The organism is Wolbachia endosymbiont (group A) of Portevinia maculata (assembly GCF_964028525.1).
Classification (GTDB): domain Bacteria; phylum Pseudomonadota; class Alphaproteobacteria; order Rickettsiales; family Anaplasmataceae; genus Wolbachia.
This window is the reverse complement of the sequence record NZ_OZ034786.1, coordinates 115,344-346,029: the sequence shown is the minus strand read 5'-3', so window position 1 is coordinate 346,029 and position 230,686 is coordinate 115,344. Positions and strand designations below refer to the sequence as shown.

Annotated in this window: 223 protein-coding genes, 4 tRNA genes and 19 pseudogenes (2 of these 246 only partly in view); 133 read left to right on the top strand and 113 right to left on the bottom strand. The window is 35.4% G+C overall.

The window, feature by feature from the left end; all coding sequences use genetic code 11:
- A protein-coding gene (locus ABWU36_RS01775) for an MFS transporter (RefSeq protein WP_353272925.1) crosses the window boundary here: on the bottom strand, window positions 1-612 show its 5' portion. 606 nt of this gene lie to the left of the window's left edge; the window shows 612 of its 1,218 coding nt (coding positions 1-612); its start codon is at window positions 610-612; its stop codon lies beyond the left edge, outside the window.
- 77 nt (window positions 613-689) lie between these two features.
- On the opposite strand from ABWU36_RS01775, the pseudogene ABWU36_RS01770 reads away from it, so the two are divergent.
- A pseudogene (locus ABWU36_RS01770) lies at window positions 690-1,920 on the top strand (IS256-like element ISWpi15 family transposase).
- A gap of 19 nt (window positions 1,921-1,939) precedes the next feature.
- Here ABWU36_RS01770 and ABWU36_RS01765 read toward each other — a convergent pair.
- From ABWU36_RS01765 to ABWU36_RS01695, 15 genes and pseudogenes are all read right to left on the bottom strand, one after another.
- Window positions 1,940-3,595, bottom strand: a complete 1,656-nt coding sequence (locus tag ABWU36_RS01765) for a recombinase family protein (RefSeq protein ID WP_353272894.1) — start codon at window positions 3,593-3,595, stop codon at window positions 1,940-1,942.
- Window positions 3,555-3,797, bottom strand: a complete 243-nt coding sequence (locus tag ABWU36_RS01760; protein ID WP_353272893.1) for a hypothetical protein — start codon at window positions 3,795-3,797, stop codon at window positions 3,555-3,557. Before ABWU36_RS01760 ends, ABWU36_RS01765 begins: the two co-directional genes overlap by 41 nt.
- A gap of 271 nt (window positions 3,798-4,068) precedes the next feature.
- Window positions 4,069-4,569, bottom strand: coding sequence for an ankyrin repeat domain-containing protein (locus ABWU36_RS01755; protein WP_264688210.1), 501 nt, complete (start codon window positions 4,567-4,569; stop codon window positions 4,069-4,071).
- Window positions 4,570-4,882: 313 nt separating this feature from the next.
- The gene (locus tag ABWU36_RS01750) at window positions 4,883-5,683 is read right to left on the bottom strand and encodes an ankyrin repeat domain-containing protein (protein WP_265016401.1); all 801 of its coding nucleotides are present in this window, start codon (window positions 5,681-5,683) and stop codon (window positions 4,883-4,885) included.
- Window positions 5,684-5,877: 194 nt separating this feature from the next.
- Window positions 5,878-7,038, bottom strand: a complete 1,161-nt coding sequence (locus ABWU36_RS01745; protein WP_353272892.1) for a phage tail protein — start codon at window positions 7,036-7,038, stop codon at window positions 5,878-5,880.
- Window positions 7,038-7,819, bottom strand: a pseudogene (locus ABWU36_RS01740) (baseplate J/gp47 family protein). The gene ABWU36_RS01745 and the pseudogene ABWU36_RS01740 overlap by 1 nt, the downstream one beginning before the upstream one ends.
- 2 nt (window positions 7,820-7,821) lie before the next feature.
- Window positions 7,822-8,157 (bottom strand): GPW/gp25 family protein, encoded by a 336-nt coding sequence (locus tag ABWU36_RS01735; RefSeq protein WP_353272891.1) that lies wholly within the window; start codon window positions 8,155-8,157, stop codon window positions 7,822-7,824.
- Between the two features lie 19 nt (window positions 8,158-8,176).
- Complete coding sequence (locus tag ABWU36_RS01730; protein WP_353272890.1) at window positions 8,177-9,280, bottom strand: YhcG family protein; 1,104 nt, start codon at window positions 9,278-9,280, stop codon at window positions 8,177-8,179.
- Window positions 9,264-9,518, bottom strand: a complete 255-nt coding sequence (locus ABWU36_RS01725) for a PAAR domain-containing protein (protein WP_253308963.1) — start codon at window positions 9,516-9,518, stop codon at window positions 9,264-9,266. The genes ABWU36_RS01730 and ABWU36_RS01725 overlap by 17 nt, the downstream gene beginning before the upstream one ends.
- 8 nt (window positions 9,519-9,526) lie before the next feature.
- On the bottom strand, window positions 9,527-9,982 hold the full coding sequence (locus tag ABWU36_RS01720) for a phage baseplate assembly protein V (RefSeq protein ID WP_253308964.1): 456 nt from the start codon (window positions 9,980-9,982) through the stop codon (window positions 9,527-9,529).
- Complete coding sequence (locus ABWU36_RS01715) at window positions 9,969-10,445, bottom strand: hypothetical protein (protein WP_264688407.1); 477 nt, start codon at window positions 10,443-10,445, stop codon at window positions 9,969-9,971. Before ABWU36_RS01715 ends, ABWU36_RS01720 begins: the two co-directional genes overlap by 14 nt.
- Before the next feature lie 108 nt (window positions 10,446-10,553).
- Window positions 10,554-10,937: a phage tail protein gene (locus ABWU36_RS01710; protein ID WP_253308966.1), complete on the bottom strand. Its 384-nt coding sequence runs from the start codon at window positions 10,935-10,937 to the stop codon at window positions 10,554-10,556.
- A complete protein-coding gene (locus ABWU36_RS01705; RefSeq protein ID WP_253308967.1) occupies window positions 10,938-11,243 on the bottom strand; it encodes a hypothetical protein in 306 nt (101 codons plus the stop codon).
- 192 nt (window positions 11,244-11,435) lie between these two features.
- Window positions 11,436-12,440 (bottom strand): major capsid protein, encoded by a 1,005-nt coding sequence (locus ABWU36_RS01700; RefSeq protein ID WP_264688406.1) that lies wholly within the window; start codon window positions 12,438-12,440, stop codon window positions 11,436-11,438.
- Window positions 12,441-12,512: 72 nt separating this feature from the next.
- The gene (locus ABWU36_RS01695; protein WP_265016806.1) at window positions 12,513-12,842 is read right to left on the bottom strand and encodes a head decoration protein; all 330 of its coding nucleotides are present in this window, start codon (window positions 12,840-12,842) and stop codon (window positions 12,513-12,515) included.
- A 227-nt stretch (window positions 12,843-13,069) separates the two neighbouring features.
- Here ABWU36_RS01695 and ABWU36_RS01690 point away from each other — a divergent pair, with 227 nt between their 5' ends.
- On the top strand, window positions 13,070-14,029 hold the full coding sequence (locus ABWU36_RS01690; RefSeq protein ID WP_253308968.1) for an IS110 family transposase: 960 nt from the start codon (window positions 13,070-13,072) through the stop codon (window positions 14,027-14,029).
- A gap of 112 nt (window positions 14,030-14,141) precedes the next feature.
- On the opposite strand, the pseudogene ABWU36_RS01685 reads toward ABWU36_RS01690, so the two are convergent.
- Both ABWU36_RS01685 and ABWU36_RS01680 read right to left on the bottom strand, forming a co-directional pair.
- Window positions 14,142-14,351, bottom strand: a pseudogene (locus ABWU36_RS01685) (major capsid protein); the annotation flags it as partial.
- Between the two features lie 34 nt (window positions 14,352-14,385).
- Window positions 14,386-14,763, bottom strand: coding sequence for a head decoration protein (locus ABWU36_RS01680; protein ID WP_264687786.1), 378 nt, complete (start codon window positions 14,761-14,763; stop codon window positions 14,386-14,388).
- A gap of 501 nt (window positions 14,764-15,264) precedes the next feature.
- On the opposite strand from ABWU36_RS01680, the gene ABWU36_RS01675 reads away from it, so the two are divergent.
- Entirely contained in the window at window positions 15,265-16,194 is a 930-nt protein-coding gene (locus tag ABWU36_RS01675; protein ID WP_253309260.1) for an AEC family transporter, read from the top strand.
- Between the two features lie 189 nt (window positions 16,195-16,383).
- Here ABWU36_RS01675 and ABWU36_RS01670 read toward each other — a convergent pair whose 3' ends face one another.
- The 4 genes from ABWU36_RS01670 to ABWU36_RS01655 all read right to left on the bottom strand — a co-directional run bounded on the left by ABWU36_RS01670 (window position 16,384) and on the right by ABWU36_RS01655 (window position 17,870).
- Window positions 16,384-16,521, bottom strand: a complete 138-nt coding sequence (locus ABWU36_RS01670; protein WP_264688100.1) for a hypothetical protein — start codon at window positions 16,519-16,521, stop codon at window positions 16,384-16,386.
- Window positions 16,490-16,804, bottom strand: a complete 315-nt coding sequence (locus ABWU36_RS01665; protein WP_253309259.1) for an FtsB family cell division protein — start codon at window positions 16,802-16,804, stop codon at window positions 16,490-16,492. Before ABWU36_RS01665 ends, ABWU36_RS01670 begins: the two co-directional genes overlap by 32 nt.
- Window positions 16,805-16,853: 49 nt before the next feature.
- A complete protein-coding gene (gene ykgO, locus ABWU36_RS01660; protein WP_006279631.1) occupies window positions 16,854-16,982 on the bottom strand; it encodes a type B 50S ribosomal protein L36 in 129 nt (42 codons plus the stop codon).
- A 69-nt stretch (window positions 16,983-17,051) separates the two neighbouring features.
- Window positions 17,052-17,870: a pyruvate, water dikinase regulatory protein gene (locus ABWU36_RS01655; protein ID WP_253309258.1), complete on the bottom strand. Its 819-nt coding sequence runs from the start codon at window positions 17,868-17,870 to the stop codon at window positions 17,052-17,054.
- 150 nt (window positions 17,871-18,020) lie between these two features.
- Here ABWU36_RS01655 and ccmC point away from each other — a divergent pair, with 150 nt between their 5' ends.
- Window positions 18,021-18,731: a heme ABC transporter permease CcmC gene (gene ccmC / locus ABWU36_RS01650; RefSeq protein ID WP_253309953.1), complete on the top strand. Its 711-nt coding sequence runs from the start codon at window positions 18,021-18,023 to the stop codon at window positions 18,729-18,731.
- 98 nt (window positions 18,732-18,829) lie between these two features.
- Window positions 18,830-18,970: a hypothetical protein gene (locus ABWU36_RS01645; protein ID WP_253309257.1), complete on the top strand. Its 141-nt coding sequence runs from the start codon at window positions 18,830-18,832 to the stop codon at window positions 18,968-18,970.
- A gap of 67 nt (window positions 18,971-19,037) precedes the next feature.
- Here the strand turns inward: ABWU36_RS01645 and ABWU36_RS01640 are convergent, their stop codons facing one another.
- Complete coding sequence (locus ABWU36_RS01640) at window positions 19,038-20,705, bottom strand: hypothetical protein (protein WP_265045471.1); 1,668 nt, start codon at window positions 20,703-20,705, stop codon at window positions 19,038-19,040.
- 180 nt (window positions 20,706-20,885) lie between these two features.
- Here ABWU36_RS01640 and ABWU36_RS01635 point away from each other — a divergent pair, with 180 nt between their 5' ends.
- The 6 genes and pseudogenes from ABWU36_RS01635 to ABWU36_RS01610 all read left to right on the top strand — a co-directional run bounded on the left by ABWU36_RS01635 (window position 20,886) and on the right by ABWU36_RS01610 (window position 27,746).
- Window positions 20,886-22,163: an adenylosuccinate synthase gene (locus ABWU36_RS01635; RefSeq protein WP_264688480.1), complete on the top strand. Its 1,278-nt coding sequence runs from the start codon at window positions 20,886-20,888 to the stop codon at window positions 22,161-22,163.
- Window positions 22,164-22,416: 253 nt separating this feature from the next.
- Window positions 22,417-22,866: a hypothetical protein gene (locus tag ABWU36_RS01630; RefSeq protein WP_353272924.1), complete on the top strand. Its 450-nt coding sequence runs from the start codon at window positions 22,417-22,419 to the stop codon at window positions 22,864-22,866.
- A gap of 148 nt (window positions 22,867-23,014) precedes the next feature.
- A complete protein-coding gene (locus ABWU36_RS01625) occupies window positions 23,015-25,342 on the top strand; it encodes a hypothetical protein (RefSeq protein WP_353272923.1) in 2,328 nt (775 codons plus the stop codon).
- Window positions 25,343-25,488: 146 nt separating this feature from the next.
- Window positions 25,489-25,752, top strand: a complete 264-nt coding sequence (gene infA / locus ABWU36_RS01620) for a translation initiation factor IF-1 (RefSeq protein WP_164224845.1) — start codon at window positions 25,489-25,491, stop codon at window positions 25,750-25,752.
- Window positions 25,730-26,323 carry a Maf family nucleotide pyrophosphatase gene (locus tag ABWU36_RS01615; RefSeq protein WP_064125248.1) on the top strand — a complete coding sequence of 198 codons (594 nt, stop codon included), beginning with the start codon at window positions 25,730-25,732 and terminating at the stop codon, window positions 26,321-26,323. The genes infA and ABWU36_RS01615 overlap by 23 nt, the downstream gene beginning before the upstream one ends.
- 192 nt (window positions 26,324-26,515) lie before the next feature.
- Window positions 26,516-27,746, top strand: a pseudogene (locus ABWU36_RS01610) (IS256-like element ISWpi15 family transposase).
- A gap of 40 nt (window positions 27,747-27,786) precedes the next feature.
- Here the strand turns inward: ABWU36_RS01610 and ABWU36_RS01605 are convergent.
- Window positions 27,787-27,999, bottom strand: a pseudogene (locus ABWU36_RS01605) (IS66 family transposase); the annotation flags it as partial.
- Here ABWU36_RS01605 and ABWU36_RS06820 point away from each other — a divergent pair.
- Window positions 27,943-28,257 carry a hypothetical protein gene (locus tag ABWU36_RS06820; protein ID WP_410541963.1) on the top strand — a complete coding sequence of 105 codons (315 nt, stop codon included), beginning with the start codon at window positions 27,943-27,945 and terminating at the stop codon, window positions 28,255-28,257. The pseudogene ABWU36_RS01605 and the gene ABWU36_RS06820 overlap by 57 nt on opposite strands.
- Here the strand turns inward: ABWU36_RS06820 and ABWU36_RS01595 are convergent.
- From ABWU36_RS01595 to ABWU36_RS01575, 5 genes are all read right to left on the bottom strand, one after another.
- Window positions 28,248-29,510, bottom strand: coding sequence for a protein TolB (locus ABWU36_RS01595; protein WP_353272922.1), 1,263 nt, complete (start codon window positions 29,508-29,510; stop codon window positions 28,248-28,250). The genes ABWU36_RS06820 and ABWU36_RS01595 overlap by 10 nt on opposite strands.
- Window positions 29,511-29,519: 9 nt before the next feature.
- Window positions 29,520-31,154 carry a ribonuclease J gene (locus ABWU36_RS01590; RefSeq protein WP_253309120.1) on the bottom strand — a complete coding sequence of 545 codons (1,635 nt, stop codon included), beginning with the start codon at window positions 31,152-31,154 and terminating at the stop codon, window positions 29,520-29,522.
- Window positions 31,155-31,371: 217 nt separating this feature from the next.
- Entirely contained in the window at window positions 31,372-32,490 is a 1,119-nt protein-coding gene (gene dnaJ, locus ABWU36_RS01585; RefSeq protein WP_264732332.1) for a molecular chaperone DnaJ, read from the bottom strand.
- A gap of 82 nt (window positions 32,491-32,572) precedes the next feature.
- A tRNA-Arg gene (locus ABWU36_RS01580) sits at window positions 32,573-32,650 on the bottom strand.
- A gap of 207 nt (window positions 32,651-32,857) precedes the next feature.
- Window positions 32,858-33,004: a hypothetical protein gene (locus tag ABWU36_RS01575; RefSeq protein ID WP_253309118.1), complete on the bottom strand. Its 147-nt coding sequence runs from the start codon at window positions 33,002-33,004 to the stop codon at window positions 32,858-32,860.
- Window positions 33,005-33,509: 505 nt separating this feature from the next.
- Between ABWU36_RS01575 and ABWU36_RS01570 the strand changes: the two genes are divergently transcribed.
- Window positions 33,510-34,325, top strand: coding sequence for a hypothetical protein (locus ABWU36_RS01570; protein ID WP_353272921.1), 816 nt, complete (start codon window positions 33,510-33,512; stop codon window positions 34,323-34,325).
- A gap of 62 nt (window positions 34,326-34,387) precedes the next feature.
- Window positions 34,388-35,551: a porin gene (locus tag ABWU36_RS01565; RefSeq protein WP_253309116.1), complete on the top strand. Its 1,164-nt coding sequence runs from the start codon at window positions 34,388-34,390 to the stop codon at window positions 35,549-35,551.
- 186 nt (window positions 35,552-35,737) lie between these two features.
- Here the strand turns inward: ABWU36_RS01565 and mutS are convergent, their stop codons facing one another.
- From mutS to ABWU36_RS01550, 3 genes are all read right to left on the bottom strand, one after another.
- Window positions 35,738-38,251 (bottom strand): DNA mismatch repair protein MutS, encoded by a 2,514-nt coding sequence (gene mutS / locus ABWU36_RS01560; protein ID WP_253309115.1) that lies wholly within the window; start codon window positions 38,249-38,251, stop codon window positions 35,738-35,740.
- A 598-nt stretch (window positions 38,252-38,849) separates the two neighbouring features.
- Window positions 38,850-39,659 carry an ankyrin repeat domain-containing protein gene (locus tag ABWU36_RS01555; RefSeq protein ID WP_264732319.1) on the bottom strand — a complete coding sequence of 270 codons (810 nt, stop codon included), beginning with the start codon at window positions 39,657-39,659 and terminating at the stop codon, window positions 38,850-38,852.
- A 185-nt stretch (window positions 39,660-39,844) separates the two neighbouring features.
- Window positions 39,845-40,948, bottom strand: a complete 1,104-nt coding sequence (locus ABWU36_RS01550) for a Fic family protein (protein WP_353271036.1) — start codon at window positions 40,946-40,948, stop codon at window positions 39,845-39,847.
- Between the two features lie 111 nt (window positions 40,949-41,059).
- Here ABWU36_RS01550 and ABWU36_RS01545 point away from each other — a divergent pair, with 111 nt between their 5' ends.
- From ABWU36_RS01545 to ABWU36_RS01520, 6 genes are all read left to right on the top strand, one after another.
- Window positions 41,060-41,212 (top strand): hypothetical protein, encoded by a 153-nt coding sequence (locus tag ABWU36_RS01545; protein ID WP_265017599.1) that lies wholly within the window; start codon window positions 41,060-41,062, stop codon window positions 41,210-41,212.
- A gap of 58 nt (window positions 41,213-41,270) precedes the next feature.
- Window positions 41,271-41,957 (top strand): TerC family protein, encoded by a 687-nt coding sequence (locus tag ABWU36_RS01540; RefSeq protein ID WP_253309112.1) that lies wholly within the window; start codon window positions 41,271-41,273, stop codon window positions 41,955-41,957.
- 145 nt (window positions 41,958-42,102) lie between these two features.
- Window positions 42,103-42,357: a DUF1016 N-terminal domain-containing protein gene (locus ABWU36_RS01535; RefSeq protein ID WP_353272920.1), complete on the top strand. Its 255-nt coding sequence runs from the start codon at window positions 42,103-42,105 to the stop codon at window positions 42,355-42,357.
- A 16-nt stretch (window positions 42,358-42,373) separates the two neighbouring features.
- Complete coding sequence (locus tag ABWU36_RS01530; protein WP_353272919.1) at window positions 42,374-42,991, top strand: hypothetical protein; 618 nt, start codon at window positions 42,374-42,376, stop codon at window positions 42,989-42,991.
- A 135-nt stretch (window positions 42,992-43,126) separates the two neighbouring features.
- Window positions 43,127-44,890: a hypothetical protein gene (locus ABWU36_RS01525; protein WP_353272918.1), complete on the top strand. Its 1,764-nt coding sequence runs from the start codon at window positions 43,127-43,129 to the stop codon at window positions 44,888-44,890.
- 371 nt (window positions 44,891-45,261) lie between these two features.
- The gene (locus tag ABWU36_RS01520; protein WP_264688116.1) at window positions 45,262-45,999 is read left to right on the top strand and encodes a latrotoxin-related protein; all 738 of its coding nucleotides are present in this window, start codon (window positions 45,262-45,264) and stop codon (window positions 45,997-45,999) included.
- 81 nt (window positions 46,000-46,080) lie between these two features.
- On the opposite strand, the gene ABWU36_RS01515 is transcribed toward ABWU36_RS01520, so the two are convergent.
- From ABWU36_RS01515 to ABWU36_RS01475, 9 genes and pseudogenes are all read right to left on the bottom strand, one after another.
- Window positions 46,081-46,305: a hypothetical protein gene (locus tag ABWU36_RS01515; RefSeq protein ID WP_253309107.1), complete on the bottom strand. Its 225-nt coding sequence runs from the start codon at window positions 46,303-46,305 to the stop codon at window positions 46,081-46,083.
- The gene (locus ABWU36_RS01510) at window positions 46,278-46,802 is read right to left on the bottom strand and encodes a pyrimidine dimer DNA glycosylase/endonuclease V (protein ID WP_253309106.1); all 525 of its coding nucleotides are present in this window, start codon (window positions 46,800-46,802) and stop codon (window positions 46,278-46,280) included. The genes ABWU36_RS01515 and ABWU36_RS01510 overlap by 28 nt, the downstream gene beginning before the upstream one ends.
- Before the next feature lie 20 nt (window positions 46,803-46,822).
- Complete coding sequence (locus ABWU36_RS01505) at window positions 46,823-47,608, bottom strand: Rpn family recombination-promoting nuclease/putative transposase (protein WP_264688117.1); 786 nt, start codon at window positions 47,606-47,608, stop codon at window positions 46,823-46,825.
- The gene (locus ABWU36_RS01500) at window positions 47,605-48,135 is read right to left on the bottom strand and encodes a group II intron maturase-specific domain-containing protein (RefSeq protein WP_353273209.1); all 531 of its coding nucleotides are present in this window, start codon (window positions 48,133-48,135) and stop codon (window positions 47,605-47,607) included. The genes ABWU36_RS01505 and ABWU36_RS01500 overlap by 4 nt, the downstream gene beginning before the upstream one ends.
- Before the next feature lie 216 nt (window positions 48,136-48,351).
- Entirely contained in the window at window positions 48,352-48,591 is a 240-nt protein-coding gene (locus ABWU36_RS01495; RefSeq protein ID WP_253309103.1) for a reverse transcriptase N-terminal domain-containing protein, read from the bottom strand.
- Window positions 48,592-48,599: 8 nt separating this feature from the next.
- Window positions 48,600-48,866, bottom strand: a complete 267-nt coding sequence (locus tag ABWU36_RS01490; RefSeq protein WP_265017506.1) for a hypothetical protein — start codon at window positions 48,864-48,866, stop codon at window positions 48,600-48,602.
- Between the two features lie 358 nt (window positions 48,867-49,224).
- Window positions 49,225-49,470: pseudogene (locus ABWU36_RS01485) on the bottom strand (PD-(D/E)XK nuclease family transposase); the annotation flags it as partial.
- Between the two features lie 401 nt (window positions 49,471-49,871).
- Window positions 49,872-51,158 (bottom strand): NAD-dependent DNA ligase LigA, encoded by a 1,287-nt coding sequence (ligA, locus tag ABWU36_RS01480; protein WP_253309937.1) that lies wholly within the window; start codon window positions 51,156-51,158, stop codon window positions 49,872-49,874.
- A gap of 148 nt (window positions 51,159-51,306) precedes the next feature.
- Complete coding sequence (locus ABWU36_RS01475) at window positions 51,307-55,407, bottom strand: lipase family protein (RefSeq protein ID WP_353272917.1); 4,101 nt, start codon at window positions 55,405-55,407, stop codon at window positions 51,307-51,309.
- Window positions 55,408-55,826: 419 nt separating this feature from the next.
- Here ABWU36_RS01475 and ABWU36_RS01470 point away from each other — a divergent pair, with 419 nt between their 5' ends.
- The 6 genes and pseudogenes from ABWU36_RS01470 to ABWU36_RS01445 all read left to right on the top strand — a co-directional run.
- Window positions 55,827-59,462, top strand: a complete 3,636-nt coding sequence (locus tag ABWU36_RS01470) for a DEAD/DEAH box helicase (protein ID WP_353272916.1) — start codon at window positions 55,827-55,829, stop codon at window positions 59,460-59,462.
- A gap of 498 nt (window positions 59,463-59,960) precedes the next feature.
- Window positions 59,961-60,293, top strand: a pseudogene (locus ABWU36_RS01465) (Holliday junction resolvase); the annotation flags it as partial.
- Window positions 60,294-60,298: 5 nt separating this feature from the next.
- Window positions 60,299-61,040 (top strand): annotated as a pseudogene (locus ABWU36_RS01460) (terminase gpA endonuclease subunit); the annotation flags it as partial.
- A complete protein-coding gene (locus ABWU36_RS01455) occupies window positions 61,027-61,251 on the top strand; it encodes a gpW family protein (RefSeq protein WP_253309098.1) in 225 nt (74 codons plus the stop codon). The pseudogene ABWU36_RS01460 and the gene ABWU36_RS01455, both read left to right, overlap by 14 nt.
- A 26-nt stretch (window positions 61,252-61,277) precedes the next feature.
- Window positions 61,278-62,309: a YhcG family protein gene (locus ABWU36_RS01450; protein ID WP_353273208.1), complete on the top strand. Its 1,032-nt coding sequence runs from the start codon at window positions 61,278-61,280 to the stop codon at window positions 62,307-62,309.
- Window positions 62,309-62,618, top strand: a pseudogene (locus ABWU36_RS01445) (phage portal protein); the annotation flags it as partial. The gene ABWU36_RS01450 and the pseudogene ABWU36_RS01445, both read left to right, overlap by 1 nt.
- Window positions 62,619-62,737: 119 nt before the next feature.
- On the opposite strand, the gene ABWU36_RS01440 reads toward ABWU36_RS01445, so the two are convergent.
- Complete coding sequence (locus ABWU36_RS01440; RefSeq protein WP_253309096.1) at window positions 62,738-63,070, bottom strand: hypothetical protein; 333 nt, start codon at window positions 63,068-63,070, stop codon at window positions 62,738-62,740.
- A 126-nt stretch (window positions 63,071-63,196) separates the two neighbouring features.
- A complete protein-coding gene (locus tag ABWU36_RS01435; RefSeq protein WP_264688273.1) occupies window positions 63,197-63,796 on the bottom strand; it encodes an ankyrin repeat domain-containing protein in 600 nt (199 codons plus the stop codon).
- 249 nt (window positions 63,797-64,045) lie between these two features.
- Here ABWU36_RS01435 and ABWU36_RS06815 point away from each other — a divergent pair.
- Window positions 64,046-64,342: pseudogene (locus tag ABWU36_RS06815) on the top strand (recombinase family protein); the annotation flags it as partial.
- Entirely contained in the window at window positions 64,328-65,128 is an 801-nt protein-coding gene (locus tag ABWU36_RS01430; protein ID WP_410525883.1) for a recombinase zinc beta ribbon domain-containing protein, read from the top strand. The pseudogene ABWU36_RS06815 and the gene ABWU36_RS01430, both read left to right, overlap by 15 nt.
- Window positions 65,129-65,558: 430 nt before the next feature.
- Here ABWU36_RS01430 and ABWU36_RS01425 read toward each other — a convergent pair whose 3' ends face one another.
- A complete protein-coding gene (locus ABWU36_RS01425) occupies window positions 65,559-66,881 on the bottom strand; it encodes an ankyrin repeat domain-containing protein (RefSeq protein WP_353272914.1) in 1,323 nt (440 codons plus the stop codon).
- Window positions 66,882-66,996: 115 nt separating this feature from the next.
- Here ABWU36_RS01425 and glpX point away from each other — a divergent pair, with 115 nt between their 5' ends.
- Window positions 66,997-67,914: a class II fructose-bisphosphatase gene (gene glpX, locus ABWU36_RS01420; protein WP_253309936.1), complete on the top strand. Its 918-nt coding sequence runs from the start codon at window positions 66,997-66,999 to the stop codon at window positions 67,912-67,914.
- 181 nt (window positions 67,915-68,095) lie between these two features.
- Here glpX and ABWU36_RS01415 read toward each other — a convergent pair whose 3' ends face one another.
- Entirely contained in the window at window positions 68,096-68,596 is a 501-nt protein-coding gene (locus ABWU36_RS01415; RefSeq protein ID WP_253309092.1) for a hypothetical protein, read from the bottom strand.
- Window positions 68,597-68,779: 183 nt separating this feature from the next.
- Between ABWU36_RS01415 and carA the strand changes: the two genes are divergently transcribed.
- The 36 genes from carA (at window position 68,780) to ABWU36_RS01235 (ending at window position 89,619) form a co-directional block, all read left to right on the top strand.
- A complete protein-coding gene (gene carA / locus ABWU36_RS01410; protein WP_253309091.1) occupies window positions 68,780-69,871 on the top strand; it encodes a glutamine-hydrolyzing carbamoyl-phosphate synthase small subunit in 1,092 nt (363 codons plus the stop codon).
- Between the two features lie 114 nt (window positions 69,872-69,985).
- Window positions 69,986-70,067: transfer RNA gene (locus ABWU36_RS01405), tRNA-Tyr, on the top strand.
- A 4-nt stretch (window positions 70,068-70,071) separates the two neighbouring features.
- Window positions 70,072-70,142: transfer RNA gene (locus tag ABWU36_RS01400), tRNA-Gly, on the top strand.
- A 78-nt stretch (window positions 70,143-70,220) separates the two neighbouring features.
- Window positions 70,221-71,393, top strand: a complete 1,173-nt coding sequence (gene tuf / locus ABWU36_RS01395; RefSeq protein ID WP_264329094.1) for an elongation factor Tu — start codon at window positions 70,221-70,223, stop codon at window positions 71,391-71,393.
- A gap of 14 nt (window positions 71,394-71,407) precedes the next feature.
- Window positions 71,408-71,728 (top strand): 30S ribosomal protein S10, encoded by a 321-nt coding sequence (rpsJ, locus tag ABWU36_RS01390; RefSeq protein WP_096616846.1) that lies wholly within the window; start codon window positions 71,408-71,410, stop codon window positions 71,726-71,728.
- Between the two features lie 9 nt (window positions 71,729-71,737).
- Entirely contained in the window at window positions 71,738-72,460 is a 723-nt protein-coding gene (rplC, locus tag ABWU36_RS01385; RefSeq protein WP_253309090.1) for a 50S ribosomal protein L3, read from the top strand.
- Between the two features lie 2 nt (window positions 72,461-72,462).
- On the top strand, window positions 72,463-73,077 hold the full coding sequence (gene rplD, locus ABWU36_RS01380; protein WP_064124641.1) for a 50S ribosomal protein L4: 615 nt from the start codon (window positions 72,463-72,465) through the stop codon (window positions 73,075-73,077).
- Window positions 73,074-73,361, top strand: a complete 288-nt coding sequence (locus ABWU36_RS01375; protein WP_064124642.1) for a 50S ribosomal protein L23 — start codon at window positions 73,074-73,076, stop codon at window positions 73,359-73,361. Before rplD ends, ABWU36_RS01375 begins: the two co-directional genes overlap by 4 nt.
- A gap of 1 nt (window position 73,362) precedes the next feature.
- On the top strand, window positions 73,363-74,187 hold the full coding sequence (rplB, locus tag ABWU36_RS01370) for a 50S ribosomal protein L2 (protein ID WP_253309089.1): 825 nt from the start codon (window positions 73,363-73,365) through the stop codon (window positions 74,185-74,187).
- A 3-nt stretch (window positions 74,188-74,190) separates the two neighbouring features.
- Window positions 74,191-74,475, top strand: coding sequence for a 30S ribosomal protein S19 (rpsS, locus tag ABWU36_RS01365; RefSeq protein ID WP_006279181.1), 285 nt, complete (start codon window positions 74,191-74,193; stop codon window positions 74,473-74,475).
- A 5-nt stretch (window positions 74,476-74,480) separates the two neighbouring features.
- Entirely contained in the window at window positions 74,481-74,831 is a 351-nt protein-coding gene (gene rplV, locus ABWU36_RS01360; RefSeq protein ID WP_096616838.1) for a 50S ribosomal protein L22, read from the top strand.
- Window positions 74,832-74,870: 39 nt separating this feature from the next.
- Complete coding sequence (gene rpsC, locus ABWU36_RS01355) at window positions 74,871-75,485, top strand: 30S ribosomal protein S3 (RefSeq protein ID WP_253309088.1); 615 nt, start codon at window positions 74,871-74,873, stop codon at window positions 75,483-75,485.
- An 11-nt stretch (window positions 75,486-75,496) separates the two neighbouring features.
- Window positions 75,497-75,910: a 50S ribosomal protein L16 gene (rplP, locus tag ABWU36_RS01350; RefSeq protein ID WP_250294844.1), complete on the top strand. Its 414-nt coding sequence runs from the start codon at window positions 75,497-75,499 to the stop codon at window positions 75,908-75,910.
- 11 nt (window positions 75,911-75,921) lie between these two features.
- Complete coding sequence (gene rpmC / locus ABWU36_RS01345) at window positions 75,922-76,125, top strand: 50S ribosomal protein L29 (RefSeq protein ID WP_006279350.1); 204 nt, start codon at window positions 75,922-75,924, stop codon at window positions 76,123-76,125.
- The gene (rpsQ, locus tag ABWU36_RS01340; protein WP_264732192.1) at window positions 76,118-76,354 is read left to right on the top strand and encodes a 30S ribosomal protein S17; all 237 of its coding nucleotides are present in this window, start codon (window positions 76,118-76,120) and stop codon (window positions 76,352-76,354) included. Before rpmC ends, rpsQ begins: the two co-directional genes overlap by 8 nt.
- A 13-nt stretch (window positions 76,355-76,367) precedes the next feature.
- A complete protein-coding gene (gene rplN, locus ABWU36_RS01335; protein ID WP_006279348.1) occupies window positions 76,368-76,727 on the top strand; it encodes a 50S ribosomal protein L14 in 360 nt (119 codons plus the stop codon).
- Window positions 76,727-77,044, top strand: coding sequence for a 50S ribosomal protein L24 (gene rplX / locus ABWU36_RS01330; protein ID WP_373457552.1), 318 nt, complete (start codon window positions 76,727-76,729; stop codon window positions 77,042-77,044). Before rplN ends, rplX begins: the two co-directional genes overlap by 1 nt.
- Before the next feature lie 6 nt (window positions 77,045-77,050).
- Entirely contained in the window at window positions 77,051-77,584 is a 534-nt protein-coding gene (rplE, locus tag ABWU36_RS01325; RefSeq protein WP_010962750.1) for a 50S ribosomal protein L5, read from the top strand.
- A 16-nt stretch (window positions 77,585-77,600) separates the two neighbouring features.
- Window positions 77,601-77,909, top strand: a complete 309-nt coding sequence (rpsN, locus tag ABWU36_RS01320; protein ID WP_353272913.1) for a 30S ribosomal protein S14 — start codon at window positions 77,601-77,603, stop codon at window positions 77,907-77,909.
- Window positions 77,910-77,930: 21 nt separating this feature from the next.
- Window positions 77,931-78,326 carry a 30S ribosomal protein S8 gene (gene rpsH, locus ABWU36_RS01315; RefSeq protein WP_064124654.1) on the top strand — a complete coding sequence of 132 codons (396 nt, stop codon included), beginning with the start codon at window positions 77,931-77,933 and terminating at the stop codon, window positions 78,324-78,326.
- Between the two features lie 16 nt (window positions 78,327-78,342).
- Window positions 78,343-78,888: a 50S ribosomal protein L6 gene (rplF, locus tag ABWU36_RS01310; RefSeq protein ID WP_253309084.1), complete on the top strand. Its 546-nt coding sequence runs from the start codon at window positions 78,343-78,345 to the stop codon at window positions 78,886-78,888.
- Between the two features lie 5 nt (window positions 78,889-78,893).
- Window positions 78,894-79,265 (top strand): 50S ribosomal protein L18, encoded by a 372-nt coding sequence (rplR, locus tag ABWU36_RS01305; RefSeq protein WP_250294835.1) that lies wholly within the window; start codon window positions 78,894-78,896, stop codon window positions 79,263-79,265.
- A gap of 12 nt (window positions 79,266-79,277) precedes the next feature.
- Complete coding sequence (gene rpsE, locus ABWU36_RS01300; RefSeq protein ID WP_253309082.1) at window positions 79,278-79,790, top strand: 30S ribosomal protein S5; 513 nt, start codon at window positions 79,278-79,280, stop codon at window positions 79,788-79,790.
- Between the two features lie 3 nt (window positions 79,791-79,793).
- Complete coding sequence (rplO, locus tag ABWU36_RS01295) at window positions 79,794-80,264, top strand: 50S ribosomal protein L15 (RefSeq protein ID WP_096616812.1); 471 nt, start codon at window positions 79,794-79,796, stop codon at window positions 80,262-80,264.
- Window positions 80,265-80,267: 3 nt separating this feature from the next.
- Complete coding sequence (secY, locus tag ABWU36_RS01290; RefSeq protein WP_253309081.1) at window positions 80,268-81,596, top strand: preprotein translocase subunit SecY; 1,329 nt, start codon at window positions 80,268-80,270, stop codon at window positions 81,594-81,596.
- Window positions 81,593-82,234 carry an adenylate kinase family protein gene (locus ABWU36_RS01285; protein ID WP_253309080.1) on the top strand — a complete coding sequence of 214 codons (642 nt, stop codon included), beginning with the start codon at window positions 81,593-81,595 and terminating at the stop codon, window positions 82,232-82,234. The genes secY and ABWU36_RS01285 overlap by 4 nt, the downstream gene beginning before the upstream one ends.
- Before the next feature lie 59 nt (window positions 82,235-82,293).
- Window positions 82,294-82,662, top strand: a complete 369-nt coding sequence (gene rpsM, locus ABWU36_RS01280) for a 30S ribosomal protein S13 (RefSeq protein ID WP_007550179.1) — start codon at window positions 82,294-82,296, stop codon at window positions 82,660-82,662.
- Window positions 82,663-82,686: 24 nt separating this feature from the next.
- Window positions 82,687-83,073: a 30S ribosomal protein S11 gene (gene rpsK / locus ABWU36_RS01275; RefSeq protein ID WP_264732204.1), complete on the top strand. Its 387-nt coding sequence runs from the start codon at window positions 82,687-82,689 to the stop codon at window positions 83,071-83,073.
- A gap of 21 nt (window positions 83,074-83,094) precedes the next feature.
- A complete protein-coding gene (locus tag ABWU36_RS01270) occupies window positions 83,095-84,162 on the top strand; it encodes a DNA-directed RNA polymerase subunit alpha (RefSeq protein ID WP_253309078.1) in 1,068 nt (355 codons plus the stop codon).
- A gap of 7 nt (window positions 84,163-84,169) precedes the next feature.
- Window positions 84,170-84,598, top strand: coding sequence for a 50S ribosomal protein L17 (gene rplQ / locus ABWU36_RS01265; protein ID WP_253309077.1), 429 nt, complete (start codon window positions 84,170-84,172; stop codon window positions 84,596-84,598).
- A 23-nt stretch (window positions 84,599-84,621) separates the two neighbouring features.
- Window positions 84,622-84,987 (top strand): YraN family protein, encoded by a 366-nt coding sequence (locus tag ABWU36_RS01260; RefSeq protein ID WP_253309076.1) that lies wholly within the window; start codon window positions 84,622-84,624, stop codon window positions 84,985-84,987.
- 26 nt (window positions 84,988-85,013) lie between these two features.
- Complete coding sequence (atpH, locus tag ABWU36_RS01255; RefSeq protein WP_253309075.1) at window positions 85,014-85,574, top strand: ATP synthase F1 subunit delta; 561 nt, start codon at window positions 85,014-85,016, stop codon at window positions 85,572-85,574.
- Window positions 85,571-87,112, top strand: coding sequence for a F0F1 ATP synthase subunit alpha (gene atpA, locus ABWU36_RS01250; protein WP_253309074.1), 1,542 nt, complete (start codon window positions 85,571-85,573; stop codon window positions 87,110-87,112). Before atpH ends, atpA begins: the two co-directional genes overlap by 4 nt.
- 9 nt (window positions 87,113-87,121) lie before the next feature.
- Window positions 87,122-87,616, top strand: coding sequence for a transcription elongation factor GreA (greA, locus tag ABWU36_RS01245; protein ID WP_007549342.1), 495 nt, complete (start codon window positions 87,122-87,124; stop codon window positions 87,614-87,616).
- Between the two features lie 6 nt (window positions 87,617-87,622).
- A complete protein-coding gene (gene ribB, locus ABWU36_RS01240) occupies window positions 87,623-88,267 on the top strand; it encodes a 3,4-dihydroxy-2-butanone-4-phosphate synthase (RefSeq protein WP_182182755.1) in 645 nt (214 codons plus the stop codon).
- A gap of 71 nt (window positions 88,268-88,338) precedes the next feature.
- On the top strand, window positions 88,339-89,619 hold the full coding sequence (locus ABWU36_RS01235) for a M48 family metalloprotease (protein ID WP_264688286.1): 1,281 nt from the start codon (window positions 88,339-88,341) through the stop codon (window positions 89,617-89,619).
- Between the two features lie 28 nt (window positions 89,620-89,647).
- Here ABWU36_RS01235 and ABWU36_RS01230 read toward each other — a convergent pair whose 3' ends face one another.
- On the bottom strand, window positions 89,648-89,983 hold the full coding sequence (locus ABWU36_RS01230) for a TrbC/VirB2 family protein (protein ID WP_265033827.1): 336 nt from the start codon (window positions 89,981-89,983) through the stop codon (window positions 89,648-89,650).
- A 95-nt stretch (window positions 89,984-90,078) separates the two neighbouring features.
- The gene (fabG, locus tag ABWU36_RS01225) at window positions 90,079-90,813 is read right to left on the bottom strand and encodes a 3-oxoacyl-[acyl-carrier-protein] reductase (protein ID WP_253309071.1); all 735 of its coding nucleotides are present in this window, start codon (window positions 90,811-90,813) and stop codon (window positions 90,079-90,081) included.
- Between the two features lie 266 nt (window positions 90,814-91,079).
- On the opposite strand from fabG, the gene ABWU36_RS01220 reads away from it, so the two are divergent.
- The 6 genes from ABWU36_RS01220 to ABWU36_RS01195 all read left to right on the top strand — a co-directional run bounded on the left by ABWU36_RS01220 (window position 91,080) and on the right by ABWU36_RS01195 (window position 100,085).
- Window positions 91,080-92,600, top strand: a complete 1,521-nt coding sequence (locus ABWU36_RS01220) for an HlyD family type I secretion periplasmic adaptor subunit (RefSeq protein WP_353272912.1) — start codon at window positions 91,080-91,082, stop codon at window positions 92,598-92,600.
- 543 nt (window positions 92,601-93,143) lie between these two features.
- A complete protein-coding gene (gene coxB / locus ABWU36_RS01215) occupies window positions 93,144-93,908 on the top strand; it encodes a cytochrome c oxidase subunit II (protein ID WP_182182743.1) in 765 nt (254 codons plus the stop codon).
- Between the two features lie 15 nt (window positions 93,909-93,923).
- Window positions 93,924-95,474 (top strand): cytochrome c oxidase subunit I, encoded by a 1,551-nt coding sequence (gene ctaD, locus ABWU36_RS01210; protein ID WP_353272911.1) that lies wholly within the window; start codon window positions 93,924-93,926, stop codon window positions 95,472-95,474.
- Between the two features lies 1 nt (window position 95,475).
- Window positions 95,476-96,363, top strand: coding sequence for a heme o synthase (locus ABWU36_RS01205; RefSeq protein WP_253309067.1), 888 nt, complete (start codon window positions 95,476-95,478; stop codon window positions 96,361-96,363).
- A gap of 175 nt (window positions 96,364-96,538) precedes the next feature.
- Window positions 96,539-96,976 (top strand): ribonuclease HI, encoded by a 438-nt coding sequence (gene rnhA / locus ABWU36_RS01200; protein ID WP_253309066.1) that lies wholly within the window; start codon window positions 96,539-96,541, stop codon window positions 96,974-96,976.
- Window positions 96,969-100,085: an AsmA-like C-terminal domain-containing protein gene (locus ABWU36_RS01195; protein ID WP_353272910.1), complete on the top strand. Its 3,117-nt coding sequence runs from the start codon at window positions 96,969-96,971 to the stop codon at window positions 100,083-100,085. Before rnhA ends, ABWU36_RS01195 begins: the two co-directional genes overlap by 8 nt.
- A gap of 287 nt (window positions 100,086-100,372) precedes the next feature.
- On the opposite strand, the gene ABWU36_RS01190 is transcribed toward ABWU36_RS01195, so the two are convergent.
- Window positions 100,373-100,501 carry a hypothetical protein gene (locus ABWU36_RS01190; RefSeq protein ID WP_264688292.1) on the bottom strand — a complete coding sequence of 43 codons (129 nt, stop codon included), beginning with the start codon at window positions 100,499-100,501 and terminating at the stop codon, window positions 100,373-100,375.
- Window positions 100,502-100,686: 185 nt separating this feature from the next.
- On the opposite strand from ABWU36_RS01190, the pseudogene ABWU36_RS01185 reads away from it, so the two are divergent.
- Window positions 100,687-101,443, top strand: a pseudogene (locus ABWU36_RS01185) (IS256-like element ISWpi15 family transposase); the annotation flags it as partial.
- 338 nt (window positions 101,444-101,781) lie between these two features.
- Window positions 101,782-102,252: pseudogene (locus tag ABWU36_RS01180) on the top strand (transposase); the annotation flags it as partial.
- A gap of 19 nt (window positions 102,253-102,271) precedes the next feature.
- On the opposite strand, the gene ABWU36_RS01175 reads toward ABWU36_RS01180, so the two are convergent.
- Window positions 102,272-103,768, bottom strand: coding sequence for a hypothetical protein (locus tag ABWU36_RS01175; protein ID WP_353272909.1), 1,497 nt, complete (start codon window positions 103,766-103,768; stop codon window positions 102,272-102,274).
- Between the two features lie 94 nt (window positions 103,769-103,862).
- Here ABWU36_RS01175 and ABWU36_RS01170 point away from each other — a divergent pair.
- Window positions 103,863-104,865, top strand: a protein-coding gene (locus tag ABWU36_RS01170; RefSeq protein WP_353272868.1) for an IS630 family transposase whose coding sequence is annotated in 2 segments (ribosomal slippage) — window positions 103,863-104,372 and window positions 104,374-104,865 — 1,002 coding nt in all. Because the reading frame shifts where the segments join, the coding sequence is not laid out codon by codon here.
- A gap of 855 nt (window positions 104,866-105,720) precedes the next feature.
- Here the strand turns inward: ABWU36_RS01170 and ABWU36_RS01165 are convergent.
- From ABWU36_RS01165 to ABWU36_RS01155, 3 genes are all read right to left on the bottom strand, one after another.
- Window positions 105,721-106,368: a hypothetical protein gene (locus tag ABWU36_RS01165; protein WP_353272908.1), complete on the bottom strand. Its 648-nt coding sequence runs from the start codon at window positions 106,366-106,368 to the stop codon at window positions 105,721-105,723.
- A gap of 150 nt (window positions 106,369-106,518) precedes the next feature.
- Window positions 106,519-107,277: a twin-arginine translocase subunit TatC gene (gene tatC / locus ABWU36_RS01160; RefSeq protein ID WP_253309061.1), complete on the bottom strand. Its 759-nt coding sequence runs from the start codon at window positions 107,275-107,277 to the stop codon at window positions 106,519-106,521.
- Window positions 107,274-108,371, bottom strand: a complete 1,098-nt coding sequence (locus ABWU36_RS01155; protein WP_353272907.1) for a type I glyceraldehyde-3-phosphate dehydrogenase — start codon at window positions 108,369-108,371, stop codon at window positions 107,274-107,276. The genes tatC and ABWU36_RS01155 overlap by 4 nt, the downstream gene beginning before the upstream one ends.
- A gap of 591 nt (window positions 108,372-108,962) precedes the next feature.
- On the opposite strand from ABWU36_RS01155, the gene ABWU36_RS01150 reads away from it, so the two are divergent.
- From ABWU36_RS01150 to ABWU36_RS01140, 3 genes are all read left to right on the top strand, one after another.
- Entirely contained in the window at window positions 108,963-109,127 is a 165-nt protein-coding gene (locus ABWU36_RS01150) for a hypothetical protein (protein WP_264688295.1), read from the top strand.
- Between the two features lie 685 nt (window positions 109,128-109,812).
- A complete protein-coding gene (locus ABWU36_RS01145) occupies window positions 109,813-110,346 on the top strand; it encodes an HK97 family phage prohead protease (RefSeq protein ID WP_253309059.1) in 534 nt (177 codons plus the stop codon).
- A 135-nt stretch (window positions 110,347-110,481) separates the two neighbouring features.
- On the top strand, window positions 110,482-112,098 hold the full coding sequence (locus ABWU36_RS01140; protein WP_353272906.1) for a hypothetical protein: 1,617 nt from the start codon (window positions 110,482-110,484) through the stop codon (window positions 112,096-112,098).
- Window positions 112,099-112,121: 23 nt separating this feature from the next.
- Here the strand turns inward: ABWU36_RS01140 and ABWU36_RS01135 are convergent.
- A pseudogene (locus tag ABWU36_RS01135) lies at window positions 112,122-113,352 on the bottom strand (IS256-like element ISWpi15 family transposase).
- 82 nt (window positions 113,353-113,434) lie between these two features.
- Here ABWU36_RS01135 and ABWU36_RS01130 point away from each other — a divergent pair.
- Window positions 113,435-114,181, top strand: a complete 747-nt coding sequence (locus ABWU36_RS01130) for a hypothetical protein (RefSeq protein WP_309166719.1) — start codon at window positions 113,435-113,437, stop codon at window positions 114,179-114,181.
- On the opposite strand, the gene ABWU36_RS01125 is transcribed toward ABWU36_RS01130, so the two are convergent.
- Both ABWU36_RS01125 and ABWU36_RS01120 read right to left on the bottom strand, forming a co-directional pair.
- On the bottom strand, window positions 114,165-115,337 hold the full coding sequence (locus ABWU36_RS01125) for a CCA tRNA nucleotidyltransferase (protein ID WP_253309262.1): 1,173 nt from the start codon (window positions 115,335-115,337) through the stop codon (window positions 114,165-114,167). The two genes, ABWU36_RS01130 and ABWU36_RS01125, sit on opposite strands and share 17 nt — an antisense overlap.
- 82 nt (window positions 115,338-115,419) lie before the next feature.
- Complete coding sequence (locus ABWU36_RS01120; protein ID WP_265016414.1) at window positions 115,420-116,526, bottom strand: hypothetical protein; 1,107 nt, start codon at window positions 116,524-116,526, stop codon at window positions 115,420-115,422.
- 118 nt (window positions 116,527-116,644) lie between these two features.
- Between ABWU36_RS01120 and ychF the strand changes: the two genes are divergently transcribed.
- From ychF to ABWU36_RS01090, 7 genes are all read left to right on the top strand, one after another.
- Window positions 116,645-117,739 (top strand): redox-regulated ATPase YchF, encoded by a 1,095-nt coding sequence (gene ychF, locus ABWU36_RS01115; RefSeq protein WP_253308924.1) that lies wholly within the window; start codon window positions 116,645-116,647, stop codon window positions 117,737-117,739.
- Window positions 117,732-117,926 (top strand): hypothetical protein, encoded by a 195-nt coding sequence (locus ABWU36_RS06810; protein WP_410541962.1) that lies wholly within the window; start codon window positions 117,732-117,734, stop codon window positions 117,924-117,926. Before ychF ends, ABWU36_RS06810 begins: the two co-directional genes overlap by 8 nt.
- Before the next feature lie 488 nt (window positions 117,927-118,414).
- Window positions 118,415-119,608: an ankyrin repeat domain-containing protein gene (locus ABWU36_RS01110; protein ID WP_265016412.1), complete on the top strand. Its 1,194-nt coding sequence runs from the start codon at window positions 118,415-118,417 to the stop codon at window positions 119,606-119,608.
- Window positions 119,601-121,406, top strand: coding sequence for a pentapeptide repeat-containing protein (locus ABWU36_RS01105; protein ID WP_253309928.1), 1,806 nt, complete (start codon window positions 119,601-119,603; stop codon window positions 121,404-121,406). Before ABWU36_RS01110 ends, ABWU36_RS01105 begins: the two co-directional genes overlap by 8 nt.
- Window positions 121,390-121,998 (top strand): guanylate kinase, encoded by a 609-nt coding sequence (gmk, locus tag ABWU36_RS01100; protein WP_253308926.1) that lies wholly within the window; start codon window positions 121,390-121,392, stop codon window positions 121,996-121,998. The genes ABWU36_RS01105 and gmk overlap by 17 nt, the downstream gene beginning before the upstream one ends.
- A 436-nt stretch (window positions 121,999-122,434) precedes the next feature.
- A complete protein-coding gene (locus ABWU36_RS01095; RefSeq protein WP_265016411.1) occupies window positions 122,435-124,678 on the top strand; it encodes an ankyrin repeat domain-containing protein in 2,244 nt (747 codons plus the stop codon).
- A 313-nt stretch (window positions 124,679-124,991) separates the two neighbouring features.
- The gene (locus ABWU36_RS01090; RefSeq protein ID WP_353272905.1) at window positions 124,992-127,124 is read left to right on the top strand and encodes an ankyrin repeat domain-containing protein; all 2,133 of its coding nucleotides are present in this window, start codon (window positions 124,992-124,994) and stop codon (window positions 127,122-127,124) included.
- On the opposite strand, the gene sdhA is transcribed toward ABWU36_RS01090, so the two are convergent.
- Window positions 127,125-128,930 carry a succinate dehydrogenase flavoprotein subunit gene (sdhA, locus tag ABWU36_RS01085; protein ID WP_353272904.1) on the bottom strand — a complete coding sequence of 602 codons (1,806 nt, stop codon included), beginning with the start codon at window positions 128,928-128,930 and terminating at the stop codon, window positions 127,125-127,127.
- Between the two features lie 180 nt (window positions 128,931-129,110).
- Here sdhA and ABWU36_RS01080 point away from each other — a divergent pair, with 180 nt between their 5' ends.
- The 6 genes from ABWU36_RS01080 (at window position 129,111) to ABWU36_RS01055 (ending at window position 134,760) form a co-directional block, all read left to right on the top strand.
- Window positions 129,111-129,308 carry a hypothetical protein gene (locus tag ABWU36_RS01080; RefSeq protein WP_353272903.1) on the top strand — a complete coding sequence of 66 codons (198 nt, stop codon included), beginning with the start codon at window positions 129,111-129,113 and terminating at the stop codon, window positions 129,306-129,308.
- A 351-nt stretch (window positions 129,309-129,659) separates the two neighbouring features.
- Window positions 129,660-130,586 (top strand): ribose-phosphate diphosphokinase, encoded by a 927-nt coding sequence (locus ABWU36_RS01075; protein ID WP_353272902.1) that lies wholly within the window; start codon window positions 129,660-129,662, stop codon window positions 130,584-130,586.
- Complete coding sequence (gene gatC, locus ABWU36_RS01070) at window positions 130,576-130,929, top strand: Asp-tRNA(Asn)/Glu-tRNA(Gln) amidotransferase subunit GatC (RefSeq protein WP_353272901.1); 354 nt, start codon at window positions 130,576-130,578, stop codon at window positions 130,927-130,929. The genes ABWU36_RS01075 and gatC overlap by 11 nt, the downstream gene beginning before the upstream one ends.
- 401 nt (window positions 130,930-131,330) lie before the next feature.
- The gene (locus ABWU36_RS01065; protein WP_253309401.1) at window positions 131,331-131,837 is read left to right on the top strand and encodes a DUF2924 domain-containing protein; all 507 of its coding nucleotides are present in this window, start codon (window positions 131,331-131,333) and stop codon (window positions 131,835-131,837) included.
- A gap of 105 nt (window positions 131,838-131,942) precedes the next feature.
- Window positions 131,943-133,505, top strand: a complete 1,563-nt coding sequence (gene guaA, locus ABWU36_RS01060) for a glutamine-hydrolyzing GMP synthase (protein WP_353272900.1) — start codon at window positions 131,943-131,945, stop codon at window positions 133,503-133,505.
- 256 nt (window positions 133,506-133,761) lie between these two features.
- A complete protein-coding gene (locus ABWU36_RS01055) occupies window positions 133,762-134,760 on the top strand; it encodes an ankyrin repeat domain-containing protein (protein ID WP_265016408.1) in 999 nt (332 codons plus the stop codon).
- 3 nt (window positions 134,761-134,763) lie between these two features.
- On the opposite strand, the gene secA is transcribed toward ABWU36_RS01055, so the two are convergent.
- The 3 genes from secA to odhB all read right to left on the bottom strand — a co-directional run bounded on the left by secA (window position 134,764) and on the right by odhB (window position 139,823).
- Window positions 134,764-137,424, bottom strand: coding sequence for a preprotein translocase subunit SecA (gene secA / locus ABWU36_RS01050; protein ID WP_353272899.1), 2,661 nt, complete (start codon window positions 137,422-137,424; stop codon window positions 134,764-134,766).
- Window positions 137,425-137,659: 235 nt separating this feature from the next.
- Window positions 137,660-138,547 carry an aminoglycoside phosphotransferase family protein gene (locus ABWU36_RS01045; protein WP_353272898.1) on the bottom strand — a complete coding sequence of 296 codons (888 nt, stop codon included), beginning with the start codon at window positions 138,545-138,547 and terminating at the stop codon, window positions 137,660-137,662.
- A gap of 103 nt (window positions 138,548-138,650) precedes the next feature.
- Window positions 138,651-139,823, bottom strand: a complete 1,173-nt coding sequence (gene odhB, locus ABWU36_RS01040; RefSeq protein ID WP_353272897.1) for a 2-oxoglutarate dehydrogenase complex dihydrolipoyllysine-residue succinyltransferase — start codon at window positions 139,821-139,823, stop codon at window positions 138,651-138,653.
- A gap of 262 nt (window positions 139,824-140,085) precedes the next feature.
- Here odhB and ABWU36_RS01035 point away from each other — a divergent pair, with 262 nt between their 5' ends.
- Window positions 140,086-140,793, top strand: coding sequence for a pyridoxine 5'-phosphate synthase (locus tag ABWU36_RS01035; RefSeq protein ID WP_353272896.1), 708 nt, complete (start codon window positions 140,086-140,088; stop codon window positions 140,791-140,793).
- Here ABWU36_RS01035 and ABWU36_RS01030 read toward each other — a convergent pair.
- The 3 genes from ABWU36_RS01030 to rplM form a co-directional block, all read right to left on the bottom strand.
- The gene (locus tag ABWU36_RS01030) at window positions 140,786-141,097 is read right to left on the bottom strand and encodes an HU family DNA-binding protein (protein ID WP_264688310.1); all 312 of its coding nucleotides are present in this window, start codon (window positions 141,095-141,097) and stop codon (window positions 140,786-140,788) included. The genes ABWU36_RS01035 and ABWU36_RS01030 overlap by 8 nt on opposite strands.
- A 145-nt stretch (window positions 141,098-141,242) precedes the next feature.
- Complete coding sequence (gene rpsI, locus ABWU36_RS01025) at window positions 141,243-141,698, bottom strand: 30S ribosomal protein S9 (protein ID WP_253309392.1); 456 nt, start codon at window positions 141,696-141,698, stop codon at window positions 141,243-141,245.
- Between the two features lie 10 nt (window positions 141,699-141,708).
- A complete protein-coding gene (gene rplM / locus ABWU36_RS01020) occupies window positions 141,709-142,167 on the bottom strand; it encodes a 50S ribosomal protein L13 (RefSeq protein ID WP_253309391.1) in 459 nt (152 codons plus the stop codon).
- 132 nt (window positions 142,168-142,299) lie between these two features.
- Between rplM and ABWU36_RS01015 the strand changes: the two genes are divergently transcribed.
- From ABWU36_RS01015 to ABWU36_RS01005, 3 genes are all read left to right on the top strand, one after another.
- The gene (locus ABWU36_RS01015; protein WP_264688311.1) at window positions 142,300-143,535 is read left to right on the top strand and encodes a TolC family protein; all 1,236 of its coding nucleotides are present in this window, start codon (window positions 142,300-142,302) and stop codon (window positions 143,533-143,535) included.
- 19 nt (window positions 143,536-143,554) lie between these two features.
- Window positions 143,555-144,130, top strand: coding sequence for a PopZ family protein (locus ABWU36_RS01010; protein WP_253309386.1), 576 nt, complete (start codon window positions 143,555-143,557; stop codon window positions 144,128-144,130).
- 76 nt (window positions 144,131-144,206) lie between these two features.
- Window positions 144,207-144,785, top strand: coding sequence for an RlmE family RNA methyltransferase (locus tag ABWU36_RS01005; RefSeq protein ID WP_253309385.1), 579 nt, complete (start codon window positions 144,207-144,209; stop codon window positions 144,783-144,785).
- A 674-nt stretch (window positions 144,786-145,459) separates the two neighbouring features.
- On the opposite strand, the gene ABWU36_RS01000 is transcribed toward ABWU36_RS01005, so the two are convergent.
- The gene (locus tag ABWU36_RS01000; RefSeq protein WP_264688313.1) at window positions 145,460-145,585 is read right to left on the bottom strand and encodes a hypothetical protein; all 126 of its coding nucleotides are present in this window, start codon (window positions 145,583-145,585) and stop codon (window positions 145,460-145,462) included.
- A 69-nt stretch (window positions 145,586-145,654) separates the two neighbouring features.
- Here ABWU36_RS01000 and ABWU36_RS00995 point away from each other — a divergent pair, with 69 nt between their 5' ends.
- Complete coding sequence (locus tag ABWU36_RS00995) at window positions 145,655-147,835, top strand: ankyrin repeat domain-containing protein (protein ID WP_353272895.1); 2,181 nt, start codon at window positions 145,655-145,657, stop codon at window positions 147,833-147,835.
- A 315-nt stretch (window positions 147,836-148,150) separates the two neighbouring features.
- Window positions 148,151-148,462, top strand: coding sequence for a hypothetical protein (locus ABWU36_RS00990; protein WP_007548422.1), 312 nt, complete (start codon window positions 148,151-148,153; stop codon window positions 148,460-148,462).
- Window positions 148,463-148,561: 99 nt separating this feature from the next.
- Here the strand turns inward: ABWU36_RS00990 and ABWU36_RS00985 are convergent, their stop codons facing one another.
- Window positions 148,562-148,723, bottom strand: a complete 162-nt coding sequence (locus tag ABWU36_RS00985) for a hypothetical protein (RefSeq protein WP_309166190.1) — start codon at window positions 148,721-148,723, stop codon at window positions 148,562-148,564.
- A 141-nt stretch (window positions 148,724-148,864) separates the two neighbouring features.
- Between ABWU36_RS00985 and ABWU36_RS00980 the strand changes: the two genes are divergently transcribed.
- The 5 genes and pseudogenes from ABWU36_RS00980 to ABWU36_RS06805 all read left to right on the top strand — a co-directional run.
- Entirely contained in the window at window positions 148,865-149,413 is a 549-nt protein-coding gene (locus ABWU36_RS00980; RefSeq protein ID WP_264688316.1) for a head-tail connector protein, read from the top strand.
- A gap of 384 nt (window positions 149,414-149,797) precedes the next feature.
- The gene (locus ABWU36_RS00975; protein ID WP_253309381.1) at window positions 149,798-150,208 is read left to right on the top strand and encodes a DUF3168 domain-containing protein; all 411 of its coding nucleotides are present in this window, start codon (window positions 149,798-149,800) and stop codon (window positions 150,206-150,208) included.
- Window positions 150,183-150,572: a phage tail tube protein gene (locus ABWU36_RS00970; protein ID WP_182159821.1), complete on the top strand. Its 390-nt coding sequence runs from the start codon at window positions 150,183-150,185 to the stop codon at window positions 150,570-150,572. Before ABWU36_RS00975 ends, ABWU36_RS00970 begins: the two co-directional genes overlap by 26 nt.
- 65 nt (window positions 150,573-150,637) lie before the next feature.
- Window positions 150,638-151,414: a hypothetical protein gene (locus ABWU36_RS00965; RefSeq protein ID WP_253309379.1), complete on the top strand. Its 777-nt coding sequence runs from the start codon at window positions 150,638-150,640 to the stop codon at window positions 151,412-151,414.
- 253 nt (window positions 151,415-151,667) lie between these two features.
- Window positions 151,668-151,769 (top strand): annotated as a pseudogene (locus ABWU36_RS06805) (IS630 family transposase); the annotation flags it as partial.
- Between the two features lie 544 nt (window positions 151,770-152,313).
- Here the strand turns inward: ABWU36_RS06805 and pth are convergent.
- Together pth and ABWU36_RS00950 are read right to left on the bottom strand one after the other, a co-directional pair.
- Window positions 152,314-152,862, bottom strand: a complete 549-nt coding sequence (gene pth / locus ABWU36_RS00955; RefSeq protein ID WP_253309378.1) for an aminoacyl-tRNA hydrolase — start codon at window positions 152,860-152,862, stop codon at window positions 152,314-152,316.
- A gap of 2 nt (window positions 152,863-152,864) precedes the next feature.
- Window positions 152,865-153,473 carry a 50S ribosomal protein L25/general stress protein Ctc gene (locus tag ABWU36_RS00950; protein ID WP_250295275.1) on the bottom strand — a complete coding sequence of 203 codons (609 nt, stop codon included), beginning with the start codon at window positions 153,471-153,473 and terminating at the stop codon, window positions 152,865-152,867.
- Between the two features lie 145 nt (window positions 153,474-153,618).
- Here ABWU36_RS00950 and ABWU36_RS00945 point away from each other — a divergent pair, with 145 nt between their 5' ends.
- Together ABWU36_RS00945 and ABWU36_RS00940 are read left to right on the top strand one after the other, a co-directional pair.
- Complete coding sequence (locus tag ABWU36_RS00945) at window positions 153,619-153,918, top strand: ETC complex I subunit (RefSeq protein WP_253309377.1); 300 nt, start codon at window positions 153,619-153,621, stop codon at window positions 153,916-153,918.
- Window positions 153,919-154,003: 85 nt separating this feature from the next.
- Window positions 154,004-155,234, top strand: a pseudogene (locus ABWU36_RS00940) (IS256-like element ISWpi15 family transposase).
- Between the two features lie 19 nt (window positions 155,235-155,253).
- On the opposite strand, the gene ABWU36_RS00935 reads toward ABWU36_RS00940, so the two are convergent.
- The 15 genes and pseudogenes from ABWU36_RS00935 to ABWU36_RS00865 form a co-directional block, all read right to left on the bottom strand.
- A complete protein-coding gene (locus ABWU36_RS00935; protein WP_353272894.1) occupies window positions 155,254-156,909 on the bottom strand; it encodes a recombinase family protein in 1,656 nt (551 codons plus the stop codon).
- On the bottom strand, window positions 156,869-157,111 hold the full coding sequence (locus ABWU36_RS00930; protein ID WP_353272893.1) for a hypothetical protein: 243 nt from the start codon (window positions 157,109-157,111) through the stop codon (window positions 156,869-156,871). The genes ABWU36_RS00935 and ABWU36_RS00930 overlap by 41 nt, the downstream gene beginning before the upstream one ends.
- 271 nt (window positions 157,112-157,382) lie before the next feature.
- Window positions 157,383-157,883, bottom strand: coding sequence for an ankyrin repeat domain-containing protein (locus ABWU36_RS00925; RefSeq protein ID WP_264688210.1), 501 nt, complete (start codon window positions 157,881-157,883; stop codon window positions 157,383-157,385).
- Window positions 157,884-158,196: 313 nt separating this feature from the next.
- Window positions 158,197-158,997, bottom strand: coding sequence for an ankyrin repeat domain-containing protein (locus tag ABWU36_RS00920; protein WP_265016401.1), 801 nt, complete (start codon window positions 158,995-158,997; stop codon window positions 158,197-158,199).
- A gap of 194 nt (window positions 158,998-159,191) precedes the next feature.
- Window positions 159,192-160,352, bottom strand: coding sequence for a phage tail protein (locus ABWU36_RS00915; protein WP_353272892.1), 1,161 nt, complete (start codon window positions 160,350-160,352; stop codon window positions 159,192-159,194).
- A pseudogene (locus ABWU36_RS00910) lies at window positions 160,352-161,133 on the bottom strand (baseplate J/gp47 family protein). The gene ABWU36_RS00915 and the pseudogene ABWU36_RS00910 overlap by 1 nt, the downstream one beginning before the upstream one ends.
- Before the next feature lie 2 nt (window positions 161,134-161,135).
- Window positions 161,136-161,471: a GPW/gp25 family protein gene (locus ABWU36_RS00905; protein ID WP_353272891.1), complete on the bottom strand. Its 336-nt coding sequence runs from the start codon at window positions 161,469-161,471 to the stop codon at window positions 161,136-161,138.
- 19 nt (window positions 161,472-161,490) lie between these two features.
- Window positions 161,491-162,594 carry a YhcG family protein gene (locus ABWU36_RS00900; RefSeq protein ID WP_353272890.1) on the bottom strand — a complete coding sequence of 368 codons (1,104 nt, stop codon included), beginning with the start codon at window positions 162,592-162,594 and terminating at the stop codon, window positions 161,491-161,493.
- The gene (locus ABWU36_RS00895; RefSeq protein ID WP_253308963.1) at window positions 162,578-162,832 is read right to left on the bottom strand and encodes a PAAR domain-containing protein; all 255 of its coding nucleotides are present in this window, start codon (window positions 162,830-162,832) and stop codon (window positions 162,578-162,580) included. Before ABWU36_RS00895 ends, ABWU36_RS00900 begins: the two co-directional genes overlap by 17 nt.
- An 8-nt stretch (window positions 162,833-162,840) precedes the next feature.
- Window positions 162,841-163,296: a phage baseplate assembly protein V gene (locus ABWU36_RS00890; RefSeq protein WP_253308964.1), complete on the bottom strand. Its 456-nt coding sequence runs from the start codon at window positions 163,294-163,296 to the stop codon at window positions 162,841-162,843.
- Window positions 163,283-163,759, bottom strand: a complete 477-nt coding sequence (locus tag ABWU36_RS00885; protein ID WP_264688407.1) for a hypothetical protein — start codon at window positions 163,757-163,759, stop codon at window positions 163,283-163,285. Before ABWU36_RS00885 ends, ABWU36_RS00890 begins: the two co-directional genes overlap by 14 nt.
- A gap of 108 nt (window positions 163,760-163,867) precedes the next feature.
- Window positions 163,868-164,251 (bottom strand): phage tail protein, encoded by a 384-nt coding sequence (locus tag ABWU36_RS00880; RefSeq protein WP_253308966.1) that lies wholly within the window; start codon window positions 164,249-164,251, stop codon window positions 163,868-163,870.
- Entirely contained in the window at window positions 164,252-164,557 is a 306-nt protein-coding gene (locus ABWU36_RS00875; protein WP_253308967.1) for a hypothetical protein, read from the bottom strand.
- Between the two features lie 192 nt (window positions 164,558-164,749).
- Window positions 164,750-165,754: a major capsid protein gene (locus tag ABWU36_RS00870; RefSeq protein WP_264688406.1), complete on the bottom strand. Its 1,005-nt coding sequence runs from the start codon at window positions 165,752-165,754 to the stop codon at window positions 164,750-164,752.
- A gap of 72 nt (window positions 165,755-165,826) precedes the next feature.
- Window positions 165,827-166,156, bottom strand: coding sequence for a head decoration protein (locus ABWU36_RS00865; protein WP_265016806.1), 330 nt, complete (start codon window positions 166,154-166,156; stop codon window positions 165,827-165,829).
- 227 nt (window positions 166,157-166,383) lie between these two features.
- Between ABWU36_RS00865 and ABWU36_RS00860 the strand changes: the two genes are divergently transcribed.
- On the top strand, window positions 166,384-167,343 hold the full coding sequence (locus ABWU36_RS00860) for an IS110 family transposase (protein ID WP_253308968.1): 960 nt from the start codon (window positions 166,384-166,386) through the stop codon (window positions 167,341-167,343).
- Between the two features lie 112 nt (window positions 167,344-167,455).
- On the opposite strand, the pseudogene ABWU36_RS00855 reads toward ABWU36_RS00860, so the two are convergent.
- The 4 genes and pseudogenes from ABWU36_RS00855 to ABWU36_RS00840 all read right to left on the bottom strand — a co-directional run.
- Window positions 167,456-167,665, bottom strand: a pseudogene (locus tag ABWU36_RS00855) (major capsid protein); the annotation flags it as partial.
- A 34-nt stretch (window positions 167,666-167,699) separates the two neighbouring features.
- On the bottom strand, window positions 167,700-168,077 hold the full coding sequence (locus ABWU36_RS00850; RefSeq protein WP_264687786.1) for a head decoration protein: 378 nt from the start codon (window positions 168,075-168,077) through the stop codon (window positions 167,700-167,702).
- A gap of 347 nt (window positions 168,078-168,424) precedes the next feature.
- Window positions 168,425-169,888, bottom strand: coding sequence for an AAA family ATPase (locus ABWU36_RS00845; protein ID WP_353272889.1), 1,464 nt, complete (start codon window positions 169,886-169,888; stop codon window positions 168,425-168,427).
- A 104-nt stretch (window positions 169,889-169,992) separates the two neighbouring features.
- Window positions 169,993-170,463 (bottom strand): annotated as a pseudogene (locus ABWU36_RS00840) (S49 family peptidase); the annotation flags it as partial.
- 251 nt (window positions 170,464-170,714) lie between these two features.
- Here ABWU36_RS00840 and ABWU36_RS00835 point away from each other — a divergent pair.
- Complete coding sequence (locus ABWU36_RS00835; protein ID WP_264687786.1) at window positions 170,715-171,092, top strand: head decoration protein; 378 nt, start codon at window positions 170,715-170,717, stop codon at window positions 171,090-171,092.
- A gap of 34 nt (window positions 171,093-171,126) precedes the next feature.
- Window positions 171,127-171,336, top strand: a pseudogene (locus tag ABWU36_RS00830) (major capsid protein); the annotation flags it as partial.
- Window positions 171,337-171,448: 112 nt separating this feature from the next.
- Here ABWU36_RS00830 and ABWU36_RS00825 read toward each other — a convergent pair.
- A complete protein-coding gene (locus tag ABWU36_RS00825) occupies window positions 171,449-172,408 on the bottom strand; it encodes an IS110 family transposase (RefSeq protein WP_253308968.1) in 960 nt (319 codons plus the stop codon).
- Between the two features lie 435 nt (window positions 172,409-172,843).
- Here ABWU36_RS00825 and ABWU36_RS00820 point away from each other — a divergent pair, with 435 nt between their 5' ends.
- On the top strand, window positions 172,844-174,007 hold the full coding sequence (locus ABWU36_RS00820; RefSeq protein ID WP_265016353.1) for a multidrug effflux MFS transporter: 1,164 nt from the start codon (window positions 172,844-172,846) through the stop codon (window positions 174,005-174,007).
- 28 nt (window positions 174,008-174,035) lie between these two features.
- Here ABWU36_RS00820 and prfA read toward each other — a convergent pair whose 3' ends face one another.
- Window positions 174,036-175,115, bottom strand: coding sequence for a peptide chain release factor 1 (gene prfA / locus ABWU36_RS00815; RefSeq protein ID WP_253308954.1), 1,080 nt, complete (start codon window positions 175,113-175,115; stop codon window positions 174,036-174,038).
- A gap of 103 nt (window positions 175,116-175,218) precedes the next feature.
- Between prfA and yihA the strand changes: the two genes are divergently transcribed.
- Window positions 175,219-175,815, top strand: coding sequence for a ribosome biogenesis GTP-binding protein YihA/YsxC (yihA, locus tag ABWU36_RS00810; protein WP_373457554.1), 597 nt, complete (start codon window positions 175,219-175,221; stop codon window positions 175,813-175,815).
- Between the two features lie 4 nt (window positions 175,816-175,819).
- Complete coding sequence (gene argB / locus ABWU36_RS00805; protein ID WP_253308952.1) at window positions 175,820-176,731, top strand: acetylglutamate kinase; 912 nt, start codon at window positions 175,820-175,822, stop codon at window positions 176,729-176,731.
- Window positions 176,732-177,155: 424 nt separating this feature from the next.
- On the opposite strand, the gene ABWU36_RS00800 is transcribed toward argB, so the two are convergent.
- The gene (locus tag ABWU36_RS00800; RefSeq protein ID WP_264732356.1) at window positions 177,156-177,341 is read right to left on the bottom strand and encodes a hypothetical protein; all 186 of its coding nucleotides are present in this window, start codon (window positions 177,339-177,341) and stop codon (window positions 177,156-177,158) included.
- Window positions 177,342-177,606: 265 nt separating this feature from the next.
- Between ABWU36_RS00800 and ABWU36_RS00795 the strand changes: the two genes are divergently transcribed.
- From ABWU36_RS00795 to ABWU36_RS00775, 5 genes are all read left to right on the top strand, one after another.
- Window positions 177,607-179,322 (top strand): ABC transporter ATP-binding protein, encoded by a 1,716-nt coding sequence (locus ABWU36_RS00795; protein ID WP_265016351.1) that lies wholly within the window; start codon window positions 177,607-177,609, stop codon window positions 179,320-179,322.
- A 686-nt stretch (window positions 179,323-180,008) separates the two neighbouring features.
- The gene (locus ABWU36_RS00790) at window positions 180,009-180,542 is read left to right on the top strand and encodes a hypothetical protein (protein ID WP_353272888.1); all 534 of its coding nucleotides are present in this window, start codon (window positions 180,009-180,011) and stop codon (window positions 180,540-180,542) included.
- Window positions 180,543-180,618: 76 nt separating this feature from the next.
- Window positions 180,619-182,034, top strand: coding sequence for a hypothetical protein (locus tag ABWU36_RS00785; protein WP_309166365.1), 1,416 nt, complete (start codon window positions 180,619-180,621; stop codon window positions 182,032-182,034).
- A gap of 348 nt (window positions 182,035-182,382) precedes the next feature.
- Window positions 182,383-184,089: an arginine--tRNA ligase gene (gene argS, locus ABWU36_RS00780; protein WP_253308947.1), complete on the top strand. Its 1,707-nt coding sequence runs from the start codon at window positions 182,383-182,385 to the stop codon at window positions 184,087-184,089.
- Window positions 184,090-184,143: 54 nt separating this feature from the next.
- On the top strand, window positions 184,144-185,478 hold the full coding sequence (locus tag ABWU36_RS00775) for an ankyrin repeat domain-containing protein (protein WP_353272887.1): 1,335 nt from the start codon (window positions 184,144-184,146) through the stop codon (window positions 185,476-185,478).
- Between the two features lie 137 nt (window positions 185,479-185,615).
- Here the strand turns inward: ABWU36_RS00775 and ABWU36_RS00770 are convergent, their stop codons facing one another.
- The 9 genes from ABWU36_RS00770 to rpsD all read right to left on the bottom strand — a co-directional run bounded on the left by ABWU36_RS00770 (window position 185,616) and on the right by rpsD (window position 190,966).
- Complete coding sequence (locus ABWU36_RS00770) at window positions 185,616-185,735, bottom strand: WPE palindromic element domain-containing protein (protein WP_264688089.1); 120 nt, start codon at window positions 185,733-185,735, stop codon at window positions 185,616-185,618.
- Between the two features lie 386 nt (window positions 185,736-186,121).
- Window positions 186,122-187,228, bottom strand: coding sequence for an FtsW/RodA/SpoVE family cell cycle protein (locus ABWU36_RS00765; RefSeq protein ID WP_253308944.1), 1,107 nt, complete (start codon window positions 187,226-187,228; stop codon window positions 186,122-186,124).
- On the bottom strand, window positions 187,225-187,941 hold the full coding sequence (gene ubiE, locus ABWU36_RS00760; RefSeq protein WP_253308943.1) for a bifunctional demethylmenaquinone methyltransferase/2-methoxy-6-polyprenyl-1,4-benzoquinol methylase UbiE: 717 nt from the start codon (window positions 187,939-187,941) through the stop codon (window positions 187,225-187,227). The genes ABWU36_RS00765 and ubiE overlap by 4 nt, the downstream gene beginning before the upstream one ends.
- A 60-nt stretch (window positions 187,942-188,001) precedes the next feature.
- Window positions 188,002-188,865 carry a lipoyl synthase gene (gene lipA / locus ABWU36_RS00755; RefSeq protein WP_353272886.1) on the bottom strand — a complete coding sequence of 288 codons (864 nt, stop codon included), beginning with the start codon at window positions 188,863-188,865 and terminating at the stop codon, window positions 188,002-188,004.
- Window positions 188,858-189,172: a 50S ribosomal protein L28 gene (gene rpmB, locus ABWU36_RS00750; RefSeq protein ID WP_006279619.1), complete on the bottom strand. Its 315-nt coding sequence runs from the start codon at window positions 189,170-189,172 to the stop codon at window positions 188,858-188,860. Before rpmB ends, lipA begins: the two co-directional genes overlap by 8 nt.
- Before the next feature lie 37 nt (window positions 189,173-189,209).
- Window positions 189,210-189,551, bottom strand: a complete 342-nt coding sequence (locus ABWU36_RS00745; RefSeq protein ID WP_182182927.1) for a DUF721 domain-containing protein — start codon at window positions 189,549-189,551, stop codon at window positions 189,210-189,212.
- A gap of 478 nt (window positions 189,552-190,029) precedes the next feature.
- On the bottom strand, window positions 190,030-190,224 hold the full coding sequence (gene iscX / locus ABWU36_RS00740) for a Fe-S cluster assembly protein IscX (protein WP_253308941.1): 195 nt from the start codon (window positions 190,222-190,224) through the stop codon (window positions 190,030-190,032).
- Between the two features lie 30 nt (window positions 190,225-190,254).
- A tRNA-Leu gene (locus tag ABWU36_RS00735) sits at window positions 190,255-190,341 on the bottom strand.
- 10 nt (window positions 190,342-190,351) lie between these two features.
- Entirely contained in the window at window positions 190,352-190,966 is a 615-nt protein-coding gene (gene rpsD / locus ABWU36_RS00730) for a 30S ribosomal protein S4 (protein WP_353272885.1), read from the bottom strand.
- Window positions 190,967-191,079: 113 nt separating this feature from the next.
- On the opposite strand from rpsD, the gene ABWU36_RS00725 reads away from it, so the two are divergent.
- Window positions 191,080-193,224 carry a transketolase family protein gene (locus ABWU36_RS00725; RefSeq protein ID WP_353272884.1) on the top strand — a complete coding sequence of 715 codons (2,145 nt, stop codon included), beginning with the start codon at window positions 191,080-191,082 and terminating at the stop codon, window positions 193,222-193,224.
- Between the two features lie 564 nt (window positions 193,225-193,788).
- Here the strand turns inward: ABWU36_RS00725 and ABWU36_RS00720 are convergent.
- The 5 genes from ABWU36_RS00720 to ABWU36_RS00700 all read right to left on the bottom strand — a co-directional run bounded on the left by ABWU36_RS00720 (window position 193,789) and on the right by ABWU36_RS00700 (window position 200,643).
- On the bottom strand, window positions 193,789-193,932 hold the full coding sequence (locus ABWU36_RS00720; RefSeq protein ID WP_341814352.1) for a hypothetical protein: 144 nt from the start codon (window positions 193,930-193,932) through the stop codon (window positions 193,789-193,791).
- A gap of 41 nt (window positions 193,933-193,973) precedes the next feature.
- Window positions 193,974-195,695: an ankyrin repeat domain-containing protein gene (locus tag ABWU36_RS00715; RefSeq protein ID WP_353272883.1), complete on the bottom strand. Its 1,722-nt coding sequence runs from the start codon at window positions 195,693-195,695 to the stop codon at window positions 193,974-193,976.
- A gap of 57 nt (window positions 195,696-195,752) precedes the next feature.
- Entirely contained in the window at window positions 195,753-196,937 is a 1,185-nt protein-coding gene (locus ABWU36_RS00710; RefSeq protein ID WP_253309931.1) for a multidrug effflux MFS transporter, read from the bottom strand.
- A gap of 410 nt (window positions 196,938-197,347) precedes the next feature.
- Window positions 197,348-199,684 (bottom strand): glycoside hydrolase TIM-barrel-like domain-containing protein, encoded by a 2,337-nt coding sequence (locus ABWU36_RS00705; protein ID WP_265017640.1) that lies wholly within the window; start codon window positions 199,682-199,684, stop codon window positions 197,348-197,350.
- A complete protein-coding gene (locus tag ABWU36_RS00700; protein WP_265045448.1) occupies window positions 199,681-200,643 on the bottom strand; it encodes a hypothetical protein in 963 nt (320 codons plus the stop codon). The genes ABWU36_RS00705 and ABWU36_RS00700 overlap by 4 nt, the downstream gene beginning before the upstream one ends.
- 338 nt (window positions 200,644-200,981) lie before the next feature.
- On the opposite strand from ABWU36_RS00700, the gene ABWU36_RS00695 reads away from it, so the two are divergent.
- Window positions 200,982-201,440 (top strand): hypothetical protein, encoded by a 459-nt coding sequence (locus tag ABWU36_RS00695; protein WP_353272882.1) that lies wholly within the window; start codon window positions 200,982-200,984, stop codon window positions 201,438-201,440.
- Window positions 201,350-201,991 carry a hypothetical protein gene (locus ABWU36_RS00690; protein WP_353272881.1) on the top strand — a complete coding sequence of 214 codons (642 nt, stop codon included), beginning with the start codon at window positions 201,350-201,352 and terminating at the stop codon, window positions 201,989-201,991. The genes ABWU36_RS00695 and ABWU36_RS00690 overlap by 91 nt, the downstream gene beginning before the upstream one ends.
- Window positions 201,992-201,996: 5 nt before the next feature.
- Here ABWU36_RS00690 and dcd read toward each other — a convergent pair whose 3' ends face one another.
- Window positions 201,997-202,554 (bottom strand): dCTP deaminase, encoded by a 558-nt coding sequence (dcd, locus tag ABWU36_RS00685; RefSeq protein WP_064125494.1) that lies wholly within the window; start codon window positions 202,552-202,554, stop codon window positions 201,997-201,999.
- Window positions 202,555-202,729: 175 nt separating this feature from the next.
- A complete protein-coding gene (locus tag ABWU36_RS00680; RefSeq protein ID WP_264688080.1) occupies window positions 202,730-202,891 on the bottom strand; it encodes a hypothetical protein in 162 nt (53 codons plus the stop codon).
- 115 nt (window positions 202,892-203,006) lie between these two features.
- On the opposite strand from ABWU36_RS00680, the gene ABWU36_RS00675 reads away from it, so the two are divergent.
- Entirely contained in the window at window positions 203,007-204,023 is a 1,017-nt protein-coding gene (locus ABWU36_RS00675; RefSeq protein WP_253308933.1) for a substrate-binding domain-containing protein, read from the top strand.
- A gap of 348 nt (window positions 204,024-204,371) precedes the next feature.
- Here ABWU36_RS00675 and ABWU36_RS00670 read toward each other — a convergent pair whose 3' ends face one another.
- Window positions 204,372-205,613: a hypothetical protein gene (locus ABWU36_RS00670; RefSeq protein ID WP_353272880.1), complete on the bottom strand. Its 1,242-nt coding sequence runs from the start codon at window positions 205,611-205,613 to the stop codon at window positions 204,372-204,374.
- A 253-nt stretch (window positions 205,614-205,866) separates the two neighbouring features.
- On the opposite strand from ABWU36_RS00670, the gene ABWU36_RS00665 reads away from it, so the two are divergent.
- Window positions 205,867-207,210 (top strand): TrkH family potassium uptake protein, encoded by a 1,344-nt coding sequence (locus ABWU36_RS00665; protein WP_353272879.1) that lies wholly within the window; start codon window positions 205,867-205,869, stop codon window positions 207,208-207,210.
- A gap of 353 nt (window positions 207,211-207,563) precedes the next feature.
- Here the strand turns inward: ABWU36_RS00665 and mgtE are convergent, their stop codons facing one another.
- Window positions 207,564-208,934 carry a magnesium transporter gene (gene mgtE / locus ABWU36_RS00655; protein ID WP_253308930.1) on the bottom strand — a complete coding sequence of 457 codons (1,371 nt, stop codon included), beginning with the start codon at window positions 208,932-208,934 and terminating at the stop codon, window positions 207,564-207,566.
- 154 nt (window positions 208,935-209,088) lie between these two features.
- Here mgtE and prfB point away from each other — a divergent pair.
- Window positions 209,089-210,193, top strand: a protein-coding gene (gene prfB / locus ABWU36_RS00650) for a peptide chain release factor 2 (protein ID WP_253308929.1) whose coding sequence is annotated in 2 segments (ribosomal slippage) — window positions 209,089-209,163 and window positions 209,165-210,193 — 1,104 coding nt in all. Because the reading frame shifts where the segments join, the coding sequence is not laid out codon by codon here.
- Window positions 210,194-210,257: 64 nt separating this feature from the next.
- A complete protein-coding gene (locus tag ABWU36_RS00645) occupies window positions 210,258-211,748 on the top strand; it encodes an ankyrin repeat domain-containing protein (RefSeq protein ID WP_250294653.1) in 1,491 nt (496 codons plus the stop codon).
- 23 nt (window positions 211,749-211,771) lie between these two features.
- Here the strand turns inward: ABWU36_RS00645 and ABWU36_RS00640 are convergent, their stop codons facing one another.
- The 3 genes from ABWU36_RS00640 to ABWU36_RS00630 form a co-directional block, all read right to left on the bottom strand.
- Complete coding sequence (locus tag ABWU36_RS00640) at window positions 211,772-212,116, bottom strand: DMT family transporter (protein WP_264732404.1); 345 nt, start codon at window positions 212,114-212,116, stop codon at window positions 211,772-211,774.
- A gap of 16 nt (window positions 212,117-212,132) precedes the next feature.
- Window positions 212,133-212,447 carry a DMT family transporter gene (locus ABWU36_RS00635; protein ID WP_064124961.1) on the bottom strand — a complete coding sequence of 105 codons (315 nt, stop codon included), beginning with the start codon at window positions 212,445-212,447 and terminating at the stop codon, window positions 212,133-212,135.
- Between the two features lie 108 nt (window positions 212,448-212,555).
- Window positions 212,556-213,662 carry a D-alanyl-D-alanine carboxypeptidase family protein gene (locus tag ABWU36_RS00630; protein ID WP_353272878.1) on the bottom strand — a complete coding sequence of 369 codons (1,107 nt, stop codon included), beginning with the start codon at window positions 213,660-213,662 and terminating at the stop codon, window positions 212,556-212,558.
- Window positions 213,663-214,774: 1,112 nt separating this feature from the next.
- Here ABWU36_RS00630 and ABWU36_RS00625 point away from each other — a divergent pair.
- Window positions 214,775-215,314, top strand: coding sequence for a RadC family protein (locus ABWU36_RS00625; protein WP_353272877.1), 540 nt, complete (start codon window positions 214,775-214,777; stop codon window positions 215,312-215,314).
- On the opposite strand, the gene ABWU36_RS00620 is transcribed toward ABWU36_RS00625, so the two are convergent.
- Window positions 215,311-216,313 (bottom strand): IS630 family transposase gene (locus ABWU36_RS00620; protein ID WP_353272868.1). Its coding sequence is split into 2 segments (ribosomal slippage): window positions 215,311-215,802 and window positions 215,804-216,313, totalling 1,002 coding nucleotides; the frame shifts between segments, so codons are not numbered across the junction. The genes ABWU36_RS00625 and ABWU36_RS00620 overlap by 4 nt on opposite strands.
- Here ABWU36_RS00620 and ABWU36_RS06800 point away from each other — a divergent pair.
- Both ABWU36_RS06800 and ABWU36_RS00610 read left to right on the top strand, forming a co-directional pair.
- A complete protein-coding gene (locus ABWU36_RS06800; RefSeq protein ID WP_410541960.1) occupies window positions 216,307-216,555 on the top strand; it encodes a JAB domain-containing protein in 249 nt (82 codons plus the stop codon). The two genes, ABWU36_RS00620 and ABWU36_RS06800, sit on opposite strands and share 7 nt — an antisense overlap.
- A gap of 227 nt (window positions 216,556-216,782) precedes the next feature.
- Complete coding sequence (locus tag ABWU36_RS00610; protein ID WP_007549156.1) at window positions 216,783-217,073, top strand: GIY-YIG nuclease family protein; 291 nt, start codon at window positions 216,783-216,785, stop codon at window positions 217,071-217,073.
- A gap of 1,251 nt (window positions 217,074-218,324) precedes the next feature.
- On the opposite strand, the gene ABWU36_RS00605 is transcribed toward ABWU36_RS00610, so the two are convergent.
- Complete coding sequence (locus tag ABWU36_RS00605; protein WP_410541968.1) at window positions 218,325-221,795, bottom strand: UvrD-helicase domain-containing protein; 3,471 nt, start codon at window positions 221,793-221,795, stop codon at window positions 218,325-218,327.
- An 81-nt stretch (window positions 221,796-221,876) separates the two neighbouring features.
- Here ABWU36_RS00605 and ABWU36_RS00600 point away from each other — a divergent pair, with 81 nt between their 5' ends.
- The 8 genes from ABWU36_RS00600 to pstB all read left to right on the top strand — a co-directional run bounded on the left by ABWU36_RS00600 (window position 221,877) and on the right by pstB (window position 228,508).
- The gene (locus tag ABWU36_RS00600; RefSeq protein ID WP_253307339.1) at window positions 221,877-222,743 is read left to right on the top strand and encodes a 4-(cytidine 5'-diphospho)-2-C-methyl-D-erythritol kinase; all 867 of its coding nucleotides are present in this window, start codon (window positions 221,877-221,879) and stop codon (window positions 222,741-222,743) included.
- Between the two features lie 4 nt (window positions 222,744-222,747).
- Window positions 222,748-223,104, top strand: coding sequence for an Mth938-like domain-containing protein (locus ABWU36_RS00595; RefSeq protein WP_353272875.1), 357 nt, complete (start codon window positions 222,748-222,750; stop codon window positions 223,102-223,104).
- 1 nt (window position 223,105) lies between these two features.
- Entirely contained in the window at window positions 223,106-223,915 is an 810-nt protein-coding gene (locus ABWU36_RS00590) for a metal ABC transporter permease (protein ID WP_253307337.1), read from the top strand.
- A 131-nt stretch (window positions 223,916-224,046) separates the two neighbouring features.
- Window positions 224,047-224,235: a hypothetical protein gene (locus tag ABWU36_RS00585; RefSeq protein WP_096618007.1), complete on the top strand. Its 189-nt coding sequence runs from the start codon at window positions 224,047-224,049 to the stop codon at window positions 224,233-224,235.
- 5 nt (window positions 224,236-224,240) lie between these two features.
- Window positions 224,241-225,257 (top strand): DNA polymerase III subunit delta, encoded by a 1,017-nt coding sequence (gene holA, locus ABWU36_RS00580; protein ID WP_253307336.1) that lies wholly within the window; start codon window positions 224,241-224,243, stop codon window positions 225,255-225,257.
- Window positions 225,258-225,591: 334 nt separating this feature from the next.
- Complete coding sequence (locus ABWU36_RS00575; RefSeq protein WP_353272874.1) at window positions 225,592-226,497, top strand: Rpn family recombination-promoting nuclease/putative transposase; 906 nt, start codon at window positions 225,592-225,594, stop codon at window positions 226,495-226,497.
- A gap of 470 nt (window positions 226,498-226,967) precedes the next feature.
- Window positions 226,968-227,753 (top strand): 4-hydroxy-tetrahydrodipicolinate reductase, encoded by a 786-nt coding sequence (gene dapB / locus ABWU36_RS00570; protein WP_253307334.1) that lies wholly within the window; start codon window positions 226,968-226,970, stop codon window positions 227,751-227,753.
- On the top strand, window positions 227,750-228,508 hold the full coding sequence (gene pstB, locus ABWU36_RS00565) for a phosphate ABC transporter ATP-binding protein PstB (protein ID WP_253307333.1): 759 nt from the start codon (window positions 227,750-227,752) through the stop codon (window positions 228,506-228,508). Before dapB ends, pstB begins: the two co-directional genes overlap by 4 nt.
- 206 nt (window positions 228,509-228,714) lie before the next feature.
- On the opposite strand, the gene ABWU36_RS00560 is transcribed toward pstB, so the two are convergent.
- Window positions 228,715-230,118, bottom strand: coding sequence for a hypothetical protein (locus tag ABWU36_RS00560; protein ID WP_353272873.1), 1,404 nt, complete (start codon window positions 230,116-230,118; stop codon window positions 228,715-228,717).
- A gap of 193 nt (window positions 230,119-230,311) precedes the next feature.
- Window positions 230,312-230,686, bottom strand: the 3' portion of a protein-coding gene (rmuC, locus tag ABWU36_RS00555) for a DNA recombination protein RmuC (RefSeq protein WP_353272872.1). Its footprint extends 957 nt past the window's final position; the window shows 375 of its 1,332 coding nt (coding positions 958-1,332); its start codon lies off the right edge, out of view; the stop codon is at window positions 230,312-230,314.

Below are 230,686 nucleotides of genomic sequence, written 5' to 3'. Positions count from 1 at the left end.
ATATATAAAAGACAATTTACTAACCTTATTATTAGTTAATTTTGTTTCTGTAAATTCCACAGGTAAGCTAATAGCTTTAATAAAGCATGCAGATACTAAAAAAGTGAAGGCATTAACAATAAACAGAAAATCTATATCACAATATAAGATCAACAAACCGCCGAATGCAGGACCAATAATTTTTGCAAATTGGTTCGAGGTATGCAAAAAACCTGATGCTCTTGGCAATAAATCATTAAGAACCATTACTTTTAATGCTATTTGTCTAGAAGGTAAGAAAAAACAACGGCATATTCCCTCTAAGAATAGTAGTAACAAAATTATCTTATAATGATAAGCTGAAAAATACAAAATAATAGATAAAGCTGCTCGAAAAACATCAGAATAAATCAAAATAGGTATTGGATTTTTATTATCTACTGATACTCCTATAATTGAACCAAAAAAGACGCTTGGAGCTGCCATAGCAATCTCAACAATAGCGAGCATTTGTGATGGTAAGCCAATATCATAGATGAATAATGAGGCAATAATGGGTATTATCATCCAATCACCTAAACTGGAAATAAAATCGGCAATAAGTAAGTTGACGTAGTTAGCATTACCGATCAAACGATGGGAGTGTTAAATAAACTGTGTCAAACCGAAAAAAAAGTAATAAATTGATATAAAAAAATGGAGGTTTGACAATGAGTCAGAAAGTAGTAAACAGAACTACCGGTTTGGTAGATTATAAAGAATTAGAAACAAATATCCTGTCGTCTATACGAGAAGGAAGACCGTTGACAGGAAGAGATGGAGCATTAACACCGTTTATAAAAAAGTTGCTGGAGGTAAGCCTGGAAGGTGAAATAGAAAACCACTTGTCGGCTGAAAGCGAAGAGAATAATCGAAGAAATGGGAGGAATGCAAAGACTTTACGTACAAGCGCAGGGTCATTTGAGCTTTTGACGCCAAGAGATAGGGAAGGAAGTTTCGAACCACAAATAGTCAAAAAAAGGCAAACAAACTTACATCCAGAGCTTGAAACGAAGATTTTGAGCACATTTGCCAGTGGTATGGGCTATAGAGATATAGTGTCACATGTTGAGGAAATTTATGATCACAAAATATCGGTGGCAGAGATATCAAGTATTACTGACAAATTGCTACCAGTAATCAACGAATGGCGTAGTCGCCCGCTGCAGTCTGTATATCCGATAGTTTTCATGGTTTTTTAAAGTCAAAGAGGACGGGCATTGCGTAAGTAAATGCATGTATAACATATTAGGCATAGATCAAAATGGCAAAAAAGAAGTATTAGGTTTTTATTTGGCTGAAAGTGAAGGAGCTAACTTCTGGTTGGGAGTGCTAAATGACCTCAAAGAAAGAGGAGTAGAAGATATCCTTATTGCCTGCGTTGATGGGCTGAAAAGCTTTCCTGCAGCTATAAACAGTGTCTTTCCTAATGCGGAAGTGCAGATGTGTATAGTGCATCAGATACGCAACTCACTGAAGTATGTGGCCAGTAAAGATGCGAAGAGTTTTTTGAGCGATTTAAAGAAGGTATATCAAGCTTCAAGCAAGGAAATTGCCGAGAATTATCTGTTGGAATTGGATGAAAAATGGGGCACAAAGTACCCTATGGTTATAAAATCTTGGCAGAATAATTGGGAAAACTTGTCTGGTTATTTTAAGTATTCTGGTCCAGTTAGGAGGATAATCTACACCACCAATCCCATAGAGGGGCTACATAGGCAAATTAGGAAATTCACTAAGACCAAAGGCTCATTTACCAGCATAAATGCCTTGTATAAGCAGGTATATTGTGCTATAAAGAAGGCAGAGGAAAAGTGGACGATGCCTGTACATGATTGGGCATTAACTATCTCTCAACTTAATGTTTTCTTTCCTGGCAGATTGAAAATTGAGTTGAACTAAAAATGCGGTTTGACACAGTTTATTTAACACTCCCACAACAAATGGTGTTATGCAAGTAGCTGACACTGCTCTCCTTTGTCATCCCAGTGCCCAGACACCTTAGACAATCTGCCAACTTCTGATTTTGTCCATTCTGGGCGGGATTGTTGAGTTCTCTGATCTTAAATACTACATTTACTTCATCAAGATCAATGTTGACTTCTTTTACTAATGTCCTAATAAGACTACGTTTAGCTTGCCAATCTAGGTGTTCCAATTCCGATTTAACACTAGAATAAAAGCCCTTTATGCTATTTGTAATAAGATTCATTTTCTGCTGTAGTCCCTTTTGATCAATCACCTTTTTCTTCTCTCCTTCAATCTCTTTTAAACGTTCCTTCATTTTTTTCATTGCCTGCTTAAAGTCTTCCTTACTTATATATTTTTCCTCACTTGTATTCTCTTGAATATAATAATCATTGATAAGTTCTTTAATATTTTGTTTTAATTGACTCTCACGTCTTGCAAACCTTTCATCTAATAATTCATTCTTATGTTCTGAAATTCTACATTGGTACTCCTTTACCATCCTATCTGGATTTTTTAATACACTTTTTACTTCTTCCCACACACCTGTTTCTAACACTTCTCCACGAATAGATCCGTTAGTGCATACCTTATTACCGTAAAAATTTCTTGTACCCAGGCAAGTGTAATAAGTATACACAATCTTTTTTTCTTTGCTGTAATTTCGCCTTCCGCAGTAAGCACGTCCACAACACTTACACACAACTAGCTTTTGCAACAGATATGTCTCTTTTCTTTGCTGCACTCTTGCTCTCTGTTTATTCTCAATCAATTGTTCTTGTACTACATTAAACAAATCCTCGTCAACTATTTTCGGCACCGGTATATGAATCCAATTCTCCTCATCTGTACTGTAAATAGAGTGAGTTCGCCGGCTGTTGCTTTTTTTTGGTTTGACTTCTAGCATTACTGGGCCCGCCTTTGTTTTACCATATGCTGCTAGCCCCTTGTATGCTGGATTTTTTAACATCTTATGGATGGTGCTTGAATGCCACACCTCTTTTCCTGTTTGTGTTCTAACAGAAGCTTCTCTTAGTCTCTTTACCGCTTCTCTAATACTTATCCTTTCCTCTCCAATCCACATGAACACCTCTCTCACTACTTTTGCTTCCTCTTCATTAATTTCAAATTTGTTTTCTCCTCCTTTTACATGCTTTCTTATATATCGATAACCATAAGGTGCATTGCTTATTACACTCACACAACCTTCTCTTGCTGCATGCAGTTTTCCCCTCATGCTTCGTATCAAGATTTGTCTCAGTTCAAACCTTCCTACTGCTCCTTGCACATCTGTCATTAAATCGGACTCTGGTGTATCATCAACCTTATGATTTGAAAAGATTATTTCTACTCTTGCTCTCTTAAATTCATCTATTACATCTCTTTGATCTACAGGATCACGTGACAACCGATCTAGTGAATAGATATAAATCTTATTAATTTTTCCTTCTGCTACTTTATCACGTAATTTCTTTAAACCTTCACGCTCTAAATTTGACCCTCTACGGCCATCGTCAGTGAATACATATTCTTCCAATAACTCATGTCCATCTACAGCAATTCTACGCTTAAGCTCTGCAATTTGGATCTCTATTGTATGATCCCGCACTTGTCGGTCTGATGAAACTCTTGCATACAAGGCCACCGTTATCATCTTTTTCTACCTCCTTTTCGTTGTTTCTTTTTACTGAATACTTTAGTAACTGCTCGTAAGCTTCTGATAAATGTTTATCTGCTAACTCATCAGGCTCATATCGACAGGTCACAGTTAACGTTCTCTTTCTCATAATTTCTCCTGTAAATGTTTTCATAGTTCAGGCACTCCCTTTTTCCATAAATCCATTACTCTTGCGAAAAAGACGCAACTGTTAACCTTTATTTCTCTCAGCTTTTATGCAAAATTTTAGAAACACATACGCTATCTTTCATCAATTGAGCACTCTCCCAAATCATCAAGCTTCTTTTTTCCCTCTAATGATAAAATTTCCCTTTTTCCATAATCACCTCTTTCTTAGCCACAGCCCTTCTAAATTTTCACAAGCTCTTCTTTTGCCACTATCACACCTGCTGCTGATACGACCCTTATTTTTCTATGAACTCTCTCTGCTTATTTGCGATTTTTACGTTCTCTAACACTTCTTTTATCTCTTTATTATTTCTCGCATAATCCATTGCCGTTTTGCCAAATTTATCCTTTTGCTCTACATTTGCTCCCGCTTTTACTAGCTCTTCTACTATTTTTACCTCACTTACCATGCATGCCAGGTGTAACGCGGCAAATTTGCTACTTCGTTCCACTGCGTTTACCTCTACTCCTGCCTTTATCAGCTCCTTTGTATTTTCTACACGTTGTCCCATTACTGCTAAGTGCAATGGTCTATATTGTCCCGCATCTGCCACATTTATATCTGCTCCTTTTTTGATTAATAACCTCACTTTTTTTGGATCTGGCATTCCCACCGCGTAATGCAATATCGTCCTTCCTTTTGTGTCTTTTTTATTAATATTTTCTATTGAGTTATCTAATACTTCTTTCCACGACTTATTAAACTCTTCTCTTTCTTTCTTACTAAATTTTACCATAATGTTCCTCAGCTATTAATGCAATTTAAAGTGCCTCCAATTTGGCTCACTTTAGCGCTTAGCAAATCTTGTTTATTTACTAGCTACTTTTTCACTTAGGGCTGTTTTGGCATAAAAAGCAAGTTTTTTTTACAAAATATACACATTTTTTTCGCATATTAGATTAAGATATAAATCTATATACTTAATCTGTTAAATAATAAGCGGTTCCTCTCCTGCTGTTGTCAGCTTTTTCTTTTAAATTTAGGCTTCCTATTTTTCCTATTATCTTGTAGCCAACCCTTTTACTCCCTTCTCTTACAGAAAGCTCTTTTTATAGCCCTTTTATCTTCTCATCCATATCTTCTAGCTCTTTTTCCACTTCCATCAGTGCCTTCTTGACCAATGGCGCTTCTTCTAACTTTTCCCTTATTTCTTCAAACCTTCTTTCTCCTTTTTCTTTTAAATCTAGGCTAAATATCGCATCTACTGTCCGCTCCGACAACTCCCTTAGTTTTTCTAGCAACTCTTCAGTTCTCGCATAATACATTGCTGTTTTGCCAAATTTATCCTTTTGCTCTACATTTGCTCCAGCTTTTACTAGCTCTTTTATTATCTCTTTTGTTTCTCCTGTCTTGCATGCTATATGTAGTGGTGTATATCCTTTTTGGTCTTTCGCATTTACGTCACCTCCCGCTTCTAATATTGCCCTCACGTTCACTATTTCCCTCATAAATACTGCTTCATGTAGGGGGGTCCTTCCTATGTAGTTCCCAGTATTAACATTCGACCCTGCTTTTATTAGCTCCCTTACTGTCTTTTCACAACTCATTAAGCTCGCACTATGTAATGCCGTATATCCTCCATCATCTATAGCATTTACATTTGCTCCTCCTTCTATCAGTGCTTTTACATTCTCTACCTTTCCATAGAATGCCGCTAGGTGCAATGGTGTCTCGCCTCTATTGTTTCTATCGTTTGTACCTGCACCTTTTTCTATTAATAACTTTATTACTTCTGGATTTGACACTTGTGCTGCTCGGTGCAATATTGTGCAACCTGCTGCGTCTTTTTCATTTATTCCACGAAATGAATTCTCCTTTAATTTTTCCAGTCTTTTATTTAAATTGAACATTTTAGTTACCTCACTATAAAAACATACATAAAGTCGCCAATTTGGCTCACTTCAGTGCAAGATCAATTTCTTATGTTTACCTACACCTACCTAATTTATAGCTGTTTTGGCATGGAAAAGCAACTTCTTTTTTTCAAAAAACACACATTTTTACCGAATGTTAATATAGTATATGAAGATATAAATATATGTATTTAATTCATTAAGCATATAGGTTGTTTTTCTTCCCAGGACCTGTTCAAATGTCGATGTTCATGCCAAGTTAATACACCTGGGTAAAATACTAAAATGTAATTTTCTAACTCCTGTATTGCATCCTTTTGCTCTGAATTTAATTCGCTTTCAAAATGAACATAGTGCTTTGCTAAACCAAATCTTATAACTTTTTGATCGGTAGAGTTTTCTACTTTGTAATGATAGGTAACGCTAAACCTTTCTAAAATTGGCTTGTATTTTAAATTCCACAGTTGTTCAGATAGCTTATCACTTCCTAGTAAAAACCTTTTTCCCCTCTCTTCTATACTACTTACTGGAAAACATGCGTTTATTTCTCCTAAACTCCAACTGTCCGATAATACTATCTGCGCTTTAGCAAACTTAATCTCAGGTAATAAGCTCTGTGGTAGCGGATATAACGTTTTTAAATTATTCCACTGATGACTTCTTTCATAAATACCGTTATAATTCTTTGTGTGAGGCTCGGTTTCTCCAAGTATTGCTACATCTAGCCTATACAGATCATTACTTAATGCCTGCTCATAATGATCGCGTAGATAGTTTTCTATAATCCTAATAACTGGACCACTAGACCTGAAAAAATTTACTCTCCCAAATGATAACACTGGTCCATCTTTTTCTATTTTTACCCCCGAATAGTCAGAAAGAAGATCTCCAAATAAACTCTCATCCAATATAAATCTCTGCGCATTATAATAATCGTTAAAAATCCTCATTAGCCGTGATCTTGCTGGCAATGATAGTTTTGCTAATTCTACTACTGCATCAACGAAGAAGTCGTTCGGAACATCTTTTATCCCTATCTGTAATTCAAAAAAGTGTTCTCCGGGTGGCTCTTCAATAATTGTAATATCTTCTATATTTGCCCACTTCAGTGCTATTTTCAGCGATGCTGGTGTTCCTCTCAAACGCTGAAATTTTATTCCTTCTTTTATCGCCTTTCTTTTGTCTTTTACCCAGCGTAGAATTTCCCCCAATCCATATTCTTCAACCAACCACGGCAATATTTTTTCCCCTAGGCTAAATTTAAATCCTTTTACACAGCTTGGGTCTACTTTGTAATCGATTGCATCAATCAGCGCTTTTTCTTGCTTTGTTGCGTTTGGTGGTAATAGCATTAATTCAACTCAACATTTAAACTTCTTAAGGCAGCACACTCATTCCCCAGTACCACAACATCCTCTCTTGGCTCGATTAATTCTACGTTTTCTACCCCATCCACAAACAGGTTGGCTATAATCCATGATTTCGTTACTTTCCATCCTAATCTTTTCGTTGTTTCAAATTTTTCTATAAATTGCTTCTTCACCGTTTCAATAATATCTGGTCTTTTAATGCTAATTTTACTGTGGATATCTATTTCTATAATATTGAACTTACCACTTCTATTGTATCTGTTAAAATCCTCACATCCTCCCTGTTTAGCTGATTTCTGACAATTTCTAGTAATTCTTCTGGCAGTGTGGATAATTCTGTGGATAAGATTGAAACTTGTACTTTTCCTGGTACAGGTGATTCTACTAATGCATCTTTTACTCTCGTATCTGCTGATAATGCATAATACCGATAATTTCCTCCTGTGCTTGAGCCAACTATTCTTGCCTTGATTCTTTTTCTAAATCGTTCATCCTTTTCCCCGTTCTCCCTTTCCACTCCGTAAAATTCAGCTAAATCATCAAGTTCTTCTCCCCTTGCAAACTTAAGTAAGTTGCCCCTTGCTGCTTCGTTTATTCTTTCTCTCAGCAAAAGTTCTTGCCATGCTGCTACCTCTAAAATCTTTATTGCTGGGTCACTTTCTACTAATGCTGTAAAACTTGAGTCTCGACGTATCAACTCCTCCTTCATACGTGAAAAGATTTCTTCGAAGTTCAGTGGCTCAATAATGTTAGGCTGCTCCATCTTTATACCACAACTCCATCAAAGCGAATCTTTTCCCCCATTGGTAAGTACAATCCTTCTAGGTCAAGCGTTACTTTTCCTTCTTTCACTTCTGTTATTTTTACTTTTTCTAACTTAAATCTCTTTTCCCACTTTTGTAGTGCTTCTGCTGTTGCTGCGTAAATTTCTAACGTAAAATCACGATTGATTGGCCGGTCAACTAACTCAAGTAATCTTGACCCATAGTTCCTGCGCATTATTCTGCTGTTAATAAGAGTAGTTAAAATATTAACTATTGATTGCTTTAAATGTTCTATTCCTTCTAACTCTTTTCCAGTATTAACGTCCATTCCTCGCATAAACACGTTGCCTTTTGTGTTATATCTGTTTAATCATTTTCTTCTTAGTACTTGCGTATTTTTCACGAGCTATAGAGATAGCTTTTCTCAACTTCTCCTCAAGGATTTCCTTAGGAGGCAACTGTCTTAAATACTGTGCAACATGAATATTAGATCCTTCAAGCTCCAGGTATTCTATATCTTCTTGATCCTTATCAGCACACAAAATAATCCCTAGGGGTTTTTCTTCATCTGGTTTTCGTTCATTTTTATCTAACCAATTTAAGTACCATTCCATCTGTCCTTTATAAGCTGATTCAAATCGACCAATTTTTAGTTCTATTGCAATAAGGCGCCTTAATCCCCTATGAAAAAATAGCAAGTCTAAATACCTATCAATTCTTTCGGTACTCATCCTTTTTTGACGTGTCACAAAACAAAAATCATTACCAAACTCTTGTAAAAATTTTACCAATTCATCCAAAATCGTATTTTCTAGATCAGTCTCACTATGACTTGATGGCAATTCCACAAAGTTAAGGAAGTATGGATCGTGAAAAATGAATTCGGGGGCTAACGTATTTTCTTCACGTAACTGTTTGATGCTTTGTCTTATGAAGTCCTCAGGCTTTTTTGCTAGTGCTGTACGTTCATACAACATGGTATCGATTCTACTACGTAGTGCTCTAACACTCCATCTTTCAATACGACACATTTCTATATAATAATTACGCTTCAGCTCATCAGAAATTGCAATAATTTCTACAAAATGTGACCAACTCAATTGTTGTGACAGTGTCGCGACAATTTCTTGATCGGGAAAGAATTTGGAAAATTGCACCATCCGAAACAATGAAGCTCTATCAAATCCACGTCCATATTTCATCTGAAGTTCTTTTGCAAGTTGGGAGATGATTTGCTTCCCATAATCTGCACGTTTGTGCTTTAGGATATCTTGATCAATTCTGGAGCCAATTTCCCAGTTTAACAATACTAGAGTAGAATTGAATTGAACAGAAAGATGATTCTTTGCTCTATCTATTAAATTACTAACGTCTCCTAATAGGCTAGTAGTTATATCCATGTTCATAATTTTACTTTTGGTAAGTATAGCACATGGTTTATTTTTATTCTGAAAAAACATTACTACTTCCACTTATTACCTTAAAACCACAAGATACTGAATCCCCAACTCTTCCTATACCATGACCATTTGCAAACACTGTTTTTGACCCTTGTGCCATTACCTTACCTTCTGTAAAACTATCTCCTTGCCGACAAACTGGTCTTCCGTTTACAAATATATCTCTGCTTCCACTTATACAAAAATGCGGCAACGCTTCCCCGCAGTGATCTCCTAGGCATATAACTGATTTATTCATTCCTTTTCCTAATTTAGATTTATTCTTTGTGCCTTAAGTTTTATTCCATCCTTTGTCATCTCTACGCTTGATCCTTCTACTTTCAACGTTATTTTATCTACTACTTCAATCTCAAGATGATGATTCTCCTTGTCGTACGATAATTTTGTTCCATCTTGAAATTTTACACTATTTATTTCCTTTTTATTCTCCGGAGGCGGATATTTCTCCTGATATATTGCCGGTAACACCACTCCTAATGATAATTCCCCAAATGGTGATAACACTACCACTTGCTCATCAATATTCGGTGGTGACCAGCTTTCAGCTCGGCAAGTAATCCATGGTAACCAATCTGTTAAAAATTCTCCTACTTTGACCCTTACTCTTGCTTTTTCATAGTCGATTTCTTTCACTAGACCTATACGAATAATATTCGCTAGCCTTCTATTTAGCTCTGCAATGGCAAAATTATGGTCTAACATTTATATTTCCCACGTTTATGGTATGTGGCTTAATTTTTCCCTCTAACCAGACTGATTCTCCCAAATGCAGCTCGTGAACCCATTCAACTAACCACACTAAATACGCATCCAACTCTGGCCTAAATCCGTCAATTTCCGCAGATATAAATTCTCCTGGCGAAACATTTTCCACGTTCCAAGTATTTTTACTTACAACCCTTGCAACTTCCGCTGCCAGTGACCTTACCACTACCTGAGAATCCTCGACTGTTCCATCAACTACTACTCTTGCCTCAAATCTTGCCCTCAACGCTAATTCCTCAGTCCCCGGATCTTTTCCTGGTTCTAAACTTGCAAGCTCTACAAACACTGCTGGCGCTATTATTTCCCGACGTTCTGCTCTATACATTTCGCACGTTTGTATTGCTGGGATTTCTTCTTTTAGCGTTTTACAAATTGCCTGATGTAAATTTCCCCAGAACATTATTTCATATAACTCATTTGCTGATCAAAATACTTCTCAAATACTCTCTCTACTTCATTATCAACTAACTCTTTCATTATTTCCCGAGCTTGCGTGTTTACTTTAATTTCATCTATTGGTATGTACCTTCTTTTCTATATGACCATTTTTCATTGTTGCTATAAATGCTCCTTCATACATACGGCTTCCTACTTTTGCTCCTATCTTTGTCTGTTTTATACTCCCAAGTTTTGCTACTCCTATCCACTGCGAACTCAGCTTCACTACTGACCATAAACGCTTTCTATTTGCTTTATCCACACTTAACTTTTTTCTCATTGCTTTTTTTGGTATTTGTTTTTCTTCGCTAACTTGTTTGACAGTTTGCGATCTTACCCATAGTGCTGTTTTGTTTAATGCCCTCACCGTCGCTTTTTCCACTTTTTTCCTTTCAGCATCTATACTTTGTATTACCTTTTCAATACTACCGGTAACTTCAACGTTAATACGCATTTACACCCCTGACGCTTGAATTTTCCAGATTATTCCTGAATTATCCCTAAGCGGCGGTGAGTGTACTCTGTATCTACAACTACCTATGGAAAAAGTATCTCCCACCATTGGCTTTAATACATCAAACACACTTACTTCTAAAGTCAAAATTTCTCCTACAAATTGTCCTTCACCAATCCCGTATAATTTATCTGGCTGTTGCTTTAATATCTGTACCTTGTATGACTTATCCTTTGACTCATACAACGCTTGCTCTCCCAGATGTGCAAAACAATCTTTAAATAATCTCTTAATATTTCCTTGCATTCTTCCTTTATACTTACTAAACTTCTAAAGCTTGTGTAGGTAGCTTTTTCGTACCTCTTTTCTTGTAGTTGCTCTGCCTACAAAAACCATTTGCACATCTTACCTTTATATAGTAATTTAAGAAGCACGCTAAGAAAGTGGCTACATTGGTAGGAGAGTTTGATTAAAGTCATTCTCTCCTTTTTGGCTCCTCTATGCTGCAACGATTTTTACTAATATCCCCGGACGGTGGCACATCGGCAAAGGGTTTGATTGGGTATGAAGGTCAGTTCCTCTATCAAATCTTCTTGGCTCTTGTTTTGCATAGAGCGGCTGTCCTAGTGTATTTACTGTTTCATTGAAGTCCGCTGGCGCAAAGTAAGTAGTAAATGTGTTTGCTGTACCAAGTGGAAAACAGTGCCCCGTATCTTTTTCTATAAACCTTCTCACATTTCCTTCAGGGTCAGTTGCTTGTCCTCTGTACTCCTCAAATGTTATTCCACAGAACGTAAATCCTGATCTCATGTCGTTCCGGAGTGCTGCTCCTTCTTGCCATCTCTCGTATGCTTCTTTTACCTTGGTATGAGAAGTTAAAGCGTCAAAAAACTCTGGGCTTACCAGCGCATGAATCCCGGTCATATATTCACCACTTAAGTTGTCCTCAACATGCCTCAATACTTCCAGACACTTACGCTTGACATCGGTGGTTGCTGTTCCCAGCGCAAAATTTACTACTTTTGGCGTAATTTCAAATTCGTTGTAAAGGTTTAATAACTCACTGCCATCAGCATCCAGAATAATCCCTTTTAACGCCCCCATCCGCAAATGTTCTAACGTTATTGCGTGTTTGTTTCTCATCAATTGCAAATGATCGGTTATTACATCTGCAAGTGCTTTTAGTTCACTCTCTGACCCAAATGCCCTTATTCCTTGTACTTCTTCAGGCAATACTACGTCATCATGGGGAATATGTGGTATCGTAAACGTCCTTATTTTCCTTTTTCCTCTTTTCCCTACTGTTGCTGGTGCTCCTGGGACTTGTGTTGGTAATAAAGTTAAAACTCCGTGGTGTTCTTCTATCGTAATATGTCGAAATCTTACCGATCTACTTGGAAATAAATTTAAGCTTTCTGTTCGACCATAATTTATCGGCAATATGTTTATTGCTTTAGTTAATTCCGTCATACTAAATGCTGGATTTGTAAATGGATTTTGCATTCTTTCCCCCTTTCCCTTTAATGCTGTGTGTTTTAAGTTGTTTCTATGTAAGTTGCTGAGTCTGGTAGCTCGTTAAACTCCCTTGCGGATGATAACGCCTCGTGCTTCAAGTTGCTTTATTGCTGCAGCTTTCTGCTCTTCTGTTATATTTGCTGGCCACACAACCGCATGATCTGCTAGCATTGCTATACGAGTAATGATTACTGCTTTGGTGGTTTCCGTTGCGTTTACATCACTTGTTATTACACCTATTGCTGTTTGTGTGCCATCTGTGGCTGTCGGATTTATTATCTTAATCATGTTATCTTTATCATAGCCAACAACTGTTCCAAGTTTGAGGTTTTGTCCTTTGACTACGGTTATTTCCTCTCTTGTATAATCTCTATATACTTCATATTTCAGAAGATCACCTTATATGTTAAAAACAAGTTCATAAATATTACAAAGTGGTAATATTAAGAACATGCAGAGAAGAGGAACCGTAGATCGCCTTGGTCATAAAGGACCGTAATTTAGCAAGGTTCTCTTCCCTGATTATTTACTGAAAAGTTCCGAACAACTGATTGAGCTTTTAGGCTCGTATATAAGTGTGGAAAATGCAGTATTACATGTTATTCTATGGAGGAATTATGAATTTATCAAATATCATTGCTGGCATTGATGTTAGCAAAAATAAACTAGATATCCACATTCATCCACTTGGACATTATAAAGTATTTGAAAATAACGTTCAAGCTATTGATCAAATACTCGACTTTTTGCATTTACATAATGTAATCAAAGTTGGACTTGAAGCAACTGGTGGGTACGAAAAATTATGCGCTTATACTTTACTAAGCCATGGTTTCGAAGTATATGTAATTCAACCTAGATGGGTGAGAGACTATGCAAAAAGCCTTGGTATTGCTACTAAAACTGATAAAATAGACTGCAGCATTATCTCACGTTATATTAATAATACAGATATGCGCGTTACTCCTTTAAAAGTTAGTAATGTTGACTTCTTGAGGCAAAAGCTATCTCGTAGAAATCAACTAGTAGAAATGGCAAAAATACAAAAAACTCAAGCTCATCAAGTAACTGATATATCCATAATCAAACAAATGGAAGAGCTACTTGTCATATTACAGAATCAAATTCAAGTTTTAGAAGATGAGATGATTGAGTTGATTGAACAAAGTCAAGAGCTTAAAAAAAAATACATATCAATAACTAGTATACCAGGTGTAAGTAAAATCACAGCTATTACTATTATTTGTTATCTGCCAGAATTAGGAACTCTTCAAAGAAAGCAAATATCTAGCATTGCCGGAGTTGCACCTTTTAATCGAGACAGTGGTTTTAATAAAGGAAAAAGGTGCATTCAAGGCGGTAGGTCACAAATTAGAACAGTCTTGTATATGTGTATTCTTAGTGCGCGGAAATGGAATTCTTTCATAAAAACTTTTTTTGATAGGTTACATAATCAATATAAAAAACCATATAAAGTTGCTTCCACTGCTGCTATGAGAAAGTTACTTTTACTTGCTAACTCTTTAGTAAGAGATGACAGGGTTTTTACTGAGGAATACAGCCCTAAGTCTGCTTAGATCCAACACTAGCAGATTAGTGTGGATGTGGATAAGTGCGCTTACACAGACTGAAAGCACTTATCCACATCCACACTTTTTAAAAGAATTTAAATCAAATATTACAACTTATTTTTCCAACAGTTGCTGGTGCTCCTGGAACTTGAGTTGGAAGTAGTGCTAAAAAACCGTTTTGTTCTTCAATGGCAATATGGCGAAACCTTACTGATTTACTCGGAAAAAGTTTTAAACTTTCAGTTCGACCAAAACTAATTGGTAAAATATTAATAGCTCCAGTTAATGCTGTCATATTGAATGCTGGATTTGAAAGTGGATTTTGCATAATGTTTAGCTCCTATTAAAAATTAATATAAAATTCAGATTCCTTTACGGACAATAATACCCCTCTCTTCAAGTTGTTTTATTGCTGCTGTTTTTTGCTCTTCAGTTATATTTGCTGGCCAGACAATTGCATGATCAGCAAGTAAAGCTACGCGAGTAATGATTACTGCTTTAATATCTGCATCTTTACTATTTACATCGTTTATAATCACACCTATTGCTGTTTGAGTACCATCTGTGCCTAGCGGATTTAGAGCTCTTATAAAGCCCCCATCATCTGTCTTTTTGCTAACCACTGCTCCAAGCTTTAGGTTTTGTCCCTTAGCAACAGTAATTTGGTCACGTGAGTATAGATTTGATGCCTCATATTTTAAGAGGTCACCAAGATTATTTGGTTCAGTTATACAAGACATGTTTTTCTCCTGGAAATTTTGGCTGATAAAGTTATTAATTTTGTTTTTTCCGCTGAATTTGTAGTTGCTATAGTCCGCGGAATAGCTTTAGCTTTGTAGGTTTATATATTTTGTCGTGCCTTGGCTGCCTGCATCAATAAATCCTCCGAAATTACGTAAAATATGTTAAAAGCATCTTTGGCTTTATAGCCCACCAAGTAAAAATTATTTTTCAGTATTTTTCATTTCTCTATTGACTTTTAACACAACTGCTAAATTACCACAAGCAGTTTAATTTTTCATCATTATTCAAAAATATGCAAGGAGCTTTATAGAAACTTAACATAATTTTATCATAAAAATGTCATTCTTAAGTCTTATGTAAAAACAAATTTTGACACTAAGTGAATCTTTTTTAATTAACTATGAACTGGATAAATTGGAAAATAAATTTTGTTTACTTTTATAATACCTTAAGATCTAATATCACTTTATCAGTCAAAAGTATCACAATAGGCTAGTATGTTCCTTACTCTTTTCCTAAAAATATTACCTATTTATATTACAATATTTATTGGTTATTTATCAGGAAAATGTCTTAAAATTGACAGAAACACTATATCTCAAATACTCTTTTATATAGCTAATCCAATAGTGATTTTATATGGAGTCTCTCATACAGAAGTTAATTTAAAAGTAATTTCTCTGCCGATTTTGATATGGTTTATAGGTAGCACTATGTCCTTATCAGTGTATTATCTTTCTTCTTTTTTATTTAAGGATAACACGAGAAACATATTAGCGTTTAGCTCGGGCAGCACAAGTATGGGGTATTTTGGCCTGCCGATTGCCATGGCTTTGTTTGATGAAGATTCAGTATCTGTATATGTTGTTTGTTATATAGGAATGGCGTTGTTTGAAAATAGCTTAGGATTTTACATAGCTGCAAATGGTATTTATACCGCAAAAGAATGCATATTAAAGTTGTTCAAACTTCCTTCGCTTTATGCGATGGTTCTGGGCTTCTTTTTAAGTATATATGATATACAAATACCTACTTTTTTAACAGATGTTATGATGAATATTAGAAGTACATTTGTCACATTAGGGATGATGCTACTTGGAGTGAGCATTGCAAATATTACAAGCTTTAAAGTAGATTGGAAGCTTGCTTTGATCACTATTACAGCAAAGTACGTATTCTGGCCACTGTTTGTTTTAGGAATTGTCCTTCTAGACAAACATGTTATAGGTGTATACGACGAGAGTATATATAAAGCACTGATGTTGCTGGCTATTATTCCAGTTTCTGGGTCCAGTATAATACTTGCTAATATTTTGAATTATCAACCAGATAAAGCTACTCTGTTGCTTCTAATTAGTACTGCAGTGGGACTATTTTATGTTCCACTAATAATATCATTATTTTTTACTAAACTTATTCTTTTTTGATCAAGCGGTAGATAAAACTTAAATTTACACTAGCTTCTTGCATAATCACATAAAAAACCTACTCTTTTTTGTCATTCCAGCGCGTGACGCTGGAATCTAGTTTCACTTTATGATGGTGTCATGAAAGTAACTGGCACTGGAATCCAGAAAAAAGAATGGTGTCATGAAAGTAGCTGACACTGGTTCACTCTATAATGATGTCATTCCAGTGTCAAGCACTGGAATGACATCATAGGGGCACTGGGATGACAAGAAAGGGGCTTGAATGACAGGAGGTAACGCAAGAAGTCTACTGCTATTCCACGTCAAGAACAACCATAAGTTCATTAGGGTTCACATAACCTAAAGCATTTTTTGCTTGCTCATCAAGCAGATCTAAATCTAAGCTTTTTTCATATAAGCCAAATACTTTATTGTCCAACTTTTCCTTTTCAGAAGAGACATCCTTTAGCAAAAGCTTATTGTACTCAATCTCTTTTTTTAAGTCGATTAACGTCAATAAGCCACGTTTACCTGTAATTGTGCTAATGCTAAAATATAATGTAAGAGAAGAAATGAATAAGGCTGCGCTTAAACACAATAACTTTTGCTTCTTTTTAGGTATAAACACCGTACTTTCACATACAAGAAATGTATAACATGAAAAGGTGAACAAAAAGCTAAGAACCTTGACGCGCTTTACACCTTGGCTTTACCTTGTTTATAATGTAAATCTTACCACCCCTTTTCACAACTTTACAATTTTTATCTCTGTTACGATGAGATTTTAGCGACCCTTTGACTTTCATATCTATAGTAAGAATTAAATTACCTTACATTATGATCACTTACAGAGAGTTAGTCAATTGATAAATTTTTCACATTTTATTAAAATACTGTATAATTGTTGCTGATACTTCTTCGATTGACTTTTGCGTGACATCAATAATTGGCCAGTTATTCTGCTTAAATAGTTCCTCTGCTTCTTTAATTTCCTTTTCTACTTTTCTAGGATTAGCATATATATTATTATCTTCGTTGTTAATTGAAGTAAGTCTATTTTTGCGTATTTCTATTAGCCTACTTACGTCTATTGTTACCCCTATCGTTAGTTTATTTTTTAATTTTGCCAAGTCGACATAAAAGGGTACTCCACTAACAAAAGGAATATTTGCAACCTTATAGCCTCGATAAGCTAAATACGTACTGGTGGGAGATTTTGATGTACGTGAAACTCCAACCAAAATTATATCTGCTTTATCAATATCTTGAATATTTTGCCCATCATCATGATTAATAGTGTAGTTTATTGCCTCAATGCGCTGAAAATATTCGTTATTTATCTCAGTATGCAAGTCAAGCTTTTCGTCTTTTTCAATTTCAAGATAGGACGAAATTTCTCTAATAATATGTGATAATATTGCTCTATAGGGAATTTTCAACTTTATACAGTTATCTTTTAGATATTTTCTTAGCTCATCATCAGTAATAGTGCATATAACAAAATTATGCTCATCACTTTTCCTATTAATTTCCTCCAGAATTTTGTCAATCTGCTCTTCTCCTTTCACAAAAGACCAAACATATTCGATTGTTTCTACAGAACGAAAGTGTTTCAGAGCTGATTTTGCAACTGATATAACAGTTTCACCACTTGAATCTGATACTAAGTGTAAATTAAGCTTTTTAAGGGTCATGTTTTATATAGTGTTATACTAAAAATAATAGCAAGCAATCGGCTACTGAAATTGTGCTAATTTGTTAATCTATGTCAATGCAGAAAAACTATCCTGTTGATAAAACTCAAACTAATTGGTAAATTCTTAACGCAATTATTCTCAAAACGAATGTTTTTATTAAAGCCTACAAATTTCACTTCTTTTTCTAAAAAAGCACTACCTTGGCTTGGGGTTATTTGTTTCGCATGTTTTTTAATTGGAATGTTTTTAGCGTTATTCTTCTCCCCAGAAGATTATAAACAAGGAGAAATTGTACGAATTATGTACATTCATGTGCCTTCTGCATGGCTTGCTCTTGGAATATATGGACTCATTGCATCACTTAGTTTCATTTCATTGGTGTGGAACAATAGCATTGCTAGTGTCTTGGCACATGCTGCTGCTCCTGCAGGGACAGTCTTTTCTGCAATATGCTTAATCACAGGTAGCATCTGGGGAAAAGGAACCTGGGGCACTTGGTGGGTATGGGATGCAAGGCTTACTTCAATGCTAATTTTATTTTTCCTATATGTTGGCTACCTTTCATTGTGGAGCGCTTTTGATAATGAAGCGAGGGCAGAAAAATCAGCAGCAGTATTTGCCATTTTTAGTGCTATAAATATTCCCGTAGTAAAATTTTCTGTGAATTTATGGTCTACTCTCCATCAGCCAGCAAGCATTTTGAGAAGAGGTGGAGTAGCAATAGAAAGTTCTTTGCTGTTGCCACTCATTGTAATGTTTATGTTTTGTGCCACATTTTTTTTAGTAGTGTGGATACTATACTCACTTCACTTAATTAATTTGTACAAAATAAAGAGAGAAATCAGTATGCGGTATTAGGTAGCTTTGTAAGTATACAGGTAAATATGCTAGAGAAAATTAGGTAAAATATCTTTGGTCACTTTAAATACTTGCCTGCTGAAACTGAAGAACGTGCTATGTTATGTGATCTAACTAATTTTAAAAGCAGCAATGACCAACTAACTAGAATAGATCAGGTATTGAATCGAGATCAACTTGAACATTTTACCAACGTTCTTGAAACATATGATGCAACGGCACGTAGTTTTTACGATTAGGTGCATTGTAAAATAGCAACCGTTGCAACCATGAACTCTAAAATATTCAAGGAGCCTACCAGTATCTTTAAAGTAAATGTTCATGTGATTCCACAGATAATTTCTGTTTTTTGATTCTATCTGTCCATTTATCATTTTCTATATCTTGTTTGTTGGTTGCTCTTTTTTCTTGCTCAACAATTGCCTTATCTACCTTCTGATAAATTGCATCAATTGCATTAATTGCATTTTTTTCTTTGTATACTTCGCTTTTCCCTTCAATAATTAACTTAATAAAAGTATTTACAACAGACTGCACTTGATTATGATTAACCTGACCTTTTATCAAAGAAGGTAAAGATCCTAATTCCATTATATGTTGACCTATGTTATTCTTTATACCTTCTGTATGCATTAACTTTATTATTTCATCATCAAACTCTTTCAATACTTCTGATGCTATTTTATCTTGAGTGGAAAGCCCTAAATTATCTGCTACTTCACTTGTTAATAACTCTCTGTTTTCTTTATTATCTTCCAATTTAGCATAATTACTCAACAGATCCATAACTGTAGATACTCTGACTTCAACAATACCATCAACATCTTCATTTCCTAAAGCAACTCCTGATTCCAATAACCTCCCTCTGAGATTTTTGCTTAAAAGATTGATAAACTCTTTATTTGCATCCGATCCTGTAGCAGATATTGTACCATCTAAATAGTTACTTTGAGTACCTAAGCTATGCTCTATTTGTATTTTTGTCTCAGGTTTAAATCCTAATTTTGCACAGAATTTCTGAAAATATTCTTTAATAATGTCAAACAAGCTCTTGCCATTATCTTTATAATTTTTTAACTCTTTAGGAATAGTAAGTGACAATTTACCATCTCTGTATGTTACAAAGTCTTTACCATCTTGAGACTCAAGTGTAAATTCTAATGAGTTAGACAGATCACATATCTTATCACCATGCATAACTTGATTTTTAACAGAGAGTATTGGTAGCCTCATGTCAGATCTAATTCTTACATTATTTTGGTTAGCACAATCAATATTTATTACTTTTTTAGGATTTTCTACTATGAACGACTGTCCAAGTGCAAGTTGGGTTTGTATAAATGGAGCAGCCTCATACCCTGCTTGATTACAATTGGTGACTAGCTCTTCTAAAATAGCATTACTTGGAACTTCTGCTCCAGCGTATCTAAACATTTTTTTGAAAACTTCTTTTGCAAAGGAACGGTAGTCTTTGTTTTCATCTTTCTCTGTTGGTAATAGATGTTGGCCAGCATTGTAAAATTCTTCAAATTCTTTCTTATATGAATCGGTTTTTTGATGATTGGCAGTTTTGGGATTTTCACAGTGATTTTTCCATAGCTCACCCAATGCATTACTTACAAGCTCTTTCTCAATATCTTCGAGTACTGAAGCAACAAAAGCTTTGCCATGATCCGTATCTATTTCTCTTGTTCCTTTTTTGTTAAATATTTCGTCATTATATATATCATCACTATTAAAAAGTTCGCTTTTGTGGTGCTTAGCTCCTTCCTTAAATGCAATAATAAGATTTTTATCTATTTCTTTTCCGTTAATAATAAAATTCATCCTTTGAAAATCTAAGAACATTGTTTCACCAGAATTTGCTAATTCATTATCTTGACCTGCTCTTAATTTACTAAAATTGAACTCTTTAGCTGTGGCCTTTAATCTAACTACTGGACTCTTATTATTTTTTCCTTTTGCCTCTTTCATAAATAACACCTTACTGTAAATATGCTGTAAGTTATATCATATAATGATGAATAGTTTGGTAATATATTAAGAAAATCGACAGTATATTTCTTTATTTAAGAGGTGCAGGAAAGGCGCAGATTTCTCTTTCCATTTGTAGCGTACTGCATTAATATTTATGTATTAATTTAGAAAATAATGATGAATAACATTGTAATTGTTGGTCTGCAATGGGGTGACGAAGGCAAGGGTAAAATAGTAGATTATCTTTCTGGGAATGCAGATGTAGTTGTGAGATTTCAGGGAGGAAATAATGCAGGGCACACTATAGTAATAGATGATGAGGTTTATAAATTAAATTTACTGCCCTCTGCTGTTTTGAGAACGGGCAAAATATCCATCATAGGAAACGGTGTTGCTCTTGATTCACATGCTCTAATCTCAGAAATAGAGTCATTGAAAGTTAAAGGAGTGGACGTAAACTATAACAACTTGATGGTATCCGAGAGCTGTCCATTAATACTTAGCGTACATAAGGACAAGGAAAAGCTATTTGAAGATTTAAACGGAAATCACAAAATTGGTACAACAAACAAAGGGATAGGGCCATGTTATGAAGATAAAGTTGGAAGGAGAGCTATACGCCTTTGTGATTTAGAAAACGCAGATGAGCTCAATAAAAGAGTGGATACTCTTCTGAATTACCACAATGCTATCAGAAAAGGCCTTAACTACCAGGTGGTTAAAAAAGAAGAAATATTAAAAGAAATTCAAGGGATTTCAAAAAAAATTCTTTCATATAAAAAACCTGTGTGGAGGATATTAAATGACTTTGTGAAAGAAGGTAAGAAAATAATATTTGAAGGCGCCCAAGGCACATTTTTAGATATCGACCACGGAACTTACCCTTTTGTTACTTCAAGTAATACTGTAGCGTCGCAAGCAATAACAGGCTCAGGATTAGCCTCCAATGCTTACATTATTGGTGTGGTAAAAGCTTATACAACAAGAGTGGGCAATGGTCCATTCCCTACTGAGCAAAAGAACGAGATTGGAGATAGCTTATTTACTATAGGCAAGGAGCTTGGAACAGTGAGCAATAGAAGAAGGCGCTGCGGATGGTTTGACGCAGTTTTAGTGCGCCAGGCTGTGCAACTTTCTGGAGTTTCAAGCATTGTATTAACCAAATTAGATGTGCTTGATTCTTTTGATACAATTAAAATATGCACTGGTTACAAGTATAGCGGGAAAATGTATGATTATTTACCCGCATCGCATTCAATACAGGAGGAATTAGAGCCAATATATGAAGAGTTTCCTGGCTGGAAAGAAAATACTCAAGGTAAAAGGTCGATTGAAGCATTGCCTATCAATTTAATAAAATATATAGACAAGTTAGAAAAATTAATAGGTGTACCAATTCATCTAATTTCAACTAGTCCAAAAAGAGAGGATGTTATTAAGCTTAAAGATTTCTGAAAACGTCTTTTAACTTTTATCCAATAAAAAAAATACTTGCATAACTCAAAATACTAAGTCTATTATATAAGATATTATTGTAAACTTATAGTGAGTAGTGCATAATGAAAGACAAAAGCTTAAGTTTAACACTTGCAGTTATTTTCAACACAATTAAGTTAATAATAAAAGTTAGTGTAGAACGTGGTTATACAGTTTGATTTTTTTGAATATATGTTAATTGGTATAATGTAAATATAGTTAAAGGAGGTGTGTGATGATTGGAGGTTTGACTAAGGGAGACAAAACAGCAGAGGCAGGAAAAACAAGTGATCAGTCAGAGAATTATGATGTTGAATCAGTTATAAGGGCAGCATCATGTACCTGGTATGCAATACATCGCCTACTGGTGTTGTATGGAGAAGAAAAAGAAAAATTATGTTATTCATCACGGTTTACACTACCTTTTATATCTCTCAAGAACCGTATCAATGAAGTGGAAAAAGAAAATCCTTCCACTAAGGACTCTGCTACAATAAAGTTCTGCCGCTCAATTGCAGAAAATGATAAATTATGCAAAGAATTAAGAAATTTAAATAATCTTGCTGAAAATTTTGCCAATAAAGAATTTGATTCTCAATTAGAGAAGATAATAACAGGTTTTAAACTAAAAGATCTAGAAGACAAGGTAGGCTTCTTAGTACTTTTTAAAAGAAGAAAGTGACTTCACTGCTATACAAAAGGCTTATAGGGATGAGTGGAGTTTTTATGACCTAATAAACGATAGAGATTTTAAACAAACGTACATAGATAAAGCAGTAACAGAGTCTGCTAATAAGAGCTTTAAGGAAGATATAAATAAATGCATAAAGTTGGCAGAGCAGGGAAAAAAAGCTGCAAGTAAATATTTTGAGAGGAAAGACGTAGAGCTTCAAGCTTATTACACAGAAACTGATAACGCTCATAGAGTTTTGAATGTTAACCTTATTAATTACAATAGAAGTGAGCCAACAAGGATTAGTGACATTTTACAGCAAGAGAAAGATATTAAAGAACTGAATATCTATTGCAATAAAAAACATGAAATATACGCTCATCAAGAAGATAAGAAAAGATATTATGAATTTAAAGAAGGCGCATATTATGAAATGACAAGCACTTGGCCTGTAGAGAATGGATCCAGAATGTGTACCATGATTATGAATGTGAGTAGTAGCGGCATAACTGAAGTACTAAAATTTGATGGTGAAGATTTTGTGTCATCGGAGGAGATCCTAGAATTAATAAAGCAAAATGATGAATTATATATTCAAGGCCTCGTCTTACATGATGCTGTAATGAAATCACTAGAAAAGGGTAAGGCTGCTGATGTTGTACCTACTGCTAATAATAATTTTCAAAATGAATCTATAGTGGCCTATCAAGATAAGGAACCAGGGGGGGAATCGAAAGGTCCAGACCCTAAAGTTGATGATGACAATAGCCTTCCTTCTTCTCCTTCTATTAATAGCAATGCATTAATTCAAACAGAAGTCAATTTACAGCACACTGAAACTCAACCAGAAGTTGCTTCACAACAAATGGATGAATTGATTTTAAATAATCAGATGCTGTCCGAAGAAAACGTTGAATTGAAGCAAGAAGAAGCAGAGTTGCAAGTGATAAATAAAAAGCACCATGAATTAACACAAGAAAATCAGCAACTACAGGAGAAACTAGAAACAACCCAAGCAGAAGATAATCAAACAATTGTAAAAGAGAGGCAGAATAGCGATTTACAAGATAAACTTGGAGAAGAGAGACCAGAATTCGACATTCCAGAAAACGAGTACGAGGAATTTCCAGGAGATACAATGCTTATACTTAAACTCACTGAAGATGAAGATAACGTTAATGTTACACCAGAGAAGAAAAAATTACGCAGATTTTCAAGCGTTGATAGTGGACTTGGTGATGAGCATTATGTATCGGATCAGAGACCTGTAGAAATTGAGCAAGAGCAAAAAAACACAGAATTGCAAACTGAACTGGCACAAAAAGATAAAAAGTTAGCAAGTGCGTTAGCAGAGCTACAAGGGAAAGCACAAGAACTTGAAAGTGTATGTGAAGAAAAAGGAAAGCTAAGGCAAGAGCTGGGAGTTGCTAATGCAAAAAAGGAGGAGTTAAAAAGTGAATTAAAGAAATCGCAAGAAGAACTATATCATGTGCAGGAAGGAAAATCTGATTTAGAGGACAAGTTTAACCATTTAGAACACTTGAATAAGAAGATGGATGAAAACCAAGAACAGCTTTCAGAACAAGTATTAGATCTGCAAAAAAAATTATCATGCTCGGAAGAGGTAACCCAAGAATTAATCAATAAGTTAAAAAGTGCTGAAGCAGAAAAAAAAGAAGTGAATCAGAAACTTGCAGAAGCTGGGCAAAGAATTGAAACATTAAAAAAATGGACTAGCGATTTACAAGATAAACTTGAAAAAAAGGAGCGAGGATCAAAGGCAGAAATAGATGCAATGCGCAAGGAGTTAACGCAGCTTAAAGAAAACCTGAAGAGGAATGAGGAAGAATTTAAAAGTGTGCATGAAGAAAAAAGAAAGCTAGAGGACAAGCTGAAAGTTGTTAATACAGAAAAGAAGGAATTAGAAGAAAAATTAAAAGAACGTGAAAAAGAGATAGACCAAGAAGCACAAATAATGGAGGAAAAGGAGCAGTTTATAAGCAATTTAAAATGTCAAATGCAAGGGTTGGAAAAAGAGCATGAAGATGAGATTAAGGAATTGGAAGAGAACCTTGATGCATTGAGCGACATCATTGCAGGTAAAGTTTTGGATATTGAAGGTCTGATGAAAAAATTACAAAACAGTGAAAAAGAAAAAGAGTTTTTCCGTGGTCAAGTAGAAGAGTTAAGTGAAGAAACGTTTGCTGATAAACAAAAAGGCTTCAACAATCAATTTTATACTCTAACAGGAGACATTTCTAGTGAGCCTGATAATGTTCCACGAAAGAAGATAGAGTTATCCAGATCTTTAAGCTTTGATAGTGAATCTGATAATAAGTCTTATGTTCCACAGGAAGGGGACAATGATAGCGTATATGATAGCAATGAGGAGAATTGTGATAATCATCCTTGTAGTTCAGTTCTAGTCCTAGGGTCCGTAAGTCCTATCAGAGCACAGGCAAGGAGTAGAAACGTAGGTAGGTAGCTCACCTTCCTCTCGCATTATTGTGAAGATGGTTGGGGTTAAGTTGCAAGAGAAATACTTAAGTGGGGTGCAAAAAGTCTTTTGTGTTGATAATAATTTAAAATCTATAGTAGACTGAAAAAGATTATTAAATTATAATATAACATATGATAAAAGACGAGAAATCAAAAACAATTTTTGAAGTGGAAGGGGCAGTAACTGCTTTACTACCTGCAGCAGAATTTAGAGTGAAACTGGACAATGAACATGAGATTATCTGTCATGTATCAGGGAAAGTGAGAAGAAGTAAAATACGCATCATTATCGGGGATAGGGTGTTAGTTGAGATGAGTATTTACGATAGGAATGCGAAAAAAGGTCGGATCATTAGAAGGCTTAAAGGTACAAGTGACAGAACGATCTCTAAATAATCTTATTCTTGCTTCATCATCGAAAAGGCGTATAGCTTTACTAAAACAAATAAATATTGAGCCAGGTTTAATTTTGCCAGCAGACATAGATGAAGCCCCTTTAAAAAAGGAACTTCCGAAGGATTACTCAATCCGTATGGCAAAAAGTAAAGCTGAGAAAATACAAAGTTCAAATCCAAATTACTTTGTGCTTGGTGTTGATACAGTTGTTGCTTGTGGTAGAAGGATATTGCTTAAAGCTGAAAACGTTGAGCAAGCAGAAAAATGCATCCGCTTGTTATCAGGAAGAAGGCATAGAGTATATACCAGTGTGTGTCTATTAACTCCCGATCAATCTAAACAACATATTAGAACTGTGGTTACAATAGTGAAATTTAAACGTCTCAGTGAACAAGAAATTAAGTATTATTTAGCATCAGAAGAGTGGAAAAATAGGGCAGGGGGATGCAATATACAAGGCCTAGCTGGGATGTTCGTATTGTTCTTACGCGGCTCCTACTCTTCCGTTATAGGGTTACCATTACATGAAACCTATTGTTTGCTAAGTAATTATTTTAACCGGGAGTGTTAAATAAACCATACGCGTCAAGTTAAGGCCCAATATAGCACCATTTAAAGTGGGTAGATAGCCTTTCGAAATCCCTTAACAAGTGTGCCCAACAAATCTGTCTTTTTTCGTCACTGAAGTAGTGGGAGTGTTAAATAAACTGTGTCAAACCGAAAAAAAAGTAATAAATTGATATAAAAAAATGGAGGTTTGACAATGAGTCAGAAAGTAGTAAACAGAACTACCGGTTTGGTAGATTATAAAGAATTAGAAACAAATATCCTGTCGTCTATACGAGAAGGAAGACCGTTGACAGGAAGAGATGGAGCATTAACACCGTTTATAAAAAAGTTGCTGGAGGTAAGCCTGGAAGGTGAAATAGAAAACCACTTGTCGGCTGAAAGCGAAGAGAATAATCGAAGAAATGGGAGGAATGCAAAGACTTTACGTACAAGCGCAGGGTCATTTGAGCTTTTGACGCCAAGAGATAGGGAAGGAAGTTTCGAACCACAAATAGTCAAAAAAAGGCAAACAAACTTACATCCAGAGCTTGAAACGAAGATTTTGAGCACATTTGCCAGTGGTATGGGCTATAGAGATATAGTGTCACATGTTGAGGAAATTTATGATCACAAAATATCGGTGGCAGAGATATCAAGTATTACTGACAAATTGCTACCAGTAATCAACGAATGGCGTAGTCGCCTGCTGCAGTCTGTATATCCGATAGTTTTCATGGTTTTTTAAAGTCAAAGAGGACGGGCATTGCGTAAGTAAATGCATGTATAACATATTAGGCATAGATCAAAATGGCAAAAAAGAAGTATTAGGTTTTTATTTGGCTGAAAGTGAAGGAGCTAACTTCTGGTTGGGAGTGCTAAATGACCTCAAAGAAAGAGGAGTAGAAGATATCCTTATTGCCTGCGTTGATGGGCTGAAAAGCTTTCCTGCAGCTATAAACAGTGTCTTTCCTAATGCGGAAGTGCAGATGTGTATAGTGCATCAGATACGCAACTCACTGAAGTATGTGGCCAGTAAAGATGCGAAGAGTTTTTTGAGCGATTTAAAGAAGGTATATCAAGCTTCAAGCAAGGAAATTGCCGAGAATTATCTGTTGGAATTGGATGAAAAATGGGGCACAAAGTACCCTATGGTTATAAAATCTTGGCAGAATAATTGGGAAAACTTGTCTGGTTATTTTAAGTATTCTGGTCCAGTTAGGAGGATAATCTACACCACCAATCCCATAGAGGGGCTACATAGGCAAATTAGGAAATTCACTAAGACCAAAGGCTCATTTACCAGCATAAATGCCTTGTATAAGCAGGTATATTGTGCTATAAAGAAGGCAGAGGAAAAGTGGACGATGCCTGTACATGATTGGGCATTAACTATCTCTCAACTTGATGTTTTCTTTCCTGGCAGATTGAAAATTGAGTTGAACTAAAAATGCGGTTTGACACAGTTTATTTAACACTCCCGAATTAGTTGTAAACCGCATACCTATCGGTAACAACCAAATTCTTATAACTAGAAAATGTACTACTCTCTAGAAACTTAACTCCTCTTGTGTCTGCTAATTTAATAAGGCTTGCTTCATTATTAGCAAACACCCAGCACCAGCCAAGTTTACCTTTAGAATAATGGCTAGTTTCATCAATATGCAAAACTTTGCTTGCTCTCTCTACTTGTTCATATACATCTTAATACATAATTCTCCACAAAAACAATCTTCAGGGAGGAGCTGGATAATTATAAGCTCAGCATTATTGTTTGGCGCTATAGGAGCCACAATGGCTACAATGGGAATTATACCTGAAATTGCTGCTATTGGAGTAATTGCAACTGTTGTGTTGTCAGGAATCGCTGGTACTATAGTAGGTGGTGTAGCGGGATATCTTGTTAATGTGGCAATAAATCAATGCTGTGGAGCATGCAGCTCAGTAGTTCAAGAATAAGACCAATCCGGTAAAGAAGCATTTGTGGGAGTGGAAACCATTTTTTGATTTTTCTTTACTAAGTCTACTAAATATAGTTTAGAGTTGCTTGGTGATTCTGTTCTTGTGAAAATGATTTCTCTACCATTTGGTAGCCATGCCGGAGATTCAATTTTATGCCCTTCTGAAAGTAGACGTTCTTCTTTGCCATCTGGCTTCATAACTCCTATGTAAAATTTTCCTGACTGAATCTTTGTGAAAGCTATCAGATCTCCTTTTGGCGACCAAACAGGCGTAGCATATCTTCCACTTCCAAAACTAATTCTTTTAGGTTTTTTACTTTTGTTAGTAAAATCGATAACATACAGCTGCTGACTCCCACTCATATCGGAACTAAAAACCATATACTTTTGATCTGGAGAAAAAGAGGGAGAAGTGCTTATAGCTGAACCTTTAGTAATTTTTTTTGTCCGTTTACTACTTAAATCCAAAGATAATATATTCGTTTCACCACCCAATGAGTGGGAAATTAAAAGAGATTTACCATCAGGAGAAAATCTTGGTGCAGAAATAACTCCTTCAAATGCGCTGATTATTGATTCAGTGTGGTCTTTTAAATTTTTTAATACTATATAACTTTTACCATTTGCGTATGAGATATAAACAATACCCTTTCCATTTGGTGAGAATCTCGGTGTTGACACAAATCTATTGCCATTTGTTAAGTATTTTATATTACTTCCATCTTGATTCATCACAGCAATTTTACGCACAGATTTGTAGTTGCTATCTTTTTCTTCAGCGATATACGTGATTTTTGTGTTGAAGTGCCCTTTCTCACCAATCAATCTATCATGTATCGCATCCGAAACGAGGTGACCAATTTTTCTCCAGTCTTTTGCTGGAAAAACAACTGACTGAGTAAGTAATTCTCTTTTTGTAAAAGTGTCAAATAAACGAAATGATAGCTCTAATGCACTACCAGATACTTCGCTTAAACTTACTGTGACTACAGTATCGCTTTTCCAAGATTTAAATTCAGCTTCCGCGCCACGTTTTACATTAAATAAGCCACAATTAGATAAATTTGTTCCTATTACCTTTGCAATATTTTCGCTTAATTCGCTTTCCAGCGCTGTTTTACATGTACATTTAGATACAACAAGACCAATGTTACCAACACTGCTTTTTTTTATATCAACATATAAAGCAGCTTTTGTAAAATAAGGAATAAATAACGAAACAAGCAATATTAATTGAACGAATAACTTCATTCTTTCATTTCATACCTGTTCTATCTGGACTTCAATTATAGGTCTTTTTAGTAAATATTCCTTTAAGATACTCAATATTGAACTTTCAATCTTATTTTTAATTTTTTTTGTTGGCTGCAAACTAAACAACGACTCAACTTTCTTGACAATTTTCTGTATAATAGCTGCATCTTCTAGCACTTCAAAAACACCAGGTACAAATACTTTCGGTTTAGTAAGCAATTTATTTTTCTTGTTTACAACTGCTATTACCACAATAACTCCGGCATCTCTCATTCTTTTACGCATTTTTATAACACTGCTCTCCGGATGACGTAGCAGCATACCATCAATACCAAAGTAGTCAACATCGATTGAATCAACTTTTTCTCCGTTCTCCAAATTAACAATATCACCTGGTGCAATCATTATTGCTTTTGCCACACCGCACTCTTTAGCAAATTTTACATGTGCATGCGTGTGAATATATTCGCCGTGAACTGGAATAGACATCTTCGGTTTTATTAAAGAATACATTTCCTTTAGCTCTTCTCTTGTTGGATGCCCAGAAGCATGAACATGCTCTGTTTTTTCAGTAACAACTTCTACCCCCATCTCAATAAAGGCATTGAGCATGTTGTGCGCACGAGTTTCATTTCCAGGAATGATTTTTGACGAAAAGATCATGGTATCACCTTGCTGCATTTTAAATGCTTGATGACTCTTATTAGCAAGCCTTGAAGTTGCTGCCAGTGGCTCACCTTGACAACCTGTGCAAAGTAGCACCAGTTTTTCCCTTGGAAAATTTACTGCTTCCTTTGCTTCAAGAAACTGAGGAGAATCAGTTAAATAACCACTATCTTGCGCAACCTTCACTATTCTCCATAAAGATCTACCAAGTAAAACTACTTTTCTATTTAGTGCTTTTGCAGCTTGGCTTATCGTTTCAATTCGTGCCACATTTGAAGCAAATAGCGAAACAGCAACTAATTTTTTAGACCGCTTTATTATGTTATAAATGTTATTATAAATTTCACCTTCTGACTCAGGGTGATGCTTGCTTAATATATTGGTTGAATCGCAAATTGCTGCAAGCAGGTCACCTTTATCGCCAATTTCTTTTAGACGCTCTATATTAGAAGTTAATCCAACAACAGGTTTTGGATCAAATTTCCAGTCTCCGGTATGGAGTGCACTACCCATTTCAGTGCTAATTAATATTGAATTTGCCTCAGGAATTGAATGAGTTATATTTATAAACTCGACGGTAAAAGGACCCAAATTTGTGCTGCCATTTATGTCCACCTCTTTCACAGGTACTGTATCTTCTAATCGAAACTCCTTTAGTTTCTCCCTAAGAAAATTAACCGTAAACTTTGTTGTATATATGGGGCACTGCAACTCTTCCCACAAGTGGGGCACTGCACCGCAGTGGTCCTCATGTGCATGTGTAATTATTATTCCAAGCAAATCTTTTTTTCTTTGAGCAATAAAATCTACATCAGCAATGAGCAGCTCAACACCTGGCATAGTTTCATCTGCAAAACCAACACCAAGGTCGATCATAATCCACTTACCTTGATAATGATATAGGCTAACATTCATCCCGATTCTTCCTACTCCCCCAAGCGGAAGAAATAAAAACTCATTTTTGTTTATATTCATTAAATTTAAATTATTAAAACCTGAGAATAGCAAAACTTCGACCTTAAATAAAGAAATTTATTGCTTTTACATAATTTTAAGGAACTAAGAAGTTTCTGTTGGCTAATAATGTTGATATCAACACTATTGTTAAGTTTTCCATTAATAAGGTCAAAGAATTGCAGGATTAAATGAAAACCCGTAAACAGTTACTCCTTCATGTCATTTAGCAGATTTCTTATTTTTTTTTTACTTTACTAAAAAACCCTTCAGATCGTTGTTGTACATTTGCATTTTCCTCTTCTTCAAACGCTTTTAATAGCTCAATTTGCTTTTTGGTTAAACTTTTTAGATTTAAGGTTTCAACTATTACCTGTACATACAAATCACCGCGAACATGTGAACTCATATGCGGCATACCCTTCTCCTTACAACGTAACTTGGTACCAGTTTGAGTGCTCTCTGGAACTTTTACTTTTGTTTTAGCTCCATCAATTGACTGAACATCAATTTCACCACCAAGCACAGCTAGTGTCATTCTTATAGGTACTTTACAGTGTAAATCTGCCTTATTTCGAGTAAAGATTTTATGGGGAGCTATTTTCACGTATACGTATAAATCTCCACTTTTTCCACCTCTTGCTCCAGCTTCTCCTTTACCACTTATCCTTACCTTAGCTCCTTCTTCTATGCCCTTTGGAATTGAAACGGATATATTTACTTCATCTCTTCTACGTCCACTTCCACCACATTTCTTACATTTATTTTGTATTATTTCTCCTTCCCCATAGCATGTAGTACATGTTCTTTCGATGGTAAAAAAGCCTTGTTGAGTTCTAATCCTACCGCTTCCCTGGCATGTGGGGCACTGAACTGGTTTAATTGCTCCTTCGCTACCTGTGCCTTGGCATGTGTCACATTTTACATTTGTCACATAATGTATAGGCGCTTGTATTCCTTTAAATGCATCTTCTAAGGTAATTTCAAGATCATAACGTAGGTCTGCTCCAGACACTCCTGTTGTGCTCCTCTTTGCTCTTGATCTACTTGCACCACCACCGAATCCTCCACCAAAGAAGTCATTGAATATGTCGCTAAAATCTCCTGCAGAGCTAAAGCCTTGAAACCCACCAGAAGCACCTTCGTGGCCATAACGGTCATAGCTTGCCCTTTTCTCAGAGTCAGATAGAACTTCATATGCAGCTGTTACTTCTTTAAATTTTTCCTCTGCTTCTTGATTGCCAGGATTTCTATCAGGATGATATTTTAACGCTAATTTTTTATACGCTTTTTTTATCTCATCAATACTGGCATTTCTTCCTACTTCCAGCAGATCATAGTAGTCTTTTTTGCTCATATATAATAGTTTAGTGTTTAACCTTTAAAGATAGGTATTGCATATATTAATTTCAAGTGTGACTTCTGTTTCCTATAAAATGTGGTGCACCCTGAGCGACTTGAACGCCCGACCTTTTGATCCGTAGTCAAATGCTCTAATCCAACTGAGCTAAGGGTGCTTTCATAAAGTTAACTTTAGCAGGTTTTGTAGCTTGATTCAATTAATTTGGCTAAAAATAAAACTGTTAATTTTTATCATACGTGAAACCTGCAAAAAATTGCATTTGTTTTCTTAAGAATCATTTTATGGTCAAGCTCACAACTATACGAACATTTGTAGTCAAGGCACTGGGATCTGAAATTGCAATGTTCGTATAGTTGTGGGTTTAGAACCCCTCACAATTCCCAAACTGCTGTTCCGAATTAGAATTATTAAATTCACTATAAGGAGGAGAGTAAGGAGGAGGTGGTCCATAATTCCTAACTGCTTCTTCAGCCTCCTCAATATTGTCTGATTCTTTCTCATGCTTCATATGAAAAGCTAAACCACCAGCAAAACATACGAGAGAATTAACGCCAAGGATAGCTAAACCCCACACTGGTAAGACTGGGTAAACAGCACAAGCTACCTACTTTCAAAACACGTCCCCTCAGATTCTCACTTTGGCATCATTCTACCTTATCTAAAGCCATTTTATACCTTTTTATCCCTTCTGGGGTAATCTTTTTTCAGTTAGCTATAGTAGATCTTTCAGAACAACTAAACGTGACTTGTTCTACTTCCATCTAATACAATGTAACAAAGGGGTATAACTCAGAGCTAGAGGTTATGATTGTAATAAAGATATAAAAAAAACGGATAAGTCAAGCAAAATTACATTTGTAACTTTGCTTGACTATCCATTTATTACCACCTAAAATAGCTAACAAAGCCATCCCGTATGACATTTTATCTATATCTAATCAAGCATATTAATAAGTAAGTAAATTTTAATATAATCTTATTATACTTATAAATATGCTGTATAGAATGAAAGTATGGATGATTTCATAACTGCAAGAAGGAAAGATGATGCTGTAGTATCTGTTTGTCAGGATAATAAGAAAAAAAACGTATTAATTTTAGGGCTCAATCAAGCCGCAAGGAATTTGTTAAAATACGAGCAAGGGAATTTACTTAATAAGCCGTTAATCAATATTTTAAGTGCAAGAGCAGCTGACGACATGAAGAATTATTTAGAGTATACCGAAAATGGACACGATTTACTTGATGTATTACCTAAAGTGATAGGTTTTTCCTTAACTGATGCTAAAGGAGAAGATATAAAGACAAAAGTAAAAGTTTTCCGCACTGCACAATTTGCTAGTAATAAAATAAATTATGAGCTATTGATACGTGATATCAGCTTGTCTCATAAATTAGGAATCTTTAGAGATGAATATCTAATGGGTAAAAAATATAAAAACCATGACTTATTCGATATACCAAACAATGAGTCTACTATTCTAGAGTTATACGTTATATTAAATTTTGCCTTTCAACATCAAATTAATGCAGCTATAGGAGTGATTGGCTTAAATAGTAGCTGTAGTGAGACAAATGATGCACTGAAAGTTATCATAGAACATTTTTGTAAAAATTGCCGTAGTGATGATTTTCTAGGGTATATTGATGAGAATAAAGTGCTTTTTGTTTTGATTAACTGCGATGTAAAAAGTACGTCTAAAATAATTAATCGTATACATTCTGCCATTAATAAGCAGTTATTAAAGCGAAAATTACCAAGTGTATCAATAATTTATGGGAATATAGCTCAAAAACGGGCAGCAAAATCTACCAGCGGCGCCTTCTGAAAAGTTGTTTTTTATTTATATTGAGTTTAAACTTAAATTTTTATAAAAATTTAAGTTTATTTATGAAGTTAAGGTACTACCTGGTAGCACTGCTTTCATCATTATTTTTGCAGAGTAGTGCTAGCTCTAGAACAATTTTGGATAAGGAAATATTTTATGTAGAACTAGACGGAAAAATAGATTTGAGATTCGGCTACGCCTTCAACAGAGGTTCTTTCAATGCTAAGGCTAAGGATAAAACTTCAAGTTATTCATACTTGCGCTTTCTTTATTTACAGCAAGTTTATCCAAATACTCAAATGGGGTTTAATGTTAAGGCAGGAGTTTCTGGTATTGCAAACCTAAAAGCGTTAGACATAGAAAAGTTAGACATGGAGGAATGGTATTTCATCATTAAAAATCAGGTGCTTGGATCAATTGAATATGGTAAAAGAAGTTTAGTTAGTCAGGGCATGTTAATTAACACTTCAAAAATTTATACAGCTGCTGGAGGAGTAAATGGTCATTGGACAAACTATGCAAATTTGCGTGGTAACGAAAACAGAGATAATGGCCCTGGATATGATAAAGACAAGGTATTTTGGGTAAAACCCAACATTTACAGTAATTATAATGGACTCGAACTAGGGTTAAAACAATCATCAATTAACTACATCTCCCCTGAAATCTATAACTTTCAACTCGGGTTCAGTTATGTCCCAGGAAAAAATAACTTACAGTACAGCAATTTAATTGCTGCTGGCCTTTCCTATAAAAATGGCCTATCAGATGATATAAATTTTACTACTGCCTTAACTGGTGAATTTGCAAGAGAAAATTTAACTGATTGCTCAGATGGAACTTCTAAAAATTATGAATGTCGTAATCAATTACTGCACTGGAATTTTGGTTTGAAGCTAAAATTGTTCGATCTTGATTGCATTTTTTCGTATGGTAATGGCGGTAAATCTGGTGAGAAGCGTAATCCTGAAATAAATAATACGTATTATATGAATGCAGGTATTGCTTACCATTCTGATTCTCGCAAATTGAGCTTAACATATTTCAATAGTGGTAGGGATATTGCAGCAAACGAGTTAACATCATATGCTTTAAGCCTTGAATATCCATTTTTTATGGGCACTTCATACTATTTCGATATTGTAAAATTTAGTACCAAAGAGCCTGAAGTAGAAAATAGCAACTCTGGTTATGTGCTCTTGACTGGACTGAAATTAAGTTTTTAATGAGGTTACATTGCCTCCTGTCATCCCAGCACTCTTTTCTGTCATCCAAGTAGCGGATAACATAGAAACGAAAAACTTACTTGACACGTTTTGCCAGCCCCCTTATCATGACGTGTATAACAATGTTACAAAAAATAATATCATAGGGTTCTCTCTACTTTTTCTGGGTAAGATCAGAATTTCCTCTTAAGCCTTTAGCTCCTCAAATACTTCACTTGCTCTATTTAAAACAGAATCAGGAAAACCAGCAAGTTTTGCTACATGTATTCCATATGACTCATCTGCAATGCCTTCAATTACTTCATGTAGAAAGATAACCTCTCCGTTCCACTCTCTTATTTTTACACAAAAACATTTCACGTTCTTCAAGTATTTGCTTACTTTAGTTAATTCATGATAATGAGTTGCAAAAATGGCGCGGCACTTATTTACATTGTGAATATGTTCAATCACCGCCTGAGCAATAGATAAGCCATCATACACTCCTGTGCCCCTACCAATTTCATCAAGTATCACCAAGGAACGATCTGTTGCCTGATTTACTATCGTTGCTGTTTCGATCATCTCTACCATGAAGGTAGAATAACCAGCTGTTATATTATCTGTTGCACCAACCCTGCTAAATATCTTGTCAATCACTCCAATATGCGCACTCTCTGCTGGCACAAATGACCCCATGTGAGCTAAAACTGCAATGAGAGCGTTTTGCCTCAAGAAAGTGCTTTTTCCAGCCATATTAGGACCAGTAATTAGATGTATACCAGCTAAATTGATGCTATTTGCAATGAATTTATCGTTAACTTCAACCACTGGATGTCTTCCATTGCGAATATTGAACTCTTTACTGTCATCGATAATGGGTTTTACGTAATTATTTTGCACTGCAAGCTCCGCAAAAGTGGCTCTAATATCAAGTTTTGCCAAAGCATTTGCAGCAAGAGCAATTTTTTCAGATTCTTTAGCGACTTCACTACACAGTTCACTAAAAATTTTCACTTCTAAGCTGATTGCAGCATCACGTGCCGTAAGAATTTTATTTTCTAGTTCTTTCAATTCATTAGTAGTGTAGCGCATGCTATTTGCTAAGCTTTGCCTATGAATAAATATGTCCGAAGTTATTTTGTGATTTGCTGACACTTCAACGTAATAACCAAGTATATTGTTGTGTAATATTTTGAGTGCGGCAATGCCAGTTAGGTCGCGATAAGACTCACGGAGCTTAGTTACCAACTTGTTACTGTTGTTCAATATATAAGATAACTCAGATAATTCTGAGTTGTATTTTGGATTGATAAATCCTCCTTCTTTCACGGAACTGAGGTTATTATCAAGTATAGCGCTGTTTAGAAGCTCGAATAGATCTTTATGATTACCAAGACTTTTATGTATTGTGCTTAGTTCACTCTCGTCTGATTTTACTGTCATTCCAGCGCGTGACGCTGGAATCTGCATCTGGATTCCAGTGTCAGCTACTTGGATGACATATTGTTGTGGGAGAGATCCATTTTCACCTGATTCAATTTTACATAAGAACTCAGACAACTCTAAAGTTTTTTCTAGGCCTATTTTTAATAGGTTCATATCCTTTGGTGAACCACGCCCTAGTATTAAGCGCGATAAAGACCTCTCAATATCTGGAATGTTAGATAATATTTCTCGTATTTTTCTGCGTGGCTCATGATTATTTACAAAAAATTGAGCGGTGCTGAGCCTCAAATTGATTGCCTTGGAGCAAGCAAGTGGTGAAGCGAGCATTTGTTTGAGCAGGCGTCCACCAGAGGCTGTAACTGTGTGATCAATAACTGAAATTAGTGAACCTTTCTTTTCACCAAATTGAGTTGAAAACAACTCAAGATTTCTCCTTGCTGAAGCATCAATAAGCATGAAATTTTGTTGCTTATAGGTTTTTGGGAATTCAAGCCTTGGAATGGAGCCCCTTTGTGTTACTCTGACATATTCAAGCAGTGCACCGCACGCCATGATTTCTACTTTGCTGAAATTTCCTATACTTCCAAGTTCCCTGATTTTATAAAACTCGCATAACGTTCTGTGAGATTTACTATACTCAAAAAAACTCTGTGCGTGTTGTGTAATTGATATTTTATAATTTTTTAAAATCGATCTAATTTTTTCGTCCTCAGTGAATTTTTCAGAAATTAATAATTCTCTTGGTGATATACGCAATAAATCACTATCTAGAGCTTTCAAATTCGTTAAAGTGTGAAAAAATTTTCCCGTTGATAATTCAAGCCAACTAATAGCATATTCGTCATTTTGTTCAACTATGGATGCGAGATAATTATTGCTTTTATCCTCCAGTAGCGAATCTTCTATAATTGTACCTGGAGTTACAACTCGTACTACATCACGTTTTACTATGGATTTATAGCCCCTCTTTTTTGCTTCATCAGCAGTTTCTAATTGGTCACAGATTGCTACTTTGAATCCTAAATCTATTAGCTTGTGTAGGTAAGATTCGCTACTGTGTGCTGGCACTCCACACATTGGTATTTCTTGCCCATTTGAATTGCCCCTCTTGGTTAGCACTATATTCAGCAATTTCGCAGCTTTAATAGCATCATCGAAAAACAACTCATAAAAATCTCCTAGCCTATAAAATAGCAGATGATCCTTGTATTGAGCTTTCAGGTTCAAATATTGCTCCATCACAGGGGTGTTTTTTTCTCTTACGAAGCTCATAATATTTTTTAATATATTGTATTGGTAATAAATTCAATGTTATTATAGATTATATTGCACATGTGAATAACATAAATTTTAGATAGGTGTATAGAGGGGAAAATTTAAAACAATTAAATTTCTTGGATCCAAGTAGTCAGGACACTTGGATGACACCCTCCTTGTATGTATTATAGCTAAAGTGACTTACGACAATTTGAAAAACGACAAATTCGTCATTCCGCTACTAGTTAGCGGAATCTATACCGCGCATAGCTGTACGAACATTCATTTTTGAAGGTAAATTGCACAGCAAATGGTGTCATTCCAGTGCTTGACACTGGAATCCAGCTTCTATGCAACCTCATCAAAAACATTCATTTAGTGTAAGATCAGCTACTTTCCATGCTAGTTTGCTTGTGAACAAGCAAACTTTTCTGGATCCCAGTGTCAAGCACTGGGATGACATCATAGGGGCGCTGGGATGACACCCTCCTTGTGTGTATTATAGCTAAAGTGACTTACGACAATTTGAAAAACGACACATTCGTCATTCCGCTACTAGTTAGCGGAATCTATACCGCGAATGAATCGCGGTATGACGTGTTGCTTGGGTCAGCTATACGTAGGTTGTGGCCCTTCTTTTTGCACCATCAACAGATATTTCAGAGCTAACAGTGCTAATAGTTTTTTCTATCGCTTTAGCCTGTTCATAGTCTTGACTCAAAAAATACATGGCCAGCCCAACAGCTATACTAGCAACAAGAACAGGTGCTATCATTACACCTAGTATCATACCACCAGAAAGACTTACTGCAACACACACACCAGCTCCAAGTACAACACCAAGAAAACCACCAATTATTACGCCAGGCACCAAACTGCCTATCATAGCGCTTTCTTTTTTCGTATTAGCTTGTTCTTTCATACTTTTAATAAGCACTTTTTTTGTTTCTCCTTGAGCTAAATCTAAAGGAATTTTATTATCCGCGTTTTGTATCAAAGGATTTGCACTATATGTAACAAGAAGGGTGATTATTTCTTCAGTTTTCTTACCTATAACTGCATGATGTAGTAATGTATTTCCCTTTTCATCTTTAAAGTTTATATGAGTACGAAGTTCCTCATCTAGATTTCTTATTGGGTTGTTTTTTGCATATATCCTAGGTTTTATTGCTCTATCTAAGCATTGTATCACTTGTTCTAGTGATTGCTCGCCAGGATTTTGTATAAAATGAAGCAGAATTTCGTGTACTATTGCTTCCTTTGTAGTTTTTTGGTATCGTAAAGCACATGCAAATGTGTCTTTATTAATAGTTATTTCTTTGTTTTGTTTAAGGAAATCTTTTAACTTTCCAACTCTATTTATACTGTGATTTTCGCTAGCAATTATCGATTGTAAAGTTTTTCTGTTATCGTCACCAGTCATGCTATCCTCCTTGATTTGATTGCATTACTCATTAATAAATAATATAATAAATCCTGCTAAAAGTCAAGCAATTAATTAATAAGTTAATATAATTCTCCAAAAGGAGCTCCTTACTTTTTGTTCAGCATGTCCATTGGATCAGACTCTTTAAGCTTGCTGTTTGCTGAATTTATTCATCACAATAGCTACAATGTGCTATCGAAGTTCTCTGTAATCTTAGTTGGTTCTTCTAGAATATTCAAAATATCAGTTGCACAATAAACCCGATCTCTCTTTCCTTGAGAAGTTTGTGAAACGATGCCTAAATCTTCAAGCTTTACGATTGCTCTTTGGGCTGTTGTAAATACGACACCTAAGTTTTCAACCACTTTCCTTATAGTAAAGTAAGGGTTTACAGCGAGATACCTTACAATACCACTCGCAACTCCCTCAGTTTTAGAACTAACTTCAGTTTGCCAATTTGCAATCAAAATGTTAATTCGTTCTGCTCTTGACAATGCATCCAATGATTGCAGTACTACACCATTTAAGAAATAAGAGAACCAATCATGCCACGTGCCTCTGTTGCTTATATTGTAAAGTTGGTCATAATACTCACTTTTTGTAGCTTCAAAAAATGCACTTAAGTATAACAGAGGTAATGGTAATAATTTTCTTTCGATCAGAAGTAATGTTATTAATAAACGTCCAATACGTCCATTGCCGTCCAAGAATGGGTGAATCGCTTTAAATTGATAATGACATAGAGCTATATGTATAAGTGGGGGTAATGTTCTATCATGTAAAAATTTTTCAAAAGAGTCCAAGCAACCCATCAATTCACCTGGCATTGGTGGCACATATTTTGCTGTGTCTATTGTACATCCTGGGCTTCCAATCCAATTTTGCACTCGGCGAAATTCTCCTGGAGTTGCGTGAGAACCTCTTACACCTTGCATAAGTTTTCCGTGAATTTCTTTAACCAACTGAAGCGACAGTGGAAAAGATTGTAAACGTTTTAGTCCATAATCGAGTGCTGATATATAATTGCGTACTTCTTGTAAATCATCGGGATTGCGATCTACATTAGCACCTGCTTCTTGAGCCAAAATTTCACCAAGAGTTGCTTGAGTTCCCTCGATTCTACTTGAAAGAACTGCTTCACGTGCTATAAAGGGTCGTATGAGAAGATGAGGGTTAGGCAATTTAGCTCCTTCCCTGGATAACATACCCAAAATATGATCTGCTCTGGAAAGACTATTAACTAAATCATTGTCCCATTCAAATTTTGGTGGCAAGGGGTTAGGTATAAATGCCTGATAACCAGCGAATACTTTGCCTGATGGTGATCCTTTAATATATATTCATTCAACCTAGTACACTATTTTTATAGTATATATTATTTTCAAATAAAGTCAAAAATGAAAATAAGGCTTTATCTTATTTGCGTGCATGAAAATAAGAAACTCTCTTATTGTCGATTTTGCTCAAAAACAAAAATAGAAGAAGCTGCTGAACTTTATATTAGCAGTTATCCTGTTTTTCTGGAGAGCTGCTATAAAACTTCTGAGTGAAGTCACTTAATTTTTACACATCTATTGTAGAGTAAGAAGAGCCGAATTTGGGACAAAAATGCTAGCTGATGCTTGGACTTTACTGACACTTACACTACTTGAAACTATACTTAGTGTAGACAATTTAATCTTTATTTCTCTAGCAATAGATAAGGTACCAAATGCGCTGAGAGAAAGAGTGCGCCTTATGGGCCTTGGATTAGCGCTATTAATGCGTTTTGTAATACTATTTTTTACATCATCTATATTGTCAATGCAAAAACCTATATTTCACACTGCATCGCTAAATATTTCAGCAAGGGATTTACTTATGATCGCAGGGGGATTATTCCTTATTGTTAAAAGCTCTATGGAGTTATGGGATGACATCTTTGTATGTAAGAAAAATAAAAAGAAAGCAAACGTTAAATCAAAATTTTTTTTAGTTGTGCTACAAATTATATTAATAGATTTAGTTTTTTCAGTTGATTCGATATTAACTGCTATAGCATTAACTTATAACATGATAATAATTGCTACAGCATTTACATTTTCCATGCTAGCAATGCTGTTTTTATCAAGTTATACCGCCCAGTTAATCAAATCTAACCCAGGTTTAAAAGTAATTGCTATCTTATTTATTTTACTTGTCGGTGTGTACCTCATACTTCATGGATTTCATATAGAATTACCAAAAGGATATTTGTATTCTTCATTTATGTTTGCACTGCTTGTGGAAGTTATAAGCAAAATAAAGAAAACGTAGTGTGTAGATATAGCCTCACTCAAGCGAGATTTTCCTGTGGATTTAAGGTAATAAGAGGAAGTAGTAATGTTTTTTCGGGGTGAAAGTAACCTCTTGCATACATAAGTTTTTGTGCCATAATGGTTCTTTATTGAAAATAGCGTTGATGGATATCACTACTAGCTTATTAGGGGATATTAGTAATTTAATAGATAGAGCAAAGAATCATCTTGCTACACATTTCAATTCTACTCTAGTATTGTTAAATTGGGAAATTGGCTTCAGAATTGGTCAAGATATCTTAAAGCACAAACGTGCAGACTATGGCAAACGAATCATCTCCCAACTTGCAAAAGAACTTCAGATTAAATATGGACGTGAGTTTGATAGAGCTTCATTGTTTCGGATGGTGCAAATATAGGAATGGGGAGAAATTGATGAAACATGCATCCAGTTTGCCTGAGTGGCAAAAAAATGTTGTTGAGTTCTTATCTAGTCGTAGAAAGTATCGGTTATTTGGATGGGAGTTTGGTCCAATTTTATTTGATGAGTTATATAGGATAAGGGATTATCGCACAGACTATATAAGAGTTGGAGCTTTTTTCACTCCTATAGTTGCTTTTTCTGCTGGGCTTGTTTCATTTGTATCAACACGCAGGGTATATCTTGCTGCAGTAGTAACTTCTAGCCTAATAGTACTAGGGATTATAACTACACTTGCCGTTGACTATCAAATGACAAAAAGAAAGGCTGGGGTGGTAAGCCAAGAGGATTGTGTTAAATTGCTGAAAGCACTAGAGAGAATGCCGCAGTATTGGTGGTGGCCATGGAGTAAACAGATAGAGGATATTACGATCACTGAAGAACAAATAAATAGAGCAGTGAACTACAATGATTACTCGATTGCTTCACGCTTAATCTATTCCTTATTTACTAACGTTGCGTTGCATCAACTTTACGTTGCAAGGCTAAGTTATCTTTATAGTTATCATAAACTTGGAGGGAAAATGGTATTAGGGTTTGATATAATAGGTTCATGTAAAAAATTACTATAAAGCAACAATCTTATTTCTAGTGATGAAAAAGTACCTGAAACTGCACAGGAAGCATATAGGGAAGAAAATAGGTTAGAAGAGGCAAGTAGGATTGATAAATTAGTCAGGACCATATGTAGAGTTGATAACAAAGAATTGAGTTTAAGTCAGGCACTTGATTTATTGCAAAAAAAGTGGATGCCATTTTATCTTGATAAAAGCTTGGGTGGAGTGAGAAAAAAAACAAAGAGTGAAGAGGAACATAACAAATATTTTGAAAGTCTTATTAAACAATTTAGGAACTTATCATTAAAGCACCATCCAGACAAGGGAAAAGTTAAAGATGAAGAAATGCAAAAAATAATTAACCAGACTACAAAAGCTCTGAGGAATATACATTCATACATCATGCAGGATGAGACGTTTATTCTCAATAAAGACTGTTACTTATTGTATGGAATGTATAACCGCATACCATTAAGCACATTAAGTAGTGATGAAAAAGATATATCTAGAGTAGTAAAGGTGTCGTCCATAGATGGAATGTCTGCTTTGTTTGAGTTGAGTCGCTTGGCTGATCAGGAAGAAGAATTTTTGATGAGGGCAAGAAATAGGTACTTAAAAGATGCAAAGGCATCTGTTGAATTCCTTTGTGAAAAGTTGTTGGCAATAAAGAACATAACATATAAAGAAATTGAGTCTTTAAGCAACGTTATAGAAGTAAGATGGAAGGAGTTTGATAGTGCTTATAATGGGTATGTGGAGGAATATTATAAACGTTGGGTAGATTACTTAGAGTCTTTGAATGCTCGTTGTGAAAAATCTGAGTTGCTTGAGGTAATAAAGGAAGCAGTAGAAAAGTTCTTAAAAGAGAGCAAGGAACAATATGAAATGCTAGTAGGGCAATCTTATGGCGTGAATCCAGATGAGAATTTTGTACTACCTATGTTAGACTATTTTACTTTGATGGAAGCATACTATAAGTTTGCTACTAAACTACTTAAGGACAAAAAGAATTGCTATAGTCTTCAGGGTTATCGTTTCGACTCAGATGCTCTTGATAAGATAAGTTCCATACTGAAAGAAAGTAAAGATAGCAAGGAAGTTTTGAAAGAAAAAAGCAAAGAAGAGGTAGAGGGTGAATCATCGCATGAAGAGAGAATAGAGAAGAAAAATCAATTATCTTATAAAGATAACATAAAGGAGGATAAGTTATCCTACAGAGAATTACTATTTCATACAAGAGCTATGGTAAATTCCTATGTTAAGAATGATGATAATGAATTAAATGAAGAGGTAAAGAGATCCTATAAGGAATCGAAGGTAGGTAAAGTACCGACTAAAGAAGAAATAGGAAATGTAATAGTATTCATGTTAAAACGCTTAGAGGAATTATTGAGTAATAGATTTCAAAGCAAGAAAACAGCTTTCCAAAGGCAAAGAGAAGAATCTAAGCAATTGAAAGAAGAACGAGAGAAATCAGAAGAAGAATTAAGACAAGCAAAACACAAAGCAGAACTTACTGAGGAGGTAAGTGATCTTTTTACGAAAAGGTTATCTGACTTCAACATGGATAGTAAATTAGGGAAAGCAATATTGAAAGATCAAAGAAAGATTAAACGGAAGATTGTGAAGTGTATTATGGAGTACAACTTTTCTCTAGAGCAGGTGCTAGGTGCAATAATGGAAGGAATAAAGTTTAATGAAGAACGAGTTGTAAGAGAAGGCGCTGTTAGTGATGAATTGATAGAAGTAGTTATAAGAAACTTTTTGACTATTAATGAAATAGTTGAAGAAATGGTAGAGAAGGTAGTAATAGAAGTTGATAACAGTACTGTTTTGCAAGATATGCAGGCGCCAAGCTCTGTATTTAACAATGTAACTAATGAACCAATTGCAGGACCTTCTTGTAGGAGATAAGAGTTTTAAAGTTTGTGAAAAATTTGGATTTGTGGCTATTATTTTGTATGCTCTTTTTATCATAAAAAGTATTACTTTTATAAAAACACAAGTCCCTTTAGCGTCACAAAAAATTTGTTCATTTACTTTTCCAAAAATCACAAAAAAGTACCTACCTTTGTGAGAACAATTTAAATAAAAGCAGCGTTGTGAAAATAAAAACGCAAAATTGTTGCAACAAAGCCAAACAAATTAGTTCATATCTAAATGTGGCAAAAGTAGGTTAATATAGCTGACTTTATAGTATAGTAGAATTATTATATAGAAAAGTTCGAACGTATTGTTTGGTAAAGGAAAGAAACTACAAAACAATTCAAGTAGCAAACTCTTCGATGGAAGTAGAGAATGGGAACCGTAGCCGTCGTTCTATCAATCAACCTTATTTAAAACCACTTTTGTTCCAGATCCGAGGTTGGTTTGTAAACATAATGAGTCGATTATCTTTTCAAAGCGTTTCCAACAAGCAGACTCTATTATCAGCGCCTTTAGTAAATAAAGAATTTGTAAAAGGAATTGACGATAAAACTAAAGTGGTGCCAGACATTAGAAGCATTTCAGCACAATCTGATATAAATGGAAGAATACTATTAGCTGATATGTTGCTGGCCAAGAGAGGTAAAAGACAAATGTATACTTCTTCAGCAGATAAACAGATTTCTTTGCAAGAGGCACAAGGCTATTCATTAAATATCGTAGATAAGTTTGAAGCAGAACTAAAACAAGCAGCTTTTCGTTGTGGTATATCGGTACAACAATTAAAAATTAATTTTCAAGAAGTACAATTAAGTGTACTTAAGAAAGTCATAGCGGGAAACTATCATGAAATCTCAGGTATGCTGTACTCATATGCAGAAAAAGCTTGTCCAGCATTAGAGCAAAAGGAGAAATTCTCAATGTCTTTTAAAGGTAAAATCGAGCAAATGTTGCAGAAAGAAATGATGCCTTTACTGGACAAAGCAAATGTTGATCCTTCATCAGTAAGTACTAATAAAGCTGTAGCTCTATCTGGTCCTAGAACCAATTTAAATAACGTATCAATTACAACTAATTCTACTGAATTGATCAGATAGAGCCTGAGTGAAGGAAGGAGCAGGTGTTTGCATTTTTTGTGGCTACTTGCTCCTACTGTTTCTCTAACTAATGTTGATTGATCAGAAAGTCTGTTTGATTTCGTCAAGGGAAAGTCCGGTGATTTCAGCTATAACATCTATAGAGACAACGGCCTTAAGTGAATTTTTTGCCACTGCTATTTTAGCTTTCATTTCACCTTTTTCTTCGCCGATTAGGATGCCTTTTTCATGTCCGATTTGGATGGCTTCTCTATTTATGAGCTGTATTAGCTGTGGTATTACGTAGCAGGATTTCCTATTATCCAATCTGGTGCTCCTCTGCCATTTTCCCACTTAGCAAATCTCATCTTTTCCTTGAGATAATATCTCCTATAAGCTTCCACAGAACTGCTGCATTTATACTGATCCGGCAGTGCTTGTATAAAAGCTTGCATATCAGTTGATCGAAAAATGAGTAAATCCTTATTACTATCACACCAATTTATTACTTCCTCTGATTTATGCTTTCTTTTGTATCGCCAAGTGTACTCTTTACATAATTCTCTTCCGTACTCTATCAACCAACAAAAATTCCCTTTCGATTGCCTAGCCCACAAAGAACAAGGATGATTGTTGTGAGTCAGTTTATATGGGACTTCTATATTCTGATTTATGATACTGACAAAAGGATTTGGCACTTTCAATGCTGTTGAAAAAACATTACTCAATAATTGAGCAGTTTCTAATGGCATTTTTACTATATGCTTATCACATAACATTTGAGCCGCAATTGCTGGGTTTTCATCTAGTATAAAGATGTTCATCTATACACCCAAAGATAGAATTAGCTTAAGTCTTTGACTTCGTTAACTGTAAGACCAGTAGTTTGAGCTATAATATCAATAGAAACCCCTGCTTTAAGTAGATTCTTTGCAACTGCTATTTTAGCTTTCATTTCACCTTTTTCTTCGCCGATTTGGATGCCCTCTTGTCTACCTTCTTGTCTACCTTCTTGTTTAGCATCATCGAGTTTTTGAGCGAGGACAGCCTGTTCATCAAGAATACGTTTTATTTCCTGTTCGTAGGCAATAAATTCTTTCTCTGACCAATTGAATCTATTTAGCTCTTCATAGGCCTTTTTAATTATTACATCACTACCTATTATTTTTTCCAGCTCTTCTTCACTAGTCTCATCTGCATATTTAAAGAAGTATATCCATTTTTCAACTATATTTTCTAACTGATCTTCTTTTGTTTTCGGAAATTTTGGCAATTCAATAAATATAAAATAAAAATCTTTTAGATCGTGTTCATTAGTGTCTTCATCTCGAATAGTATGCTTTGATTTGTACTCAGATTTATTAGGAAACAGTACACAATCTGCTATAGCAATGAAGATAATTTCCTTAAGGTCATGGTATTGATCGCCCTTGTCAGCCTGTCTTGAATAGGCTTTGGCAGCATAGTATTGGGCGCGTTTTTCAAAGCCTTTAGTTTTAGCGACCTGGTTAGGTAAGGAAGTAGTATTACTACTACTCCCTCCCTTAGAAACGCAGCATGCAGGTTTCCCAGCACTGCGCTTGAGCCCCTTATCTAAGTTCTTCTTTTCTCGAACCGGCTTGTCTTTCATGATTCCTCGGAAAACAGCATCTTTAGTGGTGACACTAACAGTAGAGAACCTTCTCTTGAGAAAGAGCTTGCTAACATTCTTGTTCGTTTCACTCTTTTATCAAAATACTTTTTCCATTTTAAGTCAAGTGGATTTGCATCCGCCCTGATTTTAATATGACGTCTAATAGGAATATCGCTTAGTTTGAGTAAGCTCATAAACCTTATTTCCTTTGGTTTGTTCTTGCATACAGAAATAGCAAAGACCCATTGACGATGATTCGTTACTTTGAAGTAGCGATTCTTTATCCAACGTAACCCTTTACGGGGATGTCTTTTCTTTGCCCATTTCCATAAACTATGCCAAATTTCATTGTCGATCTTACTAAACGCTTTTTTAGCACACACATGACGGTAATAGTTTCCCCATCCTCTTAGTAGAGGATTGAGTGATTTAATTACTACAGCTTGTGAACTACCTATATTTGCTTTTATTAATGCACGCGCTTTTTTAAGAAACCTCTTAACACTTTCCTTCGAAGGCGTAATAATTAATTTCTTGCTGTATCTACGTACATTACAACCGAGAAAATCGAACCCTTTTGTAATAGGCTCTATCTTTTATCGTGGGTATTCCAAGAGGTCTTCTTTTGCCATTAGATTTACTGATATAAATTCGTTTTAGCGGAGAAGGTTTATACCCTCTTTGTTTTAACTGCTTTATTCCTTGAAATTTAGCATTGTAAGTTGACCATAGTTGACGATCTACACCTGCTGTGTTTTTCCTTGGTTTTCAGTTACTCTTTTAATGGCTAAAGCTTTTCCACTAAAAGAGCGTGTTAAGAGATGTTGTAAAGATTTTACCTTACTCCATCTTCCTTCTTGAACAGCCTTAACAATACGCCTTTGTAGCCTCATAACAACCTTTTGGCATTTCTTCCATGGCAACTGGTTCCATGCTTCGGAGCTGTTGGTAGGTGCACTTACAGTTTTACTTGTAATCATCTGCTTTCCTACCTTAAGTGGTTGACAAAGTTTCTTGTCACGAGGGACCAAATGGAAGTCTGCTCGTTTTCACGCGAATTAATGTTACAAATTCTATCCATTTCGTTACAAAATGGCATTCGCTTTCTCCATTTTCCTTTACCTGCATTTTCATCAGCGTTCCTTGCGGTTTGCTTGCCATATAGGCGGAAATACAGGCTTACCCTGTTCCTTCTGTCATACAACAGTGGGTTAGGTGACTTCTCTATACCGGTGGAGTTATTATTTGCGTACATCTAGAGATGAAAAATGTAACTTATCCACATTACCTTTTGGTCAGAGCTTATCAGCATCTTTAGCTCTTCAATTTTTACGATACTTACGAAGCTTCACTTACGTTCACCATACCACTAGCCTAGCCCTCCAACCACATGATGCTTGTAGTTTATGCTCCTCTTACGATTACGCATCTTCTTTTTCAAGAGGAGGTTCATTGTCCGCATCGCTCGGCACCAACCGGTTACCCGATTCGCACTGATGCGTAGACTCAGATGGCAAAACATCTGGTTTAATAAGTTTTAGAACTCTTTCAGTTTCTTTCTGAAGGAATTCCTCTCCCTTTAAACAATATGACCGAAGACTTTCAGGTCGCACCATCTCGCAAATGTATTGAGCACCTGTAGAATCTCTACAGAGAACATCAACAATACTTTGCTTTTTAGCGGCGATATCAGGGTCTTGAATAGTACTTAAAAACTCTATATCCTGTATTGCATTTTTGCCAGCAAAACCCAGAATATCATTGAGGAAGTGAATAAGGATACCTTTATTTTTTTCAGTACCAAAGATACGGCGAAATGCGACATCATTCTTTGGATCGAGAAACTTCGAAAGAGCCATAGCAAGGGTACCTAAAAAGCATTAATAATTATACATAATTCTGAAAAAATATTCAACTTCTTTATTTTTAGTTTATTTTTTTAAGTTTTGAATGCGTTGATGAAAAAAATGTCTCCCATAGATGGCTTTAGAATACTACTACGCACCTTAGAGGTCCTTTTAGTAGATCTTTTTATAACCCCCTCATAAAGCGCCTAAAAACCCCTGCAAATGAATTCATGAGCTATAAAGAGCTCTAAAAACACTTATTTTTGGTGTAAGAGACTAACCTGGCGATGAAATTAAGTAGTTATGCCCCCAAAATTGAAGTTATACATATAAAGGCCATTCTGAACTGGTCTAAGTGTTTCTTTTATGATGAAAAAGCCATTCTTTCTCAGTTAAAATTTTAACACCTAGTTCTAAAGCTTTTTTATACTTTGACCAGGTTTTTCACCGACAACCAAGAAGTCCGTTTTAGGCGATACATTTGAACTCACAATTGCGCCTAAAGATTCCATTAGTGCTTGCGCTTCATTTCTTTCCATTTTTGAAAGTTTTCCAGTAAAAACTACTGTTTTGCCATTAAAAATGGAATTGCTAGTATTAGCAACCACAGGCAGAATATTTAACTGAGCAGCAAGGTCATTTACCATTTCAATATTATCCTCATCAGAGAAAAATTCCTCCAAGGAAGTTATAGTTTCTTCGCCTATGCCTATTATGCTCATTAATTTATCAGGAGCTTCTCTATCATAAGGTAATTGAGCCATAACTTCATACCAACCATCATAAGATTTGTAATGATTAGCTAGTATTTTTGCTACGTGTGGTCCTACAAGTCTAATTCCCAAAGAAGTTATAAACTTTTCAAGCGTTACAGTTCTTCTGCTGTTGATTGAGTTCAATAAATTAGATATTGATTTTTCACCCCATCCCTCTTGTTCACTTAAGTTGAAATTTTTGAGTTTTTCTTCGAGAGCAAAAATGTCAGATATTTTCCTTATCAAACCAAGGTCATAAAGGAACTCCACTTGGTTACTGCCAAAACCTTTAATGTCAAGAACTTCCACAAAATATTTTAACTTTCCTATTCGCTGTGCTTGGCAACCGTTTTCTCCGGAACATCTAGCTGTAGCTTCATCTTTAAATATATCTACTGCACTTCCGCATTCCGGGCAAGTATCAGGAAATATAAACTTTGGTGTATTCCGAGAACGAGACTTTTTATCCACTTCTACAATGCGGGAAATAACATCTCCAGCTCGTTCTACTACTACGATATCACCTTCCCTTATGTCTTTGCGCTTAATTTCATCTTTATTATACAGATTTGCCCTAGTAATGAGAACCCCTCCTATATTTATCGGAACTAATTCAGCGATTGGAGTTAATTGACCTGTTTTGCCTACTTGTACTGATATCTTCTTTATCTTGGTTTTTCCTTGAGTTGCAGGAAGTTTGTGTGCTGTAGATTCACGTGGTGCCTTGTTAGTATTTTCAAGATGTTCTTGCAACTGTAAGTTATTAATTTTATAGACTACCCCGTCGACATCGTAACCTAATTCATGGCGATTATCACAGATTCTGTTATAAAACCCCAGCATTTCGTCCACATTGTTTGCTAAAAATTTATACTCATTAACACAGAATCCTAGCTCTTTTAACTTGTTTAATACTTCAAATTGAGTCTTTTCTGCTCCACCAATTAAAGAATAGGCAAAGTACCTGAGTACTTTCGCCGAAGTATTTATCGAGTACGCATTTTAAATCAGGCTTTGGTTCTTATTTTACAATAATTAACATGATGATAATTAATTATTAAATGGTAAACTACTATATTTATTCTTCAACTTATTATACAATGGATGCACTAGCTGGAGGTTTAACATTACTACCCTCAAGTAAACTTGAAGGCCTATTACAACTAGCTGGAGGTTCAACTAAATTTGAAGGTCTGTTACAGTAATATATGATTGTAGCTGCAACTAGACAACAAGCTCCAACTGCTATTCCTACCATTAGCATTTCCAAGTAAACTGCAATAGCTATCCCTGTAGCAACTCCGGTTATTGCTAACATAGCAGCAGCTATCACAGGCAACTTACTTTTTGCATTTTGTGGAGCAGGGTTGTTTTTGTCTGGATAACTAGGTTGTTTGCTGTTACCTTGAACATTATTTACTTGGTTAGAGTCTTTACTAGCTACTAAAGGTACCCCTGTTGGTATTAGTTTTGGTTGTGTATCTTTTTTACCACTATTCTTATCTAAACTTTTAGGTGCAGCTAGTTGAACAGATGGTGCAGTACCATCTTTATTAATAAATTGTTGAACAGTAGCTTGTAACTGAATTTCACTTGAATCACTATGATTATCATTACTAATAACGGAAGCTGCTACATCATCTCCAACTGATATATCTTGAGCAGTTTGTGCAGCAAGTTCTTCTGATTTCTTGAGAACTATAGGAATTGCTTGTTGAATAGGAATTTGTTTATCCTCACCATCGCTACTGATAATAGAGGTTGATTGATCATTTATAGTAGTGCTACCGACTTCTACATCATCACTTTGAATATTAGAAACAGAATCACTTGGTTGTTGATCGTTGCCATGAGTATTATTTTCTTGTTCTAAGGCTGGTGTTTTAACAGTAGAAAAATTAGTAATAGCATTGACAGTTCTACTATTAGATTCACCTCTTGTAAACAAGTCCATAAGTGCTTTTGCTATTTTTTGAAGTCCTCCTTGACTTGCTTTACTAATATCATTAAAACCCAAGGATACGGAACTACCAGTGGAGGTAGAAACTACGACTTGTGATATCCCAGCGTTAAGAAACTTCTGTACTATCTCACTAATATTACCAGCAATAAACTCGACTGAAAGCCCAGTAGCATTCTTTTTATAAAACTTGTTAAGAATTTTAGCACCACCATGAGGAACAACCTGTTGAGTACCCAAAGTTGCAACACGCAAATCTCCTGCATTTCCTGTTTTGGTAATGACATCTCCCATACCGTAACCTGTACTTGCTACAAGCTCTTTTTCATTACTTGGTACAAGTATTTGTTCAGGAATTCCTGGAGTGTTACTGCTACCAGCTTTTTCATCATTCATTTGCTGATTCTCATCACTCTGCACTGCGATTTGTACATTATTATTGCTATGATCACCTAAAGATGAATTCGTTGAAGAAACTTCAGCTATTGTTAACGTTGAGATAGCTGCGGTAGAAGAAGAACCTCCATTAAGTTTATTACTCTTTTTCTCTTTCTTCATAAGTGCCAAGCTTCCTGGATAGTTATCAATTAAGGTTTTCAATAGCCTCAGACTAATAGTGTCTCCACTGAGATAATAATTACTGTTAACAAAAAAAGCAATATCAGGAACGTTAACTTTTAACCCTTCACCTCTTTCATGTCTAGGTAAAGATGGCATCACAAAGGTTATAAACCCGTCTTCACCAGGTTCAGAATCCTCATAAATTACTACTTTCTGTTCATTACTAGATCCAGAATATTTCATCATTTCAGAAAGTGAAGCATCTTTATGTTTGTTCTTTACTTGTTTAAAATACTGCTCATCACCATTTGAATGGGTATTTGGAATGAGGTAACTTGGTGCAGTGAATACATTATAGAATGCTGTAACAAGGTAAGAAGGATAATAGTATATAGATACACTATTATCAGACTTAAATTGGTCAGGTTCAATATTTATAATAAGATTGCGATATATGTCTAATGAATGGGCATAAGAATCACTAGTTGCCCTTAATTGTTCACCCACGTGCTTATAACCCATAGAACCAGATGGTAATGAAGGTATGAAATCTGATTGATTAACTACTCTAATAATTTTCTTTCCAAGGCGCTCTTCATAAACCTTAGCAGCAGAAGGGTCAAAAACCCTTGGAGAAGCAAAAGTTGCAACATGCAAATCTTCTGCACCCTCTCTTACACTTAAACATAGAGCAGCTATGGTGGCAATGGCACCTCCCATACTATGACCTGTAAGGTTAATTTTAAAATCTTTAATTTCTAACTTTTGATCATTAGCATACCCTCTTAGTATCTCATAAACACTGCCCCAAGAATCCTTAAATAAAGAATAAAAACCTGAGTGGATCTTTCCACCTTCAGGTAAAAGCCCAGGTGCACAAATTAAAGGTATTCTAATATCTGTAATATAGTCAAAGAGATTACGACTACCGCGGTAAACTATAGTTATTTCCTTATCTTTTATAAAAACGTAACCAGCATGTCGATATTGTTTACCATCATTCACGTTATAAAACTGAACAATTTTATATCCTTCTTCCTTAAGTTTAGCTGGAACTTTATAAGATCTTTCCTCTAACTCAGAAAACTTTTGACTATTAAGGTTATAATCACTAACATAATAGCCTATCTTAACAAAATTGATGATTTCTAATAACTTCTCTTGGCTAAATCCTGCAATTTCAGTTTTATTTGGTCCTAAAATACCTGGCCTTTGCTCTTCTTGAATATCAGTTATTTCAAATTTATCTTGTTCTAGATTTGAATCATCTTCATTAAGTTCCTCATTAAACTGACCGGCAACATTATTATCTACACTTATAAAAGTATGACAAGCGTTTTGATATCTTTGTTGGATGGTTAAAAACTCCACTCCTGAATTTTCAGCGAGTTTCAATATAAAATTTGTGTACACATTTTGAATAATTGAGGAATGTTTTTCACGTATAACATTATCTAAAATAGTAACTAGACTATTTTGCAAGAAGGTCTGCCTATCTGTATCGCCTGAAAATTTGGAATCATTTTTAATTAAATCTAGTACTTTTATTATAAAATCTGTACTGCCAGTACATGAGGCGGCTTGCAAAACTAGGTCATAAATTTTTTGTTTTTTTTCCTTACGTCCATTACCTGCACTATCAATATTTTTTAGAACCTGGTTTTTAATTTGTTCAATAATTTTCTCATCTGCAAATGCTTCTTTATAGATTTCTTGAATTATTGAACCTTTCTTTTCAATACGTTCTCTGCACAAGTACTCAACAATTGAAACATGCTCCTGGCTTATTACAGTTTCTAAAAAAGTAACAATACACTTTTTTAATAGATCTTTTTTAGCCTGATCATCAATATATCTTTCAAGTGAATCCAGTACTATCTTCATAAAGTCTTTATTTTTAGCGAGAGATGCTGTTTCAAGTACACCATATAAAGAGTCAGGGCTACCTTCTTGCAATACTGCTTTAAGATCTCCTAAGACATCTTCTACAAGAACTGAGTTCAATAAATTCTGCTCTTTTCTTAGCGCTATAATTGAGAAAAAGCCAATCTTGTTGAGCTCGTTAAGTTGTACAACTTGATCTTTTAATTCAATATAAAGGTCAGGAAATCTCTCTATAAAAGCTGCAATATATTTTTGACTGCCAATAAGTAGAGGTAAAAGACTCAAATTTCCTTCAGCAAAAAGTATGTCCTGGTATTTTTCTGCAAGTTTGTCATTAGCTGCAATTGCTAAAAGTACCAGCTCTTTTACTGGATAACTATAATTGCATTTTACTTGATCAAAACTATATTGTGACAGTATATTTGAATATATATGTCGGTGATCGCTTCTCTTTTCTAAGTCCAAGTTAAGTTGATTTAAACAGAAATTTTTGAGATTTTCATTATCTAATTTAACAGGTTGACCATCATAATCTTCAATGCTTCGTACAATCGTATCTAATTCTTTATAATTATTATACTCTATGGCATTATTTAGAATATTTATTATTTTAGCAAAAGTTAAACTTTCAGGAACTACAACAAATAAATCTTCTACTTCAATATCTGAACCTTCAGAATGGTGATGCTCCTTAACTTCAGCTTCCTCTTGATTTACATTAACCCAACTTGAATCTTCAGTTGGCAAACTTGCAGTACTTGATGTTAAAGAATTAGTTTGAATAACCAATATATTACCCCTATTAATATAACTTCTTAAGTATACCACTAAACATTAATTTTGCCAAGCAAACCTTTTAACCCCAATTCTGTATGGTCACAGAGAGTGATGAATTGTAAATAAATTAGGAGCACTGGTTACATATAAATTCATAAGGTTTTGAGAGTTTTAAGTCTTTTTGTATAGTCTTGGTTGCACTTTTATGCAGCTCAACATAAGTAAATTTGATCTATAGCAACAAACAAATGCTTATTTTAACTTATTTCTGTTGGCGTTTTATAGTAGTAATTGATGTTAAACCGTTCTAAAATTGGTAGCTTGCTCTGAAGAAACACTATAGTTGTTTAAGGTGGGTTTGATATATTTAGAAAAATTATCTATAAGATTAATATTCAATTTATTTATATTGAAATATACGATTTTATAAAATGACTATTTATGGAAGAACATGGTGGAGTAAGAAGTGGCTTCAATGCCTTGGTGGAGTTGACTGCGATAATCGATTACAACGTGGTAGAACCTATGCCAATGATGGGAGAGTCTCTGGTATTAAAATTAATAGTAATGTAATCGTAGCTAAAGTTTATGGTTCGGGTCAATCATATAGAGTTGAAGTTATACTAAGAGAATTCAATGCTTCAGAGAAGCATGCCATTCATAAAATTATAAAAACTTCACCAGCTATATTATCTCGGTTAATAAACAGACGGTTACCGAGCAGCTTACTTGATAAACTCAATGATTCTGGCATTAAGTTGTTTCCCTCAAAATGGAAAGAAATAAAAACAATCAGCTTGTTTGATAAACTCAATAATTTTTACACTAAATTGTTTTCTTTAAAATGGAGAGAAGTAAGAACGATCAATTTGCTTGATAAGCTCAATGATCTTGGTACGAAATTGTTTACTTCAGAGCGGAAAGAAATAAATGCAAGATGCAATTGTCCTGATTGGGCTGTACCTTGTAAGCATATTGCTGCTGTAATTTATCTTATTGCTAAAGAGATTGATAGAAATCCTTTATTGGCTTTTAATATTCGTAATTGTAACTTACTAGCATTCATTGATGATTTTTGGGATGGAAAATTAGGAGATGTTCAAAAAATCTTAACGCTTGATGATGTATTTAAACCATGCGATCAAGCAACTTCCAATCAAGTAATTTTAGATAACATTGACTTATCAACTATTCCTGACCTTGCTAATTGTGTTTGCAGTATTTTGACGAATAATCCGCTTTTTTTTGAGAAAAACTTTTGCCATACCTTGCAAACAGCTTATAAGCATTGGCAAAGATATCCCACAGGAAATCAGTCTTTTACAGAAGAAGAACTGTTTATTGAGAAATGGGTGCATATCGAACATTGGCAAACATTTCAACTATTTATTGATGATCGTTATCAACTGATTCAGGTAAACAATGGTATAAGTAAGTTATTTGCAACCGATAAAAATTTACCAAAAAATGTAGCACAATTTTTAAACGACATTCCTAATTCGTTACTTTACAGGCTTAATCCTGAACTTCGCTTCATGCATATGATTTCACAGTTTGCACATATGCTGATGGAAAAGTCAGCGCTAATACCACAAGTATTACAAAACAAAAGAGAAGAAATTATAATGAGATGGATTCCTGCGTTGTTTAATGAATCAGTTAAGGAAATTCATAGCAAGATATCATCTATTTGTCCGCCTCTATTGGTGCAGTACAAGGGACGTGCTATAGAACCAGAGGAACAGGTAAATGTTGCTACTTCTCTCATCCTTTTAGGATATATAACAAACAATTTTCCTGTATCACTTGATGAATATAAATATGTGAACATCTTTAGACTGTTTTTCACTGGCAAGTATCAAAAGTTTCATGGACTAATCGACAAAGAAAAATCGCAAATAATTAATGTCTGGTTGTCACACCTTTACTTAGCAGGTAAACCATACAAATTTCATTTAATTATACGGGATCATTACGACAGATTTGAACTTGACGTACAGATATCTCTGGACGGTACAGAGCCACCGATGAAATTAGATAAGGCACTTCCTAATCAAAATAAAGAATTAAGACTGAGTATTTTATCTGACCTTGCATTTTTGCTTGAGCATATACCAGAATTAGAAAAATCAATCAACAGTAATCGTACATTATTTCTATACTTAGATCGTTTCTCATCAGTGTTTACAGACACTTTGCCGATATTAAGAACGATTGGCATTGTAGCTGTTTTACCAGAATCCTTGCAAAAAGTCTTCAAACCGCAATTAAGTCTTAACTTGTCTACTAAAGATGAAATAAAAGAAGAAGATGATGATAATCACGAAATCTTCATGATGTTTGAGGACATATTAAAGTTTGATTGGAGAGTAGCAATAGGTGATAAGAAGTTTAGTATTTCAGAGTTTAAGAGGCTACTAAAAAACTCTCGTAAACTTGTGCGTATTATGGATCAGTATGTACTTCTAGATGACAAACAAGTAGGAGGTTTACTAAAGAAACTTGATAAGCTACCTAATTCTCTCAATCGAGCAGAACTCGTGCAAGCTGTTTTAACAGGTGAGTTGGATGAAACTAAAGTAGCATTTGACCAGCAGCTTACAAGCTTGTTTAAAAAACTTAACACTTATACACCTGTAACTACGCCAAACAATCTGACAGCACAATTGCGCCCATATCAAGAACGCGGATTTAGCTGGCTTGTACAGAACATAGAAAGTGGGTTTGGTAGCATAATTGCTGATGATATGGGTCTTGGTAAGACTATACAAGTTATTGCAGCTATTCTATATTGTAAAAATGCAGGATTTTTAAATCGGGATAGAGTTTTGATAGTAGCTCCAACAAGCATATTAAGTAATTGGCAACGAGAGATGGAACGTTTTGCACCAGAATTAAAGCTTTTCATCTATCACGGACAAAATCGAGAATTAGCAAGTGATTATGATGTGGCTCTAACATCTTATGGTATTGCACGTAGCGATAAGAGAGAACTTGACAAAGTTGGATGGTTTTTGCTCGTAATTGATGAAGCACAAAATATTAAGAACCGTGACGCTGACCAAACCAGAGCAATTAAAGCTATAAAAGCAAAATGTAGAATAGCTATGAGTGGTACACCTGTTGAGAATAGACTGCTAGAGTATTGGAGTATTTTTGATTTTACCAATAAATCTTACCTAGGTAGTGCTACCCAGTTTAAGACCAACTTTGCAATACCAATTGAGAAAGAGAGAGATAAATCTTGCCTAGAAAGGTTCATGAAAATAACTAGCCCTTTTATGTTACGTAAACTTAAGAGCGATAAAAGCATTATTCAGGATTTACCAGATAAAATTGAGAGTAATTGTTATTGTTTTCTCACTCCAGAGCAAGCGGCTCTTTACCAAGAAGTTGTTGATGCGAATATGGGAAAAATAGAAAAAAGTGAAGGAATTGAACGTAAGGGACTAATCTTTAAACTTATCAATGCTTTAAAGCAAATTTGTAACCATCCATCACAGTTTGGCAAGAAAAAGCGTGCGAGTATTGAACAATCCGGTAAAATGCAGATGCTTGAGGAAATATTGATTAGTATTGGTGAAGTTGCAGAAAAATCATTGATATTTACTCAATACACTGAAATGGGTGAAATTATATCTAAATTGCTTGAAGAAAGGTTTGAATCAAAAGTGCCATTTTTACATGGAGGACTGTCCCGTAAAGCACGAGACGAAATGGTTAATGACTTTCAAAACTTATTCCAGTCCAACATTCTTATAGTGTCTTTAAAAGCTGGAGGAACAGGACTTAATTTAACAGCAGCAAATCATGTAATACATTATGACTTATGGTGGAACCCAGCAGTGGAAGCACAAGCAACAGATCGGGCCTATCGTATCGGGCAAGAACGTAATGTTATAGTGTACAGGCTACTTTCAACAGGTACATTTGAAGAGCGTATTGATGAGATGATTCAAAGCAAGAAGGAATTGGCAAACCTAACTATAAGTAGTGGCGAGAGTTGGATTACAGAATTTAACAATGACCGGTTAAGAGATTTAGTTAATATAAAAAATGCACTATAATATATCTGAGTTATTTAATGTAAAGAACCAGATAACTACCGCTCAATAGTTCAAAATAGAGACAAAGATCAAAATTTATGTCTCCAACAGAAAAGCTTCTTTTGTAGTAGTCAAAAAAAGCAGAGATATAGGGCTTTCTGAAGGGAGGCTCTTGAAATTAAAACCAAAAAGATACAGTTTTACATAGCCCATTTCAATTGTCTCTACTGCAACCCAATTCTTTAAAACGTTTTAGAGGATTGTTATAGCGTTATTAGTGATTTGGATAGAGAGATAGCACCTTTATCAAAAACCCATGTAACCTCTTTAAAATCCCGACAAACAGTTATTTCCAAAATGGAAACAACTCAAATAGCGAAGACTTCTGTTGTAAAAAACGTAATTAGCTGCCTTAAAATTATTTTAACTTTTTTTCACATTTTTTGGACGAATTTCTGAGAATTTACGTATATATATTACATGCATATATTTGCTGTCTCTAGATGAAAATTTCCAGTTATGTCAATCCTAACACTCGACCTCGGCAAGCAAACCGGCTGGGCAATTCTTACAGATGGAGTAATCCAAAGTGGCAGTGAGAGTTTTCACTCTAGCCGTTTCAGCGGAGGTGGCATGTGCTTTTTAAGTTTTAGTAATTGGCTTAATTCCTTGAAAGACATTTCTACAGTGTACTTTGAGGAGGTAAGGAGACACCTTGGAACTGATGCTGCGCATTGTTATGGTGGTTTCTTTGCTGTTTTAGCTGCTTGGTGTGAAAAGCATCATATACCTTATCAAGGTGTACCTGTCAAGACGATAAAACGTTTTATCACCGGTAAAGGCAATGCAAGTGTGGCAAAGTAGTGTTAACGGCAGGGGTTGATGTACAAAAAGATCGTTTAGAGGCAGAAATTGTAGCATGGGGAAGAAATCGAGAAAGTTGGTCAATAGACTACCAAGTATTTGAAGGAGATCCGGGAGGAGAAGAAGTATGGGGAAAACTTTCGGAATTATTAAATCATCATTTTATCGGTGAAAATGGTCTTGAATACATGATAAGCATGATGGCGGTAGATGCTGGGTATGCAACACAAGAGGTATACAACTGGGTAAGAGGTCACCAGGGCTCTGGGAGAGTAATTGGCAGTGAAAGGGGCAAACAAAGCGCTAGTGCCACTTAGCAGCCCAAGTAGAGTTGATGTAACAGTTAGCGGACAAAAGCTAAAGAGAGGAATGAAGCTGTGGCCAGTTGGGGTATCGATATTAAAGTCAGAGCTTTTTCAGCTACTTAATGTTTTAACAGAAGGGGCGCCGGGGTATTGTCATTTTCCAGAGTATACACCTGAGTATTTTAAACAGCTAACCGCAGAGCAACTAATTACCAAGGTAGTAAAAGGATATACCAAACAAGAGTGGCAAAAGATAAGAGACCGAAATGAAGTACTAGATTGCAGAGTTTACGCAAGAGCTGCGTCTATTGCCCTGGGGATTGATAGATGGCCAGAGAGTAAATGGGAGAGTTTAGTAGGTGAAAAAACTAAAAAGCCTAAAAAGGTAAGAAAGAGTAGATGGCTGGGTGAGAAGAATGTACAGCAGTGAATATTTAGCCCAAGTTGAAGAAGCGATAAAGAAGCTGCAAAGCGGGGAAAGGGTTGTCTCAATTGCATATGGTGACCATGTAGTTCGGTACGGGGAAGTTCAAATAAAGGATTTATTGGAGCTCAGGCAACGAATCAAAGCAGAGTTAAAAGTTGCAGGTGTGAAGCCGAAGAGAAAGATTGTTATTGCAACGAATAAAGGGATCATATAATGATAAAAATCGTTGAAAGGAACACTATGACAAAAATTATAGGAAAAGAATATACAGAATTTTTAGAGCAGTTGAAAGAACATATTGCTATTAGTCGTTATAAGGCAGCAAGAACAGTAAATAAAGAACTGCTACTGCTTTATCATTATATTGGAACGCGGATTCTAGAAAAACAAAAGAGTCAGAGTTGGGGATCTAAAGTAATTGAGCAGTTAAGTAGAGACTTAAAGGCTGAATTCCCGGAAATGAAAGGTTTTAGCACGAGAAACTTGAAATATATGCGTCAATTTGCAGTGGAGTATCAAGATATTGAATTTGTGCAACAACTTGTTGCCCAATTGCCGTGGGGACATAATGTATTTCTAATGGACTTAGTTCAGGACAAAGAAGCGAGGCTATTCTACATAAAAGAAGCTATTGAACATGGCTGGTCACGTAACATTATGGTGATGCAGATAGAGCTTGGTCTACATAAACGTCAAGGGAAAGCTATTACTAACTTTGAAGAAAAATTACCATCTCCACAATCCGATCTAGCACATTACACATTAAAAGATCCATATATTTTTGATTTTTTAAGTATAGGTAAGGATGCTCACGAAAGAGAAGTAGAAAAGGGACTTGTAGGGCATATGGAAAAATTTCTGTTAGAACTCGGTGAGGGATTTGCATTTGTTGGTAGACAATTTCATTTAGATGTTGGTAATAAAGACTTTTATATTGATTTATTATTCTATCATTTAAAGTTACGTTGCTTCATAGTAATTGAACTAAAAGATAAAGATTTTAAACCAGAGTATGCAGGTAAAATGAATTTTTATCTTTCCGCAGTTGACGATTTACTGAAGCACTCGACAGATCAACCTTCTATATGGTTAATCTTATGTAAATCTAAAGACGATGTACTTGCTAAATATACACTCAAAGACATAAATAAACCAATAGGATTAGCGGAATATCGAATAACTGAAAATCTACCAGAAAACATCAAAACAGCTTTGCCAACAATAGAAGAGTTAGAAGCTGAATTATCGAAAGTTTCAGATAAGGAAAAGTAATGCTACTAAAATCATTCAAGCAATTATTCCGCAAACCACCAAAGTCTAAAGGTTCAGCATGGAGGTTCAGGAAGGAGATTATTGCACTTTCAACCAGAGTCAGGAAGTATAAATAGCTTACTTTCCCAAAGCCTTGAACACTTACGCAGTCGGTCTCGTGATATGGTAAGAAAGAACTCCTATGCAGCAAACATAATCGATACGATAGTGAGTAATTGCGTTGGAACAGGAATAAAACCGCAATCAAAAGCTAAAGATGCAGAGTTTCGGAAAAAAGTGCAAGAATTATGGCTGAGATGGACAGATGAACCAACAGGACCAGAGCCTGCGATGATAATGTTTTTCATTTTTACCTCATATGAACCACCTAATGCTAGGCTTACCATAATATGAGATATAATGTAACAGTTTTTTTATTTAGAAATAGACTACTGTGGTGATTGCTGTGCTGCTACAAAACGCTCATATTCTACTTTTGCCATTTTAGTACTGGGTTTAAACGCTTCATATGTAATACGACCAGCTGCAAGTGCTGCTACTGTAACTAAAGCTGCTGCGCCTATTATACGTGGTGCATCTGGTGTAATATTGCCAGTTGTGAAAAGTGTTATTGCTGCTACAGCGCCTAGTAACAGTGTTGAATAACGAACAAAGAGGCCTCCATTGCGTGCTTTTTCAAATTGTGCTAAACACCCATCACCAGACCCAGGTGAAAGCTTACTATTACCCACAAATAAAAACATAGTATTGTATTTACTCAAATAATTTAATTTTATTAACCTGAAAGCTTATTGGATTAAAATTATTAAACTAAGAGTTATAATTTTAGCAACTAAAAGCTGTAAATTGCACCATATAAACAGTTATTTCAAGCAAAAGTTATGCCATTAAGAGCTATGCAACAAACATTTATATTTGTGGGTAATAGTAAGAGGTGAAAGGAGCCATGCACGCCCGTATACATAGCTATATACTGGAGTTTCACTATTTTTATCCTTCACCCAAGGATCTGCACCATTTTGTATGAGAAGCCGTATTATAGATTCACTACCACTAACTGCAGCATAATGTAAAGGAGTACATTCCCAGATATCTTTTGTATGAACATTTGCGCCGTTTTTTATTAGAATCCTTGCTGCTTCTAGCTGATTACTTTCAGCAGCTGCATGTAAAGGAGTATGGCTATGCTTGCCATCAACATCTGCACCACTTTCTATCAGAATTTTTATTATGTTCGTATGGCCATGTTTAGCAGCTACATGCAGTAATGTACCTTGCCAACTAGCAATATTAGTAGTAAATTGGCAGTCTAATGAAAACTTACTTTCTTTCCATACATTATATTCTTCCTTTGCTAATGCTCCTTCAAATCCACTATCTAGTTTGCTTTTCTCTTCTAGTTTTTTCTTTATCTTTTTAACTATATTATTCGAGTTTAAATCTTGATCATTATTTAATACTTCCAGTATTTCATGTAGCGGCTCCATAATCACCCTCTCTCTTTAATTAAATAATACATTATGACTACCCTGTAGAAGAGAGTCAATTAAAAGGCATTTGAGGCAAAACTTTCTACAAATTAAATTATGTAAAAAAATGTTTGCACATTATGTAATTGTTCAATATAAATGGCATTAATTGTCAAGATAAGGTGTTTTATGCAAGCTGCAGAGCAAAAAACAGAACAGCAAATATTATCAAAAGAACTAAGAGAGGATAAAAGGCTACAGTTAACAAATATAACTGAAGAGCAAAAAGCTGCAGCAATAAAGCAACTTGAAACACGAGGGATCATCATCCGCAAGGGAGTGTGGAACGTATGTACAATCCATAGAATATTAAGAAATCAAGCATACAAAGGAGAAGCGGCATTTGGTAAGTCGAAGGTAGGGCCAATAAGAAAAGCAGTGAGGGCAAGATGGAAAGTGCGCAAAAGGAACTATTCTGTTTATCGTACTGATGAGGAGAATTGGATAAAAATAACAATACCAAGGATAATTGAAGAGGAATTATTCGATATAGTACAAAAACAACTTGATGAAAATAGAAAGAGATCAAGAATACAACGAAGTGGAAGAAGGCACCTATTACAAGGACTAATGGTATGTCAGTGTTGCAAATATGCCTACTATGCAGCAAAAAACGCTAAGGGAGGAAGGAGCTACTATCGTTGTACTGGTACAGATGCAAGCCGTTTTGGCGGGACTAGAGTATGTAGCAACAAATCAATACGCATGGAGATACTAGAACCAGTTATATGGGAAGAAATGAAGAAGGTATTGAAAGACACGGATAAAGTTGCAAAAGAACATCAACTTATGCTTTTAGAACATAAAAATAAGCAACCAAATGATGAGATTGAAAAAGAAATAAGCAAATTAGAACAAGGTATCAAAAGACTAAATTATGTCTATGTTCGAGAACGCATAACTCAGGAGGAATATGATCTAGAAGCTGAGGAAATAGAGAAGAAGTTAAAAGCAATGAGAAACCAGAAGGAAGAGGTGGTTGATGAAAAGGAACTACAGAGGGAAATAGATTTTATCATAAGTAGTATAAAAGGTTTTGCCTCTGTGGTTGAATCAGAACTTGGTCAAGCAGATTGGGAGGCTAAGCTTAATATAATTAGAGCATTAGTCAAACGCGTTGAAATTGATCACGATAATATACATATAGTGTTTCGATTTCAAGAACTTGCCCTGGCGGAAATGCAGAAAAAAAATGTTCAACATTATATCAGGAGTCCAGTATTACGTAATTGGCGTCTTATTTTTAATTTTTTGTACTATGCGCACCTTATGTCTTCACAACATTTCTAGCTATATAAGCTGAAACGCGCTTATAAAGCGTTTAAGACAGTATAGAACGCCAATTTGCAGGATTAGAGAGTGACAACTAGCTAACACGGGATTTCTTTTACCTTTTTTTCTGCTTAGTAAATTTCTTAAACATTTAAACTAAGGTGAGTTGCATTTAAAAGCAGCTGAGTCGCGGTTATTAGACGTTTAAAACATAAAAAAACGCCAATGTTTTTAAATAGATATTAACCGGGGTTTCTTTTGCCTTTCTTTTCATTTGGTAAATTTCTTAAATGTTTATGGTTAAAAGAGCCCAAGAGAGGTGTCATCCAAGTAGCTGACACTGGAATCTAGTCTTTATTATGCAGCCACTTATTTAAAGTTAAGTTTTCTGGATCCAAGTAGTCAGGGCACTGGGATGACATCCTGCTTGGCAAAGATTTCTCTTAAATCACCCCTTTTGTATACCTGAACTCACGTGTTCAACTTTATTTTTTTCCATTTCTCTATAGCTTGGTAATGTAGAATTTTTTACATGTAATCCGATATATGTTGCAACCAAAGCAGCTATAACACCACAAACCACCGCACCAGCCACAGATGGAACCATCACAGCAGCAGCAATGAATAACCCTGTAACAACAACTCCAACAACATCTTTTGTTAATGAGGTATAAAAATTTTCCTTGCTTTCTTTATATTTAGTTTCTTTTTCATTTGGCACAGAAAATTGAGCATCTACGAAGCCGTTAGCTTTATTATCATTATTTGGTGTGGCAGTTTGGTCAGTCCTTGTTGATACAGGCGTTTTATTTTCGTTATTATGATTTAGCTGGCCATTTGATGTATTTACAGGTCTACTACCAATGTTCCCATTACTGCTGCAAGGTTTTGCTCCGTTTTTTTCTACATTAGGTGTTTCTGGTACAATAAAGTTTAAAAGCACCTGAGTAATTTCTTTTTGTCTATTATTTATAGCCAACTCTACAGCTGCTCGTCTGCTTTCATCATTTACATAACCTAAAAATACCCCAACTTCTTGGACATTACCTTGAACAATAGCAAGACGCAGAGCGTTAAATTTTTCTTCTTCATTAAATTTGCCACTATTCAAAAGTATCTTTACAACGTCAGCTTGTTTTTTTATTGCGGCATGATCTAATAAAGTATAAGCCGTATCTTGAATACCATTGACTTTAATGTCTGAATTTGTGAGCAATCCAACAACCCTTAGGAATATACTGCGATCGCCGGTAATACTAGGCCCTTCTGAACGAACAGCATAATAAAGCAAAGTCCAACCATCCTGGTTTGTTATTTTTATATCTATTTTCTCTTTTTTAAGCTTCTCACCAAATTCCTGAGCAGTTATACTAGGGTTATTAGTTACAATTTCCTTTATCTTGTTGTATGACGTAGCAAATTGACTACCTCTGGAGTTATTAGAATCTGCTGCATTGCTGCCTGCTCCATTTTCTTCTACATCAGGTTCTCTTTCCTCATTTACCTCTGTAGTTATCTGTTCTTGTTGAGGAATCTTGAACCCATTTCTAAGAAAAAGATCCTTAACGCGTGGGTTGTTATGTTCGGTTGCATGTTTTAGAAGTAAGTCTCCTAATAAATTGTCTCCTTCACACTTATCTTGAAAATTAACTTCTTTCCACTTTGGTTCCTTTTGCAAATCTTTAAGACTAGCAATTCCCTTATCATCATATTTTACAATTGTAGCTATCTTTCGATACAACTCTCTAATATCATCATTACTATATGCCATAACTAAACCTACTACTATATGTTAGTTTATTATAGCAACTTTCCCACAACCAGTCAAGACATATTGCAGTTTCAAGTAGCATGATATATATTGAATATAGTTCTTAAAGCAAATGATGGAAGATTTAGCCTATAAATTAGTTAAAGTGACCGAAGCTGCAGCACTTGCTGCATATAAACTAGCAGGCTTCGGCGATGAAAAAAAGGCTGATCAGGTTGCAGTTGATGCAATGCGTACAGTATTAAATTCAATGGAAATAAATGGTACTATCGTAATTGGTGAAGGTGAGAGAGATTCAGCACCAATGCTGTATATTGGCGAGAAGGTTGGCACTGGAAATGGTCCTGAAATCGACATTGCTGTTGACCCACTTGAGGGCACCACAATCTGCGCTCACCATAAACAAGGGGCAATGTCCGTTCTTGCTGCAACGAAAAAAGGTAATTTTTTACATGCACCTGATGTTTATATGGAAAAGATAGCAGTAGGAAAAAATCTCCCAGAGGGTGTAGTCTCACTAAAAAATAGCATTGAAAAGAATCTAGACAATTTAGCCAAGGCAAAAGGATGTAAAGTAAATGATCTTACAGTAACTATACTTAATCGTGAAAGGCATGATGAATTAATAGTGAAAATCAGGGAGTTAGGAGCAAAAGTTAAACTAATAGATGATGGTGATGTTGCGGCCGTAGTTTCACTAGTAAATGGCAATCACGATATGTATATCGGAATAGGAGGGGCACCAGAAGGGGTGCTTGCGGCTGCAGCGCTGAGTTCAATCGGTGGACAGATGGAGGGAAGATTAATATTTGACACAGATCAGTTAAGAGAAAGAGCAAAAAATTTAAATATTGATGACCCAGAAAAAATCTACACCATAAAAGATATGACAAGAGGTGAATCAGTGTTTATTGCAACTGGAGTAACAAGCGGAGAACTTGTGGATGGAGTTGAATTGAATCATAATACCTATTCAACTAATTCTTTAATAATTCTACCTAACAAGCTGATAAAGGTGCAAGTTATAAGTTAGGTTAATTATTTTTCAATATATGATGTAAGAGTTAAAGGGAGTGTTAAAATGTTAGATTCATTTTCTCAAGAGAAACTAATTGTACAAGAAGTTCCTCAAGGCGGACATAAAAAGAAGGCTGAACCCTTTTCAAAACCTTCTATCTATTGTTTCTTAAACCACTCTGCTGAACGGAGACAGTTTAGGCTGTTATGCCTGGCGGCTTTGTTGGAATAAGTTTTTCAACATTGCTAACAATAAAATTGATTGTATCGTCAGCTACCTTATCGAATTTATCATTTATCTCTTTTCCTATTTTTTCATTTTTAACATATTCGTGTAGAGCTAAAGCAGTTATAGCTGCACATGCTGCAATTAAGCCAGTTTTTGCTATAATGAGCATTGATAATCCTCCTGCAAATATAAATGTTAATCCAATAGCTAGGTTTATAATTTTACTTTGTGTTGTTTGTTGTGCTGCCTGATTCTGATCTACTTTTTCTTTTTCAAGAGCGTTTGATATTGTTTTTGAGAAAATTTTTACCGCGATTGTTGCAATTGCGATCATAGCTAATCCTATGGCTATTTTTGCTAAGAGAAAAAATGATGGGAACACCATCGCAAAGAATAGTAAGCCAGCTCCTACAATTAGTAACTTATTTTTAGGTTGGATTTCATTTGATATAATAAACCTCCATTTCATAACTGCCGGAGTATACCTAATATAAAATACGGAGATAGTCAACATATTTTATGAAAGGGCGCGTTAAAAGTTTTTTTCATGTTGTTCTTCGCCGCCTCGTGGTTAAATTTGGAATTTTAGAAAGAGTTACGTATTATTTGAAATTCTTGTATACTGTTTTGAATCAGTTAAATAGATAATGAAGTGCAGGACGCAGTTTTAATTTTACAAGATGGCAAGTGCTTTTGGGGAAAATCAGTAGGTAAAAAAGGCAAGTGCATAGGTGAGGTCTGTTTTACCACTGGTATGACCGGTTATCAGCATACTATAACTGATCCTTCTTTTGCTGATCAAATTATAACGTTCACTTTTCCTCATATTGGTAACATTGGAATAAACCATAAAGATAATGAAGGAGAGAAAATTTTTGCAAGTGGTGTGGTTATGCGTGAACTTTCTTCTATGTCCCACCCTTCTTCATATATCAGTTTAAATGATTGGTTAGAGAAAAATAACGTGGTTGGGATATCAGGAATTGATACTAGAGCTTTAACGAGACATTTGAGAAAACATGGATCTCAAAGTGGAATGATATGCCCGTCAAGCGAGACGCATGTGTTGGATAAATTGAAGGAATACAAATCTGTAAATGGGATAGAAATAACCAATAAAGTCAGCTTGCATAGTAATTTTAAAAGTGACCTTAATGCAAAATATAGGGTTGTAATCGTTGATTTTGGCGTAAAAATCAGTATAGTTTCACGCTTAATAGAACTTGGTTGTACAGTTGAATTAATCAGACCAAGCACAGGTTTTGCTCAAAAAGTGTTGAGTATGAATCCAGATGGTATAGTGCTTTCAAATGGTCCTGGTGATCCGCAAGAAATAGGAGAAAGTGTAGTTTCAGAGATAGACATTATTATAAAATCTAAAATACCAATTTTTGGCATATGCATGGGTCATCAATTACTTGCGATTACTTTGGGAGCAAAGACCATCAAGATGGATATTGGTCACCGAGGGAGTAACCATCCAGTTTATGATGTAATTAGTGGAAAAGTTGAGATCACTAGCCAAAACCATGGTTTCGTTGTTGATTCAGCTTCTCTTCCAAGTAATGTTGAAATTACTCACATTTCTCTATTTGATAATAGTGTAGAGGGGATAATGATGAAGGATTACTTAGTCTTTTCTGTGCAATATCATCCAGAAGAAGCGCCAGGTACGCATGATTCGCATTATTTATTTAGACGTTTTATTGGCAATATTGTGTTGTATAAAATGAAATCTGCATGATTTTAATCAGGGTAGGTTTTATTGCTTGATTTTTTAATTTTAGGCGTTTAGTATTAAATACAATAAAAGCTTGAGTTAAGGTACTAAAATAGCGTTCTCTTAACAAATTTTTGTGGAGGAGTGACCGAGTGGTTAAAGGTAACAGACTGTAAATCTGTCCGCATTGCGTACGTAGGTTCGAATCCTACCTCCTCCATTGTGCGGGTATAGCTCAATGGTAGAGCTCTAGCCTTCCAAGCTAGTGACGTGGGTTCGATTCCCACTATCCGCTCTTTTTTTTGTTGTATTTTTATAAAATCAACATATTATTTATTGATGTATTTGTATTTTAGGTAGAAAAGTTTAAATTATGACAGCAGTAGTGGAAGCATTTGGAAAGCCGCATGTAAATGTGGGAACAATAGGACATGTGGATCATGGGAAGACAACGTTAACAGCGGCGATAACAAAGCATTATGGAAATTTTGTAGCGTACGATCAGATAGATAAGGCGCCAGAAGAAAGGAAAAGGGGAATAACGATAGCAACAGCGCATGTTGAGTATCAGACGGAAAAAAGGCATTATGCACACGTTGATTGTCCTGGACATGCTGACTATGTAAAGAACATGATAGTAGGTGCAGCACAGATGGATGCGGCGATATTGGTAGTGTCGGGGGTTGATGGGCCAATGCCACAAACGAGAGAGCATATATTGCTAGCGAAGCAGGTAGGTGTTGGATATATCGTGGTGTATATAAATAAAGCTGATGTTGCTGATGCTGATATGATAGATTTGGTAGAAATGGAAGTGAGGGAATTGCTGAATAAATACGGATTTCCAGGGGATGAAGTGCCTGTGGTAGTGGGGTCTGCATTGAAAGCGCTGGAGGATGACAGTAGCGAATATGGAAAGAAATCAATAGATAAATTGATGGAAAAGTTAGATGAGTATGTGGCGGTTCCACCAAGGCCTGTGGATTTACCATTTTTATTGCCAATCGAGGATGTATTTTCGATATCGGGGCGAGGAACGGTGGTAACAGGAAGGATAGAGAAGGGAGAGATAAAGACGGGAGAAGAGATAGAGATAATAGGTCTGAAAGCGACGCAAAAGACGATATGCACAGGTGTAGAAATGTTTAAGAAGTTGCTGGATAAGGGGAGTGCAGGACTCAATGTAGGAATATTGTTAAGAGGAACAAAAAGAGAAGAAGTGGAGAGAGGGCAAGTATTAGCAAAACCGGGGACGATAACGCCGCATAGAAAGTTTAGGGCGGAGGTTTATATATTAAAGAAAGAGGAAGGAGGAAGGCATACACCATTTTTTGCGAATTACCAGCCACAGTTTTATTTAAGGACAACGGATGTAACTGGGAGCATAAAATTGCTAGATGGGAAGGAGATGGTAATGCCAGGAGATAATGTGAGTGTAGAAGTAGAATTGCAAGTACCGATAGCAATGGATAAGGGATTGCGTTTTGCGATAAGAGAAGGCGGTAGAACTGTTGGTTCTGGTGTTGTTTCTGAAATTTTGGAGTGAGAGTAGTAACTAAGATGAAGCAAGATATATATATTAACATTAAGGCTTTCGATTGTTCTTTATTGGAGGAGTGTGTTCGAAAATTTGTTGATGAATTAAAGCGGTCCAATGCAAAATTATCTGGTCCGATTGCGTTGCCAAGAAAAGATTCTAAATTTATTGTTAATAGATCTCCTCACGTTGATAAAAAATCTCGTGAACAGTTTGAAATGAGAACTTCTAGGCGTTTGATTGTTTTACATGATCTTACTCCTACTATGATGCAGATGCTTACAGGTTTATCTTTTTCTGCTGGCGTAGAAGTGGATTTAAAAGTCAAGGAAGTTAAGGTTTAGGAGAAGGAAATGAAGAGAATAAATTCGCTGAGGAGAATTGGTTTACTAATGATGAATATTGGTCATACTGCTATGTATTCTGACAATAGTCGCATGGCTGTAACTTTATTGCATCTCAGCGAAACTTATATTGTTGATATAAAAGGACAAGATAAATGTGGCTATAATTCAGTCATTTTAGGCACAGGAGATTTTAAAAATATAGCAAAACCTCAGTTGGAATATTTAAAGAAAAAGGGTATAAATAATAAATGTAAGTTATACGAAAGTAGATTAAATGACCTGTCGGGAATAGAATGTGGTAAAAAAGTGGGAATCAATCATTTTGTGGTTGGTCAATATCTTGATATTACGGGTTATTCTATAGGTAAAGGATTTGCTGGTGTGATGAAGCGGCATAACTTCAGTGGGCTTAGGGCATCTCATGGTGTTTCTATTGCTCACAGATCACAAGGTTCCACTGGTCAATGTCAGGATCCTGGTAGAGTATTCAAAGGAAAGAAAATGGCTGGTCATTTAGGTAACAGCAGAATAACTGCACAAAATATGAAGATATTATCCATTGATCATGAAAATAGTATAATTGCTGTGAAGGGTAATAATGTTCCTGGGTTTAAAAATTCCTATGTTTTTGTAAGAGATGCAGTTAAAAAATCTTTACATAAAGATGTTCCTTTTCCGGTAGGTTTACTGTTAGATGTAAATGATGATGCTAGTAATTTGGTAAGTTAGTTATGGAATGTAATTTAGTTAATCTATCTAATAATAATGTAGGTACTGCTCAGCTCAATCCTTTGATATTTTCTGCTAAGCAAAAATTGAGTATTTTGCATGATATAGTGAGATGGCAATTAGCGAAGAGAAGAGCTGGTACTCATAAAACAAAAGGTATCAGTGATGTCTCTGGTACAACAGCTAAACCTTATGGTCAAAAACGTACCGGTAGGGCAAGACAAGGGAGCTTGCGATCTCCTCAATTTAGAGGTGGTGGGATTATTTTCGGCCCTGTTGTGAGGAGTCATACTTATTCTCTTAATAAGAAGGTACGCAAATTTGGTTTAAAAATTGCTTTATCTCTAAAGTATTTAAATAATCAAGTGATTATTCTGGATAATTTAAATATTGATGTGAAGAAAACGTCTGAAATGTGTAAATGTATTAAAAATTTTAAATTTTCTTCCTTTTTGATAGTTGGTGATTATGGAGATGATTTGTTGCGTGCTGTTAGAAACTTGCATTATGTAGACTTAATCAAACCTATTGGGTTAAATGTCTTTGATATATTGAATCACGAATGCGTGATGTTGACAAAGGATACTTTAAAGCATCTTGAAGGTAGATTGTTATGATCAAATATAATAATATAATAAAATCTCCTATAATTACAGAAAAGGCCTCTTTTTTGAGGGAGAAGTTTAATAAATATTCTTTGTATGTTTTTGTAAATGTAAATAAGCGTCAAATAAAGTTGGCAATAGAGTCTCTATTTGATGTTAAAATTTCTTCTATAAATGTTGTTAGAATTAAGCCTAAATATAGGCGTTTCAGGGGTGTGATTGGTTGTGAAAAACAGAAAAAGAAAGTTTATTTTTCTTTGATAGATGGTCAAAAATTAGATATAATGAGCGTTTAATATGGGTATGAAATTTTTTAATCCTGTTACTCCGTCTTCTCGTGGGACTGTGTTAGTAAGTAAAGTTGGTTTATCAAAAGATGAGCCAGAAAAGTCTCTTACATCCGGTAAAAAGTCCAGTGGTGGAAGAAATAATTATGGTAGAATTACAACTCGTCATAGGGGTGGTGGTCACAAAAAGAAGTATAGAGTTATAGATTTTAAGCGTAATAGAAGTGGTCAGGGTATAGTTGAAAAAATAGAGTATGATCCAAATAGAAGTGGGTTTTTAGCGTTAATATCATATAAGGAAGATGATATTAAGTCTTATATATTAGCTCCTCAAGGTATGAAGCCTGGTGATATTGTTACAGCTGGAAATGATGCTGATATTTTGCCAGGTAATTGTTTGCTACTCAAGTATATACCTGTTGGTTCTTTCGTTCATAATGTTGAGCTGAAGCCAGGTAATGGTGCTGCGATTGCTAGAGCTGCTGGTTGTTATGCGCAAATTGTTGGTCGTGATGGCCAATATGTTTTATTACGACTCAGGTCTGGTCAAATTAGGTTGATTTTATCTTCTTGCAAGGCTACTATTGGTGTAGTATCTAACCCTGACCATAAGAATAGAAAGCTGGGTAAAGCTGGAAGAAGTAGGTGGCTTGGAATTAGACCTACTGTGCGTGGGGTTGCAATGAATCCGGTTGACCATCCTCATGGAGGTGGGGAAGGGAAAACCTCTGGTGGTCGTCATCCTGTTACTCCTTGGGGTGTTGCAACAAAAGGAAAGAAAACTCGGAGGAAAAATAAATCTAGTGATAAGTATATAAAACAATTGAAAGGTTAGTTTATGAGTAGATCTGCGTGGAAGCCTCCTTTTTGTCATCCTTCTATATTAAAGTCGGTGAATAATGCTTTAAACAAGGGGTTTGTTAACATGGCTATAAAAGTTCATTCCAGGGCTTCTGTAATTCTTCCTAATTGTTTAGGTTTAAAGTTTGCTGTTTATAATGGTAAGGATTACATTCCTGTTAATGTTAATGATCAGAATATGATAGGTCATAAGTTTGGTGAATTTTCGCCCACTCGTAAATTTACTGGGCATAGTGGTGATAAAAAGGCGACAAGAAGGTAATTGATATGAAAAACAGAGATGTAATAGTTAAAGCTGGTTCTAGGGTTTTAAAATCAACTCCTCGTAAATTGAATTTGGTTGCTGGTTTAGTACGTAATAAAAAAGTTTCTTTTGCCACTGTGCAATTAAGATTTTGTGAAAAGAAAGCTGCGGGTCTTATAAGGAAGGTATTAAATTCTGCGATTGCTAATGCTCAATATAATTATGGATTGGATATCGATAATTTATATATAAAAGAAATTTCAATAGGTAAGTCTCTTACTTTGCGTAGGGTATGTCCAAAAGCTATGGGTAGAGCTAATAGAGTTAGTAAACGTTATAGTAATATAACTGTAAAATTGGGAGAAATTATATGATTCATAAAAATAGAAAATTAATAAGGAAAGTGCAAAAGTATGGGAAACGTTAATCCTAAAGGATTTAGGTTAAAAATAATTAATACTTGGTCATCTGTTTGGTATGCTGAGAAGGGTTATAAACAAGGGTTGCATCAAGATTTATCTATTCGCAGTTATATAAATGAATCTTTTAAGCATGCTGGTGTTTCTAAAGTAATTATAGAGCGTACAATCGATTTGGTGTCTGTAATAATACATTCTTCTAGACCTGGAGTGATAATAGGTAAGAAAGGCTCAGATATTGAGAAGATAAAGCAAAAAATAGCTGAAAAAGTAAAAAATAATGTGGAAGTGAATGTAGTAGGAGTTAAAAGGTCTGAAATAGATGCAGTTTTAATATCAAGCAGCATTGCACAACAGTTAGAAAAAAGGGTTTCATTTAGAAGAGCGATGAAAAAAGCTATTCAAAGTTGTTTGAGGATGGGTGCTAGAGGTATTAAAGTAAGTTGTTCTGGGCGCCTTGGCGGAGCTGAGATAGCTCGTACTGAATGGTATAAAGAAGGTCGTTTGCCTTTACACACTTTACGTGCTAATATAGATTATGCTTTTTGTGAAGCAAAAACTATATATGGTATTATAGGAGTTAAGGTTTGGGTTTATATTGGTAATTAAGGTATATTGAGATGTTTGTTCCCAAAAAGAGTAAATATAAGAAGGTATTTAAGGGGCGAATTAAGGGTAATACAAAAGGTGGTAGCACATTATCTTTTGGAGATTATGGCTTAAAAGCTGTAGAAGCAGGTAGGATTCAGTCTAAGCATATTGAAACTGCAAGGCGTGTAATATCTAGAACATTAAAACGCTCTGGTAAAGTGTGGATAAGAATTTTTCCTGATACCCCTGTTAGTAAAAAGCCGGCAGATGTACGTATGGGTAAGGGAAAAGGTAGTGTTGAATTTTGGGTGTTTAAAGCTAAGCCCGGTAGAATGTTGTTTGAGATTAGCAGTGATGTTCCCATGCATTTAGCAAGATTGGCGCTTGAAAAGGCAACCGCTAAGCTTCCTATGAAGTGTAAATTTGTATCTAATCATAATTAAATGGAGTTGCAATGGATATAGCTGACATTGAATCGAGGTCTTCACAAGAATTGCATGAAATTCTTGTAAATTTGAGAAAAGAGTTTGTTAATTTGGTTTTTCAAAAGAAGTTGGGGCAGTGCAACAATATTTCGCGTTTTAGCTTAATAAGAAAGAGCATAGCTCGTATTCTAACTACATTAAATAAAAGAAGAAGAGAGGAAAAGAATGCCTAAAAAGGTTTTTTGTGGTACTGTAACTAAGGCTAAGTGTGATAAGACTGTAAAGGTTTCGGTATTACAAGTGTATAAGGATCAGCTGTATAAAAAGGTTATAAAAAAATACAAGAAGTATACAGCACATGATGAGAATAATAGTTGTAAAGAAGGGGACAAGGTTTTAATACAAGAACACAAGCCTATTTCTACTACTAAAAAATGGGTTGTTGTTAATAGCTCACATTGAATAGGATATTTATATGATTCAAAAAAATACATTGTTGGAAGTAGCTGATAATTCTGGTGCGCGTGCAGTGCTTTGTATTGGTTTATTGGGTGGTAGAAAGTCTGCATCTATAGGTGACACAGTTATTGTATCTACTAAATCTATTACTCCAAGAGGGAAGGTTGAGAAGGGAAAAGTATATAGAGCAGTTGTGGTGAGGGTGAAAAGCCCTATTAGAAAATCTGATGGTTCTGTAATTCGTTTTTCTAGCAATGCTGTAGTTTTGATTAACGATCAAGGTGAACCACTTGGCACTCGGGTATTTGGTCCGGTAAAAAAGTTATCATCTGGTTCTTTTATGAAGATAATGTCATTAGCTGTTGAGGTTTTATAATGAGTGCTAAAATAAAAAGTGGTGACGACGTTATAGTTTTAACTGGTAGAGATAAGGGAAAAATTGGTAAAGTGATTAAAGTTGTGGCATGTGATGCTAAAAAGAAAGTAATTGTTTCTGGGGTAAATGTACATAAGAGACACACTAAACCAAAAGCTGGTAGTAGTGGTGGTATATTAAATAAAGAGTTAGCTATTGATATATCCAACGTTGCAACATTAGACCCTAAATATAAAACTCCAACTAGAGTGGGGTTTAAGGTTATAGGCGGTAGAAAAGTGCGTTTTGCAAAAGTTTCTGGAGAAGTGATAGATTAGGTTGATATGTTTAAAGAATTGTATAAAGATAGCATAGTAAAGTCCTTAAAGGATAAGTTTAATTACGGCAATATCATGCAAGTGCCTAAACTTGTCAAGGTGTGTATCAATATGGGCGTTGGAGATGCTGCTACAGATAGTAAAGCAATAAATGAACCACTTGATAGCCTATATTTGATTGCTGGGCAGAAGCCTTTATCAACTTTTGCAAAAAAATCTATTTCTGGCTTCAAGATCAGAAAAGGTGCTACAGTAGGTTGCAAAGTAACTTTGCGTAGAGATAAAATGTATGAGTTTTTAGAAAGATTGATATATATTGCTTTGCCAAGGGAAAAAGATTTTAGAGGATTTAGTGTGAAGCAATTTGACGGTAATGGTAATTTTTCCTTTGGTATAAAGGAACATATCTCGTTTTTAGAAATAGACTATGATAAAATAAGTAAAATTAGAGGTATGGATATTAATATTATAACAAGTGCAGTTAGTGATAAGGAAGCAAAGGAATTATTACTGGCTCTTAAATTTCCTTTTTTTGATTAATTGAGAGGAGAAATATATGGCAAAAAAATCTATGATAGAAAGAAATCTTCGCAGAATAAAGCTGTGCAATCAATATAAAGAAAAAAGAGAGAAATTGAAATCTATAATAAATAATAAGAATTTGTCTATTGTAGAAAGGTTTACAGCTCAAAATAAATTAATTAAAAAATTGCCTAGAAATTCTTCTAAAACCAAAATTAGAAATAGGTGTGCTTTAACTGGGAGACCAAGAGGAGTATATAGAAAATTTGGTTTATGTAGAATTGTTTTGCGTGATTTATGTTCTTTTGGGCAAGTTCCAGGAGTTACAAAGTCTAGTTGGTAAATATAATATAAGGAGTATATTGTGGCGTTATCTGATAGTATTGGTGATTTTTTAACAAGGATACGTAATGCTCAATTGGCAATGCATAGAACAACAAGAGTGTTGTTTTCTAAAGTGAATTCTTCTATACTGAAGATTTTAAAAGATGAAGGGTATATCCTTGATTATGAAAAGCAAGTTGTAGATAATTTACCTTCTTTCATTGTAAAATTGAAGTATTATGAGAAGTCACCTGTAATTAGTGACATAGTTAGGGTGTCAAAGCCTGGTTGTCGTTGTTATTCTAAGTATAAGGACATTTCTAAAGCATATAATGGTCTTGGTATTTTTATTATATCGACACCCAAAGGAGTGATGACTGATTATAATGCACATAAGTTAAAGGTTGGTGGAGAAGTTTTGTGTCGTGTGTTTTAAATAATAGGAGAAATTCATGTCTCGTATAGGTGCTGCTCCTATCAATATTCCTGCTGGTATTTCAGTTGAATATAATAATGGTAGGATGTTAATAAAGAGTGCTAAGGCTGAAAAAGAGCTTAGCTTAATCAGTGATGTTGTGTGCCGGATTGTTGATAATCAGCTACTCCTTTCTGTGGATCAAGATAAAGATGATTATGATGAAATAAAGCCTATGTGGGGCACTTATAGGAGTAATATTAATAATATTATTAACGGCATGGTTGATGGTTTTTCTGTTAATCTTGAGATTAATGGTGTTGGATATAAGGCAGAGTGTGATGGTAAGTATTTGACTTTGTATCTTGGTTATAGCCATAATGTTAAATATAAAGTGCCTAAAGATGTTGAGATTAAGTGCATAAAGCCAACTCACTTAGTAGTTAGTGGTATGGATAAGCAAAAAGTCTATATGGTGGCATCTGATATATGCAGGATTAGGAAGTACGATCCTTATAAAGGTAAGGGTATTGTAATAAAGGGTAAATTTATGTTGCGTAAAGTTGTAAGTAAAAAGAAGTAATTAAGATGAGAAGGTTATATAATTTTTTAAGTAACTATGAAAAAAGGAAGTTGCGTAATAGAGCGAAGCTTGATAAGAGCGCTGAACGTTTGCGTATATCCATATTTAAATCTAATAGGCATTTTTATGTCCAGTTAATTAATGATGTAAAAGGAGTAACTCTCACTTCAGCTTCTACTTTGGATGCTAAAATTAAGGATGTATGTAAAGGAAAAGTCAATGCTGAAACTATAAAACAGGTTTCTTCTTTAATGATTGAGCGCTTATCTGGTCTGAAATTAGAACAAAAGCTAGTATTTGATCGTGGAGCGTATAAATATACAGGATTAGTTTCTCAATTTGCTGAGGCTTTAAGAAGTTCTGGATTTGAGTTTTAGAAGGTTTTGAATATGGCTATAAAGAATTTACAAAATAATAATGATTTATCAGAGCTTTTAGTTTCGGTACGAAGAGTAACAACGGTTACCAAAGGTGGCAGAAGATTTTCATTTTCAATTTTGGTTGTTGTTGGTGATGGGAAGGGTAGGGTAGGATGTGGAATAGGTAAGCACGCAGAAGTTGCTGAAGCAAGAGTCAAAGCTGTAAATGCTGCAAAGAAATCGATGATTAGAGTGTACTTGCGTGAAGGTAGAACTTTGCATCATGATATTAAAGCTAAATTTTGTTCTGGTGAGATAGTTTTAAGAACCGCAAGAGCCGGAACAGGTATTATTGCTGGTGGAGCGATTAGATCAGTTTTTGAGGTGTTAGGTATAAAGGATGTGGTAGCTAAATCCACTAGATCAAATAATCCTCATAATGTTATATGTGCGGTATTTAAGGCTTTTGATAGTATGTTATCTCCTCGTCAGGTAGCAAGCAAAAGAGGCAAAAAGATTAGCGAGATAGTTGGAAACAGGTAAAGTATGAATAATGCTGTAAAATTAAACTCTATATTTACTAAGTTATCTAAGAAAAAGAAGCCTAAGTTGCTGGGTAGAGGTATCGGTTGTGGTAAAGGTAAAACATCCGGTAGAGGGCATAAAGGGCAAAAGGCTAGAAGTGGAGTTTCCATAAATGGTTTTGAGGGTGGACAACAGTCTATATATACTCGTTTGCCTAAAAGAGGTTTTAAGCCTATACGTAGGAACATATATTCTATAATTAATGTTGGCGATATACAGCGCTTAATGGAAGCTAAAAAAATAGTGAAAGACTCTGTTATAGATAAGGAGAGGCTGTATAGATTAGGTTTTATAAAGTCTATTAAGGATAAAATTAAACTTCTTAATAAAGGTAAGTTGAGCGAAAAATTTGTGTTTCATGTTGATTTTGCGTCAGAAGCTGCAAAAAAATCTGTAGCTTCAGTTGGTGGTAGTGTGGAAATACTATCGTAAATCATGGGCAATAAATCCGCATTTAATAGCTTGGATCCTACGTTGTTATATAAAGGCGATTTATTAAAACGTATATTTTTTACGCTAATAGCTTTAATTTGCTATCGCTTGGGTACTTATGTGCCTATTCCTGGAATTAATCTTGATGTAATTAATGATATATTTCCCAAAGAGGGCTCAGGTGTTTTTGGAGTATTTAATTTATTTTCTGGTGGTGCATTGGCTAGAATGACAATTCTAGCATTGAATGTTATGCCATATATAATGGCTTCTATCATTATTCAGTTGCTTTCTTCTGCGATTAAAGGAATGAAGGAAGTTAAGAATGATGGAGAGTCAGGCCGTAGAAAGATGAATTCTTATATACGCTACCTGACCATAGTAATTTGTGTATTTCAATCAATTCCAATTTTGGTTGGATTGGAAGGGATGAATAGGGAAGGGGTATTGGTTGTAATCGAACCTGGTGTTATGTTTCGTACAATAGGTGTTTTCAGCCTTTTAGGTGGAACTATGCTTTTAATATGGCTTGGTGAACGAATCAGTGCTAGCGGTATAGGCAATGGTATCTCATTAATCATTTTCACGGGCATAATATCAGAGTTACACAGCGCTTTGTCATCTCTGTTAACGTTAAATAAAAACGGTAGCGTATCGTTATTTATTATCCTTTTTGTTTTGGTATTGTTTTTTTTGCTGCTAGTCTTAGTCATTTTTGTAGAGTCTTCTTATAGAAAAGTTATTGTTCAACATCCTAAAAAGCAATTTAAAAGATTACATAATGACGATTTTACTTATATTCCATTGAAGATTAATTTATCTGGTGTAGTACCAACCATTTTTGCTAATGCAATTTTATTGACACCTATTTCAATTGCAAATTTCTATAAGGGGCACGCTTTTTCTGATTTTATTTTAAATTACTTTATGGCAAATAAAGTAGTATATATTGTAGCCTATTTGGTGCTGATAGTATTTTTTAATTTTTTCTATACCAATTTTATATTTAATCCAGAGGAAAACGCAGATTTTCTTAAAAAAAATGGTGGTTTTATACCTGGTAGAAGGCCTGGGAAACATACTTCTGATTACCTTCAAGATATAGTTTTTAAGTTGACATTCATTGGCTCTGCGTATTTGGTAGTCATATGTACTGTACCTGAAGTTATGAGATATTATTATGATATACCATTTATTTTTGGTGGGACGAGTCTACTGATTATAGTGAACGTTATTACTGATACTATTATGCAAATACAATCTTATATTTTTTCGAATAGGTACGATAGCTGGATAAAGAAATATGAGTCTAAAACGAGGAAAGTAAGATGATCATTACGATTTTTGGTCCTCCAGGTTCTGGTAAAGGTACTCAGTCAAGCTTGTTAATAGCAAAATATAATTTAAAATTAATTTCAGTGGGGGATTTATTAAGGAATATTATATCTAATGGCAGTGAGTTAGGTAAAAAAATAAAGGGTACCGTGGAATCTGGTAATTTAATTCAAGATGAAATTATATGTGGATTATTGCATGACCAGCTTGCATTAATGGATGATAATTGCTTATTAGATGGTTTTCCGAGAAATTTAAACCAGGCTCATTTTTTGACTCAAGTTTTGCAAGAAAAATATAATAGGGATGTTGATATTGTAATTGAACTGCAGCTTGACGATAATATTGCAATCGATAGATTAAAAAATCGTCTCGCGTGTTTGGACTGTAAAAGCATATATAGTGTATCTTCTTTTAAGAGTACTACTTGTGCTAAATGTAAAAGTACGAGGTTAGAGAAAAGAATTGATGATGCTGATATGTCTGCAATTAATAAGAGAATAAGTGAATATCACCTTCAAATGAAAGGTTTACGCGAGTATTATAAAGGCAAATTATTAACAATTGACGCTAATTTGAGTGTTGATGAGGTAACGCAAGAGATTGAAAGTAAAATTTCTTGTAATTTGGTTTGACTCTGAGTTGTTTTATGGTATAAATTAAGAGTTGTTATTAATAAAGTATCGAGGTACCAGTGGCACGTATTGCAGGCATAAATATTCCAGTGAGGAAATGTGTTCCTTTTGCATTAACTTATATATATGGTATAGGTATTGCTACTGCGAATGTAATTTGTCACGCTTGTGAAGTTGATAAGCGCAAACGTGTTTCAGAATTACGAGATGAAGATATAGAAAAGATCAGCAGTTTCATTAGACAAAATTATGTTATAGAAGGTGAGCTCAGAAAAGAAGTGGCTATGAACATAAAATCTTTAGTGGAAATGGGATGCTATAGAGGAGTGAGACATAGAAAAGGTTTACCTGTGAGAGGGCAAAGGACTCATACTAATGCTAAGACTCGTAAAGGTAGATCTCGGTTGCCTATTGCTGGGAAAAAATAAAATTTATTATTATTGTGAGTTTTAATGAAAAAAGTCAAAACGGTTGGTAAGAGTACAAAGGAGTTTATTACTGGTGTTGTTCATATTCGTGCAACTTTTAATAATACTTTTGTAAATGTAACTGATGTTCATGGTAATACGCTATGTCAAACTTCTGTGGGTGCATGTGGTTTTTCAGGTTCGAGAAAATCCACACCTTATGCTGCAGGTAAGGCTGCGGAGGCTGCTGCGAAGAATGCAATGGAGAGATTTGGTATGAAGGTTGTCTCTGTAATAATTCGTGGTCCTGGCTTTGGTACCGAAGCTGCGGTTAAAGCACTTCAGAGCTGTGGGTTGACTGTGACTTCAATTGCAGATAAAACCGCAATTCCTCATAATGGATGCAGGTTAAGAAAAAAAAGAAGAGTATAGGATATTTGAAAAGGTTGTTTTATGTATTATAATAATAATGTTTCTCTCTGTAGCAATTTAGATAAATTGATTAAACCTAGTTCAGTTAAGGTAATATCAGATGATTCAAGTGAAAAAGGTGATATAGTCCTAGAACCGTTGGAAAGTGGTTTTGCTTTAACATTAGGTAATGCATTAAGACGTGTAATGTTATCTTCTCTTAAAGGTAGTGCTGTTTATGGAATAAAAATTGAAGGTATAACTCATGAGTTTACTTCAATTCAAGGGGTAAGAGAAGACGTAACTGATATAGTATTAAATATGGGCATGTTGAGTTGTAAATTAAATGGTGCTTCTAATAAATGCTTAAATTTAAACGCTAAAGGGCCTTGCCAGGTATTAGCTGGGATGATAGAAACTGATGATCAATGCTCTATTGTTAATAAAGATTTGTTAATATGTACGCTGGGGCAAAATGTAGAGCTTAATATGACCATATATGTGGCTAGCGGAAAAGGTTATCTTCCTGTAACTAAGTATAAAGAAAATGAACTTTTGAAGCTTATGAGTGAACAGGATTTAATTGGTTTTATTCCAGTTAATGCTTTGTATAGCCCTGTCAACAGGGTTTCGTACAGGGTAGAGAATAGTCGTGTTGGCCAAGTGACTGATAAGGATAAGCTGATATTGTCAATTGAAACTGATGGTACAATCTCTCCAAGTCAAGCTGTTGACTCTGCTGCAAGAATATTACAGGAGCAACTTCAGCCCTTTATTAGTTCTGATGTAAGTTATAAAAAATCGCAGGTTTCTTCGTCTAGTGGTGCTAAAGATTTGGGTTATGACCCTGTCTTATTGCGTAAGGTAGATGAAATGGAATTATCTGTCAGGTCTCATAACTGTCTGAAAAACGAAAACATCACTTATATAGGTGATCTTGTGCAAAAGACAGAAGGTGAAATGTTAAGAACTGCTAATTTTGGCAGGAAGTCTTTGAATGAGATTAAGGCAGTTTTGGCTAATTTTGGCTTGTCTTTGGGTATGAATGTGCTAAACTGGCCGCCTAAGGATATAGATGAGTTGGCTAAACAACATACTGATGAAGATTAGGTGATATATGAAACATGGAATAAAAAAACGTAAACTATCTCGTTGCACTGAACATAGATTATCGACGTTAAAGAATCTATCTATCTCATTAATTAACCATGAGCAGATTGTAACTACTTTACCAAAAGCTAAGGAACTTCGTCCATATGTCGAAAAGTTTATTACAATTGCTAAGAATAAGAATACTTTACATGGTAGAAGACTTTTGCTTTCACGCCTTCATAATAGTAAGTTAGCAGTTGATAAGTTATTAAACGTCTTAGCCAGCCGTTATCAAGATCGTAAAGGTGGGTATTCTAGAATAATAAAATTTAGCACTCGAAAGGGTGATTGCGCTTCAATGGCAGTGATAGAACTGGTTAATAGGGATATTGCAGCAAGAGGTAAGGTTTATAGTAAAAATAGAGAAGGAGGCAAAGTAGTTACACAAAGTTAATTATTATCATAATTGTTCTTCTTATGGTAAGTAGGTTACGCTACTTTGTAGGTTACTTTGGCGAATTGTTAGTTTTGGCATATTTAAAGCTGAAATGGTATAATGTTATAAAACGCCGTTACCGTTGTAAGTTCGGTGAAATTGACTTAATTGTATCTAAAAAAAAGGAGCTGATTTTTATAGAAGTTAAAACAAGTTTACTTGGAAAAGAAATACCGATATCTCATCTTCAATGTCAGTCTATTATAAATTCTTCTAAGTATTTCTTAAGTACAAACCTTAGTTTTTTAGATTATTCAGTCAGATATGATTTATGTTTTCTTTCCTTAAAGAGAGGACCTGTTTATATAAAAAATGCTTGGATTGAAGAATGGAAGGTTTGTAGCTGAATTAATTTAGATTTACTGGATTTAATATGAAAAAGACCCAATACAATAATTTAGTTTCATCTTACGCTAGAGTGCTGTTTCATGTCTCAGGAAGCAGGTTAGGTATTATAAGGAAAGAAGTAGAATTTTTATTGGCTTTTTTTAAGGATCAACGTGATGTTTTTGTGTACCTATCTCATCCTATGATTTCTTTTGCACACAAAAAAGAAGTGATGCTTTCTATAAATGAGCACTTGAGTGAAAATTTAGTAAAATTTATTATGGTTATATTTGCAAACAAACGCTCTAGTTTATTGATCCTTATATTAGAAAAATTCTTAAGTCTTGCAAAAGAAAATGAAAATGAATTCGAAATTACTATAAAGTCAGCAGAAGCTTTAAAGGAATCTGATATAAAAATAATTACTGAATCTTTGAGCTTTCTTGGTAAAATAATAAAAGTAAGCAATGTGGTTGACCCTTCTATACTAGGTGGCTTCGTAGTTAGGTATGGTTTTAATTTGATCGATGCTTCGCTAAAAAGTTACTTAGATAGGTTAGTTGACTTAAGTAAAATGGAAATATTAAAAGTAAGGAATTTTGTATGAAGAACAGTATGAATGTTTCTGAGATAGCAAGTGTAATAAGGGAAAAAGTTGAGACGTTTGATAATCCTATAAAGCGGGAAAATATAGGTGAAGTAATTTCAGTAACAGATGGTATCGCATTGGTTTATGGGCTGGAAAAAGCAAAATTCGGTGAAAAGGTATTTTTTGCAAGCGGTGTAGAAGGAATAGTTCTTGATTTAGATCATGATACGGCTGGAATAGTTGTGCTTGGTAATGACCGTGATGTGAAAGAAGGGGACGTTGTAAAATGTAGTGGTGATGTTGTGCAGGTGCCTATAGGGCATGAATTGTTAGGGAGAGTTGTAAATGCGTTGGGCCATCCTATAGACGACGGTGGGGAAATTAGAGCCAAAAACAGAATGGATATAGAATCTAAAGCGCCAGGCATTATTGATCGTAAGTCTGTGCATGAGCCACTACAAACAGGAATTAAAATTATAGATTTGCTAATTCCAATAGGTAGAGGGCAGCGTGAATTGATTATTGGCGATAGACAAATTGGTAAAACTACTATTGCGCTTGATACTATTATCAATCAGAAGAAGATTAACGATGAGGTAAACGAAAATCAAAAAATTTACTGTGTTTATGTTGCTATTGGACAAAAAATTTCAACAGTAGCAAAAGTGGTAAATAAGCTGAAAGAAAGCGGAGCATTAGAGTATACAACTGTAGTTGTGGCTAGTGCATCTGACTGCGCGCCTATGCAATTTTTAGCACCTTATGCTGGTTGCACTATTGGGGAATTTTTCCGTGACAATGGAATGCATTGTTTGATTATATATGATGATTTATCTAAGCATGCTGTGGCATATAGGCAGATGTCTTTATTGCTCAGACGTCCTCCTGGTCGTGAAGCTTACCCTGGAGATATATTCTATGTACATTCTCGCTTGCTTGAAAGAGCTGCTAAAATGTCTGATAAAAAAGGGCAGGGGTCTTTAACTGCTTTGCCGATTGTCGAAACTCAAGCTGGTGATGTATCTGCATATGTGCCAACAAATGTTATTTCAATTACCGATGGGCAGATCTTTCTTGAGTCTGAATTATTTTATAAAGGATTTCGACCTGCAGTAAATATAGGTTTGTCAGTTTCACGGGTTGGTTCTGCTGCACAACTAAAGTCTGTGAAGAAAGTTGCTAGTTCTATAAAGCTAAGCTTAGCTCAGTATAGAGAATTAGAAGATTTTGCAAAATTTGGTTCTGATCTTGATGCTAGTGTTCAATTATCCTTGAATAAGGGTAAATATCTTGTCGAGTTATTAAAGCAAAAACAACATTTACCTATGTCAATAGAAGAGCAAGTAGTGCTGATGTATATTTTTTCTAACCTATATAATCAGTTAAGTAAAATACAAATAAGTTACATTAATAAATTTGAACATGATCTTATTAATTATTTTCATACTGTACACCCTGGGGTTTTAAAAAAGTTGTCAAATGACATGAGTGATGATATAAAAGGTGATATTTTTAACATTGTGAGTAATTTCGTTACTCAATTTAATTGCGTTTAGGTGGTGATTATGGCTTCATCCATTATTAATAAATTTCCTATGACGAGGGAAGGTTTTGAGAATATGCAAGCCGAACTTGAAAAATTAAAGGAAGAAAAACCTTCTGTGATACAGGCTATTTCTGATGCTCGTGATCAAGGTGATTTGTCTGAAAATGCAGAGTATCATGCAGCACGGGAAAGGTTAGGTTTTATTGAAGGCCGTATAATGGAGATAGAAAGTAAGCTCTCACATGCGGAAGTAATAGAAGTAAAAAATTTGTCTGGTGATTCAGTAATGTTTGGTGCAACTGTGACATTAAGCATGTTAAGTGATAATAACGGTGAAGTGGAATATGTTTATAAGGTTGTAGGCGAATATGAAGCTGATGTTTCAAAGCAGTTAATATCTACTAGTTCACCACTTGGGAGTGCCTTAATCGGCAAAAAAGTCGGTGAGTATGTGGAAGTGACAGTGCCAAATGGAGAGAAATTGTATAAAATAGTTAAGATTGAATTTAAGTAAATTATTATGGTACAGGCCACTTATGCTTCAATGAGTCTACCCGGTATTTCTTCTGTGGAAGATGTATTAGAGGATGCTCGTTCCGGTAAATTATTCATTTTAGTTGATGATGAAAGTAGAGAGAATGAAGGTGATTTGGTTGTCTTAGCTGAAAAAGTAAAACCAGAACATATGGCTTTTATGGTTAGGTACGGTACAGGGGTTGTGTGCTTAGCAATGACTAAATTTCACATGAAGAGGTTGGGCCTTAATTTCATGGAAAAGAAAAATATTGGTGAAAATCATACCGCATTTACTACATCAATTGATGCACGTTATGGCATTACAACCGGTGTTTCAGCAGAGGATAGAACGAAAACTATACATGCTGCTATCAACAAGGATGGCACTCAGGATGACATCATAACTCCAGGTCATGTTTTTCCTGTAATTGCACATAAAGGTGGGGTGGCACAACGTGCTGGTCATACTGAAGCGAGTGTTGAAATGGCGAAGTTAGTAGGGTTTGATCATTCAGCAGTTATTTGTGAATTAGTGAATGATGATGGCTCTATGATGCGCTTACCTCAGTTACTTAAATTTGCTGAACAACATAAAATTAAGTTAACTACCATCGACAAACTTATCAGTTACGTTAAAAAATTAAACTAGCGTTTATAAATTTGTATAATTTAAGTGTTAAAATATAGAATTCCTATAAATTATACAAGCACAGAATTTCCATGTTTAGAATTGCTAAGTTTTTGACCTTATTGTTCTTTTTTGCATATTATAATAATGCTTACTCTATTAACATTATTAGAGATAGTGAAGTGGAAGCAATAGTGAAAGAGCTAGCGCAACCTTTATTTTTCGCTGCAAACATTGATAGTGACCGAATGAAAGTTTTTATAATTAATGATAATTCGATTAATGCTTTTGTAATTAACAACAACAGTATCTTCATTCATTTAGGACTTTTACAATACTCGGCTAAACCTTATGTCCTGCTTGGTATATTAGCACATGAGATTGCTCACATATCTGCTGGTCATATATTGCAAATGAGTAGTGCTATGGGTTATTTTCAATCGATAGCAATGATTAGTTATATGGTAGGATTAGTTTCTAGTATTATCATTAACCCTCAGGTTGCTGGTGCAATTTTGCTTAGTGGTGTAGCACTCAGTTCAGGGCTATTTTTTAACTATTCTCAAGAGCAAGAAAGTGTAGCAGATAGCTATGCTTTAAGGTACCTTGATGAATCTGGCTATGATAATTCAGGTATGAAAGAGATTTTTGATTATTTTAAAAGTATTGAGCATGAGAACACCGAGGAATATTTCCGCACTCACCCACTTAGTGAGAAACGCATATTTGCTGTACAAAATTATAAGGTCAAAAACAACGTAAAACCAATTTTTGCGGATAAGTTACTAAAGTTTGAGCGTGTGGTTGCAAAGTTAGACTCTTTCTTTGTTCCTATTCATGTGTTATCTAATAAATATGAAAATAATTCTGAGTATGTAAATGCTATAGTTTGCTATAGGCAAGGAAAGATAGAAGAGGCTATTGCTAAAGTTAATTCATTGATTCAAGAGTCACGCAATGACCCATACCTATATGAATTAAAAGCAGAAATGCTATACAAGGCCGGAAATTTAAGTGAAGCAATAAAAATGTATGAGGAATCGCTTAGGTATTTATCTGAGAAAAACAGTTATTTAGTGAAACTTGCATTATCTCATACTTTATTATTACACGGTGATGCAAAAAAGGCGATTTTTTACCTGGAGCAGATTTTGAATGTAGAACCAAATAACGCTTTTGTCTGGAAATATTTAAGCATTGCATATAAATGTGAAGCTGATACGGCAATGCATTATTTTGCCTTGACAAAAAAGGCTTGTATTGAAGGTGATTTAAAGCAATTTACAAAATATGCTGAGCTAGCTGTTAAAACTCTACCAAAAGATAGTCCTTATTTGTTGCAAGTTGAAGATATGAAGCGATTTAATGGATAACAAAAAAGCATTTCTGCACTTTTATGGGTTATTTTCCACACTTTTCCAACATAGCTTTTGCTTCATCACTTACGTTGGGCATAATTTTCGTTATGATAGTTTTAGCGCCAAAAAATACACCACAGAACATGCCTAGAGCAAAGAGGGCTGGCCACGGCATCCTGCCAAATATTGCAAGCAAAGCTGCACCAATTATTACTACCGTCATAAGTGGACCGCCTATTCCCCAAACGTAACCAATAATATTGCATATTACTTTAGTTGTGTCATCCATATCAGAATCAGTGGTAGCTGCATAACCTGAGAAAGAGAAAAGTAATACTACACAAAAAACACTAAAAAATCTTTTTATTATAGAGCTCATTTTCTTGCCTTTAAATAATAAATTAACGCAAACGCAAACCTACACATATTTTTATTTTAAAGTAAAAATTATAATTTGTCTATACATAAGTGTTGCTACATAAATAACCCACCATTAATGTTAAGCACATGCCCTGTTATATATTTTGCTTCATCACTTGCTAAAAATAAGACCCCTGCTGCTATTTCTTCCCCTGTTCCCATTCTTTTCATTGGAATATTATCTAATATTTTTCCCTTTTGTCCTTCATTTAAAACTTCAGTCATTTTAGTATCTATAAACCCAGGAGCAATACAATTTACTGTTATATTACGACTTGCAACTTCTTTTGCTATAGATTTGCTCATAGCTATTATTCCAGCTTTAGACGCTGCATAATTTGCTTGCCCGGCGTTTCCTGTCAGCCCTATTATTGAGGAAATATTTATAATTCTTCCCCAATTATTCTTAATTAGTCTCTTACATGCTTCTCTACTCAGCTTAAATGTAGAGCTCAAGTTAATATCAATTACTTTTTGCCATGCTTCATCTGTCATTCTCAATAATAAACTGTCTCGCGTAATGCCCGCATTGCATATAAGCCCGTCAAAGCCTTCCATCAACTCACTTGCTCTATTTACTAGTTGATTTACTTCCTCAGCATTTGATAAGTCACAAGGGAGTATGTGCATATTTTTTTCATATTGTTTAGCAACTTCTTCGAGCACTTCTTTTTTTGTGCCAGAAATACATAAAGTTGCTCCGGCTTTGTGCATAATTTTTACAATTGCTTGCCCTATTCCGCCTGATGCGCCAGTGATCAGGAACTTTCTACTTTCCAATCTAAACATAATAACTTTATATTATCTTAATTCCTAACAGAATATCGACTGGTTGGCAATAGATTTCTTACATAATATAAGTAACTCAGATATTCACAAAATAAAGGAAAAGTTATAATAAAGTTAAACGTCAAAAAATTTTAAAAACATAGTTGATGCAGGAATTTTTACTAAATAGTTTATTCTGGTGCTCTGCAGTCTAAATGGAATGCCTAAATTATAGATTCTTTGTTTTTGTGTGTTATCTTGAGTTAACACAAATTCACAGTAGTATTATGATAAGTAAGTTAAAAAAGCTTAGCGCTGGATTTTCTTTGACAGGCCTGATTGGCCATAGTGATAATATAAATATGCAAGGAGCAAAAAAAAAAAAGAAGAAGTACCCAAAATTTTTGGATAAGACGTTTGCATTGATTGATGCAGTGATAAATTTTATTTTAAAACGCGAAAGTAATAACGTAAATGAAGTTCTGAGAGTAACATGGGGACCACTATTTTTTGGTCTGGTAGTAATACTCATCTTTTTTGGGATAGGTGGTATTTGGTCGGCTATAGCTCCAATTGACGGTGCGGTGCATGCAAGTGGAGAAGTTATTGTATCTTCAAATAGGAAAATAGTTCAACACTTGGGCGGAGGAATAATAAGCAAAATTTTAGTCAAAGAGAGCCAAGCAGTTAAAAAAGATGAGCCTCTAGTTTTGTTGAGTGATGTTAACGAGAAGGCGAATTTAAGTATTATCAAAGAGAAGCTCTTATCATTTTTAGCAACAGAAGCAAGGCTTATTGCAATCAGAGGAGATTTAGACACGCTCGAGTTTCCTGATGAGGTTAAAAAATTATCTCACGATGAACTTGTAAATAAAGCGATAAAGAATCAAGTAAAGTTGTTCAACTCTCAGAGAAAGAGCATATTGGGAAAAACAGACATACTGCAACAACGTATAAAGCAGTTAAATGATGAATTAGCTGGGCTAAACTTTCAACTAAATGCAGCTCATAAGCAATATGACTTGATAACTGAGGAGTTGGAAACAAAAAGACAATTACTTGATAGTGGCCATATAAGCAAACCACACATTTTAGCTTTAGAAAAACAGTTTGCTGAAATTGAAGGCAGAGTTGGACATTACCGTTCTGCAATATCTCAAGTGCAGCAAAAAATTGGAGAGAATGAATTAGAAATTATAAACGTGAGAAATGATTCTCAAGAAAGAGCAAACGCTGAACTTAAGGAAGTTAGTACGTCTATTGCAGACTTGAAAGAGAGGCTGATGGTTGCTGAAGATTCATTAGCACGTACAATAATTAAATCCCCTCAAGATGGGATAGTCACAGATATAAGATACCATACTGAAGGTGGTGTTATACAATCTGGAGTTCCAATCATGAGCGTAGTGCCATCGGATGATGACCTAATAATAGATGCTAAAATTCAGACCAGAAACATAGAAGAGGTACTGTCAGCACAAAAGAAAGATAGCAACATAGTCTCTATTGATGGGCTAGAAGGGCTAAAGGTTAAAGTCCGGCTGAGTGCTTACAGTGCACGTCGTTTAAGTTTAATTAGTGGTATAGTAAGCCATATTTCTCCTGATGCTCTTGATGATCCAAGACTAGGGCGTTATTATTCAGTGCGCGTGGTGATACCAAAGTCAGAGCTTGCTCAATTTAAAAATGTATACCTATACCCTGGTATGCCAGCAGAAGTGTACATAGTTACTCAATCCCGTACTCTTTTATCATTCTTGTTTACACCTATAATTGCAACAGTCGATAGGTCTTTTATAGAAAGGTAGCTCTATTTGGCTTCTCTAAAGATTTCGTTTACAGAATCTAGTAACTCAGCTATGCAGAATGAAAAAAGTTTGTATGGTATACAAATATAGTGTGTTTTTTTATAATTATTTTCTATAATGCGTAAATCTTTGGTCCAAGCTGTAAATGCTACCATAGGCATTAAAAGTTAATTAACAAACTGCAATGTATAATAAAATAAAGGAACTTGTAAGATTTTGATCTTGCAAATTATAAACTTGTCATAAAGTTTAATAGTGTCTGTTACTGCTTTTAGGTGTGAGGCTAGAGGGTTATTAGCAGTAACAGACACTATTAAACTTATTATAGAATTTACTTAAAGTAAATACTTAATTTAAAATATTATAATATTTTTCCTTACAATAGATTTATGTAAATGCTTTTTTCCTCAAATTAGTATTGTACTATTATACTTATTGAATGCTAAAAAATTATTAACCATCACTAATCTCTATTTGCATAGTAAGTTTATATATACTATTATACAGTATATCATTTAGTTTTATAGCAAACAAACAAAAGATATGGTGAAGTTATTTGCACTATTGATAATATTTTACTCAAATATATCTGTTGCCTCTGCTCCTACTTCCTGGCAATTTGGATTTCCTGCTCCTGCAACTGAAGTAATGGAGGCTGTAGTTAGGTCACATTCGTTTGTAATGGTTGTGATGGTTGCAATAATGCTTTTTGTGTGGGCGCTGCTTGCTTATGTAGTATTTCGCTTTCGTAAAAGCAAAGTGGCAAACGTAAGCCAAACTAACCACAATGTCCTTTTAGAAATTGTTTGGTTTGTTATACCAACGATTATTGTTGGTATATTAGCCTTTGAAAACGCTAAATTACTGAAGCTACAGGAAGAAATACCGAAAGCTGATATAACACTGAAAGTTATTGGCCATCAATGGTATTGGAGTTACCAATATCCAGAATATCAAGGTGTGTCATTTGATAGTTATATTAAGGGAAAAGAAGACTTTATCGAAGGAGATTTAAAGCTATTCTCTGTTGATAACAACATCGTTTTACCCATTAATACTAACGTTCGTTTACAAGTTACAGCAGGAGATGTGATACACAGCTGGGGAGTACCGGCTTTCGGTGTAAAAATTGATGCGATACCAGGTAGGCTGAATGAGGCGTGGTTTAATATCAAAAAGTCTGGTGTTTATTACGGGCAGTGCTATGAATTGTGTGGTCAAGGCCATGGATTTATGCCAATTGTTGTTGAAGCAGTAAGCAAAGAAGATTTTAATAAGTGGATTGAAAATAGAAAATTAGTGAGTTAAATTTGGAGTATAGATATGAGTGACGTACCAAAGGGCATAAAGCGTTGGTTGTTTTCCACTAATCATAAAGACATAGGGACACTGTACATTATTTTTTCCATATTAGCTGGAATTATTGGTGGATTATTATCGGTGATTATTCGCACTCAGCTAATGCACATTAATATACTTAACAATAATTATCAATTATATAACGTAATGGTTACAGGGCATGCGTTGATAATGGTGTTTTTTATGATAATGCCAGCCCTCATGGGAGGATTTGGTAACTGGTTTGTACCTCTCATGATTGGCGCACCAGATATGGCATTTCCTCGTATGAATAATTTAAGTTTTTGGTTATTAGTGTCATCTTTTATTTTGCTCATTCTCTCAGTGTTTATTGGTGAAGGTCCAGGTACAGGTTGGACTTTATATCCACCTTTATCACAGGTAATGTCCCATCCAAGTGCAGGAGTTGACATTGCTATACTTGCACTTCATGTTGCTGGTATGTCGTCAATTGTTGGGGCGATCAACTTTATAGTTACTATATTTAACATGCGCACAAAAGGAATGTCATTAACTAAGATGCCACTGTTTGTTTGGTCTGTCTTGCTAACAGCATTTATGTTGATTGTTGCCTTACCAGTGCTTGCCGGTGCTATAACTATGCTTCTTACTGATCGCAATGTTGGTACTTCCTTTTTTGATCCTGCCGGTGGCGGAGATCCTGTGTTATTTCAACATCTATTTTGGTTTTTTGGTCATCCAGAAGTTTACGTAATTATTTTTCCTGCATTTGGCATCATAAGTCAGGTTGTATCAACTTTTTCTCACAGACCTGTATTTGGTTACATAGGGATGGTTTATGCTATGATAGGTATAGCAGTATTTGGCTTTATGGTGTGGGCTCATCATATGTTCACTGTTGGGCTTAGTGCTGACGCTGCTGTATTTTTTAGCACTACCACAATTTTTATCGGTGTTATAACTGGTGTAAAAGTCTTTAGCTGGATTGCAACTATGTGGGGTGGAGCAATTGAGTTTAAGACCCCTATGCTATTTGCACTAGGTTTTATTTTCATGTTTGTTGGCGGTGGCATAACGGGAATAATTCTTTCTCATGGTGGAATAGATAAGCTTCTGCATGATACCTACTATGTTGTTGCTCACTTCCATTATGTCATGTCACTTGCTGCATTATTTGGAGCTTTTGCTGGCTTTTATTATTGGATTGGTAAAATGTCGGGTAAACAATATAATGAGCGCTTAGGTCAAATCCACTTTTGGCTTACTTTTATTAGTACCAATATCACTTTTTTACCTCAACATTTCTTAGGATTAGCTGGCATGCCAAGGCGTATACCTGATTATCCTGATGCGTTTATTCCTTGGAATTATATATCCTCAATTGGCTCATATATGTCCTTTGTTTCAGTTATGTTTTTTGTGTTTATAGTTATACATCTCTTTAAATGGGGCAAAAAAGCTGGAGATAATCCTTGGGAAGGTGACACCTTGGAATGGACAGTATCTTCACCACCGCCTTTTCATACTTTCGAAAAGCCACCAGTGGTAAAATAGAATGTACACAAGTGTTTTGCTAAATGTTGAATCAACAATACTGGATTTTTGGCGTTTGCTGAAGCCAAGGATAATGTATCTTGTGGTATTTACTGCAGTTGCTGGTATGGTTACTGCACCAGGTAGTATGCACCCTTTCCTAGCACTAATATCTCTTATATGTGTTGCTCTTGGCTCAGGATCTGCAGGTGCTATAAATATGTGGTATGACAGAGACATAGATCTGCTCATGGAAAGGACAAAAAACCGCCCTATACCCTCAGGAAGAATTCTTGCAGAAAGTGCGCTTGAATTTGGTATAACTCTTGGAATATTGTCAGTATTTATCATGGCAATAGCAGTAAACTATATTTCTGCTGCTTTGCTTGCAGTTAGCATATTATTTTACGTTTTCGTATATACAATTTGGCTAAAAAGGCGTACTCCACAGAATATCGTTATCGGTGGTGCAGCAGGTGCTTTTCCTCCAATGATTGGCTGGGCAGCTGTGACTAATTCTGTCAGTTGGGAAAGTTTCATTTTATTTTTAGTAATTTTTATGTGGACTCCACCACACTTTTGGGCCCTATCTTTAAATAAGTCTGAAGACTATGCAAGAGCATCGATTCCTATGTTCAATATTGTTTATGGTCCGGAAAAAACAAGAAAATATATATTAATTTATAGTGTGTTGCTGGTATTAACCAGCTTGCTTCCAGCTCTATTTTTGAAAAAGGCTTTACTTTATCTAAGCATGGCAATTTTTGCAGGTTGCATCTTTATTTGGTACGCTATATCAATTCTCAGATTCAAGAACCACAACTCACAGAAACAAATGTTTTCTTATTCAATTTCTTATCTATTTTCCCTATTCGCCAGTATTATTTTTTGTTCTATTGATTTATTTTAGTTATGAAAGAACGGCAGAAGCATAAAAACTATTTTTTACTTTTCCTTTTGGTAATGCTCGTTGTCACACTTTTTTTTGTTTCTATAATAAAATTTAAAGGTGCAGCTTAAACTACCTTTAGAAATTGTGCTTTCATAAAAGCAACTATATACTTTGTTAACCGATATAAACAAAGATGAGTAAGAAAGAAGTGACAATATACACGGATGGGGCGTGTTCTGGTAATCCTGGAGCGGGAGGATGGGCAGCTATCATATTATTTCAAGATTATAGAAAAGACATTTATGGTAGAGAAGAAAATACCACAAACAATAAAATGGAGTTAACAGCGGTGATCAATGGGCTAAAAGTATTGAAATTTTCTTGTAATATTAATTTATATACGGATAGTCTTTATATTAAGCATGGCATAACAGAGTGGATAAATAAGTGGAAAATGAATGGCTGGAAAACAAGTAATAAAAAATCAGTAAAAAATATGGAATTGTGGAAAGAGCTAGACAACGTTGCTTCACAACACGAAATTGATTGGAAGTGGGTTAAAGCACACAGTGGCAATAAATATAATGAGGAGGCTGATATTTTAGCAAGAAAAGCAATAATCGATGCTTAAAAAAATTACTATATTATTTTCCGTAGCTTTATTGTTCATATTGTGCTTCTTTATTTTTTTAAAGCCTTTAGAAATCAATATTAATTATATTAATTTTTATGTTAAACATAAAATATCAAAAATATTTGTTGGCTCAAGCGTTAATATGGAGAATACCTCAGTTGTTTGGCAGAAAGATGGCAAAGATCCGTATTTAGTCATTACAGATTTGGCAATAGCAAACCCTAATTTTACTATAAAAGTTCCTGAGCTTTTTGTACATTTTAAGTTAAGTTCCTTATTTAAAGCTAGCACAAATCTCTCTCAGGTTTCAGCTGATAATGTGCATGTATGTATCAAGAGAGAAGAAACTAATGTTAATCCGCAAAACTCATTAGACCTTTTGGATAATCATTATTTAAATAGTAACCGCCTTCCTTCGGTGTCATTCCAGCGCGTGACGCTGGAATCTAGAAAAAAAGAAACAAGTAGTCAAGCTACTTGGATGACAAGGACGAGTGCTGGAATGACAGGGAAGAATTTCAAGATGACAGAAAGCAGTGCAAAAAATCTATTAAAAACAATAAGGGAATTTTTTTTTGACTTAAATGCGGATTCAAAAATTGAATTTACTAACATCGCTATTGATAAAAGCACAGAAGATGAATTTTTTATTGATAAATTATATATAGGGAAGGGGGAAGATTTTAATGTTTTAGATATTCATGTGAATACAAAAGATGGAAAGGGATTTTTGGATGATTTATCAATTACAATAAAAAATCGCAACAATTTGCTAAATGTATACGGGACATTTTATAATCTAAAATTGGGACTATTGAGCGAGTTTTCTACATTAGTTAAAAGCTACAATTTGGACAAAAATATAGGATTCAAAGGAAGCTTCTCAGTGAAAATTAATAAAAAGGATGAAATTGTAGATGGAAATATATACGTATTGAATACAGAAAATTATTTGAACAAAAATTTGGCCTTAACTAATGTAAATATAAATTTAACATATAGTGATGGAATTATTAGTGTAAAAAACTTCCATTTTAAGTTAAATGACACGTATCTCTCTTTAATAGGCAAGATGAACTTTAGTACAAGTCATGCTTTGCTTAGAATTAATATTAGCAAGTTTGCTGCAAAGGATTTATGTACTTATGTACCAGATGGTGTAGTGAATAGTAAATTTAGAAGCTGGTATTGTGATAATATTAATGGGGATGTTTTAAATACCATTGTAAGTTTCAATGGCAAAATTAACAATTTGGTTGATGACGATCTGTCAGACATTGTAATTGTTGCTGATATAGAAAATGGTAGCGTAAAATTTGATGAAGATTTTGAGCAAGTAAAGGAATTAAAGGGTGATTTGATCATCAAGAATAACGATCTCAAAATTACTGCAAATAGCGCTAAGTTTCAGAATTTCACTATTAATGGTGGTGATATTGAAATGAAATCTCTCAATAAGGAAAATTCAGTTCTAACCATTAATGGCCAAGCTGTAAGTGATGCGTATGGTTTATATGAGCCTATAAGATTTAAGCTGGATGATGTGGTGAAGGTTGAAAGGGATAAAGTAAGTGGAATGGCAAAATCTGTATTTAATTTTCGCATTTTTAATCTAAATGATGATGACAAAAAAGTAGACTTCTCAGCAAATTTTCATTTTGAAATTGATAATTTGGCCGTCTATAATGCAAGTCTTGGTAAATATGACATTAAGCTTAGTTTTGGCAGTGACTTTATAGATTTAAATGGTAGTGGTATGGTGAATAACACACAGCTATTATTTGACCTGAAAAGTAGCAATAGGAATGAAAGTTTTGCCTGGAATTTGACCGGAGATTTACCCGCTCAAATACTTGATTTTGATGAAAATATAGGTGGCTATGTCAATACAAATATAGAATCGGTGATAAATCAAGATAAGACGGGACATGTTAATGGTAATATGGATTTATCAGAGCTTGAATCACGTTCAAGTTATTTTGGGTGGAAAAATCGTTTTGAAGATCACAATAAAGTTTTGTTCTCTGTAAAATTAAAAGGTGCCGATGAATTGTTAGTAGACAAATTAGATGTTATAGGAAATGACCTAGATATAAAATTCAGCGGAAGAGTAGGAAATGGAAATTTATATTTAAATTCTAGTAGTTTTAAATTGCCTGATAATGATTTTAGTATAGAAATTGAATCAGGTAAGGAAAAAAATGCCATAACTATTTATGGTGAGAAAATCAATTTGAGTGATATTTTAGGCTTGCTTGGCAAAAACAATAATGGATTAAACAAAGATATAGAAATTAGTATGAATGTTGACAATGTAATTATGAAAGAAGGCGTCGTTATCAAAAATGCTAAGCTGAATGTAACCTGTACTAAAGGTAATTGCAATGGAAGTCAATTTACAGGACAGTTTCTAGAAGATAGCAGCAACATACTAGCGGAATACAGTGGAATAGGGCTCGAAATATATGCGGATAATGCAGGTATACTTTCGCGTTCCTTAGGCATTAGTAAATCAGTCAAAAATGGTAAACTTTCTCTTTATCTATCTCCTCAAAGAGAAAATGAAGAACATTATGGCATGTTATCTATTAGTAATTTTTATATCAAAGATGCTCCACTACTCACTACTTTATTATCGATGTCTTCGCTTCCTGGTATTGTAAATGCTATAAAGGATGAAGGTGTATACTTTTATAAATGTAATGTACCTTTCTCATACAAAGATGGCTCTGTCGAAATTGAAGAATCTTGGCTTGAAGGGGCGGAATTAGGCATTAGCACTAGCGGTAAGCTCGACATTAGAAATTATAAATTCCAAGTTGAAGGACAGGTAATACTAGCATATTCAATTAATAAATCTTTGTTAAAAATTCCTATAATTGGGAAACTTCTTACTGGCGGGAAAAGTAGGGGAATCGTTTCAATAGACTATAAAGCAAGTGGTGATGACAAAAACAATAACGTATCTGTTGATCTTATCTCTTCGCTAACTCCAAACCTATTAAAGAGGTTATTGGGAGTGTTTGATCGCATTATGACAAAAACTAACGAAGCTGTCATCGGTGGCTTAAAAGGTGGTGTGAAAAAGAAATTTGGTTCGACATGACCAAAAGGGAAGTTGTTTAACAAAATTATGGATAAAAATGCAAGAATTTCCGAATGATCCACCTGGTTTTTTATCTAATTATTTAAGCAATACCACTCTCTTTCTGGAAACTTGATTATGATAAAGTAAAAGTTATTTCTTTACAAAATTATAGACAAAAAATGCAAGAATTTCCGAATGATCCACCTAGTTTTTTATCTAGTTGTTTAAGTTCCCTTTATCGCCTCCCATATCTGCAAAGTTATAAATACAACTAGAAGGGTAGGGGATAAAAGTTCGTTATTTCACTATATTAGGTCATCATGTTGGTGATAATCTGAGTAATTGCCTACGTAATTTTCGTCAGCATCGTGATTAACATCAGGTTTAAGCAAAGAAAGATTATCATCGGATTGTTCTTCTGATAAGTTAAGCAAAGAAAGATTGTTATCAGATTGTTCTTCCTCTTTAGACCCAAATAACCATGAAAAGAATGATGAGATAGAATCAATAACGGATTTAATTGCTGGAAAAATATTGGATAAGAAATGGGAGTGTTAAATAAACTGTGTCAAACCGAAAAAAAAGTAATAAATTGATATAAAAAAATGGAGGTTTGACAATGAGTCAGAAAGTAGTAAACAGAACTACCGGTTTGGTAGATTATAAAGAATTAGAAACAAATATCCTGTCGTCTATACGAGAAGGAAGACCGTTGACAGGAAGAGATGGAGCATTAACACCGTTTATAAAAAAGTTGCTGGAGGTAAGCCTGGAAGGTGAAATAGAAAACCACTTGTCGGCTGAAAGCGAAGAGAATAATCGAAGAAATGGGAGGAATGCAAAGACTTTACGTACAAGCGCAGGGTCATTTGAGCTTTTGACGCCAAGAGATAGGGAAGGAAGTTTCGAACCACAAATAGTCAAAAAAAGGCAAACAAACTTACATCCAGAGCTTGAAACGAAGATTTTGAGCACATTTGCCAGTGGTATGGGCTATAGAGATATAGTGTCACATGTTGAGGAAATTTATGATCACAAAATATCGGTGGCAGAGATATCAAGTATTACTGACAAATTGCTACCAGTAATCAACGAATGGCGTAGTCGCCTGCTGCAGTCTGTATATCCGATAGTTTTCATGGTTTTTTAAAGTCAAAGAGGACGGGCATTGCGTAAGTAAATGCATGTATAACATATTAGGCATAGATCAAAATGGCAAAAAAGAAGTATTAGGTTTTTATTTGGCTGAAAGTGAAGGAGCTAACTTCTGGTTGGGAGTGCTAAATGACCTCAAAGAAAGAGGAGTAGAAGATATCCTTATTGCCTGCGTTGATGGGCTGAAAAGCTTTCCTGCAGCTATAAACAGTGTCTTTCCTAATGCGGAAGGGCTTTGTTGCATCGCTAGCTATGATGGATTAAAGATAAAAAAGATGGAGAATATCAGTAGCTTATTATTCTGGTATTTATAACAAGAACGGTCAGTGAATACCTAAATTTGAGTAAAAGAAATTTCACTACCACTCACTAATCCGGCTAAAATTCAAGAATTTCAATGCTTTAGCTATTTTCAATAGAATTAAGTTTATTAATATAAATAATAAATTACTATTCTTAAATTTGATCAGATTGATTGCAAAAAAACAAGATTTTCAATAGGTTGCTTATAATCCTAGCTATAGTTAGCCTTTCATAAGTAGCGATGCAACAAAGCCATGCGGAAGTGCAGATGTGTATAGTGCATCAGATACGCAACTCACTGAAGTATGTGGCCAGTAAAGATGCGAAGAGTTTTTTGAGCGATTTAAAGAAGGTATATCAAGCTTCAAGCAAGGAAATTGCCGAGAATTATCTGTTGGAATTGGATGAAAAATGGGGCACAAAGTACCCTATGGTTATAAAATCTTGGCAGAATAATTGGGAAAACTTGTCTGGTTATTTTAAGTATTCTGGTCCAGTTAGGAGGATAATCTACACCACCAATCCCATAGAGGGGCTACATAGGCAAATTAGGAAATTCACTAAGACCAAAGGCTCATTTACCAGCATAAATGCCTTGTATAAGCAGGTATATTGTGCTATAAAGAAGGCAGAGGAAAAGTGGACGATGCCTGTACATGATTGGGCATTAACTATCTCTCAATTTGATGTTTTCTTTCCTGGCAGATTGAAAATTGAGTTGAACTAAAAATGCGGTTTGACACAGTTTATTTAACACTCCCTAAGAAATTACTGGGTTGCTGAGTGTCTTGCTGGTTACTTTTTTCCTCTTCTACATCTACATTACTTTGCTCTACTTCATTTGATTTTTCCACCTCTTGTTCAGGTTTACTTCTGCTTATATCCTCTTTGGATTCTTTTCCTGATTCTGGTTCAGGCTCTTTTCCTGGTTTTGGATCTGTGTCATCCACATCTTCTTCAGACTTACTTCTGCTTATAAGTGTCTTATCTAACCATTCGGACATATTCTTGTCTGGATTATGAAAATACATTCGACTTATCTCCTTATTTTCATCAATAGAAATTACTACAGTTGCATTCTGACTTAATGGCCCCTCATTTAATCCATCACATTCACTAATGAGCGATTCATGAGAGTTCTTAATGTCTTTGATAAATTGAAGTTTTTCTTTTTCTGAAAAGTACTCGCATTTTACGTTATAAGTGGTGCCTTTGTATTTAAAACTAAACATCGATCCATGGTCTTTATATTCATCTACTAGTTCATGAATATTCTTGACATTTTGTATAGCTTTAAATTTTTCTTCTTCTGAAAGGTTCTTGTGATATTTATAAAGTGTACCTTTATATTTAAATTGAAACATCGATCCACGGTCTTCATATTCATCTAGTCCAGAATTCTTGACACGTTGTATAATTTGAAATTTCTCTTCTTCTGAAAGATCCTTGCGGTATATACTACCAGTTGTATCTTTATATTTAAATTGAAACATCGATCCATGGTCTTTATATTCATCTACACCCATCTGCTTGCAAATAGCTTTATAATTTTTTTCTTCTACTTCAAGTCCAATTGCATTTGCCATCAGCTGATTATTTATACGGTCTAACTCCTCTACTTTTGCTTCGGAAAGCTTAAATTGAAACACATGACCGAATTCATGGGCTAAAACGTTGTCCGTATAAGCGTCTTTATAGAGCAATACGCTTTCTCCGTTCGTCATCCCACCAGAAATATTGAGCGAAGATTGACTCCGTGAAAACTCAGGAACCAAAGTGCCATATCTCCTATAATCATCTCCATTATTAAAAATATAGGTATGCACAGTAACTTGAATATTACTAGCAATACAAAACTTTGCTTTATATGCTTCATAAGCATTTTTAATATCGAGCTTCATTTGCTCCTGTTCTTGTTGCGATACATTGTCATAATGTATTACGCAATTCAACTTTCCGTATTCAAAATTAAATTGATTAGGCAGCACATCTTGTACTCCTACGTATTTTGTATTCTCACCAAAGTTTCTTGATTGTGCAGTTTTATATAAATTATTATAGTATGTAAAAGAGTTTCCGTTAGGCAACTTAGGTATTTGTGCAATCGTTCTTCCATGGTTATCGTGGAAAGAAATTTTAGAATCACCAATCCTAAAATCCGTTATAGATTGCCCGCAAGTACCATCGTTTGCACAATCGTGATTATCTTTCTTATAAAACCATGCGTTAGTGTATTTTCCCATTTTGATACCTCATACCAATTCCCACTATGTAAAGAACAGATAGACAATAATGGGAAAGAAGTGATACTAAAGTAGATAAAATAGAGAGGTATAAATGGCATTAAGGTCAAAACTATTAGACGAAAAAGTTGTAAATTTGGCGAAAGAAATGTTAAAAAAGGTCAGAAATAACGCATATGTTTCAAAAAAGTTACAAGCGGTGATAGTAGGAAAAGAAAGTAGTATAAGCGCTGTGGCAAGAATATGTAAAATTTCAAGGACTGCTTTGACTGAATGGATAAAGCATCTAAAATTTGGTAGAGTAGAAAGATTATTTGCCCCGTCTCAACGGCGAAGGAAAAGCAAATTAAACAAAAATCAACGTGAGCAAATTGAAATATGGGTAGAAAGAAATCCAAATATTACTATTAAGGAAGTGCAAATAAAAATCTCAGAGGAATTTGGCCTAAACATTAGCAAATCAACAGTGCACCGTGAGATACAAAGGATGAAATTTTCTTACATAACACCGAGGCCAATTCACCATAAACAAGATAAAAAAAAGCAAGAAGAGTTTAAAAAATACTTCAATAAAATAGTCAATTCCCACCCTGAAAAGGAGGTATTTTTTTGATGAATCACGATTTGGAACTCATTCAAAAATCGGACACGGATGGTTTAAAAAAGGGGTCAGAACGCAGGTTAAAATGAAAATTGGTAGACAAAATTTCTATATCTACAGTGCAGTAAATCCAAGAAGTGGTAAGAAAATTAGCCTACTTGCTCCATATGTAAACACTGATTGTATGAATATATTTCTGGAGCAGATGTCGAAAGATTTAGGCACGAAAAAAGTCTTTCTTGTAATGGATTGTGCAGGTTGGCATAGATCAAAAAGTTTGAAATTTCAGGAAAACATTACCATTATATACTTGCCTCCTTATTCACCGGAACTGAATCCTGTTGAGAGGCTGTGGCAATATATCAAACACAATACTTTACGCAACAGAGTCTACGATACCATAGGCTTACTTGAAGATGTTCTGTGTAATTTTATTGTCAGTATTTCCAGCACTACTATTAAACGAGTTTGTAATGTTTCTTATTTGTTCGATTAGTAATGGAATTTGGTATCACTACCAAACCTTACTATATTATTATCTTGGTAAAAATCATAATAATTCGTTAACTTGTATTTTAAATCTGTATATCAAATGTACTTTTCTCATAAAGTGCCAATTGTGAAGCTAATGAACTTTATTTGTTTAAAATTTTGCTGAAATAGCTCTTTTTATACTATGTTTTATATAGCTAAACTGACTTAGATTTACCGACAATTTGAAAAACGACAAATTCGTCATCCCGCTACTAGTTAGCGGAATCTATGCCGAGATACCGCGAATGAATCGCGGTATGACGGTTCGCGGCGGTATGACGATAAGCTCGTCATCCCGCTACTTGTTAGCGGCTGAGAGATACCGCGGCGGTATGACGTAGGAAAACCTTTCTTAGGTTAGCTATAGTTCGCTATATTATGTGATTTTATTTTTAGCGTTGCTTCTTATATTATGTGATTTTATTTTCCATAATGTATATTATGTAATTTTCAATGCTAATAAAACTACTTCCCAACCTTTTAAACAGCAACTTGTCGAACCTCCAGATTAGTACTTAAGAGAAAGTGTTAAAGTATCTCTTTAAGTATTATATATTAGTATTTGGAGATCATACTTATTATAGATCTCCAAAGTACTCATAACGCGTAAACTATGTATTCCACTGGGTTATCAACCAAGTTATTCACAATGCCGTGAATAACCTCAATATATGCTTAAATAAGAAAATTGGTATTTCGGTAAAAGACAAGGAAGAAGGCTTCTTCCTTCTACTGTTTTTAACTTAACTATATGGCGAATTTCTAAGCAGGTACCTTTTCTTTTTCTTCTTGTGCGTGAGCTTCTTCTAGTCTACCACTAGGTTTTAATACTGCATATGTAATAACGGCCAGCAACAATCCCGACTGCCAGCGCAGCAGCTACAGCTATGCCAACTATAGCTAATACTGATAATTGAACACCGGCAACACCACATCCAACACCGACTGCCAATGCAGCTATAACACCACAAGTGATACCAATTCCTATTGCTTTATTAGTTACTTGTTTAGTTTCTATCTCATGTTTCTCTTTCATTTTATCATTAAAACCTTTGGCAAAACCCTTGGCAAAACTCTCGACAAAACTCTCGACAAAATCCCCAAGTTCATCAAAAAGCATTTGCTTGTCTTCAGGCGGCGTCCCATCAAATTTTACAACGTTGGGGAATTCAATATTTATAATCTCAGCATTTAATATTTCATCAAGTGATATATCTTTCTTTGTCATCTCATCAGAAATAACTTTCAAGCCTTCTTGATTCTTAATAACTCTACTATAGTAAAATAGTTTTTTAGTATATCTTTCACCATTTTTGAACTCTATGGTTGTACCACGAGCACTAAGAACTGCTAGTAAATCATCTTTTGAAACTCCTTGTAGAATTTCAGCAACGTTACCATGATCTTTTATTGCGTTCTGTAACCGATCATATAATTTCCTTTGTTCTTCTGTTAAACCAAACATACAATTACTCCCATAAGTCTACTAAGTTTAATTATTGCATGTTTTATGTAAAAAATCAAATACAAAAAGTCTTATTAGGAATTATCACACACACTCAAACAAGAGAAAGGTGCTTGTGCTCGAAAAAGAACGTTACAAATACATATTTATTCAAACCTTTGCCTTCTTCTCAATATACCTACATATCAAAATGGACAATTCATATAGAATCAGCATTGGTATTGCAAGCCCTACTTGGCTTAATACATCAGGTGGAGTTAAGATTGCAGCGATAATAAAAATTACCACTATCGCGATTCTGCGTTTATTTGACAAACTTTGTGTAGTGAGTAACCCTACTCTCACCATCAATGTGAGTATTACTGGAATTTGAAATGCAGTGCCAAATGCAAACATAAATTGGAGAACGAGGTCTAAATATTCGCTAACTGATGGCATAAACTCTATCGGTATATCGAAGGATTTACCACTGTGTTCGAAGTTGATAAAAAACTTCCAGGCTAAAGGAAATATATAGTAATAGACTACAGTAGCTCCCGTTACAAATAAAACCGGGGTTGCAATTAAGTATGGCAACAACACTGCCCTTTCACTTTTATATAACCCAGGTGCTAAGAACATATAGAATTGCCATGCAAACACAGGAAAAGAAAACAAAAGTGCGCTCATTATTGCGACTCTAAGATACACAAAAAATGCCTCTGTTAAGTCTGTGTAAATTAAAGAAAAACCTTCGCTATCTTTTGTTGCTTCTATTAAAGGTGCAAGTAAAAAACGGTATATATTTTCCTTAAAGTAGTAACAAAAACCAAAAGTAACGCAAAAAAATAGAAAGCAAAAGATAACTCTTTTTCTGAGTTCCGCAAAGTGCTCACAAAATGAAGCATATTTGTTTGGGTTTCCATTCATACTTTACTATGGCTCAATAATGCTATGTCTAACATTCTCAGCGAAAAAGCCCACTCATTGTCATACCACGCTGCAACTCTACAGATGTCGCCTGTAACATATGTACCAGTTGAATCCACAATTGCGCTATAAGGGTTATGCACAAAGTCTATTGAAACTAAAGGTTCCGTGCATATAGAAAGTACATTTGACATTGGAGAACCCTCTGTCATCCTAGTACCCTCTGATGTCATCCGAGTAGCTGACACTGGGATCCAGAAATTAGATTCCAGCGTCACGCGCTGGAATGACGTAGAGGAGAGAGCTGCATCCTTAAACATTTCATTTATTTCTTTAACGGTCGCTTTCTTATCAGTCGTAAATTTAAAATCAACCATAGAAACATTGCTAACTGGAACTCTGACGGCAGTGCCATCTAGCTTTCCCTTTAATTCAGGAATTACAGAACCGATTGTTTTTGCTGCCCCGGTTGTAGTTGGCACCATAGATAATCCGCAAGCCCTTGCTCTGCATAAGTCTCTATGATTGCCATCAAGAACATTTTGATCATTCGTATAGGCATGTATAGTAGTCATAAAGCCACTTTTTATACCTAGATTAGAGTGTAGGACTTTCACAATCGGAGCAAGGCAATTTGTAGTGCAAGAACCTGCTGATATTACTTTATGCTCTTTTTTGAGCATATCATTATTCACACCATAAACTATAGTTACATCAGCATCTAGAACTGGAGCAGAGACAATCACTTTCTCTGCATTGTGCCTTATTGCTTCTTCACGCTTGTTAAATGCACCAGTACATTCAAGTATTACATCAACATTCCAAGGAATATTTTCAGGGCTCCGTTCTCTATATAAAGAAAATTTTCTGCCATTTATAGATAGCCAATTTTGAGACTCATTAAAGTCAATATCACCACTGAATTTGCCATGAACAGAATCATATTTAATCAAATGTGCATGCTGCTTTGCACTGAGCGATCCATTCACAGCTACAACTTCTATTTGTTTGCTATATTCTTCTATTTCGAAAATAGCACGCAATACGCCTCTGCCTATTCTACCCAGACCATTAATTCCTACACGAATCGTCATCTCTTCATTCAAAAAATTTAATTATAGAGGATATCACTTGATATTTCATTCTATTCTTTTGCTTTTCTATCGATATGAACATTATAGCAAGGAGACAGGGCTAAAAAATTGCTTTACAAACTCCGCCAGCCCCCTTATCATGATAGTGAAGGTATTCAGTTATCTTCATCTGTGCAGATTAAACAGCAAGAAAACAACGTAGTTGGCGTCTTATTTTTAATTTTTTGCACTATGTGCACCTTATGTCTTCACAACATTTCTGGGTTTTTACCCACACAAGCTGAAACGCGCTTATAAGTCGTTTAAGACAGTATAGTACGCCAATTTGCAGGATTAGAGAGTGAACACTAATTACCACGGGGTTTCTTTTGCCTTTTTTTCTGCTTAGTAAATTTCTTAAACATTTTAGTTAAGGTTAGTTGCACTTAAAAGCAGCTAAATTGCAGTGTTTAAGACTTAAAAAACGCCAATACAGAAAATAGACAATGACTAGGGCTTCTTTTGCCTTTTTTTTCGTTTGGTAAATTTCTTAACGTTTGTAGCTAAAAGAGCCCAAGAGAGGTGTCATCCCGCTGCTTGTTAGCGGGATCTATGTTAAGAGATACCGCGAATGAATCGCGGTATGACGTAGGACTGCTGTCATCCCAGTGCCCCTATGATGTCATTCCAGTCTGGAATCTAGCCTTTATTATTTGGTTGAAATTAAGTCTTCTGGATCCCAGTGTCAGCTACTTTCATAACATCATCATAAAGTAAAATGAGATCCCAGTGTTAGCTACTTGGATGACAGGGGAAGGTATTAGGATGACACCGTCATAAAGTAAAATGAGATCCCAGTGTCACGCACTGGGATGACATTATAGGGGCTACTGGGATGACATTATAGAGAGGCACTGGGATGACAGCTACCCTGACAATCGTCATCCCGCTGCTTGTTAGCGGGATCTAGAGATACCGCGGCAGTATGACGGTTCGCGGTGGCATCTCGTTATCCCGCTGCTTGTTAGCGGGATCTAGAGATACCGCGGCAGTATGACGGTTCGCGGTGGCATCTCGTTATCCCGCTGCTTGTTAGCGGGATCTAGAGATACCGCGGCGGTATGACGTAGAAGCTATACTTTTATAACCCAGTGTCCAATCTGGATTCCAGTTAGCGTTTTTAGTAACTAAGAAAAGTGCTTCCCCTTTTTAGAGAACTGCAGTCTGGGCACTGGGATGACACCCTGACAACCGTCATCCCGCTGCTTGTTAGCGGGATCTAGAGATACCGCGGCGGTATGATGTAGAAGCTATACTTTTATAACCCAGTGTCCAATCTGGATTCCAGTTAGCGTTTTTAGTAACTAAGAAAAGTGCTTCCCCTTTTTAGAGAACTGCATATAATAGATTTGACATTGCAGTGCATTGTGCAAACAAAATTCCCAATACTACAGGAGGCTTTATGAATAAGAAATTTCTCTATTCACCATTGTCAATAAAAAGCATAGGAGAAAACGGTGTATTTTCTGGTTATGCTAGCGTTTTTAATATAGTTGATAAACAAAATGACCTGATCTTACCCGGAGCATTTAAGGAAAATTTAAACAGAAATAAAATAAAACTCCTTTGGCAGCACAATCCAGGTGAACCTATAGGTAATATTATAGATATTTGCGAAAATGATGTTGGCCTGTATATAACCGCACACTTACTTTTGGGCATCCAAAAAGCAAAGGAAGCGTACTTAATGCTCAAAACTGGAGTAATCAATGGACTTTCCATCGGCTATATACCTATAGAGTATGATGTTGATCATAAAAGCGGAGCTAGAGTGTTAAAACAAGTGGAATTATGGGAAGTCAGTTTGGTCACTTTTCCTGCAAACTTAGCTGCTCAGGTAATCAATGTGAAAAATCAGAACAATGAACAGGAAATGTTAGCAAGAGCGATAGAAAAAGCAAATGCTGTACTTACAGACATGTACATTTCTGCTTAAAGTGTATTAGGCGGGCAAAGACTTTACCATAATTTGATACCTGCGTTAGTATTTATTTAACATTTATACTAATATATATAACTTTACTACTGTTAAAATTTTCTGTAAATCGAAGTTAAAAAATAAGGTAATTTTATGCTAAATACTAACAATACGGTTAATTATGAAATTAATGTTAAACGAAAGGAAAAAAAATACAGTTGGTCTACTGTATTTGCTTGGTTGTACTTAAAAACGATTGGACGAATACTACCAAAGAAATGGAACAAATGGGCGGAAAATATTCTATCTAATAAAGTAACATTTCAAGATACGACAATGCAGACCGAATGTGTTGAAACAACGGATAAAAATATTGGAGCTGACTTAAAACCTGAGGTTGCAGAAAAAGGGAGCCAGAGTGAAGTAATAAGTAAGGATGGAGAGGTTCAAACTGAAGAAAATAGTGAGTTCACTGATGAGAGTTGTTTTGATACTATAGTAAATGATGAATTCATTGATGAAGAATACGATAGTATGGAAGAAGTAAGCATAGAGGAGGAAGGTGTAAGTCAGGAACTAGAACTTGAGCGTTTACAAAATGCCTTCTTAAAAAAGGAAAATGAGGATTTGGAATCTAAACTTGCAGAATGCAAAGAAGAGTTGGTAGAGGTGAAAGAAAAAGACACGAAAATAAATAGTTTAATGCGGTTAAATGAAGGATTAGATGAAGATAAAAAGGAAATGGATGCTAAAAATAACGAACAACAGCGCACTATATCTGATCAAGAGAAAAGAATAAGAGAGCAAGAAGCTTTCATTAAATCACTTATCGATAAAAATAAAGATATAAATGAGGCTGTTAAGAAAGACAATGAAGATTTGCAAGCGCAAGTAACAAAACTCAAGGAAAATTTATCTGTAAAAGAGAAGGAGTCAACAGAACAATTGGAGAAGATAAATTGTCTACAGCAAAAAGAAACAGAATTGAAGCAAGAAAGAAAGGAAGATGTTGAATTAAAAGACAGAATTAATGCTTTAAATAGTGAAAAAGAGGAGCAGTTAAAAGCTATGAAAGAAGAACGCAAAATGCATGAGGAAAGTCAGCGTGAGTTAGAACGCAAATTAGAGAGCTTGGGAAGTCAATTAAGAACTGCTGAAGTAGAGAAAAAGAGCTCAGAAAATGAGATTGCTAGGTTGCAAGAACAAGTGCAGATCTTAGAAGGAAGTAAAGAATGGGAGTTAGCTGGAATAGGTGATACCTTAAATAAAACTTCTTTGAGCGTGATGGAATTGTTAGCGCAGCAACTACCACTAAATAATCAAGAGCAACAACTACAGGGAAAAAAAGTTGACTTAGAAGATAAATTAAAAATTTTAATCAGTCAGCTAAACGCTACTGAAGAAGAAAAGCAGATCTTAGAAGGAAATAAAGCTGAAGAAATAGAAAGACTAAAGGCAGAATTGGAGAGAAAATTAGAGTCTTCACAAGGGGATAATAAAAAGTTACAAGAGCAAGTTGAACATCTGAATGTAGAATTAGAAAAAGTAAGAAGTGTTGCAATATCATCTGTTAAAGCGCATACAGACACACTTGGAGAAAATTACGAGTTGAAAATACAGCAAGTTGAAAATTCAACAGCTGAAGATGAACAACAAAATGGGAAGTTAACAGAGAAAGATACACAAGAACAGACAAAAGCTCAAGGATCAAGTATAATAAGCTTAAAGCCAGCATCTACTAAAAAATCACTTAATTATTGGGAGTGTTAAATAAACTGTGTCAAACCGCATTTTTAGTTCAACTCAATTTTCAATCTGCCAGGAAAGAAAACATCAAATTGAGAGATAGTTAATGCCCAATCATGTACAGGCATCGTCCACTTTTCCTCTGCCTTCTTTATAGCACAATATACCTGCTTATACAAGGCATTTATGCTGGTAAATGAGCCTTTGGTCTTAGTGAATTTCCTAATTTGCCTATGTAGCCCCTCTATGGGATTGGTGGTGTAGATTATCCTCCTAACTGGACCAGAATACTTAAAATAACCAGACAAGTTTTCCCAATTATTCTGCCAAGATTTTATAACCATAGGGTACTTTGTGCCCCATTTTTCATCCAATTCCAACAGATAATTCTCGGCAATTTCCTTGCTTGAAGCTTGATATACCTTCTTTAAATCGCTCAAAAAACTCTTCGCATCTTTACTGGCCACATACTTCAGTGAGTTGCGTATCTGATGCACTATACACATCTGCACTTCCGCATTAGGAAAGACACTGTTTATAGCTGCAGGAAAGCTTTTCAGCCCATCAACGCAGGCAATAAGGATATCTTCTACTCCTCTTTCTTTGAGGTCATTTAGCACTCCCAACCAGAAGTTAGCTCCTTCACTTTCAGCCAAATAAAAACCTAATACTTCTTTTTTGCCATTTTGATCTATGCCTAATATGTTATACATGCATTTACTTACGCAATGCCCGTCCTCTTTGACTTTAAAAAACCATGAAAACTATCGGATATACAGACTGCAGCAGGCGACTACGCCATTCGTTGATTACTGGTAGCAATTTGTCAGTAATACTTGATATCTCTGCCACCGATATTTTGTGATCATAAATTTCCTCAACATGTGACACTATATCTCTATAGCCCATACCACTGGCAAATGTGCTCAAAATCTTCGTTTCAAGCTCTGGATGTAAGTTTGTTTGCCTTTTTTTGACTATTTGTGGTTCGAAACTTCCTTCCCTATCTCTTGGCGTCAAAAGCTCAAATGACCCTGCGCTTGTACGTAAAGTCTTTGCATTCCTCCCATTTCTTCGATTATTCTCTTCGCTTTCAGCCGACAAGTGGTTTTCTATTTCACCTTCCAGGCTTACCTCCAGCAACTTTTTTATAAACGGTGTTAATGCTCCATCTCTTCCTGTCAACGGTCTTCCTTCTCGTATAGACGACAGGATATTTGTTTCTAATTCTTTATAATCTACCAAACCGGTAGTTCTGTTTACTACTTTCTGACTCATTGTCAAACCTCCATTTTTTTATATCAATTTATTACTTTTTTTTCGGTTTGACACAGTTTATTTAACACTCCCTAATTATTCTATGAAATCAACTCAGTCAAACGTTTCAAAGGTTTTCTATAAGCTTTTTAGGGATAAGAATCTTGATGACTTTTTATCTAGGAAAAACGAGGAGTTAAAAAAAGGTTTTCCTGAATTTAAAGAAAAGCACTTTTGCCATAACGTGCTTGATGAAACCATAAAATCTCTATCAAATAAAAATAGTGGAAAATTTGAAAGTAAAGAATTACTTAAATTATTAGAAAGTAATTTAAAACAATCCGCAAGGGAGATCATAGAAGCCAAGGTTAAAGAAGTTGTCAACAAACATTGTAACATTGGAGAAAATGTAGGTAAAGAACCACGAGATGGCACGTTAAAAGCCAAGTTGTCATCTTCTGTTGTAAAATGTGTAAAAAAATTAGAATTTAACAAACAAGAAGGGGTAAATAAGATTGTAGACTCTATCTTGCACAGCTTTAATAGCAAGAATAATAATAATAACGACTCAGGAGAATTACTTAAAGAAATTGTTACAGGAAAATTAACAGAGGCTAAAATGAAATGTTTTTCAAATAAGATTCAAGAGTTACAACTGACACCAAGTATAAGAGATAAATTTTTATCTCCAGATCAGAAAATGTGTAATCAAACTCAAGGAGGAGTAAACGAATACCAATTAACAGAAAAAGCTAAAAAAGAATACACACCTAATTCCTCGATGAGTCACACTAATATTGCAAGCATACATTCATTGAACAGTTGGAAAGCAGTTAGAGTAGGCTCTTAGCATAAAGCACCAGCTCCTCTTTTGTTAAAGTGTAGGAGCTGTCTTCCCAATGTTGTTTTAGCAATTCCAAGCTCCTACCTAAACTTTTTCCTGGCTGGTGACCTATACTTATTAAATCATCGCCAGATAAAGGAAATTTTGGAATATTGAATGTATTAGCAAACGAAATGTATTTATCAACATTTTCTCCAGACTCAACACCACAAATTTTTACTAAATCACAATATAATTCTCTACCAAATAAAGATATGTATTTTTTTTGCTCTTTTTCTGAAAGTTCTGTTTTGATATCGTTGGATAGTAAAAATAGCAGCTTTTTCTTTTGCTTGTTTGAAAGACGTAAAAATTTGCTTACATATTCTCCAAGACTTAGCCTGTCATTTTTGGTGGTCCTAAGGAGTAACGCTAATTTTACTAGTGCATCAGTGCCGAAAAGAAGTGACGAAGACAGAATTTCGCATTTTACTTCTTTTGGGATAATCTTTTGCAAAACATCAGATTCTTGCATGCTCTTAAGTGTTGGAAAAGGATCATTGCACTCCAGCAATTTAAGTATTTCATCTCTTATTCTCTCTCCAGAGAGGTTTTGGATCATATGCGAATGCTTTTTGCATACGCTTAGTATTTCATCACTCAAATCTCCGACACATATTTTTGCATGAAAACGAAATGCTCTTAAAATACGTAGATAGTCTTCTTCAATTCTATCTTCAGCGTTGCCTATAAAGTTTAACCTTCGCGCCTTTAAGTCCTCTATACCACCAAAGTAATCATATATATGGCCATGCTTATCTGCATATAGAGCGTTAAATGTAAAGTCACGCCTTGAAGCATCAGCTTGCCAATTATTAGTAAATTCTACTTTCGCATGCCTGCCATCACATTTCACATCATGCCTTAATGTTGTAATTTCAAAAGACCTCTGATTTAAGATCGCAGTTATAGTTCCATGTTTTAAGCCAGTTGGAATAGTTTTTATATTACGGAGTTTTAGCGCTTTCATCACCTGATCAGGAAGCAAATTGGTAGCGAGATCAATATCATGGACATCACGCTGCAAAATTGAGTCTCTCACACACCCGCCGACAAGCCTAGCCTCACCACCAAATTTCTCTATGGCATCGATGATTAAACTAGTTTCATGGTCAACTTGCATTTAGGTTAGTATGTACTGCAAGTTCATATTATATGAAATGCTTGCAAAAGCCCTATATAAAAATATACAGGGCTATGAAAATTTACTTTACAAGTATTGGTTGCTGATGATGAAATGCTTTTTCCACCCTTGTTTCTTCAATACCACACGATGGGTTCAAAGAGTCTTGCTCTTCAGAGCGCTCTATGTATTGCTTTATATCACTAACGCACTGCCCTACAACAACATCAATTTTTCTATCAGCATTTTCTGCCAATAACTCATCAAATCTCTTCTCAACCTTTGCTCTCTCAGAGATATCCTTTGAAACGTTACAATATTCCAAGATCTCATCTACCTGAAGTTTTTTTGCTAATAGAAAGTCTTCTTGCTCTTGCTGCTGTCTTATTAATTCTTGAGTTACAATTTCAGCTCTAGAGTAATGATTCCCTCCAAGATATATTGTTTCTCGCTCTTTACTACCCCATAACTCGTCATTTAATTTATAACTCTCACGATTAAATACCTGATTTAACTGATCATCATTATTTATCATTTGTGGATCTGGCTCAAACTTTTTTTGCTCCTCGCTATTATTATCTTTGTAGTAGACATTAATTTCAATGTTAGCTAAAGAAGCTAACATACTAATTTCTCCAATGAAAGGAAAATAACTTTTACTTTCTATTGCTTCTAGATAAGCTTGATAGAGTTCAGGTTTGTCAAGAAATGAGCGTGTAATAAATTCACTGTTATATTGGACATCGTACTCATTTTCACCAAGGGCCTCTGCATATTCTCTTAAATCACGCATAGCTTGATCATGCGATATATTAAATTTGCTAACAGCTTTACTTACTAACCTCTTCACATTACCTTCAGCATTTTTAATTTTCCTATTTGTTTGCTCAACCAACTCCTTTATTCTATCAGACTTACCAGTTAAATCCCCTGGCTTGTTTAAAAACATATTAAAAACATTTTCTAGATGATCTCTTAAAGGAGCTGGCATACTTGCATCATCCAATGACTCAAACTGACTTAAAAATTTGTGCCATTCCATTCTCATATCTTGCGCTCTTTCAGCTTTATATGGACCAGAGCTATTATCACCAAACACAGCATGAAAAAAACAATTGCCATCGCCCGCAGTATTATACTTAACTACTTGGCTATTAGTTGGTAATTTCCGTTCCCTAGATTGAAGCATAATTTTTACCTTAATTTAAGCTATATATTACTATACCAACAAAACTGTCAATAAGTAACTAATTAAGTATAGCAGAAATTCTTAAATTGTGCAATAATTATGGCTTTAAATAGCAAATATGAGCTTTAACTGTGGTATAGTTGGGTTACCAAACATAGGAAAATCAACCTTATTTAATGCACTTACAGAGTCAAGTGCAGCCGAAGCTGCAAATTATCCTTTTTGCACAATCGAGCCAAATATAGGCAAGATTTCGATAAAAGATCAGCGTTTGAAACAAATCGCAGCAATTGCCGGTTCAGAGAAGATAATTTATAATCAATTAGAAGTTGTGGATATTGCAGGTCTTGTAAAGGGCGCAAGCAAAGGTGAAGGACTCGGCAATAAATTTTTAAGCCATATCAGAGAAGTTGATGCCATCGTGCATCTGCTCAGGTGCTTTACGGATGACGATATCAGCCATGTACACAGTAAAATAGATCCAATATCAGATGCTGAAGTGGTGGAAATGGAATTAATCCTAGCTGATATTGACAGCATAGAAAAAAGGCTTCCTCAATTGGAAAAGAAAGCAAAACAAGGTGATAAAGAGCTAAAGAGACAACTTGAATTAATGCAAGAGGTATTAGCTACTTTAAAACTCGGTAAACCTGCAAGAAGTTTGGAAAACATGGACGAAGCCGAGATGAAGTCGCTTCAATTGCTCACAACAAAGCCCGTTATGTACGTTTGCAATGTTGAAGATACAAATGTTATAACTGGCAATGAATTATCTAGAAAGGTAGAGAGAATGGCGGAGGAAAATAAAAGCAAATTTTATTGCATTTCAGCAAAACTTGAAGCAGATATTGCAAATCTTGATAGTGAAGAGGAAAAACAGAGTTTTTTATCAGAATTTGGCTTACAAGAATCAGGCCTTGATGGGGTAGCGCGTATTATGTATGAAGTGCTGAGTATGATAACTTTCTTTACTGTGGGCCCCAAAGAAGCACGGGCATGGCCAGTAAAAATAGGATCAACAGCTGATAAGGCAGCAGGTGTAATCCACACTGATTTTGAGAAAGGCTTCATAAAAGCAGAAACTATAAGCTTTGCAGACTACATAAAGTATGGAAGTGAATCAGCTTGCAAAGACGCAGGAAAAATTCGCTTTGAAGGCAGAGATTATATCGTACAAGATGGTGATATAATGCACTTTAGGTTTAATGTGTAGTTTATTATGCAGCCACTTATTTAAAGTTAAGTTTTCTGGATCCCAGTGTCTGGGCACTGGGATGACAAGAAAGGGAGCACTGGAATTTTTGTTTCAATATTTGTACATTAGCCATGCATCTGAACAGATACCTCCCCTAAACGGATACACTGTAGAAGGAGAGTTTCTTCTCTCCAGTAAAGACTAGATTCCAGACTGGAATGACAGCAGTCCTACGTCATACCGCGATTCATTCGCGGTATCTCTTAGCATAGATCCCGCTAACAAGTAGCGGGATGACGGTTGTCAGGGTGTCATGCAAGTAGCTGACACTGGTTCCTTTATGACGGCAGTGCTCGACACTGGAATCCAGCTTTTAATACAACCCCTCACCAAAAATATTGTGTTTTAACATAAGGTTAGCTACTTTTATACTCACCAACTTAATCTCTAATCAAAATTCCTGGATCCAAGTAGTCAGGGCACTGGGATGACATCCTCCCTAGCGGAGATTGCTCTCAAATCACAATGTTCGTACAGTAAGCACTGACCACTTTGCTTCAATATTTGCGATGCCCCTGAACAGATACAAAAAATCTATTGTTTTTTTATAAATTAAATCCTAAGGCATTTTTTACTGTAGATTAATCATTTGATTATAGTATCATCTTAATTAAGCTTATGCTTGGAATATTTATGAAGAGTATTTTATACTTTGTATTATTAGTTGTTGTATTTGGATCACTGAGCCTATTTGCTGTAGAGCAATTTGAAGAAAAGAAAATTGAATCAGTTCATAAAAACGAAAATGTAGGTGTAAGGAAGCAAGATAGGACAAATCAAAAAGATGAGTTGAAAAGCAACGTCGATGCTAAACAAACACAAGAGGCTGAGAGCAAAAGAGTAACCGATAAAGAGAAGCTGCAACACAACGAGAATAAAGCTTCTGTGGTTGAAAAAACTATAAGTGAAGGTGAAAGGATTGATAAAGGTTTGCCAAATGACCAGCTAGAAGAAAGTACAGGCGAATTTGCTCGAAATTTACCAAATGTGGCCAATAAAGAAGTGAATAAAGATTTGAAACCAGAGCCTTTGCCTTTAAGTGCTGATTTAAATGAGAATACAACTGACCCGCAAAAAAATCTACAAGCTGATCAGAAGATTGATATAAAAGATAATGAACTTTCAAAAAGTGATGCGAGTCAATTATTAGAGGGAAAAAAAGAAAAAGTAGAGAATCAGTTTGAAGAAAAAAAAGTGAAAGAAACAAACAATAATTCTAAGGACCGCAATAGAGTAAAACCTATAACTAAAAAAGATGAAGAAGAGCAAAGTGAAAAGAAAAATTTACAAAAATGGACAAAGCTAAACAGAGAACCAATAAAAGAATGGGGTCATAAAGATATACAAAGCAAGTCAATATATAAACGACAATATGATAGCCTTAATGAGCATCTTCCTACAACTGTATTTATTGATGATTACAGTAAGCAATTTTTTTACTGTATTAAGAAAAATAACTTACCTTGCTTAAGAGGAATAATGAGTAAGCTAGAAAAAATTGGATTAACAACTCAAGAGATACTAAGGTTTAGAAATAAATTGGGTGATACTCCTCTCATTTATTCAGTTAAACAAGGTGAGGTAGACATAGTGCGCTTTCTCTTATTACAAGGCGCTGATCTTAGAGTAGTTAATAATAATTTTCAATCCCCAATTGATATAGCAATCGAAAAAAAGCAGATCAATATAATAAATGCGATTGCCGAAATGATGCCACACCTTTTGGAGGATAGAAAAATAGACAATAAAGAAAGCTCAGCAATTTACGATTGGGCTGTGAAAACGAAAGAAAACAATGAGTCGCAGTGCGATAAGCAAGATGATTAGATTTTTGATATTAATTTTAGTTGGTCATTTATGTTATGGAAACGAAACAAATGATGAAAAAAATCAGATTAGTGATTTTTTAAACGCTCTACATGATGCAAAATACGTATCTTACAGTAAAAAAGACTTTGCTGAATTTTTGGTGCAGTGCCACAAAGAGGGCGTGCCAGAAGATTTTAAGAAAGGTTTTGGCTCTAACTTAAATGGAGCTAATTTTAGCCAATTGTACCTAAGTGGATCTGTTTTTGATGGAGTAAGTCTGATTGGTGCTGATTTTTCTAACACCGATTTATCCGACGTGTCTTTCATTGATGTTGATTTACGTGGTGCTAATTTCTCCAATGCTAATTTACGTGGCATTAAAATAAAAGGTACAAATTTGAGTTTTACAAAATTTGTTTCTGCAAACTTAACAGATATCGTATTTGATCAGTCTCATGTTAGTTATGCTGATTTTATCAGTTCCGATCTCAAAAAAGTAAGTATGCACAACGTAATTGGTTTGCATACTAATTTCTCGAATGTGCAAATGAATCTCTCCAACTTATCAAACTCGAATGTTAGCTACGTAAATTTTAATGATAGTGAAATAAACGATACTGTTATGCAGAAAAATAACCTTGATAATGCAAGTTTCTTTGGAGTGGATGCATATAAATTAAAGATACAATTTTCTTCATTAAAAAATGCTAACATATATGGTGCAGAGTTAAAAGAATCAGACTTTACAGGTAGCAATCTTTCCGATGCCTGCCTTAATTCTTCTATCATAATTAACAGTAACTTCGACGAAGCTAATTTAAGCAACACACAAATTTCCTATGTGAATGACGATAATTCAAGTTTTGTTCAATCTATACTAAATGGTTCCAAGATAAAACATGTATATGTTTCTGGAGCAAGTCTTCAGGATGCTGATTTATCCAATATTGATTTTAGTTTTAGTGAACTGCATCAAGTTAATGTCTCTAATGCTGACATTCGTCACGGAAAGTTTCATAATACTAAAGTTGCGAATTCTAACATGAATGGCTCATTTTTTGACCATTCACTATTCACCTCTGCGAAGATAGAAGATTCAGACCTTTCTACAACTTCAATGTATAAGATAAAAATCCAAGACTCTCAAGTTTATAACAGTACACTTTTTCACCATAATATTGATTCCAGTGAAATAGAAAATTCAACATTCTTTAATTTATTAGCTGATAATTCGAGCTGGTCCAATTTAAAAGTAACTAATTCAAATTTTATTGAAAGCGATTTCAGATCTTCTTTGCTTCACGCTAATGCCTTTAGGAAAACTAGCTTTTTTCTTAGCAATTTGAGCAATTCAACAATTAGTGATATGTCTTTTCACTCTTCAAGCATATATAAAAGTTCAGTTGCTGATGCTCATTTAACAGATTGCAAGTTTGATAATTCAATTTTGATTGACAATCAAGGGCAGAAAAAACTTGCAGGGTTAGAAAATGCTATAACTTCAATTGGAGATTTGCAAGAGAAAATATCACAGGGTGAAAAATTTAATGTAAATTATTCTTACTTTGAATTTAAGAATATGAATTTAGAAAATGCTGATTTTTCTAATTCAACATTGAGTAGAGCAAAGTTTGTAAACGTTAATTTGAATAAGGCAAATCTTGAAAAAACCGATTTGCGCTATACTGTCTTTGATAACTCTTCTCTCATTGGCACCAACTTATCAAATTCTAATTTAGAAGGTTCTAGCTTTTTAAACTCTGATCCAAAAAGCGCCATGTTAAAAAATGCAAAGAAAAATGACCATAAAAAGTGAGGGCATATTATTGGTTCTATCCTCTCCTTCTGGAGCTGGAAAAACTACTATATCAGAAAAATTACTTGAGCGATCAACTAATTTAGTTAGGTCTGTTTCTACGACTACGCGCAAGCCTCGCTCTGGCGAAATAAATGGAAAAGACTATTTTTTCGTTACCGAAGAAAAATTTCACGAGTTATGCGAAGCTGGTCAGATGCTTGAATACGCCAAAGTTTTTGAGAATTTTTATGGTATACCAAGAGATTTTATAGAGCAAAACTTAAGCAGTGGAATAAGCGTTTTACTAAGCATAGACTGGCAAGGGGCATTTCACTTATTCAAGCTCATGAGAAAAAAAGTTGTAAGTGTTTTTATACTTCCCCCTTCAATGGAAGAGCTGAGGTTACGCCTGCAAAAGCGTAATAGCAACAGTGCGGATGAAATAGAGCGCAGATTAGCCGAAGCTCAAAAAGAGATAAGCAAACGTGATAAATATGATTATGTAATAATCAATGATGATATTGATAAAAGTGTAGAAGAGATAAGCTCCATACTAAATAAAGAAAGACTTAAAAAACTAAAAGAAAAACCAAGTCTGGAAGATTTATAAAAGCATCGATCTGCAGCTATAGTTTCTTATCCTATAGCTATACCGCCGCGAACCGTCATACCGCCGCGGTATCTCAGCATAGATTCCGCTAACACGTAGCGGACCGTCATACCGCCGCGGCGCTAACGAGTAGCGGAATGACGGTTTTTCAAATTGTCGTAAGTCAGTTTAGCTATATTTTAGCCAGTAGCACGTTTTGCAGTTACTCACTTTAGCTATATTTATTATTTTTTAAGATTAAATGGTTAAAATAGTAGACAACTGTTCAAGTGAGGATTTGACTATGATAACAGATTTTCTAATAGAAACTAGTTTTCTGCCTTTCCACCTATATTTTGATCACATATACAACGTTTAGCTCAATTTAAAAGTCAAACTTCTTGGTTGTTAGTTTAGTGCTGACAACTTAAATAGCTTTTAATATTGGGGTTTTAGTATGGGTATAGATCTAAGCGCACTAGCTACTAATGCAGATAAGTTAGACGAATGCATAGATAAAAATAAAAAGCGAGAGCAGGATAGAAAAGACGAGCAATTGTATGGCACTATAGAGAGAAAGGTAAAAAAAGAAAAACACAAGCGTGAAAAACCAAGAGGTCAAGATGGAACCCTCAAGAAGTGCAAAAGGTTATTTGAGGAAGGTGCTAGCTCTGAAGTATTAACTAAATTAGAAGAATCACTTAGAGAACAAGAAAAATATTATAGGTATTATGTCCAATGCTTCCTTCCAGTGCTAGATGAAGTAATAGAACGATCGAAAAAAACACCAAATGAAACAAAAGAGCGAGTAAAGCAAGCAATTTCAGAAATTACTTATAATAGCAAATATTGTTTTACCCACAACCAAAATGATCGTAGGGACAGTGAAACAGAGAGTGGCTACGGTAGCGATGTTGAAGATGATCATGAAGTAGAAATAAGCAACGGAATAACGAATAATAATGTTCAATTACTAAAAGCGATCAAAAATGGAAATAACAGGAAATTTAGAAAATATCTAAAAGATTGTACGGATATTAGCAGCATAAAAGATGAAAAAGGAAATAATATTTTACACCTTATTGCATCGCTCGAAAAGAAACAGAAATGCAAGTTTCTGGGTATCCTAATAAAAACGGTCACCAAGGAAGATTTAGCACAACTCATTAATAGTGAAAATCAGGACGCTCTTCAGGTGGCACTAATTAACAAGATAACAAAAGAAAAACATGAGTCTCATACGATCCAAAATAATGATAACACACTTAAGTTTCTTACAAAATTGTTAGAGCATGGAGCCAGCTCTGATAATTTAGGATTATCTACAAAAGAATTACAAGGCTTAAAAGAAGAGCAAAAGACATACTATCGTAATTTCTTAGAAAAATTAGCAGAGCAAGGAAAGAAATCTAAATTAAAGCCAGAAATAAAAATCAATACAGAAGCAAAAATTAAAGAAATTATACCACGTACCATAAATACTCCAGATAGTAATGATAATTATCAATTACATTTAGCAATTAAAAATAATGATAAAGAACTTTTTAAAGAACTATTGCAAAAAGGGGCAGATATTAGCCTTAAAGACACAGATGATAATAATGCTTTACACTTGATTGTTAAACCTGAAACAAAACAAAAACTTAAACTTCTCCATATATTGCTGGAAGCAAGCCAAAAAGAACAATTTATAAAAGCTGTAAATGATAAAAAAGAAGGGCAAACACCGCTCCATCTGGTACTCCAGCGCATACAAGAGAAGAGTGAGAACCGATCACTTAAGAAATTTGAAAAAACAAATAGATATAAAGCCTTAGAGTTATTTTTACAAAACGGTGCAGATATTACCGTGCAAGATAAAGATGAAAAAAATGCTCTGCACTATATTGCTTCATTCAAAGGAGAACAAAAAGTTACATGTTTAGAGTTGATTTTAAATTCGGTGGAAAAAGAGAAATTTAGTAAAGCTGCAAACGCCACTAACGAAAAAGAACGCACACCACTACAAGTAGCGCTAATTACTAAGACGACAAAAGATAAACATAATTTGGTCAATCCTAAGAGCCGTGATAACACGATCAAGTTTTGTGTAAAATTAGTGCAAAATGGTGTTGACCCAAAGCAGTTAATACTACCCGAAAGATTATGGAGCAAAGAGTATTATAAAATTATAAAAGGAATAGAGAAATCAATGGGTAGAGCGCTTATTCCAGATGATATGAGAACTGAACTGAAGTGCAATTTTGGCAAGAAGTTAAAAGCACGCGATATTGTGAAGTATGTCAATAATGTTGTTTGTAAAGTAGTGACAACGCTTGTATTTACTGCTTTAGCCTGTGCGGTAATATTCAGCGCTTCTCAAGGAAGTATTACAATTGCAACTGCCTCATCTATTATAGCAGTTATTGGAGTTTGTTATCTTATTTACTTGAATTTAGAAAATATTTATGAAGGATTTGGAAAAATTAAAGGAAAGTTTACTGAAGAAAAGCAACTTACACTTCAAGATAACGCACCAAAAAATGATACACAATGCAATAACTCTGTTAAGGATATAGAAAATAAGTCCAACGATTTAGAAGAGCAAGAGGTACAAAAATCATCAAGTCAATCAGAATATACAGAAAACCCAGCTACTAAAATGAGCGATGTATCAATACTACGTCAATTCATGAATAAGCTAGTAGGGAACGTTCTATAGCTAGCTACAATTTGATATGCCGTCATTCCGCTACTCGTTAGCGCCGCGGTATAGCACATTTTGCACCTGTTCACTTTAGCTATATACCAATATTTATCCTTTCTTAAAACTAAACATTTAAAATAGTAGATAATCGTTGAAGTGAGGTTTAACTATGATACTAGCAGAAACGCTCTTCTGCCTGTATTTCAATTACATATACAACATTTTAAAATTTAAATCTAGCTTTTTAGTTGTTAGTTCTCAATCTCAAATTGTTGACACTTACAACTACAAAGATACACAAATAGTTAGTTTTTAGTGAGGCTTTGGTATGACAAAAGAAAATTCTACATCTAGTGAGTTAGTACACAACAATGAATTATTGAGCATTATAACGAAAAAAGTAACAAAAGGAAAGCACAAACACCTACACCCAGAAGTTGGGAAAGACAAGACTCTCAACAAATGCAAGGGATTGTTCAAGGAAGGGGCTAGTCCTAAGATATTAACCGAAGTGTTAACCAAATTAGGAGAATCACCTGAAGAACAAGAAAAATATTATAAGTATTATACTCAACACTTCCTTCCAGCATTGAAAAAAGAAATCAAACAGTCAAAAAAACTAGACCCAACAAAAAAAGAGGAAATAGAACAAGTAATTTCAGAAGCTATTAACAAGAGCAGCAAAAAAGATCATCCTGATAACGTTGATCAAAATGAAATTGGTCGTAGAGGGAGTATGGAGAGTGAAACCGAAAGCGGCAACAGTAGCGATGCTGAAGATGATCCTGCTGATGAGAAAGACCACATTTCGGGTATACCAATTTCCTACACAGCAAATGAAAACCAAGAAGTGGAGAAAACCAACGGGATAACGAACAGCAATGTTCAATATACTGATGAGGAACAGCCAATATTCAAAGCAATTAAAAATGGAAATCGCAAGAAATTTGAAGAATATCTGAAAGGTTGTAAGGATATTAGCAGTGCAAAAGATGAAAAGGAAAATAATATTTTACACCTAATAGTTACACAATTAGAGAAAAAACAAAAGTTTGATTTTTTAAATACAGTACTAGATGTGAGTAAGAAGGAAGGAAAAGAGGAAGGAAAAGAGCAACTTAAAGCACAACTTGAAAAAGCTGTAAACGATAAAAATGGCAACGGTCAAACACCACTGCAAGCATTGTTACTTAGTAAAGTAACAAAAGAAAAACATAGTTTTGAGACTACACCTAGAAAAACTTTAACACCTTTTAAAAAACTTATACCACACTACGACAATACAATAGTATCTGCTATACAATTGCTCAAATTAGGAGCAAATATTGATGATTTGCAGTTGTCTAAAGAAGAATTACAGGAGTTAAGCGAAAAACAAAAAATATATTATCTTAACTTCTTAGAAAAATTGGCAGAGTCAGTAAAGAAGTCTGAATTAGAACCAGAAATAAAAACCAATACAGAAACAAAAATTAAAGAAATTATAGGGTATACCATAAATACTCCAGATAGTAATCCATTACATTCAGCAATTGAAAATAATGATAAAAAACTTTTTGAGGAGTTACTACAGAAAGGGGCGGATATTAGCCTGAAAGACACAAATGGCAACAATGCTTTACATCATATTGCTTTACTTAAAGGAGAGCAAAAAGTTGCATATTTGGAGTTGATTTTGAATTTAGTAGAAAAAGAAGTGATATCTCAAGATAAATTGAGAGAAGCTATGAATGCTACCAACCAGAAAGAAGACACGCCTCTACAAGCGGTGCTAAAAACAAAAGCAAGGAAAGAAAAAATTGAATATCTAAAGCAAGGAACAATTTTTGATTCAACAGTTAGTTGTAGCAATACAACAAAGTTTTGTGCAATGCTGCTAGAAATGAGCGCTGATCCCTGTTCTCTAGAGTTGGAAGGTCAAACATTTGATACTAAAAAGTATTATCTAACTTTACTTAATTTAAAAGAATATCCAAGAATTACACAAGAAGCACAAAAAAAGGTTAGAGAGCTAAAGGAGAAACTCGAGGAAAAATACCACTGTAAAACTGCTTCAAAAAAATGTCAGTCTGGCATTGAAAAAGCAGGTTCTTTTATAGAAAAAACAGCATCTACTACAGGAAAAGCAGTATCTGCTGCTGGAAAGTACATAGATCCAGCAAAGAGAACCCGTCAAACATTAATATCCATAACAACGGTTATTTTCATTTCAGCTGTAGCATATGGTGTCTCTCAGGGTTACATTGGGGCCCTTGCCGCTTTATTCCTCGCAGCTATTGCTATAGCTACATGTCTTGCTCTCACTTTAGGGTTTAGTGGTGTTAAGAAATGTTTTGAAAAACTAACTAATAAAACAAAGAACTCTACTGACAATGACCGACAGACAAAGCGTGCAAGAAATCCAAAAAGTGAAATGAAAGATACATCAACAAAATCTCCCGCAGATGGGTTAACAATATAACTAGTATACCCTCTTTTCCGGAGCGATGAAGTCAATTTCATCGCTCAGAGTTTTTTCAGCCACTTTTTTATAATCAATTTTTACGTTAATTTGACCTTTCTTTTCTTCAAGCCACGCTATGGTGTGTTTCATCCAGTTTTTATCATCACGCTCAGGAAAATCTTCACGAGCATGAGCACCTCTACTCTCCCCTCGATTGGCTGCGCATTCCATGGTAATAACCGCTTGTGGGATCATGTTAGCAAGCTCCAGTGCTTCAACTAAATCACTGTTCCATATCATACTGCGATCCTCAAGTGAAACATCAGGCATCATTTTTGCTACCTTTTTTATAGCTTTTTTACCTTCTTTTAAAACTTCAGCAACACGGAACACTGATGCGTACTTTTGCATAGTGTTCTGCATTTCGCTGCGTATTTTTGCTACTTTGAGCTTCCCAGAAGCAAATCGCATTTTATTAAACCTATCTATTATCCAATCTGTACAATCTGAGCTCAATTTTTTATGTGGTGTACCGGATTTTAGTTTCTCTTTTGCTCTGAGCGCTGCAGCTCTACCAAAAACCACAAGATCAAGAAGTGAGTTAGAACCAAGTCGATTTGCACCGTGCACAGAGACACATGCAGCTTCTCCAATTGCAAATAGTCCATCTACCACTTCTTCCTTACCTTGCTTCAGCGTGATCACTTCTCCATGATAATTGGTTGGAATGCCGCCCATGTTGTAGTGAACAGTTGGAATAACAGGTATTGGATCTTTAGTGACATCAACTCCAGCAAAAGTTCTTGCGGTTTCGCTGATGCCCGGCAATCTGAGTTTTATTACTTCCGGATCAAGATGCGCTATAGTTAAATACATGTGATCTTTTTTCGGTCCAACTCCCCTTCCCTCTCTAATTTCAATTGTTATTGCACGACTTACCACATCACGGGAAGCTAAATCTTTTGCTTTTGGTGCGTAACGTTCCATAAACTTTTCGCCCTGAGAATTAACGAGGTACCCCCCTTCTCCACGGCACCCTTCTGTCATCAAGCACCCTGAGCCATATATTCCTGTTGGATGAAATTGTACAAATTCCATATCTTCAAGTGGTAACCCAGCTCTCACCACCATGCCATTACCATCACCTGTGCAGGTATGCGCACTTGTTGCAGAGAAATAAACACGTCCATATCCACCTGTTGCTAGCACCACCGAATGTGCGCGAAATCTATGTAATGTGCCGTCGCATAGCGACCAAGCAAGAACTCCGCAGCATGCTCCGGTTTCGCTATCCATAATTAAATCAATCACAAAGTATTCAACAAAAAATTCAGCGTTGAATTTAAGACACTGCTGATATAGAGTGTGAAGGATTGCGTGCCCAGTTTTATCTGCCGCTGCACAAGTGCGCTGCGCTGATTTTCCTTTACCAAAGTGAGTTGTCATTCCACCAAAAGAGCGCTGGTATATTTTGCCATCTTCTGTACGAGAAAAAGGTACACCAAAATTTTCAAGTTCAATAACAGCTTTAGCAGCGTTTTTACACATATATTCTATTGCATCTTGATCACCAAGCCAGTCTGAACCTTTTATTGTGTCATATGCATGCCAGCGCCAATCGTCTTCACCAATATTACCTAAAGCTGCACTAATTCCGCCTTGTGCTGCAACTGTATGACTTCGTGTAGGGAAAATTTTAGAAATGCAGGCAACTGAAAAATTAGTTGCAGCCATCCCAAGCGTTGCTCTGAGCCCTGCTCCACCTGCACCCACTACTACCACATCATACTCATGTTCTATGATCTCATACGCTGACTTATCCATATTTGCTTATTTTATCATTACAGGCTTATGATATCACAGAAGTAGAAAAAATCTATACAAGTTTTCTATAGCTAATACCAATTCTCATTATTAGTGAACCACTTTTTCATCCAATAATTTTGATCTTAATGCCATTTAAACCTCGCTATTTTACTTACTTCAGGTGGAACATACAATAAAATGGTTGAGTCTTTATCTGGCTTGCATCCATCGGTAGTTATTACACTAAATAAACAGGAAGTTGATGGAATGATAAAAGAAACGATTACTCAAAAATTTTCTGAAATGGCCAGGGAAAACCTTGGCAATTTCTCTGAGGAAGAGCAGGAAAAGATTCGTAATGAGTTGCCGGAATTATCGTCTGAAACAGTAAGATAGCTACACGCTTAGCTCTTGAGAAAAAGTGTCAGGGGTTTAGCAGTGGACTAGATAATGATAAAAAGGAGGAAATACTAGGAGAATGTATGAGTAATTTATCCTATGTTGAACTGGAGAATCAAAACGAAGTGGTAAGGTAAATTATATTTCATTAAAGTCATTTATCTTGAAACATAAGCAGGATTTTGTATAGTTGTTTCAATTTGGGTCTGTATATTGAAACAATGCGTGAAAATGACAGGTCATTGTACAAGAGGTACCTAATTTGCCGACAAGAATGCTAGATAAAGAAACTTACATTTCAATTATTTCATAATTTCTGTATAATCTTACAAGCTCAATTGGTATATTATGAAGATAGTAATAGGTAATGCTAGTAAAGAATTAGGGGAATCAGTAGTTAACCGGCTAGATGTTCAACCATCCTCTGCTTGGATATCAAAGTTTACCGATGGCGAGGTAAATGTAGAAGTAGCAAATGATCTATATAATCAAGAAGTATACATAGTACAATCTCTTTCTCCCCCTGTGAATGATAACCTTATGGAGCTTCTGCTTATAATTGATGCAGTAAATAGATTAGGAGCCAAAAGGATAGTAGTAATTATTCCTTATTATGGATATAGCAGACAAGATAGAATTATCAAGAACAATGATATGCAATCTGCTTTAAATGCCAAATTAGTTGCAAATCTTATTCAAACTGCAGGTGCAAGTAGTGTTGCAGTGATTGATTTGCACTCAAGTCAAATTGAAGGATTCTTTGATGTACCGATAACTAATTTGAACTGCTTTGAAGCATTTGTTGACTGTATACACACGGAAAATTTGGCAATTGTTGCACCTGATGTTGGAGCAATTGGCAGAGCACGTGCTTTTGCAAAGACTTTAGAGGAAAAGTACAAGATAGGGTTAAGTGATAAGATTATTGTAGTAGATAAATATAGGGAGAAAGCAGGCACATCTCAAGTAATGAACATAATAGGAGAAGTTGCGAATAAAAATTGTGTCATTGTTGATGATATAGTTGACTCTGGTGGAACATTGTGTAATGCAGCCCTTGCTTTAAAAAATTGCGGAGCAAAGTCCGTAATTTCATGCATCACACATGGCGTGCTTTCAGGAAGTGCAGTTGAAAAAATTTCTTCCTCTTCTTTAGATAAATTAGTGATTACGGATACTATACTTCACAAACTTGAAAAAACTGGTAAAATAGAAGTTGTTTCGGTCGTAGATATTTTAACTCACTTCATCCAAGGAGGTAAAGATGCCAGCTAAGTCAACAGAAGACGTTATTACTTCACTAATAGAATTTGCAAATAAGAGAAAAATAACAATTACCAAGGAAGAAATGCTTAAAATTGCACAGCTTGTAAGGATTAAGTTATCAAATGACGAGATTGATCACTACTCCAAAGAACTGACAATGCTGGATTGGATACATGATACTTTATTACAAGTTAATACTGAAGGTGTTTCTCCTATGCGTTATGGCAGTATAGACAAGGACATTCATGTACGCGATGATGTTATAAATTCTCAAAACATTAAAGAAGAGATATTGTCCAATACAAAACCTGAGCATGAGTATTTCGTAGTGCCAAAGGTTATAAACGATTAGGGTAAAATAAGGCTCATATCAATTCTATAATAGATCTACTTTCAAAGTATCCGTTCAGCAGAGTGGCAAAACAGATATAGCTAACCCAAGAAGGTTTCCCTACGTCATACCGCCGCGGCGCTAACAAGTAGCGGAATAACGAATTTGTTGTTTTTCAAATTGTAGGTAAACCTAAGCCACTTTAGCTATAGTTTACTTGCCCCATGATTTTCTTTATTATCAGATATTGCTTTAAATAATATGGAGGGGTAAGTTGTCAGCAATTGCCATCATTGATTTTGGTTCACGTACGATATCGGTAGTTAACATTAGCTACCTGAGGGTCAGAGTCGCCTTTCTTAAAGATATTTTAAGTATACTAGATGTATTATTGATACGTGATAATAAAACTAGGGGTTTTTATGGAAACATCTGAATTAACTTTACTCGACTTACAGGATTTGCTTGAAAGTTTGAAAAGGCATGTGCGTAGTGAAGTAGAAAAATATGTAGATAAAAGGGTAGAAGAAGTCAAAGATGAGGCAGTAACATATATAATAAATAAAGTATTAAACAATATGGTGGGTAATGAGCCACTAAATGAGCTCAAAATAGATAAACCTAAAGAAATTGTGCAAGTTGATGATGATGGCTTAACGCAAAATCAAAAAGTTATTAAAGCTCTTTTTATAGGTAGAACACTTGTTGGAGAATATAAAAAGAAAATGTATGAAGTTACAGTCAGTAATGAGGGAAAGTTTATTTACAATGGGGAAGAATATAGTGCTCCTTCTACGGCTGGCACAAGAATTACCGGTAAAAGTTGCAACGGTTGGGATTTTTTTAAAGTATGCCTTGACCCCAAAGAAAAACTGAGGACTCTGAGTCACCGCCGTGCAAAGTTTCTGTCAACTCAAAATAAATCATAGCTAACGTTTAAGTCATACATCAAAGCTTTTAAGAGGTCTTAGTTTACTTACTTCTTTATTTTCTTTATTATCAGATATCACTTTTAAATAATATGGAGGAGCAAATTGTCAGCAATTGCCATTATTGATTTTGGTTCACAATTTACACAGCTTATCGCAAGACAAGTCAGGGAAATGGGTGTGTATTGCGAAATATTTCCAAGCAACATCAGTTTTGAAACAATATCAAAATTCAATGGGTTTATTCTCTCTGGAGGACCACAATCTGTAAATGATGATTGTTCTGAAACAAGTAGAGTAGTACATGAAATTATAAAACTTAATAAGGCAACAAACGTTCCTATACTTGGAATATGCTATGGACAGCAACTCATTTGTCATTATTTTGGAGCAAAAGTAAAAGAGAGTTTCAAACAGGAGTTTGGCAGAACTAAAATCAAGATACTAAAAGAATCCCCCATTATAAAGGATACCTGGGATGTTAATTCTGAAGTGGATGTATTAATGAACCATGCGGACAGTGTTGATACTATACCACAGGGATTTACTGTTATCGCATCAGGTGTGATAAATCAAACAATTGCAATAATTGTCAACGAACAGCGGAAGATTTACTGTACTCAGTTCCATCCTGAAGTGAGGCCCACAACAAATGGCAGTAAATTGCTCTCTAACTTCTTGGATATTGCAAATTGCGAGAGAGACTGGACAATGAAATCGTTTATTGAAAAGCAGAAGGAAAAAATCAAAAATGTAGTAGGAGAGAAAAAAGTAATCGCTGCAGTAAGTGGTGGGGTTGATTCAAGTGTTGCAGCGGCTCTCACACATAAAGCTATAGGAAAACAATTGAACTGTATTTTTATCGATACTGGGTTGTTACGCAAGAACCAGACCATTGCTATGTTGAAAGAAATTCCGATAAACTACGTTGATAAATCAAATTTATTTTTGAGTAGGTTAAAGGGAATAACTGATCCAGAAAAAAAGCGAAAAATTATCGGTAACGCTTTCATTGAAGTGTTTGAAGAAGAAGCAAAAAAAATAGGTGATGTGGATTTTTTGATGCAAGGTACCATCTACTCTGATGTAGTTGAGTCAGGGCATGCCTCAGACAACACTAGTACAATTAAGTCTCACCATAATGTTGGTGGGTTGCCAGAAAAGATGAACCTGAAGCTAGTAGAGCCTTTACGCTACCTCTTTAAAGATGAGGTAAGGCTACTTGGAAAAGAAATTGGGCTTTCAGACGAGATAATATTTCAACATCCATTTCCTGGACCCGGACTTGCAGTGAGGATTATAAGTGAAGTCGATGAAGAAAAGGTGCGAATATTGCAAGAAGTAGATGAAATATATATTAATACGATGAAAAATTACGATCTATACGATAAGATATGGCAAGCTTTTGCTGTATTATTACCAATAAAAACTGTAGGCGTCATGGGAGATGGTCGTATATACGGATATGTTTGTGCTTTAAGGGCTGTAACATCGTCCGATGGTATGACGGCTGATGCATTTCCATTTGAAGATAAGGATCAGCATTCGCTAGTGTTTTGGGACTTTTTACAGAATGTTGGCAGTATAATTGTTAATAACGTTTCCGGAGTAAATAGAGTTGTCTATGACTTAACTTCTAAACCACCAGCAACCATTGAGTGGGAGTAAATCAAAAAGTCTAGTCATCCCGCTTTGTTAGCGGTTGAGATACCGTGAATAAATCACGGTATGACGTTAAGTAACTCGTCATCCCGCTACGTGTTAGCGGGATCTAGAGATACTGCGGCGGAATGACGAATTTGTTGTTTTTCAAATTGTAGGTAAACCTAAAGCTATAGAAAAAAAGAAGAACCAGTTTCTTAGTTCTTCATTGACATAATCCACTTCATATGCCATAATAAAATTTTATATCTTGGAGAAGGAAATGACATTAAGGTTAATACTACAAGAAGTCAACAGTAGTCCAGATCTGAGTAAGGAAAATTTAATTGATAGAATTAAAGATAAGCTGCAGCAGGAAAATCAACTTATATATGATGAGTGGAAAAAAAGCGAATTTGATATAAATTACACGTTTATAATACTCAAGTGCAATTTATTACTTATAGCAGCTGAAAATGGCTATGAAAAAGTAGTAAGATACTTAACAAAAAACGGAGCTAATGTTAATGTACAAGATGAATGGGAAAAAACCTCCTTACATTATTCTGCTCAGCATGGGCATACACAAGTAGTAGAAGTTTTGCTAGAAGAAGGAGCAGGCGTTAATGCACAAGATGAAGATAAAGGGACTCCTTTGCATTATGCTGCCAAACACGGGCATACAAAGACAGTGAAACTTCTACTAAAAAATGGAGCTAATATCAATCTACAAGATGAAGGTGAAAGAACTCCTTTGCATTATGCTGCTGAGCACGGGCATATAAAGACAGTGAAACTTCTACTAAAAAATGGAGCTAATATCAATCTACAAGATGAAGGTGGAAGAACTCCTTTGCATTATGCTGCTGAGCACGGGCATATAAAGACAGTGAAACTTCTACTAAAAAATGGAGCTAATATCAATCTACAAAATAAAAATAGATATACCCCTTTGAGTTGTGCTTGGCATAGTAAATATCCAGAAATGGCAAAACTTCTGCTAAATTATGGTGCAGACCCATCATGTATACATAGGCCTAAAGCTACAAAAGCAGGAGCCGTTGGGGTTGTTATATCTGCTGTTGTAGTTCCATTAGGACTCGTTTACGCTACTGCATTATCTGCACTAGCAATAGTTGGAATTACTGTGGCATCTGCACTGATCGTTGGTGGAATTTCCTATGGGGTTGCGTATAAGTCATCAGAGCATTCATTAAACAGTAAGCTAAGTGAGGTTAGCTGCAGTAATGTTGATGGAAATAAACAAACTGTACAACCATAGTTACTAATTTACCACAGTAACCGCGCCGTGGCAGTGCTTGTATTTCTTTCCGGAGTTGCAAGGACATTTGTCGTTTCTTGAGACTTTGGAAAGTCTGCTATTTCTAGCAGAATGTAACCTATTGCCTATCTCTTGGTTGTCTGCCAACTTAAAGTGTGCTAAGCGATGAATGGTGAGTTCCTTCCATTTTTCAAGCATTGACTCAAACATCAAGAAAGCTTCGCGTTTAAATTCATTCAGTGGATCTTTCTGCCCCATGGCACGTAAGCTTATGCTTTGTCTTAAGCTTTCTAAAGTTGAAAGGTGTTCCCTCCATAAATGATCAAGTGTCATTATCATCATTTGCTTCACGATCGTATTCCACAAATCTGTAGTGTGCTGACTGTTGAAATATTTTTCTTTCTCAGTAAAAAATTCTTGTATCTTATCATTTATATAATTCAAAGCTTCTTGTTTGTTTAAAAACTTTGCTAAATCTTCTTTATCAAGCGTTATTCCATACTTTGTATGGAATTCTCTGACTATATCTTCAATATAATCCTCATAATAGCCACTTTGGATTATACCTTCTACTATGCTCTCATTTACTTCGCTATATACTTCAAGTAAATCATTAATTTCGTTGCCTAAGATATTGTTTCTCTGCTTAAAAATAACTTTACGTTGGTTGTTGATTACGTCATCAAACTTAAGCAAAGACTTCCGCACATCATAGTTTCTAGCTTCAACTTTCTTCTGCGCCTTCTCAAGTGCCTTATTGATCCATGGATGATGAATAGCTTCGTTATTCTTTAACCCTACTTTTTGTAAAAAGCTTCTCATTCTATCAGAACCAAATATTCTCATTAGGTCATCTTCAAGCGATAAAAAGAACTTAGAAAGTCCAGGATCCCCCTGACGACCAGAACGGCCGCGTAATTGATCATCTATTCTCCTGCTTTCATGTCTTTCGGTTCCAACCACGCATAAACCACCAGCTTTTATAGCAATTTCCTTATCTTTTTTTACTCTTTCGACTATTTCTTGGTATTTTTTTTCTCTTTCATCAGCATTTTTTATCTTCTTTAGCTCTACCTTTGCAATCATTTCAGCGTTTCCACCGAGTTGAATATCAGTTCCACGTCCTGCCATGTTAGTTGCTATAGTGATACTACCTGGCACTCCAGCTTGTGCTATTATGTACGCCTCTTGTTCATGATAACGAGCATTCAATACTGAATGCTTAAGAGAATGGCTTTGCAAAAGCGCAGAAAGCTTCTCAGAGTTTTCGATGCTTACCGTGCCAACAAGGACCGGTTGAAGGCGTTTGTGGCATTCTTCTATAAACTTCAACACAGCATTAAATTTTTCTTTTCCTGTGCCATAAATTTCATCATCAATATCAACTCTTTTTACAGGTACATTGGTTGGAATTTTTACTACATTTAGTCTGTATATATCACGAAACTCTTCTGCCTCTGTTGCTGCTGTTCCAGTCATTCCGGAAAGTTTATTGTACATACGAAAGTAATTCTGAAATGTGACCGATGCTAAAGTTTGGTTTTCATGCTGAATTTCAAGATTCTCCTTCGCTTCAAGTGCCTGATGAAGACCATCGGAATATCTCCTGCCCTCCATCATACGCCCAGTAAATTCATCAATAATCACTACCTTGCCATCCTTTACTATATAATCTTTATCAGCAGTAAACAGCTTATGTGCACGTAATGCTTGGTCTATATAATGAGTCATTATCATGCTGTCAGTATCATAGAGCGAGGAATTTTCAGGAATGAGATTGTATGACCTGAGTAGTTCTTCCACTCGTGAAATACCATCTTCAGTAAGGAACACTGCCCTACCCTTTTCATCCACCTCATAATCAGAGTCAACTAATTTGGTTACTATTTTATTGATATGCTTATATATCTGATTGTTTTCCTCAATCTGGCCAGAAATAATAAGCGGAGTGCGAGCTTCATCAATGAGTATTGAGTCTACTTCATCAACTATTCCGTAGTGAAAGCCTCTCTGAACCATGTCTTCTTGAGAAAATTTCATATTGTCTCGCAGGTAATCAAAGGCAAGCTCGTTATTTGTGGAATACACGATATCTGCACTGTAAGCCTCTTTTCTCTCTTCGTCTGTCAAGTTATTCGTGATAAACGCAACAGAAACCCCAAGAGAATTATATAATTTGCTCATCCACTCTGTGTCTCGTTTCGCAAGGTAGTCGTTAACAGTTACGACGTGCACGCCTTTCCCTTCTAAAGAATTAAGGTATGCAGCTAAAGTTGCAACGAGTGTCTTTCCCTCTCCTGTTTTCATTTCTGATATCATGCCGTTATGGAGCACCATTCCACCAATCAACTGAACATCAAAGTGCCTCATGTTAAGAAACCTGCGAGAGGCTTCACGCACAACTGCAAATGCAGGTACGAGAAGATCATTTAACGTTTTCCCATTTTTCAATTCCTGTTTGAATTCTTGAGTTTTACCAGCAAGCTCCTCATCAGATAAGCTCTGCATTTCTGTTTCTAATGCATTTATTTGCTGAACAATTTTCCTAAAGGATTTTATTATCTTCTTGTTTGTTGACCCAAATATCTTTCTTATAAAAAAGAATGACAACGTAAAAATGAAAAATATAAGAATGGCTGTCAAAATTAGCGGAGAATCTAGCATAAACTTAAGTAACGTCTTATTTAATATGAGATTATATTACTAAATGCAGCCTACAGCAATGACATATTAGATTCGGGGAGTCTTTTCAAATTAAGAACCTATCACAGGCATTGTTTAGTTTGCTGAAAATAGTTGTTCGTTTAAGTTGTTAGTTATGCTAGATTAAGAGTAATTCACTTGAGAACAGCAAAGAAAGGTAGGTATGCAAAAATAGGACTGAAAATCTTTGGTTAAACTAAGCTTCTTCATTTAGAATTTCATTAATAATTTTCTGTTGTTTCATAACTTCTGTTGTCTTCCAGTCGCGCATTGTAATTAGTGCCTTCCATAAAGCCCAGCCGCTTGCTCTGGCCCACGTGTCTGGATCTAAACATAGATGTGACTTGAAGATTCTCCGATTTTCGTTGTTCAAAAGTGTCCAGGCAATTACCAAGTCACAGGCTGGATCGCCGACACCCACACATCCAAAATCGATTACAGCAGCTACACATCCATCTTTCGCTAGGATATTCCCGCTTGCAAAGTCACCATGAATCCATACTGGATTCTTGTTCCATCTTGAGCTTATAGCTTTTTCCCAAAAGGACATTATAGTTCTAGCATCAATAAAACCTTGCAATTCCTTAATGGCCGATCTTACCTCTGTGTCATAGACTGATACGTGATCGCCGCGCCAGAAGTTATGGAGTCCAGGATTAGGGCCTCCTTTAACATCAATTTTATGTAACTCATTCAAAAATTGTGCAAGCTGAGAAGCAATAATCTGTAAATCCAGATCATCTATAGACAATGCATTTATGCTTTCCCCTTCGATCCACTTATATATTGACCAATTCCAGGGATAATGCTTTGATGGTTGTCCCATTGCAAGTGGCTTAGGAATAGAAAATGACAAATGTGGTGCAAGTATCTCAAGCCATTTTTGCTCCTTTAGAACTTGTAGCGCATAATCTTCTGCGCTTGGTAGCCTGATCAACATCTCTTCACCCAAGCGAAAAGTTCTATTGTCTATACCACTGAGTTCAACAGATTTGATCTCTAAGTGAGCCCACTTTGGAAATTGCTGTGCAACAAGTTCGGTAACAAGTAATAACCAAGAGCGACTATCAATTTTTGATGCCATTTGCCGATTTTTCCTATTTTACCATCTGCCTTAGAAACCTTCTGATTCTAGAAAAACTTGCTTGTCATTTTTAATTGCTGACATTGTTTAAGTTAATACCAATTTACACTTCCAAAACTAATCTATTTGGATCTTCTATATAATTTTTTATTTTGACAAGGAAAGTAACTGCTCCTTTGCCATCAACTATTCTGTGGTCGTAAGAGAGAGCAATGTACATCATCGGTCTGATTTCTACTGCATTACCAACAGCAACTGGCCTGTTTTGTATCGAATGCATTCCAAGTATTCCAGATTGCGGAGGGTTTATTATCGGAGTGGAAAGAAGTGAACCGTATACTCCACCGTTTGAAATAGTAAATGTTGCACCTTCCATTTCTGATACTTGTAATTTGCCTTCTCGTGCTTTTTTGCCAAGAGCAACTAAAGTCAACTCAATTTCTGCAAATGACATCTGATCAGCACTCCGAATAACAGGTACAACAAGGCCTTTGTCAGTGCCAACAGCAACACCTATGTCATAGTAATGTTTATATATGATTTCATCGCCTGAGATTTCAGCGTTAATTTCAGGGATCTCTTTCAGTGCTTGCACTGCTGCCTTTATAAAAAACGACATGAAACCAAGTTTTATTCCATATTTTTTTTCAAAGGCATCCTTATATTTTGCTCTTAGATCCATGACATTTTTCATGTCAATTTCATTGAACGTGGTCAGTATTGCAGCAGTATTTTGCGATGCTTTCAAACGAGCGGCAATTACTTGCCTTATTTTACTCATTTTTACTCGTTCCTCTCTTTGCTCTCCACTTACTACACTTTTTGGCAATTCATATTGTTTTATTGCAGGCTGTTCTGTTTTGTTTATATGGCCTATTACATCTGCTTTTGTTATCCTATCTCCCATGCCAGTTCCTTTGACACTTTCTGCGCTGATTGCATTTTCCTCCATAATTTTACGAGCTGACGGAGCATCTTTTTTGGCAAAACTTTCGCTTTTATCTTCTTTTCTCGCTTCCTCTTTTACTTCCCCCACGGAAAACTTCGCTAACAATTGATCAGGACTTATTACATCATCTTCCTTTACGAGAAATTCAGTTATTTGCCCTGAAGCTTCTGCAGTTAATTCGAGTGCTGTTTTGTCAGTCTCAATTTCAAAGATCAAGTCATCTACTTTTACTGCTTCTCCAATATTTTTCTTTATTTTTACTATACCTTCCGTAACTGACTCACCACCAAGAGTTTTTGGCGCTCTGATTTCTATAATTTTGCTCATAAAACAACTTCCGTATAAAACTTTCTATAGATTTATACATGAAAAGAGACATGTAATAAACTAATAAATTCATTGAGGCTTTTATCATTTAGAAGTGACAAACGGATAATATACTCCCAAATGTCATTCCAGCGCGTGATGCTAGGCCATCTTGACACATTTCGCCAACCCCGTCTCTCGGCTATGGTATTGCTAATCAAACAATGACTATGCAAAAGACCTAATAACATGTATAATCCATAAATAATTTTTGAGGTAGATTGTGAAACTAGGTGTTAATATTGATCACGTTGCAACCCTCCGCAACGCACGCGGAACTTCCTACCCAGATCTATTGAAAGCAGCAGAAATAGCCATTGACGCTGGAGCAGACTTTATTACTGTACACTTACGAGAAGATAGAAGGCATATTAGAGATGAAGACGTATTTAACCTAAAAAAAAGCATTAGCACTGAGCTAAATCTTGAAATTGCAGCCACGGAAGAAATGCTTAAAATAGCAAAAAAGGTAAAACCCTATTCGATTAGTATAGTACCAGAAAAAAGAGAAGAATTAACAACCGAAGGTGGCCTGGATATCATTAATATGCACAGCAAACTTTCTGGTATAATAGAGGAAATGCATAGCTCTAGCATAAAAGTCTCACTGTTTATCGATCCAAATATTAATCAACTAAAATATCTTGAGAAGCTAGAGATAAAACCTGACATAATAGAAATTCATACAGGGGATTACTGTGATAATCCATCAGAGAAAAAGTTACAGTTAATTACTAATGCTGCAGAGTACGTCAATAAATTAGGAATAGAATGCCACGCAGGACATGGCATAACTTATAAACACGCTAAGAAGATGACAAGAATACCTCACATCTCAGCTCTTAACATAGGCCACTATTTAATTAGCGAAGCTGTATTTTATGGCTTACACAGCGTAGTAAAAACAATGAAAATGATAATGTCTAACTAACTGCTGCTTTTTCCTTCTCATTTAAAATACTTAAAAGAGTTTGGCTTGCTTTAAATTTTACCCTTGTCTTTTCAGGAACAGTCATGATCTCACCATTTTGGGGGTTACGACATTGTTTCTCCTGACTTATAGCAGTAGAAAATGTTCCTATTCCATGCAAACGTATTTCACCTTTCCCATGCAGCTCATCCTTTATTATTTTAATAAACGCATCATGAATCTTGCTCAAATCAGATTTTGTTATATCTATATTCTGACCAGAACAATCTTCCTTTAATTGTTTTATTATATCTTCTTTACTCATAAATTACCTTAATATTGAAAAATCACACAAATAGCATATTATGTTGACACCGATAGTCAACTAAATTCATCACAAAAATAGAGGATATTATACACTTTTGCAAATATTTGTATAATACTTACAAAAAAACACCACTATGAAATAACTATCTCTTAGAAAATTGACACTTTTTCCGAGCTTTATGTTGACCATATTTCTTACGTTCAACAACACGCGAATCTCTAGTTAAGAACTCACCATTACGTAATATAGAATGCAAATCTTGGCTTACACTACTTAAAGCTCTGCTTATTCCATGAGCTAGAGCACCTGCTTGACCAGATAGCCCTCCACCTTTTACAGTTGCGAATACATCATATTTGTCTAACGTAGAAGTTGCTACAAATGGCATTTTCACTATTTGGCACACTGACTCTCTTTTAAAATAAGAAATTAGATCGCCTTTTTTGTTAACACTAAATTTTCCACTTCCCGGCTTTATCCATACTCTTGCTGCAGATTCTTTTCTTCGGCCTGTAGCATATAAACGACCAAGCGAATCAACTGCTGATTTAATTGTCTTTTCTGACCAATCATTATTATTTATTGTAAAACTCTTCATTTTTACTCCATTACTTTTTATTTTTACGATTCAAAGAGGCAAAATCTATCTTTTCAGGTTGCTGCCCTTGATGCTTATGCTCTGAACCAGAATAAACATACAAATTTTCAAAGCGTCTACGCGCCATAGGGCCATCATCAAGCATCCTTTTCACTGCCATTTTTATTACACGCTCAGGAAATTTGCCATTTAAAATATTATCTGGAGTAGTTTTCTTCAAACCACCAGAATAACCTGTATGCTTATAGTAAATTTTATCTTTAAGCTTCTTCCCGGTAAAATGCACCTTTTCTGCGTTGATAATAATTACATTATCGCCACAATCCATATGAGGTGTATACTCAGGTTTATGCTTTCCACGCAATAGTGTCGCTACAAATGCTGCAAGCCTTCCTACCACTAATCCTTCTGCATCTATGACAAACCATTTTTTGTCGATTTGTTTCTCTTTTAAGAAAAAAGTTTTCATTGTAATTTAACTAAACAATAGTAAGCTACTATATACTTAATTTCTCAATAGTGTCAACAATATTAGTTATTGATTATTAAAGTAATTTATGTTAGTAATTGAGCTGCGCAACCAATATGCACAGGAAGTAGAATGTTTCGATTGATTATTACACTTGCGATAATTTTTGGTACTATAAGTTGCTATGCAACCGATGTGGGAGAAGTTATAAGCAAAGCGATCAAAAATAGCTCAAAAATAAAGTCTCAATTTTACCAATATAAAAGCGCAGAAAAACAGCTTAAGTCTTCTGGGTTAGCTGGATTTTTACCTGACATTAGTTTGCAGTACAATTTTGATAGTAATTTTAATCTTTATAATCAACCTAATTTACCTGGAAAACGTCTGATATTAAGCCAAAGGATAATAGATGGAGGTGGCACCTTTGCCACATTCAGTCGATCAAGTCATCTTCTCAAAGCAGAAAAAATGCGATTTCAGCAATTAAAACAAGAGGTTGCACTTAATGCTGTGAAAGCATATGTTGGTGTTTTACAAAAGACAGAAATATTAAAGCTCAGAGAACATAAAGAACGCGTTTCTTTGGAACATTTGTCAGCTATGAAAAAACGCTTTTCCCTTGGAGAAGTTACTAACGCTGAAGTTTTGCTAGCAAAAGCAAAATTTTCGTCTTCTATATCCGAAAGAGTTGATGCTGAAGGTAAATTAAAATTGGCAAATATTGCTTATTATCATTTGATTGGCGAAGATGCTGATGACCTTTCTGAAGCTAATGATAAACTACCTTCTGTCCCAGAGCTAAATGAATGTTTACAATTAGCAAAAACCAATAATTTATCTCTAAAAGCAGCAGTTTATCAAAAAAGAGCAGCCGGAATGGAAGTGATCGCTGAAAGCTCCAAGTGGCTTCCTTCTTTAAATCTAAGCGCAAGCAAAAATTTTGGGAAGGATGGTGTAAAATTAGACAAGCTATTAGAAAATGTTCATATAGTTTTTACTCTTGATGTTCCAATCTTTAAAAAAGGAGCGAATGCTTTTGGTGTCAGTAAAGCTAAAATGGATGCAAAAAAATCTACCTACGATTATTATGAAACGGTAAAAAATATAGAACAAGAAGTTGTAAATGCTTGGAATAATGTGCTAACAGCAAAAGCCATTATTAAAGCAAGTCAAGAAGCGGAAAAAGCAGCAGCTTTAGCATTGGAAGGAGTTGAGCAAGAGGTAAACTTAAGTTTAAAGAGTACATCTGACCTTTTGGACACTGAAGATGCATTATTTAAAGCACGTTCAGACTTAGTTGAAGCAAAAAGCAATTATGTAACTAGTGTTTATAATTTGCTTTTTATAATAAATAGTATAAATCTCTAAATTTAATGGTATTAGCACTATGCATGATGAACAAGGCAATCAATCTGTAAAAGATATTCTAGAAGATATAAAAAAAGCTATATCGGGTAAAAACGCAAGTAACGATAAAGCAGAAATAAAGGATGAAAATGATGATGTGCTATGCCTTGAAGAAGAGTATCCAGAAGACATGGAAGAAGATGGCAAAAAAGAAAATGGTAAAGAAGAGAACATTGATAATGATGACCAAAGTGAGGAAATGGCTTGCAACAACAACCAATTTAATGGCCATAGCTACAATTCAGAAGAAAAAAAAGACATTGATTTGTACGATAATATCCAAATGAGTAATAACAAAGCGAGTAATAGCGGCTTACAAGCGCAAAATAATGATCATCTAATTTTAAAAGAGAATATGGAAGAGATCAAAGCGCTGCTTGGAAAAATGCAAAACGAATTGCAGCATAAACAACAAAAAAGAGCGAATCTTACTGTTGAAGAATTAGTTACATCTCTTTTAAAACCTCAGCTCTCAGAATGGCTGAATAAATATCTACATGCACTGGTAAAAGAAGTAGTTGAAAAAGAGCTCAAAGATATAATCAATAATAAGTAGGGTATTAGCAATAAAAACTAGAGTAAAGACGGCTAGAGGCAGAAAACTATCTTCAACAAGGTGGCTACATCGTCATTTGAATGATCAGTATGTGCGAAAAACTAGCAAGGATGGTTATAGGTCACGCTCAGCATATAAGCTGGTAGAAATGGATAATAAATTTAAATTATTCCAAGAAGGGCAAAAAATTATTGATCTTGGTGCTTCTCCTGGTGGATGGTCACAAGTCGCGTCTCAGAAAGGTGCAAATGTAGTTGCTCTTGACATGAAACCAATGAACGCAATTAATGGAGTAGAGTTTATACAATGTGATATTATCAATGGGCTTGAAATTTTAAGAGAAAAATTCAAGGATCAAAAATTTGATGTAATTTTATCTGACATGGCGCCCGAATCTTGTGGTTTAAAATCGTTGGATCATATCAGAATTATGCTTTTATGTGAGGCAGCGCTCAATTTTGCAAAGCATTTCTTGAGCCATGGTGGCACGTTTGTAGTAAAAATTTTCCAAGGAGAATCTGATAAAGATTTTTGTAACAAGCTAAAAAAAATGTTTAAAACAGTAAAATATTTTAAACCAAAGTCAAGTAGATCTGAATCTACAGAAATGTATTTGGTAAGTTTAGGCTTTATTGGCAGCAGACCTCCTATATAATATTAACCCAGGTAGCCCGCAGAAGTGAAAAAACTTCCTTGACAAACTCCGCCAGCCCCCTTATCATGAAACTGAAGCTATTTATTTATCTTCTCTGTACAGATTAAATGACAAAAAAACTCACGTATCTGGCGTCTCATGTTTAATTTTTTGCACTATGTGCACTCTATGTCTTTATCAAATTTCTAGGTTTTTACCTATACAAGCTGAAATACGCTATTTAAAACATCAAAAAACGCCAACTTAAAAAATGGATAGTGAATAATTAGCTACCCTAGGGTTTCTTTTGCCTTTTTTTCTGTTTAGTAAATTTCTTAATGTTTATAATTTAGATTAGTTGCGGCTTAAAAGCAACTGAATCGCGGTTATTAAACGTTTAGAATAAAAAAACGCCATACTTGAAAGTATAATGTAAGTAATTAGCCAACCATGGGGCTTCTTTTGCCTTTTTTTCTACTTGGTAAATTTCTTAATGTTTGTAGCTAAACGACAATCGTCATCCCGCTGCTTGTTAGCGGGATCTATTCTAAGGAGATACCGCGGCGGTATGACGGGTTAAGTAGGGTGTCATTCCAGTGCTCCTTTTTTTGTCATCCCAGTGCGTGACACTGGGATCTAGCCTTTATTATTTGGTTGTCTTCTGGATTCCAGTGTCAGCTACTTTCATGACATCATCATAAAGTAAAATGAGATCCCAGTGTCACGCACTGGGATGACAGAAGAAGGTGCTGGGATGACAGGGGAGTTGAATGACAACGAATTGGAAGAAAATGTTTATGACTAATTTTTAGATCAAACATCGAATTTCGACAAACTTAACTTTTTTGTGAGACTATTCAGCAATAATAAATAAATTGAGAGGAAAGGTTGTGGCAATAGAAAAGGAAAAGTTTTTTGAAATAATACGCAATGTGAGTGAGAGTAAAGGTTTGAATAAGGATAATTTGCTTGAAAGGATAGGGAGTAAGCTAAAAGGTGTAAACCCAGAAGCATATAGCACTTATAACAATTTGAAGATAGATAAGCTATTCATGATACAAGATTTAGATAAAATTGCAAGTTACACATTGTTACATCTTGCTGTGGAATGTAACAGTGTACCAATAGTAAAACTCCTACTAGAAAAGAAAGTAAAAGTTGATGAACAAATATCGGGTGATTTTAATTCTAAATTCACTGCTTTGCACATTGCTGCTTTGCATGGTCATCAAGAGATGGTTCAGCTTTTATTAGATGCTAACGCAAATCCTTTACTAAAAGATAGTCAAGGCCGAACTCCAAGAGATATGGTTAGCAATATACCAAATAAGGATATCATAGTAGAAATGTTAAAGGAAGGAGAACAACGTTATGCTGAGGCAAGAAAGAAAAGACTAACTTATGGACAAGGCACTTTACCGCAGCCTAATAATAAAACTCCAGGAAATTTAGCTGTGGGCGGAAATAAAATAACTGCTGCAGTGCAAGCATGGAATGCAAAAGGTCAGGGAGAGAACAATGGAACTACACCAAACAACAGAAAAATCTATGTACAAAATGAGAATGAACAGACTTCTTCAAACTCAATCATTAATGAAAACAATACAGACAAAGTAGGTGATACATTAGAAAGAGAACAGGCTAAAAGAGATGCTGTGGCGCAAAAGTTGCAAGAGGCAGAACAACGACTTGCCAATAATCAGAAGCGCATAGAACAAACTTATTTGCACAATCAACACACAGAACAGCAGTATACTATACATAATGGGGAACAGATCTCTTTAGATTCGACTATTGATGAAAGTAATAGTAGTGACAGTGGAATAAATACTTCCACAGAAGACATCGGTAAAGAGTTAGAAAAACACAATACACAGGATGAAAATGGATTGACTCTTTTACATCGTGCTGCTGGAAACAATAATAAAGAATCAGTGAAACTTTTGTTAGAATATGGAGCAAAAGTTGATGTACAGAGTAAAGATGGCCATACCCCTTTACACTATGCTGCTGCACTTGGTTATGTGGAGATTGCAGAATATCTAATAGATAAAGGAGCAGATGTTGATGCACAAGATAAAGCTGAGTATACTCCATTATATTACGCTCTTGCAAATGACAATAAAGAATTAGCAAAACTTTTGATAAAACATGGAGCAGATCGCTCATTGATAAAGGATGAAGGCCTAATAATAGATAGACTAAACAGTATGTGTGGTCAGCTATCTGAGGTTGTATCTGGTACTTCTTCCCATTCCAAAACACACAATGCAACGGAAACTCCAGAAGAAACAGAAAAGGTTAAAAAACGTAAAGTTAAATTAAAAAAATTATGTGCTCAGCTAAAGGAAGAGAATCAATCACTAAAACAAAAAATACAAGAGCTAGGAAATGAAAACGCAACGCTTAATAGTGAATTAGAAAAAACAAAAACTAAAACAAATGAAGTGTCACTAGAAAAAGCGCACAAAGTACTAGCAGAACTAAAGGATGACGTAGCTGGACATGAGGCTAGGCTGAAAACACTTAATAAACTCGACGAAGAGAATCAATCACTAAAACAAAAAATACAAGAGCTAGGAAATGAAAACGCAACGCTTAAGGATAAATTAGACAAAACAGAAAGTCAGTATTCTAAAGCAGAAGCGTTGTTAGAAAAAACGCAAAAGGAACTAGAAGAATCAAAAAGTTGCATAGCTGGACATGAGACTAAGTTGAAACAACTCAATAAAGAGAATGAATTACTAAAACAAGAAATAAAAAATCTGAAAAATGAAAACACACCACTTAAGGGTGAATTAGGCAAAACTAAAACAAATGAAGTGTCGCTAGAAAAAGTAGGAAAAAGACAATTTTCCCCAAAAGTTGTCTATGCGAGCCTTGCAGCTATGTTAGTAGTAGGTGCTGCTCTTAGTATTGCTTCTGGATTGTCTGCTCTATTAATAGTTGCAGCTTCTGTGGTATCTGCACTGATAGCCGGTGGCATTACATACACAATATCAAAACCCATCGCTCCTGACACTGAATTGAAAGAAGTGGATATTCAAGGTTCAGCACGACAGTGTTTGTAAAACTTAGCACCTACATCTGTACGAACATTGTCCCAGGAGGTAATGTTCGTACAGTTATGTGTCAGCTACTTGCATGACACCCTGGCAATCGTCATCCCGCTACTTGTTAGCGGGATCTAGAGATACCGTGACGGTATGACGGTTAATTGTTCCGCGCGGGATGACAAGAAAGGAGCAGCAGGATACCATGTCATTCCAGCGCATGACGCTGGAATCTAGTAAAAAGTATTTGCAAGTTACACAGTAGTGTGAATTTTTTACTTCGGTAGTTTTTCATTATCATTATAATCATAATAGTAGTTGAGTTTAATTGATATGAAAACTTTTACGAAAAATTTTAAAAATAACGAAAAAAAGCTAGAGGAGTTTAATAAGGAAATTGAAGATATAACAACTATAGCTCAAGATAAATTTGCACATGAACTTGAAAATATCGCATATGACAGTGTGCAAAAATTTCGCAGTCTGCTTGCTAAAGAGTTAAACTCCATCTTCAATAATATTCATTCTCAAAATGTTAATCTACTAAAATCCAGCCTAGTTGAATATGCTATAAGTTCAAATTTTATCAATAAAAAAGGAGAAACAGCTTTAATACGTTCTCTTCTTAATATATTCATACGATAAAGAATTTATAGCATAATCGTGGTGTCATGAAAGTAGCTCTGTACGAACATTTGTTTGCGAAGAAATATTATAGCCGGTTTTGCCTCAAACACAAAGATGTCATCCCAGTGCCATGACTACTTGGATCCAGAAATTTTGATTAGAGATTAAGTTGGTGAGCACGAAAGTGACTAACCTTATATTAAAAATAACATCTTTGACAGTGAAAGGCTGGATTCCAGTGTCAAGCACTGCCATCATAAAGAAACCAGTGTCAGCCACTTGGATGACACCGTCATAAAGGAACCAGTGCTCCTTTTTTTGTCATCCCAGTGCGTGACACTGGGATGACAGAAGAAGGTGCTGGGATGACAAAATAAGGAGCGTTAGAATGACAAAAATATATTTATAAGGAGGGTTATCATGTCAACAAGATCTACTTCACCAAGAATACATGTGCAACGTAAATCTAAGCCTGAATCTTTTCCAGTTACTTTAGAAGAGGTTAAATCTTTTTTACGCATTGAGAACGATCAAGATGATAAGTTGATTTCAGATCTAATTTTTATGGCAACTGATTATGCTGAGTGGCATATGGAAAAGTCACTGGTGAAACAAACATGGCAAGTTTCATATGAAGATTATGTACCTCGTAGGATCTATTTAAGCTATGGCCCTGTGAGTAAGATAGTATTGGCTACTGCAATGATGTCTAAAGGTCAAGAGAAGAGAACACTTAAGTATTATTTTAGTGATGTAGGGGGCTACGTTGAGTTTTTCAATTATTTGAATGCAATAAGAGTTGATGTTGTATACGAGGCTGGCTATGACAATGTTCCTGAGCAGATAAAACTAGGTATTATGCGGCATGTTTCTGCTATTTACAAAGATCGTGAATCGGGGGTAAGTAGCCATTTGTCTGAAGTGAAGAAGGTGTATTCTCCATTTCGCGAACCAAAGGTTGTTTTGTAGCTCTTTCTTGTCATCCAAACTGGGCTACCTACGTCATACCGTCACGGTATCTCACATAGATCCCGCTAACAAGCAGCGGGATGACGAGATAAATACCGTCATACCGCGATTCATTCGCGGTATCTCAGCCGCTAACACGTAGCGGAATGACAGCAGTCCTACGTCAGTCACGGTATCTCGGCTGCTAACAAGCAGCGGGATGACGAGATAAATACCGTCATACCGCCGCGGTATCTCAGCCGCTAACACGTAGCGGAATGACAGCAGTCCTACGTCATACCGTCACGGTATCTCACATAGATCCCGCTAACAAGCAGCGGGATGACGAGTTTGTATCGGGAAACGCTGCTTATGTTTTAGCTATATATCTTTCGAGGATTAATCATGGAAAAAATTCAAGCTATAAACGAGTTGTACAATAGTATTTATGCAGCACTAAAAGCAAACTCTGATTTAAGGAAATATGTTACTAACATTTATGACTACTTACCTAAACAGGTCACCATTCCTTACCTGAGATTGCATGTAGTGAATTATAATAATCTGCACATGCTGTCCAATTTTGCTACAAAGGCAAGATTTTCATGCGACATATATACCCATCATATAGGCAGTATGTTTGCCATTATAAGGCATATTAACTTGATACTTAAGAGTATTAAATATTCTGATAATGAAACTATTTTGGAAAGTAATTGTGCTATTAGTCAGCACGATGAAATTTTACATTCAACAATTAATTTTGATATTTTAATGAAAGGAGGCGATAATGAGCAAATTACAGCTAAAAATTAAAGATCATGACAATAATTTTATTGTGTTAAATAATATACGAAACCTAAGGTTTACTTTGCGTAATAACAGAGAAGAGGTGAAAGATATTTCTTCTTTTGGCTGGAGAAAAGTGCTCGATTGTGCTGGAAGCAGACACATTACGATAAAAATTAATGGAATTTTAGACTCTGTATTAGCTGATGAATTATTACGTAATTCTGCTATATTAAACTCTAATAATGATTATGAAATTAATTTTAACACTAAGGAAAAGATCAGATTACGGTGTTCAGTTGAACTGTATGAGAGATATTATGACCCCGCTGCTTTTGACAGTTTTACTGTAATTTTAGCGAGTGCTGAAGTTGTAAACGCTTTTCATTAATGTTAATTTAATTTTTTCATATACAATAGTAACTGGTGAGAATTTTAACTAAATTAAAAAAAATCATGAACGACGAAAACCTTTTCGAGGAAGACGGTGGTAATATTGAAGAAAATAACAATGACAGAAGAGAGAGAAGTTTAGAAAATGAAAATCAAGAAGAACAATACAAAGAGGAAGATAAGCAATACATAATACAGTATATTCAAGACTATTTAAAAGTTTTTGAGGATATTCTAAATCAGATCGACGAAGGAATTGATAATTTGGATAGTTACGAAAGGACTATGCAAATAAAGCGAAGCATAGACAGGCTCATAGAGACTTTATATAGTCAGGCTGCGTCTGAAGATATTGATGCAGAATTTGAAACCACAAAGCATACTCGCGATAAATCAGAATCTATGAAAAGGGTTAGAGAGAAAAGAAGGAAGCAAGCAATAGAAGAAGTATTAAGTAGCATGTTTGCCCAGCAACAAAAGGAGCTAATGAACGCTAAACACTTAAGTCATGGACATGAAACAGCACATGATGATGAAGCAAAAAAACGAGTGAAGTCTTCAATCAGGGGAGTGTTGTTTTCGGTGATTGCTCATAGGATGGATCCAAGAAGGAGAGCAGGAGAAACTGCTGACGATAACGAAAAGCAAGCTCATATATATGGCAGGGAAGCAGTTGGTGGAGCTTTAGGTGCATTGTTAAAAACATTTTTAACAGCAGTTACTGCCGTTGTGCGCGAAATTGCTAAGCCACTTCAGCATATCAGCAAACAGGAAACATCTTTTGCAAAACAAGTTGAAGAAAGCAGAAACGCAGATTCACAAAAAGGTCGATCTGTGTAGACTTTTCCTTGTAATAATCTTTCGATTCTACTGTCTGTTAATTCATAATTAGGGTTATATAGCTAACTGAAAAAAGGTTACCCCAGAAGGGATAAAAAGGTATAAAATGGCTTTAGATAAGGTAGAATGATGCCAAAGTGAGGATCTGAGGGAACGTGTTTTGAAAGTAGTAGACGAGAAAAAAATGACTATGGAGAAGATAATCAAGAGAAAAGATAATTGAAAAATTTGGCAATATGTGCAAAGACAAAGATACTCGCCGGATTTAAATCCAATTGAAAAGTTATGGTTTGCCATCAAGCATGCCATAAGAAAAGCTCTGCAGAACTTTTGGCCCGATATCAATTCGGCTATTGATTTTAGCACTCGGGGAAACCTTACTTGGGTTAGCTATAGTTTGCTTGCTCACAAGCAAACTTTCCTGGATCCAAGTAGTCAAGCTACTCGGATGACATCCTCCCTAGTGAATATTGCTCTTAATTTGTAACTAACCCAAGCCATAAATATTAAGAAATTTACCAAACGAAAAAAAAGGCAAAGAACTCCCGTGGTGCGAGTTTTGACCCTATAATAATTTAAACTGGCGCTGTAATAATGTGCTAACGCTTAAAATAAGCGCGATTTGGCTGAATGTAGAAAAAATTTAAAAGACATGCAGCCGCTATAATTTTATGTAATCCGCCAAAAAATACCCTAAGTTTTTTACTGAATTTTGTCATTGAGCCTGCAGGTCAAAAACAAGTTTTGAGTCATAAATACCCTTATTGTCATAATAAGGGGGCTGGCGGAGTTTGTCAAGGAAGTTTTTTGTTTCCACTGAATGACAGTTGTGGCTTGGGAGGTAGTACAAGAAATCTGTTATTTTAATTGTGTGAAATTTAGTTTTGTGTTTCATAATATTATACAATCAAATTGATAAAAGCTGTATTATCTCCTTGCAGCATTAAGTGTATATTTTTTGCTATTTTTTCCACTAAGGGAGTAACGTTATCAAAATTTGAAAATTTTGATAATACATAATCTGCTAAGCTTTTTTCATCTTCAGGTCTACCCACTCCAAATCTCAAGCGCCAATAATCATTACCAATAAAACTATCTATGGATTTAAGTCCATTATGTCCAGCAGAGCTACCACCTTTCTTTATTTTTATTCTTCCAATTTCCAAATCAGCGTCATCGTGTATGACAACGATATTATCTAGCGATAATTTGTAAAAGTTTCGTATTTTTGCAACAGGGATGCCTGAATTATTCATAAATGAATAAGGCTTTATTAACATGATTTTATTATCATTAATTATGCCAGAGGTTATTAGATAATCGGCTTTTTTAGAAAACGACTGGAAATTCCAATATTTGTAAATTTTATCAACTACGATGAAGCCGATATTATGATGAGTTAACTCATATTGACCACCAGGGTTACCAAGTCCAACTATCAGATGCACTATTACTCTGTTTCTGCTTGAGGTTCTTCAACGTCACTATCGGCAGCAGAAATTGTAACAATAGTAAAATTTTCTTCTTCATGAGCTACAAACTTAACACCTTCTGGTAATTTTACATCATTAATATGTATAGACTGGCCAATCATTTTACCGGATAAATCAACTTCAATAACCTGAGGTATTTTATCAGGAGAGCATTTAACAGCAATAGAACGACACAAAACATTAAGCACTCCACCTAACTTGATCCCTGGAGCTTTACTTTCATTCACAAATGATAGAGGTATGTCTATTTTAATTTCGCTGCCTTTATCAACAAATTGAAAATCAACATGTTGCACAGTATCCTTTACTACATGCAATTGGATATCGCGAACAAGAGCATATTCCTTTTTGCCCGAAATATTCAGCTCTATCAAATGTGCAGAAAGAGAGCCTGATTTATATTGCTTCGTGAATTCCTTTGCAGACAATGTTAAATTTACATTATCATGACCCTTTCCATATATGATTCCAGGGATGTTTCCTTTCTTCCTTAGAGAATGCATCGCTTTTGTTTTTGTTATATCACGTAACTCTGCATTAATTGTTACTATTTCTTGTTGCGTCATCGATTACTCCTATTCAGCTAATCCTTTTAATATAATTTAATAATAATATAACATAAAAATATTTATTTCAAACTTCATTCTTTCATACTAATTGTTTGTGAAAGGATTTATTTAGATGTATATTTAAGCTTATTTAACAAGAACTATGGGCATTGATGATAAAGTAGTTTTTAGGATTTATAAACCAACAAAAACTGCAACACAATCTGGTTTAGGTAATACAAATCTCTGGCACCTAAAAATTGAATCTGGTTCTTACTACATTGAACCTTTAATGGGGTGGGTTGGCTCAAAAGATCCAAAAAAACAGATTGTATTAAAGTTTGATTCTCTTGAAAAAGCAGTATTCTACGCAAAAAAACGCAACGTTAAATACGTAATTGAAATGCCAAAAAATGTTAAGAGGCTGCCAAAATCTTACGCAAGCAATTTCATACTAAAGTAAGTTGCACAACAAAGGGAGTGTTAAATAAACTGTGTCAAACCGAAAAAAAAGTAATAAATTGATATAAAAAAATGGAGGTTTGACAATGAGTCAGAAAGTAGTAAACAGAACTACCGGTTTGGTAGATTATAAAGAATTAGAAACAAATATCCTGTCGTCTATACGAGAAGGAAGACCGTTGACAGGAAGAGATGGAGCATTAACACCGTTTATAAAAAAGTTGCTGGAGGTAAGCCTGGAAGGTGAAATAGAAAACCACTTGTCGGCTGAAAGCGAAGAGAATAATCGAAGAAATGGGAGGAATGCAAAGACTTTACGTACAAGCGCAGGGTCATTTGAGCTTTTGACGCCAAGAGATAGGGAAGGAAGTTTCGAACCACAAATAGTCAAAAAAAGGCAAACAAACTTACATCCAGAGCTTGAAACGAAGATTTTGAGCACATTTGCCAGTGGTATGGGCTATAGAGATATAGTGTCACATGTTGAGGAAATTTATGATCACAAAATATCGGTGGCAGAGATATCAAGTATTACTGACAAATTGCTACCAGTAATCAACGAATGGCGTAGTCGCCCGCTGCAGTCTGTATATCCGATAGTTTTCATGGTTTTTTAAAGTCAAAGAGGACGGGCATTGCGTAAGTAAATGCATGTATAACATATTAGGCATAGATCAAAATGGCAAAAAAGAAGTATTAGGTTTTTATTTGGCTGAAAGTGAAGGAGCTAACTTCTGGTTGGGAGTGCTAAATGACCTCAAAGAAAGAGGAGTAGAAGATATCCTTATTGCCTGCGTTGATGGGCTGAAAAGCTTTCCTGCAGCTATAAACAGTGTCTTTCCTAATGCGGAAGTGCAGATGTGTATAGTGCATCAGATACGCAACTCACTGAAGTATGTGGCCAGTAAAGATGCGAAGAGTTTTTTGAGCGATTTAAAGAAGGTATATCAAGCTTCAAGCAAGGAAATTGCCGAGAATTATCTGTTGGAATTGGATGAAAAATGGGGCACAAAGTACCCTATGGTTATAAAATCTTGGCAGAATAATTGGGAAAACTTGTCTGGTTATTTTAAGTATTCTGGTCCAGTTAGGAGGATAATCTACACCACCAATCCCATAGAGGGGCTACATAGGCAAATTAGGAAATTCACTAAGACCAAAGGCTCATTTACCAGCATAAATGCCTTGTATAAGCAGGTATATTGTGCTATAAAGAAGGCAGAGGAAAAGTGGACGATGCCTGTACATGATTGGGCATTAACTATCTCTCAACTTAATGTTTTCTTTCCTGGCAGATTGAAAATTGAGTTGAACTAAAAATGCGGTTTGACACAGTTTATTTAACACTCCCACAACAAATGGTGTTATGCAAGTAGCTGACACTGCTCTCCTTTGTCATCCCAGTGCCCAGACACCTTAGACAATCTGCCAACTTCTGATTTTGTCCATTCTGGGCGGGATTGTTGAGTTCTCTGATCTTAAATACTACATTTACTTCATCAAGATCAATGTTGACTTCTTTTACTAATGTCCTAATAAGACTACGTTTAGCTTGCCAATCTAGGTGTTCCAATTCCGATTTAACACTAGAATAAAAGCCCTTTATGCTATTTGTAATAAGATTCATTTTCTGCTGTAGTCCCTTTTGATCAATCACCTTTTTCTTCTCTCCTTCAATCTCTTTTAAACGTTCCTTCATTTTTTTCATTGCCTGCTTAAAGTCTTCCTTACTTATATATTTTTCCTCACTTGTATTCTCTTGAATATAATAATCATTGATAAGTTCTTTAATATTTTGTTTTAATTGACTCTCACGTCTTGCAAACCTTTCATCTAATAATTCATTCTTATGTTCTGAAATTCTACATTGGTACTCCTTTACCATCCTATCTGGATTTTTTAATACACTTTTTACTTCTTCCCACACACCTGTTTCTAACACTTCTCCACGAATAGATCCGTTAGTGCATACCTTATTACCGTAAAAATTTCTTGTACCCAGGCAAGTGTAATAAGTATACACAATCTTTTTTTCTTTGCTGTAATTTCGCCTTCCGCAGTAAGCACGTCCACAACACTTACACACAACTAGCTTTTGCAACAGATATGTCTCTTTTCTTTGCTGCACTCTTGCTCTCTGTTTATTCTCAATCAATTGTTCTTGTACTACATTAAACAAATCCTCGTCAACTATTTTCGGCACCGGTATATGAATCCAATTCTCCTCATCTGTACTGTAAATAGAGTGAGTTCGCCGGCTGTTGCTTTTTTTTGGTTTGACTTCTAGCATTACTGGGCCCGCCTTTGTTTTACCATATGCTGCTAGCCCCTTGTATGCTGGATTTTTTAACATCTTATGGATGGTGCTTGAATGCCACACCTCTTTTCCTGTTTGTGTTCTAACAGAAGCTTCTCTTAGTCTCTTTACCGCTTCTCTAATACTTATCCTTTCCTCTCCAATCCACATGAACACCTCTCTCACTACTTTTGCTTCCTCTTCATTAATTTCAAATTTGTTTTCTCCTCCTTTTACATGCTTTCTTATATATCGATAACCATAAGGTGCATTGCTTATTACACTCACACAACCTTCTCTTGCTGCATGCAGTTTTCCCCTCATGCTTCGTATCAAGATTTGTCTCAGTTCAAACCTTCCTACTGCTCCTTGCACATCTGTCATTAAATCGGACTCTGGTGTATCATCAACCTTATGATTTGAAAAGATTATTTCTACTCTTGCTCTCTTAAATTCATCTATTACATCTCTTTGATCTACAGGATCACGTGACAACCGATCTAGTGAATAGATATAAATCTTATTAATTTTTCCTTCTGCTACTTTATCACGTAATTTCTTTAAACCTTCACGCTCTAAATTTGACCCTCTACGGCCATCGTCAGTGAATACATATTCTTCCAATAACTCATGTCCATCTACAGCAATTCTACGCTTAAGCTCTGCAATTTGGATCTCTATTGTATGATCCCGCACTTGTCGGTCTGATGAAACTCTTGCATACAAGGCCACCGTTATCATCTTTTTCTACCTCCTTTTCGTTGTTTCTTTTTACTGAATACTTTAGTAACTGCTCGTAAGCTTCTGATAAATGTTTATCTGCTAACTCATCAGGCTCATATCGACAGGTCACAGTTAACGTTCTCTTTCTCATAATTTCTCCTGTAAATGTTTTCATAGTTCAGGCACTCCCTTTTTCCATAAATCCATTACTCTTGCGAAAAAGACGCAACTGTTAACCTTTATTTCTCTCAGCTTTTATGCAAAATTTTAGAAACACATACGCTATCTTTCATCAATTGAGCACTCTCCCAAATCATCAAGCTTCTTTTTTCCCTCTAATGATAAAATTTCCCTTTTTCCATAATCACCTCTTTCTTAGCCACAGCCCTTCTAAATTTTCACAAGCTCTTCTTTTGCCACTATCACACCTGCTGCTGATACGACCCTTATTTTTCTATGAACTCTCTCTGCTTATTTGCGATTTTTACGTTCTCTAACACTTCTTTTATCTCTTTATTATTTCTCGCATAATCCATTGCCGTTTTGCCAAATTTATCCTTTTGCTCTACATTTGCTCCCGCTTTTACTAGCTCTTCTACTATTTTTACCTCACTTACCATGCATGCCAGGTGTAACGCGGCAAATTTGCTACTTCGTTCCACTGCGTTTACCTCTACTCCTGCCTTTATCAGCTCCTTTGTATTTTCTACACGTTGTCCCATTACTGCTAAGTGCAATGGTCTATATTGTCCCGCATCTGCCACATTTATATCTGCTCCTTTTTTGATTAATAACCTCACTTTTTTTGGATCTGGCATTCCCACCGCGTAATGCAATATCGTCCTTCCTTTTGTGTCTTTTTTATTAATATTTTCTATTGAGTTATCTAATACTTCTTTCCACGACTTATTAAACTCTTCTCTTTCTTTCTTACTAAATTTTACCATAATGTTCCTCAGCTATTAATGCAATTTAAAGTGCCTCCAATTTGGCTCACTTTAGCGCTTAGCAAATCTTGTTTATTTACTAGCTACTTTTTCACTTAGGGCTGTTTTGGCATAAAAAGCAAGTTTTTTTTACAAAATATACACATTTTTTTCGCATATTAGATTAAGATATAAATCTATATACTTAATCTGTTAAATAATAAGCGGTTCCTCTCCTGCTGTTGTCAGCTTTTTCTTTTAAATTTAGGCTTCCTATTTTTCCTATTATCTTGTAGCCAACCCTTTTACTCCCTTCTCTTACAGAAAGCTCTTTTTATAGCCCTTTTATCTTCTCATCCATATCTTCTAGCTCTTTTTCCACTTCCATCAGTGCCTTCTTGACCAATGGCGCTTCTTCTAACTTTTCCCTTATTTCTTCAAACCTTCTTTCTCCTTTTTCTTTTAAATCTAGGCTAAATATCGCATCTACTGTCCGCTCCGACAACTCCCTTAGTTTTTCTAGCAACTCTTCAGTTCTCGCATAATACATTGCTGTTTTGCCAAATTTATCCTTTTGCTCTACATTTGCTCCAGCTTTTACTAGCTCTTTTATTATCTCTTTTGTTTCTCCTGTCTTGCATGCTATATGTAGTGGTGTATATCCTTTTTGGTCTTTCGCATTTACGTCACCTCCCGCTTCTAATATTGCCCTCACGTTCACTATTTCCCTCATAAATACTGCTTCATGTAGGGGGGTCCTTCCTATGTAGTTCCCAGTATTAACATTCGACCCTGCTTTTATTAGCTCCCTTACTGTCTTTTCACAACTCATTAAGCTCGCACTATGTAATGCCGTATATCCTCCATCATCTATAGCATTTACATTTGCTCCTCCTTCTATCAGTGCTTTTACATTCTCTACCTTTCCATAGAATGCCGCTAGGTGCAATGGTGTCTCGCCTCTATTGTTTCTATCGTTTGTACCTGCACCTTTTTCTATTAATAACTTTATTACTTCTGGATTTGACACTTGTGCTGCTCGGTGCAATATTGTGCAACCTGCTGCGTCTTTTTCATTTATTCCACGAAATGAATTCTCCTTTAATTTTTCCAGTCTTTTATTTAAATTGAACATTTTAGTTACCTCACTATAAAAACATACATAAAGTCGCCAATTTGGCTCACTTCAGTGCAAGATCAATTTCTTATGTTTACCTACACCTACCTAATTTATAGCTGTTTTGGCATGGAAAAGCAACTTCTTTTTTTCAAAAAACACACATTTTTACCGAATGTTAATATAGTATATGAAGATATAAATATATGTATTTAATTCATTAAGCATATAGGTTGTTTTTCTTCCCAGGACCTGTTCAAATGTCGATGTTCATGCCAAGTTAATACACCTGGGTAAAATACTAAAATGTAATTTTCTAACTCCTGTATTGCATCCTTTTGCTCTGAATTTAATTCGCTTTCAAAATGAACATAGTGCTTTGCTAAACCAAATCTTATAACTTTTTGATCGGTAGAGTTTTCTACTTTGTAATGATAGGTAACGCTAAACCTTTCTAAAATTGGCTTGTATTTTAAATTCCACAGTTGTTCAGATAGCTTATCACTTCCTAGTAAAAACCTTTTTCCCCTCTCTTCTATACTACTTACTGGAAAACATGCGTTTATTTCTCCTAAACTCCAACTGTCCGATAATACTATCTGCGCTTTAGCAAACTTAATCTCAGGTAATAAGCTCTGTGGTAGCGGATATAACGTTTTTAAATTATTCCACTGATGACTTCTTTCATAAATACCGTTATAATTCTTTGTGTGAGGCTCGGTTTCTCCAAGTATTGCTACATCTAGCCTATACAGATCATTACTTAATGCCTGCTCATAATGATCGCGTAGATAGTTTTCTATAATCCTAATAACTGGACCACTAGACCTGAAAAAATTTACTCTCCCAAATGATAACACTGGTCCATCTTTTTCTATTTTTACCCCCGAATAGTCAGAAAGAAGATCTCCAAATAAACTCTCATCCAATATAAATCTCTGCGCATTATAATAATCGTTAAAAATCCTCATTAGCCGTGATCTTGCTGGCAATGATAGTTTTGCTAATTCTACTACTGCATCAACGAAGAAGTCGTTCGGAACATCTTTTATCCCTATCTGTAATTCAAAAAAGTGTTCTCCGGGTGGCTCTTCAATAATTGTAATATCTTCTATATTTGCCCACTTCAGTGCTATTTTCAGCGATGCTGGTGTTCCTCTCAAACGCTGAAATTTTATTCCTTCTTTTATCGCCTTTCTTTTGTCTTTTACCCAGCGTAGAATTTCCCCCAATCCATATTCTTCAACCAACCACGGCAATATTTTTTCCCCTAGGCTAAATTTAAATCCTTTTACACAGCTTGGGTCTACTTTGTAATCGATTGCATCAATCAGCGCTTTTTCTTGCTTTGTTGCGTTTGGTGGTAATAGCATTAATTCAACTCAACATTTAAACTTCTTAAGGCAGCACACTCATTCCCCAGTACCACAACATCCTCTCTTGGCTCGATTAATTCTACGTTTTCTACCCCATCCACAAACAGGTTGGCTATAATCCATGATTTCGTTACTTTCCATCCTAATCTTTTCGTTGTTTCAAATTTTTCTATAAATTGCTTCTTCACCGTTTCAATAATATCTGGTCTTTTAATGCTAATTTTACTGTGGATATCTATTTCTATAATATTGAACTTACCACTTCTATTGTATCTGTTAAAATCCTCACATCCTCCCTGTTTAGCTGATTTCTGACAATTTCTAGTAATTCTTCTGGCAGTGTGGATAATTCTGTGGATAAGATTGAAACTTGTACTTTTCCTGGTACAGGTGATTCTACTAATGCATCTTTTACTCTCGTATCTGCTGATAATGCATAATACCGATAATTTCCTCCTGTGCTTGAGCCAACTATTCTTGCCTTGATTCTTTTTCTAAATCGTTCATCCTTTTCCCCGTTCTCCCTTTCCACTCCGTAAAATTCAGCTAAATCATCAAGTTCTTCTCCCCTTGCAAACTTAAGTAAGTTGCCCCTTGCTGCTTCGTTTATTCTTTCTCTCAGCAAAAGTTCTTGCCATGCTGCTACCTCTAAAATCTTTATTGCTGGGTCACTTTCTACTAATGCTGTAAAACTTGAGTCTCGACGTATCAACTCCTCCTTCATACGTGAAAAGATTTCTTCGAAGTTCAGTGGCTCAATAATGTTAGGCTGCTCCATCTTTATACCACAACTCCATCAAAGCGAATCTTTTCCCCCATTGGTAAGTACAATCCTTCTAGGTCAAGCGTTACTTTTCCTTCTTTCACTTCTGTTATTTTTACTTTTTCTAACTTAAATCTCTTTTCCCACTTTTGTAGTGCTTCTGCTGTTGCTGCGTAAATTTCTAACGTAAAATCACGATTGATTGGCCGGTCAACTAACTCAAGTAATCTTGACCCATAGTTCCTGCGCATTATTCTGCTGTTAATAAGAGTAGTTAAAATATTAACTATTGATTGCTTTAAATGTTCTATTCCTTCTAACTCTTTTCCAGTATTAACGTCCATTCCTCGCATAAACACGTTGCCTTTTGTGTTATATCTGTTTAATCATTTTCTTCTTAGTACTTGCGTATTTTTCACGAGCTATAGAGATAGCTTTTCTCAACTTCTCCTCAAGGATTTCCTTAGGAGGCAACTGTCTTAAATACTGTGCAACATGAATATTAGATCCTTCAAGCTCCAGGTATTCTATATCTTCTTGATCCTTATCAGCACACAAAATAATCCCTAGGGGTTTTTCTTCATCTGGTTTTCGTTCATTTTTATCTAACCAATTTAAGTACCATTCCATCTGTCCTTTATAAGCTGATTCAAATCGACCAATTTTTAGTTCTATTGCAATAAGGCGCCTTAATCCCCTATGAAAAAATAGCAAGTCTAAATACCTATCAATTCTTTCGGTACTCATCCTTTTTTGACGTGTCACAAAACAAAAATCATTACCAAACTCTTGTAAAAATTTTACCAATTCATCCAAAATCGTATTTTCTAGATCAGTCTCACTATGACTTGATGGCAATTCCACAAAGTTAAGGAAGTATGGATCGTGAAAAATGAATTCGGGGGCTAACGTATTTTCTTCACGTAACTGTTTGATGCTTTGTCTTATGAAGTCCTCAGGCTTTTTTGCTAGTGCTGTACGTTCATACAACATGGTATCGATTCTACTACGTAGTGCTCTAACACTCCATCTTTCAATACGACACATTTCTATATAATAATTACGCTTCAGCTCATCAGAAATTGCAATAATTTCTACAAAATGTGACCAACTCAATTGTTGTGACAGTGTCGCGACAATTTCTTGATCGGGAAAGAATTTGGAAAATTGCACCATCCGAAACAATGAAGCTCTATCAAATCCACGTCCATATTTCATCTGAAGTTCTTTTGCAAGTTGGGAGATGATTTGCTTCCCATAATCTGCACGTTTGTGCTTTAGGATATCTTGATCAATTCTGGAGCCAATTTCCCAGTTTAACAATACTAGAGTAGAATTGAATTGAACAGAAAGATGATTCTTTGCTCTATCTATTAAATTACTAACGTCTCCTAATAGGCTAGTAGTTATATCCATGTTCATAATTTTACTTTTGGTAAGTATAGCACATGGTTTATTTTTATTCTGAAAAAACATTACTACTTCCACTTATTACCTTAAAACCACAAGATACTGAATCCCCAACTCTTCCTATACCATGACCATTTGCAAACACTGTTTTTGACCCTTGTGCCATTACCTTACCTTCTGTAAAACTATCTCCTTGCCGACAAACTGGTCTTCCGTTTACAAATATATCTCTGCTTCCACTTATACAAAAATGCGGCAACGCTTCCCCGCAGTGATCTCCTAGGCATATAACTGATTTATTCATTCCTTTTCCTAATTTAGATTTATTCTTTGTGCCTTAAGTTTTATTCCATCCTTTGTCATCTCTACGCTTGATCCTTCTACTTTCAACGTTATTTTATCTACTACTTCAATCTCAAGATGATGATTCTCCTTGTCGTACGATAATTTTGTTCCATCTTGAAATTTTACACTATTTATTTCCTTTTTATTCTCCGGAGGCGGATATTTCTCCTGATATATTGCCGGTAACACCACTCCTAATGATAATTCCCCAAATGGTGATAACACTACCACTTGCTCATCAATATTCGGTGGTGACCAGCTTTCAGCTCGGCAAGTAATCCATGGTAACCAATCTGTTAAAAATTCTCCTACTTTGACCCTTACTCTTGCTTTTTCATAGTCGATTTCTTTCACTAGACCTATACGAATAATATTCGCTAGCCTTCTATTTAGCTCTGCAATGGCAAAATTATGGTCTAACATTTATATTTCCCACGTTTATGGTATGTGGCTTAATTTTTCCCTCTAACCAGACTGATTCTCCCAAATGCAGCTCGTGAACCCATTCAACTAACCACACTAAATACGCATCCAACTCTGGCCTAAATCCGTCAATTTCCGCAGATATAAATTCTCCTGGCGAAACATTTTCCACGTTCCAAGTATTTTTACTTACAACCCTTGCAACTTCCGCTGCCAGTGACCTTACCACTACCTGAGAATCCTCGACTGTTCCATCAACTACTACTCTTGCCTCAAATCTTGCCCTCAACGCTAATTCCTCAGTCCCCGGATCTTTTCCTGGTTCTAAACTTGCAAGCTCTACAAACACTGCTGGCGCTATTATTTCCCGACGTTCTGCTCTATACATTTCGCACGTTTGTATTGCTGGGATTTCTTCTTTTAGCGTTTTACAAATTGCCTGATGTAAATTTCCCCAGAACATTATTTCATATAACTCATTTGCTGATCAAAATACTTCTCAAATACTCTCTCTACTTCATTATCAACTAACTCTTTCATTATTTCCCGAGCTTGCGTGTTTACTTTAATTTCATCTATTGGTATGTACCTTCTTTTCTATATGACCATTTTTCATTGTTGCTATAAATGCTCCTTCATACATACGGCTTCCTACTTTTGCTCCTATCTTTGTCTGTTTTATACTCCCAAGTTTTGCTACTCCTATCCACTGCGAACTCAGCTTCACTACTGACCATAAACGCTTTCTATTTGCTTTATCCACACTTAACTTTTTTCTCATTGCTTTTTTTGGTATTTGTTTTTCTTCGCTAACTTGTTTGACAGTTTGCGATCTTACCCATAGTGCTGTTTTGTTTAATGCCCTCACCGTCGCTTTTTCCACTTTTTTCCTTTCAGCATCTATACTTTGTATTACCTTTTCAATACTACCGGTAACTTCAACGTTAATACGCATTTACACCCCTGACGCTTGAATTTTCCAGATTATTCCTGAATTATCCCTAAGCGGCGGTGAGTGTACTCTGTATCTACAACTACCTATGGAAAAAGTATCTCCCACCATTGGCTTTAATACATCAAACACACTTACTTCTAAAGTCAAAATTTCTCCTACAAATTGTCCTTCACCAATCCCGTATAATTTATCTGGCTGTTGCTTTAATATCTGTACCTTGTATGACTTATCCTTTGACTCATACAACGCTTGCTCTCCCAGATGTGCAAAACAATCTTTAAATAATCTCTTAATATTTCCTTGCATTCTTCCTTTATACTTACTAAACTTCTAAAGCTTGTGTAGGTAGCTTTTTCGTACCTCTTTTCTTGTAGTTGCTCTGCCTACAAAAACCATTTGCACATCTTACCTTTATATAGTAATTTAAGAAGCACGCTAAGAAAGTGGCTACATTGGTAGGAGAGTTTGATTAAAGTCATTCTCTCCTTTTTGGCTCCTCTATGCTGCAACGATTTTTACTAATATCCCCGGACGGTGGCACATCGGCAAAGGGTTTGATTGGGTATGAAGGTCAGTTCCTCTATCAAATCTTCTTGGCTCTTGTTTTGCATAGAGCGGCTGTCCTAGTGTATTTACTGTTTCATTGAAGTCCGCTGGCGCAAAGTAAGTAGTAAATGTGTTTGCTGTACCAAGTGGAAAACAGTGCCCCGTATCTTTTTCTATAAACCTTCTCACATTTCCTTCAGGGTCAGTTGCTTGTCCTCTGTACTCCTCAAATGTTATTCCACAGAACGTAAATCCTGATCTCATGTCGTTCCGGAGTGCTGCTCCTTCTTGCCATCTCTCGTATGCTTCTTTTACCTTGGTATGAGAAGTTAAAGCGTCAAAAAACTCTGGGCTTACCAGCGCATGAATCCCGGTCATATATTCACCACTTAAGTTGTCCTCAACATGCCTCAATACTTCCAGACACTTACGCTTGACATCGGTGGTTGCTGTTCCCAGCGCAAAATTTACTACTTTTGGCGTAATTTCAAATTCGTTGTAAAGGTTTAATAACTCACTGCCATCAGCATCCAGAATAATCCCTTTTAACGCCCCCATCCGCAAATGTTCTAACGTTATTGCGTGTTTGTTTCTCATCAATTGCAAATGATCGGTTATTACATCTGCAAGTGCTTTTAGTTCACTCTCTGACCCAAATGCCCTTATTCCTTGTACTTCTTCAGGCAATACTACGTCATCATGGGGAATATGTGGTATCGTAAACGTCCTTATTTTCCTTTTTCCTCTTTTCCCTACTGTTGCTGGTGCTCCTGGGACTTGTGTTGGTAATAAAGTTAAAACTCCGTGGTGTTCTTCTATCGTAATATGTCGAAATCTTACCGATCTACTTGGAAATAAATTTAAGCTTTCTGTTCGACCATAATTTATCGGCAATATGTTTATTGCTTTAGTTAATTCCGTCATACTAAATGCTGGATTTGTAAATGGATTTTGCATTCTTTCCCCCTTTCCCTTTAATGCTGTGTGTTTTAAGTTGTTTCTATGTAAGTTGCTGAGTCTGGTAGCTCGTTAAACTCCCTTGCGGATGATAACGCCTCGTGCTTCAAGTTGCTTTATTGCTGCAGCTTTCTGCTCTTCTGTTATATTTGCTGGCCACACAACCGCATGATCTGCTAGCATTGCTATACGAGTAATGATTACTGCTTTGGTGGTTTCCGTTGCGTTTACATCACTTGTTATTACACCTATTGCTGTTTGTGTGCCATCTGTGGCTGTCGGATTTATTATCTTAATCATGTTATCTTTATCATAGCCAACAACTGTTCCAAGTTTGAGGTTTTGTCCTTTGACTACGGTTATTTCCTCTCTTGTATAATCTCTATATACTTCATATTTCAGAAGATCACCTTATATGTTAAAAACAAGTTCATAAATATTACAAAGTGGTAATATTAAGAACATGCAGAGAAGAGGAACCGTAGATCGCCTTGGTCATAAAGGACCGTAATTTAGCAAGGTTCTCTTCCCTGATTATTTACTGAAAAGTTCCGAACAACTGATTGAGCTTTTAGGCTCGTATATAAGTGTGGAAAATGCAGTATTACATGTTATTCTATGGAGGAATTATGAATTTATCAAATATCATTGCTGGCATTGATGTTAGCAAAAATAAACTAGATATCCACATTCATCCACTTGGACATTATAAAGTATTTGAAAATAACGTTCAAGCTATTGATCAAATACTCGACTTTTTGCATTTACATAATGTAATCAAAGTTGGACTTGAAGCAACTGGTGGGTACGAAAAATTATGCGCTTATACTTTACTAAGCCATGGTTTCGAAGTATATGTAATTCAACCTAGATGGGTGAGAGACTATGCAAAAAGCCTTGGTATTGCTACTAAAACTGATAAAATAGACTGCAGCATTATCTCACGTTATATTAATAATACAGATATGCGCGTTACTCCTTTAAAAGTTAGTAATGTTGACTTCTTGAGGCAAAAGCTATCTCGTAGAAATCAACTAGTAGAAATGGCAAAAATACAAAAAACTCAAGCTCATCAAGTAACTGATATATCCATAATCAAACAAATGGAAGAGCTACTTGTCATATTACAGAATCAAATTCAAGTTTTAGAAGATGAGATGATTGAGTTGATTGAACAAAGTCAAGAGCTTAAAAAAAAATACATATCAATAACTAGTATACCAGGTGTAAGTAAAATCACAGCTATTACTATTATTTGTTATCTGCCAGAATTAGGAACTCTTCAAAGAAAGCAAATATCTAGCATTGCCGGAGTTGCACCTTTTAATCGAGACAGTGGTTTTAATAAAGGAAAAAGGTGCATTCAAGGCGGTAGGTCACAAATTAGAACAGTCTTGTATATGTGTATTCTTAGTGCGCGGAAATGGAATTCTTTCATAAAAACTTTTTTTGATAGGTTACATAATCAATATAAAAAACCATATAAAGTTGCTTCCACTGCTGCTATGAGAAAGTTACTTTTACTTGCTAACTCTTTAGTAAGAGATGACAGGGTTTTTACTGAGGAATACAGCCCTAAGTCTGCTTAGATCCAACACTAGCAGATTAGTGTGGATGTGGATAAGTGCGCTTACACAGACTGAAAGCACTTATCCACATCCACACTTTTTAAAAGAATTTAAATCAAATATTACAACTTATTTTTCCAACAGTTGCTGGTGCTCCTGGAACTTGAGTTGGAAGTAGTGCTAAAAAACCGTTTTGTTCTTCAATGGCAATATGGCGAAACCTTACTGATTTACTCGGAAAAAGTTTTAAACTTTCAGTTCGACCAAAACTAATTGGTAAAATATTAATAGCTCCAGTTAATGCTGTCATATTGAATGCTGGATTTGAAAGTGGATTTTGCATAATGTTTAGCTCCTATTAAAAATTAATATAAAATTCAGATTCCTTTACGGACAATAATACCCCTCTCTTCAAGTTGTTTTATTGCTGCTGTTTTTTGCTCTTCAGTTATATTTGCTGGCCAGACAATTGCATGATCAGCAAGTAAAGCTACGCGAGTAATGATTACTGCTTTAATATCTGCATCTTTACTATTTACATCGTTTATAATCACACCTATTGCTGTTTGAGTACCATCTGTGCCTAGCGGATTTAGAGCTCTTATAAAGCCCCCATCATCTGTCTTTTTGCTAACCACTGCTCCAAGCTTTAGGTTTTGTCCCTTAGCAACAGTAATTTGGTCACGTGAGTATAGATTTGATGCCTCATATTTTAAGAGGTCACCAAGATTATTTGGTTCAGTTATACAAGACATGTTTTTCTCCTGGAAATTTTGGCTGATAAAGTTATTAATTTTGTTTTTTCCGCTGAATTTGTAGTTGCTATAGTCCGCGGAATAGCTTTAGCTTTGTAGGTTTATATATTTTGTCGTGCCTTGGCTGCCTGCATCAATAAATCCTCCGAAATTACGTAAAATATGTTAAAAGCATCTTTGGCTTTATAGCCCACCAAGTAAAAATTATTTTTCAGTATTTTTCATTTCTCTATTGACTTTTAACACAACTGCTAAATTATTTGTTTCAGTTATACTTGTCATGTTTTTTCTCCTATATTTGTTACTTAAAAAAACTGCTTAAGTTTTTCTAAAATTTTGATGTTAAGTTAAAATAAATCTTCTAACGTAATCACTTTGTTGATTATATCTTTCAAGTGCTGGTTTTCAGTCGCTCCGTTTGCAGCAATAAGTACCCAAAATATTTGTTTCTTTGACCTAGTTTTCTCTTTATAAATTGCCTCTTTTTTTCTTAACTGTTCTATATATTCTTTTGTTATCGTATAAGGCTTATCACTGTATTTTATTTCACAAAGTGTCGTACATCCATCCTCTCGATCAAACACCAAGTCTATCTGAGCACCACTTTCTTCGCTGTCTTTCTCTGGGTGATATTGCCACTCACCACATACAGTTAGTATATGTTCCATCTCTAGTTTTCTTTTAATCGTATTGGCATGTTTAAAACACACTGCTTCAAATGCTTGTCCTGTCCATGTTAGCCAAGCTGGTTTTTTTATTGCTAACTCCCAATAATGAACATCACTTGTTATTGCCTTTTTCATTACTTCTCTGAATGGTTCAATCCACGTTAGATAAAATAACACATATTCGTCCATTACCCTGTAATATACTCCTCTCTTTGCCTTATTCAGTGGTAAAAAACCTCCAATAAATCCTGCTGCTTCTAAGCTCCTTAGTTTAGTAGTTAAGTACCCACCTTCAGTGATTTTAGTTGCTTTTATAAGTTCTTTCCTGCTGATTCCTTTTGGCTTTCTTGCAATCGCACGAATAATATTTATATATATTTCTGGTTCTTCATACAACGAGTGGAACAACATATCAAATTCATCAAATAACAAACCTTCCTTCTGAAAACAGATCGCATTAATATTTTGTGCTGCTGATAATCCTTGACTTACTTCCTTAAGGTAGTGTGGTATCCCTCCCATGTCCATATAGATCTGTAATATCTGCTGGTGATTAAGATTGACTCCTGAATACCTTAGATACTCTTTAGTTTCACTTAAGTTAAAAGGCTGCAAAGGTATTCTTGCAGTAATACGGTTATGTAATCCTCCTTTATTATAGATTAAATTTTCTAACATCCATGATGATGCTGAACCACACACGATCAATATAAGCCTTTTTCGATATGTCCAATATACATTCCAGTAGTGTTCCAGTGCTACTAAAAATCCAGATTTTCTTGCAGCAAGCCATGGCAACTCATCAAAAAATAAAACAACCTGCTCATTTCTATGAATATCAATCGAAAGAGTTAATTGATGCAATGCATCCATCCAGTTTTTAGGCAAAGCCATTCTTACACCATTGTAAAAAGATCTAGATAATGATTCTGCAAAGATCTCAAGCTGCTCCTTCAAAGCACCTTTGTTGAGACCTGTCTGCTCAAATAGGATTACATCACGTTTGTTGAAAAATTGTTTTATTAAATATGTTTTTCCTACACGACGTCGACCATACACTGCGATAAACTCGGCTGATTGGGAAAGAAGCTTATTTTCTAGGATGGCTATTTCTTTTTCTCTACCAATTATTGGTTCACTCATACAATTTACCGCGGCGTATGTTAGCATTATATACCGCGGTTATAAGATGATCAACTTTATTTTACCGCGGCGTATGTTAGCATTATATACCGCGGTTAAGACCATCAAATGCCCCGACTTTTCGCTACCTGCATCATCAAGTCTTCCGGTGTACTTTGCGGTATTGTACTCAAAATCTCTGTCTTCTTCGTACGCTCTGCTAGTATCGACATTAATATCTCTTGCGCTTGTTTCGCATTTACATTCTGCTCAATAAATTCTCCTATCTTCTCTGGCATCTTTGATAAATTACATAATCGTATTACCTCTAATACTTCCGTGCGGCAGCTCTCGTACCCTAAACATCTTCCTTGCTCAATTAGATCATCAATATCTATTGCTTGTTCTTTTATCTCAGTTTTAGTCATATTATTTCTCCTATAATTATCTATAAATTCAGAAAACGTTGTGATTCCATCAGCAAGACCTATTTCTATTGCTCTCTCACCAAAATATAGCCCTGCTTCCGTTGATTTGATTCTTTCCGTGGACAAATTTCTGTTTCTTGCTATAAGCTGCAAAAACATTTCATATAGCAGTTGTGTTAAAAGTCAATAGAGAAATGAAAAATACTGAAAAATAATTTTTACTTGGTGGGCTATAAAGCCAAAGATGCTTTTAACATATTTTACGTAATTTCGGAGGATTTATTGATGCAGGCAGCCAAGGCACGACAAAATATATAAACCTACAAAGCTAAAGCTATTCCGCGGACTATAGCAACTACAAATTCAGCGGAAAAAACAAAATTAATAACTTTATCAGCCAAAATTTCCAGGAGAAAAACATGTCTTGTATAACTGAACCAAATAATCTTGGTGACCTCTTAAAATATGAGGCATCAAATCTATACTCACGTGACCAAATTACTGTTGCTAAGGGACAAAACCTAAAGCTTGGAGCAGTGGTTAGCAAAAAGACAGATGATGGGGGCTTTATAAGAGCTCTAAATCCGCTAGGCACAGATGGTACTCAAACAGCAATAGGTGTGATTATAAACGATGTAAATAGTAAAGATGCAGATATTAAAGCAGTAATCATTACTCGCGTAGCTTTACTTGCTGATCATGCAATTGTCTGGCCAGCAAATATAACTGAAGAGCAAAAAACAGCAGCAATAAAACAACTTGAAGAGAGGGGTATTATTGTCCGTAAAGGAATCTGAATTTTATATTAATTTTTAATAGGAGCTAAACATTATGCAAAATCCACTTTCAAATCCAGCATTCAATATGACAGCATTAACTGGAGCTATTAATATTTTACCAATTAGTTTTGGTCGAACTGAAAGTTTAAAACTTTTTCCGAGTAAATCAGTAAGGTTTCGCCATATTGCCATTGAAGAACAAAACGGTTTTTTAGCACTACTTCCAACTCAAGTTCCAGGAGCACCAGCAACTGTTGGAAAAATAAGTTGTAATATTTGATTTAAATTCTTTTAAAAAGTGTGGATGTGGATAAGTGCTTTCAGTCTGTGTAAGCGCACTTATCCACATCCACACTAATCTGCTAGTGTTGGATCTAAGCAGACTTAGGGCTGTATTCCTCAGTAAAAACCCTGTCATCTCTTACTAAAGAGTTAGCAAGTAAAAGTAACTTTCTCATAGCAGCAGTGGAAGCAACTTTATATGGTTTTTTATATTGATTATGTAACCTATCAAAAAAAGTTTTTATGAAAGAATTCCATTTCCGCGCACTAAGAATACACATATACAAGACTGTTCTAATTTGTGACCTACCGCCTTGAATGCACCTTTTTCCTTTATTAAAACCACTGTCTCGATTAAAAGGTGCAACTCCGGCAATGCTAGATATTTGCTTTCTTTGAAGAGTTCCTAATTCTGGCAGATAACAAATAATAGTAATAGCTGTGATTTTACTTACACCTGGTATACTAGTTATTGATATGTATTTTTTTTTAAGCTCTTGACTTTGTTCAATCAACTCAATCATCTCATCTTCTAAAACTTGAATTTGATTCTGTAATATGACAAGTAGCTCTTCCATTTGTTTGATTATGGATATATCAGTTACTTGATGAGCTTGAGTTTTTTGTATTTTTGCCATTTCTACTAGTTGATTTCTACGAGATAGCTTTTGCCTCAAGAAGTCAACATTACTAACTTTTAAAGGAGTAACGCGCATATCTGTATTATTAATATAACGTGAGATAATGCTGCAGTCTATTTTATCAGTTTTAGTAGCAATACCAAGGCTTTTTGCATAGTCTCTCACCCATCTAGGTTGAATTACATATACTTCGAAACCATGGCTTAGTAAAGTATAAGCGCATAATTTTTCGTACCCACCAGTTGCTTCAAGTCCAACTTTGATTACATTATGTAAATGCAAAAAGTCGAGTATTTGATCAATAGCTTGAACGTTATTTTCAAATACTTTATAATGTCCAAGTGGATGAATGTGGATATCTAGTTTATTTTTGCTAACATCAATGCCAGCAATGATATTTGATAAATTCATAATTCCTCCATAGAATAACATGTAATACTGCATTTTCCACACTTATATACGAGCCTAAAAGCTCAATCAGTTGTTCGGAACTTTTCAGTAAATAATCAGGGAAGAGAACCTTGCTAAATTACGGTCCTTTATGACCAAGGCGATCTACGGTTCCTCTTCTCTGCATGTTCTTAATATTACCACTTTGTAATATTTATGAACTTGTTTTTAACATATAAGACGGACTGTTGAAAAAGTAAGAGGAAATAAGTAAAGTTAGGACAGAGAGTAAGGGCTTTAACATAGTTGTCATATTTTTCTTTAATTAACCCTAGTGTCCAATTTACCCACCATAGCTTCACATGAGGTGTTTCTAACCATTTTAATAACAGTAAAAAATGTTCTTCTTTCAACGCTTTAAATGTGATATTTTTATTCATTAATTAAAAATTTCAAATGTTACTACCCTTTCTATTAATCCTGTCTCTAATTGCTAAGTTCATTGAAATTGACATTTCCGTACCTAGTTTTCCTGATATGGTGCACTATTTTAACGTATCAGAAGGCACAATTCAATTAACTATTGCTTATAATTTCCTAGGCTTTTGCATAGGAGGGTTGTTTTTTGGTCCATTGTCTGAATGCTATGGCAGAAGAAGGATTATGATCATAGGTAACACTTTGTTATTAATCGGCGCTGTTGGTTGTGTTTTTGCACCGTCGATTTTTTGGCTTTTAATTTCTCGCTTTGTTCAGGGCATTGGTGTTAGCACATCTGTAGTTGTGTTTGCAATCGTTGCAGACAGCTACAAAGGCGACGAAGCGGTGAAATTTATTGGAATCATGAATTCTGTTCTTACAGTTGTCATGGCAATTGCACCAGTGTTAGGCAGTTTCATTAATGAAATTGTAGGATGGCGTGGTAATTATGCAACTGTTGCAATACTTTGTTTGATCTCTTGGGTTTTGCTGCTTTTTCTGTTACCAGAAACAAAAAAGGATCGCGATGCTTTCAGTTTGAAAAAAATAATGAAAGATTACAGAAAACTACTATCTAGTCCGAGGTTTGTTACGTTGTCTTTAATGTCAAGCCTCTTTTCTGCTGCGTATATGTCATTCATTACTTGTGGACCTTTTTTGTATATGGAGACTTTTGGTTTATCTAGCACTATTTATGCACTACATCAAGGTGCAATAGTTGGGTGCTTCTCACTCATTAGTCTATTTGCTGGCAAAATCTTACAGAAACTTGGAGCAATATGGTGTGTAATTTCTGGTACGAGCGTGGGTGCTATTGGGTCTCTATTGCTTGTAATATTCAGTATAATTGTACCCCACTCTTTCTACTTAGTAACACTGTCTATGATTATTTTTTCTATCGGTTGTGCAATTTGCCAGCCAGTGATTTTTAATGCATCAATAAATGTTTTCCCTGAAATTAAAGGCACAGCTTCTTCTGCAGTCTCGTTCATTAGAGCTTTTATCATGGCTATTTTTATCGGCTTAACAAGCTACGTTTACAACGGTCAAGCAATTAGTGTAGCTGTTCTTGTTCTATCCGCGATAGTACTAGAACTTGTTTTTACTGCCTGTTTATTGTTTTTAAAAGATCCGGTATAATTAATGATCTTTTTACAGATGTGAGCAATTAACTTTCCCCGGCCAATCTTTCTGCTTCATTACGTGAAATTAATGCCTCAATAAATTCATCTAGTTCACCTTCTTTTATAATCTGCTCTAGCCGATGTGAAGTTAGATTAATTCTGTGGTCTGTTATTCTTGATTGTGGAAAATTATATGTTCTTATGCGCTCGGAACGATCACCAGAGCCAATCTGACTTTTTCTCATTGTTGACCTTTCCATTTCTTTTTTTTGTCTTTCAATTTCATATAGCCTTGCCCTCAATACTTTAAGCGCTTTAGCTTTATTTTTGTGCTGCGATTTTTCATCTTGCTGTATTACAATTATCCCTGTTGGCAAGTGGGTGACCCTTACTGCGCTGTCAGTTGTATTCACTGATTGCCCTCCAGGACCACTGGATCTATAAACATCTATTCGTAAGTCTTTTTCTTCTATTTTAAAGTCAACTTCTTCTACTTCAGGTAATATCGCAACAGTAGCGGCAGAGGTATGTAACCTTCCTGAGGATTCAGTTTCTGGCACTCTCTGTACTCTGTGTGCTCCTGATTCAAATTTCAACCTTGCAAAAACTTCTGTTCCATTAATGAGTGCAGAAGCTTCCTTATAGCCACCTATACCTGTATTAGAAATGCTTATTGGCTCGAACTTCCAATTTCTTCTTTCTGCATATTTTTGATACATACGAAATAACATTGCTGCAAATAATGCTGCTTCTTCTCCTCCTGTACCTGCTCTGATTTCCAATATTGCATTTCTTAAGTCATCTTCATCTTTAGGCAATAATGCTAACTTTAGTTTTGCTTTTACTTTTGGTAATAATACCTTGTGCTTTTCGAAAAATTCTTCTTTTGCTAACTCTTTTATATCACCTTCGCTGTTTTCATCTTTCATTATTTCCTCTAAGTCTGAAATTTCCTCTTTCAGCGTGTTATATTCATCAATTATCTTGATTATTGGCCTGAGCTCAGAGTATTCCTTTGAAAGAGTAATGAATTCTTTTTGACTTAAATTGGCAGGGTTTTCCAAGTTCCTTTCTATATCACTAAATTTTTTCTTTAAGTCTTGTAAATTATTCTCTATATTCATATAGCACAGATCTAGTATTTTAACTAAGTAATATATACTGAAATAAAAAATTTCTTATATCAAGCAATAACACTATAATATATCTACTACCTTCTACTTGAATATAATGGCAAGACAGATAACATCAAGCTGCAATTTCATATTTGGAGCTTCGGACATGAAATCATTACCAGATGAGTCGGCTCCAGAGATTGCGTTTGCTGGTAGATCAAATGTAGGAAAATCCAGTCTGATCAACTTACTGATAAACAGCAAAAAAGCTGCCAGAGTTTCCTCTAAACCTGGATGTACTAGACAAATAAATTTTTACTCTATGTACAATGATAAATTCAGACTTGTTGACCTACCAGGGTATGGTTATTCTCATGCAGGTAAGGAGGAAATTATACAATATTTAAACTTAATTGAGTATTATCTAATTCAAAGAAAAAATCTAAGAAGAGTGTTTGTGTTGATAGATAGCAAGGTAGGATTAAAAGAAATAGACAAAGACTTCATTTATTGGTTAATATATAATAATATTAACTTTAACGTTGTGCTAACAAAAATAGATAAAGTGAGTCAAAAAAGCCTAGATGCCATTCTAGAAGATACTCAAAAATGGATTAATAATGAGAATGTGTCAATTCATCAAATAAGCATCCGTATTAAGCATAAAATAACCAAGGTAAGAGATGAGTTTTTCAAGTTTACAAGATAAAAAAATGAAGAGTAGTGAATTTTTAAAGGGTGAAGTATCATTTGAACAAAAAGCAGAAATATTACTTGAAGTGTTATCTAACATACCTAGCTTTGTGGGTGAAACTTTTGTCATTAAATGTGGCAGCGTAACGATCTCAGATGAAACACTATTCTATACTTTTGTGCATAATGTTGTCTTATTAAAGCAGCTTGGTATAAATCCGGTGATAGTTCATGACGGAGAATATGAAATTAACTCAGTGTTAAAAATGCTGGGTATGGACAGTAAGTTTGTGAATGGTATCAGACTTACAGACAAAGACACTATAAAAATCATTGAAATGGCACTGTGTGGTTCAGTTAATAAAAAAATTGTTCAGCATATAAATTCTGCTGGTGGTTCAGCTATTGGATTATGTGGAAAAGACGGCAACTTAATAAAAGCTGAAAAGATAAGCGCTACGCTTAAGGAAGACAGATCAAATAACATCGAAAAAATACTAGACATGGGATTCATCGGTAGGCCCACTGAAATCAATCCTGATATATTATTTTTTATTGAAGAATCAGATTTTATACCAGTTATTGCACCAATTGGTCATGGAAAAAATGGGGAAACATATCATATTGATGCCGATAGCACTGCAAGCACAATTGCAATTGCAGTTTCTGCATCTAAAATGATAACCTTTAGCGATACAGGTGAAGAAATAGATAAAATTGGTGGCAGGAAGATATCTGTTAAAAATTTAAATGCATCGATTGATTGTGGCAAAATTCAAGGAGAAAAATTTATTAGAAGGCTTATGGCATATACTAAAATGGTAGAGGAATGTGCTGGAGTTGTTCACATAGTTGATGGTAGAATACCTAACATTATGCTTGATTTATTTACTGAGAATAATTCAAGCATATCAATTGTGAGTGATTTATAACTAGACAACTACACGAATAGACTTCTTGCATAACCATATGACGAACTTTTCTTGGGAATAGAAACGAAAAAACTTACTTGACAAACTCCGCCGGCCCCCTTATTATGACAATAAGGGTATTTATGACTCAAAACTTGTTTTTGACCTGCAGGCTCAATGACAAAATTCAGTAAAAAACTTAGGGTATTTTTTGACGGATTACATAAAATTATAGCGGCTGCATGTCTTTTAAATTTTTTCTACATTCAGCCAAAACGCGCTTAAACTAAGCGTCAGCACATTATTACAGCGCCACTTACAGTAATATAGAGTCAAAACTCGCACCACGGGAGTTCTTTGCCTTTTTTTTCATTTGGTAAATTTCTTAATGTTTGTAGCTAAAAGAGCCCAAGAGAGGTGTCATCCCGCTGCTTGTTAGCGGGATCTATGTTAAGAGATACCGCGAATGAATCGCGGTATGACGTAGGACTGCTGTCATCCCAGTGCCCAGACACTGGGATCCAGTTTTCCATATAATCTCATCGAAAATGTTGTAACCACTTTCTATGCTAGTTTGCTTGCTTACAAGCAAACTTTTCTGGATCCCAGTGTCTGGGCACTGGGATGACAAAAAAGGGGCTACTCGGATGACAAAGAAATAGGCACTGGGATGACGAGAAAGGAGTACTGGGATGACACCTACGCACGCTCACTTTGTCATTCCAGCGTGTGACCAGAAAAAACATAGACCCCAAGTGTCAGCTACTTGAACAACATCACTTTGCTTAAAAATTGCAACGTTTGTACACGGTATGACGTTAGCTATTGTGCTACACCTTTCCCCTTTCCCCTGAAACTAAAATCTATATACTTAACTTTAGAAACTTCAAAATACGATGCGATCTAATATTAGAGAGTTATTTTGCTATATAAAGCCTAATCTATCTTATTTCATCATAGCTTTTATTGCAGTTTTATTTTCAGCCTTAACGATCCTCCTCTTTGGCAGAGGCTTAAGCAACATAATTGATTCTGGCACAGAGCACGATTTTACTACCAAACTATTAGTTGCAATACTTATAGTTTTAGCCATTTCTCTCACTGCATTTACTCGGTTATATTTCATTGGCATTGGCAGCGAGAAAGTTATCGCAAGAATCAGATATGACTTATATAGCAGTATCACTGACTTGCAACCAAGTTTCTTTGAGAACACAGGCGTACAAGATGTTATCTCAGCACTCATTACTGATACCTCTGCGCTGCAATCAATAATAAATAGCAGCCTACTCACCATATTGCGAAATTTTGTAATATTAATTGGCAGTGTTGCCATGTTATTATATACAAATCTGCACCTAACTGCGTATGCAGCCGCAATAGTACCTATACTACTCATTATCATGACCTCACTTGGAAAAAAAGTGCGTAGCTATGCACGCTTTGCCCAGGATAAATTAAGTGAGCTTGCGTCATTTAGTGAGGAAAACTTTCGATCTATAGTGACTATCAAGTCGTTTGTACTCGAAGAAAATGAAAAAATCCGTTTTCAAGAGTATTTAAACTCAGTATCAAAATCATACGTAAAATTAGTACTCTTGCGTGCTATTTTAGTAACTCTAGTTATCACGTGTGTGATAGGTTCACTAGTTGTTTTGCTCTTTTTTGGTATTAAAGAAGTCTTAAGCAATAATATAACTATTGGAGAACTCTCCTCATTTGTGTTTTATTCAGCGCTTGCGGCAGGAGCTATAAATAATTTGAGCGATAATATCAGTGATTTACAACGAGGTCTTGGAATAGTAGAGCGTTTATTTGAATTTAAAAATATGAAAAGCTCTATAGCAGATGCCAATGATCCTATAAAAATTTGTAGTGTTCAAAAAGGAATTTCGTTTAATGGCGTGACATTTTTTTATGAATCTCAGTCTGATAAGCCAGCGTTAAATAACATATCATTTTCTATAAAGGCAGGTCAAGTAGTATCAATTGTTGGACCATCTGGCAGTGGTAAAAGCACCATTTTAAAACTTCTGCTCCGTTTTCATGATCCAAGCAGAGGCAGCATTACTATCGATGGGCACAATATTAAGTCAATTGCGTTAAATGACCTCAGATTGTTGTTTGGCTTAGTGCCACAAGATAACATAATATTTTCTTGCTCAATAATGGAAAATATACTATATGGTAAACCTGGTGCTGAATATGAAGAAGTGAAGCAAGCAGCTATCAGCGCTTATGCGATGGAATTTATTGATAAGCTGCCTGATAAATTTGATACATTTGTAGGAAAAAGAGGATTAAAACTTTCTGAAGGACAAAAACAACGTATTATAATAGCAAGAGCCATACTCAAAAACCCTCAGGTTTTAATACTGGATGAAGCAACCTCTGCCCTTGATTATAAAAGTGAGAACCTCGTGCAAAAAGCATTAAGCAAGTTAATGCAAAACAGAACAACGATCGTAATTACACACAGACTATCAACTGCACTTAAAACTGACAAGATTATAGTAATTAATCACGGAAAAGTAGAAGAAGTAGGGACTCATGACTCCCTAATAAGTAAAGACGGGTTGTATGCAAAACTGGCGAAGATACAGTGGAATTGAAAGAAAATTTACATCATATCGTTAGTTGATATGCTAGATTTATAATTAAAGTTATTAAATTTTTAATCATTTTAATTTATAATAATCTTATAGTATTTTTTTAAGGATCATTATGACTTATCATTACAGTAATTTACCAAAACTACCATGTACGGGTTATAATTTGCCAGCTTTACCAGCACCAGTATCGAACTGTGCACAAGCTTGTGCACCTGCATACGCACCTTGTGCTACTAATTCGTGCCACAATCATTTTAACTCATATCATAACTATTATGACACATGTTATAATCCTTGTGATGAATTTGGGTTTCTTTATTAGAAGATTGTTTTTAAACAACTCATAAACGCACGTCTAGCTATACGTGCTTCCAAGAGCACATGGTTTCCCATGTGCTTCACATTTTGCTTGAAAATATAATAAACAGGTGCTTACTTGTTATTCACAGTAACCATATATTACAATTTATTTCAGCAACACGACTAATTTGACTACTGACAGCTTCTTCTTGGAATCTTATCATTATTCTACCATAGTAAAACTTTTAACTCTAATATCTGCTACATTAAAGTCGTATTTTGAAATGTACTGTAAGTTTGTATATGCTAATTTTAGCCTCAAAATTATTAAATCATTAACTTTTTTATCCTATAATAATCTAATAGTTATTTTTTAAAGGATTCTTATGAATTATAATTTTTCCTCATCTCCACGTGTTGGTTCATGTATTCCTACGCGCACAGCTTGCACAACTGACCCACGGTACCATCATAATTTTGATCCACATTGTCATAACCACTTTAACCCACATTGCCATGACCACTTTGATCCGTGTTATGATAGACTCGAATTAAATATACAGCTTCCTGATATAAAAATACCTCCTTGTCCTGAGTGTCCTGTTTGTCCAGAACCTAAAAAACCAATTGACTTTTCAAAACTTACAATAGCAGTTGACGCAACTTCTGGAGAGATTAAAGATGCCATTACTAAGAAAACTAGTGGCTTAAAATTTGCAGACTGTAAAGAAATTATAGATAAAACTGACAACAACCTTGAAATTGATCCAGACAATCGTCTCAAAGGAGGATGTGATAGCAATTCTGAATGCAAAGCTTGTGTGGATGCGATAAATGCTTCTATAATAGACTCACGCAAAGAACCAGCATTTTTTTCTGAAAAAATGTCAGTACCAGAAGATACTGTTCATATTATATAAAGGCAACCAAGGTGTGTACATTGTTAGTACACACTCCCATTTTATGTTAATTCTTATTTATTAATGGAGCTATTTTATGTTAAAAAACACTTTTCCTTATTCAAATTATAAGCATGCAAGTCATGTACGTCAACTGCCACGTATGTTAAAAATTAATTTACATACAAAGCTAGATGATTGTAAAGACCCTAAGTCCGAGATTGATGATAAGACTAAGAATGAACTGAAAGAAAAGATTAAAAATGAACTAGAGAAAGATCTTAAGTTTGAGATTGATGATAAGACTAAGAATGAACTGAAAGAAAAGATTAAAAATGAACTAGAGAAAGATCTTAAATTTGAGATTGATGATAAGACTAAGAATGAACTGAAAGAAAAGATTAAAAATGAACTAGAGAAAGATCTTAAATTTGAGATTGATGATAAGACTAAGAATGAACTGAAAGAAAAGATTAAAAATGAACTAGAGGAAGATCTTAATTGTGAGATTGATGATAAGACTAAGGATGAAATAAAAGAAAAGATTAAAAATGAACTAGAGAAAGATCTTAAATTTGAGATTGATGATAAGACTAAGGATGAAATAAAAGAAAAGATTAAAAATGAACTAGAGGAAGATCTTAATTGTGAGATTGATGATAAGACTAAGGATGAAATAAAAGAAAAGATTAAAAATGAACTAGAGAAAGATCTTAATTGTGAGATTGATGATAAGACTAAGGGTGAATTGATAAAGGAAGTAGAAAAAAAAATAGACAAAGAATTAAAGGTAAAGTTAAATTGTGACATATTAAAAACGTGTAACCTTGAAGAGAAAACTAAAGAAATAATTGATGATGGTGGGTGTAACCGAAAAGGATGTGAAAACAGCAAAAAAGATGGTAACTATATTGACGTAAGTAACGATGGTAAGCTTTATATAAGAGAGGCAATAAATAAATTATACCCTGACTTAAGTGCAGACATTATTGACAAGATTAAAACTAATGATTATTATGTAAAACAATTTGGTATAACGGCAACTGACTGCAATAAGAATGGCATGGAATACCCTTTTATCACTTGGAGAGGAACTATGAATTCATGGTGCGTTACTATTCCTTCGAATAGTACTTGCAAAGAATCTTATAATATACGCCAAGTTGGTAACAAAGATCATTGGCCTGATTGGTATGCATCTTGTAAGAATGACATGTTTTCTGACAATAGTTATTTAGTTAACACAAGAGCATATTACTACCCTGACAGTATTGACAGAGGCAAGCCAGTGGTGGTGCTCTCTCAAAGTCAATCACTGATGATTGCTGACAAGAAAACAGATAGACTTGTAAGAAAAGATGGAACAATAAGTAATAAAACTTTTGATGAATGCAGAGCATTTTTTGATCAGAAGGAAAGAATAACTGATTGTACAGAAGGTGGCAGAGATTGTGAATTGTGCAAAGAAGTAATTTGGGATTCTTCGGAGGTAGTGCCAGTGTTTTTTATATAAATGATATTTTGAACAGGGAATGGTATAAGCTTATACGATTTTGATACATGTGCCATTAAAGAAAAGACTGCAAGATTAGGCTTTTGCATAACCATATGAAAAACCAATAGCCCATTCTTCTTTGTCATTCCAGCGTTACACGTTGGAATGACAGGGCTATAGGTGTCATCCAAGTAGCTGACACGGAGCAACACGTCATACCACCGCGGCCGCTAACGGGTAGCGGAATGACAGTTCTTCAAATTGTCGGTAAACCTAAGTCACTTTAGCTATAGATTACATCAGATAACCCTTCAACTCCTTCCATTTATCCACTATACTGCTACAAGTCTTATAGCTTTTTAGTTAATGAACATTTTCAAACAGGTTTCCTCTCTAATTTCCAGCAAATTAAATGAGTTGAAGCAAAGGGGTGTCATAAATACAAGTGCGGCAAATTTTATTGTAGAGCCTCCAAGCAATAGAGCGCATGGAGATATTTACACAAACGTTGCCATGGTGCTTGCAAAGCATGAAAAGAGGAATTCAGTTGAGATTGCAGGGATCTTAGCAAGAGAATTTAAACCTTTTGATGAAGTTGCAAAAGTGGAAATAGCAGGCCCTGGTTTCATCAACATGCACTTAAAAATAGAAGTATGGCATGGAATTTTAAAACAAATAAATGAGCTAAAAACAGAGTTTGGCACCCTAGATATAGGGAACAATCAGGCCATCAATGTTGAATTTGTATCGGCAAATCCAACTGGTCCACTGCATATTGGTCATGCAAGAGGAGCAGTATTTGGTGACGTTTTGGCAAATTTATTGAAAAAAGTTGGTTATAAAGTTACTAAGGAATACTATATTAATGATGCTGGAGCGCAGATAGATACACTAATAAAGTCAGTATATTTGCGGTATAAGGAAGCTCTGGGAGAAAAAATCAGCATTGAAAAAGGTTTATACCCAGGTGAATATTTAAAACCGATAGGGAATGGGCTGGCCAAAAAATATGGCAAGGAGCTTCTAGAAAAGCAAGATAATCAGGTGATTAGGGAATATACTTTAAGTTCTATCTTAGAAATCATAAAGGAAGACATGAACTTACTTGGGGTAAGTCATGATGTTTTTACTTCAGAGTATGAGCTACAAAAAAGTGGCAAAATTGAAGAGAGTATAAAGATATTGTCTGACAAGGGTTTGGTGCATGAAGGGTACCTGGAGAAACCAAAAGGCAAAGAAAGTGAAAACTGGACTTCCAGAAAAGAAATGTTATTTCGCTCTACAAAATTTGGTGATGACGTTGACCGCGCATTGAAGAAAGAGGACGGCAGTTGGACTTATTTTGCCTCAGATATCGCTTACCATTTTGATAAGATATCACGTGGTTTTAATAATATGATAGTAGCAGTCGGTAGTGATCATAGTGGTTATATCAAAAGGCTAAAAGCAGTTGTTTCTGCACTAAGTGATGATCAAGCAAAAATAGAGGTAAAACTGCATAATATTGTGAATTTTTTCGAGAATGGCAAACCTGTTAAGATGTCCAAAAGATCAGGAAACTTCCTCACAGCAAGAGATGTAGTGGAAGAAGTTGGCAGGGACATAACTCGTTTTATAATGTTAACACGCAAGAATGATATGGTCTTGGACTTTGATTTTGCTAAAGTTAAAGAACAGTCAAAAGACAATCCTATTTTTTACGTGCAATATGCGCATGCTCGTGCTCATTCGTTAATGCGTAATGCTCCAAAAGAGCTCCCAACAGCAGACCCTTCACTTTTAAAGACAGATGGGGAGCTCTTCCTCATAAAAACCTTAGCAAAGTGGCCAAATGTGATAGAAACAGCGGCAAGGCTTTATGAGCCACACAGAATTACTTTCTACTTACTTGAAGTTGCAGAAGCGTTTCACGTTTTATGGGGGTATGGCAAGAGTGATTTAAACATGCGGTTCATACTGGAAGACAACTTAAACCTCACCGCTGCAAGAATGTTCCTTGTACAAGCCTTAGCACACGTCATCGCTTCTGGACTTTCTATCTTCAATATAGAGCCTTTGGAAGAAATGAGTTGATTTTTTTGCCATAATACATGATAATTAAAATATTATTGAAGTAGGGGTAAAATTATGACAATGAACTATGAGCAGTGGAAAAGAATGTTAAGCGCAGTTGATAAGGAGGAAGGCTTAAGTAAAGACAACGTAATTGACAAAATAAAAGAGGAATTAAAGAAATATCCAGAAGAATATAAGAAATGGGAAGAAGCTGGTTTTGATGTAGATTACCTATTTGAAATTGAAGATGATACATTAGATGATACATTAATAGCATATGATCGATTTATGTTATTGCATTCAGCTGCTAAAAATGGTCATGCAGATGTAGTAAATGCTCTAATACAAAACGGAGCAAATGTTAATGCAGAAGATAATTTTAAAAGTACTCCTCTATATGATGCTGCTAACAAAGGTTATATAGAGATAGTAAATGCTCTAATACAAAACGGAGCAAATGTTAATGCAGAAGATAATTTTAAAAGTACTCCTCTACATAATGCTGCTAGAAATGGTCATATAGATACAGTAAAAGTTCTAATAGCAAAAAGAGCAGATGTTAATGCAAAAGATATAGATGGATACACTCCTTTACATTTGGCTGCTAGAAATGGTCATGTAGACACAGTGAAAGTTCTAATAGCAAAAGGAACAGATATTAATGCAGAAGATAATTTTAAAAGTACTCCTCTACATAATGCTGCTAGAAATGGTCATATAGATACAGTAAAAGTTCTAATAGCAAAAAGAGCAGATGTTAATGCAAAAGATATAGATGGATACACTCCTTTACATTTGGCTGCTAGAAATGGTCATGTAGACACAGTGAAAGTTCTAATAGCAAAAGGAACAGATGTTAATGCAAAAGATCAAGATGGATGGACTCCTTTACATTTGGCTGCTTACAAGTGTCATATAGATATAGTAAAAGTTCTATTAAAAAAAGGAGCAGATCTTTTATTAAAGAATAATTCTGGAAAAACTCCAAGAGATTTAGCTAGAACTGGTGATATAAAGAAGCTTCTGGAAGAAGAAGAAAAACAGCTAAAAAAACTAAACGAAGAAAAAAACGATTTACCGCAAGATAAGGATGATAATAAGGATACAACACCTCTTCTGGAAGAAACAGAAAAAAAACAACCTACATCAGCGATTAAAAAAGGTGTTTTTGCAGGTGGTGCAGTCGCAGTATTAGGCACTGCTGTAGCAGTGGCACTTTTTGTAACCGGAACGGTTGCAGTTGAGTTAATACCTATAGTAACAGCAGTGGTTGCAATTGCAGCAGCAGCACTAGCAGTTGGTGGTATCACATATATGATGTTAAAACCTAGTACTAAAGTAGAAGAAGTGAAAGAAGAACAAGGCCCACCAAATGAGCAGAAAATATATGCAGGGTATTTTATGTAATCCTATTGCTTGACAATATGGTCTAATTGTTATCTAGATTCCAGTGTCACGCGTTAGAATAACAAGTGGAGTGTCTGTAGGTGTCATTCTAGTCTGGAATCCAGTTTTCTTTACAAATTCACCAAAAGTGCTTCATTCTATAACGCAAAACCCATACTCACCAAACCCAATGCATTACTTGCAATTAAGTTTCCTGGATCCCAGTGTCTGGGCACTGGGATGACAAGAAAGAGGCTACTTGGATGACACCCTGACAACCTTCATCCCGCTACGTGTTAGCGGGATCTAGAGATACCGTGACGGTATGACGTAGGACTGCTGTCATCCCGCTACGTGTTAGCGCCACGCACAACTGTACGAACGTTGTAGTTTGGGCCACCAGTGGGCAGTGCCCAGACACTGGTTCTATGCAACTTAATTAAAAACGTTTGTTTTAGCGTAAGACAACTACCTTTAGCTCATCAGCTCAGTTATAAGCAAAATTTCTGGATTCCAGACTGGAATGACACCATTTGCTGTCTTCAAAAATGAATGTTTGTACAGCTATGCATAACTCTTTCAGATTTCATAATATCTCTTGCCACTCATCTGAACAGATACCCATTTTGGAGGGATACCAATAATAGTTGTGAGCGGGTGACCACTAGTCCACAAGCATAACACGCTCACGAAACTTTAATGCGATAGCTTGATTTCTACTGAAAGACAGCATTATGCCAAGTGCGATGCTCGAAGATAAAAGAGAAGAACCACCATAGCTAAGTAGTGGCAGGGTTATGCCGGTGGTGGGAAAAACACTCAATGTTACCCCTGTGTTTATTATGAATTGTGTGATGAATTGAATTGAGATACCAAGAATCACCAATAGATTGAATAATTCATTTTCTCTATATGCAACGTAAAGCAAGCGGGCGGAAATGATGCCAAATAACATCAATGTGGCTAAGCACGTAATCAAACCAAATTCTTCTGCTAAAACAGAAAACACAAAATCTGTATGACAATCAGGAAGAGAGGTTTTTACGCTACCTTCACCAGGTCCAACTCCAGTTAATTGACCTCTTTTGAATGCTTCTAATGATTTTGTGACTTGAAAGTTATCGCGTTGCGTAAAAAAGACAAAATTGTAAATCCTTTGCTTTATATGTGGGAGGCATAAGTAAGCTATTGTAGTTCCAGTTGTGGCCATTCCTATTATGCATAGAAAGTATAAAAGTGGTATACATGCAATAAACATTTGACCAATAAAAGAATATGTTAAAAGCATGGACATACTGAAATCAGGTTGCAAAAGTAACAACACAAAAACTAACAGAAATATTATGATTGATATGTGCATTTTAAACTTCATTCCGCTGGCTAAGATACTAGCTATAACAACAGAAAAAAATGGCCTTACGAACTCAGATGGTTGAACTGAAATTTTGACAATATGTAACCATCGTTTCGCACCTTTTACCTCTATACCAAGTATTATCGCAACTGCCACTAAAATAGTAAATAAAATGAAACCTGCGAATGAGAGGTTAAGTATAGTTCTTGTGTTGAGAAAAGAAAATGTCACCAGGGTAATTAGTGACAGGACTATATAAATTGTATGGCGCCGTATAAAATAATCTTGTGGTAAAGAAAGACGCTGCGCAATTACAGGGCTTGCTGAATAAACAAGAATGAAGCTTATAGTGAGCAAAAAAAACACTGGAAGGATGAGATAATAATCCAGCGTTCTATACCAGAATTTAATATTCATTTTGTTCCAATGTGTAATGCCACTATTCCATAGCTCATATTATGAAACTCAACATTCTTAAAGCCTACCTCTTCAATTTCCATTTTAAAATCAGCCTGAGTTGGAAACTCTCTAATGCTCTTCACTAAATATTCATAAGAACTCCTGTCTTTAGCAACTATGCTGCCAATTTTAGGAATTACTTTAAATGAATATAAGTCATAAAGTTTGGTAAATATCTCATTTTGATAGTGCATAGGGGCAAATTCTAAGCAGATAAATTTTCCATGTGGTTTTAATACCCTGTGCGCCTCATTTAAAGCCTTCTTGCGGTCAGAAACATTTCGAATGCCAAAAGCTATTGTGCAATAATCAAATTCGGAGTCTTCAAATGGTAAACTTTCTGCATTCGCACATACCCAATCAAAATTAATTTGGTTTGAATTTATAGCTTTATCACGTCCTCTGCTTAGCATATTTTGATTTATGTCACATACTGTAACCTTAGCACTTGGCTCTTTTCTTACTATTCTTATTGCTATATCTCCAGTTCCTCCAGCAATATCTAAAATCTTAGAGTTTTTTGTAAAATGCACACTATTTACCATCTTATCTTTCCATAATCTGTGCATTCCGAGGCTCATTATATCATTCATGGTGTCGTAGCGACTTGCCACGGAATCGAATACCTCTTTAACTAATTGTGATTTCTTCTCGATTTTTATAGTAGACATTACGTAAAGTCGCTCAACTCCTTTATAATTAGTAAAAATTAATTTGAATTAACACAAATGTCAACGACAGGCCTTGAGCCTGTTGAAATCTTCTTCAGCGTGGTATGATGACCGAGTTAGTGGGCTTGATGCAACCACTAAGAAACCTTTGGAGTAAGCAACGTATTTATAATGCTCAAATTCCTCTGGGGTAACATACCTATCAAGTTTTGCATGTTTTGGAGTTGGTTGTAGATATTGACCAATTGTAATAAAATCAACCTCAGCACTGCGCAAATCTTCCATAACCTGAAGTATTTCCTCTTTTGTTTCTCCAAGACCAACCATAAGCCCTGACTTTGTGAAAACTTTAGGATTAATCTGCTTTACCATCTTCAACAAATATAGTGAATGAAAATAGCGAGCTCGTGGTCTTATTTTTGCATACAATCTCGGCACTGTTTCAATATTATGGTTATAGACATCAGGTGATGCAACAGCAATTGCTTCAAATGCTCCTTTCTTATTTAAAAAATCAGGAGTTAAAATCTCTATTGTTGTTTCTGAAGTTATCTTTCTAATTTCTTCTATGCACTGTATAAACTGATTTGCGCCACCATCTGGTAAATCATCACGATCAACAGAGGTAATGACAACATGTTTTAAGTTTAACTTTTTTATCGCTTTTGCTAAATTTTCTGGCTCATGAGGGTCTAGTTTATCAGGAATGCCAGTTGCAACGTTGCAAAATGCACAAGCACGAGTACAAACAGAACCAAGAATCATCACAGTAGCATGACGTTTATTCCAACATTCACCAATATTTGGACATGCAGCTTCTTCACATACCGTATGTAAGTTATGCAGTTTAACGATGTTTAAAGTTTCATTGAATACTTCACCGGTCGGAGCTTTTGCTCTGAGCCATTGAGGTTTGCTATGCATCTGAAACGGCTAACTCTACCTCTTGCTTTACTAAAACTTTTTTCAACCTTCTTTTTATCTTCTGCGCTTTTTCACTTAGTTTAATCGTTCTTGTGTTGAGCAAAAAAGCATCTAAATCACCTTTGTAATCTATAGTTCTCAAAGTTCTTGTTGCCACACGAAATCTAAACTTTTTATTCAATATATCACTTGTCAACGTAACCTTATGTAAATTTAAAAGAAAGGTACGCTTTGTTTTACGATTCGAATGTGATACCTTATTACCAAAAGATTTTTTTCTATTTGTTAATTCACAAACTCTACTCACTTCAATATACCAAATTATTCTATGTACTTAGATTACCTTATATAGTCAAATAGTCAATACTCTCTTGCTTAATTTTTATACCATATACTGCTTTGTAGCCAAAAAATATCGTAATTTTTTCTATTATAAGAGAAATCATATGCTGAATTTCTAATGCTTTACTGCCATTTGTTACTACTAGATGCAATACACCAGAATTTACATTCTGTGCATATGAGATCTTTTTCGGTTTTGTACACTCTGCTATTTCTTTCCCTACTATATTTCGCCAGTTTAAAATCAGACGTATTTCATTTTTGCTAATCTTATTTTTCATGCATTTTAATGCGTAATTTTCAATTATAGACTTTAATTTTTTTGGACCGCTACGTTTGAGCATTTTTCTGTTTTGTTTCTAGTATAACTAAATAAGTAAGGTTTACTACTACATTGGATTTCCTCAGTGCCAAATCCAAGTAGCTAACACTGGGATGACAACCTTCTAACTACTTTACAAACCTCTAGCCTCACACCGTAAAAAGCAGTATTTTTATGTAAAATTTATCTCAACGTAGCACTTGTCAGGCAAGTCGTAATCACGTTCCATCCAAAAATTTTTGTGCTGCCATCTTTGCCTCATAATTAACCTTCTAGCTGTTTTAATTGTAATTAGTTAAATTATTATTAACCTGAGTGAATTTTAAATTAGATTTAAAAAGTACAGTATTGTCTAAAATGAATGATATACGGTGTCCGAATTTTAGACTCCTTCTTTTTTGTTGTCATCCCAGTACTTGATACTGGGATCCATTTTTCTTTTTTTTCTGGATTCCAGCGTCACGCGCTAACTTTTAATAGCGATAGTTATTTCTTATTTGTTAAGATCTTTCCTCAATCCAAGCTGCTTGAATGGCTTCGAGTATTTTCTCGTTACAGCGTTTTTCATCATCATCAAATTCCTCTAAACTCAAGACCTTTTTTTTAAGCTCAGTGAATCTGATATTAATTATATTCTCATCTGGAAATTTTTCCTCTAGAGCTTCTACAATATCTTCTATATCAAGCCATTTCATACTTTTTTGTATTTATCTGCTAAGTTAAATTGGTGCCCATGGGGAGACTTGAACTCCCAAGGTCGCAAAACCCACGGATTTTAAGTCCGCTGCGTCTACCGATTCCGCCACACGGGCTTTTTTTTATCTATCTAGAGTAAAACTCTACTACTAAATTGACTTCCATGTCTGCTGAATAAGGAACCTCAGAATATTGAGGTGACCTCAAATACTTCACTGAATGCTCTTTACTATCTGTCTCTAAATAATCCAGAGCCTTGCGCTCTTGTTTTTGTTCAGCCTCTACTACTACAGGGATTTTTGCTGCCCTTTCTCTTATTTTTATTATATCACCTGGTTTCACTCGATAACTCGATATGTTGACCACCTTATCATTAACTGTAACGTGCTTATGAGATATGAGCTGCTTCGCTGCATAAATTGTTGGCACAAGACCAGAGTGGTATAAAACAGAACTGAGCCTTGATTCTAAAATACCGATAAAATTATCAGCCGTATAACCCCTTCTGTTATAAGCATCTAAAAATGTACGTCTGAGCTGCTTACTTGAAATCGCATAGTAAAACTTAAATTTCTTATGCGCAGCAAACTGCTTACCAAAGTCGGATAACTTCTTGAATCCAAGAATACCATGTTGACCTGGAGGGTATTTCCTTTTGTTTACTGGGTCTTTAGCTCTACCCCATAAATTTACACCAAGTCTACGGCTAATCCTATACTTTCTAGTGATAACAGTTGTCATATAAAAACTCTCACGATTTAACTTTAGATTATTAAGGATTTTAGCATTCAGTGTCAACTTGTTTTTGCTGATATAATCTTTTATACTTCATTTTTAAGTTTTTCTATTAACACATGAATCATTCACATTTGGAATCTATGGCAAACGCCATCCGTTTTTTATCAATTGATGCAGTACAAAAAGCAAACTCTGGACACCCAGGTATGCCACTTGGCATGGCAGATGTTGCAACTGTTTTGTTTGCTAAATATCTGAATCATAATCCTGATGATTCTAAATGGTTCAATAGAGATCGCTTTGTTTTATCAAACGGTCATGGGTCAATGTTACTATACTCAATATTATATTTGACAGGTTATACTAGCATAGATGAGCTAAAAAACTTTAGGCAAATGGGATCCAAGACCCCAGGTCATCCAGAGTTTGGCTTGACTTCCGGGGTAGAGGCAACAACAGGCCCGCTCGGTCAGGGGTTTGCCGCTGCTGTTGGCATGGCACTTGCTGAATCAATCCTTAAAAAGCAATTCAGAATCAATCACTACACTTACGTAATGCTAGGGGATGGCTGTCTTATGGAAGGAATAAGCCATGAAGCAGCATCACTTGCTGGGCATCTTAAATTGAATAAATTAATAGCCCTTTTTGATGATAATGATATCTCTATAGATGGCGCTACTTGCCTTTCCTGCTCTGATGATGTAGAGAAACGCTTCTTAGCGTATGGATGGAATGTTGACAAAATTGATGGCCATGATTTTGATGCCATATCCCTTGCAATAGAGCAAGCAAAAAAGTCTGATAAACCTACAATGATCTGCTGCAAAACTATTATCGGAAAATTTTCAAGCCGTGCTGGCACATCCTCTGCTCACAGTGGTGCTTTTTCGGAGGAAGAAATCAAACAGATGAGAGAGAAATTAAACTGGAATTACGAGCCATTCCATGTGCCAGAAGATGTGAAAAACGCCTGGAAGAAAACTGTTGAGAGAGCAAGGCAAAATTACAATTCATTGTCATTCCAGCATGTGACCAGTGAAGAAGAAAAAGAATGGATCCCAGTGTCAAGCACTGGGATGACAGAAGAGAATGCTGGGATGACAGGATATCATGCAGAACTTCAAAGGCGACTAGATGAGCGTCTGCCAGATAACAGCAATTCGGTGTCATTCCAGTGCTTGACACTGGAATCCAGTGAAAATAAAGAACTTCAAAGACGGCTAGATAAACGTCTACCAGACAATATCGATAATGTTTTGGCTAACTTGAAGAAACAAATACACGAGACAATGCCAAACGAAGCTACACGTTCTTCTTTCGGCATGGTAATGGAACTTTTAACACAACATATGCCGGAATTAATCGGCGGTTCTGCTGATCTTACTGGGTCAAATTGCACTAAATATAAGCACATGCAGGTAATAGATAGTAATAATTATAGTGGTTCTTATGTCCACTATGGAGTGAGAGAACACGCTATGGCAGCATGTATGAATGGTATGGCACTTCACGGCGCGATTCTTCCTTATGGTGGCACTTTTTTGGTATTTTCCGACTACTGTCGTCCTGCTATACGTCTTTCAGCTTTGATGAAACAGCAGGTTATCTATGTGATGACTCATGACTCAATTGGAGTGGGAGAAGATGGCCCAACTCACCAACCAATAGAGCATTTAGCCTCTCTTCGTGCTATACCAAATCTATATGTTTTTAGGCCAGCCGATGCAGTTGAAACTCTAGAGTGTGTTAGCATTGCACTCGAAAAAAAAGAATCACCTGCACTGTTTGCGCTCTCAAGGCAAAACGTAAGTTACATGCGCAAATTCTATTTTGATATCGATCAATCTGCTAATCTATCGAAGTTTGGTGCATATGTTTTGTGTGAATGTTCAAAAGAATTAAAAGTGACAATATTTGCTACGGGGTCCGAGGTTGAAATTGCAGTTGAAGCAAGGGAGAAATTGCAGGAAAAGGGTATAGGTACAAGGGTTGTTTCTATGCCATGCTGGAGACTTTTTGATGAGCAAAGTGATGAATATAAAGCGGCAATATTAAATAATGACAGCATCAAAGTTGCAATTGAAGCTGGAAGTGAAATGGGTTGGCATAAATATATAGGTTCAAACGGTATATTTATTGGCATGAAAAGCTTTGGAGAATCAGCACCTTATAAAACACTTTATGAGCATTTTAATATCAGCGCTGATCACGTAGTAAAATGTGTGTGTGAATTTTATCATTCCACTGTATATATTCAATAGAAACCACTTGACAAACTCTGCCAGCCCCTTTATCATGAAACTGAAGGTATTCAGTTATCTTCATCTGTGCAGATTAAACAGCAAGAAAACAACGTAGTTGGCGTCTTATTTTTAATTTTTTGCACTATGTGCACCTTATGTCTTCACAACATTTCTAGGTTTTTACCTACACAAGCTGAAACGCGCTTATAAGTCGTTTAAGACAGTATAGTACGCCAATTTGCAGGATTAGAGAGTGACAACTAGCTAACACGGGATTTCTTTGCCTTTTTTTCTGCTTAGTAAATTTCTTAAACATTTAAACAAAGGTGAGTTGCATTTAAAAGCAGCTAAATTGCAGTGTTTAAGACTTAAAAAACGCCAATACTGAAAGTAGACAATGACTAGGGCTTCTTTTGCCTTTTTTTTCGTTTGGTAAATTTCTTAACGTTTGTAGCTAAAGTAACTTAGGTTCACCGACAACCGTCATCCTGCTACTTGTTAGCGGGATCTATGCTAAGAGATACCGCGGCGGTATGACGTAGGACTGCTGTCATTCCAGTGCCAGCTACTTTCATGACATCATCATAAAGTAAAATGAGATCCCAGTGTCACGCACTGGGATGACAGGAGAAGGTACTGGGATGACACCGTCATAAAGGAACCAGTGCCTGGGCACTGCCCTCTTGGATGGAAACCAGTGTCAGCTACTTGGATGCATCCCACCATGTCATTCCAGCGCGTGACGCTGGAATCTAGTAAACCTTTAGCTATATTATGTCATGGTCTCCTGAACTATTCGGTGGTTCTAACACAACTGGTTGGTCAGATTCAGATGATGATTGTATTGGCTCATCAGACCCAAACAACCATGAAAAAACCCCACCAAAAAATGATGCAATTAATGAAAAAGGCTTCATAAGTATACTAAACAAACTACCAAAAAAAGAGCTCGGCTGTTCTTCTGTTTGTGCAGGTTCTATGGGAGCAATAGGCTGTGCACTTCCGGTTGCTACATCAGTTCCTTTTTCTGCACTGGTGGCGGGTTGTCCTCCATTATTTTGTGTAGGTCCTGTAGGTTGACTACCGTTGCTTACACCAGTTCCTTGTCCTGCACTGGTGGTGGGTTGTCCTCCATTATTTTGTGTAGGTCCTGTAGGTTGACTACCGTTGCTTACACCAGTTCCTTTTTCTGCAATGTCTGATTCTGATTTAGCATCACCTTCTTGCTTTTCTTTCTTTTCTGTACCAGCATCTTCTTCTTGAACCCCTTTACTATCCGTCGATGGCTCATCAATTAAACCAGCATCAGGGCTTTCTGCGGCTTTTTGAAATAGAGTTTTTATTTCTTCGTTAGTAGTTAAATCGAAAGGAGTTTTTTCATCTTTATCTTTTACATTAATATTTGCTCCTGCTTTTATTAGAGCGTCTACTACCTCTTTGTTGTTATTTCGAGCAGCAAAATGTAAAGGAGTCTCTTCTTTATCATTTTGTGCATTAACATTTGCCCCTTTATCCAATAGGGCTTTTACTACATCTTTTTCGCCATTTCCAGCAGCAAAATGTAAAGGAGTCCATCCACCCTTATTTTGTGCATTAACATTGATCCCATTTACTTTCAGTAGGGCTTCTACTACCTCTTTATAGCCATTGAAAACGGCAAAATGTAAAGGAGTCCATCCATACTTATTTTGTGCATCAACATTTGCCCCTTCATCCAATAGGGCTTTTACTACATCTTTATAGCCATTTAGAGCAGCAAAATGTAAAGGAGTCCGTCCACCCTTATTTTGTGCATTAACATTGATCCCATTTACTTTCAGTAGGGCTGCTACTACCTCTTGATGGCCATTGAAAACGGCAAAATGTAAAGGAGTCCATCCACCCTTATTTTGTGCATTAACATTGATCCCATTTACTTTCAGTAGGGCTTCTACTACCTCTTTGTCATTCTTTTCAACAGCCAAATGTAAAGGAGTATTTTCAGAATCATCTGTTGCATTAACCTGTGCTTTTCCTTCTTTACCCAACAGATTTTTTACATCATCAATATTACCGTTTTCAGCAGCCTTAAGCAGTTTATCATTGGCCTTTTTTACGCTTTGCAATAGATCTTGTATTCCTTCATCAGTGGCTAAATTGGAAGGAGTCTTTCCTTCATCATTTTGTGCATTAACATTTGCCCCTTTATCCAATAGGGCTTTTACTACATCTTTTTTGCCAGTTAGAGCAGCCTCATGTAAAGGAGTTTTTCCAGAATTATCTTTTGCATTAACATTTGCCCCTTCATCCAATAGGGCTTTTACTACATCTTTTTTGCCATATTCAGCAGCCCAATGTAAAGGAGTACATCCACTATTATTTTTTGCATTAACATTTGCCCCTTTATCCAATAGGGCTTTTACTACATCTTTTTCGCCATTTAGAGCAGACCAATGTAAAGGAGTATTTCCAAAATTATCTGTTACTATATCTTCATTTACATCACTCATCCCACACCTCCTGTAAAATTATATTATCACGGCAAAGCCGTTAATAATCTATGACCTTTATGTTCCTGGATCACGCAAATAATGCCCATGTTTTTCAGTATATTTGAGCAGGCTGTACATAAGAATTGCAATTGTAGAGCATATTATTGTTAATAGTAAATTTGGTAAAATGCCATAGCGAAAAAATTTTCCTACTATATATATTCCAATAGCCCCAAACATCATATTGCAGAATGAGAGGACTGCACTACCAAGCCCTATACCTTTGATCGTTTCTAAAGCAGAAGTTACGTTATTGCTGATTACTAATGCAAGCCCAATATTGGCTGGAATCCAGGCAACTTGAAGAATTAATATATTTAACTTGTCCGCGAAATAAAAATATACCAATAAACTATCGGATATTATCGGTAACACCAAACCTATTATTAGCATTTTGCTAACCCCTACTTTTGGTACATACCTTCTATTAATTAAAGTTCCAATTATGTAAAATATGACTATGATCGATATGAGGTAGCCAAAATACTGTACTTCAATGCCCATTGATTCAAATATGAACGGGTAGTTAGCAACATATGCCCAAAGCCACATGAAAGTTAATCCATGAATGGCTGAAAACCCAAGGAAACGATAATTTCTAAATATTGATATGTATTGCTTGAAGATATTAGTAGTTATGTTAGTTATACTGGTTTCATTTTTATTCACAATGAGTGTTTCTTGTAACTTAAAGTAAATAAAAATAAGCATAGCAATTGCCGCAAGTGATATAATAAAAAACAAAAATTTCCAACTATACCCATGTGAAATTATATAACCGCCCACCACTGGAGCTATTCCAGGTGAGAGTGCCACTACCATATTTAACTTTGAAATTACTCTCGAGTATTCACTACCCGAGTACATATCCCTTATTGCTGCATACCCAACAACACCTGCAACACCTGCCCCTGCTCCTTGTATGAAGCGAATTAGTATCAAGAGCGCAATACTGTCGGCTATATAACACATGATACTTGCTAAAGTAAAAATTGTCATACCAATCAGCATCATTGGACGCCTACCATAATGGTCCGATAATGGACCATAAATTAATCCAGATACTGCAAATCCAACTAGATTCAAGCTAATTGTAAGCTGCACTACACTGCCTTCTACTTTAAAATAATTGGCAATGCTTGGTAGTGCAACTGAGTATAGGTCAGTTGCCATATCGACAATTGCTACAGACAATATCATAATAAGAGAGATGATATTTTGCGAAAGAGCTGTTTTCACTTAATGATTTACTGGATTAAATATACTTGATTATAATATATTTTTTTCATTAGTATAAGTACAATGTTACATAGTAAACGATGTCATTCGAGTAGCGGACACTGTCCTCCTTTGTCATCCCAGTGCCTTGACTACTTGGATCCAGGAATTTTATTAAGTTGGTAAGCATAAAAGTAGCCGTTTTATACAACGTTTTGATGATTATGAAAAAGCTGGATTCCAGACTGGAATGACACCCTCCTAGTGGATTCAAATCACAATGTTCGTACAGTTATGTGCTTTGACACTGGAATCTTAAGCTAAAATCATAAAAAGCCTGAATTTCAATATCTTATCTTCAATTATTCAGGTTTAAGTTTAAATACTGAGCATCAATTGTTCAGGACCTTTGCTTCCGTGTTATCCAACGAATCACCATAAGTCACTGCTTTGAGGTAAAATTTTCTCCCTGATTGCACTTCAAAAGAAATTATTGAATCATCAAGTAAGGTAAATTTCTCACCTCCTGTATGCTCATACTCTTTAGTACCTTCTTGCCCTCTAATTAGGTTGCTAAGCTTATATTTATTTTTATCTATGAGTTTAGTACTCTGGAATTTCACTATCTCTTTTCCGATTAATGCTGAATTTGAATCGATAATTCCTAGCAGCTTACCAAAACGTAATACTATTACAAGCCCCTCATCGGTAGATTCCATTACATATCCGTAAGTAGACTGTTTATTTGTGCTTGCGATAGGCTTATAATCCTTATCGTTGTACGAAATAAAGAGCGTTGCTCCCTTCCAATTCCTTTCCTCACCAATTAAAGTAAAGCTTGCAATATTACCTTTAACATGCGGTAAATCTATCATTTCTACGATGGTTTTGCTGATATGAGAAGGAGGGTATTCCTTCAGCATAAGAGACCTTGTTGAAGGAAAAGAAAGCTTATATATGGAGCTGTCATAACCAACACCACTTACTTGAATGGACATGCTTTCAAATTTTGTTTTTATAATTCTCACCGTATGCTTTTTCTCACCGTCTAAAATCGTTATGACATCACTTGGCGCAAGCCACGCATATTTTATCGGCAGCTTGAAATTGTATATATTTCTCTCTTGCCATGAAGAATAAAGTAAAACCTCAGCTATATTTTGCGCCTCTCCCTCCTCCATAATGAGCGGTATTTCAACTGTTGCAGCAGTGCCTTGCTTTGGCAACTCAGCATATTTAACATCAATTGGATAGCCAAAATTGCGATTAAAATAAACGACGTTAACTTTATTGTTTAAATCCAGTTGACTAATATTAACAAGTTTTGAATTGTTACTGAAAACCGTTTCACCAATTGGCATTACAGTTGTAACTCCCCTGCCCTTTTGGACAAATTTCAGTTTAGAGCCCTGCTCAACCACATCAAAAAAATAGCAACTTTGCAGCATTTTAATAATTGAACGTACGGGTTGCTGGTCATTTATTACATATCCAGACAATAACCCTTTGACGCCACCTGTATCGAACTGATTGCTTTTTAAACCTGTTTTTTGTAACAGATCCAATAAAACATCGGAAATATTAAGCTGTGAAAGCTTTCCCTGAATCCAATGTCCTGTCTGCCAATTATGGCAGTCAGTCCACACATCACACAAATTGGGAAAGTAAGGAAATGGCCTTGCATCCCATGCCCAGAGAAACATTTTTTCTACCATTTCTGAGCTTTGCCACTTCTTTAGCGTTCCTTCAATTGCAATTTTTTGTGAAAGAAAGCTCACCTCTCCGTTTGAATATCGTGGATATTTGCTCTCTATGCTGCCTTTGTCAACAAACACATTTGGCTCATTAGTGCAGCCGTTCATACTGGGAAATCCATATTCAGTAAACCATATTTTTTTCATTTTTGGTTGCCATTTTGTTTTACTACCACCGGGGTTTATGTGAGTTTCACTCCACCATTTCTCTATATTTTTCCACGCATACCTGCTGTCGTTATACTTTACTTTTTCAGGCTCACTTTTTGAGTAATCATAGAAATAATCATACCCCACTCCACTGCTCCAACCACCCATTACATCTTCCGCAGAATAGCCAAAAGGAGGCTCTGGACCATCAGTCAGTGGAAAATAAGCATCTATGCCAACAACGTCGATGTACTGTGAAGACCACAGTTCATCCATATTATACCAACCATCATATGAGTGGTATTCGCTCCAATCCGCAGCGTAAGTTACTGTTACTTCTTTTCCAAGATCAAGTTTTATCTGCTTTGCAAGCTTAACTAGCTCTGCCACTGCAGGGTAATTACCTTTTTCATCTCTGATTTTGGTAAGTTCAACAAATTCAGAACCAATGATAAACCCTTCCACTTTAGTTTGTTTGGCAATGCTTGCATAATGCTCTATAAATTTGTTGTACTGATTCTTAAAAAAATCACTTATATCCCCAGGAGTCCCGCTCAATCTTCCTCGCCACTCTTTGTTCTTTGTATCAAGTAAGGGCATCGGATAGAGCATCACCTTGTAGCCTCTGCTGTGTAGCTCTTCTATATATCTTATTAGCGCTGAATCACTAACTGTGCCACCATATCTTGGGTTTCCATTATCGTCTTTTGAAATTAGCTGAGCATCATCTCTGGTACTACTTCCTACTTGCCAATCATCAGGTAATATTGCGGAATCATCTTGAAATTCAACTGCAGGGTATATTTTACAATCTTTAATGTTCACAGATCATTCACAAACCAATTGACTACTACCGATACCCACTCAACATTTGGTAAATCTCCCTTTAATTGATCCAAAGAAAGCACTGCATCGCTCTTTTTAGTGTGGTTGTTATGATTTACCCTTTGTGCCAGCCCATATGGGATATATTGGTTGCTGCTTATTTTCTCTTGCGCGATTTTCTTCTGTATTTTTGTATCATATACAAACTCTCCTGAGCCTGGTATTATATTGATATTCTGAATATTTTCTACTACTGAAAATCCGCTAGGCTTTAATATAGTCTGCACTTCAAATGTGAATACCGGAACGCGGTTATTATAGTCTGCTAAAGGAAAATTCTTGATGACTATGTAAGATATTCCCCTATAAGCCGGCACACCTTCGATTGACGACATAAATGGATCAGGATTTTGGTCTTCTGTACCGCGGTAAAAAGTATAATCTATTTCATCAAAGCTAAGTGACGTTGTATCTGCCCAGATTCTGTTTAATTTTTCTACTTTCCCCTTGCAGATCGCAATTGCAAGCGTTGCATAGTAATTATACTCAACATTCATACCTCTTCCAATTTTGCTTTTGGTGGTTATCGCCTCTTCTTTTATTGGCTGTGACCAAATAATGTTCCCTGCAATGCGAGCAGTGCCATAGATAATTGGTATCGTCCTTCCATAGGTTGAGGTTTGAACTTGCAGATTTTTTAGTCTCGCACCATGCGTTACTTTCTGCTCAGCATCAAGGCTAAACATCGCACCATCAAGCTGCGCACCAAGAAGAGCACCGAGTTCTGAGCCGATAATCTGGCCAATTGGACCAAAAATGCTGCCTGCTTGACCAAAAATTGATGATAAAACTATTGTAGACATGATAATCCTCCTTTTTGTTTCTATAGTTAATGTAGGCTCTACGTCATGCCGCCACGAACCGTCATACCGCGATTCATTCGCGGTATCTCTTAGCATAGATTCCGCTAACTAGTAGCGGGATGACGAGCTTATCGTTATGCCGCCGCGAACCTTCATACCGCGATTCATTCGCGGTATAGATTCCACTAACTAGTAGCGGAATGACGAATTTGTCGTTTTACAGCCACTTGGATGACAATTTGCCACTAAATAGTAGGAAATTCAATAGCTTACAATGAATAGTTGAAGTTTTTAATTAAGAAAAGCACATGAGTAAATCGTGTAGCTATAATTATTGTAAGCAACAATGAAAAAGTGCGGAAGTAGAAATTTGAGTTGACAAAATAAGAAAAAATATAGTATATTAAAAATATTGATACTAACTTAAACTAATTATGCCAGCAGTAGTAAATACACCAGACAACATACAAAGACCGTCAAAATTAAAAAAAGCAAAAGAAATTCTGCTAGCTCCTGTAAGGTGGCTAATCACAGGTTTATTTGTAGTACTTTTTATAATATTTTTTATTCCTCCCCTGGTGTTTTTCTTAATCGCCAAGGTATTGAGTAAGCTATATCTTTTTGCAGGAGGCAAAAGAACTGAAGCATTTATGGAGGCAGCACGTATCCCACAAACAACGCATGATACTAATGTAAATGATGCAATTAATATTAACGTTCAAAAGCTAAAAGAAAACTATGGCGAGCCTGATGTTGATGATAAGTTTATAGAGGAAATAGAAGGATTTATTGATCAGTTAGAGTGCATAGCAAATGGCACACAAAAGCTGCAGATAAAGATCAACTTAGAGAAGATGAGAAAAAACATGCACTTGAGTGCTTGGAGCGTATAAAAAATAACCCTGATACACATAGTGGAAGCGGGTTAACATTGAAGCAAGTTTTAAATTTAGCTTGGAAGGCTTGCAACGATCAAACTAGAGCAAATGCTGATCATAATATAGATATTAATACCCGCATATCACAGAGAAAATATCAACTGGTTAAACATTTAGTAGAATCGCAAACAGAATACGGAGTGCGTGGTGGTCGTGGTTCAAGTGCATGTTTTACTGGTACCTTCAACAGTATTGTCTCTTCCTTGTACATTTTTGAAGAGTTTTCCTTCTTGCAAAAAGCAGATAAGAATACTATAAAGCAGGAATTTGAAAATGAGCTGCAAAAAAAGGGAGAAGAACTATTTAATCAGCTTTCCAATGATAAAGAAAAAAAAGAAGTTGCAGAAGCTTTAAGTAATCCTTCTACAAATTTCTTTTCAAGCTATGTAGAGTCATTTAAAAACCACTCTGCACGTGCAGTTTTAGGTGATAAAGAATGCGACAAATTAGTTAAAACTTATCTTAGTAATCTTCAGTACAATAGCACAATATCTTGCTTTACCTAAAGTAATCACTTTACCAGCGGCAAAGTGATACCATGCTGATTCATATATTTTCCTTTCATATCATCATATGATTTTTCACACTCACTTTCGCCGCTTAAAAATACGAATTGGCATGCGCCTTCATTAGCGTAAATTTTTGCAGGAAGTGGGGTGGTGTTTGAGAATTCGAGTGTGACATGACCTTCCCATCCAGGTTCTAAGGGAGTAACGTTTACTATAATTCCACACCTTGCGTAAGTTGATTTACCAACACAAATGACCAGTACATTTCTTGGTATACGAAAATATTCCACTGTGCTTGCAAGCACAAAGCTATTTGGTGGAATTATGCATACGTCTGTTTCTTTATCTATAAAACTATTCTCAGAGAAATTTTTAGGGTCCACGATGGCTGAATTAACGTTAGTAAAAATTTTAAATTTATTATCCACTCTTGCATCATACCCATAAGACGATAGTCCGAAAGATATAACACCTTTGCTGCTTTTGTGATCCACAAAAGGCTCTATCATTCCAAAATTTTCAGCTTTTTCTCTGATCCATTTATCTGGCATAACTGCCATAATTGCCCCTTAAAGTTGTGTAATACTTACAATAATATAAAATAAAATTTAAATGTAAACTGTAGCTTTTGTCATGCAAGTAGCTTGTATCAAATCACAATGTTCATACAATTATGCGCATGACGCTGGGATGACAATGGATTATTAACTAACAAATTGTACATGGTAAATGATGTCATTCCAGTCTGGAATCCAGAAAACTTAACTTTACACCAGGTAATAAGAACTGGATCCCAGTGTCTGGGCACTGGGATGACATCCTCCTAGTGGAAATTGCTCTCAAATCACAATGTTCGTACAGTAAGCTGCTTGCAGACACCATTGTTACAATGTTCATGCAATTGAAATAGCGGTCAATTGGATTAGCTATAGGTCAATCACAAGAGAAAATTAAAGCTTTTCAGTTTGATTTTTTATTACAATAATTAGATTTATGTTCTTAACTAAAAATAATGCTTAGAAACTTTCTCCTGATTTTTGTATTCGTATTATTCACGCCGCTGTCAAATGCTGATGCCAGGAAATACATCAGAATTGTTGGATCTTCAACCGTTTTTCCTTTTATCTCATTTGTAGCCGAGGAGTTCAATCGTGTATTCTCTTTTAAGACTCCAGTTGTGGAATCGATAGGAAGTGGATCAGGGTTCAAAATGTTTTGCTCAGGAATAGGGGAAGACACGCCAGACATCACCACTTCATCTCGCCCTATGAAGGAAGTAGAAAGAGAACTATGTAAAAGAAATAAAATTAATGAAGTGATAGAGATTATCATTGGCTATGATGGAATTGTCATTGCAAATTCAAATCAAAGCCATAGATTTGATTTCACAAAAAAGGACTTATTTGAAACTTTATCTGCATATTCTCAAGAAAATGATAAATTAGTAAAAAATAATAAGAAGTTTTGGTCTGATGTAAATCAAGCCTTACCAAAAACAGAAATTGAAATTTATGGTCCACATCAAAATACAGGCACATACGAAACTTTGGTTAATTCTATTATGTTCAATCAATATTCATGCATGAACTCGAGAATTTTCAAAGAGAATTATAAAGATCAGGAAGAAAGAAAGAAAGCATGTGGTAATATAAGGGATGACGGAAGGTATATAGAAGTTGGAATTAATGAAAACATAATAATACAAAAATTGAAAAGTAACAAGAACGCTTTAGGGATATTTAGTTTTAGCTTTTTAATGAGGAATCAAGATAAAATACAAGGGAGCACAATTGCAGGAATTGAGCCAACTTACGAAAATATATCATCGGGAAAATATATATTAGCAAGACCTCTATACCTTTATATAAAGAAAGAACACCTGGATACTGTTGATGGATTAAGAGAATTCATAAAAGAAATTATAGATTCGATCGGCATTGAAGATGGGTACCTATCTAGGCTTGGTCTAATCCCACTTTCAAGTGAATATATAAAGAAAGCTTCAGCAAAGGTTTATGATATAACGTGACGGCAACACTTCCTTCTCCTGTCATCCAAGCAGCCTCCTTTTTTTGTCATCCCAGTGCGTGACACTGGGATCCAGACTTTAATTATTATACTCGTAAATAAGTGTAATAGATAATGGTCCTGGTGAGAAAAAAGTTCACCTCAAATGCAGTATTTTTGTTGAAATAGCTCAACTGGATGCCAGTGTCACGCACTGGCATGACACCATTTGTTGTAAACTCACTTTTATGGTTATCTTTTTATACTACCTTGTCTACCTTATTTTGTCGCTTTCCTGAACGGATACATATTCTTTGTCTAGCGTAGTCAGACCCCAGCGCAGCGCGCTGGGATGACAATGGATTACTAATTAGGCAGTTCTTGTTTTGTTGCAACACTGAGAAAGATCTGGGTCCGAGCTTTTCGTATTTGGGCTTTCTGATTTCTCACAAAACTTAGCAATACCAGCACCCATTAATATAACTGCTGCCAAAACTGTTAAAGCCAGTGCAACTACAGGATACGCTAGCACATAGGCTGCAACAGCACCAGCTACGCATAGTCCAGTAACACCTAGAGCAATCTTCCCTTTGTGTTCACTCCAGAAGTTTGTATCGTTCTTTTCTGGGGTTTTGTTATCTGCTTCATTTGTTAATTCAGGGTTTGCGGTGTTAATTACTGGGTTTTGACCTAGATCAGTGTCATCTATACAAGCATTAAGTTCATCATTCTCAAACAGATCATGATTGATTTCTTGTGAAAATCGAGTCGCATACTCTTTATCCCATGCTATCTGATCATCAGCCTTGGCATTATCTAGTGTATCTTTACTAAGTTTTTCCTCAAATTTTTGAATCAAATCTTGAAAGCATTGCTCACCTACTCCAGGTATTTTAGCAAAACGTTTTTGTGCCTTTACAAGTTTACTCATTACATAGTTATTTCCACGGTGCTCATACCCAAGGAGCTGTGGAGAAGCAGCATTAAACATTAATTCAAAGATTTCTTTTATCTTTTCCACATCTTCTTGGTTCAATTCTTTACTATATTTAACTTCCAGAAGATAAACTAAAAAGGCATCTACGTCTCCATCAACCCAATATACTATTCGATCTAAAACACTTTGTACATTTTCACCACAATTCTCTAATGCTGCTTCAACTTGATTAACATTAAGACTTTTTATTGCATCTCTTAGTATTGAACTAAGATCCATTACCCTCTTGTGCTCTTCCATTTCTTGAATAACTGTTTCAAGAGCAGGTATGTCACTAAGGACAGTTTCTCTTAGAGAGTTTTCAAAACTCTCTATTGCATGATCACACACAGAATCACGAATTTTTTGATTAGTTTTCTGCCAAATTAGTTCAATGATCTTTACGCTTTTTTCAAATTTTTCTTTATCTTCAACTATATCGTTAAGGCGAGTAATAGCAAAATATAAAATGATATCTTTTTCACTAGTCGGAGCTCCCTCGTGTCTCAAAGCTGCTTGTATATCATCATTTTCATTACTGTTGAATATTTCCTGGACCATTTTAAGGTTGTTCTCGCTGATTGCTGTAATTAATGAAGTTTGAATTTTTTGTTGTATGTCAGTTAATTCAGTCATATTTTACCTCTATTTTCTATAAAGTTTAATTATCATATATATTTACAAGTAAGTCAAGTATATTGTTAATAACTGTTAATAAAGGCCAACAAAATGCTTGACGTTAGAGTAGCTTTTATGGCTTTGTATAGCGAGGAAATAACTCTATGAAAAATCATCAACGTTTACAAACTTTACGTTCAATTGTATTTATTGTGGGAATATTCCTATTGTTATTTAGCTTAGCAATGCTTATTCCTGCTATTACTAATAAATGTCTCAGCTACGAATGGAAAATTTTCTCGCTGGATTCATAATTACCTGCACATCTGGCGTAATTTTTATTTTACTCGGTAAATTAAATGGCATGCCGGCAATTTTTGCAATTACTAGTTGCACCTGGATTGCCTTGTCTTTGTTTGCAGCTATTCCTTTCTATTTTGACAATCTGAGCTATGTTGATGCATTATTTGAAACGATATCTGGCATCACAACCACAGGGGCAACTATATTTAATGATATTGAAAAACAATCTCCAGGAATACTGCTATGGAGAGCAATGCTACATGGCATGGGGGGTTTTGGTGTAATCACTTTAGGAATTGCAGTTTTTCCTATGTTTAAGATTCTCAGCCTAAATAATTTACTTTATTCTGAATATTCAGATGCTACAAAAAGGAAGTTGCCGAACACGCGAAGCGTAGTAATTCATATTACAGCAATATATTATGGCCTAATTTTGTTATGTATATTTTCCTATTATCTGGCTGGCATGCCACTATTTGACGCAATATGTCACGGAATGTCCGCTGTATCAACTGGTGGATTTGCTAACTATAATGATTCTATAGGGCACTACAATAACCCTATGTTAGAAGTCATAACGATCATTTTTATGATTTTGGGTTCTCTGCCTTTTTTTAGCTATTTAAAAATCATAAGACGGTTAGACATTTGCTATGATGAACAGGTCTCTTACTTTGTTAAGATAGCTATTGTTTCATCTTTATTTGCTTGTTTTTGGTTGTATCAAAATGTTGATTTAGGAGTGTCATTATCATTTAGATACAGCACGTTTACCATCACCTCTTTAATTACGTCAACTGGTTATGCAATCTATAATCATATAGATTGGAGCTTCATTTCAGTCTTAGCTTTTTTTCTAACCTTTGTTGGTGGATGTAGTGGTTCTTCAAGTGGTGGCATCAAAATCTTTCGTTTGATCATTTTTCTAAAGTCTATAGGAAATCACTTTCGCCTTTTATTAAACCCAGGTGCAGGTAATAGGGTAAAATTCAACGGAAAAACCCTGGAGAATGATGAAGTTCACTCTGTCTTTATATTTTTTGCAATTTTCATGTTAACGTTTACCATTTCATCAATAGTGATGTCTTACTTAAGCAATGCAGACTTTATAACTAGCATCAGTTCAGTCTCTGCAACGCTTACAAATTCTGGCCCGGGATTTAGTAATTTAATAGGCCCTTCAGGTAACTATTCTTCTTTCAGTAATGAAGTAAAATTATTTTTGTCGTTTTTGATGCTGCTTGGTAGACTTGAAATATTGCCAATCTATTTTTGTATAGGTAATTTATTCTTATTTAATAGAAAGAAATAGTTGGTAAAGTTGTGAAACTTGATATTATAGCTAAACTGACTTACGACAATTTGAAAAACCGTCATTCCGCTACTTGTTAGCAGAATCTATACCGCGAATAAATCTACAGATGTACGAACATTGTCTATCAGGAGGGTGTCATCCCAGTGCCCAGACACTGGGATCCAGGAATTTTATTAAGTTGGTAAGCATAAAAGTAGCCATTTTATGTAAAAATACAACATTTTGATGATTATGAAAAGGCTAGATTCCAGTGTCAAGCACTGGAATGACACCATTCGCTGTACAGTTTACCTTTAAAAATGAATGTTCGTACAGCTATGGAATAAATCGCGGTATAGCTATAGATAGTATCAGCTGTTTAATAAAAAGATCGTAGCTAAACCAAGAAACATAAGAGCTGAGAGAATATCAGTTGTTGCCGATGTTAGGATTGAAGAAGAAACTGCAGGGTCAGACTTTAAACGGTGAAGCATTATAGGAATGAAAGTTCCGATGAACGTTGCAATAATTGACATCATAATCATGGAGACCACAAAAATCATCTCCACTTTGAAATTGTGAAATCTTATTGCTAATACTACGAGTGAAATGGTAGATAAAATTACCCCGTTTATAAGACCTATTAAAAATTCTTTCATCAGTACTCTTTTTGCATTTTGCTCAGTTAGATATTTTGTTGCGATTGCCCGGATGGTTAGCGTTACTGTTTGGGATCCTGCATTTCCGCTCATTGATGCAATTATCGGCATGATTATTGGCAGTACTATAAAACTTTTTATTACATCATCGAAAAAGCCAACTACTATGGAACACATTGTTGCAGCTAAGAGGTTAAACAGTAACCAAGGTAGCCTTTTAATTATAGTTTTATGTATAGGGGCATTTATATCGGCTTTAGAAGATACACCGCTTATTTTGAGTACATCCTCTTCTGTTTCTTGTTGAACAACTTTTATCACATCTTCAATTAAGATCACACCAATAATTTTACCATTCTTATTTACTACCGGAGCCGATAATAGAGAGTAATCTTTAAATATTCTTGCTACTTCCTCTTGGTCTACTCCAGTTTTAATGATTTTTATGTCATGATCCATTATCTCTTTTATTATTGTGTCTCCTGAGTGAGATATTACCTTATTTAAATTAACACTGCCTATAGGCTCTAATTTTGAGTTGATAATGAATATCTGGTGAAATCTTTCTGGTATTTTTTTATAGTTGCGCAAGAATTCCATTAGCTGATTTATCGTCCAATAATATGGAGCTATAACCATATTTTTATGTATCAACCTTCCTGCACTTTCTTCTGGGTATGATAACAACTCCTCTACTAATTTTTGAGTTGCATTGGGTAAGTAGTTAAGTATGTTTTCTATAGACTTTCTATCCAAATCTTTCACTATGGTTACTATATCTTCTACATCAAGGAGCATTAGTAACTTTGCTGTATTTTCTATTCCCAATGTTTCTATGATCTCTCTTTGTAAATCTGGCACTACATGCACTAGGGCATCACTTAACAAATGTTGATCGAGGATATTAACTAATTTCTCCCTGTGATCACTGATTGAAGTAGATAAAAAATAAGCTAACTGAACGCTATCTATCGTTTTTACAATATTACAAACATTTTCTAGCTCCTCGTTATCAAGTGACTCTATTAAGTCATCAATAGCCTTTTTGTCTAAACCATAATGAGAACTTATTTTAATATTCATTACTTTACCTTATTTTTTAATAAATATACACACTTGATTTCCTTAAACATTAAAGTATAATGAAATTATTTTGAATTAACTATCATATGGTTAAATTTCTATTTTGTTTGCTGTTATTGTTAGTAATAGTAAATATATTAAAATCTAAAGTATAATGAAAACTTATTCAGAAATTTTCGAATACTTTCAAGGCTTAAATAAAAGTATTTCTCTTATCAGGAGGTGTCTTTGACATAGAAAAATTAAAGTTGCGTCTTGAAGAGCTGGATTCCCAAGCGTCGAATGATAATCTGTGGCAAGACAATCAAAAGGCACAAGAAATTTTAAAAGAACGTTCTAAAATTAAGCATGACGTAGAGTTGTTTTTAAAGTTGGAAAGCGATTACAACGATGCCATTAGCTTAATGAAGTCTGCTATTGATGAGAATGATGAAGAATTTTTCTCTGAAGTTGAAAGTGAATTAGCTAAGCTAGAGAAATTAATCAAACTTAAAGAGACAGAATCCTTATTTACTGGTGAAGCAGATAACAATAACTGCTTTTTAGAAATCCACTCAGGAGCTGGTGGAACAGAGAGCAATGATTGGGCTGAAATGCTGATGCGCATGTATGTAAGATGGGCAGAAATTTATCACAACTTTAAAGTTGAAGTTGTAGAAAAATTAGAAGGAGAGTCGGTTGGTATAAAGTCTGCAATGATAAAAATCGTTGGAGAAAAAGCTTATGGGTGGGCAAAAAGTGAAAGTGGAATTCACAGGCTGGTTAGAATATCGCCGTTTGATGCAAATGGTAAACGTCATACCAGTTTTGCAAGTGTAGGAGTAACTCCAGTGATAGAAGATTCAATTGATATTGCTGTGGATGAAAAGGATCTAAAGATCGACACCTACCGTGCTTCCGGAGCAGGCGGTCAGCACGTGAACAAGACTGAAAGTGCGGTACGCATTACGCATATTCCAACTGGTGTTGTAGTTCAATGCCAAAATGGTCGTTCTCAACACAGAAATAAGGATGAGGCGTTAAAATTACTTAAAGGACGTTTGTACCAAATTGAACTGGAAAAAAAAGAACAAAAGATGGCTGAAGAATATGGTAAAAAATGCGATATAGGCTGGGGCAATCAGATCAGATCGTACGTTATGCATCCATATCAAATGGTGAAGGATTTAAGAACTGGACATGAAGTGGGTAATATAAATTCTGTTTTTGATGGTAATATAGATTGTTTCATAGTTAGTGTGCTTACTAAGCAAAATTAGGTAGGGTTAACTTTCTTGTCATAATATATGATAATTAAAATATTGTTAAAGTAGGAGTAAAGTTATGACAATTGAACACGAGCAGTGGGAAAGAATGCTAAGTGCAATTGATGCTGACAAAAATTTAAGTAAAGATAACGTAATTGGAAAGATAAAAGAGAAATTATCACAATATTCAGATGAATATAAAGAGTGGGAAGGAGCTGGTTTTGGTGTAAACCACTTATTTGCAGTAGAATATGGATTATTGCATTTAGCTATCCACAATAATTTAGAAAATGTGGTGAATGCTCTATTGGGAGTAGAAGGAATCAATGCTAATGCAAAAAATGGATATGGAGACACTCCTTTATGTAAGGCTGCTCGCCGTGGCTGCACTAAAACAATAAGAGCTCTAATAGACAACGGAGCAGATGTTAATGAAAAAGATAATCATGAATGTACTCCTTTGCATTTGGCTTGTGAAAATGGTCAAACAGAAGTAGTAAATCTCCTATTGAAAAGAGAAGATATAGATGTTAATGCAATAAGTAAAGATGGGTATACTCCTTTACATTTGGCTACTGAAAAAGGTTACATAGAGATAGTAAAAACTCTAATAGAAGGAGAAGGAGATGTCAAAGCGGTAGATAAATATAGGAATACTCCTTTACATTTGGCTGCTAAAAAAGGTCGCATAGAGATAGTAAAAACTCTAATAGAAGCAGGAGCAAATGTTGATGCAATAGATAGAGATGGACGCACTTCCTTACATTTGGCTATTCAATATGGTTGTAAAGAAACAGTAAAAACTCTAATAGGAGCAGGAGCAAATGTTAATGCAGCAGATGAAGATAAACGCACTCCCTTGCATATAGCTACTCAATTTTGCCGTAAAGAGATAGTAAAAATTCTAGTAGAAGCAAGAGCAAATGTTAATGCAGCAGATAAATATGGATGTACTCCTTTACATTTTGCTGAAGATGCAGAGACAGTAAAAACTCTAATAGGAGCGGGAGCAAATGTTAACGCATTAGATAAAGATAAACGCACTCCCTTGCATAATGCCAAGAATGAAGAGACAGCAAAAGCTCTAATAGGAGCAGGAGCAAAGGTTAATGCAGTAGATAAAGATAAATGCACTCCCTTACATATGGCTGCTCGACGTGGTTGCAAAGAGGTAATTGAGACTTTAATAGGCAAAAGAGCAGATCTTTTGTCAAAGAATAATGATAATAAAATTCCGAGCGATTTTGACAAAAATCATTATATAGTTCGGCATGTGAATTTTCTTTTATCTGAAGAAAGAATGAAACGACATGACCAACAGGGTAAAATATCTCTTGTTGCTTTCAGTTTAACAATATTGTTTGGTACTGCTATAACGATAACACTTTTTGCAATTGGAACAATTACAGCTGGGCTATATCCTGTAATAGGAGCAGTAGTTACAGTTGTAGCAGCAGCATTAGCGGTAGCTTATACTACAGTTAGAATGTTAGAACCTAGTACTAAAATGGATGAAACGAAAGAAGCGCAAAACGTAAATGGGAATGTGCAGGAAGTATTTCCTTAATATAATTCCAATTGTGGGATCTCTTATTCCATTTTATCAACAGTTTGTTTTGCAGTATCAAACAATTTTAATCCTATAATCCCGAATGTAACTAAAATAAAGCATATTACTTCGAATAAATTAACTGGTTCATTAAATAGGTAAACTCCAAGTATCGAAGCTCCTATAGCACCTACTCCAGTCCAAATTGCATAGCATACTCCGATAGGTATAGAACGTATAGCGAGCGAAAGTAAATACGTACTAAGAGCCATGGAGAGTATGCTAATTATTGATGGTACGAGATGAGTAAATCCACAACTATGCTTAAGTGTTATGACCCAGAACACTTCAATTAGTGACGATAAGAGTAAATATATCCAATTCATGCATAAATTTTTAGGTTTAAATAGAGAGCTTTAGCCCTATGGTTCCTATTACAATTAAAATGATACATAAAACTTGAGATAAATTAATATTCTCTGTGAAAGCGGTTGCACCAATTATAGTTATTCCAATTGTGCATATTCCAGAGGAAACTGCATAGCATACTCTAATAGGTAGAAAGCATGCTGCAAGAGATAAAAAGTAAATGCTAATGATCATAATTACCAATGTTGCAATCGAAGGCACAACTTTAGTAAAACTGTTACTAAACTTTAACGTTACAGCCCACAGTATCTCTAGGATACTAGACAGCAACAAATATAACCAGCACATTTTCGTAACATTTCAATCTTGTATTGTAACAGAAATTGTTAGTTAAAACTACACTAAAGTGCAATAGATCTCTCTTTCGAAATTGCTTTGAAAGCCAATATATTAAACTTAAAATAACATTCTAAAAAACTTTTCTACGAAATTCAATTCCTGTACGTCATTTGCTGCATAAAGAGGCGTAGTTTGTTGCTCAACACCTGGTATTTCTACAAAAACTTTGCCCACTTCTTGACCTTTTTTAATGGGTGCAGGTATCATATCTTTATATTCAATACGCACCTTAATTTGGTCATGCAATTTGCGGTTGTAAGTTATGGTAACATCGTTTGCAACTGTAATAGGCACTTTTTTATCTTTTCCATAGAGAACATTTACTTCCTCAACTACACTGTCTTTAGCAAATATTTTCTTAGTATTAAAATGTTTTAAGGAGTATTGTATCAGTCTTTTTGCTTCTTCTATTCGCTCTTTCTCAGTGTTTAAACCATTTACGACAGCAAAAATTCTCCTATCATTTCGTTTTGCAGATGCTACAATGCCATAACCACCAGCATTTGTATAACCGGTTTTTAAACCGTCAACCCCAATGTCGTGAAAAAGTAGAAGATTTTTACTCTTTTGTGCAATTTCGTTATATGTCAAATATTGTTCAGAAAATAAATCGTAATATTCAGGAAAATCAGTGAAAATCCTTTTTGCCAGCATTACCAAGTCTTTTGCGCTCATAAAATGATCTCCATCTGGCCACCCGCTTGAGTTGACAAAATGACTGTCATTCAGGTTCAAATTTTGTGCAACCTCATTCATTTCAGCCACAAAATTCTCTTCTGATCCTGCAATACCCTCGGCTAGTGTTATGCAGGCATCATTACCTGAGACTATTGTAATTCCTTCGAGTAATTCCCTCACCGTAACGGATTGACCTTCTTTCAAAAACATAGAAGAGCCTTTTCTTTCCCACGCTTTTCTGCTTACTCGAAATTTATCCTCCATGTGTATTATTCCAGCTTTTAGATAATCGAAGGCTATATATAAAGTCATTAGCTTGCTCATTGAAGATGGGGCCATTTTTTCATCAGAATTATGGTCAAAAATGAATGAATCTGAAGCTAAATCTAAGACTACTGCTTGCTTTGCTTTGGTTCTAAACTGGTATGAGTATGAAGAAAAAGGAAGTATAAAAACTAATAGCAAAATTACCAATCTGCTTAACATATCTATAATTTTAAATTTACAGTGCACTAATTAATAGTATAATTTTACAGGGGCATTTCAATAGATCTCTTGCATAAAACTTGCTTGACAAACTCCGCCAGCCCCCTTATTATGATAGTGAAGGTATTCAGTTATCTTCATCTGTGCAGATTAAACAGCAAGAAAACAACGTAGTTGGCGTCTTATTTTTAATTTTTTGCACTATGTGCACCTTATGTCTTCACAACATTTCTGGGTTTTTACCTATATAAGCTGAAACGCGCTTATAAGTCGTTTAAGACAGTATAGTACGCCAATTTGCAGGATTAGAGAGTGACAACTAGCTAACACGGGGTTTCTTTTGCCTTTTTTTCTGCTTAGTAAATTTCTTAAACATTTAAACAAAGGTGAGTTGCATTTAAAAGCAGCTAAATTGCAGTGTTTAAGACTTAAAAAACGCCAATACTGAAAGTAGACAATGACTAGGGCTTCTTTTGCCTTTTTTTTCGTTTGGTAAATTTCTTAAATATTTATGGCTAAACGACAACCGTCATCCCGCTACGTGTTAGCGGGATCTCTTGTTAGCGGCTGAGATACCGCGAATGAATCGCGGTATGACGGTCTGCGGCGATATGACGGTTCGCGGTGGCATGACGATAACTTCGTCATCCCGCTGCTTGTTAGCGGGATCTAGAGATACCGCGGCGGTATGACGGTCTGCGGCGATATGACGGTTCGCGGTGGCATGACGATAACTTCGTCATCCCGCTACGTGTTAGCGGGATCTAGAGATACCGCGGCGGTATGACGGTCTGCGGCGATATGACGGTTCGCGGTGGCATGACGATAACTTCGTCATCCCGCTGCTTGTTAGCGGGATCTAGAGATACCGCGGCGGTATGACGGTTCGCGGTGGCATGACGATAACTTCGTCATCCCGCTACTTGTTAGCGGGATCTGCTGAGATACCGCGAATGAATTGCGGTATGACGTAGAGCTCGCGTCAGCTACTTTGATGACACAATTTACTGTCTTTAAAAATGAATGTTCTTACAATTGTGCGTCATGCGCTTTATTAAATATTTTACTTAAAAATCTAACTTCTTATTATACAAGAGATAAGCAATTCACTAATGATGAAAAATTACGAAAAGGGGCATAGAAAGCACCTAAGAGAGAAAATTATTTTAGATAATGGACAATCATTACTTGATTATGAAGTTTTAGAGCACATTTTATATTCAGCATACAGTAGAATTGATGTAAAGCCGATAGCAAAGAGTTTGATAGAAAATTTTGGCAGTTTGAATAAAGTTTTTAATGCTGACCTGGAAGCACTGCAAAATGTTGATGGTGTCAGCAATGCAGCAATATCTGCCATCTTTTGTGTGAAACAAGCCTTTGTTCGTTCTGCAAGAGAAGAAATAAAAGACCTGCCTATAATCGATAACTGGGAAAAATTGCTTGATTATTTAAGAATAAGCATAGGAAGCCTCAATAAGGAAAATTTTCGCGTCATCTATATGAATAAAAAGTATCGTCTAATAGCGGAAGACCTGCAAAACGTTGGTACAGTAGATCAAACTCCTCTTTATGTCAGAGAGATCATCAAGCGCGCACTTTTGATTGGTTCAACATCCATTGTAATATCTCATACCAAATTCCATTACTAATCGAACAAATAAGAAACATTACAAACTCGTTTAATAGTAGTGCTGGAAATACTGACAATAAAATTACACAGAACATCTTCAAGTAAGCCTATGGTATCGTAGACTCTGTTGCGTAAAGTATTGTGTTTGATATATTGCCACAGCCTCTCAACAGGATTCAGTTCCGGTGAATAAGGAGGCAAGTATATAATGGTAATGTTTTCCTGAAATTTCAAACTTTTTGATCTATGCCAACCTGCACAATCCATTACAAGAAAGACTTTTTTCGTGCCTAAATCTTTCGACATCTGCTCCAGAAATATATTCATACAATCAGTGTTTACATATGGAGCAAGTAGGCTAATTTTCTTACCACTTCTTGGATTTACTGCACTGTAGATATAGAAATTTTGTCTACCAATTTTCATTTTAACCTGCGTTCTGACCCCTTTTTTAAACCATCCGTGTCCGATTTTTGAATGAGTTCCAAATCGTGATTCATCAAAAAAATACCTCCTTTTCAGGGTGGGAATTGACTATTTTATTGAAGTATTTTTTAAACTCTTCTTGCTTTTTTTTATCTTGTTTATGGTGAATTGGCCTCGGTGTTATGTAAGAAAATTTCATCCTTTGTATCTCACGGTGCACTGTTGATTTGCTAATGTTTAGGCCAAATTCCTCTGAGATTTTTATTTGCACTTCCTTAATAGTAATATTTGGATTTCTTTCTACCCATATTTCAATTTGCTCACGTTGATTTTTGTTTAATTTGCTTTTCCTTCGCCGTTGAGACGGGGCAAATAATCTTTCTACTCTACCAAATTTTAGATGCTTTATCCATTCAGTCAAAGCAGTCCTTGAAATTTTACATATTCTTGCCACAGCGCTTATACTACTTTCTTTTCCTACTATCACCGCTTGTAACTTTTTTGAAACATATGCGTTATTTCTGACCTTTTTTAACATTTCTTTCGCCAAATTTACAACTTTTTCGTCTAATAGTTTTGACCTTAATGCCATTTATACCTCTCTATTTTATCTACTTTAGTATCACTTCTTTCCCATTATTGTCTATCTGTTCTTTACATAGTGGGAATTGGTATCACAATCATCCAAGCGGAGATACACAACCTTCAAATAGCGATATATCTCTCACTAGGCAACTAGCAGAAGCTTGCCAAAGTATAGGAATAGAATTAATAGACCACATTATTATTACATTCAGTAGCTATTTTAGTTTCAAGGAAAATAGGTTGTTGTGAAAGCTTTTATAGCTACAGTAACTTAGATTTACCGACAATCGTCATTCCGCTACGTGTTAGCGGCTAAGAGATACCGTGACGGGATGACGGTTCGCGGCGGCATGACGATAAGCTCGTCATCCCGCTACGTGTTAGCGGCGCGGCGGGATGACGGTAAGTTTTATTGTGGCACGATGGTGTAGTATAATGTTGGTAAACCTCAGTTACTTTAGCTATAAACGATTAAGATGAAGTTATCATATATCTATATACTTACAAATAAAGCTAATAGCACATTATATATTGGTGTAACTGCAAATTTGATCAAGAGGATTTGGGAACACAAAAACAAAATTGTTTCAGGTTTTACATCAAGATATAATGTAAATAAACTTGTATATTTTGAAGAGTTTGAAGATATAAGTTTAGCTATTGCAAGAGAAAGGCGCCTGAAAGAATGGCCAAGGCAGTGGAAAATTAATTTGATCAATCAAAAGAATCCTAGCTGGGTTGACTTATATTACTTAGCTTTAAGATAGCTATGCTGAGATCCCGCTAACACGTAGCGGGATGACGAGAAAGGAGTAGCGGTATGACGGGAAAGGAGTAGCGGTATGACGGGAAAGGAGTAGCGGGATGACGAGAAAGGAGCAGCAGGATAACGGTTAAGTAATTCGTCATTCCGCTACGTGTTAGCGGATGAGATACCGCGAATGAATCGCGGTATGACGGTTTGCGGTGGTATGACAGTTAAGTAATTCGTCATCCCGCTACTTGTTAGCGGGATCTGCTGAGATACCGCGAATGAATCGCGGTATGACGGTTCGTGGTGGCATGACGAGAAAGGAGTGGCGGTATGACGGTTCGCGGCGGCATGACAGTTAATTAATTCGTCATCCCGCTACTTGTTAGCGGGATCTATCCGCAGCGGTATGACGTAGGACTGCTGTCATCCCGCTGCTTGTTAGCTGATGAGATACCGCGAATGAATCGCGGTATGACGGTTCGTGGTGGCATGACGAGAAAGGAGTGGCGGTATGACGGTTCGCGGTGGTATGACAGTTAAGTAATTCGTCATCCCGCTACTTGTTAGCGGGATCTATCCGCAGCGGTATGACGTAGGACTGCTGTCATCCCGCTGCTTGTTAGCTGATGAGATACCGCGAATGAATCGCGGTATGACGGTTCGTGGTGGCATGACGAGAAAGGAGTGGCGGTATGACGGTTCGCGGCGGCATGACAGTTAATTAATTCGTCATCCCGCTACTTGTTAGCGGGATCTATCCGCAGCGGTATGACGTAGGACTGCTGTCATCCCGCTGCTTGTTAGCTGATGAGATACCGCGAATGAATCGCGGTATGACGGTTCGTGGTGGCATGACGAGAAAGGAGTGGCGGTATGACGGTTCGCGGCGGCATGACAGTTAATTAATTCGTCATCCCGCTACTTGTTAGCGGGATCTATCCGCAGCGGTATGACGTAGGACTGCTGTCATCCCGCTGCTTGTTAGCTGATGAGATACCGCGAATGAATCGCGGTATGACGGTTCGCGGCGGCATGACGATAAGCCTCGTCATCCCGCTGCTTGTTAGCTGATGAGATACCGCGAATGAATCGCGGTATGACGGTTCGTGGTGGCATGACAGTTAATTAATTCGTCATACCGCTACTTGTTAGCGGGATCTAGAGATACCGCGAATGAATCGCGGTATGACGGTTAAGTAAGGGATCTATGCTAAGAGATACCGCGGGGTATGACGTAGTAGCTATTTCTTGTAATCAAGTTTCGTTAAAGGTCAGATTGAATGGTTAAATCTTCCACCCAAATAACCACACACTCTACTTGCTTGTTTGGATATATTTCTTGTACTAAGGTTTTATAGGTCAGCATTTGCTTTTTTATTTCATTTAATAAGGAAACAGAAACGTTACGGTGTGATTTGTAGTCAATTATGATCGCTTTATCTTGCGTTATGCATAGCCTATCTAGTCGTACTAATACTGGTTCGCCATCGATTATTCCACTCAGTGTAATCTCTGATTTGCCTTCTAAGTCAAACAAATAGCCATATTTTTCATTAAAGGCCAATATTTTACTGTAAATTTCATCCTTATCTTCACTGGTGTTTATATTGTCAAGATATTTTCTGACCCAGTTTTTTCTCCTTTCTTTTTCTATCTTGGGCATATATTGTAATATGCTGTGGATTATTAAGCCTCTTGTATAACCATCTGTCATCCAAGTAGCTGATGCTGATTTTCCTTCTTTTTTACTGGATCCCAGTGTCAAGCACTGGGATGACAGGGGAGGACGCTGGGATGACAAGGAAGGATGTTGGAATGACGAAAGAGGGCGCTGGAATGACATTGATAGGTTTGGCGGAAGGGAAATGACTGGAACGTCAAAATAATCACGTTTTTTATAAATGTAAGGGTAGTTTGCGTTCACACATAGCACTTCAACTTTTTCTTTAAATATTGGCTGTAAATATGCTTGTTTCTTTTCATATGGTTCTCCATACTGAGTGATTAGATCATACCAAGAGCCCTTTTGCACTGGCTCTTTACTTAAGATGTATAACTCATCTTCAGCACGTGTGAGTGCTACGTATAATAAACGCAAATATTCGTTATAATCCTCTAGTTTTTTCTCTCTTTTTACTTGATCACAATAAGCGTTATTGTTTTTTCCACACCAAAATGGCACTTCCGTTCCATCAAAGATAATGCTTTCACTGTTTCTTGGCACTGTGTTTGTATCAACCAAAAATACTATGGGAGCTTGCAGACCTTTTGATTTGTGAATTGTCATTATTCGCACAGCATTGCGTTCTGATTGCATATCATTCTTAATCTCCGGGTTATTCTCCTTGATCCACTGAACAAACGCTTGAAGAGATGGGTTTTCAAATTGCAACACAAGGTTCATAAATTCGTCTAGAACCTCGAAGCACTCAAGACCTAGCCTTGCAGCAAATTTCTTCTTACCTGTACGCAATATATGTGTAAATAGTGCAAGAGGAGACTCTATGTGAGATAAGTTAATGAGATAGTTTAATTCACTATAGATAACCACAGAATAATCCCGAATTCTTTCCCATAGTGAATGCTCTTTACGGTCATATGCAATGTTAAATAAATCATCCTCGGTAAAATTGAATAACGGTGATTTTAAAGCATTTGCAAGAGCTAAATCATTTGCCTGGAGGAGTAAAAATTCGGCCAAAGCTATTAAGTCCTGCACGGCTATATAGTCCATAATTCTAAAATAATCTCGGCCTACAACTGGCACGTTTGCTTTTTTAAGTTCGCTTATTATGTAATCAACTAACACGTTTCGTTGCCGTACCAGAATCACAATGTCCCTTGGCTCTATATGGCGATCTTTAGCGACTAAAATCCGCCCTTCGTTTAACCAATTGTGAATTCTGTTGGCTATTGTTTGAGCAAGTAATCGATCTGTTATTATATAATTTTCCCTGCATGTCAGAGGAATTTGTAAAGCTCGCTGTTCTTTCTCTTTACACTTTGGTAACGCTGGCCAAATTTCAATATATCCTTGGTCATTCTCTCTATGTGGAACATGTTTTATTTCATTATCAACAAAAGATATTTCTGCGCGGAAGTTATTAAATATTCTATCTACAAGCATTAAAACTTCTGGAGTTGAACGAAATGACTTTTCAAGTTGGCATGATATCCAATCTCTGCCACCAGTTTTCGTATGAAAGTATTGTTGCATGTAGTTGAATAGATGGGGATTTGCTCCTTGAAATCTGTATATGGATTGTTTTACGTCACCAACTACAAATAAGGTTCGCTTTTCATCATTACCGGCAAAAAATTCATCGCAGAGATTTGTTATAATTTTCCATTGGCTGATGCTATTGTCTTGTGCCTCGTCAACAAGGATGTGATCTATTTTTTGATCCAAGTTAAACAATATCCAATCTTTGTAGTTTGGATTGCTGAGAAGATTTGTTGCTAAGCCAATTATATCATTGTAGTCAAGCAGTGCGTTTTTTGATTTTTCGCTACTGTATAGATCAACATATACTTTAAATATACCAAGTAAGCTACTGGTTCTCTTGAATATTTGATAAGAGTTCATGTCTTTTATATGAGTAAACACTACATTCTGAACGCTCTCTATTATTTGCTCTGCATCTCTAAATTTTTCCAAAGTACTTTTTGTTGCAATGGATGATATGCTCTTTTTTTCGTGCGATTCTGATTTGAGAAATACCTTGGCTAGGTTTTCTATTTTGGTGTCATTCCAGCGCGTGACGCTGGAATCTACACTTCTTTTCTTCTGGATCCCAGTGTCAAGCACTGGGATGACAGTAGAATAAAGTATTTCACTATAACTCTGATCTCTTTTACTGCCTTCACTTAATATCTCGGCTAATCTTTTTATGTGCTCAGTCGTTTCACTCTGTAAGTCATGAATTTCATCTGGAGCACTGAGTTTATCTTTGATATATTCTGAATCATTTTCTGATATCGATCTTTTTATACATAAAGTATAAAGCAAATCGCGTAGCTTATTTTCATCAAATTCAGCCGCAATAAGATTGATATCATCCTGCACAGTTTCGTTATGAAGCACTTTATTTAATATGATGGAATGTAATTCTTTACATTCACTCAGCGTACAATTTGGGGCGATGCCAGCTTCTATGGGAAAGTTGGAAATTAGTTTGTAACAGAAAGCGTGTATGGTTTGTATAGTTAGACCAAGATTTTCCAATTCAGAGAAAAGCCTTCTTGCTCTTGTTAAATAATCTTTATTTTTTCTGGATCCCAGTGTCACGCACTGGGATGACAAGTAGGGGTGCTGGGATGACAAATAGGGGTGCTGGGATGACGTCGAAGGGTGAGCTACTGGATTTTCACTTAAATCGTGATTATGTGGTGCTATCACCTCAGCATCATTCTCCGTTATTTCTGCGTCATCCCCTGTCATCCAAGTAGCTGACACTGGGATCCAGGTTTCTTTTTTTCTGATTTGCAATAGGTCTAGTTGTTCCAGATCCATTATTAATTCACTTTCTGAGCATATTGCCCACTTACTGAGTATGCTGTGAATGCGATTCTCCATCTCGTTTGCTGCAGCGTTGGTGAACGTTAAGCAGAGAATATTTCTTTTGTTTTCTAATAAAAGTCTCAATACTCTGTCTATTAAGATTTTTGTTTTGCCTGTACCAGCGGACGCATTTACCCATACAGAGAAATTGGGATTTATGGCATTTGATCTCATCAGAAGTGCGAAAACCTTATAGAAGTTGACTAAAATAGCATTATACATATAATGTAAAAATAATCTTAGTGAAGATATATAATGAAAAGTTTTTGTGTAAAGGCGCCTGCAAAAATCAATCTTTTTTTGCATGTTGTAGACAAAAAAGAAACAGGGTATCACTTGATTGAAGGTTTATTTGTCTTTGCTAATCTCTCTAATTTTTTGGAAATAAAAGTAGGTGAGAAGGATTCTAGATACGATAACTCTACAGTTGAATTTGTAAATTCCGAACTTAGAATTAATAACAGGTACAACACCGTAATGAGAGCAGTTAATCTATTGCTTAGATATGCTCCTGCGCGAACTAAAGTCATTGTAAAGGTTGTGAAAAATATACCAATTGCTGCGGGTTTGGGCAGTGGCTCCTCAGATGCTGGAGCTGTGGTACGCATACTAGGGAAGCTGTGGAAGATTGATAGGACGATTTTAAATGAAATAGCTTTAAGCGTTGGTGCTGATGTTCCTGCGAGTATAGATAGCAAGCCAGTTTTTGTTAGAGGTATTGGTGAAGAATTGTGTCCCATAAAAAAATTCTCTCTACCCACAAATATAGTACTGGTGAAGCCGAAAAAAAAGTTTTTGAGCACACTAGAGGTATTTTCCAAACATGAAGGAGAATTTTCTGAGCCAATTAAATGGAGCGATGACGCTGAAAAGGATTTGTTGAAGTTTCTTAAAGAGACGAGAAACGATCTTCAAGAAATAGCAATAAGCCTTGTACCTGAAATTCAGGATGTGATATCAACACTTGAGTCACAAGAAGGCTCTATACTTTCTCGCATGTCAGGCAGTGGTGTATCATGCTTTGGAATATTCGATAGTGAGGAAAATGCAAAAGCTGCTGCAGTTAATATCAGAGAAAAGCAACCAGAATGGTGGGTATGTGACACTCAATTAATAGTTTGACTTTATGCCCTTAATTTCCGAGAATAAAAATCTTATAAATGGTTACAGGGAAGGAAAATTTTTGGTGAATAATAGAGAATATTGCGGCTCAATTATAGTTTTTCCTGAAAAGGTGATTAAATTGAAAGAAAGTGATATAAATAGCAAGGAACATTTTAAATCTTTTTTAACAGAGGAAATAGAAATTTTGATAATAGGTACTGGTAAAATACGCAATATACCAAGTTCTTCAGTGAAGTCCTATCTTATGGAACAAAAAGGTTTAAATTTTGAATTTATGACAACCGGTGCAGCATGCAGAACCCATAACGTTTTAATATCCGAAGATAGATTTGTTGTCAGTTATCTAATAGCCATATAGCATGCTTGAAATGTTTACCCAGGACTTTTTCATCAATAGTCTAGTTGCAGTAGTCGTAATTAGCCTAGTAACAGGCGCTTTAGGATCGTTTATGATATGGCAAAGGTTATCTTATCTTGGTGATAGTTTGTCCCATTCTTCGTTGCTTGGTGTTGCACTTGCTTTAATCTTTAAGATTAGCCCATCGCTTAGCATAATGCTCATTGCAATTACATTTGCTATACTACTTTCTCTTAATTTTAACAGATTATATTCTGCTGATACGATATTGAACATTGTTACCAATGTAGTTTTATCATCGAGTTTAATACTTATGTCTTTTCTTCCATCGGGCAATAATAGTATTATTAGCTCACTGTTTGGTGATATATTAACGCTCGATCAAAGTGATATAATATTGATTTTTTTAATCTCTGTAATAGTTACTTTGATATTAATATTTAGATGGCGTTATTGGTTAATGATTTCAATTAATCAAGATTTAGCAGTAGTTGAGAAGATTAATGTTAATTTTGTTAGACTAGAATTTTTAATCACTCTTGCTATATTTATAGCAATTGCTGCCCAATTAATAGGAATATTACTCATTGCTGCATTTTTGCTAATACCAGCAGCATCTGCAAGGCTCATTTCGAAAACTCCAATGCAGATGATTATTGTTGCAACAGTTTTTTCTGTGATTTCTGGGATATCAGGTCTGATGTTATCTGCAAGTTTTGATTTGTTAACTGGACCTGCAATTATACTTGTTGCAGCCGTATATTTAATTATCGCTTATTTTATAAGGTTAGTATTAAGCAGGTTGGCTTGATTTTAGTCTCAAATGTTAATAATTTTGTAATATACTCATTATAAAACATCACTATCTTAGCACAAAATAGTCTTTGCTATATTATTGTTTATGTGCTAATGATAAGCTGTTAATTTTATGGAGTAAGCAATATGAGCGAAGAAGGATTTTTTTCCAAATATATATCTCAACCTGTGAAAAAATTTTATAATTATATTACAGGAAAAACAGAAGAGTCGGATAATGTGCAGAGTACGGCAGATGATGTGCACAATATTGCGCAAGAAAACTCAGAGTCTTTGGATACTCATGTACAATCAAATGAGAATGATATCATATAGATGGCATGAGGGTCATACCATCCAAAGTTAAAAAATTCCTAGAGAAACCTGATGCTTTAAGTGGTGTGTTAATTCATGGAAGTGATAACAGTAGGGTTGGTTTTTATGTACAAGAAATAATTGCCAATTTGGATGAGTATTCAGTTCAGGTGATGGATTTTGCAATAGTGAATAAGTCACCCGGTTTACTGTTTTCTGAATTGGCAAACATTTCGATGTTTACCAGCAAAAAATTAATTAAGCTGATAAATGTGAGTGGAGGTATATCCAAAGAGTTAAAAAACGTATTGGATTATAACGCAAGTGGTCACTATGTAATGATGGTAGCAAGTGATCTTCCATATAATTCTGCGACTAAAAGTTATATGGAGAGTTCAAAAATTTTTGGTGTGATTGCTTGCTATAAGGACAGCAACAGCAATCTTTATGACATTATATCAAGTTACTTAAAACAAAATGATATAAAATGCACAAATGAGATAATCTACCATTTGCAATCTTACTTTAATCATAGCAAGCTGCCTATATGTTCAGAACTTGAGAAGTTAGTTTTGTACTTAGGGGAGAGAAAAGACCTAAAACTTACTGATATAGAATTATGCTTTTCAACTTCCGGCAACGACTATGCTACACTTGATGATCTATGCTCTGCCATAGCAAGTAAAGATATGTCGCGCTTCATTAGAATTTCTGATGCATTGATATCGCAAGAAAATTTTTCACCGATAGCGCTAATTCGCATTATATCAAATTATTTCCTACGCCTTGAAAACGTTTTGCTGTCAGTGCAAGGTGGAATGAGTGAGCAGGCTGCGATTGATCAGCTAAGCCCTCCATTGTTTTTTAAACAATTGCAGAGCTTTAAATCTCATTTGAAAAGTTTGCAACTTTCAGAACTTAAAAAGATTTTGGAAGAATTGATAAGCTTAGAAGTTACCTGTAAAAAAACTGATTTAGATCATAAAATGATTTTTCAGCAGGTGATTTGTCATATTACAAATACAATTACTTGCTATAGCTAACAAAAATAAGGTGTAACCAGACTGCATTCTGTGATTTTTAGCAAAACATGATCTTTCATTTGAGCTTTCTTCAATTTAAAATAAATACAGAAAATTGCTGCCTATAGCTAAACTGACTTAGATTTACCGACAATTTGAAAAACCGTCATTCCGCTACTAGTTAGCGCCGCGGCGCTATGACGGTTCGCGGCGGCATCCTCGTCATCCCGCTACTTGTTAGCGGGATCTATGCTAAGAGATACCGCGGCAGCATAGCTATAGCTATCTTCAAAAATATGGTTGAATAATTGTTAATAATAGTGTATAATTATTAATATTTTCAAGCATTTTTGCCATGGCTCTTTCAAAATTTCTCGATCCTCGCAATGATTTGTGTTTCAAAAAAATCTTTGAAACGGAAAAAAATAAGAATATCCTGATCCACTTTTTGAACGATATTTTAGGGTTTACTGAGATAAATGCAATACAAGAAGTTGAGTTTCTTAGCACTATTATGGATCCCGAAGTTGCCTCTGATAAACAAAGTATTGTTGATGTTCTCTGCAAGGATTCTCACGGAAATAGATATATAGCAGAAATGCAGCTCGCTAGAGACAAGGGCTTCGAAAAACGCGCTCAATTATATGCCGCTAAAGCCTACTCAAGACAATTAGATAAATCTGGCAACTACATTGATTTAAAGAAAGTCTTCTTTATTGCTATATCAAATTGTAACTTACTTCCTGAAGAAGTTGATTATATTTCTACTCACAATATACGTGATATAAAAACTAACGGCCATTACTTAAAAGATTTTCAATTTATCTTTATAGAATTGCCCAAATTTTCAAAAAGTAAAGTAGAGCAGTTAGAAAGTATAGTAGAAAGGTGGTGTTTCTTTTTTAAATACGCAGAAGAAACAACAGAAGAGGACTTAAAAGAGATAGCAGAAAAAGCGCCAATAATAAAGCTAGCATATGATGAATTAGACAAGTTTCGTTGGAACGAAAAAGATTTAGTAGCTTACGAAGAAAGAATAATGGATCTACGGAAAGAAGAAGCCATTCTTGAATACAGACTTGATCTTGCTGAAGAGAAAGGTATACAAAAAGGTATAGAGAAAGGAAAAATTGAAGGGAAAATTGAAGGGAAAATTGAAGTCGCAAAAGCAATGCTGGCTAATAATGTTGATGTCAACACTATTGTCAAGTTTACTGGCCTTTCTATTAGTGAGATTGAAGAATTAAGTGGAAATCTGTGAACGGTTACACTTGGAAAACCTTTGTGGCATAATTTAAGTGGGCAGCGTAGTCTACGATTACCGCATAATTTACTATATAGATATTCCAGAACATATAGACTTCAATTGAACACAGAAAAGATTCTTATCAAAGTTAATTACCCTTATTGTCAATAACTATTAGCTACAGACCAGTTCTTGTTAAGTTACAGTAAAGAAATGAGTCATATATAGCTAAACTGACTTAGATTTACCGACAATTTGAAAAACCGTCATTCCGCTACTAGTTAGCGCCGCGGCGGTATGACGTGTTGCTTGGGTCAGCTATAGCTAAAGTAACTTAGGTTCACCGACAATCGTCATTCCGCTACTAGTTAGCGGAATCTATCCGCAACGGCATGACGTGTTGCTTGGGTCAGCTATAGAATATAGATCAGAAGTGACAGAGCTTAAAAAAAGGCATAACATTCTTAATAAACGTAAAAAGCTTTATGAAAATCAGAGTTGGAGTAATAGGCTGCTTAGGCAGAATGGGCAAGAAAATACTCAATGAATTAATTACAAATGCCGAAGTGGAAATAGCAGGTGCTGTTGCCCGTTCAGGCAGTAAGTACATAGATTCAGATATTGGACCAATTATAGCCAATCTAGGAATCAAGGTTACAAGTTCTATTAGTGGCATATTTGAGTTATCCGACGTTGTAATAGATTTTACAACTAAAGAATGTATGTTAGACTGCCTTAAAGCAGCTGTAAAATTTAAAACACCGCTAGTTAGTGGCACAACTGGAATAGAAGGTGTCGATTTGAAAGAATATGCTGCTGAAGTTCCAATATTATGGTCAGCAAATATGAGTGTTGGGGTTAATGTGTTGCTGAAATTGGTAAAAAAAGCTGCTGAGCTTTTAGGTAATGAATATGACGTTGAGATTTGGGAAATGCATCATAACTTAAAAAAGGATTCACCATCTGGAACAGCTATAGAACTTGGCAAAACAATTGCTAACGCTTCAAAAGTGGATTTTCAGTCCAATCAATATTTACATAGTGGTTCAAACATAAGAAAAAAGGGGGGAATAGGTTTTGCAGTATCTCGTGGAGGTGGAGTAATAGGAGATCACAGCGTGATGTTTGTTAATTCTGATGAACGGATAGAACTAAACCACAAAGCAATTGATCGCACAACATTTGCTAGAGGAGCTGTTCAAGCAGCAGTATGGCTATATGAAAATAAAAGAGAAATTCCGGGGCTCTATTCAATGCAGGATGTGATATGAGCAATACACGTGCCTCTGTTAAAGATTTAAATCTCTGGTATGGCTCTAAGCAAGTTTTATTCGATATAAATTTGAATATTTATAAAAGAAAAGTTACTACTTTTATCGGACCATCCGGGTGCGGTAAATCAACATTTTTGCGTTGTTTTAATCGTATGAATGACTATGTACCTGGATGCAAAACTGTTGGTGAATTAGATATCGATGGGCTGGGTGATATATATTCACGCGATATGGATGTTGTGCTACTCAGAGCAAAAGTTGGCATGGTATTTCAAAAGCCAAATCCTTTTCCAAAATCAATATATGACAATGTTGCTTATGGGCCAAAACTGCATGGTATGGTGAAGGATAAGCAAAAATTGAATGAGATGGTGGAAAATAGTTTAACTAAAGTTGGCTTATGGGAAGAATTAAAAGACAGATTGCAAGATAGTGCACTCGATTTATCCGGTGGCCAACAACAGAGGCTATGCATCGCTCGCGCAATTGCAGTGAAGCCAACTATTTTATTAATGGATGAACCGTGCTCCGCTCTTGATCCAATGGCAACCAATGCAATCGAAAATCTTATACAAGAGCTGAAATTAAGGTTTACTATAATTATGGTAACTCATTCAATGAAGCAAGCTAAAAAGTTATCTGATAGTGTAATTTTCTTTCATAATGGCAGAATTGTTGAGTCTGGAAGCACTCAAGAAATATTCGAAAATGCTCAATCTCCCTTAACAAAGGAGTATATCCTGGATCATTAGGTTTCTGTCATCAAAGTAGCTTGGCTACTTTAAAAAATGTATCCGTATGCCGTATTTGTCATTCAGCATGGTAGCGGTTGGATCATTCAAAAAATACCACTTCATTCTTTTTGCTTCTAACTTTTCTATTTTTTACTGTAAATTTTTGCAGAGTTCTCTCACATTTACTCTCTGATTACCTTTTTGTCTTGCTTTGTTTATCTGTTTTAACGCTCCACTAAACGGATACCCAATTGTTCAACACTGTCTATTTCAATTTGTAAAGTGTCCTTTATAAACTTATCAGCCTGGTCTGTACTCATAAAAACTGTATGTTTATTGGGCATTAATTTTTCTATAGTGGCTCTATCTTTTTCGTCATATGTATATTTAAGAAGCTCATCAATTTCTTTGTCCTTCAGATGAGATGTGCAATTATAGCTATGCTTTTTGAGATTCAGAAATTTAGCAAAGCTATTACAATCGTTCTCATGGTGAAAGGTTACATTTATACCTACTATTTCGTCCGTTTCTTGCAACTTTCCATCTTTAGCTATCTGTGCCTTAGCAAGCGCAACTGTAGGTTTATGGCCATAATTTGCTCCAATAATCCTTCTTATTGAGTGTTCTATTGCCATTTTTTGCACTTTGGGATTTTCATCGAACTCTTTCAAAAAATTAAGGTGTAAGTTAATATATTCAGAGTATTTCAACCTGTGTTTTTTATGTATAGTTGGTTTGCAGGGCAGTTCATTTGTAGGTGACTTATAGCTTGCAAGAAGCAACTTTTGTTCATACTGTTCATTATATTCTTTTACCCCTTTAAAATGTCTTTCATATTGAGTCAATCCATCTTTTCCTTTTTTCTCCATCCTTTTCAAGAATTCCTCTGCTGGCTCTTGTTTAGCTGGAATAATTTTGCGTATAAACGGAATTTGTTTTTGCAAGCCAACCCAATATGGTAAGCAGACAACTTTTGCATCTTTCGAAAATAGACCTTCTAATTTTTTCACTGCATTGTATAAGTTTGCTGATTCTGGTTTATAATGCTCACTATTATTGTCTATATAAGTTATTTTACCATTTACCACTTTTATTAAACCAGAACATAAAACTGGCCTACCACCTGCAAGAGTTGAATGACGATAAGCCCACTCGTTTTTATTAACATTAATATGTTCATGAGTTACCAATCTGCCATCAAGCGTGATCACATAAGCTACACAACCTTTTTTACCCTTACTAATTTTATCAGTTGTATCATATAGCTTGCCTTCTAAGTCGTATAACCTTAGTTCCCCATCTTCCTCACCAATAAATTTGCTTTGATCAAACTGTTCATCAGAGTTAAAATACTTAACCTTTGTATTAGTTCTAGGAATTTTTCTTCCTTTAACTCCAACTTCTGAAAATAAATTATAGCGTGGAAAAAAATATGTAAATTTACTTTCTATCCAGTGTAAAATTCTGTTTATAATACCAAAAACTTTTTTGTTACCTAAATCAATAGAGAGTTGCTGTTCTTTTGGTACTGTTTTATGATTGGACTTTGTACCAGATTTGCCAAATTCTTTGGCAGCATATTTAAACTTTTCTAGTAAATATTCCTTACGCTCTTTTGATACTGACATTTTTACCTCACCAACTATTATTTTATTTTATATTATCTTAGACAAAAAGTCAACTTTTTCCTTAATATATTAATAAATAGCTATTTCATTTGCAGCATTGAGCACAATACTATTTGTTTGTGGAGCAGAAGAACTTCCATGTTAGCGCAGGAAAACGCCTATGGTCTGGCTCTTGAATAGTTATGTAAGAAGTCTAATCCACTTTCAGTTCCTCAGTATGTAAATTGCGTGGTAAAGATTCTAATTCCTTTGCAGCACTTAAACTTTTATTTTTTGCATGTATACCAAGCTTATTGAATTCTCGGGCAGCAGGAAACACCCTTGCTTCAAGCGAACCAGCAGTTTTATTATAATGATCGACAGCACTTTTTAAGCTCCTGCGCAAATTATCAAAGTTTTCGCCCATTGTGCAAATGCGCTCATATAAAATATGACCTAGTTCACTGATTTTCTTTGCATTTTCAGCTATCATCTCTTGCTTCCATCCATATGCTATTGCTCTCAGCAATGCAATTAGAGTGATCGGTGTTGCAATGATCACTTTTTTTTCCACTCCAATCTCTATCAA

What these genes read in the sequence shown, in the direction of transcription:
- ABWU36_RS01760 (WP_353272893.1), bottom strand. Translation starts at nt 3,797, where the DNA reads ATGAAAACATTTACAGGAGAAATTATGAGAAAGAGAACGTTAACTGTG.
- ABWU36_RS01755 (WP_264688210.1), bottom strand. Translation starts at nt 4,569, where the DNA reads ATGGTAAAATTTAGTAAGAAAGAAAGAGAAGAGTTTAATAAGTCGTGG.
- ABWU36_RS01750 (WP_265016401.1), bottom strand. Translation starts at nt 5,683, where the DNA reads ATGTTCAATTTAAATAAAAGACTGGAAAAATTAAAGGAGAATTCATTT.
- ABWU36_RS01745 (WP_353272892.1), bottom strand. Translation starts at nt 7,038, where the DNA reads ATGCTATTACCACCAAACGCAACAAAGCAAGAAAAAGCGCTGATTGAT.
- ABWU36_RS01735 (WP_353272891.1), bottom strand. Translation starts at nt 8,157, where the DNA reads ATGCGAGGAATGGACGTTAATACTGGAAAAGAGTTAGAAGGAATAGAA.
- ABWU36_RS01730 (WP_353272890.1), bottom strand. Translation starts at nt 9,280, where the DNA reads ATGTTTTTTCAGAATAAAAATAAACCATGTGCTATACTTACCAAAAGT.
- ABWU36_RS01725 (WP_253308963.1), bottom strand. Translation starts at nt 9,518, where the DNA reads ATGAATAAATCAGTTATATGCCTAGGAGATCACTGCGGGGAAGCGTTG.
- ABWU36_RS01720 (WP_253308964.1), bottom strand. Translation starts at nt 9,982, where the DNA reads ATGTTAGACCATAATTTTGCCATTGCAGAGCTAAATAGAAGGCTAGCG.
- ABWU36_RS01715 (WP_264688407.1), bottom strand. Translation starts at nt 10,445, where the DNA reads ATGTTCTGGGGAAATTTACATCAGGCAATTTGTAAAACGCTAAAAGAA.
- ABWU36_RS01710 (WP_253308966.1), bottom strand. Translation starts at nt 10,937, where the DNA reads ATGCGTATTAACGTTGAAGTTACCGGTAGTATTGAAAAGGTAATACAA.
- ABWU36_RS01705 (WP_253308967.1), bottom strand. Translation starts at nt 11,243, where the DNA reads ATGCAAGGAAATATTAAGAGATTATTTAAAGATTGTTTTGCACATCTG.
- ABWU36_RS01700 (WP_264688406.1), bottom strand. Translation starts at nt 12,440, where the DNA reads ATGCAAAATCCATTTACAAATCCAGCATTTAGTATGACGGAATTAACT.
- ABWU36_RS01690 (WP_253308968.1), top strand. Translation starts at nt 13,070, where the DNA reads ATGAATTTATCAAATATCATTGCTGGCATTGATGTTAGCAAAAATAAA.
- ABWU36_RS01680 (WP_264687786.1), bottom strand. Translation starts at nt 14,763, where the DNA reads ATGTCTTGTATAACTGAACCAAATAATCTTGGTGACCTCTTAAAATAT.
- ABWU36_RS01675 (WP_253309260.1), top strand. Translation starts at nt 15,265, where the DNA reads ATGTTCCTTACTCTTTTCCTAAAAATATTACCTATTTATATTACAATA.
- ABWU36_RS01670 (WP_264688100.1), bottom strand. Translation starts at nt 16,521, where the DNA reads ATGAACTTATGGTTGTTCTTGACGTGGAATAGCAGTAGACTTCTTGCG.
- ykgO (WP_006279631.1), bottom strand. Translation starts at nt 16,982, where the DNA reads ATGAAAGTCAAAGGGTCGCTAAAATCTCATCGTAACAGAGATAAAAAT.
- ABWU36_RS01655 (WP_253309258.1), bottom strand. Translation starts at nt 17,870, where the DNA reads ATGACCCTTAAAAAGCTTAATTTACACTTAGTATCAGATTCAAGTGGT.
- ccmC (WP_253309953.1), top strand. Translation starts at nt 18,021, where the DNA reads ATGTTTTTATTAAAGCCTACAAATTTCACTTCTTTTTCTAAAAAAGCA.
- ABWU36_RS01645 (WP_253309257.1), top strand. Translation starts at nt 18,830, where the DNA reads ATGTTATGTGATCTAACTAATTTTAAAAGCAGCAATGACCAACTAACT.
- ABWU36_RS01640 (WP_265045471.1), bottom strand. Translation starts at nt 20,705, where the DNA reads ATGAAAGAGGCAAAAGGAAAAAATAATAAGAGTCCAGTAGTTAGATTA.
- ABWU36_RS01635 (WP_264688480.1), top strand. Translation starts at nt 20,886, where the DNA reads ATGAATAACATTGTAATTGTTGGTCTGCAATGGGGTGACGAAGGCAAG.
- infA (WP_164224845.1), top strand. Translation starts at nt 25,489, where the DNA reads ATGATAAAAGACGAGAAATCAAAAACAATTTTTGAAGTGGAAGGGGCA.
- ABWU36_RS06820 (WP_410541963.1), top strand. Translation starts at nt 27,943, where the DNA reads ATGGCTAGTTTCATCAATATGCAAAACTTTGCTTGCTCTCTCTACTTG.
- ABWU36_RS01595 (WP_353272922.1), bottom strand. Translation starts at nt 29,510, where the DNA reads ATGAAGTTATTCGTTCAATTAATATTGCTTGTTTCGTTATTTATTCCT.
- ABWU36_RS01590 (WP_253309120.1), bottom strand. Translation starts at nt 31,154, where the DNA reads ATGAATATAAACAAAAATGAGTTTTTATTTCTTCCGCTTGGGGGAGTA.
- dnaJ (WP_264732332.1), bottom strand. Translation starts at nt 32,490, where the DNA reads ATGAGCAAAAAAGACTACTATGATCTGCTGGAAGTAGGAAGAAATGCC.
- ABWU36_RS01575 (WP_253309118.1), bottom strand. Translation starts at nt 33,004, where the DNA reads ATGAAGCATGAGAAAGAATCAGACAATATTGAGGAGGCTGAAGAAGCA.
- ABWU36_RS01570 (WP_353272921.1), top strand. Translation starts at nt 33,510, where the DNA reads ATGGATGATTTCATAACTGCAAGAAGGAAAGATGATGCTGTAGTATCT.
- ABWU36_RS01565 (WP_253309116.1), top strand. Translation starts at nt 34,388, where the DNA reads ATGAAGTTAAGGTACTACCTGGTAGCACTGCTTTCATCATTATTTTTG.
- mutS (WP_253309115.1), bottom strand. Translation starts at nt 38,251, where the DNA reads ATGAGCTTCGTAAGAGAAAAAAACACCCCTGTGATGGAGCAATATTTG.
- ABWU36_RS01555 (WP_264732319.1), bottom strand. Translation starts at nt 39,659, where the DNA reads ATGACTGGTGACGATAACAGAAAAACTTTACAATCGATAATTGCTAGC.
- ABWU36_RS01545 (WP_265017599.1), top strand. Translation starts at nt 41,060, where the DNA reads ATGAAAATAAGGCTTTATCTTATTTGCGTGCATGAAAATAAGAAACTC.
- ABWU36_RS01540 (WP_253309112.1), top strand. Translation starts at nt 41,271, where the DNA reads ATGCTAGCTGATGCTTGGACTTTACTGACACTTACACTACTTGAAACT.
- ABWU36_RS01535 (WP_353272920.1), top strand. Translation starts at nt 42,103, where the DNA reads ATGGATATCACTACTAGCTTATTAGGGGATATTAGTAATTTAATAGAT.
- ABWU36_RS01530 (WP_353272919.1), top strand. Translation starts at nt 42,374, where the DNA reads ATGAAACATGCATCCAGTTTGCCTGAGTGGCAAAAAAATGTTGTTGAG.
- ABWU36_RS01520 (WP_264688116.1), top strand. Translation starts at nt 45,262, where the DNA reads ATGGAAGTAGAGAATGGGAACCGTAGCCGTCGTTCTATCAATCAACCT.
- ABWU36_RS01510 (WP_253309106.1), bottom strand. Translation starts at nt 46,802, where the DNA reads ATGAACATCTTTATACTAGATGAAAACCCAGCAATTGCGGCTCAAATG.
- ABWU36_RS01505 (WP_264688117.1), bottom strand. Translation starts at nt 47,608, where the DNA reads ATGAAAGACAAGCCGGTTCGAGAAAAGAAGAACTTAGATAAGGGGCTC.
- ABWU36_RS01495 (WP_253309103.1), bottom strand. Translation starts at nt 48,591, where the DNA reads ATGATTACAAGTAAAACTGTAAGTGCACCTACCAACAGCTCCGAAGCA.
- ABWU36_RS01490 (WP_265017506.1), bottom strand. Translation starts at nt 48,866, where the DNA reads ATGTACGCAAATAATAACTCCACCGGTATAGAGAAGTCACCTAACCCA.
- ABWU36_RS01470 (WP_353272916.1), top strand. Translation starts at nt 55,827, where the DNA reads ATGACTATTTATGGAAGAACATGGTGGAGTAAGAAGTGGCTTCAATGC.
- ABWU36_RS01455 (WP_253309098.1), top strand. Translation starts at nt 61,027, where the DNA reads ATGTACAGCAGTGAATATTTAGCCCAAGTTGAAGAAGCGATAAAGAAG.
- ABWU36_RS01450 (WP_353273208.1), top strand. Translation starts at nt 61,278, where the DNA reads ATGACAAAAATTATAGGAAAAGAATATACAGAATTTTTAGAGCAGTTG.
- ABWU36_RS01435 (WP_264688273.1), bottom strand. Translation starts at nt 63,796, where the DNA reads ATGGAGCCGCTACATGAAATACTGGAAGTATTAAATAATGATCAAGAT.
- ABWU36_RS01425 (WP_353272914.1), bottom strand. Translation starts at nt 66,881, where the DNA reads ATGGCATATAGTAATGATGATATTAGAGAGTTGTATCGAAAGATAGCT.
- glpX (WP_253309936.1), top strand. Translation starts at nt 66,997, where the DNA reads ATGGAAGATTTAGCCTATAAATTAGTTAAAGTGACCGAAGCTGCAGCA.
- ABWU36_RS01415 (WP_253309092.1), bottom strand. Translation starts at nt 68,596, where the DNA reads ATGAAATGGAGGTTTATTATATCAAATGAAATCCAACCTAAAAATAAG.
- tuf (WP_264329094.1), top strand. Translation starts at nt 70,221, where the DNA reads ATGACAGCAGTAGTGGAAGCATTTGGAAAGCCGCATGTAAATGTGGGA.
- rpsJ (WP_096616846.1), top strand. Translation starts at nt 71,408, where the DNA reads ATGAAGCAAGATATATATATTAACATTAAGGCTTTCGATTGTTCTTTA.
- rplC (WP_253309090.1), top strand. Translation starts at nt 71,738, where the DNA reads ATGAAGAGAATAAATTCGCTGAGGAGAATTGGTTTACTAATGATGAAT.
- rplD (WP_064124641.1), top strand. Translation starts at nt 72,463, where the DNA reads ATGGAATGTAATTTAGTTAATCTATCTAATAATAATGTAGGTACTGCT.
- ABWU36_RS01375 (WP_064124642.1), top strand. Translation starts at nt 73,074, where the DNA reads ATGATCAAATATAATAATATAATAAAATCTCCTATAATTACAGAAAAG.
- rplB (WP_253309089.1), top strand. Translation starts at nt 73,363, where the DNA reads ATGGGTATGAAATTTTTTAATCCTGTTACTCCGTCTTCTCGTGGGACT.
- rpsS (WP_006279181.1), top strand. Translation starts at nt 74,191, where the DNA reads ATGAGTAGATCTGCGTGGAAGCCTCCTTTTTGTCATCCTTCTATATTA.
- rplV (WP_096616838.1), top strand. Translation starts at nt 74,481, where the DNA reads ATGAAAAACAGAGATGTAATAGTTAAAGCTGGTTCTAGGGTTTTAAAA.
- rpsC (WP_253309088.1), top strand. Translation starts at nt 74,871, where the DNA reads ATGGGAAACGTTAATCCTAAAGGATTTAGGTTAAAAATAATTAATACT.
- rplP (WP_250294844.1), top strand. Translation starts at nt 75,497, where the DNA reads ATGTTTGTTCCCAAAAAGAGTAAATATAAGAAGGTATTTAAGGGGCGA.
- rpmC (WP_006279350.1), top strand. Translation starts at nt 75,922, where the DNA reads ATGGATATAGCTGACATTGAATCGAGGTCTTCACAAGAATTGCATGAA.
- rpsQ (WP_264732192.1), top strand. Translation starts at nt 76,118, where the DNA reads ATGCCTAAAAAGGTTTTTTGTGGTACTGTAACTAAGGCTAAGTGTGAT.
- rplN (WP_006279348.1), top strand. Translation starts at nt 76,368, where the DNA reads ATGATTCAAAAAAATACATTGTTGGAAGTAGCTGATAATTCTGGTGCG.
- rplX (WP_373457552.1), top strand. Translation starts at nt 76,727, where the DNA reads ATGAGTGCTAAAATAAAAAGTGGTGACGACGTTATAGTTTTAACTGGT.
- rplE (WP_010962750.1), top strand. Translation starts at nt 77,051, where the DNA reads ATGTTTAAAGAATTGTATAAAGATAGCATAGTAAAGTCCTTAAAGGAT.
- rpsN (WP_353272913.1), top strand. Translation starts at nt 77,601, where the DNA reads ATGGCAAAAAAATCTATGATAGAAAGAAATCTTCGCAGAATAAAGCTG.
- rplF (WP_253309084.1), top strand. Translation starts at nt 78,343, where the DNA reads ATGTCTCGTATAGGTGCTGCTCCTATCAATATTCCTGCTGGTATTTCA.
- rplR (WP_250294835.1), top strand. Translation starts at nt 78,894, where the DNA reads ATGAGAAGGTTATATAATTTTTTAAGTAACTATGAAAAAAGGAAGTTG.
- rpsE (WP_253309082.1), top strand. Translation starts at nt 79,278, where the DNA reads ATGGCTATAAAGAATTTACAAAATAATAATGATTTATCAGAGCTTTTA.
- rplO (WP_096616812.1), top strand. Translation starts at nt 79,794, where the DNA reads ATGAATAATGCTGTAAAATTAAACTCTATATTTACTAAGTTATCTAAG.
- secY (WP_253309081.1), top strand. Translation starts at nt 80,268, where the DNA reads ATGGGCAATAAATCCGCATTTAATAGCTTGGATCCTACGTTGTTATAT.
- ABWU36_RS01285 (WP_253309080.1), top strand. Translation starts at nt 81,593, where the DNA reads ATGATCATTACGATTTTTGGTCCTCCAGGTTCTGGTAAAGGTACTCAG.
- rpsK (WP_264732204.1), top strand. Translation starts at nt 82,687, where the DNA reads ATGAAAAAAGTCAAAACGGTTGGTAAGAGTACAAAGGAGTTTATTACT.
- ABWU36_RS01270 (WP_253309078.1), top strand. Translation starts at nt 83,095, where the DNA reads ATGTATTATAATAATAATGTTTCTCTCTGTAGCAATTTAGATAAATTG.
- rplQ (WP_253309077.1), top strand. Translation starts at nt 84,170, where the DNA reads ATGAAACATGGAATAAAAAAACGTAAACTATCTCGTTGCACTGAACAT.
- ABWU36_RS01260 (WP_253309076.1), top strand. Translation starts at nt 84,622, where the DNA reads ATGGTAAGTAGGTTACGCTACTTTGTAGGTTACTTTGGCGAATTGTTA.
- atpH (WP_253309075.1), top strand. Translation starts at nt 85,014, where the DNA reads ATGAAAAAGACCCAATACAATAATTTAGTTTCATCTTACGCTAGAGTG.
- atpA (WP_253309074.1), top strand. Translation starts at nt 85,571, where the DNA reads ATGAAGAACAGTATGAATGTTTCTGAGATAGCAAGTGTAATAAGGGAA.
- greA (WP_007549342.1), top strand. Translation starts at nt 87,122, where the DNA reads ATGGCTTCATCCATTATTAATAAATTTCCTATGACGAGGGAAGGTTTT.
- ribB (WP_182182755.1), top strand. Translation starts at nt 87,623, where the DNA reads ATGGTACAGGCCACTTATGCTTCAATGAGTCTACCCGGTATTTCTTCT.
- ABWU36_RS01235 (WP_264688286.1), top strand. Translation starts at nt 88,339, where the DNA reads ATGTTTAGAATTGCTAAGTTTTTGACCTTATTGTTCTTTTTTGCATAT.
- ABWU36_RS01230 (WP_265033827.1), bottom strand. Translation starts at nt 89,983, where the DNA reads ATGAGCTCTATAATAAAAAGATTTTTTAGTGTTTTTTGTGTAGTATTA.
- fabG (WP_253309071.1), bottom strand. Translation starts at nt 90,813, where the DNA reads ATGTTTAGATTGGAAAGTAGAAAGTTCCTGATCACTGGCGCATCAGGC.
- ABWU36_RS01220 (WP_353272912.1), top strand. Translation starts at nt 91,080, where the DNA reads ATGATAAGTAAGTTAAAAAAGCTTAGCGCTGGATTTTCTTTGACAGGC.
- coxB (WP_182182743.1), top strand. Translation starts at nt 93,144, where the DNA reads ATGGTGAAGTTATTTGCACTATTGATAATATTTTACTCAAATATATCT.
- ctaD (WP_353272911.1), top strand. Translation starts at nt 93,924, where the DNA reads ATGAGTGACGTACCAAAGGGCATAAAGCGTTGGTTGTTTTCCACTAAT.
- ABWU36_RS01205 (WP_253309067.1), top strand. Translation starts at nt 95,476, where the DNA reads ATGTACACAAGTGTTTTGCTAAATGTTGAATCAACAATACTGGATTTT.
- rnhA (WP_253309066.1), top strand. Translation starts at nt 96,539, where the DNA reads ATGAGTAAGAAAGAAGTGACAATATACACGGATGGGGCGTGTTCTGGT.
- ABWU36_RS01195 (WP_353272910.1), top strand. Translation starts at nt 96,969, where the DNA reads ATGCTTAAAAAAATTACTATATTATTTTCCGTAGCTTTATTGTTCATA.
- ABWU36_RS01175 (WP_353272909.1), bottom strand. Translation starts at nt 103,768, where the DNA reads ATGGGAAAATACACTAACGCATGGTTTTATAAGAAAGATAATCACGAT.
- ABWU36_RS01165 (WP_353272908.1), bottom strand. Translation starts at nt 106,368, where the DNA reads ATGTTTGGTTTAACAGAAGAACAAAGGAAATTATATGATCGGTTACAG.
- tatC (WP_253309061.1), bottom strand. Translation starts at nt 107,277, where the DNA reads ATGAATGGAAACCCAAACAAATATGCTTCATTTTGTGAGCACTTTGCG.
- ABWU36_RS01155 (WP_353272907.1), bottom strand. Translation starts at nt 108,371, where the DNA reads ATGACGATTCGTGTAGGAATTAATGGTCTGGGTAGAATAGGCAGAGGC.
- ABWU36_RS01150 (WP_264688295.1), top strand. Translation starts at nt 108,963, where the DNA reads ATGTTAAGAGATACCGCGAATGAATCGCGGTATGACGTAGGACTGCTG.
- ABWU36_RS01145 (WP_253309059.1), top strand. Translation starts at nt 109,813, where the DNA reads ATGAATAAGAAATTTCTCTATTCACCATTGTCAATAAAAAGCATAGGA.
- ABWU36_RS01140 (WP_353272906.1), top strand. Translation starts at nt 110,482, where the DNA reads ATGCTAAATACTAACAATACGGTTAATTATGAAATTAATGTTAAACGA.
- ABWU36_RS01130 (WP_309166719.1), top strand. Translation starts at nt 113,435, where the DNA reads ATGAAATCAACTCAGTCAAACGTTTCAAAGGTTTTCTATAAGCTTTTT.
- ABWU36_RS01125 (WP_253309262.1), bottom strand. Translation starts at nt 115,337, where the DNA reads ATGCAAGTTGACCATGAAACTAGTTTAATCATCGATGCCATAGAGAAA.
- ABWU36_RS01120 (WP_265016414.1), bottom strand. Translation starts at nt 116,526, where the DNA reads ATGCTTCAATCTAGGGAACGGAAATTACCAACTAATAGCCAAGTAGTT.
- ychF (WP_253308924.1), top strand. Translation starts at nt 116,645, where the DNA reads ATGAGCTTTAACTGTGGTATAGTTGGGTTACCAAACATAGGAAAATCA.
- ABWU36_RS06810 (WP_410541962.1), top strand. Translation starts at nt 117,732, where the DNA reads ATGTGTAGTTTATTATGCAGCCACTTATTTAAAGTTAAGTTTTCTGGA.
- ABWU36_RS01110 (WP_265016412.1), top strand. Translation starts at nt 118,415, where the DNA reads ATGAAGAGTATTTTATACTTTGTATTATTAGTTGTTGTATTTGGATCA.
- ABWU36_RS01105 (WP_253309928.1), top strand. Translation starts at nt 119,601, where the DNA reads ATGATTAGATTTTTGATATTAATTTTAGTTGGTCATTTATGTTATGGA.
- gmk (WP_253308926.1), top strand. Translation starts at nt 121,390, where the DNA reads ATGACCATAAAAAGTGAGGGCATATTATTGGTTCTATCCTCTCCTTCT.
- ABWU36_RS01095 (WP_265016411.1), top strand. Translation starts at nt 122,435, where the DNA reads ATGGGTATAGATCTAAGCGCACTAGCTACTAATGCAGATAAGTTAGAC.
- ABWU36_RS01090 (WP_353272905.1), top strand. Translation starts at nt 124,992, where the DNA reads ATGACAAAAGAAAATTCTACATCTAGTGAGTTAGTACACAACAATGAA.
- sdhA (WP_353272904.1), bottom strand. Translation starts at nt 128,930, where the DNA reads ATGGATAAGTCAGCGTATGAGATCATAGAACATGAGTATGATGTGGTA.
- ABWU36_RS01080 (WP_353272903.1), top strand. Translation starts at nt 129,111, where the DNA reads ATGGTTGAGTCTTTATCTGGCTTGCATCCATCGGTAGTTATTACACTA.
- ABWU36_RS01075 (WP_353272902.1), top strand. Translation starts at nt 129,660, where the DNA reads ATGAAGATAGTAATAGGTAATGCTAGTAAAGAATTAGGGGAATCAGTA.
- gatC (WP_353272901.1), top strand. Translation starts at nt 130,576, where the DNA reads ATGCCAGCTAAGTCAACAGAAGACGTTATTACTTCACTAATAGAATTT.
- ABWU36_RS01065 (WP_253309401.1), top strand. Translation starts at nt 131,331, where the DNA reads ATGGAAACATCTGAATTAACTTTACTCGACTTACAGGATTTGCTTGAA.
- ABWU36_RS01055 (WP_265016408.1), top strand. Translation starts at nt 133,762, where the DNA reads ATGACATTAAGGTTAATACTACAAGAAGTCAACAGTAGTCCAGATCTG.
- secA (WP_353272899.1), bottom strand. Translation starts at nt 137,424, where the DNA reads ATGCTAGATTCTCCGCTAATTTTGACAGCCATTCTTATATTTTTCATT.
- ABWU36_RS01045 (WP_353272898.1), bottom strand. Translation starts at nt 138,547, where the DNA reads ATGGCATCAAAAATTGATAGTCGCTCTTGGTTATTACTTGTTACCGAA.
- odhB (WP_353272897.1), bottom strand. Translation starts at nt 139,823, where the DNA reads ATGAGCAAAATTATAGAAATCAGAGCGCCAAAAACTCTTGGTGGTGAG.
- ABWU36_RS01030 (WP_264688310.1), bottom strand. Translation starts at nt 141,097, where the DNA reads ATGAGTAAAGAAGATATAATAAAACAATTAAAGGAAGATTGTTCTGGT.
- rpsI (WP_253309392.1), bottom strand. Translation starts at nt 141,698, where the DNA reads ATGAAGAGTTTTACAATAAATAATAATGATTGGTCAGAAAAGACAATT.
- rplM (WP_253309391.1), bottom strand. Translation starts at nt 142,167, where the DNA reads ATGAAAACTTTTTTCTTAAAAGAGAAACAAATCGACAAAAAATGGTTT.
- ABWU36_RS01015 (WP_264688311.1), top strand. Translation starts at nt 142,300, where the DNA reads ATGTTTCGATTGATTATTACACTTGCGATAATTTTTGGTACTATAAGT.
- ABWU36_RS01010 (WP_253309386.1), top strand. Translation starts at nt 143,555, where the DNA reads ATGCATGATGAACAAGGCAATCAATCTGTAAAAGATATTCTAGAAGAT.
- ABWU36_RS01000 (WP_264688313.1), bottom strand. Translation starts at nt 145,585, where the DNA reads ATGTTTGATCTAAAAATTAGTCATAAACATTTTCTTCCAATTCGTTGT.
- ABWU36_RS00990 (WP_007548422.1), top strand. Translation starts at nt 148,151, where the DNA reads ATGAAAACTTTTACGAAAAATTTTAAAAATAACGAAAAAAAGCTAGAG.
- ABWU36_RS00980 (WP_264688316.1), top strand. Translation starts at nt 148,865, where the DNA reads ATGTCAACAAGATCTACTTCACCAAGAATACATGTGCAACGTAAATCT.
- ABWU36_RS00975 (WP_253309381.1), top strand. Translation starts at nt 149,798, where the DNA reads ATGGAAAAAATTCAAGCTATAAACGAGTTGTACAATAGTATTTATGCA.
- ABWU36_RS00970 (WP_182159821.1), top strand. Translation starts at nt 150,183, where the DNA reads ATGAGCAAATTACAGCTAAAAATTAAAGATCATGACAATAATTTTATT.
- ABWU36_RS00965 (WP_253309379.1), top strand. Translation starts at nt 150,638, where the DNA reads ATGAACGACGAAAACCTTTTCGAGGAAGACGGTGGTAATATTGAAGAA.
- ABWU36_RS00950 (WP_250295275.1), bottom strand. Translation starts at nt 153,473, where the DNA reads ATGACGCAACAAGAAATAGTAACAATTAATGCAGAGTTACGTGATATA.
- ABWU36_RS00945 (WP_253309377.1), top strand. Translation starts at nt 153,619, where the DNA reads ATGGGCATTGATGATAAAGTAGTTTTTAGGATTTATAAACCAACAAAA.
- ABWU36_RS00930 (WP_353272893.1), bottom strand. Translation starts at nt 157,111, where the DNA reads ATGAAAACATTTACAGGAGAAATTATGAGAAAGAGAACGTTAACTGTG.
- ABWU36_RS00925 (WP_264688210.1), bottom strand. Translation starts at nt 157,883, where the DNA reads ATGGTAAAATTTAGTAAGAAAGAAAGAGAAGAGTTTAATAAGTCGTGG.
- ABWU36_RS00920 (WP_265016401.1), bottom strand. Translation starts at nt 158,997, where the DNA reads ATGTTCAATTTAAATAAAAGACTGGAAAAATTAAAGGAGAATTCATTT.
- ABWU36_RS00915 (WP_353272892.1), bottom strand. Translation starts at nt 160,352, where the DNA reads ATGCTATTACCACCAAACGCAACAAAGCAAGAAAAAGCGCTGATTGAT.
- ABWU36_RS00905 (WP_353272891.1), bottom strand. Translation starts at nt 161,471, where the DNA reads ATGCGAGGAATGGACGTTAATACTGGAAAAGAGTTAGAAGGAATAGAA.
- ABWU36_RS00900 (WP_353272890.1), bottom strand. Translation starts at nt 162,594, where the DNA reads ATGTTTTTTCAGAATAAAAATAAACCATGTGCTATACTTACCAAAAGT.
- ABWU36_RS00895 (WP_253308963.1), bottom strand. Translation starts at nt 162,832, where the DNA reads ATGAATAAATCAGTTATATGCCTAGGAGATCACTGCGGGGAAGCGTTG.
- ABWU36_RS00890 (WP_253308964.1), bottom strand. Translation starts at nt 163,296, where the DNA reads ATGTTAGACCATAATTTTGCCATTGCAGAGCTAAATAGAAGGCTAGCG.
- ABWU36_RS00885 (WP_264688407.1), bottom strand. Translation starts at nt 163,759, where the DNA reads ATGTTCTGGGGAAATTTACATCAGGCAATTTGTAAAACGCTAAAAGAA.
- ABWU36_RS00880 (WP_253308966.1), bottom strand. Translation starts at nt 164,251, where the DNA reads ATGCGTATTAACGTTGAAGTTACCGGTAGTATTGAAAAGGTAATACAA.
- ABWU36_RS00875 (WP_253308967.1), bottom strand. Translation starts at nt 164,557, where the DNA reads ATGCAAGGAAATATTAAGAGATTATTTAAAGATTGTTTTGCACATCTG.
- ABWU36_RS00870 (WP_264688406.1), bottom strand. Translation starts at nt 165,754, where the DNA reads ATGCAAAATCCATTTACAAATCCAGCATTTAGTATGACGGAATTAACT.
- ABWU36_RS00860 (WP_253308968.1), top strand. Translation starts at nt 166,384, where the DNA reads ATGAATTTATCAAATATCATTGCTGGCATTGATGTTAGCAAAAATAAA.
- ABWU36_RS00850 (WP_264687786.1), bottom strand. Translation starts at nt 168,077, where the DNA reads ATGTCTTGTATAACTGAACCAAATAATCTTGGTGACCTCTTAAAATAT.
- ABWU36_RS00845 (WP_353272889.1), bottom strand. Translation starts at nt 169,888, where the DNA reads ATGAGTGAACCAATAATTGGTAGAGAAAAAGAAATAGCCATCCTAGAA.
- ABWU36_RS00835 (WP_264687786.1), top strand. Translation starts at nt 170,715, where the DNA reads ATGTCTTGTATAACTGAACCAAATAATCTTGGTGACCTCTTAAAATAT.
- ABWU36_RS00825 (WP_253308968.1), bottom strand. Translation starts at nt 172,408, where the DNA reads ATGAATTTATCAAATATCATTGCTGGCATTGATGTTAGCAAAAATAAA.
- ABWU36_RS00820 (WP_265016353.1), top strand. Translation starts at nt 172,844, where the DNA reads ATGTTACTACCCTTTCTATTAATCCTGTCTCTAATTGCTAAGTTCATT.
- prfA (WP_253308954.1), bottom strand. Translation starts at nt 175,115, where the DNA reads ATGAATATAGAGAATAATTTACAAGACTTAAAGAAAAAATTTAGTGAT.
- argB (WP_253308952.1), top strand. Translation starts at nt 175,820, where the DNA reads ATGAAGAGTAGTGAATTTTTAAAGGGTGAAGTATCATTTGAACAAAAA.
- ABWU36_RS00795 (WP_265016351.1), top strand. Translation starts at nt 177,607, where the DNA reads ATGCGATCTAATATTAGAGAGTTATTTTGCTATATAAAGCCTAATCTA.
- ABWU36_RS00790 (WP_353272888.1), top strand. Translation starts at nt 180,009, where the DNA reads ATGAATTATAATTTTTCCTCATCTCCACGTGTTGGTTCATGTATTCCT.
- ABWU36_RS00785 (WP_309166365.1), top strand. Translation starts at nt 180,619, where the DNA reads ATGTTAAAAAACACTTTTCCTTATTCAAATTATAAGCATGCAAGTCAT.
- argS (WP_253308947.1), top strand. Translation starts at nt 182,383, where the DNA reads ATGAACATTTTCAAACAGGTTTCCTCTCTAATTTCCAGCAAATTAAAT.
- ABWU36_RS00775 (WP_353272887.1), top strand. Translation starts at nt 184,144, where the DNA reads ATGACAATGAACTATGAGCAGTGGAAAAGAATGTTAAGCGCAGTTGAT.
- ABWU36_RS00765 (WP_253308944.1), bottom strand. Translation starts at nt 187,228, where the DNA reads ATGAATATTAAATTCTGGTATAGAACGCTGGATTATTATCTCATCCTT.
- ubiE (WP_253308943.1), bottom strand. Translation starts at nt 187,941, where the DNA reads ATGTCTACTATAAAAATCGAGAAGAAATCACAATTAGTTAAAGAGGTA.
- lipA (WP_353272886.1), bottom strand. Translation starts at nt 188,865, where the DNA reads ATGCATAGCAAACCTCAATGGCTCAGAGCAAAAGCTCCGACCGGTGAA.
- ABWU36_RS00745 (WP_182182927.1), bottom strand. Translation starts at nt 189,551, where the DNA reads ATGCTCAAACGTAGCGGTCCAAAAAAATTAAAGTCTATAATTGAAAAT.
- iscX (WP_253308941.1), bottom strand. Translation starts at nt 190,224, where the DNA reads ATGAAATGGCTTGATATAGAAGATATTGTAGAAGCTCTAGAGGAAAAA.
- rpsD (WP_353272885.1), bottom strand. Translation starts at nt 190,966, where the DNA reads ATGACAACTGTTATCACTAGAAAGTATAGGATTAGCCGTAGACTTGGT.
- ABWU36_RS00725 (WP_353272884.1), top strand. Translation starts at nt 191,080, where the DNA reads ATGAATCATTCACATTTGGAATCTATGGCAAACGCCATCCGTTTTTTA.
- ABWU36_RS00720 (WP_341814352.1), bottom strand. Translation starts at nt 193,932, where the DNA reads ATGGTGGGATGCATCCAAGTAGCTGACACTGGTTTCCATCCAAGAGGG.
- ABWU36_RS00715 (WP_353272883.1), bottom strand. Translation starts at nt 195,695, where the DNA reads ATGAGTGATGTAAATGAAGATATAGTAACAGATAATTTTGGAAATACT.
- ABWU36_RS00710 (WP_253309931.1), bottom strand. Translation starts at nt 196,937, where the DNA reads ATGATATTGTCTGTAGCAATTGTCGATATGGCAACTGACCTATACTCA.
- ABWU36_RS00700 (WP_265045448.1), bottom strand. Translation starts at nt 200,643, where the DNA reads ATGCTAAGAGATACCGCGAATGAATCGCGGTATGACGGTTCGTGGCGG.
- ABWU36_RS00695 (WP_353272882.1), top strand. Translation starts at nt 200,982, where the DNA reads ATGCCAGCAGTAGTAAATACACCAGACAACATACAAAGACCGTCAAAA.
- dcd (WP_064125494.1), bottom strand. Translation starts at nt 202,554, where the DNA reads ATGGCAGTTATGCCAGATAAATGGATCAGAGAAAAAGCTGAAAATTTT.
- ABWU36_RS00680 (WP_264688080.1), bottom strand. Translation starts at nt 202,891, where the DNA reads ATGAACATTGTAACAATGGTGTCTGCAAGCAGCTTACTGTACGAACAT.
- ABWU36_RS00675 (WP_253308933.1), top strand. Translation starts at nt 203,007, where the DNA reads ATGCTTAGAAACTTTCTCCTGATTTTTGTATTCGTATTATTCACGCCG.
- ABWU36_RS00670 (WP_353272880.1), bottom strand. Translation starts at nt 205,613, where the DNA reads ATGACTGAATTAACTGACATACAACAAAAAATTCAAACTTCATTAATT.
- ABWU36_RS00665 (WP_353272879.1), top strand. Translation starts at nt 205,867, where the DNA reads ATGTCTCAGCTACGAATGGAAAATTTTCTCGCTGGATTCATAATTACC.
- mgtE (WP_253308930.1), bottom strand. Translation starts at nt 208,934, where the DNA reads ATGAATATTAAAATAAGTTCTCATTATGGTTTAGACAAAAAGGCTATT.
- ABWU36_RS00645 (WP_250294653.1), top strand. Translation starts at nt 210,258, where the DNA reads ATGACAATTGAACACGAGCAGTGGGAAAGAATGCTAAGTGCAATTGAT.
- ABWU36_RS00640 (WP_264732404.1), bottom strand. Translation starts at nt 212,116, where the DNA reads ATGAATTGGATATATTTACTCTTATCGTCACTAATTGAAGTGTTCTGG.
- ABWU36_RS00635 (WP_064124961.1), bottom strand. Translation starts at nt 212,447, where the DNA reads ATGTGCTGGTTATATTTGTTGCTGTCTAGTATCCTAGAGATACTGTGG.
- ABWU36_RS00630 (WP_353272878.1), bottom strand. Translation starts at nt 213,662, where the DNA reads ATGTTAAGCAGATTGGTAATTTTGCTATTAGTTTTTATACTTCCTTTT.
- ABWU36_RS00625 (WP_353272877.1), top strand. Translation starts at nt 214,775, where the DNA reads ATGATGAAAAATTACGAAAAGGGGCATAGAAAGCACCTAAGAGAGAAA.
- ABWU36_RS06800 (WP_410541960.1), top strand. Translation starts at nt 216,307, where the DNA reads ATGCCATTTATACCTCTCTATTTTATCTACTTTAGTATCACTTCTTTC.
- ABWU36_RS00610 (WP_007549156.1), top strand. Translation starts at nt 216,783, where the DNA reads ATGAAGTTATCATATATCTATATACTTACAAATAAAGCTAATAGCACA.
- ABWU36_RS00605 (WP_410541968.1), bottom strand. Translation starts at nt 221,795, where the DNA reads ATGAGATCAAATGCCATAAATCCCAATTTCTCTGTATGGGTAAATGCG.
- ABWU36_RS00600 (WP_253307339.1), top strand. Translation starts at nt 221,877, where the DNA reads ATGAAAAGTTTTTGTGTAAAGGCGCCTGCAAAAATCAATCTTTTTTTG.
- ABWU36_RS00595 (WP_353272875.1), top strand. Translation starts at nt 222,748, where the DNA reads ATGCCCTTAATTTCCGAGAATAAAAATCTTATAAATGGTTACAGGGAA.
- ABWU36_RS00590 (WP_253307337.1), top strand. Translation starts at nt 223,106, where the DNA reads ATGCTTGAAATGTTTACCCAGGACTTTTTCATCAATAGTCTAGTTGCA.
- ABWU36_RS00585 (WP_096618007.1), top strand. Translation starts at nt 224,047, where the DNA reads ATGAGCGAAGAAGGATTTTTTTCCAAATATATATCTCAACCTGTGAAA.
- holA (WP_253307336.1), top strand. Translation starts at nt 224,241, where the DNA reads ATGAGGGTCATACCATCCAAAGTTAAAAAATTCCTAGAGAAACCTGAT.
- ABWU36_RS00575 (WP_353272874.1), top strand. Translation starts at nt 225,592, where the DNA reads ATGGCTCTTTCAAAATTTCTCGATCCTCGCAATGATTTGTGTTTCAAA.
- dapB (WP_253307334.1), top strand. Translation starts at nt 226,968, where the DNA reads ATGAAAATCAGAGTTGGAGTAATAGGCTGCTTAGGCAGAATGGGCAAG.
- pstB (WP_253307333.1), top strand. Translation starts at nt 227,750, where the DNA reads ATGAGCAATACACGTGCCTCTGTTAAAGATTTAAATCTCTGGTATGGC.
- ABWU36_RS00560 (WP_353272873.1), bottom strand. Translation starts at nt 230,118, where the DNA reads ATGTCAGTATCAAAAGAGCGTAAGGAATATTTACTAGAAAAGTTTAAA.